Origin of the sequence: Streptomyces sp. NPDC047081 (genome assembly GCF_040643775.1) — a bacterium.
In the GTDB taxonomy this organism is placed as follows: Bacteria; Actinomycetota; Actinomycetes; order Streptomycetales; family Streptomycetaceae; genus Streptomyces.
In genome coordinates this window covers 1-163141 of the sequence record NZ_JBEYUY010000027.1, presented here as the reverse complement: position 1 = coordinate 163141, position 163141 = coordinate 1, and the positions used below count along the sequence as shown (strand labels likewise).

Sequence of the window (163141 nt, the reverse complement as noted above, 5' to 3'; positions counted from 1 at the left end):
GACCCGGTCTACGGCTACCAGGTCACCAACGTCGAGGCGTCGATGGCGTCGCCCTCCTCGCTGCTGCACTGGACCCGCCGCATGATCGAGATCCGTAAGCAGAACGCCGCTTTCGGACTCGGCTCCTACACGGAGCTCCAGTCGTCCAACCCGGCGGTGATCGCGTTCCTGCGCGAGTACGAGGACGATCTCGTGCTGTGCGTGCACAACTTCTCGCGGTTCGCGCAGCCCACCGAGCTGGACCTCAGGACCTTCAACGGGCGGCACCCGGTCGAGCTGTTCGGCGGAGTGCGCTTTCCGGCCATCGGTGAGCTGCCGTACTTGCTGACCCTCGCGGGGCACGGCTTCTACTGGTTCCGGCTCCGCAAGGACCCCGTGTAGAGCCTCCGAGAACCCGGGATGGGGCGGTTTCCCCTGTCCCACCCGGGGCACGCATACGTAACACCCCGCCCCCGGGGAAAGGACGCGACGCCATGTCGGAAGCCGTCACCCGCACCGCCACGACACACCCCGGCCTCCTTGCGTCACTGGACCCCCTGCTGCGCGAGTGGCTGCCGAGGCAGCGCTGGTTCGCGGGCAAGGGACGGCCGGTCACCGGGTTCTCGCTGGTCGCGGCCACCGAGCTGCTGCCGGTCACGGCCAAGCTGGGCCTGTACCACCTCCTCGTGCGCGCGCACCAGCCGTCCTCGATCGGCGCCGAGCCGCACCCCGGCGACTGCTACCAGCTCCTCATAGGCGTGCGCGAGGCGCTGCCGCCGCGGCTGGCGCCCGCGCTGATCGGACACGCGGAGGAGGGCCCGCTCACCGGCCGGACGGTGTACGACGCCCTGTACGACACCCGGCCCGCCGAGGTGCTCCTGGAGGCGCTGCGCACCCGGGCCCGCATCGGCGGGCTGCTCTTCGACCGGGAGCCGGGGCAGGAGATCCGCGCCGGGCTGGTCCCCCGGGTGGTGACCGCCGAGCAGTCGAACTCGTCCGTGATCTACGGAGATACGTTCATCCTGAAGCTGTTGCGCCGGGTCGTGCCCGGCGTCAACCCCGACCTGGAGCTGCCGCTGGCGCTGGCCCGCGAGGGCTGCCCGCGGGTGCCGGCGCCGACGGCGTGGCTGCGGGCGGAGCTGGCCGGGGAGCCGTACGTCCTCGGTGTGCTCCAGCCCTACCTCCAAGGCGCCGCCGACGGCTGGGAGCTGGCGCTGCGCGAGCTGGCCAAGGGCGAGGACTTCGGCGCCGAGGCGCGGGCGCTGGGGCGGGCCACGGCCGAGGTGCACCTGGCGCTGGCCCGCGCGCTGCCGACCGTCACGCTCGGCCACACCCAGCTGCAACGGCTCGCCGACGGCATGATCCAGCGCCTGGAGGCGGCCGCGCAGGCGGTGCCCGCGCTGCATCCGTACGTGCCCGCGCTGCACTCGGCGTTCAGCGCGCTGGCCGACCTGGCGGCGGAGGGCTGTACCTGGACCGCCCAGCGCGTCCACGGCGACCTGCACCTCGGGCAGTGTCTGCGCGCACCGGACGGGGAGTGGTTCCTGATCGACTTCGAGGGCGAGCCCGCCAGGCCGCTGGCCGAGCGGCGGATGCCGCAGCCCGCGGTGCGGGACATCGCGGGCATGCTGCGCTCCTTCGACTACGCGGCCCACTCGGCCGGACCTCCCGCAGAGGGGTGGGCGGACACCTGCCGGGCCGCCTACTGTTCCGGGTACGCGGAGGTCAGCGGTCACGACCCGCGCACCGACCCGGTGCTCCTGCGCGCCTACGAAACGGACAAGGCGATCTACGAGGTCGTCTACGAGGCCCGGCACCGCCCGGACTGGCTCTCGGTGCCGATGACGGCGATCGAGCGCTACGCCGCCACCGACCTGTACTGAACCCCTTCCCGACCCTCGCCGAGGAGGCGCCGCCCGTGACCCCCCGCCCCACATCCAGCGGTTCGGATCCGAAGAAGACGGCCGAGGAGAAGGCCGCCAAAGCCGCGAAGAGTGTGAGGAAGGCGGTGAAGAAGGCCGTCGAGAAGACGGCCGCTCCCGAGAAGGCGGCGGCCAAGAAGACGGCGGCGAAGAAGGCGGCCACCAAGAAGACCGCGGAGAAGCCGGTGGCGAAGAAGGCCACCGCCAAGAAGACCGCGGCGCGGAAGACGGCCGTGAAGGCGACGGCCGTGAAGGCGACAGCCGCCAAGACCACTGCCGCGAAGAAGACCGCGCCGGAGAAGGCCGCCGCCAAGGAGAGCCCCGCCAAGAAGTCGACCGCCACCGTCAAGAAGAGCACCGCGAAGAAGAGCACCGCCAAGAAGGTCACCGCGGCCGGAAAAGGCGCCGCCCCCGTCCCCGCTCAACCGCCGGAGGCCCCCGTGTCGCCCGCCGTCGGCGCCGGTGACCGGGAGCGGCTGCTCGCCGGTGCGCATCACGACCCGCACACCGTGCTGGGCGCCCACCCGGTGCCCGGCGGTGTCGCCGTGCGGGCGTTCCGGCCGTACGCCCTGTCCGTGACCGTCGTCGCCGGGGAGCTGCGGGCCGAGCTGCACGACGACGGGGACGGGTTCTTCTCCGGTCTGCTGCCGCTGTCCGACGTCCCGGCCTACCGGCTCCTCGTGACGTACGAGGGCTCGGTGCAGGACGCCGAGGACGCGTACGGGTTCCTGCCGACGCTCGGCGATCTCGACCTGCATCTGATCGGCGAGGGCCGGCACGAGCACCTGTGGCAGGTGCTGGGCGCGCACCCGATGACGCACCAGGGCGTGGCCGGCACCCGCTTCTCCGTGTGGGCGCCGAACGCGCGCGGTGTGCACGTGGCCGGCACCTTCAACTTCTGGGACGGCACCGGTTATCCGATGCGCTCGCTGGGCTCCTCCGGGGTGTGGGAGCTGTTCGTGCCCGGCATCGGCGAGGGCGAGCTGTACAAGTTCCAGATCACCCGCCCGGACGGCTCCAAGACCCTGCGCGCCGACCCGCTGGCCCGCCGCACCCAGACCCCGCCCGAGACGTCGTCGATCATCACGGCCGCGCACCACGAGTGGCAGGACGAGGAGTGGCTGGCCCGCCGCGCCGACCTGCCCGCGCACGAGGCGCCGTTCTCCGTCTACGAGGTCCATCTCCCGTCCTGGCGCCCGGGACTGACGTACCGTCAACTCGCCGAGCAGCTCCCCGCGTACGTCAAGGACCTGGGCTTCACCCACGTCGAGCTGATGCCGATCGCCGAGCACCCCTTCGGCGGCTCCTGGGGCTACCAGGTCACCGGCTTCTACGCGCCGACGGCCCGCCTGGGCACCCCGGACGACTTCCGCTACCTGGTCGACGCCCTCCACCAGGCCGGCATCGGCGTCCTGATGGACTGGGTGCCGGCGCACTTCCCGCGCGACGACTGGGCGCTGGCGGAGTTCGACGGCCGTCCGCTGTACGAGCACGAGGACCCGCTGCGCTCCGCACACCCCGACTGGGGCACCCTTGAGTTCGACTACGGCCGCCGTGAGGTGCGCAACTTCCTTGTCGCCAACGCCATTTACTGGTGCGAGGAGTTCCACATCGACGGGCTGCGGGTCGATGCCGTCGCGTCGATGCTCTATCTCGACTACTCGCGCGAGCCGGGCCAGTGGGTCCCGAACGTGCACGGCGGCCGGGAGAACCTCGACGCGGTGGACTTCCTGCAGGAGATGAACGCGACCGTGTACCGCCGGGTGCCGGGCGTGGTGACCATCGCCGAGGAGTCGACGGCCTGGGACGGCGTCACCCGCGCGACCCACCACCGGGGCCCGGGCGGCTTCGGGGGCCTGGGCTTCGGCCTGAAGTGGAACATGGGCTGGATGCACGACTCGCTGGACTACATGAGCCACGAGCCGGTGCACCGCAAGTACCACCACAACGAGATGACCTTCTCGATGGTGTACGCCTACAGCGAGAACTACGTGCTGCCCATCTCGCACGACGAAGTCGTCCACGGCAAGCGGTCGTTGGTGTCGAAGATGCCCGGCGACTGGTGGCAGCAGCGCGCCAACCTCCGGGCGTACCTGGCCTTCATGTGGGCCCATCCCGGCAAGCAACTCCTCTTCATGGGCCAGGAGTTCGCCCAGGGCGCCGAGTGGTCGGAGGCGCACGGCCCGGACTGGTGGCTGCTGGACCCGGCGTACGGGGCGGAGGCCGACCACCGGGGCGTCCGCGACCTGGTCCGCGACCTCAACACGGTCTACCGCCACACCCCTTCGCTGTGGCAGCAGGACACGGTCCCGGCCGGCTTCGAGTGGATCGTCGGCGACGCGGCGGAGGACAACGTCTTCGCCTTCCTCCGCTTCGCCACCGACGGCACCCCGCTCCTGGCGGTCTCCAACCTCTCCCCGGTGGTCCGCCACGACTACCGCCTGGGCGCCCCCGACGACGTCCCGGCCTGGCACGAGGCCCTGAACACGGACACGGCCAAGTACGGCGGCGGCGACGTGATCAACCCGGACGTCATCAAACCGGAGCCCCAGGCCTGGCACGGCCGCCCGGCCAGCATCCGGCTGACATTGCCGCCGCTGGCAACGGTGTGGCTGCGGCCTGCCTGAGCGGGACCACCGTTTTATAGTCTGTCGGGTCAACGTCTTTGGTCCACGGGGGGATTGAGGCACTTGCGATCCGACAGACGCGTGGCCGCCGTGCTGTGCGCGCTCGCCGTCCTGCTGCTGAGCGCGTGCGGCACGCAGGTGGCAGGCCCGGGCACGGAGGCGTCCGCGACGGCGACCGGCCCGATCCCCTGGACCCTCGCCGAGCCCTCCCGGATCACCGCCGCCCGCCTCGCCGCCGACCGGCGCACCCTGAGCATCGACGCGGACGTGCCCAGCGGCGAGCACGCTTGCGTGCGCGACTTCAAGGCCCGGGACACCGACGCCGAGTACGGCAGCGTGCCCGGCACCGTGCATGTGCAGGTCACCTTCGAGTCACCCTCGGGCGACCGCCGTTCCGGCTGCACGAAGGAGCGGACGGCCACCGCACGGCTGCGGTTGCCCGAGCCGCTGGGGAAGCGGGAGCTGGTGGTCGACGACCACACGGTCTTCACCGCCGACGGCGCCAAGCTGCCCGCCCTGCGCCTGTGCGGAGAGCTGGGCTGCACCCCGCCGGCCACGGGCTGCACGCCGAACTCCTACGAGCAGGCGCTGAAGGCGGTCGGCGCCCCCGAGCACACGTACCGGGACGCGGAGCACTGCGACGGCAAGTGGCTCGTCCTGGACTTCTCCTGGCGCACCGGCCCGGCCTGCGGCGACGACACGACGGACCCGGCCTGCACGTCCCGCCTCGGCGACCGCTGGTTCTTCAGGGCCGAGAAGTCGGGCTGGAAGCCGATCGCACGCAGCTCGGCGGAGGGCTGCACGGACGTGCACCGCAAAGAACCCGCCTTCCCCACCGCCCTGTGCGGCCCGCTCCCCGCCCTGGCCCCGTCCCTCCACCCGACCTACTCGCCGACGGCCACCGCGACGCCCTGAGCAGCGGCCACGTCCGGCGGCAGAGCTCTCAGGTGTCCTTCCTGCCGCCGGACATGAGCCTGCGCAGGGCGGCCAGCAGGCCCCGTGCGTTGGTGTCCGTGCCGGTCGAGGGTGCCGCCGCGTCCTGTGGGCGTGGGACGGTCGGTGGCGGGCCGCTCAGTTCGTACCGCACCGGCAGCAGCTTCAGGCCCCGCACCACGGGTCCCGCCCGCCACGGCAACTGGTCCGGCGGCAGGGTCAGTTCGGCCCGTCCGAAGTGCTCGAAGACCCGTCCGACGGCCGTGGCCACGATCATGCCGCCCAACTCCCGTGCGGCACTGGGACATTGGTGCGGCCCCGCGCCCCACCCCAGATGCGCCCGGGTGCTGACCGCCGAGCCGACCATCGGCGAGGACCCGATCGCGAGCAGGTCCTGGTGCGCCGCGGCCGCCGACGGCGACACCGCGTCCCCGGCCCGCACCCAGAAGTTGCCGAGCCGCACGTCCCGCGCCGCGAACCGGAAGCACATGTTGGCGACCGGCGGATTCGCCAGCGCCGCCCGGTTGACGGTCTCCCCCAGCTGCCCCGCCGACAGGCTCCTGCGCACGGTCGCGTTGCCGCGCAACACCTCCAGCAGCGTGTTCATGACCATGTTGCCGGTGATGTCGTTCAGGTAGACGGCGTTCATGAACAGCTCCCGCCCGAGCTGCTCGTCGGTCAGCTTCGGATCGGTCAGCAGCATGTACGAGGTGAGGTCGTCCCCCGGCCGGGCCCGCCGGTGGGCGGCCAGCCGGGTCATCGCCGCGAGCGCCCGTCCCGTGGCCGGGCCGGCGTCGGGGCCGCCGTCGAGCATCCGCCACAGGTCCATGACCAGCTCGTCGCCGAGCTCGACCGGGCAGCCGAACAGCTTGGTCGTCACCATCAGCAACAGCGGTCTGGTGTACTGCGCGCCGAGGTCCGCGAACCCCGCCGTCCCCGACTCCGCGGCGAGCACGCCGACCAGCTCGTCGGCGTAGCTCGCGACGGCCGCCCGCAGCTCCCACCCCTGCGGACTGCGCGCCTCCTGGAAGGGCCGCAGGGCCGAGTGCAGCGTGCCGCGCGCCGCCCGGTGCTCCTCCTCGTCCATGAACATCGTCTGCCGCACCTCGTACCCGGCGAGCAGCGGCCAGTCGTGCGGCAGCCGCCCCTCGGCGCGCGCCCGCCAGTAGCGGATGTCGCGCCGCCACTGGCTCTCGTTCCGCAGGACCTCCAGCACCTCGCGGTAGTCGAGAACCAGCCACACGGGCACGCCCATCAGCCCGACGGGGGCGACGGGCCCGTACTGCCGCCGCAGCCGCCCGTACACCGCCCCCGGGTCGGCGTCGAACTCCGAGGTGAGCAGCGGCTGGACGGGCAGCGACTCCAGCCAGGGGCTGTCGGCCGGCGCGGTCGTGTACGCATGGGCTTCCATAACGCACACGCATACCGCACCAACCGTGCACAAGCAGTGACCGAGGCGGGAACTGTTACGGCTTGGTGATACCAGTTGCTCAGGTGGTGACCAGTGCCTTCGGCAGCCGCCCGGTGTGCAGCACCCCCAGCCGCTGGGTGGCCCGGGTGAGCGCCACGTAGAGATCACTGGTCCCGTAGAGCCCCGGTTCGACCACGAGCACGGAGTCGAATTCCAGCCCCTTGGACTGCCGGGGATCGAGGAGTACGACGGTCCGGGTCAGGTCGGGTTCGGCGCCCGCCGTCACCCCGTCCAGCCGTGCGGCGAGCCGGCGGTGCAGATGGCGCGGGGCGATGACCGCGAGCCGGCCCTCGGCGGGGGTGAGCTCCTTCACCGCCTCGGCCACCGCGCCGGGCAGGTCGTCGGTGGCGCGCACCCACGGCCGTACCCCTGTCGAGCGGACCGAACTCGGCGGTTCGAAGCCGGGGTTCTCGGCGCGTACGACGGCCGCCGCGAGGTCCATGATCTCCGCGGGGGTGCGGTAGTTGACGCCGAGGCGGGTGTGCTCCCAGCGGTCCTGGACGTACGGCTCCAGGATGCGCTCCCACGATCCGACGCCGGCCGCCTCCGCGGTCTGGGCCGGGTCGCCGACCAGGGTCATGGAGCGGGTGGGGCTGCGGCGCATCAGCAGCCGCCAGGCCATCGGGGACAGCTCCTGCGCCTCGTCGACGATGATGTGCCCGAACGCCCAGGTGCGGTCGGCCGCCGCGCGCTCGGCGGCGCTGCGGTGGTCGTCCTCCTCGTGCCGCTCGGCGAACCGCTCGGCGTCGATGATGTCGTGCGCGGACAGGACCTCGGAGTCCTCCGCGTCCTTGTCCTCGAACTCGTAGGTGCGGGAGGCGTAGGACACGTCCAACACGCCCTGCGCGTACGCCACCTGCGTCTCCCGTTCCCGCTCGGCCAAGGCCCGCGCCACCCGCTCGTCCACGCCGAGCAGTTCGGCCGCCTCGTCGAGCAGGGGTACGTCCGACACGGTCCAAGTACGCGTGACGGGGCGGCGGATGGCGGCCGCGTCCTCGTCGGGGAGGTAGCCGACGGGGTCGGCGAGGAAGTCGGCGACCAGTCGCTGCGGGGTCAGCCGCGGCCACAACTGGTCGATGGCGGCCCACACTTCGCGGTTCTCGGCGATCTCGTCGCGGATCTGCGTGATGTCGCTCGCGTCGAGGAGGCTGCTGCCGTCGTAGGGGTCGGTGCCGACGCGCTCGGCGTACAGCTCGGTGAGCGTGTTGAGGATGTGCCCCTCGAAGTGCTCGCGGGCCACGTTGTGCGGCAGCCGCGCGGCCCGGGTCTTCTCCCTGGCCACCTTCACCAGACCGTCGTCGAGCATCAGGATCTCCCGGTCGTGCTCGATCGCGATCACCGGGTCGGGCAGCGCCTGCCAGTCGCGTACGACGTCGGCGAGCACGTCCGCCATGCCGGCGCGGCCCTTCACCGCGGCGGCCGCGCGGGTGTCGGTCGCCGTCGCCTTCACGCCGGGGAACAGCTCCCCGACCGTCGCGAGCAGCACGCCGGTCTCGCCGAGGGAGGGCAGCACCTCGCCGATGTACCCGAGGAAGGCGGGGTTGGGGCCGACGATGAGGACGGCGCGCTTGGCGAGCAGCTCCCGGTGTTCGTAGAGGAGATACGCGGCCCGGTGTAGGGCTACGGCGGTCTTGCCGGTGCCGGGGCCGCCCTCGACGACGAGCACGCCGCGGTGCGGGGCCCGGATGATCTCGTCCTGCTCGGCCTGGATGGTCTGCACGATGTCGTGCATCCGGCCGGTGCGGGCGGCGTCCAGGGCGGCCAGCAGCACGGCGTCGCCGGTCGGGTCCTCGTGGCCGGTGCGCTCGCGGTCGCCGAGGTCGAGGATCTCGTCGTGCAGGGCGGTCACCGTACGGCCGCTGGTGGTGATGTGCCGGCGCCGCCGCAGGCCCATCGGAGTGTGGCCGGTGGCCAGGTAGAAGGGGCGGGCGACGGCCGCGCGCCAGTCGATCAGGATCGGCGTGCGCTCGGCGTCGTCCGTGCGCAGTCCGATGCGGCCGATGTGGTGGGTGTCGCCCGAGGTCAGGTCGATGCGCCCGAAGCAGAGCGAGCCGTCGACGGCGTTCAGCGCGGTGAGCAGCCCGGACCGCTCGGCGACCAGGATGTCCCGCTCCAGCCGGGCCTGCATGGGCGTGTTGCCCTGCGCGAGCGCGTCCGTGACGCCTGCCTCGGTGTCCCCGCGCAGGGCGTCCACGCGCACGTACAGAGCGTCGATGAATTGCTGCTCACGCCGCAATTCAAAATCGGAGTTTGACAATTCGACTCCCGCCCGGATATGATGCCTTCAGTGAACTTCTTTGCGACTCAACCTGATTGAAGTCGCGAATCACTCAATATACGCAAGGAAATCCCCCGGGCGCAATTGCCCGGGGGATTTCCTTTGTACTGCGTGCCCTGCGTGCGCTCAGAGGGCGTCGGCGATCTCCTCCAGAAGCCTGCGCTTGGGCCGGGCCCCCACCATCGACCTGACCGGCTCACCGCCCTTGAACAGCATGAACGTCGGCATCGACAGCACTTTGTACGCGTTCGTCGTGTCCGGGTTCGTGTCCACGTCCAGCTGGACCACCTTGAGCCGCTCGCCCTCCTCCGCCGCGAGTGCGGTGAGCACCGGTCCCATCTGCCGGCACGGCGGGCACCAGTCGGCGGTGAATTCCACGAGCACCGGCAGCTCCGCCCCGATCACCTCCGCCTCGAAATCCGCGTCCGTCACCTCGGCTACACCGGCCGCCTTGATCACAGTTCCCGACCTCCCAGTTCGCACAACGGTGGTGGCTCCTCGACCGCCGCCAGCCGGACGCCGATCTCCGCCCGCACGGCCTTCAGCTCGCCGATCAGCTCGTCGAGTTCGGCCAGCTTGCGCCGGTAGACGTCGATCGACGCGGGACAGGTGTCGCCCTCCTCGTGCCCGGCCCGCAGACACTCCACGAAGGGCCGGGTCTCCTCCAGGTCGAACCCGAAGTCCTGGAGCGTCCGGATCTGCCGGAGCAGCTTCAGGTCGCTCTCGTCGTAGGTCCGGTGTCCGTTGCCGCCGCGCCGCGCGGGCAGCAGCCCGCGGGACTCGTAGTACCGCAGCGTCCGGGTCGTGGTCCCGGCCCGTGCGGCCAGCTCGCCGATTCGCATGTCCACGAACGTAAGCCTTGACGCCGACGTCAAGGCAAGAGTGATTCAGTGGGCCCGGGGTGCCCGGCCGGGGCGCGGGCCCAGCAGCCACTCCCCCGAGGGCGGGCCGCCGTGTCCGATGTCGTCGTCCTCGTCCTCCAGCCACTCCTCGTCGCCGTCCCGCACCCCGAGCAGCCTGCGGGTCAGCCGGTCGCGGTCGGACAGGAGCTCGTCGAGGGCCTCGCGGAGATCGGACGCCTCGGTGCGGCCGGACTCGCGCTCGGCCGCGATCAGGACGGCCCGGCGGACCAGTTCCTTGGTGAAGGAGGCCGTCGTGCCCTCGGTGCGGGTCACCACCTCCTGCGCGATGTCCTCGCCGAGGTCGAGGTTCGTGCCGTACAGGGCGAGCAGGGCGGCGCGGCCCTCCGCGTCCGGGAGCGGGATCTCGACGGCGAGGTCGACGCGGCCGGGGCGCTGGATCAGGGCGGGTTCGAGGAGATCGGCGCGGTTGGTGGTGAGGAGGAAGGCCACGTCGGCGTCGTCGCCGAGGCCGTCCATCTCGTTCAGCACCTGGAAGAGCAGGGGCTGTTCGCCGTTGCCGTAGTCGCGGGCCTCGGCGATCAGGTCGCAGTCCTCCAGGACGACCAGGGCGGGCTGGAGCATCCGGGCCAGCGCGCAGGCCGGGCCGATGGCGTCGATGCTCTCGCCGGACAGGATGACGACCGTGAACTGCGGGAGGTGGGAGAGGAGATAGCGGATCGTGTGGGTCTTGCCGGTGCCGGGCGGGCCGTAGAGGAGAAGGCCGCGGCGCAGGTGCTGGCCGGCCGCGCGGAGCTGCTCGCGGCGCCGGGCCACGCCGACGACCTGGCGCTCGACGCGGTCCAGGAGTCCGGCGGGCAGGACGATGTCGTCGCGGGTCAGGCCGGGGCGGCGGTGGAAGCGGAACGGGCCGAGGCCGTGCCCGAACTGGGAGCCCTCGAAGGAGAGCACCTGCCCGCGGAAGACGTTGTGCTCGCGCACGAGGGCGTCGATCTCGGCGAGCAGCCGGTCCCCGAACTCCTTGTCGGCGGCGAGGACTTCGATCTCCACCTTGTTGCGCCCGTACTCGTCGGCGGGGCCGCGCAGCAGTACGGCGAAGCGCTCGTCGCCCTCCGCGCCGAGGTAGAACCCGCAGGAGACGCAGGCCAGTTCCTCGTCCGGGGAGACCGGCATGTGGGCGTAGTCGACGGCGCCGACGACGAAGCGGTCGTAGCGGTCGGCGGCCTCGATGATGTCGCCGAGGGTGAGTTCGCCGCGGTGCTGGGCGCCGCGCATGCCGATCAGCTCGTGGCTGCGGCCGTCCTCGGCGAACCAGCGCTCCAGGGCGAGATGGACGTTGGGCAGGTCGTACGGCGCGTAGGCGGCCTTGACCACCGGGCGGTCCGTGGGCGCCGAACCCAGGTGCTCGCGCAGCCGCTTCGCGAGGTCGCGGCCGCCGTCGGCATCGCCGCGCTTCGGGCGGGCGACCGCCATCAGGAACTCGTGGAACAGCTCGTTGATCCGCTCCAGCGGAAGCCCCGAAGGCTCCCGGTCCGCGCCGTACTTCCGCTCGTACTCGTCCGTGCTGAGGATCTCCACGTCGCCGGGTTCCCCCATGTACGCCTCCGCGTGTTCGGTCGTGCGTCCCCCGAGCCCCTCCAGCCTGGTCCCCGACCACCACACGGGTCAAAGCATTTGGGGCAAGTGCCCCCATACGGCCCGTGCGTGCGCTAGTGGCCGGCGTCGGCCCGCTCGAACCACACTCGGGCCGCCTCCGGGCGGCCGGTGAGCAGGAGGAGCAGGGCTGTGATGGGGCCGCGGATCTCCTCGCCCGTGCCGCGTGACCAGTCGATGTCGGTGGCGATCAGGCGGGACTTGGGGAGCGGCCACGGGCGGGGCGGGACGCGCATGGTCCATACCCGGTCGGCGGCGTCTCGGGCGCCCTCCGGCGGCACCTCGCGCGTGCGGCCGAGGGCGAGGGCGATGTCCTGGCCGTGCACGAGGACGTCGAGCAGCGATTCGCGGGGCGTGGTCATGACCGCCGTACGCCGGGAGCCGACGATGGAGCGGAGGTTGGCGACGATGTCCGCCACCGGCGACCGCGCCTCCCGCAGCGCCGAGTCGTGGATCATCCGGTCGAAGTTCCCACGGGCGCGGGCCGCTTCACGCAGCACGGCCGTCAGCGGATAGCGCGCCCCGATGGTCAGATGCGCGGCGACGTCCCGCACCCGCCAGTCCCCGCACCTGGTCGGCGTCTCCCACTCCTCGGGGCTCAGCCCCTCCAGCAGATCGGCCAGGCTCGCCCGCTCGCGGTCGACGATCCGCCAGAGCTCGTCCGTCTCCAACACCGCACCCATGGGGATCACCGCCACAGTCAAGTGGTAAGCTTCTCTGACCAAAGTAGTCAGAGACTCTGACCAAAGTCAAGCGGAGCGGAGGGGCGCGAGCGATGGTGGCGGAGAGCGAGCTCAACACGGGAGTGCTCCTGTTCCTCCCCTACCGGGCCCTGGAGAACCGGATCTTCGCCGTGCTCGCCGAGTCCGGGCACGCGGACGTCACCCCAGCTCAGGCCCGGGTGCTCCAGCGCGTCGGCCCGGACGGCACGCGGCTGACCGAGCTCGCCGAGCAGGCCCAGATCACCAAGCAGACCGCGGGCTTCCTGGTCGACCAGCTGGAGAAGGCGGGCTACGTACGCCGCGAGCCGGACCCGAGCGACAAGCGGGCCCGGCTCGTCTGCCTGGCGGAGAAGGCGCTGGCGGCGAAGGAGATCGCCGACGGCGTGGTCGCCGAGGTGGAGAAGGAGTGGGAGGAGCACCTCGGCAAGCGCCGGATGAAACAGCTGCGGGAGGCGCTGACGGCGCTGCGGGAGATCACCGACCCGTGGGCCTAGGCGGCCCCGGCCGGCACCCCCGCGCTCTCCTCGACCTCCATCAGGGAGGCGCTCTCCCGTTCCTCGTCGAACGCCTTGCGGCCGCCCCGCAGCCCGAACAGCCGCTTGGCGAGGGCGATGTAGAGCACGGCGAGGATGTTCAGGACCAGGGTGGCGATCTTCAAGTAGCTGACGTGCTCGGTGAGTTCGTAGATCTCCAGCGGCAGGAAGGCCGCGGTGGCCACCACCGTCAGGTACTCCGCCCAGCGCTTGGCGTACCAGAGGCCCACCGCCTCGACCAGCTCGATCAGCGCGTAGACGAGGAGCAGTACGGCCACCAGCGTCAGCGTGGAGTGCTTGTAGCCGAAGGTCTTCTGGATGGTGCCGACGACCGGTGAGTGGTCGAGGTCGTAGTGGAAGTGCTTGAAGACGGGCCGGAAGACGTCGAGGTACTCGTCGAACAGCCGCCGCACCGAGTCCTGGCTGTTGCTGAACTTCCACACCGCGAGCGCCACCAGCACGATGAACACCCCGCGCACGGCCCGCTCGATCGCCAGGAAGCGCAGGATGAACAGGTCCCGCAGCACCTTGCCGCGCGGCACGAGCGGCGCGTGGTCGGCCGGCCCCGAGCCGTGCGGCTCACCCAGCACGAAGTCGCCGCACCGCAGACAGCGCCAGGCACCCCCGAGCGCGGTCTCCGCGTGCAGCCGCGCCCGCAGTCCGTCCTCGTCCGGCGCATAGGTGACATGGCCCTTACGGGCACATGTGCGCCGGTCCCAGTCGATCTTCATCCCCCGTGCCTCCCAACGTGTGCGCGGCCGTGCCGCACCGGTCGATCCGGCACGGCACGGTAGTGCATCGGGATGTGAGACGACGGCCGGGGGCCTTCAGTTCGCCGCCGTGTCCACGAGTTCCCGCGCCGGCTCCGTCCACTCCTCGGACTCTTCCTCCACGACATCCTTCTTGCGCGGCAGCAGCAGCGCCACGGCGAGGGTGCCGACGCCCAGGACCACCGCGCCGACCAGGCTGGTGTGGGCCACCGCGTCGGAGAAGGAGGAGCCGACCGCGTCCGCCATCTGCCGGGCGCCGGTGCCGAGTTGCTGCGCCTGCGCCTTCAGCTGGGCGGCCTGCTGCGGGTCGGTGGCCTGCGCCGCCTGCGCGGCGAGCTGCTGCGCCTTCTCACCGATGCCCTGTGCGACGGCGTAACCGGCGCCCACCGAGTCCTGGGCGGTGGCGAGCGTGCCGGCGGGGAGCTTGCTGCCGCTGGTGGCGTCCGAGAGGTGGTCCGAGTACGAGGTCGCCAGCAGCGAGCCGAGGATCGCGATGCCGAGCGAGCCGCCGAGCTCCAGCGAGGTGTCGTTCACCGCGCCGCCGACGCCCAGCTCGGACTCCGGGAAGGCGCCCATGATCGCGTCCGTGCAGGGCGAGAGCGCGAGGCCGATCGCGAGGCCGAGGACGATCAGGGGGGCGACGAGATCGCCGTACGACGAACTCGCGTCGACCCGGGTGAGCAGGGCGAGGGCGGTGGTGCCGCCGACCATGCCCGCGGTGACCGTCCACTTCATGCCGACCCGCGGGGTGAGGTAGCCGGTCAGGGCCGAGCCGACGAAGACGGCGCCGGCGAGCGGGAGCATGCGCAGGCCGGTCTCCAGGGCGTCGTAACCCAGGACGAACTGGAGGTGCTGGGTCAGGTAGTAGAAGGCGCCGAAGACGGCCAGGAAGAAGAGGGCGACGGCGAGGTTGGAGCCGGCGAACCGGCGGTCGGTGAAGCGGCGGACGTCGAGGACCGGGCGCGGGTGACGCAGCTCCCACAGGACGAAGGCGACGAGACCGGCACCGGCGACGACCGCGGCGGTCACGGCCTTCACGCCCCAGCCGAAGTGCGGGCCCTCGATGAGCATGTAGATCAGCGAGCCGATCCAGACCACCGACAGCAGACCGCCGACGTAGTCGATCCGGTCGTGGTGGCCGGCCTTGGACGGCGGTACGAGGACGAGCGCGGCGACGAACGCGACGGCGGCGATCGGCACGTTGATCAGGAACGTCGAGGCCCAGCCGTGGTCCTTGAGCAGCGCGCCGGCGACGACGGGACCGGCCGCGATCGCGAGGCCCGCGGTGGCGGTCCACAGGGTGATCGCCTTGGCGCGCTCGGCGCGCGGGAAGGTCGCGGCGAGCAGGGAGAGCGTGGCGGGCATGATCAGCGCGGCGCCGGTGCCCATGACCGCGCGGGCCGCGATGACCGTCGTGGAGGAGTCGGCGAAGTAGCCGAAGACGGCGCCGCCGCCGAACACGGTGAGGCCCAACAGCAGGGCGCCGCGGCGGCTGTACTTGTCGCCGATCGCCCCGAGCAGCAGCATCAGCGCCGCGTACGGGACGGTGTAGCCGTCGATGACCCACTGCAGGTCGGCGCTGGACAGACCCAGGTCCTGGGTCATGTCGGGCGCGGCGACCGTGAGGGCGGTGTTCGCCATCACGATGATCAGCAGGCTCAGGCACAGAACGAGCAACGCCCACCAGCGCCGGGCGTAGGGGCGCTCCATCTTTTCGACCGGTTCGGTCAGGACGAGTCGCATGGCAGGGGTGGCCTTCCTCAGGGACACAGTGCTTTCGGGCTGCGGTTTTGCACAGTAGCGTGCAACTGCACAACGCTGTGCAATCTACGCCCTTGCACAGTACTGTGCAAGTCGATGGGAGAGGGGGCACAATGACGTCCATGACCACGGGTAACACCAGCCGCGCCGATGCCAACCGCCGCCGCATCCTCGACGTCGCCCTCGCGGAGCTGCTGCGGGATCCGGACGCGTCCATGGACCAGATCGCGCGCGCCGCGGGCGTCGTACGACGGACCGTGTACGGGCATTTCCCCAACCGGGACGCGCTGATCGGCACCCTGGTCGACGGGGCCGTGGAGGCGGTGGCGGCCGCGCACGCCTCGGGGCGCGAGGGCGCGGCGGGACCGGCCGAGGCGGTGGCCCGGGGGACCCTGGCGGTCTGGGAGGTCGCCGACCGCTACCGGATCCTGGTCGCGCTGGCCCAGCGCAGCGTCACCGTGCAGGGCATCCGGGACCGGCTGACCCCCGTGCGCGAGTCCTGCGCCGAGGTGCTGCGGCGGGGCCTGGCGGAGGGCGTCTTCAGCTCCCCGCTGCCGGCGCCCGCGCTGGCGTACGTGCACGAGCAGCTGCTGTTCGCGCTGATGGAGGCGGTGAACGACGGTCTGCTGCCGGCGGAGGCAGCGGGCCACTCAGCGGCGGTGACGGCGCTGATGGCGGCGGGGATGCCGGCCGGGGAGGCGGCGGAGCTGGTGGCGAAGGTCGGCGCGTGAGAAGCGGTGCGGGGGCGCCGTGACAGCCGGGTGCGTGGGCGCCGTAACGGATCTGCGGATACGACGAAGCCGAGCGGTCGGGTCCACGGGGAGGGACTCGACCGCTCGGCGTTCTCGGCCGGGCGACTGACGACGGGGGAGTGTTCAGCCGCCCGGAGTTGTGGGGCCGTTCAGGGCGTCACGCCTTGGCGAGTTCCTTCTCGCCGCCCTGCTCGGGCACCTCGGCGTGCGGCTGTACGTCGTCGTCGAGGAGGGTCGTCTCGTCGAAGGGCAGGTTGCCGGCGAGGACCTGCTGGACGCGGTCCTTGTCGATCTCCTTGGTCCAGGTGCCGACCAGCACCGTGGCGACGGCGTTGCCCGCGAAGTTGGTGAGGGCGCGGGCCTCGCTCATGAAGCGGTCGATGCCGACGATCAGGCCGACGCCGTCCACCAGCGCGGGCTTGTGCGACTGGAGTCCACCGGCCAGGGTCGCGAGACCGGCGCCGCTGACACCCGCCGCGCCCTTGGAGGCGAGGAGCAGGAAGAGCAGCAGGGGGATCTGCTCACCGATCGACATCGGCGTACCGAGGGCGTCGGCGATGTAGAGGGACGCCATGGTCATGTAGATCATGGTGCCGTCGAGGTTGAAGGAGTAGCCGGTCGGGACGGTGATGCCGACGACGGACTTGCCGACGCCCAGGTGCTCCATCTTCGCGATGAGCCGCGGCAGCGCGGACTCGGAGGAGGAGGTGGACAGGATCAGCAGGAACTCGCGGGCCAGGTACTTGAAGAGGACGAGGATGTTGAGCCCCGCGACGACCCGCAGCAGGATGCCGAGCACGACGAAGACGAAGAGGAAGCAGGTCACGTAGAAGCCGAGCATCAGGACCGCGAGGCTCTTGAGCGCGTCGAGACCGGCGGAACCGACCACCGCGGCGATGGCGCCGAAGGCACCGATCGGGGCGGCCCACATCACCATGCCGAGGATGCGGAAGACGAGCCGCTGGATGTGATCGACACCGCGCAGGATCGGCTGCCCGGCGGAGCCCATGGCCTGCAGCGCGAAGCCGGCGAGCAGCGCGATGAGGAGGGTCTGCAGGATCTGGCCCTCGGTGAAGGCGGAGACGAAGGTGACCGGGATGATCGACAGGACGAAGTCGACCGGCGGCAGCGCGTCGGCGGACACCTGGTCGTGCCCGGAGGCCTTGATCGCGTTGGTGATGTGGAGGCCGTCGCCGGGGTGCAGGATGTTGCCGACGACGAGGCCGATGGTCAGCGCGACCAGCGACATCACCAGGAAGTAGCCGAGCGCGATACCGCCCACGGCACCGACCTTGGCGGCCTTCCGCACCGAACCGATGCCGAGCACGATCGTGCAGAAGATGATCGGGGCGATCATCATCTTGATCAGGTTCACGAAGCCGGTACCGAGCGGCTTGAGCTCCACTCCGGCGTCCGGCCAGATGAGCCCCACGGCGATACCGAGCGCCACCGCGACGATGACGGCGATGTACAGGTAATGGGTGCGGTCCCGCTTGCGGGCGGGTGCGGCAGGTGCCGTATCGGGGGTGCTGGCGGCCACGGCTGCCCTCCTTGACGTCTTCGTCGGCATCACCGGCGTGCGGCTCACGTCCGGATGGAGATGGGGATGGGAGGAGACGGAAGGGGAAGCCTTGGCCGGAACCGGGTGTTCGGCTTCCGCTCATTCCTCGATGCGGTGACTATGTCGTGCCCTGTGAGGGCGGTCACCCTTCCGTTCATTTAGTTCATCAACCGATCTCTCACACACTGACCTGTTACCTTCTGAGCATGACCCACCCCGTGAAGCGTGCGTTCAAGTACCGCTTCTATCCGAATGACGTCCAGGCAGCGGAGCTGACACGTACGTTCGGCTGCGTGCGGGTGGTCTACAACCTGGCCCTGCAGGCCCGCACCACCGCCTGGTACACGGAGCGGCGCAGAATCAACTACGTTCAGACATCGACATTGCTGACGGAGTGGAAGAAGACCGAGGAGTACACCTACCTGGCCGATGTCTCGTCGGTTCCGCTGCAACAAGCCCTGCGACACCTGCAGGGCGCCTTCGTCAACTTCTTCGAGAAACGCTCTGGCTATCCCCGATTCAAGTCCCGCAAGAAGTCCCGCAACAGCGCGGAATACACTCGCTCGGCATTCACCTACCGCGACGGTCGACTGACCCTGGCGAAGATGCGGGAGCCACTGGACATCGTGTGGTCCAGGCCGCTCCCCGAGGGACAGATCCCGTCAACGGTGACGGTGTCACAGGACAGCGCGGGACGCTGGTTCGTATCGATGCTGTGCGAGGACGCTTCGGTGCAGGCTCTCCCTGGCGTTGCATCCACGGTGGGCATCGACGCAGGCATCACCGCTCTGGTGACCCTCTCGACCGGAGAAAAAGTCACCAATCCGAAGTTCGAGAAGAAGGATCGGGCGAAGCTCGCCCGTGCCCAACGAGAGTTGTCCCGCAAGGAGAAGGGATCAAGGAATCACGACAGGGCCCGCGCCCGCGTGGCCCGTATCCATGCCCGGATCGCCGATCGGCGCCGGGACTTCTTGCACAAGCTGTCCACACGTCTCGTTCGTGAGAACCAAACGATCGTGATCGAGGACCTCGTCGTCCGGAGCATGCTGAAGAACCGCACGCTCAGTCGTGCGATCTCCGACGCGTCATGGGCTGAGCTTCGCTCCATGCTGGAGTACAAGGCCGAGTGGCACGGCCGCGAACTGATCGCGATCGACCGCTGGTACCCGTCGAGCAGAACCTGCTCGACTTGCGGCCACCTGGTCGCGAAACTGCCGTTGAGCATCCGGGAATGGATCTGTGCCGCATGCGGCACGATCCACGACCGGGACGAGAACGCGGCGAAGAACGTTCTGGCCGCCGGGCTGGCGGTGTCGGCCTGTGGAGCCGGCGTAAGACCTCAACGGAGACCCTCCGGGCGGGCGGCCGGTACTGAAGCAGGAAAGCCTCGAAGGAGTGCCGGACTGCGGCGCAGAGTCGAAGCATCCCCCTCTTCGGAGCGGGAAGAGGTCAATTAGTTCACGATTGACGTGGGAGGCACACTGACGACATGCGCATCCCCCGCCCGAGACCCCGCAGCCTGGCAGGCCAGCTCTTCGCGATGCAGGCCGTGCTGATAGCGGTGCTCGTGGCCGGATACGCACTGTTCACGTACGTCAGCGACGGCCGCCAGGCCGAGGACGCGGCGGGCCGCCAGGCGACGGCGGTGGCCCGCGCGGTCGCGGACGCGCCCTCGGTCCACGCGGCGATCGGCACGCCGGATCCCACGGCCGAGCTCCAGCCGTACGCGCTCCGCGTGATGGCGGACACGGACGTCGACTTCGTCACGATCATGAACCCGCGGGGCATCCGCTGGACCCACCCGGTCGAGAAGGAGATCGGCAAGCACTTCCTGGGCAACACGGAACGGGCGCTGAAGGGCGAGACGTTCACGGAGACGTACACGGGAACGCTCGGCGCGTCGGTACGGGCGGTGACGCCGATCGAGGACACCAGTGGGCGTGTCATCGGCATGGTCAGCGCGGGCATCAAGGTGGAGGAGATCAGCAAACGGGTGCAGGGCCAGCTGACGGCACTGCTCGGCGCGGCGGGCGGGGCGCTGGCTCTTGGCGCGATCGGCACGTACGTCATCAACGCCCGCCTGCGCCGCCACACCCACGGCATGAACGCGGCCGAGCTGAGCCATATGCACGACTACCACCAGGCCGCGCTGCACGCGGTGCGCGAGGGGCTGCTGATGCTGGACGGGCAGTACCGTGTGGCGCTGATCAACGACGGCGGGCGGGAGCTGCTGAGCCTGACGGGTGAGGTGGTGGGCAGATCGGTGGCGGAGCTCGGGCTGCCCGCTCCCCTGACGGGTGCGCTGCTGGCGTCGGAACCACGGGTGGACGAGGTGCACCTGACGGCGGACCGGGTGCTGGTGGTGAACACGTCGCCGGTGTCGGGCGGGCAGCGGCGGGGCACGGTGGTCACCCTCCGGGACGTCACCGAACTCCAGTCCCTGATGGGCGAGTTGGACTCGGAGCGCGGCTTCACGCAGGCACTGCGCTCGCAGGCGCACGAGGCGGCGAACCGCCTCCACACGGTGGTGTCCTTGATCGAACTGGGCCGGGCCGAGGAGGCGGTGGACTTCGCGACGGCGGAACTGGAGCTGGCGCAGGCGCTGACGGACCAGGTGGTGGCGGCGGTCGGCGAGCCGGTCCTCGCGGCCCTGCTCCTGGGCAAGACGGCACAGGCGAACGAACGGGGTGTGGAGCTGGTGGTCTCGGAGGACAGCCGCCTGGACGACGGCCTGCTGCCACCTTCGCTCCCCGCCCGTGACCTGGTGACCATCCTCGGGAACCTGATCGACAACGCGGTGGATGCGGCGCAGGGGAGTGTGGGGGCGCGGGTGACGGTCACGGCGTATGCGGAGTCCGGCGAAGTGGTGCTGCGGGTGTCGGACACGGGAGCCGGGGTGGCTCCCGCCCACGCCGACCTGGTGTTCCAGCGGGGCTTCTCGACGAAGCCGGCGGGGCCGGGGGGCCGGGGGCTGGGGCTGGCCCTGGTGCGGCAGGCGGTGCAGCGGCACGAGGGGGTGCTGTCGGTGGCGGAGGCGGACGGGGGCGGGGCGGAGTTCGTGGTGCGGTTGCCGTTGCGTACGGCGTCGGAGGCTGTGGCCGGGGCGGCGACCCGGGCGGGGGGTGCGGGGTGACCGGCGAGCAGGGTGAGCGGGGTGCCTCGGGCGAGCGGCCGATTCGGGTGCTGGTGGTGGAGGACGATCCGGTGGCTGCCGACGCGCATGTGATGTATGTGGGGCGGGTGCCGGGGTTCGTTGCGGTGGGGAAGGCGCATACGGGGGCGGAGGCGCGGCGGGTTCTGGACCGTACGGCGGTGGATCTGCTGTTGCTGGACCTGCACCTGCCGGACGTGCACGGGTTGCAGTTCGCGCGGTCGTTGCGGGCGGCGGGGCATCAGGCGGATGTGATCGCGGTGACTTCGGCGCGGGATCTGACGGTGGTGCGGGAGGGGGTGTCGCTGGGGGTCGTGCAGTACGTACTGAAGCCGTTCACTTTCGCGACGCTGCGGGATCGGCTGGTGCGGTATGCGGAATTCCGCGGGGCGGCGGGGGAAGCGAGCGGGCAGGACGAGGTGGACCGGGCGCTGGCGACGTTGCGGGCGCCTTCGCCGGCGGCGCTGCCGAAGGGGTTGAGCGGGCCGACGCTGGAACGGGTGACGGTCGCGCTGCGGGAGGCGGAGGAGGGGCTTACCGCGGCGGGGGTGGCTGAGGGCGTGGGGATCTCCCGGATCACTGCCCGGCGGTATCTGGAGCACCTGGTGGAGGCGGGGCGGGCGGCTCGGAGTCCGCAGTACGGGACTGTGGGGCGGCCGGAGTTGCAGTACCGGTGGGTCAAGGGGGAGTTGGGGCAGGGGCGTTAGGGGGTGGGGTTGTCCAGGGCCGTGGCTTGGGCGCGGGCTTGGGCGGCTCGGTCCGGGTCGTTGGCGCGGGCGTAGGCGTCGGCGGCCTGGAGGTAGCTGGTGCGGGCCTCGGCGGGGCGGTTGAGGGTGTCGTACGTGAGGGCCAGGTTGTAGAGGGCCTGGCCGGTCCCGTACCAGTCCTCGAACTCGCGGCAGATCTCCAGGGCCTTGTCGTACGCCTCGATCGCCTCCTCTGCACGGCCCGCCTCGAATAGGGCGATGGCGAGGTTGCCGCATGCCGTGCCCTCGCCATGGCGCTCGCCAATGGCTTGGTGCAGGTCGCGGGCGCAGATGTGAGCGTCGATCGCCTCCTCCACCCGGCCCGCCTCCCGCAAGGCGACGCCGAGGTTGTCCCACGTCCTGCCCTCGCCGTGACGGTCGCCAATGGCTTGGTGCAGGTCGCGGGCGCAGATGTGAGCGTCGATCGCCTCCTCCACCCGGCCCGCCTCCCACAGGACGACGCCGAGGTTGCCCCATGTCCTTGCCTCGCCCTGACGGTCGCCGGCAGCCTGGCACAGGTCGCGGGTGTGGCTGTAGATACCGAACGCCTCTTTCATCCGACCTGCCGCCCACAGGGCGTTGCCGAGGTTGTTGGCAGCAGCGGCCTCCGCGTCGCGGTCTCCGGCCTGGTAGGCGGCCTGCCACGCGGTACCCGCCACGGTGATCGCGTCATCGAAATACCGCCGCCACCGCAGATACGCATCCAGGCAAGAGGCCAGCCCCATTGCCTGCCGTGCATGCCGCTCCTCCCCCGCCCACTGCACCGCCTCCACCAGCCCCGCCCGCTCCCCATCCAGCCACGCCAACGCCTGCCCCCGGTCCACGAACCGTTCCGGTACCGGCGACCCCGGCAACCACGCCAACCGGTCGGCAGCCGCATGCGCCCATCGCCAGTAGAAGCCCAATAGCCGTTCCCGAGCCGCCTCCCCCTCCTCCCGCAACCCCACGTCCCCCGCCACCACGCCCGCCCCGAACACCCGCACCAAGTCATGCAAGCGCCACCAGCCGCGGCCACTCCCCCGCTCCACAAGATGCGCACGGGCCAGCGCCTTCAGTTCCTGCCCGGGAGGCGTCTCCGCGCCAGCCAGCGCAGCGACCACCTCATCACTCACCTCAGTCCCCGGCGCGAGGGAGAGCAGGCGCAGCAACCGCGCCTGCTCAGGCGGCAGACGACGGTAAGAGAGCTCGAAGGCGGCACGGACGTTGCGCTCACCGTCGTCGAAGTGCTCGAGGCGATCCCGGGACTCGGCGAGCTCCGCGACGAGTTCGGTCACCGGCATCCCCGGATCCTCCGCCAGCAGCGCGGCCGCGATCTGCAAGGCCAACGGCAGATGTCCGCACAGGCCCGCAAGCCGCTCAGCCCCGTCACGATCATCCACGACCCGCCCGTCCCCCGGATCGGCGATCCGAAGAGCCCGATCGAGGAGTTCGAACGCCTCCCCCGCCGCGAGTTGGTCCAACGCGACCAGCCGCGCCCCCAGTTGAGGCAACCGATCCCGGGAGGTGACCAGCACATGATGCCGAGCGTCCCCCGGCAGCAGCGGCCGTACCTGATCCGGCGACGACGCGTTGTCGGCCAGGACAAGCACCGCACCACACTCGCGAGCGCGTCGGGCCAGCGTCGAGCGATAGAGCACCACCCGCTCGTCCGCCGTACCGGGAATGTGTTCAGGCGGGATCCCAAGCGCCCGCAACAACGCCTGAAGCGCCCGGTCGGCGGTGACCGGCTCCCGGTCGTATCCATGCAGATCGATGAAGAGCACGCCTCCCGGGAACCACCCCCGCTCCCACGCCAGATGCGCCGTCTCCACAGCCAGCGCGGTCTTACCGATACCACCGAGCCCCGACACGGCCGCGACAAGAACCGCAGCCGACTCCCCAACCCCCGCCCCACCCGGCTCCAACGCCCGCAGCAAAGCCGCCGTCTCCTCGCCCCGCCCGGTGAACCCACCCGGCCGCGGCGGCAACCCAGCCACCGCCTCCGGCACAGCCGCCGCCCCACCCCCCTGAAAAACGACCTGCACGCCGACCACCTCGCGCAGGAACACCCCACCCCGGAAGTCACTGTGATCCCCGTCGTACCAGGACACCCCGCTACCCGGCGCGTACCGCTCCATGGCCCGGGCGACATCCCCGGCCGCACCCCCGGGATCCCCGCCGAGCAGGCCGGCCACCTCCTCGCCCCACTCCCGTACGGCCTCCCGCCGCCCCGGCTCCCGCACCGCCGCGGCGATGTCCCGGACGCCCGCCCCGGCCCCCAGCCCCACCGCCCGCGCCAGCTTCTCCACCAGCCGACGGCCACCGTCCCCGCCCGCGCCCTCGGCCAGGGCCGCCAGCAACGCTTCCATCCGCCCGTACCACCGTCCCGTACCCGGCGCTCGCCCCCGTCGACAAGCTCAAGCCCGCACACCAAAGGTAGGGCGTTGCACGGCAGTTCACGCCCCCTTCGCGTACCAACCCACCTGCGCGGCGAGCCCGCCCACGGCCAGTGCCTCCAGCCCCGAAAGCGCGACCAGCAGCCCCTCCCCGCCGGCCGCCCAGAACACCACCAGCGCCGCCAACGGCACCCCGCAGAACGCGAGCAGATCCACCACCAACTGCGTGGCCTTCCGCGACCTCCGCCGCGCATCCCCCCGATGGGCCGTCTCCCACCGGAACACCTCGACACCCCCACCCGGCTCGGCCAACTCCGTCAGCCGGGGCCCGAGTTCATCCCGCACGTACGTACCGATAGCCGAGATCTTCTGGTCGTTCACGAGATACGTCCACCCGAGCACGACACACACCGGCGGCAAGGCCAGCAACATCGACGCCTGCTTCGCCTGCGCGGCGGCCGCGATGACCGCGGCGACGACGGCCAGCGTCACGTACAGCAAGTTGTCCCGGAACCCGATCCGCGCCTTCTGCTCGTCCTTGATCGCCTGGTACTCGGCGAGCAGCAACTGCCCGACACTCACATCCCGCTCCGGCATGCCGTCCCCCTCCTGGACCTGAGCTGACCTGCATCATCGTAGATCGAGGAAGCTTTTTGGCTACCACTCGTCATAGGTCTTCCGGTATGAGCACCCATGCCATGCCCTCCACAGCGCGGGAAAGGCCGGGTTCTCGGCAGTCGTGACCGAGGTTCTGGAGCATCGGCTCGCCATGGCCAAGCTCCGCGAGGCCGAAGACAGCGACGAACGCGACTTCGGACCCGTCGGCGACGACGTTCTCCGGCAGGCGGAGTCCGAATGGTTAGCAAACGCGTCACGGTGGACCAAGGTGAACCCCATGGGCGCGTGCGCGGATCAAGGCCGCAGAGGAAAACGGCCGGCGGGTGGCGCTGTCCGCTCTCACTCCGCTTGAGGTCCGCCACACGGGCCAGGCGGGCAAGCGTCTCGCCTTCGTGCTGTCACGGTTCGATGTCAGACCGGTCGACGACGTGGTGCTGCAAGCCGCAGGTCGTCTCCTGGACTCGACCGGCCTGGACGGGCACGAGTGCCTCGTCGACGCCGTCGTCGTCGCTACCGCGGCCTTGTGCGCACCACCCGTACGGCTGGTGACGTCCGACAGCTCCCACACACCGAAGCTCTGCGCCGCCGCTCTGGACCTACCGCAGCAGCCTGCGATCGGCCTCATCACCGTCTGACCGGCCCTTCAGGCCAACGGCCAACATCCCTCCAGAAGCCGCCACTTGGCAGTACCGTCAAAGTGTGCCGAACTCACCGCGGCCCACCGCCGTGATCCTCACCGCCCTCGCGCTCGAGTACACGGCCGTGCGCGACCACCTCACCGACCGCGAGGAACTGGTCCACGAGGACGGAACCCGAGTCGAGTACGGCCGCCTCGACGGCACGGACTGCACGGTGGCCGTCGCGGAGTTGGGCGAAGGCGCGGTGAACTCCGCCGCTCTCACCACGCAGATCATCTCCTGGCTCCGCCCGCAGGCGGTCCTCTTCGTCGGCGTCGCCGGCAGCCTCAAGGACGACGTCGGGATCGGCGACGTCGTCATCGGTACGAAGGTGTACGGCATCCATGGCGGCAAGCAGACCCCCCAGGGTTTCCTGGTCCGTCCCGAGGCATGGCCCGGCTCGAACGCCCTTGTGCAGGCGGCTCGTTCGGCGGTGCGGGACATGCCGGACGTCCGGTCTCACTTCAAGCCGATCGCCGCCGGGGACGTGGTCCTGGCGGACTCCCGCTCCGAGATCGCCCGGCATCTGCGCGAGCACTACAACGACGCGGCGGCGATCGAGATGGAGGGGTCGGGCGCGGCTCACGCAGCCCATCTGAACGGCCAGTTGGACGCGATCGTCATCCGCGGGATCAGCGACCGGGCCAATGCCGGCAAGCGCAGGGCCGACGCCGGGGGATCCCAGAAGCAGGCCGCCGAGCAAGCCGCCTCGGTGGCGGTGGCGGTACTGCGGAAACACCGGCCGCGAAAGGGGGCGTCCTCCGGTCACGCCGACCCCGAGGAGGGTCCCCATCGCCGCGGGGACGACACCGGAACGACGTACGGCGGAGACCACATCGACTTCAGGGGCGGGACCTTCCATGGACCCGTCGTCGGAAAGAGGCAGGGGTAGAAGTAGGAGCGGCACCACCCACGGCCCGGTCCCACGCGCCACGGCCACACTGCCGCCCCGCCCCTGGGCTTCACCGGCCGCTCAGCCGAACTGGACCGCCTGCTCCCCCACCTCGCACCGAGCGAGAACGACACGGCCGCACTCCCGCTGCTCATCTTCGCCGTCACCGGCATGGGCGGCATCGGCAAGACGGCGCTGGCGGTGGAGGCGGCGCATCGGGCGATTGGGAGCGGCTGGTTCCCGGGCGGGACATTGTTCGTGGATCTGCGGGGGTACGACGATGATCCCGCGACAGCTGATCAAGCGGTGCTGGCGTTGCTCGACGCGCTCGGTATACGGGATCGGGATCTACCGACCACGACGGAGCGTCAGTACGACGCCTACCGCGCACTCCTTGCAGAACGGCATGACCGAATGCTGCTCGTCCTGGACAACGCGTCGGACCCGTCGCAGTACTTACCGCTACTGCCCGGCACGGACCGCCACCGGGTACTCATCACCTCCCGGGATCGTCCGGACACCCTGGCCGTACGTCTCATCGACCTTGGGACGCTTGACCCTGACGACTCTGTCGCCCTGGTGGCGCGCGCCCTGCACTACACCGACGAGCGCGACGACCGCCCAGAACGCGAGCCCGAGGCACTCCGCGAACTGGCCGACCTCTGCGGCCACTTGCCTCTGGCACTCCAGATCGCCGCCGCGATGCTGCGTCGGCGTCGGCAGCGAGACATCTCATCCCTGGTGACTGAGATCAGAGACACAGGGGATCCGACGCTCTTCCTCGACGGTGGCAGTGGAAGCACTGACCAGTACGGCCGTTCGCTCGCCCTCCGACCGATCCTCGATGTTTCGTACCACCGCCTGTCCCGTGAGCAAGCCCGGCTACTGCGCCTGCTCGCGCTGGCTCCCGGTACGGACACCGGCACTGAGGCGGTGGCGGCCCTGGCAGACCTGGATCCGCCTACGGCAATCAGCCTCTTGGAGTCCCTTGCTGCCGTAGGCCTCATCTCGGCTGCCGCAGCGGCGGGTGCCATCCGGTGGCGGCTGCACGACCTGGTGCGCGCCTTCGGCGCCGACGTGGTGGCCGCGAACACGGATCTCCAAGAGGAAGGGGAAACGGCGCGGGAACGGTTGTTGGATTTCTACTGCGGCCGCGTGCAGGAGGCTGACGCCCACATCGGCAGGCGTTGGAGGGACAATAGCCGACCCACCGTCTTCAAATCACTCGCGGAGGCGCTGGCCTGGCTGGATCAGGAACGGGTCGGCTTGACAGCTGCAGTTCCGTGGGCAAGCGACACACACGCTGTCAATCTGGCACTGCACTTGATGGAGTACAGCCTGAACTGGCGCCGCTATTTTGATGATTGGATCATCATCAGCTCCGCCGCCCATGAAGCGGCAGGCCGCTTGGGCGACCGCACCGCCGAGGCAAGCATCTTGAACAGTCTCGGCTTTGCCCTGCGGAGGCGTGAGCGTATGGCAGAGGCCATGGACGCACATCTCCGCGCTCGCGAACTCTGGGAAACATCCCAATCTCCCGGCAGCGTGGCAAGTGCCTGGCACAACATCGGACAAGCTCGGCACGAGCTGGGCCAGTTACCAGAGGCTGCGGAAGCCTTGTCCCTTGCGCTCGATCTACACCGGGCATCCGGGCATGTCGCAGGCGAGGCTGCGGCATTGATAAGCCTTGGCAGTGTGCGCGAGCAAGCCGGCCAGCTGACCGAGGCCATCGACGCGTACACCCGATCACGCGATCTACATCACGCCCTCGGTGACCTCGCCGGTGAAGCCCTCGCATGGTCCTTCCTCGGTTGGGCCCTGCACATTGCGTCCCGGACGCACGAGGGGATCAACGCGAGCACAACAGCTCTCGGCAAGTTCCTGGACATCGGCGACTGGGCCGACGCCGCTGATGCCGCATTCGACCTCGCCCGCATGTACCACTCTGTCGGCAACACCCCCGAAGCCAGAACCCACTACCTCCAAGCCGCCGACGCCTACACCCGATCCAACTCCCCCGCTGACGCCGCCCGAGCCCAATCCGCCGCACACACATTGACCTGACTAGACCACTCCACTTACGTTCACCGGGCAGTCATCCCGGCCACAACGAAGTGAAGCCGCTGGAGGTCATGCCCGTGCGCCCCACCGCCGCCCGCCCCCACCTCACCGTTCGCCTCGTCCTCACCCTCACCGTCGCCGCAACCGCCCTCACCGCCTGCGGCACCGGTTCCGGCAGCAGCCCCGACACCGTCAAGGTCTCCTTCAAGCAGTCCACGGACAACTCGATCCACGTGATGGACGACTACCTCGCGGACATCAAGAAGCAGTTCGAGAAGAAGTACCCCGGCAAGAAGGTCGAGCTCGTCCCCATCAAGGCCCCGGACTCGGAGTACTACACCAAGGTCCAGCAGATGCTCCGCTCCCCCAAGACCGCCCCGGACCTGGTCTACGAGGACACCTTCCTCATCAACTCCGACATCACCAGCGGGTACTTGAAGCCCCTCGACCCGTATCTCGCGAAGTGGCCCGACTGGAGTCAGTTCATCGACACGGCCAGGACCGCCGCCAAGGCCGAGGACGGGAAGACGTACGGCGTCCCGGACGGGACGGACACCCGAGGGCTCTGGTTCGACAAGCGGGTGTTCAAGAAGGCCGGCCTGCCGATGAACTGGCAGCCGAAGAACTGGGACGAGGTCCTCGCCGCCGCCCGCACCATCAAGCAGAAGGTGCCCGGCGTCACCCCCCTCAACGTCTACACCGGCAAGCCGGCCGGCGAACGGGCCACCATGCAGGGGTTCGAGATGCTCCTGTACGGCACGGACGAGACCAACGGCGGCACCACGGACCCCCTGTACGACAAGGCGTCGAAGAAGTGGATCGCCGGAAGCCAGGGCTTCAGGGACGCCCTCTCCTTCGTCGAGACCGTCTACAAGCAGAAGCTCGGCCCCGACGTCTCCGACGCCCTCGACCCCAACTACGCCGTCACCGTCAACAGCGACCTCCTCCCCCAGGGCAAGATCGGCATCGACCTCGACGGCTCCTGGCTCCCGCAGGCCTGGTTGAAGGGCAGCGGGCGTGAATGGGCCGACTGGTCCAAGGAGTTGGGCCTCGCGTACATGCCCACCCAGCACGGCCAGGCCCCCGGCAAGGTGAGCATGTCCGGCGGCTGGACCTGGGCGATCCCCAGCAAGGCCGGCAACCCCGACCTCGCCTTCGACTTCATCAAGACGATGCAGACCGAGGCCAACGCGAAGAAGTGGTACATCGCCAACTCCGGTATCTCGGTGCGCAAGGACGTGGCCGCCGACCCCGCCTACGCCAAGGCCCAGCCCGGCATCAAGTTCTTCACCGACCTCGTCGCCAGCACGCACTACCGGCCCGCCTACCCGGCCTACCCGAAGGTCTCCACCGCCATCCAGGAGGCCATGGAGGGCGTGACCACCGGTGACACGTCCGTCGACAAGGCCGCGAGCGGTTACGACGACGCCCTCAAGGACGCCACCGACAACCAGGTCGTCAAGAAGTGAGCGGCGGAGGGCACGTATGACCGCCGCCGCACCGCACGCGACCGGAGGTCCGGAGACCCTCAAGGCGCCTCCGGGCCGTCCGGCCGAACTCCCCTCCAGGCGCGGGAAGTTGCTCCGCGCACTCGCCCGGGTGCTCCCCCTCTCGCCCGCCGTCGTCCTCCTGCTCCTCTTCCTCGCCGGCCCGATCGCCTACTGCGCCTACATCGCCTTCACCGACCTCCAGCTCACCGGCCAGGCCCACTCCTCCTTCGTCGGCCTCGCCAACTTCCGCAAGGCCTTCCGGGACGAGGAGTTCCTCAACGCCGTATGGCTGACGCTGGTGTTCACCGTCGTGTCCTCGCTGCTCGGGCAGAACACCCTCGGGCTCGCGCTGGCCGCGCTGATGCAGCGCGCCTCGAAGCCGGTGCGCACCCTCACCGGCGGCATCGTCATCACGGCGTGGGTGCTGCCGGAGGTCGTCGCCGGCTTCCTGCTGTACGCCTTCTTCCGCAAGGAGGGCACCCTCAACGCCATCCTGGACTGGCTCCATCTCCCGTCCCAGAACTGGCTGTTCACCCTCCCGATCCTCGCGGTGTCCTTCGCGAACGTCTGGCGCGGGACCGCCTTCTCGATGCTGGTCTACTCGGCCGCGCTGAACGAGATCCCGAGCGAGATCAACGAGGCGGCGGAGGTGGACGGCGCGGGCGGCTGGCGCCGGATGTGGCACATCACCCTGCCGATGATCCGCCGTTCCATCGGCACCAACCTGATGCTCAACACCCTGCAGACCCTGTCGGTCTTCGGTCTGATCTGGGTGATGACGAGAGGCGGCCCGGGAAACAAGAGCCAGACCCTCCCCCTGTTCATGTACGAACAGGCCTTCCAGAACAGCATGATCGGCTACGGAACGGCAGTCGCGCTGCTTCTCCTCCTCGTCGGCTCCCTCTTCTCGCTCGTCTATCTGCGTCTGCTGCGAACGGAGGTCTGATCACCGATGGCCACCGCCACGCCCCGCACCACGGTCCCCACCCTCGCGGCCCGCCGCCGTACCCGCCGACTCGCCGCGGACGCGGGCCTGTTGGTCGTCGCCGCCGCCTTCGTACTCCCCCTCGCCTGGGTCCTGCTCTCCTCCGTGGACCCGCACGCCGACCTGCGGGTGAAGGTCCCCGACGGGCTCACCCTCGACAACTTCGACGCGATCCTCACCTCGGACATCACCTTCACTCCGCTGCTCAACAGCCTGATCCTGTGCGGCGGGGCGACGCTGCTCACGGTCGTCTGCGCGGCCCTGGCGGCGTACCCCCTCTCCCGCTTCCGCTCCCGCCTGAACCGCCCCTTCCTCCTGACGATCCTCTTCGCGACGAGCCTGCCGATCACGGCGATCATGGTTCCGGTGTACGCCCTGTTCGTCCGGGTCGATCTGATCGACACCGCGCAAGGGGTGATCTTCTTCTTCACCGCCTCCCAACTCCCCTTCGCCATCTGGCTGATGAAGAACTTCATGGACGGCGTGCCGAAGGAACTGGAGGAGGCGGCCTGGACCGACGGCGCGAACTCCCTCCAGTCCCTGGTCCGCATCGTCCTGCCTCTGATGGGCCCCGGCGTCGCGGTGGTCACCGTCTTCTCGTTCGTCCTGATGTGGGGCAACTTCTTCGTCCCCTTCATGCTCCTGCTCACCCCCGACCAGATGCCGGCGAGCGTGAGCATCAACGAGTTCTTCGGAAACCGCGGCATGGTGGCGTACGGCCAGCTCGCCGCCTTCTCGATCGTCTACTCGACGCCGGTGATCCTGCTGTACCTGCTGATCGCCCGGCGGCTGGGCGGAGGGTTCGCACTGGGCGGGGCGGTCAAGGGGTGAGGTCGGCGGGCGTCGGGATTGAGCCGCGGGTTGTCGATCTCCACGCGGCCGTTCGAGGCCTCGGCCATGGCGAACTCATCTTCGACGTCCGTCCGCAGCGGCGAACCCCGCGGCACGCCGTCCGGGGCCGGCTGCCCGGGATGCCAGCTGCCAGGAGGCCTGCAGACCGTCGCGCATATGCCCATCGACCTTGACATTCACAAATTCACCACCTGCCGGCCGGGCCCGTCCGGACGACCCGGCACCACCCCCGCGAGCACATCCGACCGCCCGGCAGACGATCTTCGGCCACCGCTCACATCCCGCACACGCGGCCGAATCCGTACGTTCCTACAATCCGTGATCCTGGCCGAACAGACCGTAGTCAGCCCACCCCGGTCGCCCTACGTTGTGCCCCGTGCGCCAACCGTCACCCCAACCCCCGCCCCACCAGCCGCCACCCCACCAGCCGTATCGACCCGAGCCGTACCACCACCTGCCGTCCCCCCACCCACACCGCCCGAACCACCCCCACCGTCCCCCACAACCCGCCCCGCCCTTCGACGCCCCCGCCGCCCGCCGGCTGCGCGCCGCCCTCGACATGGGCCCCGAGCACGTGGCCCACGGGCTGCGCACCTCGTACGGACTCCCCTACGTCACCCCGGACCTCGTCCTCGCCTGGGAACGCGGGCTGGTCTCCCCCACCAGCCTCGAACTCACCGCCCTCGCCGGTGCGTTGTGGTGCTCCCCCGCCGAACTCCTCGGCCGGCCGCGGACCTTGCGCGAGCACCGCATCGCCCGCGGCCTCGCCCCCGAGGACGTGGCCCGTGCCGCCGGTCTCGAACCGCTCGCGTACCTGAACATGGAGGAGCACAACTCCTGGCGCGGCAACGACCGTCAGTCCGCCGCCCTCGCCGAGCTCCTCGAACTCTCGCTCCCCGACTTCGTCACCGTCACCGGACGCGAGGGCAGGCTCGCCGAGCTGCTGCGAAGCGCCGTCGGCACGCGATGGCAGGCGTACGTGCGTCCGGTGGGCAAGATCGTGCCCCTGGACCGGCGTCTGGTGGAGGGCACCCTCCAGCAGCTTCACCAGGACTACCAGGGGCAGATGGTCGCCTCGCTGAGCTGGGGCGACGGCCACGCGGCGAGCGATTCGAGCGACGCCGGACGGGACTTCCTGGACCGGATCGTCGACCACTTCTGGGCCGCGGTCCAGGACAACACCGAGTAGTCCCGACGACGCCGCCGAGGCCCTGCCGAGGGCCCTAGAAGACCGACTCCGCCTCGTCCATCCGGTCCTTCGGCACGGTCTTCAGCTCCGTCACCGCCTCCGCCAGCGGCACCATCAGGATGTCCGTGCCCTTGAGCGCCGTCATCTTGCCGAACTCGCCCCGGTGCGCCGCCTCCACCGCGTGCCAGCCGAAGCGGGTCGCGAGGACACGGTCGTACGCCGTCGGTACGCCACCGCGCTGGACGTGGCCGAGGATGACCGGCTTGGCCTCCTTGCCGAGGCGGCGCTCCAGCTCGTACGCCAGTGCCGTGCCGATGCCCTGGAAGCGCTCGTGGCCGAACTGGTCGATCTCGCCGTGGCCGTAGTCCATGGAGCCCTCGGCGGGGTGCGCACCCTCGGCGACGCAGACGACCGCGAACTTCTTGCCGCGCGCGAAGCGCTCCTCGACCATCTTGACCAGGTCGGCCGGGTCGAAGGGACGCTCGGGCAGGCAGATGCCGTGCGCGCCGGCCGCCATGCCGGACTCCAGCGCGATCCAGCCCGCGTGCCGGCCCATGACCTCGACGACCATCACGCGCTGGTGGGACTCGGCGGTCGTCTTGAGGCGGTCCATCGCCTCCGTGGCGACGCCGACCGCGGTGTCGAAGCCGAAGGTGCGGTCCGTGGAGGAGATGTCGTTGTCGATCGTCTTCGGGACGCCGACCACCGGGAGGCCGGCGTCGGACAGCATCCGGGCCGCCGTCAGCGTGCCCTCGCCACCGATCGGGATGAGCGCGTCGATACCGAAGGCCTCGACCATGTCCTCGGCGCGCTCGCAGGCCTCGCGCAGCCGGTCGCGCTCCAGGCGGGAGGAGCCGAGGATGGTGCCGCCGCGGGCCAGGATGCCGCTGACGGATTCCAGGTCGAGGCCGCGGTAGCGCCCGTCGAGCAGGCCGGCGTAACCGTCCTCGAAACCGATCACCTCGTCGCCGTAGTTGTCTACGGCGCGGTGCACGACCGACCGGATCACGGCGTTCAGGCCGGGGCAGTCGCCGCCTGCGGTGAGAACTCCGATGCGCATCTGGCTGTGTCTCCTGCTCGGTGTCGATACCGGTGAGCCAGTGCGATTGTTTCATGCCGCGGAGGACGATGTCGCATCTGCCGCCTATAACCCGATTGCCCCTATCGGAGCAACCGGTCCGCCCCGGTCTGCCCCGATGCTGACGGGCGTCTTAACCACCGCCAGGGGTATTGTCAAGAGGGTTCTGCTCACCTCGGTGGGCGATTTTTATGACGTCGAGGACGCGAAACGGAGAGCACACGTGACGCGCAGCGTATACGTGACCGGAATCGACCGCGGCGACGGCCGCCAGGTCGTCGAGCTGGGAGTCATGGAGCTCCTGACCCGCCAGGTCGACCGGGTGGGGGTGTTCCGGCCGCTCGTCCACCACCAGCCCGACCGGCTGTTCGAGCTGCTGCGCGCCCGCTACCGGCTGTCCCAGGACCCGGCCACCGTCTACGGCATGGACTACCACGAGGCGTCCGCCCTGCAGGCCGAGCGCGGCAGCGACGAGCTGGTGTCCACGCTCGTCGACCGCTTCCATGTCGTCGCGCGGGACTACGACGTCGTCCTCGTCCTCGGCACGGACTTCGCCGACACCCAGCTCCCCGACGAGCTCTCCCTCAACGCCCGCCTCGCCAACGAGTTCGGCGCCTCCGTGATCCCGGTGGTCGGCGGCCGCAAGCAGCCCGCGGAGTCCGTGCTCGCCGAGACCCGCAACGCCTTCCGCGCCTACGACGGCCTCGGCTGCGACGTGCTCGCCATGGTCACCAACCGGGTCGCCCGCGAGGACCGCGACGAGATAGCGGGCAAGCTCGACTCCCGGCTGCCGGTGCCCTGTTACGTCGTACCGGACGAGCCGGCGCTGTCCGCGCCCACCGTCTCGCAGATCGCCCAGGCGCTGGACGCCAAGGTGGTGCTGGGCGACGACTCGGGGCTCGCCCGGGACGCGCTGGACTTCGTCTTCGGCGGCGCGATGCTGCCGAAGTTCCTCACCGCCCTGACCCCGGGCTGTCTGGTCGTCACCCCGGGCGACCGCGCCGACCTGGTGATCGGCTCGCTCGCCGCGCACAGCGCCAGCACCCCGCCGATAGCCGGCGTGCTGCTCACCCTGGGCGAGGCCCCCGGCGACGACGTCCTCACCCTCGCCGCCCGGCTCGCCCCCGGCACCCCGGTGCTCTCGGTGCCCGGCATGAGCTTCCCGACGGCGGAGCAACTCTTCTCGCTGGAAGGGAAGTTGAACGCGGCGACGCCCAGGAAGGCGGAGACCGCGCTGGGCCTCTTCGAGCGGTACGTCGACACCGGGGACCTGCTGGGGCGGGTCTCGGCGCCGAGCAGCGACCGCCTCACCCCGATGATGTTCGAGCACCAGCTGCTCGAACAGGCCCGCTCCGACAAGCGCCGGGTCGTCCTCCCGGAGGGCACCGAGGAGCGCATCCTGCACGCGGCCGAGGTGCTGCTGCGCCGCGGCATCTGCGACCTCACCCTGCTCGGCCCGGTCGACCAGATCCGCAAGAAGGCCGCCGACCTCGGCATCGACCTGGGCGACTCCCAGCTGATCGACCCGGCCACCAGCGAGCTGCGCGACTCCTTCGCCGAGAAGTACGCCGGCTTCCGCGCCCACAAGGGCGTGACGGTGGAGCTGGCGTACGACGTCGTGAGCGACGTGAACTACTTCGGGACCCTGATGGTCCAGGAGGGCCTCGCCGACGGCATGGTGTCGGGTTCCGTGCACTCCACGGCCGCGACCATCCGCCCGGCCTTCGAGATCATCAAGACCAGGCCGGACGCCGACATCGTCTCGTCGGTCTTCTTCATGTGCCTCGCCGACAAGGTCCTCGTCTACGGCGACTGCGCGGTCAACCCCGACCCGGACGCACAGCAGCTCGCCGACATCGCCGTCCAGTCGGCCACCACCGCCGAGCGGTTCGGCGTGGAGCCGCGGATCGCGATGCTGTCGTACTCCACCGGTACGTCGGGCTCGGGCGCCGACGTCGACAAGGTGCGGGAGGCCACCGAGCTGGTGCGCGAGCGGCGGCCCGACCTGAAGATCGAGGGGCCGATCCAGTACGACGCGGCCGTGGAGCCGACGGTCGCCCGGACCAAGCTGCCGGAGTCCGAAGTGGCCGGACAGGCAACGGTTCTGATCTTTCCGGACCTCAATACAGGTAACAACACGTACAAGGCCGTGCAGCGTTCGGCCGGCGCGATCGCCGTCGGCCCGGTGCTGCAGGGCCTGCGCAAGCCGGTCAACGACCTGTCCCGGGGCGCCCTGGTCTCGGACATCGTCAACACCGTCGCCATCACGGCGATCCAGGCCCAGAACCCGACCGAGAAGGCAATCGTCCAGTGAGCGCGACCCGAGTCCTCGTCCTCAACTCCGGCTCCTCGTCGGTGAAGTACCAGCTGCTCGACATGGCGGACGGCAGCCGGCTGGCCCTGGGCATCGTCGAGCGGATCGGCGAGGAGACCTCCCGGCTCAAGCACACCCCGCTGGCGACGGGCGGGGAGGCGCGGGAGTGGACCGGCCCGATCGCCGACCACGACGCCGCGCTGAAGGCGGTGTCGGAGGAGCTGGCCAAGGACGGGCTGGGGCTGGACTCCCCGGAGCTGGCCGCGATAGGCCACCGGGTCGTGCACGGCGGGAAGGCCTTCACCGAGCCGACCGTCGTCGACGGCGCCGTGCTCGCCGAGATCGAGCGGCTGATCCCGGTCGCACCGCTGCACAACCCGGCCAACCTCACCGGCATCCGCACGGCCATGGCGCTGCGCCCGGACCTCCCCCAGGTCGCCGTCTTCGACACCGCGTTCCACACGACGATGCCCGAGTCGGCCGCGCGCTACGCGATCGACGTCGAGACCGCCGACGAGCACAGAGTCCGGCGGTACGGCTTCCACGGCACCTCGCACGCGTACGTCTCCCGGGCCACCGCCGAGCTGCTCGGCAGGGCGCCGGAGGAGGTCAACGTCATCGTGCTGCATCTGGGCAACGGCGCGTCCGCGTCGGCGGTCCGGGGCGGGCGGTGCGTGGACACCTCCATGGGGCTGACGCCCTTGGAGGGGCTCGTGATGGGTACCCGCTCCGGTGACCTGGATCCGGCCGTCATCTTCCATTTGGCGCGAGTTGGCGGAATGTCCATCGATGAAATCGACACTCTTCTCAACAAGAAGAGCGGGCTCGTCGGCCTGTGCGGCGACAACGACATGCGGGAGATACGGCGCCGGATCGACGAGGGCGACGAGGCCGCCCGGCTCGCCTTCGACATCTACATTCACCGCCTGAAGAAGTACATCGGCGCCTATTACGCCGTGCTCGGTACGGTGGACGCGATCGCGTTCACGGCCGGGGTCGGCGAGAACGCGGCGCCGGTGCGGGCGGCGGCCGTCGCGGGCCTGGAGACCCTGGGCCTGGCGGTCGACGGCGCGCTGAACGCCGTACGAAGTGACGAGCCGCGGCTGATCTCGCCCGAGGACGCGAGGGTGAAGGTGGCCGTGGTGCCGACCGACGAAGAACTGGAAATCGCGACGCAGACCTATGCCCTGGTCCGCCCTGCGGAAAAGAAGTGACCGAGCGGTAACCGGCAAACGAGCACCGCTCCGCCCATTTGTATCTTCCGCCAGACGGAATATTCCGCGGCGAAACAAACCGATAGGATCGCCCCATGCGCCGTTCGAAAATCGTCTGTACTCTCGGCCCCGCGGTCGACTCCCACGAAATGCTGGTCTCGATGATCGAGGCCGGAATGAACGTGGCCCGTTTCAACTTCAGCCACGGCACCCACGCCGAGCACCAGGGGCGGTACGACCGCGTCCGGGCCGCGGCCAAGGAGACCGGCCGGGCCATCGGTGTCCTCGCCGACCTGCAGGGCCCGAAGATCCGCCTGGAGACCTTCGCCGAGGGTCCGGTCGAGCTCGAGCGCGGTGACGAGTTCGTCATCACCGTCGAGGACGTCCCGGGTGACAGGACCATCTGCGGTACGACGTACAAGGGCCTGCCCGATGACGTCGCCCGCGGCGACCAGATCCTGATCAACGACGGCAACGTCGAGCTGAAGGTGCTGGAGGTCGAGGGCCCGCGGGTCAAGACGATCGTCATCGAGGGCGGTGTCGTCTCCGACCACAAGGGCATCAACCTGCCCGGCGCGGCGGTCAACGTGCCGGCGCTGTCCGAGAAGGACGTCGAGGACCTCCGCTTCGCGCTGCGCATGGGCGCCGACATGGTCGCGCTGTCCTTCGTCCGCGACGCCAAGGACGTCGAGGACGTCCACCGCGTGATGGACGAGGAGGGGCGCCGCGTCCCGGTCATCGCCAAGGTGGAGAAGCCGCAGGCGGTGGACAACATGGAGGACGTCGTGATGGCGTTCGACGCCGTCATGGTGGCCCGCGGCGACCTGGCCGTCGAGTACCCGCTCGAGAAGGTCCCGATGGTGCAGAAGCGCCTCATCGAGCTGTGCCGGCGCAACGCGAAGCCGGTGATCGTGGCGACCCAGATGATGGAGTCGATGATCACCAACTCCCGCCCCACCCGCGCCGAGGCCTCCGACGTGGCCAACGCGATCCTGGACGGCGCGGACGCGGTCATGCTGTCGGCGGAGTCCTCCGTGGGCGCCTACCCGGTGGAGACCGTGAAGACGATGTCGAAGATCGTCGCCGCGGCCGAGCAGGAGCTGATGAGCAAGGGCCTGCAGCCGCTGGTGCCGGGCAAGAAGCCGCGTACGCAGGGCGGTTCGGTCGCCCGCGCCGCGTGCGAGATCGCCGACTTCCTCGGCGGCCGCGGCCTGGTCGCCTTCACCCAGTCCGGCGACACCGCCCGCCGTCTGTCGCGCTACCGCGCCCAGCAGCCGATCATCGCCTTCACCACCGACGAGGGCACCCGCAACCAGCTGACGCTCAGCTGGGGCGTGGAGTCGCACGTGGTGCCGTTCGTGAACACCACGGACGAGATGGTCGACATGGTCGACCAGGAGATCGCCAAGATCAACCGCTTCAACCCGGGCGACATCGTCATCATCACCGCCGGCTCGCCCCCCGGCGTCCCCGGCACCACCAACATGCTCCGCGTCCACCACATGGGCGGCGCGGGCAACTGACTGTCCCGCAAGGGCTCTTGAAGCCTCCTGTACGGCGCTGAGGGCGCCCCCCGGCAAGGGGGGCGCCCTCAGGCGTGTGCGGCTCCCGAACGGGTCTGTGGCGGCGCTCAGCCGGTTCCGTCGGTCGTGTACACATGCATGCCGGGCACGTGCAGGGTGCCGCCGAACTGCGCGGCCTGGACGACCTTCACGTTGGTGAAGTAGATCAGCGGGATGTTCAGCGGCGGCGGGTTGTCGGGGCTGAACGTGATCGGGATCAGCCCGAACAGGTTCCCGGAGATGGACTCCGTGTACATCGTGGTGTCGCCGTCGCGGATGGTCGACGTCGACCCCGAGGCGGCCTGCACGTGGTAGGTCTTGTTCTGCGAGGTGTCCTTGACCGTCTGGTGCAGGTCGCCGATGTCGGTGCCGCCGGAGATGACGTACTTCAGCACCTTCTTGGTGGTGCCGTTGGCCGTCTTCACCTCGACGATGCCCTGGTAGTCGGCGCTCTTCAGCAGCAGCGAGCTGGCGCTGAGGTACCAGGGATCGTCCGCCACCGCCACCTTGTTGTCGACACCGCTGGTGTCGTCGGTCGCGGCCGGGCAGTCCTCGGCGTCCGTGCTCGAACTCGCCGACGGACTCGCGGAGGAGGTGGCCGCGTCGGCCGCTTCCTCGACCGCCTTGGTGGCGCTGTCCGCCGCCTTGGTGGCCGTGTCGGTGGTGTCCTTGACGGTGTCGGTGACCTTCTTGGTCGTGTCCTTGACCGTGTCGGACACGCTCGAGTCCGACGAGTCCGTGGTGGCGCTCGCCGAGGGCGACGCCGAGGCGGACGGCGTCGCGCTCGACGACGAGGAGCTGCTGCCGCCGGTCAGGATGTCGCCGATCGTGTTGCCGATGTCGTCCAGCAGACCGCCGCTCGTGCTGCTCGCCGACGCCGAGGGGGTCGGCGTGGCGGTGCTCTCGGACGACTTGCTCTCCGACGCGGACGGCGTGGGCGTCGCCTTGTCGTCGGAACCTGAATCCGACGAAGAGGACGAGCCCGAGTCCGACGAGTCCTTCGACGTGTCCGCGGACGCGGACGGCGACGGCGTCGACTCGTCGGCCGACGAACTCGCCGAGGCGGACGGCGACGGCGAGGCCGAGGAGTCGTCCAGCGCGGCGACACAGTCCTTGTACTCGTCGGCGGTCAGGCTCTTCGCGGACGAGGAGCCGCCGCTGTCGGCGAGCGCGAGCGAGGACGTGAAGCCCATTCCCATCAGGACCGCGGTCGGCATCGCCACCGTGGCTATCGCCTTGCCGGCGGGCATGTGGAACCTGGTGAACAGCGGCTTCTTGGGTGCCGCATGGCGCGGCCCGGTTCTCACACGGGACTCGTCCACATCAGTCCCGTGGGTCACCTCGTCAGCCGGCACTGTGCCTCCCGTTCGCCCCGTTCGCCGGGCTCGTTCCTGACAGATCGTTCGGCTCGCCCACCACGGGCTTGAGGATGGTGGTGTCCGGGTCCGGGGCCGCGGCCTCCGGGGCACCGCCCGTGGCGGGCGGCTCCTCCTGCGCGGCCTCGGCCGGCGGCTCGCCCGGCGCCCACGCCACGGCCATCGCGCCGCCGACCAGGGCGAGCAGGAAGCCCATCAGGAAGCCGCCGAGGTTGGACACGGGGATGGACACCAGACCCAGCAGGATCGCCGCGACGCCCGCGAAGGTCCGTACGTGCTTCTGGAACCAGAGACTGAAGCCCAGTACGACGAGCAGCACGCCGATGATCAGGGACCCGGCGCCCGCCGTGGTGGCCATCGCCAGCGTCAGATGGCCCACTTGGAGGTGGGCGTAGGGGAAGTACGCGATGGGGAGACCGGCGAGCATGACGAAGAGGCCGGCCCAGAACGGCCGTGTGCCCCGCCAGGCGCGGAACTGCGTCCTCCGGCTGCTGAACTGGCCGGGGGACACGGCAGGAGTCTCGGCGCTCATGGAAAACAGCTCCCTGGTGCGGCTTTGCTGTGGCGGTGGTGCTGGTGGTGGTGCTGTGGTGGTGAGTTGTACGCGGTGTGAAGAAAGTGCTGGAAGGTGGACGGGCGGGGGCGCCATCGGCTCCCCCGCCCGTCAGCGAGTGCTTAGTAGCACTCCTTGACACCCGTCGAGACGGACATCTTCAGCCCGCTGAGCTTGAAGGTTCCGGCGGTGGTCGCCCACGCCGTCTGCTTCACGCCGGTCAGCGTGGCCGACTCGGCCTGCTGCGCGAATCCGTACGGGTTCGCGGTGTCACCGCTCTTGATGCCGGGGCCCTTGCTGGCGCTTCCGGCGGCCACACCGATGTCGATGTTCTTGAACGTCGCGTCGGCGCTCAGGTCGTCGAGGTCGATGTAGAGGTTGTCGGCCTCGACCGGCGTGTCACCGCCGCCCGCCTTCAGGATCAGGCTGACGCTGCCGATGATCGGGATGTCCGGGGTGACCACGGACTGGCACAGGCCCTTGATGGACGCGGACTTGAACGCCGAGACCGCGACCGGGTGGGCCGTCTTCTTGCCGTCGAGGGTGTACCCCGAGTCAACGGCACCGTACTGAGCGAAGCCGGTACCCGTCAGCTGGTCGGCCGTGACCTTGAACTGCTGGCCGGACACGCTGAACGACGCGGCGAGAGCGCCCTGCGCGAGGGCGACACCTATCGCGGCCGTAGCGGCGACGCTGGGCACCATGACCACAGCGAACCGCTTCCATCTGGTCCCGCCACGCACCTGGGACTCCATATTTCCTCCTTCTCGGACGTACATCTCCTGACCCTGACTGCCCCCAGTTGGCGGCTCAGCCGGGCAGGGATGGGAGAAGTGCTACGTCCTCGGGAAGGAGAGCGCCTGCACTCGGAGGCGCGAACCGCGCACCGATCACCGGCGATCACCCCCGAGCGACAACCACTGGTCGCGCCTGACACGCATCACGCACAACCTTGCTGGACAGGCTTCGCCGAACCGGCGAAGACCCCCCTGCCCAAGAGCCGGCGCCAGTGACGCCGAACTCTGCTCGGTGGGGACCCAGGAACCCCCGCGACCCGACCGGCTGTCGGGGTACGGGAATGGACCGAGCGTCGCCGATCGTGGTGCATTCTCGCCGCCCGCACAAGGGGCTTCGTTACTGGGTAGTAACGGCCGGATAACCGAACAACGACCCACAGGTCTCGGGTGGCGACGCAGGGTGCAGTCGAGGGGGAGGACAAAGACGTTGATGAATGGACAGAATCCGACAGATCAACGGCCGCAACTTACTCGCAGTAACAGCGGCCGCGATTACCAAGATTTGGTAAAGCGCGGCCGCAGTGACATTCCGTCGGCAAATCTTTCACTCGGGCATCACATGCCGTGACGTTTAGCGACTGGTCAGAACCGGGCCGCCGCCCTGCTCAGAACAGCGCACGCGCAAGCGCCCTGCGGGCCGCCGCCACACGCGGATCATCCGCCCCAACCACCTCGAAAAGCTCCAGCAGTCGCAGACGTACCGTGTCCCGGTCGTCACCCACCGTGCGTCGAACGGTGTCGATGAGCCGTCCGAAGGCGTCCTCCACATGACCGCCGACCAGATCGAGGTCCGCGGCGAGGATCTGCGCCTGGGTGTCGGCCGGCTTCTCGGCCGCGTCCTTGCGCACCTGCTGCGGGTCGACCCCCTGCACGCGCTGGAGCAACTCGGCCTGCGCGAGCCCGAGTTTGGCCTCGGGGTTGCCCGGGTCGTCGCTCAGCACGTTCTTGTACGCCTGCACCGCACCGCCCAGATCCCCCGAGTCCAGGGCCTGTACGGCGGCTTCGAGGAGGGCGTCGTACGGGCCGGCCGGCTCCGTCTCGACCGCCTCGCGTACGCCACCGGGCTCGGCCTCGGGGTCGACCGTCAGGCCGGTCAGGCCGAAGCGCTGCTCGGCGACCTGCACCAGCTGGTCGAGGGTCTGCCGGATCTGCGGCTCGCTCGCGGCGCCCTGGAAGAGCGGCAGCGCCTGCCCCGCCACCACGGCGAAGACGGCCGGGATCCCCTGGATCCCGAACTGCTGCATCAGCATCTGGTTGGCGTCGACGTCGATCTTGGCAAGGAGGAAGCGCCCGTTGTACTCGACGGCGAGCCGCTCGAGCACCGGGCTCAGCTGCTTGCAGGGCTCGCACCACTCGGCCCAGAAGTCGATGACGACGGGCACTTCGGTGGACCGCTGCAGGACGTCGCGCTCGAACCCGGCCTCGTCTACGTCGATCACCAGGTCGGCCGGGGAGACGGCGCCCGGGCCGCCGCCCTGCCGGGCCGCTTCGGCGCGCGCCTGCTCCGCCTTCGCCTTGGCCTCCTGGGCCGCCTTCACCGCGGCGAGGTCGACGACTCCGCTCATGGACATGTTCCGTGGCTGCATGCGTCTATCCTCCCCCGATCCCGCGCGCAAGTGAAAAGCGTTGTGAAAGCCGGTCGTGCCGTTCGCCGTTGAACGTCGTGCCGTGCACCTGAACGTGCTGTTCGCTGTCGGCGCCGGGTCCCCACCCCACGCCCGTGGTCGTCGCCCGTGGAGTCACTCACGAGCTTTCGCTACGAGTCGTAGCGTAATGGCACCGGGTGCCTCCCCGGTACCACCCCTTGGTGATCTCCCTCACGGCGTCACAGGAACCGCCGGTTATGGTCATGGGATGCAGAGCCGCACTCCCGCCCCACGCGCCACCGGACGCCCGCGCAGCGCCGAGGCCGACGCCGCGATCCTCGCGGCGACCCGGGAGGCGCTGGTGGAGCTGGGCTGGTCCAAGCTCACGCTGGGCGACGTGGCGACCCGGGCCGGGGTCGCGAAGACCACGCTGTACCGCCGCTGGGCCGGCAAGAACGAGCTGGTCGTGGACGCGGTCGCGGAGCTCTTCGACGAGCTGCGGCTGCCGGACCGGGGCACGCTGGCCGCGGACATCGAGGGCGTGGTCCTGCAGTTCGCGGCGATCCTGGCCCGTCCGGAGGCCAAGAGCGGTCTGATGGCGGTGGTCGCGGAGTCCATCCGCGACGACGCGCTGCGGGAGCGGATCCGGGAGTCGATCGTGGACCGCCAGAAGCGGCTGGTCCTGGAGGGCCGGGCGCGGGCGCAGCGGCGCGGGGAGCTGCCCGCGGAGACGGATCCCGGGGAGGCGGCCCGTACGGTCGACCTGATCTTCGACGTGGTGGCGGGCGCGGTGGTGCACCGCACGCTGGTGAGCGCGGAGCCGGCGGACGAGGAGTGGGTGCGCAGCTTCACGCGGGTCCTGCTGCTGGGCCTGTCGGGGGCCTCGCAGGCTCTCTAGAAGCCCGAGGCCCCTCTAGAACCCGGAGGGCTCTAGAAGCCCGCCGGCTCGGTGTACGTCCCCCACTCGTCCCGCAGCGCCCCGCAGATCTCCCCGAGCGTCGCCTCGGCCCGTACGGCGTCCAGCATCGGGTCGATAATGTTGGCGCCGGACCGCACGGCGGCGAGCATCGCGTCGAGCGCGCCGCGTACCGCGCCGTCGTCCCGCGCAGCCTTCCGCTCACCCAGAACCCGCACCTGCTCCCGCTCCACCTCGTGGCCGACCCGCAGGATCTCCAGGTCGCCGGTGACGGACCCGGTGTGGACGTTCACGCCGACGACCTTCTTGTCGCCCTTCTCCAGCGCCTGCTGGTACTTGAAGGCGGAGTCGGCGATCTCGCCGGTGAACCAGCCGTCCTCGATGCCGCGCAGGATCCCGGAGGTGACGGGCCCGATGGGGTGCCGCCCGTCGGGATGCGCCCGCAGTCCGCGCTCCTTGATCTGCTCGAAGATCCTCTCGGCGTCGGCCTCGATCCGGTCCGTCAGCTGCTCGACGAACCACGAACCGCCCAGCGGATCGGCCACGTTGGCGACGCCGGTCTCCTCCATCAGCACCTGCTGGGTCCTGAGCGCGATCTCGGCGGCCTGCTCGCTCGGCAGGGCGAGGGTCTCGTCCAGGGCGTTGGTGTGCAGCGAGTTGGTGCCGCCGAGCACGGCGGCGAGGGCCTCGACGGCCGTACGCACCACGTTGTTGTACGGCTGCTGGGCGGTCAGCGAGACTCCGGCGGTCTGGGTGTGGAAGCGCAGCCACTGCGCCCTCTCGGACCGCGCCCCGTAGACGTCCCGCATCCACCGCGCCCAGATCCGGCGCGCGGCGCGGAACTTGGCGATCTCCTCGAAGAAGTCGACGTGGGCGTCGAAGAAGAAGGAGAGCCCGGGCGCGAACACATCGACATCCAGCCCCCGGCTCAACCCCAGCTCCACGTACCCGAATCCGTCGGCGAGCGTGTAGGCGAGCTCCTGCGCGGCCGTCGCCCCGGCCTCCCGGATGTGGTAGCCGGACACGGAGAGCGGCTTGTAGTCGGGGATCGCGGCGGCGCAGTACTCCATGAGGTCGCCGATCAGCCGCAGATGGGGCTCGGGCTGGAAGAGCCACTCCTTCTGGGCGATGTACTCCTTGAAGATGTCGGTCTGGAGGGTCCCGTTGAGGACCCGGGGATCGACGCCCTGCCGCTCGGCGGCGACGAGATACATGCAGAAGACGGGCACGGCGGGCCCGCTGATGGTCATGGAGGTGGTCACATCCCCGAGCGGGATGTCCCGGAACAGCACCTCCATGTCGGCGGCGGAGTCGACGGCGACCCCGCAGTGCCCGACCTCCCCGAGCGAGCGCGGATCGTCGCTGTCCCGCCCCATGAGGGTCGGCATGTCGAAAGCGACGGAGAGCCCCCCGCCCCCGCTCCGGAGGATCATCCGGTACCGCTCATTGGTCTGCTCGGCGTTCCCGAACCCGGCGAACTGCCGGATGGTCCAGGTCCGCCCCCGATACCCGGTGGAGTAGAGCCCCCGCGTGAACGGAAACTCCCCAGGCCACCCGATCCGCTCGAACCCCTGATACACGTCCCCGCCCCGAGGCCCGTAAACAGCCTGGACGGAATCCCCGGAAACCGTGCTGAAGTCCGCCTCCCGCTTCCGCGAGGCGTCAAACCGGGCCTGCCAACGAAGGCGACCCTCCTCGATGGCGTCAGCGTCCATACCCTCGAATTTACTAGGACGTCCTAGTAATTGTCGACGGCAGGCCACCCGTTACGCTCGACGCCATGAAGAAGAGCGTCCTGACCCGGTACCGGGTAATGGCCTATGTCACCGCCGTCCTGCTGATCCTGCTGACGATCGGCGTCATCGGTAAGCGGGTTCTGGACCTGAACGGATTCGACGGCTTCGTCACCGTGGTCGGCATCGCCCACGGCTGGCTGTACGTGATCTACCTGGTCTTCGCCTTCGACCTGGGCACCAAGGCGAAGATGCCGCTGGGCCGCCTCGCCTGGGTGCTCCTCGCCGGCACGGTCCCGACTGCCGCGCTCTTCGTCGAACGCAAGGTGACCCGCGAGGTCAGCCCGCTCATCGCCGAGGACACGGCGCCGAAGCCCGCCGCCGTCTGATCTCACTTCGTGATGAAGTGACACTGCGTGGCGCGCAGCTTGCCGTTCACGTAGAACCTCGCACATGCCTTGCCGTACTTGGGCAGCGTCTGCGCCGAGTTACGCCTGAGCGGGTCACCCTTGCACTCCGGGTGCGTCTTGCCTCGCGAGACCTTGTACGTCCTGTTGTTCATGTCCGCGTAGGTGAAATCGATCCTCCAGTTGCAGAACTCGGAGAACGCGGCGGCGAGGCCCACGCAGTCCACGCCCGCCTTCTGCGCGGTGATCCGCTTGCCCGAACCGTCGATCGAGTGCGTCAGGAAACATCCGACCGGGACCTTCACACCGGCCCCGTGCAGGTCATAGCTGAACGTCCCGACCGCCGCGGACCCTGTCGCGTCGGCCTGAGCCTCTCCCCCGGCCCCGAGAGCGACGGCGGTGAAGAGCACGGTCGCACCCCCGGCGGTGAACAGACGACGAGCGGCATTGCGAATTTTCGACACGGCGATTCCCCTGGTCAAAGCGCATCAGGACACTGAACGTCCGGATATTGGTCGACCAGCAAGATCGCAGAGGGATCGGCGCGTTCGATTAGCCGGATCGATAATGCGCTGGAGGGATCACCTTCAGGTGTGACCAGGCCCGCCCTCGTTGACCGGCAGCCTCAGTCCTCGTCGAAGTCGCTCGCCGCCACCCTCAGCGGGCGCAGCATCGCGAAGATCTCGGCGCATTCCTCCGCGTCGTAGACGCCCAGGCCGAAGTCCATCGCCATCAGGTCGCGGGTGGCCGACTCGACGACCTCTCGGCCCTTCTCGGTGATGACCGCGAGGGTGCCGCGGCCGTCGTTCGGGTTGGGGCGCTTGGCGACCAGGCCGGACTTGACCAGGCGGTCGACCGTGTTCGTCACCGACGTGGGGTGCACCATCAGCCGCTCACCGATCTTCGACATGGTCAGCTCGCCCTCCTTGGAGAAGGTGAGCAGCACCAGCGCCTCGTACCGCGCGAACGTGAGCCCGTACGGCTTCACCACCGCGTCGACCTCGGCGAGCAGGATCTGGTGCGCGCGCATGATCGAGGTGATGGCCGCCATGGACGGCACGTTCCCCCAGCGCCGCTTCCAGAGTTCGTCGGCGCGGGCGATGGGATCGAAGGGGAGACTGAGCGGCTTCGGCACGCCATCGACCTTACCGGCCGGTCACATGGTGGTCAGCCCCGTCTCGCCTTTCGGTCCGAGTGGTCCACATGACCTCCATCGAGGTCATGTCGGTTCCGGCCGCCCCCATGCCCCTGTGTCACGATTGGCGACAAATCGTCACTGAACGTCACCATCGCCCAAGGGAGCAGCATGCCCCGGCTGATCCACACCCTCGCGGCTCTCGCGGTCCTCGGGCTCGCGGCGGGCTGCTCGTCCGGGTCCGGCGTCGACGAGGCCTCCGTCGCGGGCGCCGCCTCCACGAGCCCGGACACCTCGACGCCCTTCTGGGTCGACCCGGCGAGCAACGCCGCCGAGCAGATCCAGATGTGGCGGCGCGAGGGCCGGACCAAGGACGCCGAGCTGCTCGCGAAGATCGCCGACGAGCCGGCCGCCCTGTGGCCCGCCGGCGAGATCGACCCCGGCCCCGCCATCCGCGCGGCCACCGCCTCCGCCACCTCCGAGGGCCGTACGGCGCTCTTCGTGGCGTACGACATCCCGCACCGCGACTGCGGCCAGCACTCGGCGGGCGGCGCGGCCGACGCGGACGCCTACCGGGCCTGGATCGGGAAGTTCGCGGAGGCGCTCGGCGACAGCAAGGCGCTCGTGGTCCTGGAGCCGGACGCCGTGTCCCACATCGTGGACGGCTGCACGCCCGGCGAGTACCACGACGAGCGCGAGCAGCTGCTGAGCGAGGCGATCGTCCGGCTGAAGCAGCAACCGCACACGAAGGTCTATCTGGACGCGGGCAATCCGTCCTGGATCCGCGAGCCCTGGAAGCTGGTCGAGCCGCTCAAGCGGGCCGGCATCGAGCAGGCAGACGGCTTCTCGCTCAACGTCTCCAACTTCCAGACCAACGAACGCACCAAGAAGTACGGCCTCCAGCTCTCCGGCGACCTCGGCGGCAAGCACTTCGTCATCGACACCAGCCGCAACGGGAAGGGTCCGCTGCCGGGCGCCTGGTGCAACCCGCCCGGGCGCGCCCTCGGCACCCGGCCGACGACCGACACCGGGGAACCCGCCCTGGACGCCTACCTATGGATCAAGAGGCCCGGCGAGTCGGACGGCACCTGCGAGGGCGGCCCCGACGCGGGCCAGTGGTGGCCGGAGTACGCCCTGGAGCTGGCGCGCAACTCCAAGGCGTGACCCGGGAGTTCACCTGACCTGGATCCACTTCGCCTCCGACGGCGTGCCCTGCGCGTCCGTCACGAACAGCATGTACCAGCCGGGCGGCACCAGCGCCCGGTCCTTCGGTACGTCCACGGTCACCGAGTGGGCGTCCTTGGTCAGGCCGAGTTCGATGGAGCGCTGCTCGACGTCGGTGGTGTGGGTGACCGCGCTGGGCCGCATCAGACGGGCCTTCACCACCCGGTCGGGGTGGTCCGTGCGGTACGTCGCCCGGTGGTGCTTGTCGAGTTCCTGCGGGCCGTCCTCCAGCACCGGCCGGCTCTTGCCGTACTTGTGCAGCAGGGGCGGCGTGAAGACCTCCATGCGCTGCTCGAAGTGGCCCAGCTTGGTGTTCTGCTGGTCGTCGAAGAGCGGGTCGGAGCCGAAGGTGGCGACCCGGCCGTCGGGCAGGAGCAGCGCCTCGGAGTGGTAGTTGCGGCCGACCGTGGGCGCGGCCGCCTCCCGGAAGACGTTGCCCTTGGGGTCGTAGAACTGTGCCTTGAGGATGTTGCTGGCGCTGCGGCCGCGGTAGTCCTCGGAGCCGTTGGTGGTGAAGACGGAGTCGTCCGGCATGATCACGCTGTTCAGGTAGCGCGTGCCCTGCGGGAGGTTGGGGCCGTCCTCGAAGACCGGGTTGTCCTTCTTCAGGTCCACCACGGCCGTGCGCGGGGTCGACTTCTTGGACTCGCCGACGCCTCCGCCGCCCAGGATCATCACCTTCTGGTCCTGCGCGGGCGGCAGCAGCAGCGAGGAGGAGGTCTCGGTCTCCTCCGGGTCGCGCAGGCCCGGCACCTTCTTGAAGGTGTTGGTCTTCAGGTCCCACAGGCCCGGTTCGCGGCCCTTGTCGGCGGGGCCGTAACCGGCGTTGGAGGCCGGGTAGAAGAGCTTGCCGCCCTTGGTGAGGAAGAGCGCGGGGTAGGTGGGGAAGTAGCGCTTGGGGCCCATCGACCACTTCTTGGTCTTCGGGTCGTAGATCTCGTTGTCGCCCGGGTCGATGACCCCTACGTCGTCGAGGCCGGAGACGGCGAGCACGCGTCCGTCGTCGAGGCCGACGAGGGTTGGATACCAACGGGCCTTCTTCATCGGGTCGACGGGGATGTACCGCTCGGCCTTGGGGTCGAACTCGTAGGCGGCTCGGATGCCTTGGAAATCCTGTTTGTCGAGCGTGATCTTCTCGCTCAGGCCGTAGGTGTTGTTGGCGTCCTTGCCGGTCAGGCCCTCGATGTCGTACTGCGACTGCTTCTCGGTGACCGACATGGGGCCGGACTCGACGGCCTCGACGAAGACCCGGACCTCGCTCGCGGTGACCCTGGTCTGCCAGGGCTGCATGACACCGCGGGCGTTGTAGGTGACCTTGAAGGAGCGCTTGGCCTTGGGGACGGTGACGTCGAACTTGCTGACGTACTCGACTCCGGCGGGCGATCTGAAGCGGGTGCCCTTCTTCAGGAACACCGCCTTGTCGGGGTTCTCGTTCTTGACCCGCATTCCGCCGCCGGCCCGCTTGACCTCGCCGCCGAGGCGCTCATAGCGGGCGGTTCCGCCGGCCACGAGCAGTCTGCCGTCGGGGAGTTGGGAGTGTCCGGAGCAGAAGAAGTCGTCCGGGGTGGGGATCTTCTTGAAGGTGTCCGTCTTCGGATCCCACAGGATCGTGTCGAAGGACCCGGCGTCGAACTTCTTCTGCTCGTTGCCCGAACCGGCGACGATCAGCACCTTGCCGGTGTGCAGGAGCGCCGCGTGGATGGCGTTGGTGCGGTACTGGCTCGGGATGTCGATCTGGGTCCAGGAGCCGTACTTCGCCTGGTACCCGGGCTGGGCGATCTCGTACTCGTGGTACTTCTCGGCGGTGAAGTCGAGGGCCGCTGGCGCGTTGAGTCCGGCCAGGATCGCTATGCCTCCGATGCCCAGTACGGTCTTCTTCGTCTTTTGCGACGGCTGGTAGGCCATGGCGTCAGTTGCCTCCTGTCGTGGAGCCGGAGACCGGGGAGCCGGCGCCGCTGGTGGCCAGGGCGGGCTCGGCGCCGTCGACCGTGCGGGGGGTGCGGTGCGGTGCCCGGCGCTCCCGGCGGTGCCTGAGCTGTGTGGAGCACCACACGCCGAGTGGTGCCAGGGCGATCGCCATGGCCAGGACCGCCCAGGTGCGCATGGCCGCGTGGGTGTGGTCGAGGACGACCGAGGCGGCCAGGGAGGTCGCGAGGACGATCGCCCAGAAGACGTGGATACGGAAGGTGAGCAGCCGGTCGGGGCTGGCGTCGGCGCCCTTGGGGGTGACGACGAAGCGGGACGGGCGGCGGATCAGGGCCTCGCCGAAGGACTTGAGGTAGATGGGGGCGGAGAGCGCCGACATCGCCATGCCTGCGAGGCCGCCCGAGCCCTGCGGTTCGTGCGGGGAGACGTTGTGCCGGCGGTTCCAGAGGTAGAGGCCGATCTGGAGCGCCGCCGCGTCGCTGTAGAGCATCAGCCAGACCGAGGCGGCGACCTGGGTGCCGGACGCGCCGAACCAGAGGAACAGGACACAGCTGAGAATGCCGAGGAGCCAGTTGACCGCCGTCATCGGGTAGTAGACGAGCATCAGCGTGTACGAGAACAGCCGGCCGGGAGGCATGGTGAACGGTGCCTTCCAGTACTGCTTGAGGAGTGTTTCGTACGTGCCGCGCGACCAGCGCATCTGCTGGGTGAAGAAGTCCGTCCAGGACGCGGGGCCCTCGCCCACCGCCAGCACGTCCGGGGTGTAGACGGAGCGCCAGTGGTGGCGGGTGAGGGGGTTGCGGTGCCGGTGGAGTTCGAAGCCGGTGGCCATGTCCTCGGTGATGGAGTCGTAGAGGCCGCCGATTTGTCTTAGGGCCGAGATTCGTACGACGTTGTTGGTGCCGACGAACATGGGTGAGCGGTAGCGGTTGCCGGCGCGCTGGATCAGCGCGTGGAAGAGGAACTGCTGGGACTCGGCTGCCTTGGTGACGGGGTTGTGGTAGTTGCCGTACACCTGCGGGCCCACTACGAAGGCGACGTCCGGGTCCCTGAAGTAACCCATCATCCGTTCCAGGAAGTTGGGGAGCGGGACGTGGTCGGTGTCGACCGAGGCGAAGAAGTCGTAGGCGTCGCCGTGCATGGCGATCCAGGCGTTGTAGTTGCCGTGTTTGGTACGGGCCTTGTGGACGCCCTTGGGGCGGTTCCACTCGGGGACGCCGTACCGGGTGAAGTGGCGTACGCCCAGTTCCGCGCAGAGCGCCTTGGCCTGCTCGTCGTCGCCCTCGTCCAGGAGCCAGACGTCCAGCGGGCCGGTGTGGGTGATCCGCACGGCGCCTTCGAGGGTGGCGCGGACCATGGAGAGGGGTTCCTTGCCCGGGACGTACGTCGTCAGGAAGGCGACGCGGGTGCCAGGCTCGGGGACGACGGGGATGGGGTCGCGGGCGACCAGGGTGGCGTGGGCGACCGAGGCGACGTTGACGACCATGAACAGCTCGATGAGGCCGATGGCTATGAGCATCGCGATGTCCAGGCCGACCATCCACTCGTCGCCGCCCTCGCGCTCCACCCAGTGGGTGGGCCAGACGAGGTAGACGAGCAGGGCCGCGGTGAGTATCGGCGCCAGGCTCATCAGGAGGATCGCGCGTATTCGGTGGGGCTCGCTGGAGAGGAGCGAGGTGTACTGCACCCGGTACGGGTCGGCGGACGGCTCGGTGAGCGGTCCGGCCAGCCTGCTGTGGGTGTCGTAGTCGTAGCCCTCCGGCCGCACAGCGCCCTCCAAGAGGTGAGGAATTCTCGGCGATCTAGGCCGATAACCACACACAAGTGGAGATTTGTTGGCGTGTCGAACCGGGCGCGTCCAGGTGGGTGGGTGACCTCGGGTGCGTGGTGGGGATGCCTGCGGCGCCGCTGCGGGTTCGGTGGGGGCTCGTGTAGCGCCTTTGGTTTGGTTGTGGGTCGGGGCCGGGTCGGGGGTGTCCGTCCTCGGAACGGCGCGGAATCGGTCGGCCAGGAAGGTGCTGGGGTTGACGCGCCATTCGCTGCGGGCGGACACCCCCGCCCCGCCCCCTTCTCGCCGTACGCGGCTGCCGCGCCCCTTCAGCGGCGAGCCGTCGTGCGGCGGAGGTGGTGGCGGATCGCTCGCTGGGCCACGGGGCCCAGGCCCTCCAGGGCGGCCATCAGGGTGCCCAGTTGGTCCAGGGCGTCCAGGGCCGCTTGTGCTCCGGTTGGGTCCACTCCCTCGTACAGCTCTATGCCTACGAAGGACGCCGCTACGGCGCGGGCCAGGCCGGTGGGGTCGGTGAACTCTCCGAAGGGGGTGTGGGTGAGGACGCGGGTGAGGACCTTCTCGATCTCCGCGATCCAGGTGTCCAGGCCTGCCGCCGTGGCCGGGGCGAGGGGTGGGTTCGTCTGGGCGCCTGCGAGGAGTTGGCCCAGGACGGCCACGTGGCCGACGGCCTTCTCCTCCTCGTGCATCTCCCGGCCGAATGCCAGGAGTTCGCCCAGGGAGGCGATTCGGTCGAGTCGCTCTCGGTAGCGCTCCACTCGTTGCTCGGTGCCGTAACGGCAGGCCGCGGCCAGGAGTTCGTCGACCGAGCCGAAGTGGTAGAAGACCAGGGCCTGGTTGACTCCGGCCGTGGCTGCGATGGAGCGGGCCGAGGTCTTCGCGATGCCCTGTTCTGTGAGGGTGCGTAGGGCGCCCTCCAGGAGTTTCGTCTTGGTTTCCAGCGACTTTGTTGTTTCGGGGCTCATGCGCGTGGCTCCTCGCGGACGGGGCGCAGGCCTCGGCGTACGCCGCAGGTGCGGATGTCCGTATAGGTCGGCCTGAAGGAGCCCTCGTAGCCGAAGAGGGGGCCGAAGTAGCGGTTGACCACCCGGACTTGGATGCGGAAGCAGGCCGTGTTGTCGTTGTATGACTCGCGTACTTCGGCGGTGGCGCCTATGAGTTCGGGCACTCGCGTGTCCACCATGCCCTCGCGGAAGCGGTGTTCGCCGGAGCGGATGAGGAGTGAGCCGTCCGGCTCCGCCGTGAGGTGGAGCTCGCTGGCGAGGTGCTGGTGCGTGCCGAGGTAGTCCAGGATGCGGTCGCCCTTCGGGCTCAGGACCATCTGGGCGTCGAAGCGGCGGGGGCGGCCGGGCAGGTCGAAGGTGCGCACGAAGGTCACCGTCTCACGGCCGTGGGTGTCCGTGTACGGGACGTTCTCGATGACGAACGGGACAGCGCGGCCCGGTGTGGGGACGAGGATGTTGCGGGTCGCGCCGAGGGCGAGGAACGGCTTCACCCAGGGGGCGCCGTGCCAGATGCGGTCCATCACGCCCCGGCCGGTGCAGGCCTCGCCGCTCGTCAGGCCCACCGAGAAGCGGCGCTGGAGTTGCGGGTGGAGGCGGTCGAAGTCCGTGCCCATCGCGGTGCGGAAGATCGAGGTCATCGCGGGCCCTCCAAGGTGCGCAGCAGACGGGGTGCGCGGACGCGTGTGGGTGGCGTGCGCAGGCAGCGGCGGGCCGCCGGGGTGCCCGGGAGGGGCGCTTTGAACAGCGCGAGGGAGACGGCGATGATCAGGAACAGCGGCCAGGCGTACGCCATTGTCGGCGCGAGTGGTCCGAACAAGTGGAGGAAGCGCTGCTCGCCGATGCCTGTGCAGGCGGCCGTGATCACGAGGGTGCGCAGCAGCAGTTCGGCCAGCCAGTTGCGCAGGGCCCGCTCGGGGGTGATCCCGCGCTCCAGCCAGAGGCGGAGGCGGTCGAAGGACCAGGCCGTCGCCCAGCCCATCAGGGGGCGGAACAGCAGGCGGTCGGCGACGGTGCCGAACCTGCCCCAGCGGGGGCGGTAGTCGTAGCCGGTGAGGAAGCGGACTCCGTCGCCGTCGGGGACGTAGCGCCAGTAGCCGCTGCCCTCGGCGAGCAGGGAGAGCGGGTGCGGGGAGGAGAAGCGGAGCGCTGAGGTGCGGGTGCCGTCGGGACGCTCCCGCTCCCCCGCCGAGACGCCGGTGCCTGCGATCGTGAGGAAGGGCAGCACGCGCGTGGCGTACCGGAAGTGCTGCGGCTCGTCCTTCTCGCGCGGGAGGTAGGTGATCTCGGTGAAGCGGAGGTCCCAGCGCTGGTGTCGGGACGGCTCCTGGGTGCGGTTCCAGAGATCGTCGAGGTCGGCGCGGATTCGCGCCTCTATGTAGAGCCCGGTCTGGCTCATCAGATTCCCCCAGGTCAGCGACTTTTTGAGCGAGTGCTCAAGTGGTCTGGAGAGGAACGTACACCTAATTGAGCGAGTGCTCAAATGGGTGGGACGAGAAAACCCCGGCCCATGGGCCGGGGTTTGTCTTTCCAACCGACTAGTCGGCGAGGTGCCGCTCCACCGTCTCCACCTTGGAGGTGAGGCCGTCGGTGACGCCGGGGCGGATGTCCGCCTTGAGGACCAGGGAGACGCGTGGGGCCCGTGCCTCCACGGCGGCGACGGCGCGCTTCACCACGTCCATGACCTGGTCCCACTCGCCCTCGATGCTGGTGAACATCGCGTCGGTGCGGTTGGGCAGGCCGGACTCGCGGACGACCCGGACCGCGTCGGCGACGTACTCGCCGACGTCCTCGCCGACCCCGAGCGGGGTCACGGAGAAGGCGACGATCATGCGTTCACGACCCCTTCCTTGCGGGCGCGGGAGGCGATGACCTCGTCCTCGGCGGCGCGCTTGAGCTTGCGCTCGGCGAAGAAGCCGCCGGTGGGGAGGATGGAGAGGACGAAGTAGAGGGCGGCGGTCTTCGGGGACCACTTGGTGCGGTTCCAGGCGTCCGCCCAGAAGATCACGTACAGGATGAACAGGACTCCGTGGACCATGCCCATCACCGGCACCGCGTTGAAGTCCGTGGTCCGCTTCAGCACTGAGCAGACCAGGAGGAGGAGGAAGGAGACCGCCTCGGGCGCGGAGACGAGGCGGAGGCGGCGGAGGGCGGTGGCGGTCTTGAGGTCCACGGGTCACCTTCGGTGGGAGACAGGTCGCTCTTTGTGAACGGAAGCACAAGCGTTCGCCCATTGTGACAAACAGTCCACCTAGGGGTGCGCTCAGGGTCCCTCTCCACCCACGGGCCCTGTTCGGCGCACCGGCCCTGCGGCTACCTTCGCAGCGTGGCGATGTTCCGACTTCAAGGCAGCAAAGTGCTCGCCGTCGACATGACCGGGGACGCCGTGAAGGCGAAGAACGGCTCGATGGTCGCGTACGACGGGCAGATGGCGTTCAAGAAGCTGAGCGGTGGGGGTGAGGGGATCCGGGGGATGGTGACCCGGCGGATCACGGGCGAGCAGATGACCGTGATGGAGGTGCGGGGGCAGGGGACGTGCTGGTTCGCCGACCGGGCCTCCGAGATCAACCTCGTGAGTCTCCAGGGGGACAAGCTGTACGTGGAGTCGAGCAATCTGCTCGCGACCGACGCGGGGCTCAGGACGGGCACGACGTTCACGGGCCTGCGCGGCGCCTCGCAGGGCAACGGGCTGTTCACGACGACCGTCGAGGGGCACGGGCAGGCCGCGATCATGTCGGACGGGCCGGCCGTGGTGCTCCGGGTGAGCGCGCAGTATCCGTTGACCGTCGATCCGGGGGCCTATATCGCTCATCAGGGGAATCTGCGGCAGTCGTTCCAGTCCGGTGTGACCTTCCGCACCTTCCTCGGGGAGGGCGGCGGCGAGGCCTTCCAGATCCGCTTCGAGGGGGACGGGCTGGTGTACGTGCAGCCGAGTGAGCGGAACACGATCGCGGGGGATGTGTGACGTGGCATTCCGTGAGATCAACTCCAAGATGATCGAGGCCACCGTGGTGCCGGGGCAGCGGCTGTTCAGCCAGCGCGGCGCGATGCTCGCCTACAAGGGCGAGGTGTCCTTCACGCCCAACATGCAGGGTGGGCAGGGCGGGGTCATGTCGATGATCGGGCGGCGGATCGCCAACGAGGCGACGCCCCTGATGAGCGTCGAGGGCAGTGGGACCGTGCTGTTCGGGCACGGCGGGCATCACGTGCAGGTCATCAACCTCACCGGGGACACGCTGTACGTGGAGGCCGACCGGTTGCTCGCCTTCGAGGGCACGCTCCAGCAGGGGACGATGTTCATGGGCTCGCAGGGCGGGGTCATGGGCATGGTGCGCGGCCAGGTCACCGGCCAGGGGCTGTTCACGACCACCCTGCAGGGCGTCGGCTCGGTCGCGGTGATGGCCCACGGCGGTGTCTTCGAGGTGCCGATCACCCCGGGGCGTGCCGTGCACGTCGACCCGCAGGCCTATGTCGCCCACCACGGCGACGTACGCAACAAGCTGTCCACCGCGCTCGGCTGGCGCGACATGGTGGGCCGCGGCTCCGGCGAGGCCTTCCAGCTGGAGCTCAGCGGCAGCGGCACGGTCTACGTCCAGGCCTCGGAGGAGAAGCTGTGAGCATGTACGGGACTCCGGGCGGCCCGACGGTCTTCGACCCCATGACGCTGCCCGTCGACGACAACGTCAACAAGTACACCTTCTGCGTGGAGCTCAAGGGGAGCCAGTGGTTCCTGCAGAAGGGGAAGATGATCGCCTACTACGGCTCGATGGAGTTCAACGGCATCGGGCACGGCCGGCTTGACCGCCTTGTCCGTACGTCCTTTCATTCGCCACTGCACGCGAGCGACTGGGTCGTGGCGGAGGGTTCGGGCAAGATGCTCCTCGCCGACCGGGCCTTCGACGTCAATTCGTACGACCTCGACGACGGCAACCTGACCATTCGCTCGGGCAACCTCCTCGCTTTTCAGCCAAGTCTCGCGCTCAAGCAGTCGATCGTGCCGGGTTTTCTGACGCTGATCGGAACCGGAAAGTTCGTGGCCGCATCCAACGGTCCGGTGGTGTTCATGGACCCCCCGATCCGGGTGGACCCGCAGGCGCTCGTCGGCTGGGCCGACTGCCCGTCGCCGTGTCATCACTACGACCACGGCTATATGACGGGCCTGATGGGCGGTCTACGTGCGATGACGGGCCTCGGCGGGGCCTCCGGGGAGGAGCACCAGTTCGAGTTCGTCGGAGCGGGCACCGTTCTGCTCCAGTCCTCCGAGACCCTCATGGCCGAGCAGGCCACGGGGGCCGTTCCGCAGCAGGCCGGCGTGCCGGGCGGCGGGGCCCACACAGGCCCCGCACAGCAAACGGGCACACCGCGCCTTCCCGGACAGCTGGGGGACCTCCAGCGTCGCTTCGGGCTGTGAGCGGTAGTCTGCGGAGTGTGACGTCGAACGTGTGCACGCCGTCACACGAAACCCCTCACTAGTTCGCCTTTCAACTTTTTAGGTAGACTTCATTCATGGAGACCGAGACGGCCACGCGCTGGCTGACCGATGCGGAGCAGTGCGCCTGGCGCACCCACCTGGAGGTCAACAGGCTGTTGACGTACCAGCTCGAGAGGGACCTGCAGCCGTTCGGCCTGACAATGAACGACTACGAGATCCTGGTGAACCTCTCCGAGTCGGAGGACGTACGGATGCGGATGAGCGACCTCGCGTCCGCCACCCTCCAGTCCAAGAGCCGCCTCTCCCACCAGATCACCCGCATGGAGAACGCGAACCTGGTCCGCCGTGAGAACTGCGAGTCCGACCGCCGCGGTCTCTACGCGGTGCTGACCGAGCACGGCATGGAGACGATGCAGAAGGTCGCGCCGCACCATGTGGCGTCGGTGCGGCGGCACTTCATCGATCTGCTGTCCCCCGAGGCCCTGTCGGAGCTCGACAAGGCGCTGAAGCCCATCGCGGAGCATCTGCGCGGACAGCGGGGCCGCCCCTAGGGACCTGTCGCCGGGCGCCTTCAGCCGTGGTCGACGGCGATGGCACCGAGTGCACGGTGAGGGGTGTTCCGTTCGCGGGCGCCCCTTGCCGTGGCGAGAGCGGTCAGCAGGGCCGCCGTACCCGCCGCCGCGAAGCACAGGCTGGTCGGCAGAGCGTCCACGAGCTGTCCGGCGGCGGCACCGCCGACCGTCAGACCGGCGTTGACGGCGGTGTTGACCCAGGCGCCGGCCCGGACCCTCGCCTCGGGGGCGGAGGCGTCGTCGGCGACGAGATAGGCGGTCGTCAGCGTCGGCGCCACGAAGAACCCGGCGGCGGCCAGGGCCACGGCGAGTGTGCCCAGGCCGGGGGCGAGACCGGCGCAGAGCAGCGCGAGCCCCAGCCCGGCGGCGGTCAGCGGCAGCCGCGTCCGCGCGGGGACGCTCCAGGCGACGGCCCCGTTGAGCAGCCCGCCCACCGCACTGCCGGCCGACAGCGCGGCCAGCGTCCAGGCGGCGGTGCCGTCGCCGTAGTGCCGCTGCTCGGCGAAGGCGACGACGACGAGATCGGCCAGGCCCAGGGCGAGTCCCACGCCGGCGACGGCGATGACGGGCTGGAGGATACGGCGGAGCACACCGGGCGGCTGGGCGCGCCGCCGGGGGTGAAAGCCGCGGAGTACGCCGGGCGACGGGGTGCGCCGCCGGAGGTGAACTCCGCGCCCGCCCCGGCCCGGGAGCAGCCCGCGGCGGCCAGGGTGAAGGCCGCGCAGCACACCTGGCGACTGGGCGCGCCACCGGGGGTGAAAGCCACGGAGTACGCCCGGCGACGGGGTGCGCCGCCGGAGGTAAGCTCCGCGCCCGCCCCGGCCCGGGAGCAGCCCGCGCAGCACCGCGCGGATGCCGGCCCGCCCGGCGGGCAGCCCGTCACGCGTTGCCCGCGCCGATTCCTCCTGCCCGGAAGGCGTTCCGTTGCGCGCCTCCCGCGCCCGCTCCTCCCGACCGGCAGGCCGTACCCCGGCCACCGCCGGTGAGGTCACGAAGGCCGCCGTTCCCGTCACCATCAGCCCCGTCCCGACCGCGACCCCGGCCGCCGGTGAGGCGACCCCCACCAGTACGCCGACCAGCAGCGGTCCCGAGACGAACAGGAGCTCCTCGGCGACTCCGTCGAGGCTGTACGCGCGTTGCAGCAGTGCGTGGTCCGGGGCGAGTCGGCCCCAGACCGCCCGCATCGTCGGGCCCAGCGGTGGTGTGCAGGCGCCCGCCGCGGCTGTCACGGTGCCGAGGACGAGGGGGGAAGTCGTGCCCGGTCGCCAGATCAGCGCCGTCAGGACGGCCAGGAGGGCGGCGTACACCGTGACCATCGGGACGAGCGCCCGGCGTGGTCCGTGTCGGTCGATCAGGGCTGCCCGCGCAGGCGACAGGAAGACGGCGGCGCCGGAGAAGAGCGCCATGACGGTGCCCGCCACCGCGTACGACCCGGAGGAGCGGGTCACGGCGAGCATCAGGGACAGCGGGACGACGCCGTACGAGAGCCGGCCGAGCAGTGCGGCGGCGAAGGTGCGGCGGGCGTGCGGGACACGGAGCACGGCGGCATACGACGGCCGCCGGGCAACTGACGTGGAAGACACGGCAATTCCTCGACTCGAGGCAGGAAAAGGGGACGCCGAAGGGCCGCGTGCAACGGCTGCGGTCGTTCACCGCTCGCCGGACGCGGCCGGGGCGTGCCCTATGCCAAGAGGAGGTACATGTCGATCAACGTAACAGCGGGGAAGGCGGTTGACCACGGGATTTTCCGGCCGCGTCAGCCCTGCGTCAGGCCCGCCACCAGTTCGTCCGCCGCGCGGTACGGGTCCAGCTCGCCGCCCACGATCCGTTCCGCCAGCGCGCCGAGGCGGCGGTCGCCGTGGAGGTCGCCGATGCGTTCGCGCAGGGCCGTGACCGCGATCGCCTCGACCTCGTGGGAGGCGCGGGCGAGACGGCGCTCGGCGAGGACGCCCCGCTCCTCCATCCAGGCGCGGTGCTTCTCCAGCGCTTCCACGACCTCGTCGATCCCCTCGGCGCGGGCCGCGACCGTCTTGACGATCGGCGGGCGCCAGTCGCCGGGGCGGCGGGACTCGCCCAGGCCCAGCATGTGGTTCAGCTCGCGCGCGGTCGCGTCGGCGCCGTCGCGGTCCGCCTTGTTGACGACGTACACGTCCCCGATCTCCAGGATGCCCGCCTTGGCCGCCTGGATGCCGTCGCCCATGCCGGGGGCCAGGAGGACGACGCTGGTGTCCGCCTGGGAGGCGATCTCCACCTCCGACTGGCCGACGCCCACCGTCTCGACCAGGATCACCTCGCAGCCCGCCGCGTCCAGGACACGGATCGCCTGCGGGGCGGCCCAGGCGAGGCCGCCGAGGTGGCCGCGGGTGGCCATCGAGCGGATGTAGACGCCGGGGTCGGAGGCGTGGTCCGACATGCGGACGCGGTCGCCGAGCAGGGCGCCGCCGGAGAACGGGGAGGACGGGTCGACGGCCAGGACGCCGACCCGCCTGCCCTGCTTGCGGTACGCGGTGACCAGGGCGGACGTGGACGTCGACTTGCCGACGCCGGGCGAACCGGTGAGGCCGACGACATACGCGTTGCCCGTCAGCGGGGCCAGTGCCGCCATGACCTCGCGCAGCTGCGGGGACGCCCCCTCCACCAGGGAGATCAGCCGGGCGACGGCCCGCGGCCGGCCCTCCCTCGCCTGGGCGACGAGTGTGGCGACGTCCTGCATCACAGCTCCGTTCCGAGATCCACGTACAGCGCGCTCAGGCCTTGGGTACCCGGACGATCAGTGCGTCACCCTGGCCGCCGCCGCCGCAGAGGGCCGCCGCGCCGACGCCGCCGCAGCGGCGCTTCAGTTCGAGGGCCAGGTGCAGGACGAGTCGGGCGCCGGACATGCCGATCGGGTGGCCCAGGGCGATGGCGCCGCCGTTGACGTTCACCCTTTCCGTGGACACCCCGAGGTCCTTGATTGACTGGACCGCGACCGCCGCGAAGGCCTCGTTGATCTCGATGAGGTCGAGGTCCTCGACCTCCAGGCCCTCCTTCTTGAGGGCGTGGAGGATCGCGTTGGACGGCTGCGACTGGAGCGAGTTGTCCGGGCCCGCGACATTGCCGTGCGCGCCGATCTCCGCGATCCACTCCAGGCCCAGCTCCTGCGCCTTGGCCTTGCTCATCACGACCACGGCCGCCGCACCGTCCGAGATCTGGGAGCTCGTGCCGGCGGTGATCGTGCCGTCCTTGGTGAACGCCGGGCGCAGCTTGCCGAGGGACTCGGCGGTGGTGTCGCCGCGGATGCCCTCGTCCTTGCTGAAGACGACCGGCTCGCCCTTGCGCTGCGGGATCTCGATCGGGGTGATCTCGGCCTCGAAGACACCGTTCTTCTGGGCGGCCGCGGCGCGCTGGTGGGACAGCGCGGCGATCTCGTCCTGCTCGGGGCGCAGGATGCCCAGGCGGGTGTTGTGCGTCTCGGTCGACTGACCCATCGGGATGTTCTCCCAGGGGTCGGTCAGACCGTCGTACGCCATGGCGTCGAGCATCTCGATCGCGCCGTACTTGAAGCCCTCGCGGGACTTCGGCAGCAGGTGGGGGGCGTTGGTCATGGACTCCTGGCCGCCCGCGACGATCACGTCGAACTCGCCGGCGCGGATCAGCTGGTCGGCCAGCGCGATGGCGTCGAGGCCGGAGAGGCACACCTTGTTGACGGTGAGCGCCGGGACGTTCATCGGGATGCCGGCCTTGACGGCGGCCTGGCGGGCCGGGATCTGGCCCGCGCCGGCCTGCAGCACCTGGCCCATGATGACGTACTGCACCTGGTCGCCACCGATCCCCGCACGGTCGAGGGCGGCCTTGATCGCGAAGCCGCCGAGGTCGGCTCCGGAGAAGGACTTCAGCGAGCCCAGCAACCGTCCCATGGGCGTCCGGGCGCCCGCGACGATCACGGAGGTGTTCGTTCCAGAAGACATGAGCTGCGATCCCCTTACCGGCTGCACTGCCGAGGAGTGAACGAGGGTTTACTTCGAATGTACTGAGTGGCACTCCGTGCCGTCACCGTGCCGTCGGTGTGATCGCTCGCACGTTGCGCAACCCTCCGAGGAGCGCTGCACTGGCTGCATGCTGACGCGAATCGACCACATCGGAATCGCCTGTTTCGACCTCGACAAGACCGTGGAGTTCTACCGGGCCACCTATGGCTTCGAGGTGTTCCACTCCGAGGTCAACGAGGAGCAGGGCGTCCGCGAGGCCATGCTCAAGATCAACGATACGTCCGACGGGGGCGCCTCGTACCTGCAGCTCCTGGAGCCGACCCGGCCGGACTCGACGGTCGCGAAGTGGCTGGACAAGAACGGGGAGGGCGTCCACCACATCGCTTTCGGTACGGCGGATGTCGACCAGGACGCGGCCGACATCAAGGACAAGGGCGTACGCGTTCTGTACGAAGAGCCGCGACGTGGCTCCATGGGGTCACGGATCACGTTCCTGCACCCCAAGGATTGTCATGGCGTACTGACAGAACTGGTCACTTCGGCGCCTGTTGAGTCACCTGAGCACTGACCCTCGTACATATGGGCCGGTAGGGTTGGGCTCGGTCGCCGCTCTTCGGGGGGTGATCGCACGCCGGGGTCCGGGTTTCGGGGGACGAGCGTCGGGGCAGCAGCCCATGCTCCGCCGTTGATCTGACACCATTCCCCGGGGGCCCCGTTCGGCGGAGGACGGAGCTCGTATGGGCAGACCTGCGACCAGGGGACGGATGGGACCGCGCAGTGCGGGGCTACGAACGCCAGGAGCGAGAGCCGGCGGCTGACGTCGACCACCTCTCTCGGTTCGAGGCCGAGATGGATCGGCTGAAGACCGAGCGTGAGAAGGCGATTCAGCACGCCGAGGACCTCGGCTACCAGGTCGAGGTGCTGCGCGCCAAGCTGCACGAGGCGCGCCGCACCCTCATGTCCCGGCCCGACTTCGCCGGCGGTGACATCGGCTACCAGGCCGAGCAGTTGCTGCGGAACGCGCAGATCCAGGCCGACCAGCTGCGCCAGGACGCCGAGCGCGAGCTGAGCCAGGTGCGGGCGCAGACCCAGCGCATCCTCCAGGAGCACGCGGAGAACGCGGCCCGGCTCCAGGCCGAGCTGCACCAGGAGGCGGTCACCCGCCGCCAGCAGCTGGACCAGGAGCTCGCGGAGCGCCGGCAGACCGTCGAGTCGCACGTCAACGAGAACGTGGCCTGGGCCGAGCAGCTGCGCGCCCGCAGCGAGTCCCAGGCCCGGCGGCTCCTCGAGGAGTCCCGGGCCGAGGCCGAGCAGGCCATGGCCGCCGCCCGCGCGGAGGCCGAGCGGGTCGCCGCGGAGGCGCGGCAGCGGCTGGAGAGCGAGGCCGAGCAGGCCCGTGCGGAGGCGGAGCAGCTGCTGCGCCGGGCCCGTACGGACGCCGAGCGGCTGCTGAACGCCGCGTCCACGCAGGCCCAGGAGGCCACCGACCACGCCGAGCAGCTGCGCTCCTCCACCGCGACGGAGTCGGACTCCGCGCGCCGGCAGGCGCAGGAACTGAGCCGTACCGCCGAGCAGCGTATGACGGAGGCCGAGGAGGCGCTGCGCAAGGCGCAGGCCGAGGCCGACAAGCTGCTCACCGAGGCCACCGCGCAGGCCGAGAAGGCCCTCTCCAGCGCCGAGTCGGCCAACGAGCAGCGCACGCGCACGGCGAAGGAGCAGGTCGCCCGGCTGGTCGAGGAGGCCACCAAGGAGGCCGAGGCCACCAGGTCGGAGGCGGAGCAGGTCGTCGCGGACGCCCGCAGCGAGGCCGAGCGGATCGTCGCGGAGGCCTCCGAGAAGGCCCGTACGATCACCGCCGAGGAGAGCGCGACCCAGCTGTCGAAGGCGGCCAAGACCGCCGAGGACGTCCTCAACCGTGCGCAGGAGGACGCGAAGAACACCACCAAGGCCGCCGCCGAGGAGGCCGAGCGGATCCGCCGGGAGGCGGAGGCCGAGGCGGACCGGCTGCGGGCCGAGGCGCACGACATCTCCGAGCAGCTCAAGGGCGCGGCCAAGGACGACACCAAGGAGTACCGCGCCAAGACGGTCGAGCTGCAGGAGGAGGCGCGCCGGCTGCGCGGCGAGGCCGAGCAGCTGCGGGCCGACGCGGTCGCCGAGGGCGAGAAGATCCGTGCGGAGGCCCGCAAGGAGGCCGTCCTCCAGATCGAGGAGGCGGCCAAGACCGCCGAGGAGCTGCTCGCCAAGTCCCGCCAGGACGCCGACGAGCTGCGCCAGAAGGCCCAGACCGACAGCGAGAAGGTCCGCACCGAGGCCATCGAGCGGGCGACCACGCTGCGCCGGCAGGCCGAGGAGACCCTGCAGCGCACCCGCCAGGAGGCGGAGCGGCACCGCGAGGAGGTCGTCGAGCAGGCCGAGGGCATCAAGGCCGCCGCCGAGCAGGCCGCCCGCGAGCTGCACGAGGAGACCGAGCGGGCCATAGAGGCACGCCGGCTGGAGGCCGCCGACGAGCTGACGCGGCTGCACACCGAGGCCGAGGAGCGGCTCGCCGCCGCCGAGCAGGCCCTGACCGAGGCCCGTGAGGAGGCCGCGCGGATCCGCCGCGAGGCCGCCGAGGAGACGGAGCGGCTGCGCGCCGAGGCCGCCGAGCGGATCCGTACGCTCCAGCAGCAGGCCGAGGCGGAGGCCGACCGGCTGCGCAACGAAGCGGCGTCGGACGCGTCGGCGTCCCGGGCCGAGGGCGAGGCGATCGCCGTACGCCTGAGGTCGGAGGCCGCGGCCGAGGCCGAGCGGCTGAAGTCGGAGGCGCAGGACACCGCGGACCGGGTGCGGGCGGAGGCGCAGGCCGCCGCCGAGCGGCTCGCCACCGAGGCGTCCGAGACGCTGGCCGCCGCCCAGGAGGAGGCCACCCGGCGCCGCCGCGAGGCCGAGGAGACCCTCGGCGCCGCGCGCACCGAGGCCGACCAGGAGCGCGAGCGGGCCCGCGAGCAGAGCGAGGAGCTGCTGGCCTCGGCGCGCAACCGCGTCGAGGAGGCGCAGGCCGAGGCGGTCCGGCTGGTCGAGGAGGCCGACCGCCGCGCGAACGAGATGGTGTCGGGCGCCGAGCAGCACGCCCAGCAGGTACGGGACTCGGTGTCGGGGCTGCACGAGCAGGCCCAGGAGGAGATCGCCGGGCTGCGCTCGGCCGCCGAGCACGCGGCGGACCGCACCCGGCGCGAGGCGCAGGAGGAGGCGGACCGGGTCCGCGCCGACGCCTACTCCGAGCGGGAGCGGGCCACCGAGGACGCCAACCGGGTGCGGCGCGAGGCCCGCGAGGAGACGGACGCCGCCAAGTCGCTCGCCGAGCGCACCGTTTCGGAGGCGATCGCGGAGGCCGAGCGGCTGCGCGCGGACGCGGCCGAGCACGCCCAGCGGGTGCGTACGGAGGTGTCGGACCTCGTCGCCGAGGCCGACCAGGCCGCCGCGCGCACCCGGGCGGACGCCCGCGAGGACGCCAACCGCATCCGCTCGGACGCGGCGACGCAGGCCGACACCCTCATCACCGAGGCCCGCAGCGAGGCCGAGCGGCTCACCACGGAGACCGTCCGGGACACCGACAAGCTGCGCACCGACACGGTCGCCGAGGCCGAGCGGGTACGGGCCGAGGCGGTCGCCAAGGCCGAGAAGCTCATCGCCGACGCCACCGGGGACGCGGAGCGGCTGCGCGCCGAGGCCGCGGAGACGGTCGGGGCGGCCCAGCAGCACGCGGAGCGGACCCGCAACGAGTCGCAGCGGGTCAAGGCCGAGGCGGCCGCGGAGGCCGAGCGGCTGGTCAACTCCGCGCGCGAGGAGGCCGAGCGCACCCTCGACGAGGCCCGCAAGGACGCGGCGAAACGGCGCCAGGACGTGGCCGAGCAGGTCGACACGCTCATCACCGAGACCACCGCCGAGGCCGACAAGCTGCTCACCGAGGCGCAGCAGCAGGCCCACAAGACGACCGCCGAGGCGGAGGCGCAGGCCGACACCATGGTGGGCGCGGCCCGCAAGGAGGCCGACCGGCTGGTGTCGGAGGCGACGGTCGAGGGCAACGCCCGGGTGGAGAAGGCCCGTACGGACGCGGACGAGCTGCTGGTCGGCGCGCGCCGGGACGCCACCGCGATAAGGGAGCGCGCGGAGGAGCTGCGCGACCGGATCACGGCCGAGATCGAGGCGCTGCACGAGCGGGCCCGCCGCGAGTCGGCCGAGACGATGAAGTCGGCGGGCGACCGCTGCGACGCGCTCATCAAGGCCGCCGAGGAGCAGCTCGGCAAGGCCCAGGCGAAGGCCAAGGAGCTGGTCTCGGAGGCCAACTCCGAGGCGGGCAAGGTCCGTATCGCCGCCGTGAAGAAGGCCGAGGGGCTCCTGAAGGAGGCCGAGCAGAAGAAGGCGGCCCTCGTGAAGGAGGCCGAGGAGCTGAAGGCCGAGGCGATCCGCGAGGCCAAGGCCACGGTCGAGGAGGGCAAGCGCGAGCTGGAGATCCTGGTGCGCCGGCGCGAGGACATCAACGCCGAGATCTCCCGTGTCCAGGATGTCCTGGAAGCGTTGGAGTCCTTTGAGGCCCCTGCGGCGGGCAAGGACGGTGGCGTCAAGGCGGGCGCCGCGGTCGGCGCCCCTCGTTCGGGTAAGCCGTCGGACAGTTAGTCGACAGGTTAACTCCGGTGCCTTCTGGGGCCTTTGACCAAGTTTTTGGCAAGCCGTCCAAGGGTTAGCCACTCAAAAGGGGTGTCATTCTCCAGATCAAACACGTATCCGCTCGATGACACACCGCTTCGGCCCCTAGGATTCCCCCTATCACCTCACCGGTCTCATTTGACAGGAACCCCATGAGCGACACTTCCCCCTACGGCTTCGAGCTTGTGCGGCGTGGGTACGACCGCGCTCAGGTGGACGAACGCATCTCCAAGCTCGTCTCCGACCGTGACAGCGCTCTCGCCCGCATCACCGCTCTGGAAAAGCGCATCGAGGAGCTCCACCTCGAGACGCAGAACGCCCAGGCACAGGTGACCGACGCCGAGCCCTCGTACGCCGGTCTCGGCGCGCGTGTCGAGAAGATCCTCCGCCTCGCCGAGGAAGAGGCCAAGGATCTGCGCGAGGAGGCCCGGCGCGCCGCCGAGCAGCACCGCGAGCTCGCCGAGTCGGCGGCCCAGCAGGTCCGCAACGACGCAGAATCGTTCGCTGCGGAGCGCAAGGCCAAGGCCGAGGACGAGGGCGTCCGGATCGTCGAGAAGGCCAAGAGCGACGCTTCCCAGCTGCGTTCCGAGGCTCAGAAGGACGCTCAGTCGAAGCGCGAGGAGGCGGACGCCCTCTTCGAGGAGACCCGCGCCAAGGCCGCGCAGGCCGCCGCCGACTTCGAGACGAACCTCGCCAAGCGCCGCGAGCAGTCCGAGCGCGACCTGGCGTCCCGTCAGGCCAAGGCCGAGAAGCGCCTCGCGGAGATCGAGCACCGCGCGGAGCAGCTGCGCCTGGAGGCCGAGAAGCTGCGCACGGACGCCGAGCGCCGCGCCCGCCAGACGGTGGAGACGGCCCAGCGCCAGGCCGAGGACATCGTGGCCGACGCGAACGCCAAGGCCGACCGGATCCGTTCGGAATCCGAGCGCGAGCTGGCCGCCCTCACCAACCGCCGCGACAGCATCAACGCCCAGCTGACGAACGTCCGCGAGATGCTCGCGACGCTCACGGGCGCGGCCGTGGCCGCCGCCGGCTCCCCGGCCGACGACGAGCCCATCTCCCGTGGGGTTCCGGCTCAGCAGTCCCGGTAATCAGTAGCACGATCAAGGGCCCGTACCGTCTCCCCCGAAGGTGCGGGCCTTTGTCATGCCCTGCGAGTCACCAGCGGCAGGAACACCTCGTCGACGATCTCGACCAGCGTCTGTTCCGTCAGCGGCTCGCTGCGCATCACGATCTCGTTGCGGACGAGGTCCGTGGGGAGGGTCATGATCCGGGGCAGGACGTCGGCCGTCGGGATCTCGCCGCGCTCTGCGGCCCGTTCGAGCAGGGTCGTCATCACTCCGTGCATGACCTCGAAGGCCCCCACCCGCTGCTCGCCGATCTCGGCCAGCACCCCGTGCACCACGTCCTGCCCGATGTCCCGCTGCCGGTCCGCCATCAGCCGCAGCACGGCCAGGACGTCCTCGCGCAGCGACCCGGTGTCCGGGACCTGGTCGGCGATCGAGCCGCCCTGCCGGTGGCGCAGGGCCGCGACGACCAGTTCCGCGCGGTTGGGCCAGCGGCGGTAGAGGACCTGCTTTCCGGTACGGGCGCGGGCGGCGACGCCCTCCATGGTGAGCCTCGGGTAGCCGACGGCCTTGAGTTCCGCCCAGGCCGCGTCCAGGAGGTCGGCCTCCAGGGCGGCGCCGCGCCGCCGGGTGGTCTCCGCGGGCACTGACCCACCTCCTTCCTCAAGAGACCTTGCGTCTCCAATCAGGGGCAGCTTATCGTCGAAGTAAGAGACGTATCGTCTCCTAATATCCGTCCGGGGGGACCCGTATGCCCAAAACCAAAGAGCGCCTCGACCCGGCCGTCCTCAAACTGGCCGGAATCCTCGTCCTCGGCGCCCTCGCGCCGCTGCTCGACAGCACGATCGTGTCGATCGCCATCCACACCCTCGGCCACGACCTGGGCGCCTCCACGGCGACCGTGCAATGGGTGAGCACCGCCTATCTGCTGGCCCTCGCGATGGTCGTGCCGGTCAGCGGCTGGGCCGCCGAACGGTTCGGGGCCCGGCGGGTCTGGCTGGGGGCGCTGACGCTGTTCCTGGCCGGCTCGCTGCTGTGCGCGCTCGCCCGGGACATCGAGTCGCTGATCGCCTTCCGGGTGGTGCAGGGCGTGGGCGGCGGGCTGATGCTGCCGGTGCTGCAGACCCTGGTCATCCGCGCGGCGGGCCGGGAGCGGCTCGGCCGGCTCATGGGCGTGGTGTCGATCCCGGCCGTCGTGGGCCCGATCCTCGGACCCGTCCTCGGCGGCCTGATCGTCGCCCACCTCAGCTGGCACTGGATCTTCTACGTCAACCTGCCGCTCTGCCTGCTCGCCATCGTGCTCGCGCTGCGGGGCGTGCCCAGGGACGAGGGCACGCGGGCCGCCCGTCTCGACCTGACCGGCCTCGCGCTGGTCTCCCCCGGGCTGGCCGCGCTGATCTACGGTCTCGCCCAGGTCGGCGACCAGGGCGGCTTCGGGCACGCGCGCGTGCTGGTGCCGATGACGGTCGGGGCCGTACTGGTGGCCGCTTTCGTCGTACGTGCCCTGCGTGTTCCGCAACCTCTCGTGGATCTACGGCTGTTCCGGGTGCGGTCGTTCGGGGTGGCCTCGGCGCTGACCTTCACAGGCGGGCTGACCCTGTTCGGCGGGATGTTCCTGCTGCCCCTCTACTACCAGCAGGTGCGCCACGAGGGCGTGATCGACGCCGGGCTGCTGCTCGTGCCGCAGGGCGTCGGCGCGCTGCTGGCCCGCACGACCGGCTCGCTCTCCGACCGCGTCGGCCCCCGCCCGGTCGCGGTGACCGGCCTGCTGCTGACCGCTCTGGGCACGCTCCCCTTCGCGGCCGGCGCCGACAACGGCTACCTGCTCGCCGCCGCCCTCCTGGTCCGCGGCTTCGGCATGAGCGCGGCCAACCTGGCCCTGCTGGTCGGCGCCTTCCGCGACCTCGCCCCCGCGGACGTCCCGCACGCCAGTTCCGCCACCCGCATCCTCCAGCAGCTCGGCGGCTCCTTCGGCACCGCCGTCCTCGCCGTCCTGCTGCAGAGCGGCGGCGGCACGGACACGGCGTTCGCGCACACCTTCGCCTGGACGACGGCGTTCACCGTTGTTGCCGCCGGCGTCGGACTCTGTTTGCCCGTCCGGGTGGCAGTGGCCCAACCGGCGTCTTAGCGTGGCCGCATGATCCAGCTGGAGGGCCTGACCAAGCGGTACGGCGAGAAGGTGGCGGTCAACAACCTCACCTTCACCGTCAGACCCGGCATCGTGACCGGCTTCCTCGGACCGAACGGCGCCGGCAAGTCGACGACGATGCGGATGATGCTCGGGCTCGACCGGCCGACGGCGGGCGACGTCCGGATCGACGGTCAGCACTACGACCACCTCAAGGATCCCCTCAAGTACATCGGCGCCCTGCTGGACGCCAAGGCCATGCACGGCGGCCGCAGCGCCTACAACCACCTGCTCTGCCTCGCCCAGAGCAACGGCATCCCGAGGAGCCGCGTCGCCGAGGTGCTCGACACCGTGGGGCTCACGGCGGTCGCGAGGAAGAAGGCCAAGGGCTTTTCGCTGGGCATGGGGCAGCGGCTCGGCATCGCCGGCGCGCTGCTGGGCGACCCGCGGATCCTGATGTTCGACGAGCCCGTCAACGGCCTGGACCCCGAGGGCATCCACTGGATCCGCAACCTGATGAAATCCCTGGCGGCCCAGGGCCGTACCGTCTTCGTCTCGTCCCATCTCATGAGCGAGATGGCGCTGACCGCGGACCACCTGGTCGTCATCGGACAGGGCCGGCTGCTCGCGGACACCTCCATGGCCGACTTCATCGAGCAGAACTCGCGGTCGTACGTCCGTGTCCGCACCCCGCAGCGCGAGCGGCTGCTCGACATACTGCACGAGGCCGGGGTCACCGTCGTCGAGTCCGGCAGCGGGGCGCTGGAGGTGGACGGCGGCAAGGCCGAGCAGATCGGCGAGCTGGCCGCGCAGCACCAGATCGTGCTGCACGAGCTGAGCCCGCAGCAGGCCTCCCTGGAAGAGGCGTTCATGCAGCTGACCGCCGAGTCGGTCGAGTACCACGCGCACACCGACACACCCCAGGACGCGCCGCCCGCGCCGCGGCAGGCGTGGGGCGACGGCTGGAACAGGAGCTGAGCATGGCGGCGATCCAGGTCGTACGGTCCGAGTGGACCAAGATCCGGTCGGTGGCCTCGACCGTGTGGACGCTCTCCCTCGCCGTGGTCGTCACCATCGCCCTCGGCATGCTGATCTCCGCGCTGACCAAGCACGAGTTCGACAACATGAGCGCGAAGGACAAGCTCTCCTTCGACCCGACCTTCATCAGCTTCGCCGGGATGAGCCTCGGGCAGCTCGCGATGATCGTGTTCGGGGTGCTGGTCGTCTCCAACGAGTACAGCACCGGCATGATCCGCACCTCGCTGGCCGCCGTGCCGCAGCGCGGGACCTTCCTGTTCAGCAAGATCGCGGTGGCCACCGGGCTCGCACTGGTCGTCGGCCTCGCCACCAGCTTCGTCGCGTTCTTCCTCGGGCAGGCCATGCTCGGCTCGCACAAGGCCGAGATCGGCGACCCGCACGTGCTGCGCGCGGTGATCGGCGGCGGGCTCTACATGACCCTGATCGCGGTGTTCTCGATGGGCGTGGCGGTGATGCTGCGCTCGCCGATGCTGTCGCTGGGCATCCTGATGCCGTTCTTCTTCCTGGTCTCCAACATCCTCGGCAACGTCTCGGCGACCAAGAAGATCGGCCGGTATCTGCCCGACCAGGCCGGCAGCAAGATCATGCAGGTGGTGACGCCGATCGACGACGACACCCCGTACGGGCCCTGGGGCGGGCTCGCGATCATGGTGCTGTGGGTGGTGGCGGCGCTCGCGGGCGGGTACGTGTTGCTGAAGCGACGGGACGCGTGAAGAAAGGCTGAGCGGAGCGTCACCTTTTACTTGCTCTTGAGCGGAACCGTCAGCGCCTCGATATCCTCCTAACCCTTACGGGGGCGTGTGCCCCGCTGTCCTGAACCTTTCGATGGGTGCGGAGCATGATCGAGGCAGTCGGCCTGACCAAGCGCTACGGCGACAAGACCGCTGTGTACAACCTTTCCTTCCAGGTGCGGCCCGGGGCGGTCACCGGCTTCCTGGGGCCGAACGGTTCCGGCAAGTCGACGACGATGCGGATGATCCTCGGCCTCGACAACCCCAGCGCGGGCCAGGTGACGATCGGCGGCTACCCCTACCGGAAGCTGCCGAACGCTCCGCGCCAGGTGGGCGCGCTGCTCGACGCCAAGGCCGTGCACGGTGGCCGCTCCGCCCGCAGCCATCTCCTCTGCCTCGCCCAGCTGTCCGGGATCCCGTCCCGCCGGGTCGACGAGGTGCTCGGCGTGGTCGGGCTGCAGGACGTGGCGAAGAAGCGGTCCAAGGGCTTCTCGCTCGGCATGGGACAGCGGCTCGGCATCGCCGCGGCGCTGCTCGGCGACCCGCAGGTGCTGCTGTTCGACGAGCCGGTCAACGGGCTCGACCCCGAGGGCATCCTCTGGGTGCGCAACCTGATGAAGGCGCTGGCGGCCGAGGGGCGTACGGTCTTCGTCTCCTCGCACCTGATGAGCGAGATGGCGCTGACGGCGGACCACCTCATCGTGATCGGGCGCGGGCAGCTGCTGTCCGACATGAGCGTCAAGGACTTCATCTCGGCGAACTCCGCGGACTTCGCGCGCGTGCGGACGCCGGACACCGAGCCGCAGCTGCGCGAGAAGCTGACGTCCGCGCTGACCGAGGCGGGCGGGCACGTGCTGCCGGAGCAGGACGGGGGGCTGCGGGTGACGGGACTGCCCCTCCCCCGCATCAGCGACATCGCGCACGACGCCGACGTACGGCTGTGGGAGCTGTCGCCGCATCAGGCCTCGCTCGAGGAGGCGTACATGCGGATGACGCAGGGCGCGGTCGACTACCGCTCGACGGTCGACCAGAAGGCGGGCCTGATGCAGCCGCTGCCGCCCGGCGCCCAGCCCCCGATGCCGGTCCCCGGCCAGGGCCAGCCCGGCTGGTACGCCCCACCGCCGCCGCAACAGGGCGGCCAGCCGTTCGCGATGCCGCAACTCCCCCAGGGCCAGCCCGGCCCGTACGGCGCCCCACAGCCCCCTGCGGGCCCGTACGGCGCCCCGGCGGCCCCCGGAGCTGGCCACCCCAACCCGTACGCGCAGACGGCCCCTCAGACGCCCCACGACGCACCCTCAGCACCGGCACCGGGCCACCCGCCCGCGCCGGCGGACCAGGCCCCGCCCGCCGCACCGCAGCCTCCGGCCGCTCAGTCGGCATCGCCGGCTCCTGCCGCGCCTGCCCAGCCGCCCGCCCCAGCGTCGGCGCCGCCGCAGGCCGCCGCGCCCGCCGCCTCCACCCCCTCCGCCGCTCCCGCCGACCTGACCAAGCCCGAGGACGCCCGATGAGTGCTCCGACCCCGCAGCCCCCGATGCCGCAGGCCGCCGTACCCGACTGGCAGGCGGCCGCGCACGGTTCGTCGTATCCCGGTGTTGGTTACACCTCGCCGATCCCCGTCGTGCGCACGCATCTCGGGCATGCCATCGCCTCGGAGTGGACGAAGATCCGGTCGGTGCGCTCCACGATGTGGACGCTCGGGGTGTTCGTCGTGCTCGTCGTCGGCATCGGGCTGCTGGTCGCCGCGCTCGTCGCCGCCAACGCCGGGGACGCGAGTCTGCAGGGTGAGAACCCGCTGTCCTTCGGCGTGTTCGGCCTGCTGCTCGGCAGCATCTGCATCATCACGCTCGGCGTGCTGACCACGGCCTCCGAGTACGGCACCGGAATGATCCGGACCACGATGACCGCCTGCCCGACCCGTGGCCGCGTGCTCGCCGCCAAGGCGATCGTGTTCTTCGCCGTCGCCTTCACAGTCACCTTCGCGTCCGTGCTGCTCGTCGCCCTCGCCGACGCGTCCATGCTGACCGACGCCAGGGACCCGTCCACCTCCGAGTGGCTGAAGGGCACCTTCGGCGTCTCCTTCTACCTCGCGCTGCTCGGCCTGCTCTCGCTGCTGATCGGCTCGGTCATCCGGCACTCCGCGGGCGCCATCACCATCATGATCGGCGTCGTCCTGGCCCCGCTGGTGATCGCGCTGTTCATGTTCTCGGAGGCGCTGGACGGCGTACGCCAGGCCCTGTTCCAGTACTCGATCCCGAACCAGCTGAGCGTCTTCTACTCCAACTCCCTCAGCGAGTCCGGCCCGAGCGGCTGGGACCCGCTGTGGATCGCGCTGGGCGTGACGGCCGCCGCCTTCGCGGGCGCCATCGCCCTGCTGGACCGACGGGACGTATAGAGACCGCCGGTCAGAACTTCGGCGCGTTACGGGACCGCTGCACCCGCGTGGTGCGGCGGTCCTTCGCGTTCCAGCACGCCTTGTGCCAGTGCCGGCGCTCGTCGACGCCCGAATGCTCCGGCCACGCGACCACGTGCGGGACCCCGGAGCCGATCATCTGGTCGCAGCCGGGACAGCGGTACGTCTTGCCCTGCGCGCTCGCGCCCGCGACGTGCCGCACGCTCCACTCCTCGCCCTGCCAGCTCTCGGTGGACTGCCAGCCGCCGTAGCGGCCGGGGCGGTCGTCCTCGGCGCTCCGGCCGGACGAGCCCGAAGGATCGGCACCCTTGGGTCGGTTGCGACGCGGGGACACGGGACACCTCACGGGGCTATACAGGAAGCACGGGTCGTGTCCAGCCTACGGGGCGTGGACGGGGGTATGCGTAGGGCACCGACCGGCGCCGGACCTCCGCCGCAGCGGCCATTCTGCAGACAATCCGCAAATCTCCTCGCCAAGCCGTGACCTCGGCACGTGTCACACGGTTATGCCCGTCGGGGGAGCTCCGCGTCGGAGCCAAGGAAGCAGGAAAAGCAATGCACGTTGGAAGTTTCGTGTTGGCGGCCCAGTTCCCGGGACAGGGCCAGGGGGAGGCACTGCACCGCGCGGTCCGCTCCGCGGAGGTCGCCGAGGAGGCCGGTCTGGACTCGGTCTGGCTGGCCGAGCACCACTTCGTGCCGTACGGGACCTGCCCGTCGGCCATCACCCTGGCGGCGTTGCTGCTGGGCCGCACCCGCCGGCTACGGGTCGGTACGGCGGTCAGCGTGCTGCCCACCGCCCACCCCGTCTCGCTCGGCGAGCAGGCCGCGCTGCTGCACATCACGTCCGGCGGGCGCTTCTCGCTGGGCGTGGGGCGCGGTGGGCCCTGGGTCGACCTGGAGGTGTTCGGCTCGGGTCTCGCGGCGTACGAGAAGGGGTTTCCGGAATCACTCGATCTGCTGGTGCGCTGGCTGCGCGAACCCTCGGTCGCGGCCGCGGGCGAGCGCTTCAGCTTCCGTGAAGTGCCCGTCGTACCAAGGCCGTCGGAGTCGCTGTCGGAGGCGGCGGGTCCGGAGGTCGTCGTCGCGTGCACCTCCCCGGCGAGTGTGCGGCTGGCCGCCGAGCGCGGGCTGCCGATGCTGCTCGGGATGCATGTGGGGGACGAGGAGAAGGCGGAGATGGTCGCGCTGTGGCGGCAGTCGGCGCGGGCCGCCGGCCATCCGCCGGAGCAGGTCCTGGACGCGGCCCATGTCTCGGCGGGCGTCTGCCAGATCGCCGACCGGCGCACGGACGCGGTGGAGGCCCTGACGAAGGCGATGCCGGGCTGGCTGAAGCAGGGGCTGGACGCGCATGTGACGGTGGACGGCCGGGCCCGGCAGATGCGCGACCCGCTGGCCTACACGGAGTTGCTGTGCGGGCTGCACCCGGTGGGCACCCCGCGGCTGTGCGCCGACCGGCTCGCGGCGACCAGCGAGCGGACCGGCATCTCCCGCTTCGCCCTCCTGGTCGAGGGCTCGGGAGACCTGGCGGCCACCGAGGAGAACGTACGGCGGCTGGGGGCCGAGGTGATCCCGCAAGTCGGCTGATTCTGTCGAACTGCCCTGCCCGGCATGGAGCTTGCCGCCCCAGTACTAGTTGCACCTCCCGCGTATGGAGCGGCAAGCAAAGCGGCTACGGCTCAGCAGTCCCGGAACTCCGGAGACTGGTTGAGCAGCTGACTGCGGACCGAGGTGAAGCGGGCCAGCGTCTCATCGACCGAGGCGTCCAGCGGGAACACCGCCACCCGGTGGCAGTTCTGGAAGGCCAGTCGCACACCGAAGTGCCGTTGCAGCGCGCCGCGTATCGCGTCACTCGCGAGCGCACGCAGCAGCTGACCGCGTGCCTGCTCGTCCGGCGGGGGCGTCTGGTTGTCGGCGAACGATCCGCCGTCCACCTTCAGCTGGGCCACCAGGGAGCTGATCATCTCCCATGCATAGGGCAGGGAGGTCCGGACGCAGTCGACGAATTCTGCTTCGTCGACCTCGCCTCGCTCGGCCTTTTCGAGTAGGGCCGGTGAGACGTCGAGCGACATGGGTTCTCCTCTCGCACCCCTGCGATCGACAGGGGTTGCCGGACAGATAAGGGAGTTCGCGATACCGAACACGCTCAGTACACGTCTCGCGACCTCCCGTTTACTACGGTAGGCAACCGACGGTGACGGCACCAGGAGAATGCGTACATGCGGAGCCCTCTTTGGGCACACAATCGGCCACAAATGAACAAGGGTTGACCCGGGACTTCCGGGGCGAATCGCGTCGACCCACGGCCGTCGAGTAGCGTTGCCGACCATGCGTCTCGTCATTGCCCGGTGTTCCGTCGACTACGCGGGCCGGCTCACCGCCCACCTCCCCGCAGCCCCCCGCCTGATCCTGGTGAAGGCGGACGGCAGTGTGTCGATCCACGCGGACGACCGCGCCTACAAGCCCCTGAACTGGATGTCCCCGCCCTGCACGCTGAAGGAGGGCTCGGGCGACGAGGACGGCGTCTGGACCGTCGTCAACAAGGCGGGCGAGAAGCTGATCATCACGATGGAGGAGATCCTCCACGACTCCTCGCACGAACTCGGCGTGGATCCGGGCCTGATCAAGGACGGCGTGGAAGCACACCTCCAGGAGCTCCTCGCGGACCGCATCGAGACCCTCGGGGACGGCTACACGCTCATCCGCCGCGAGTACATGACCGCGATCGGCCCGGTCGACATCCTCTGCCGGGACGCCGACGGGCAGACGGTCGCGGTCGAGATCAAGCGGCGCGGCGAGATCGACGGCGTGGAACAGCTCACCCGCTACCTCGAACTCCTCAACCGCGACCCCCATCTCGCCCCCGTCCGCGGCATCTTCGCGGCCCAGGAGATCAAGCCCCAGGCCCGCGTCCTCGCCACGGACCGCGGCATCGGCTGCACGGTCCTGGACTACGACGCCCTGCGCGGCATCGAGGACGACAAGCTGCGGCTGTTCTGACGGCGGGGTCCGAACAGACGGTTCTGATACGGCGAAGAGGGCCGGGTCGTTGGGAAAGGACCCGGCCCTCACGCTTGCGCGGCCTCAGATCACCGGAGCCGAGCTGCTGCTCGCCGGTGCGCTTGCCGAGCTGCTCGTCTCCGCCGGGGCGCTGGAGGAGATCGGTGCGCTGGCCGAGTCGGTGGTGGCGGGCGTGGACACCGTCGCCGTCGGTGTGGGCGTGCCCGAGTCGCTCGGCGAAGGGTCCGGCGACGACGCGGGCGGCGACGACGGCGGCTTCGTGGTCGTCGTACTCGAAGACGGCTTGGGCGTGGACGACTTCGACGGCGAACTCGACGAACCGCCCGACCCCTTCGTCCCGCTCGGATCGTCCGACGGCGTCTTCGTGTCCGACGGCGGCGTCGGATCGTCCGACGTGCCGTACGTGCCGTCGGGGCCCGGGTCCGTCGGCCTGCTGGTCGCCGTACCCGTGTCGCCCTTGTCGTCGCCGTTCGTCGGCGTGTCCGCGCCGAGGGAGCCGTCGTCGACGCCCTGGCTCGCGGACGGGTTGACGCCCACCTTGTCGGACGGGTTGTTCGCGTCGTTGTTGGACGTCGCGCCCAGCGTCACCACCGTGCCGAGGACGGCCGCGAGGAGCGCGCCCGCGCCCGCCGCGACGAGGTTGCGCCGGGCGAGGCCGCGGAAGCCGGCCCGGTGGGCCTTGGGCGGCCCGCCCGAGGGCCCGGCGGCGGCGCGGTTGACGACGATCGTGGCGGAGTCGCCGGTGGACGGCGGCCGGGGCGGCAGCAGGGCCGCGGGGACACCGCCGGGCGGCGACTGCGACTCCTCGTAGCGCGCGTCCGGCACCTCCTCGCCCGCGGTGGAGCCGAGGCCCGGCTGCGTGCCGGTGCGGTCGGCGACCAGGGCGAGGGCGCGGCGCCCGGCGACGGTGCCGCGCTTGTCGGCGCTCACGCCGCGCAGCCCGACGGAGGTCTCCAGCTCGGAGCGGGCCCGGTCGAAGTCGCCGCCGCAGAGTGCGAGGACGCCCAACTCGTGGTGGAAGTAGGCCTGTTCGGACACCTCGCCGGCCAGCCGGGAGGCCTCGGCGCCGCCCCGCAGGGCTCGCTCCCAGGCGCTCCAGTGCAGCCCGGCGGCGAAGGCGGGCGCGGCCGTGCGGGCCAGCTGGACGGTGACGGACTCCTCGTCCTCGGCGGGCGCTGTCGTGCCCGGCACCAGTGCGCCGAGGGCGGCGAGCAGGGCGTCGGCCTCCGCGCACACCCGCTCCGGGGTGACCGAGGGGTGCCCGGCCCACCAGGCGTAGTGCTGGGCCGCGGTGAGGGCGCGGGCGTCGACGTCGTCGCCGTATCCCGCGGCCTCCAGCTGGGTCAGCACTCCGGCCGCGAGGCGGTAGCGGGCGCCGACCGGGGAGACCAGTCCGCAGGAGGCGAGTTCGCCGAGGGCGGCGTCCGCGTGGGTGTCGCCGACGAGCGCGGGCAGATGGGCCTGGTGCGGCACCTCGCCGCCGAGCGCGACGGCGAAGCGCAGGGTGGCCCGGGCGGAGGCGCTCAGCCGGGAGGCGAGCAGCGGCGCGGGCGCGGCGGCCTCGCCGAGCGAGGGCAGGGGTATCTCGTCGCCCTCCTCGGCACCGAAGGGGGCGTCGAAGGGCGCGTCCACCGGGAGCGCGTCGGCGAAGACGCCGAACTCGTCCACGGCGCCGGCCCCGGCCCGCTGCCGGTCGCGCTCCCGCAGCAGGGCGCCGGCCTGCACGAACCGCAGCGGCAGGCCCTCGGACTCGAACCAGAGGTCGCCGGCCCAGTTGGCCTCCTCCTCGGTGAGCACCCGGCCGACGGCACGCTCGATGATCTCCACGCCGCCCGCGCGCTCCAGGCCACCGAGGAAGACCTCCTCGATCGCGGAGTCGGCGGAGGGCGCGGCCACGTCGGGGGTCGCGCCGATGACGAAGGCGCACTCGGGCGTCGCGTCGAGCAGCTCGTCCAGCGCGGCGCCGCCGAACTCGACGTCGTCCAGGACGACGACCGCGCCGATGTCCCGGACGTACCCGAGCAGTTCGTCCCGTTCCGGGCGGTGCAGGGGCGCGTTGTAGACGGCGTAGAAGAGGTCGTACAGGAGGTCGTCGGCGGTGCGGTGGAAGCCGCTGAGGCGGACGACGCCGTCGGGGGCGAGGTCCCCGCAGTCGTCGGCGACGAGGTCGAGCAGGGCGGTGCGGCCGGAGCCCGCGGGGCCGGTGAGCCGTACGGAGCGGCCGCGGGCGAGGAGCCGTACCAGCCGCTCTCGTTCGTCCTGGCGCTCCAGGAGCGACAGGGCCGGCTGTGTCGGGCCCGGTGGGACGGGCGGCCTGGCCGCGCGGTCCACCTCGGCGCGCTCGGCGGCGGTGAACTTCTCGGGCCGGCCCGGGCGCTCGCCCGGCGGGCAGGCCTCTATCTCGCTGCCGTCGACGGGGTTGACGGTGAGCAGGTAGTCGCCGGTGACGAGCTGCACCGTGCGGGCGAGCGCCGGCGAGTGCTGGCCGAAGTCTGGTGTGAGGGGGTCCCTGGGCGGGCGCTGGCGCGGCGCTGTGCCGTCGCCGTCATGGCCGTACTCCTCGGGTCCCCGGTTGTTCGGGTCCATAGGTTCAAGCCCCCCAAAAGCGTCGTGTGCCGAGCCCCTCCCGGCCTTGCTGCACACCGCGCTGTCGCTTCTGGTCCGGGCCCGCTCGCAGGGATGTCGGGCAGCGGGCGACCGAACCTTAAACCTTTGCACAGTATCTACGACAGTCCGGGGTACCGCGCCGCCCGAGACGTCACAGTCTCGTGAGGATTGCGCGCGACGTCAGACTCGGGGCAGTGACTCCACCCCGATGCCCCCCTCGATCGCCAGGATCCGGTGCAGCCGGGTGGCCACCAGCAGGCGCTGCATCTGCGGCGGTACGTCGCGCAGCACCAGGCGCCGGCCACAGCGGCCGGCCCGCCGGTGGACGCCCATGATCACCCCGAGTCCGGTGGCGTCCCAGGAGTCCAGTTCGGACAGGTCGAGCACCAGGTCGCCGACTCCGTCGTCGACGGCCGTGTGCAGGACCGTACGGGCGTCCGCCGCGCTGCGGACGTCGAGGCGGCCCCCGACGACCAGCTCGGCGTGGTCGCCCCTGATGTGCATATGCGCTCCCCGTGAGTGCGGTTGCGTACTCGTACTCCGTGACGGTGGCTGTGCAACGTCTGACTGCTTCAGCGGCGACCAGGTTGCCGTCTGTAAGCGAACCGATACCGAATTCACCCGAGGGGGTGAGTCCCCTGGGGTCTGTGCGGTTTCAGTGGCTTGACGTACCGGTGGTTCAGTACGTGTAGAAGCCCTGCCCGCTCTTGCGTCCGATGTCACCGGCGTCAACCATCCGGCGCATCAGCTCCGGCGGCGCGAACTTCTCGTCCTGCGACTCGGTGTAGATGTTGCTGGTGGCGTGCAGCAGGATGTCGACGCCGGTCAGGTCCGCCGTGGCCAGCGGGCCCATCGCGTGGCCGAAGCCCAGCTTGCAGGCGAGGTCGATGTCCTCGGCGGTCGCGACGCCCGACTCGTAGAGCTTGGTCGCCTCGACGACGAGGGCGGAGATGAGACGGGTCGTCACGAAGCCGGCGACGTCGCGGTTGACGACGATGCAGGTCTTGCCGACGGACTCGGCGAACTCCCGCGCGGTGGCGAGGGTTTCGTCGCTCGTCTTGTACCCGCGGACCAGCTCGACGAGCTGCATCATCGGCACCGGCGAGAAGAAGTGGACGCCGACGACCCGCTCGGGGTGCTCGGTGGCCGCCGCGATCTTGGTGATCGGGATCGCGGAGGTGTTGGAGGCGAGCACGGTGTCCGGGCGCACGATCTTGTCGAGCGCGCGGAAGATCTCGTGCTTCACCTCCAGCTTCTCGAAGACGGCCTCGACGACGATGTCGGCGTCCGCGGCGGCGTCCAGGTCGGTGGTGGCGGTGATGCGGCCGAGGGCGGCGTCGGCGTCGTGCGCCTCCAGCTTCCCCTTGCTCACGAACTTGTCGTACGAGGCCTTGATCCCGTCGGTGCCACGCCCCAGAGCCTCGTCGGTGACGTCCCGGAGGACCACCTCCCAGCCCGCCTGCGCGGAGACCTGGGCGATGCCGGAACCCATCAGGCCGGCGCCGATGACGGCAAGCTTCCGTGCCACGTTTGCGACTCCCCTTTGAAGCGCCTTACACGCTGTTTACGTCTGCCTCTTCGGCGGACCTTAGCGCTCTGTCGGTGCTGTGTGACCGGTAAGTAATGCGCGTCACGTCTCATCTGACGGACATCACACCGGCAGGGGTCACCGGTCGCCCCGGACGGCGTAGTTGAGCACCTTCTCGCCCAACAGGTCCTCGACGTCGTCGAGGAGGGCGAGTACCTCTCGTGATACTTCGCGTGGATTGCGCCCGGCGGCCATCTCACGGCCGATGGTCGCCACGACCGTCTGGTGGACCCAGCCGATCTGACCGGCGATCAGGCCGGGCAGCGGGTCGCCGGCGGCGGCGTCCGTCTCCTCGCGCAGGGCGGCCTCCAGGTTGTCCTGGATCTCCTGCTGCAGGGTCCACAACCGGGACCTCAGCGGGGGCGCGTCATGGACGACCCGCATGAAACGGTCGTAACCCTCCAGCAGTCCGAGTCTGGGCGAGACCGCCACGATCTCCTCGCGCAGCTCCCGCAGCACGGCCGCGGCGGCGGACTCCCCGACGTCCCGTCCGCGCACCCAGCGCGCGAGCCGGTCGACGACGTCCGCGCCGCGGTCGAGGAAGAGGTCCTCCTTGGTCGGGAAGTAGTTGTAGACGGTGTTGACGGAGACATCGGCGGCCTCCGCCACGTCCGCGACCGCCTCCGGCGGCAGAACCGTTATGGGGTGCCGGGCACCAAGCACCCCGCCCTCCACGAGGAAAGCGAGCACTGACCGACAGCGCCCAACTCGTCACCCTTCGTAGCACACCCGGCTCAAGCCGCCCGGCAGGGCTTCGTGGAGGCCGTGCGAGGCATCGATCTGACCGTCCGCGAGGGCGAGATCCTCGGGTTTCTCGGGCCGAACGGCGCGGGCAAGACCACCACCCTGCGCATGCTCACCACCCTGCTCGCCCCCTCCGGCGGGACGGCCACCGTCGCCGGCCACGACCTCACGACCGACGCCACGGGGGTGCGCCGGTCGTGCGGTTACGTCGCCCAGTCGGGCGGCGTCGATCCGCAGATCTCGGTCCGCGAGGAGCTGGTCACGCAGGGGCGGCTGTACCGGCTGACCAGGGCTCAGGCGGCCGAACGCGCCGAGGAGCTGGCACACGACCTGGGCCTGGCCGAGCTGCTCGACCGCAGGTGCGGCGCCCTGTCCGGCGGTCAGCGCCGACGCCTCGACATCGCGATGGCGCTCACCCACCGCCCGCGGATCCTCTTCCTCGACGAACCGACCACCGGTCTCGACCCCGGCAGCCGCGCCGACCTGTGGGACCTGGTCCGCCGGCTGCGCGACGAGCACGGCACGACCGTCTTCCTGACCACGCATTACCTGGACGAGGCCGACGCGCTCGCCGACCGCCTGGTGATCGTCGACCAGGGCGTGGTCGTGGCCGAGGGCACGCCGACCGCGCTCAAACTCCGGTACGGCGGCTCGATCGACGCCACCCTCCAGGACACGTTCCTCGCCATCACCGGCCGCGGAACCGTTCCGGCCGACGCCGCCCCCGTAGCCGTATAGGACCGCCACGATGCTTCTTCACGACACCGCGCTCGTCTACGGCCGCTATCTCCGCCAGTCGCTCCGCTCCCGCTTCGCGCTGCTCTTCGGTGTGCTGACGCCGCTGCTGTACCTCCTCTTCTTCGGACCGCTGCTGACCGGTCTGCCGCTGGGCGGGCAGGGCAGTTCGTGGCAGCTGCTGGTGCCCGGGCTGCTGCTCCAACTCGGGCTGTTCGGGGCGTCGTTCGCGGGGTTCGCGATCATCATGGAGAAGGGCCAGGGGGTGGTCGAGCGGATGCGGGTGACGCCCGTGAGCCGACTGGCGCTGCTGCTGGGCCGGGTGCTGCGGGACGCCACGGTCTTCGTCTTCCAAGCGGTGCTGCTGGTGCTCGCCGCCGTGGCGATGGGCCTGCGCGCGCCCCTCGGCGGCGTGCTGATCGGCTTCGCGTTCGTGGCCCTGCTGACGGTCTCGCTCGGCTCGCTGTCGTACGCGCTCGCGATGAAGGTCCACACCCCGCAGGAGTTCGCGCCGGTGGTCAACGCGCTGACCATGCCGTCGATGCTGCTGTCCGGCCTGATGCTGCCGATGACCCTGGCACCGGGCTGGCTGGACGTCCTCTCGCACGTCATGCCGTTCCGCTATCTGGTGGACGCGGTGCGGGACGCGTACGTCGGCTCGTACGGCACGGATCACATGCTGTACGGCGTCCTCGTCGCCCTCGGCTTCGCCGTGCTCGCCGTGACGGTCGGCACACGCGTGTTCCGGACGGCCGGAGCGTAATTACGCTGGCCTCATGGTCAATCTGACGCGCATCTACACCAGGACCGGCGACCAGGGCACCACCGCCCTCGGCGACATGAGCAGGGTCGCCAAGACCGACCTGCGGATCTCCGCGTACGCCGACGCCAACGAGGCGAACGCGGTGATCGGCACGGCGATCGCGCTGGGCGGGCTGGACGAGGAGATCGTCAAGGTCCTCACCCGCGTCCAGAACGACCTGTTCGATGTCGGGGCGGATCTGTCGACGCCGGTCGTCGAGAACCCGGAGTTCCCTCCGCTGCGGGTCGAGCAGTTCTACGTCGACAAGCTGGAGGCGGACTGCGACCGCTTCAACGAGCGGCTGGAGAAGCTGCGCTCCTTCATCCTCCCGGGCGGCACCCCGGGCGCGGCCCTGCTCCACCAGGCCTGCACGGTCGTACGGCGGGCCGAGCGCTCCACGTGGGCCGCGCTGGAGGTGCACGGCGAGGTGATGAACCCCCTCACCGCGACCTACCTGAACCGCCTCTCCGACCTCCTGTTCATCCTGGCCCGCACGGCGAACAAGGCCGCGGGCGATGTCCTCTGGGTACCTGGCGGCGAACGCTGACCAGCGCACCGCTCGGGCCGGAGGGGGCCGGGGACGTGCTGGGGGTGCCGGGCGGGGAACGCTGAGTCACGGCGCTCCCCGCCCTCTCCCCTCTTCTCAGTGGTCCTGGGCCGCGTCCTTGTCCGCCTGTGCGAGCGCGGACTCGGCCGCGGCCAGCTTCTTCTGCATCTCCGGGTAGCCGGAGGGCGTCGCGGACGAGGTGGGTGTACCGGCCGTCGAACCGTGCTCCCGGGCGCAGCCCGCGAGGAGCCCCACGGCCAGCAGCGCCGCGGCCGCCGTCGCCCGGGCGCGCATCAGCTCACGCCCCCGTTGTTGTCCTTGCACCAGGTCTGTACATCGGCCAGGTCCCGCTGCCGCTGCTGGAGCGTCGTCACCAGCGACTTGCGGAAGGCCAGCCGGTCCTGGAGATACGTGGCGATCTCGTCGTGGCCGGCCGACTCGGCGTTGTCCACGCGCTGTTGCAGGCGGGCGACCGAACCGCGTTTGTCGGCGCCCGCGTTCAGGCGCTTCAGCGCGCGGTCGATGCGCTGGTCGATCTTCGGCGCCCGCTTGCAGAGGGCCTGTGCCCCGTCGCCGGTCGGCGTCCCGCCCGGGGCGGGGGTGCTCTCGGCCGCCGCCACGCCGGTACCGGTCGCCAGCAGCGCCGCCGTGGCGAGCCCCACGAGGAGCGTGCGCCGTGGTCGTCGTACGTACATCTCAGCCTCCGTTCCGCGGACGGTCCCCTTCGCCCGTCCGCCTGCCGGGAAGGCTAGGAAGCCTCTTTGGGGAAACTCTGTGACCGGTTTGTCCCGGCTGTGTCGATCAACCAGTCGCGGTGGGCGGGCAGTTCACCGCCGCCGCGCGGCAGCCGCACCTCGACGCGGGCGCCGGTGCCGGACGGCCCCTCGGCGACCGTGACCCGCCCCTGATGCAGCGCCGTCTGCTGGGCGACCAGTGTCAGGCCGAGCCCCGAGCCCGAACTGCCGGGCCCGCGCCGGAACCGCTCGAAGATCCGCGCCCGTTCCTCGGGAGGCACGCCCGGTCCGTGGTCGTCGACCGTGATCACGACCTCCGTGTCCGTGCCGCGCACCCCGACCTCCGCGCCCGCCTTGCCCGCTCCGTCCCGGCCGTGGGCCAGCGCGTTGGCCAGCAGGTTGTCGAGGAGGAGACGCAGGCCGGGTTCCCAGCCGTGGACGGTGAGTCCGGGTGCCGCGTCCAGCGTGATCCGGGCGTCCGGCTCGCGGCGCCGGGCCTCGGCCACCGCCGCGTCGGCGACCTCCGCGAGGTCGACGCTCCGCAGCGCCTCCGCCTCGACCAGATCGCCCCGCCCCAGCTCGCGCAGCATCACCAACAGGCCGAGCAGCCGGGCGTGTTCGTGCCGCAGGTCGGTCAGGACCTCGGTGCGGTCGGGCTCGGGGAGGTCGGGGTGGGCGGCGAGGATGTCGAGGTTGGTGCCCATGCTCATCAGCGGGGTGCGCAGTTCGTGGGCGGCGGCGGAGGAGAAGGAGCGGGCGGTGTCCAGGGCCTCGGCGGTGCGGGCGGCCTGTTCGTCGTAGCGGGCCAGGGCCTTCTGGAGGGTGGCGGCCAGGTCGTCGACCTCGGTGACACCGGTCGGTTCGTGGTGCAGCCGGGTGGCGCTGGTACGCGGGTCGAGTCCGGCGGTACGGCGACGCAGGCGGCGCAGGGGACCGGTCGCGCCGGTCGCGATGCCCCAGGCGAGCAGGCCGGACAGGGGTGCGGCGAGCAGGGTCGTGACGGCCACCCGGCGCCGGACGAGCCGGAGTTGGGCCTGGTCTGCGGCGTTGGGCGCGAAGACCCAGAGGGTGCCGGAGCCGCGCGCGGTGGTGACCGTCCGGGACAGGGCGCGCCAGCTGGTGGCGCCGTCCCGGACGGTGACCGGGCTCGTCGCCGCGGCCGGGAGCGGGACCGAGGCGTCCGGCTGGGGGCCGCCGCTGAAGGTGGCGTCGGGGCCGATCACCCGGACGCCGACGTCGAGGGCGGCGCTGTACAGCTGGCGCTCGCGGTTGTCGGCGGCCTTGGGGCGGTTGTTGGCGCTGGCCCGCAGCAGGGCGCGGGCGTCCTGGGCGACGGCGGCGGCGCGGGTGCGGAGGTGATCGTCCTCTGCGCTGTGCAGATCGTGGTCGACCAGCTGGAGCAGCAGCCAGCCGGAGGCCAGGACCAGCAGCGGGACGGTGACTCCGACGGCGAGCCCGATCCGGGTGGACAGTTTCATGGCGCTTCCCGCACTCTCATGGCGCTTCCCGCAGTCTCACGGCTCTTCCCGCAGTACGAAGCCCACCCCGCGCACGGTGTGTACGAGCCGTGTGCCGCCGTCCGCCTCCAGCTTGCGCCGCAGATAGCTGACGAAGGTGTCGACGGCGTCGGTGCGCACGTCGAAGTCGTAACCCCAGACCCGTTCGAGGAGCTGGTCCCGGGTGAGGACCAGGCCGGCGTTACGCGCGAGCACCTCAAGGAGCTCGAACTCCCGCCGGGTCAGCTCCAGTTGCCGCCCGTCCCGCTCGGCGGTGCGGGCCGCCGGGTCGATCACGAGGCCCGCCACCCTCAGCACCTCACGGCCGGAGGGCGGTCGGCGTCGCAGCAACGCGCGCAGTCGCAGCACCAGTTCCTGCAGGGCGAACGGCTTGACCAGGTAGTCGTCGCCGCCCGCCTGGAGCCCGGCGATACGGTCGGCGGTCTCGTCGAGCGCGGAGAGCATGAGGACGGGGAGGTCCCGGCCGTCGCCACGCAGCCGCTCGCACACCTCGATACCGCTCATGCCCGGCATCGAGATGTCCAGGACCAGCACGTCGGGCGGGGTCTCCCGGATCGCGGCCAGCGCCTCACGGCCCCCGTCGGCCGTGCGGACCCGGAAGCCGCTCAGCCGTAGCCCGCGCTCCAGCGAGCGCCGGATGGCCGCGTCGTCGTCCACGACCAGCACGGCCCCGGGGCGTTCCGCCTCGCTCATGCTCCCCTCCCCTCACCGTCCGGTTGGGCAACGGTCGTCCGTGGTCAGAGCCGACGGTAGATCTCCCCGCGATGGCCGACCTCGACAATGAGGATGACAAGCCTGCCGTCGTCGATCATGTAGGCGATCCGGTAGACGCCGACGCGCAGTCTGTAGAGGTCGTCGCGGCCCGACAGCTTCTTCACGTCCGTGTCCTCGCGGTACGGGTCGTCACCCAGGCGGCTGAGCGCATGGAGGATGCGCAGAGCCGCTGTCCGGTCGATCGCCTTGAGCTGTCGGCGGGCGGTGGCGGTGAACTCGAAGGCGTACTTCACTCCACGTCCGGTTCGGAAGTGCCGAAGATGTCCGCGAGCACGTCGGCCAGGGTGGCTCGCGTAGCGTCGCCCTCCTCGGCAAGAGTCCGCAGGGCCTTGCGCGCAAGCAGTTCGTCCGCTGCCTCCTCCAGCGCGTTGTACTCCTCTATGGGCACGATCGCGGCCACTGCGGCACCACCACGGGTGATGACGGTCGGCTCCCCCTCTGCCGCATGGTCGAGGAGGCGCGCCAGGTTGGCCCGCGCTTCGCGGACGGATACGGATGTGGAGTCGTCCATACAGCCAGTGTACTCGGCTACGTGTACACACATGGTCGTCGGCGATGCCGCTTCGACGCGTACCTCGCCGGCTGCGAGCTGCTGCGCCGGGCGGCCCCTCGCGCGGCCCTGCTGACCGGCACGGCCGCGATCTGCGCGGACCTCGTTACCCAGGGCAACCTGGCCACCATCCTGATGTCCACCGACCTCGTCTACGCGGCTGTCCCGTACGGCCCCCTCGCCTCGGCCCGCCGCATCCAGTGGATCACCGGGCTGCTCACGGTCGCCGCGACGCTGGTGCCGGTCGCGGTGTGGCGGGTCCCGGAGGCGCTGCTGATCGGTGTGGTCGTGGGGGTCGTTGCGTACGGTCCCGCCGCCACCGGCTGGATCGTGCGCAACCACCGTGACGCCGTGGCGGCGGCCCGGCTGCGTGCCGAACGGGCCCGGATGGCAAGGGAGTTGCACGACATGGTCGCCAACCGCCTGTCCGCGATCGCGATCCACTCCACGGCCGCGCTGTCCATCGACGAACCGGTGACCTCCCGCGAGGCCCTCTCCGTCATCCGTGAGAACAGCGTCGAGGGGCTCGCCGAGATGCGCCGGCCGATCGGCATCCTGCGCGAGGGCGACAAGGAGCCCACCGCGGTCCCGGCCCCCGTCGAGTTCGCCGCCTACCGCATCGTCCAGGAGTCCCTGACCAACGCCCTCAAGCACGCCTGCCCCGGCCGCGTGACGGTACGTCTCGACGTCCTCGTGACCAGCCCGTACTGCCATCGGGACGGTCCGCGGGGCCGAGGGAGCGCTGTGGGCCGTGCGCGCGACGCTTCCTCTGACCGAAGGAGACCGAACCGAAGGAGACCGACCGTGATCCGTGTACTCGTCGCCGAGGACCAGTCCGCGATCCGCGCCGGACGTCGAGGTGGTCGGCGAGGCGGCGGACAGGGCGGAAGCGGTGGCGAGGTGCTGCCCTGTCTCGGCGAGGGGCTGTCCAACGCGGACATCGCGGCCCGGCCCGGCATGACGGAGGCGACGGTGAAGACGCACGTCAGGGTCCAAGCGGCCCTGTTGGCACAGGAGTTGGGGATCCGGCGCGCTCCCAGCGTTCTTCACGATAGGTGGTCCAGACCTATTGACCGGTGGTCCAGACCTTTCTATTCTCGCGGCACCGTGGGCGTGAAGGCTCAGTCATGCCCCCAACACCCCCAAGGAGGCGCGGCATGCGCTTCAGACACAGGGCCGCGGCAGGTTTCGCCACGCTGCTGCTCCCGCTGGCCGGTCTGGTCGGCCTCGCGAGCCCCGCCCAGGCCGCGACCACAGCGACCGCCACCTACGCCAAGACCCAGGACTGGGGCACCGGCTTCGAGGGCAAGTGGACGGTGAAGAACACCGGCACCACGGCCATCAGCTCCTGGACGATCGAGTGGGACTTCCCCTCCGGTACGTCCGTCACCTCGGCCTGGGACGCGGACGTCACGTCCTCCGGCACCCACTGGACCGCCAAGAACAAGTCCTACAACGGCTCCATCGCGCCGGGCGCCTCGGTCTCCTTCGGCTTCAACGGCGCCGGCTCGGGCTCGCCGAGCAACTGCAAGCTGAACGGCGACAGTTGTGACGGCACGACGGTCCCGGGCGACGCGGCCCCCTCCGCGCCGGGCACCCCGACCGCCTCCTCCATCACCGACACCTCGGTCAAGCTGTCCTGGTCCGCGGCCACGGACGACAAGGGCGTCAAGAACTACGACGTCCTGCGCGACGGCAAGGTCGTCTCGACGGTCACCGCGACCTCGTACACCGACACGGGTCTCACTGCCGGCACCGACTACTCGTACACCGTCCAGGCCCGTGACACCGCCGACCAGACCGGCCCGGTCAGCGGCTCGGTCGCGGTCCACACCACCGGCGGCACCACCGACCCACCGCCCACCACCGGCGACAAGGTCAAGCTCGGCTACTTCACCGAGTGGGGCATCTACGGCCGCAACTACAACGTCAAGAACCTGGTGACGTCCGGCTCGGCGTCGAAGATCACGCACATCAACTACGCCTTCGGCAACGTGACCAACGGCCAGTGCGCGATCGGCGACTCCTACGCCGACTACGACAAGGCCTTCACCGCCGACCAGTCGGTCAGCGGCGTCGCCGACACCTGGGACCAGCCGCTGCGCGGCAACTTCAACCAGCTGCGCGAGCTGAAGGCCAAGTACCCGAACATCAAGGTGATCTGGTCCTTCGGCGGCTGGACCTGGTCCGGCGGCTTCGCCCAGGCCGCGGCCAACCCGACCGCCTTCGCGCAGTCCTGTTACAACCTGGTCGAGGACCCGCGCTGGGCCGATGTGTTCGACGGCATCGACATCGACTGGGAGTACCCGAACGCCTGTGGCCTGTCCTGCGACACCAGCGGGGCCGCGGCCTTCAAGAACGTGATGTCCGCGCTGCGTTCGAAGTTCGGCTCCAGCGCCCTGGTCACGGCCGCGGTCACCGCCGACGGCTCCTCCGGCGGCAAGATCGAGGCCACCGACTACGCGGGCGCCGCGCAGTACGTCAACTGGTACAACGTGATGACGTACGACTTCTTCGGCGCCTGGGACGCGCAGGGCCCGACCGCTCCGCACTCCCCGCTCACCTCGTACTCCGGCATCCCGAAGGCGGGCTTCACCACGGCCGACGCGATCGCCAAGTACAAGACGACCGGCGTCCCCGCGAGCAAGCTCCTGATCGGCATCGGCTTCTACGGCCGCGGCTGGACGGGCGTGACACAGGACGCGCCGGGCGGCACGGCGACGGGCGCGGCCGCGGGAACGTACGAGCAGGGCATCGAGGACTACAAGGTCCTCAAGACATCCTGCCCGGCCACCGGCACGATCGCCGGCACGGCCTACGCGCACTGCGGCAGCAACTGGTGGTCCTACGACACCCCGTCGACCATCGCCGGAAAGATGAGCTGGGCCAAGTCCCAGGGTCTGGGCGGCGCGTTCTTCTGGGAGTTCAGCGGCGACACCAGCAATGGCGAGCTGGTGAGCGCCATCAGCAACAACCTGTAAGCACCTAGGCGACGTTGACGCGCTGACCGGGCGGGGCTGCCTCCAGCCACGCGAGGAAACCGGTCAGCGCGTCTTCGCTCATGGCGAGTTCGAGACGCGTGCCCCGGTGCAGGCAGGTGAGGATGACCGCGTCGGAGAGCAGGGCCAACTCCTCCTCGCCCTCGGGGAGACGGCGGCCGGCCACCTCGATCGCGGCGCGCTCCAGGATGCGGCGGGGGCGGTAGGCGTAGGAGAAGACGCGGTACCACTCGATGCGGTCGCCGTTGTAGCGGGCGACCCCGTAACTCCAGCCTTTTCCGCTGGTGTCGGGTTTCTCGGGGACGTCCCAGCGGAGCGAACAGTCGAAGGTGCCGCCGGAGCGCTGGATGAGTCTGCGGCGCAGCCCGAAGACGAACAGCCCCAGCACCACCAGGGCCACGACGCTTCCGCACACAGTCAGAGCGAGGACCATCGACACCGACCTCCTCGTCTCCTAGGTACCGAATGAACAGGTAACGGAACGGAAAAAACATCCATATCTGCCTCAGCCGCGACCGGCTCCGGATTGCTCCGGTTCCGATCGCGGCTGAGTGACGTCATACAGCTCCGCGCGACCTAGCGCGTGGCCGCCGCACGAAGTCGTACGTCCGCGCGACGCTCGGCGGCGGCATCGCCCTCCGCCTTCGCCCGCTCCAGCTCGCGCTCCGCGCGCTGGACGTCGATCTCGTCCGACAGCTCGGCGATCTCGGCCAGCAGCGACAGCTTGTCGTCCGCGAACGAGATGAAACCGCCGTGCACCGCGGCGACGACCGTTCCACCATCACTCGTACGGATGGTCACCGGGCCCGACTCCAGCACACCGAGCAGCGGCTGGTGACCGGGCATGACGCCGATGTCGCCGGACGTGGTGCGCGCGACGACCAGGGTGGCCTCGCCGGACCAGACCTCTCGGTCGGCCGCGACCAGCGCGACGTGCAGCTCAGCAGCCAAGGTGGCTCCTCGGGTCACCACCCGGCGGTTCGGCCGGGTGTTGGTTACAAGTCTAGTGGGCGTGGAAGAGGGGGCGGGACGTACCCCGCCCCCTCAGGCGTGAACCACAGGGCTCACGGCGAACTCATTGAGTTCAGGAGACGCCCAGCTCCTTGGCGTTGGCCTTCAGGTCCTCGATGCCACCGCACATGAAGAACGCCTGCTCCGGGAAGTGGTCGTACTCGCCGTCGCAGATCGCGTTGAAGGCCGCGATCGACTCGTCCAGCGGGACGTCCGACCCGTCGACGCCGGTGAACTGCTTGGCAACGTGGGTGTTCTGGGACAGGAAGCGCTCCACGCGACGGGCCCGGTGGACGACGAGCTTGTCCTCCTCGCCGAGCTCGTCGATACCGAGGATCGCGATGATGTCCTGGAGGTCCTTGTACTTCTGCAGGATCGTCTTGACGCGCATGGCGGCGTCGTAGTGGTCCTGCGCGATGTAGCGCGGGTCCAGGATGCGGGACGTGGAGTCCAGCGGGTCCACGGCCGGGTAGATGCCCTTCTCGGAGATCGGACGGGAGAGAACCGTCGTCGCGTCGAGGTGGGCGAAGGTGGTGGCCGGGGCCGGGTCGGTCAGGTCGTCCGCGGGGACGTAGATCGCCTGCATCGAGGTGATCGAGTGACCACGGGTCGAGGTGATGCGCTCCTGGAGGAGACCCATCTCGTCGGCCAGGTTCGGCTGGTAGCCCACCGCGGAGGGCATACGGCCGAGCAGGGTCGACACCTCGGAACCGGCCTGCGTGAAGCGGAAGATGTTGTCGATGAAGAACAGCACGTCCTGCTTCTGGACGTCGCGGAAGTACTCCGCCATCGTCAGACCCGCGAGGGCCACGCGCAGACGGGTGCCCGGGGGCTCGTCCATCTGACCGAAGACCAGTGCGGTCTTGTCGATGACGCCGGAGTCCGACATCTCCTCGATGAGGTCGTTGCCCTCACGGGTGCGCTCACCGACACCGGCGAACACGGAGACACCGTCGTGGTTGTTGGCGACGCGGTAGATCATCTCCTGGATGAGCACCGTCTTGCCGACGCCGGCACCACCGAACAGACCGATCTTTCCACCCTTGACGTACGGGGTGAGAAGGTCGATGACCTTGACGCCGGTCTCGAACATCTCGGTCTTCGACTCGAGCTCGTCGAAGTTCGGGGCCTTGCGGTGGATGCCCCAGCGCTCGCCGTCGTACTTCTCGTCGACGTTCAGCACCTCACCGAGGGTGTTGAACACCTTGCCCTTGGTGAAGTCGCCGACCGGCACGGTGATCGAGGAGCCGGTGTCCACGACCGCGGCCTGGCGGACCAGACCGTCGGTGGGCTGCATGGAGATCGTGCGGACCAGGCCGTCACCCAGGTGCTGGGCGACCTCCAGGGTCAGCGTCTTCTTCTCGCCCTCCTTCGCCGGGTCGAGGACCTCGACGTGCAGAGCGTTGTAGATGTCGGGCATCGCGTCGACGGGGAACTCCACGTCGACGACCGGGCCGATGACCCGGGCGACGCGGCCCGTGGCAACGGCCGTCTCAACTGTCGTCGTCATTACCTGTCACTCCCCGCGGTCGCGTCGGCCAGGGCTGCGGAGCCACCGACGATCTCGCTGATTTCCTGGGTGATTTCGGCCTGGCGGGCCGCGTTGGCAAGTCGGGAGAGCGTGGTGATCAGCTCGCCCGCGTTGTCGGTGGCCGACTTCATCGCGCGCCGCGTGGCAGCGTGCTTGGAGGCGGCCGACTGGAGCAGCGCGTTGTAGATACGGCTCTCCACGTAGCGCGGCAGCAGGGCGTCGAGGACGTCCTCCGCCGAGGGTTCGAAGTCGTACAGCGGAAGGATCTCGCCCTTGGGCGCTGCGTCCTTCGCCACCTCTTCGAGGCTGAGCGGCAGCAGACGGTCGTCGAGCGCCGTCTGCGTCATCATCGAGACGAACTCGGTGAAGACGATGTGGAGTTCGTCCACGCCGCCCTCGGCCGTCTCCTTCTCGATGGCCTCGATCAGCGGGCCCGCGACCTTCTTCGCGTCCGCGTACGTGGGCTCGTCGGTGAAGCCCGACCACGACTCCACGACCTTGCGCTCGCGGAAGTTGTAGTGGGCCAGACCCCGGCGGCCGACGATGTACGTGTCGACCTCCTTGCCCTCGGCCTGCAGACGCTCGGTCAGCTGCTCCGCGGCCTTGATGGCGTTGGAGTTGAAGGCACCGGCGAGACCGCGGTCGCTCGTCAGGAGCAGCACCGCGGACCGGGTGACCGTCTCGGCCTGCGTGGTCAGCGGGTGCTTGGTGTTCGAGCCGGTTCCGACCGCCGTGACCGCACGCGTCAGTTCCTGCGCGTACGGCGTGGAGGCCGCCACCTTGCGCTGCGCCTTGACGACGCGCGAGGCGGCGATCATCTCCATCGCCTTGGTGATCTTCTTGGTCGCGGTGACGGATCGGATGCGACGCTTGTAGACCCGGAGCTGGGCTCCCATGAGTCAGGTCCCTTCCTTACGTCACTTGGCGGCGGCCGGGGCGTCCTCGCCGAGAAGCTTGCCGTCCGAGGTCTCGAACTGCTTCTTGAAGTCGGCGATCGCGTCGGCAACAGCGGTGAGGGTGTCGTCCGACAGCTTGCCGCCCTCGCGGATGGAGGTCATGAGGCCCTGCTCCTTGCGGTGCAGGTACTCCAGGAGCTCCTTCTCGAAGCGGCGGATGTCGGCCACAGGCACGTCGTCCATCTTGCCGGTGGTGCCGGCCCAGACGGAGACGACCTGGTCCTCGGTGGACATCGGCTGGTACTGCGCCTGCTTCAGCAGCTCGACCATGCGCTGACCGCGCTCCAGCTGCGCCTTCGACGCGGCGTCCAGGTCGGAACCGAAGGCGGCGAAGGCCTCCAGCTCACGGAACTGGGCGAGGTCGACGCGCAGACGGCCGGAGACCTGCTTCATCGCCTTGTGCTGCGCGGAACCACCGACTCGGGAGACGGAGATACCGACGTTCAGCGCGGGGCGCTGACCGGCGTTGAACAGGTCCGACTCCAGGAAGCACTGGCCGTCGGTGATGGAGATGACGTTGGTCGGGATGAACGCCGAGACGTCGTTGGCCTTGGTCTCGACGATCGGCAGACCCGTCATCGAGCCCTTGCCCATGTCGTCGGAGAGCTTCGCGCAGCGCTCCAACAGACGGGAGTGCAGGTAGAAGACGTCACCCGGGTAGGCCTCACGGCCCGGCGGGCGGCGCAGCAGCAGGGACACGGCACGGTAGGCGTCGGCCTGCTTCGAGAGGTCGTCGAAGATGATGAGGACGTGCTTGCCCTCGTACATCCACTGCTGGCCGATGGCCGAACCGGTGTACGGCGCAAGGTACTTGAAGCCGGCCGGGTCGGACGCGGGGGCGGCGACGATGGTCGTGTACTCCAGCGCGCCGTTCTCCTCCAGGGCGCGGCGGACCGACGCGATGGTCGAGCCCTTCTGGCCGATGGCGACGTAGATGCAGCGGACCTGCTTGTTCACGTCGCCCGAGCGCCAGTTGTCGCGCTGGTTGATGATCGTGTCGACGGCCAGGGCGGTCTTGCCGGTCTGGCGGTCACCGATGATCAGCTGACGCTGGCCGCGGCCGATCGGGGTCATCGCGTCGACGGCCTTGTAGCCGGTCTCCATCGGCTCGTGCACCGACTTGCGCTGCATGACCGTGGGGGCCTGCAGCTCAAGGGCGCGGCGGCCGGACGTCTCGATCTCGCCGAGGCCGTCGATCGGGTTGCCGAGCGGGTCGACGACACGGCCGAGGTAGCCCTCGCCGACCGCGACGGAGAGGACCTCACCGGTGCGCTGCACCGGCTGACCCTCCTCGATGCCGCTGAACTCACCGAGGACGATGGCGCCGATCTCGCGCTCTTCCAGGTTCAGCGCGAGGCCGAGGGTGCCGTCCTCGAACTTCAGCAGTTCGTTGGCCATGGCCGAGGGCAGACCCTCGACCTTCGCGATGCCGTCGCCGGCAAGGGTGACCGTACCGACCTCCTCGCGCGAGGCCGCGTCCGGCTTGTACGACTGGACGAAGTTCTCCAGCGCGTCCCGGATCTCCTCCGGCCGGATCGTGAGCTCCGCCATCTGGGTTCCCTGCTCTCCTTGTTGGGCCCGAAGTTTCACTTTGGGGGTCTGGGGGCGACCCCCAGGATTCTTCATGTACGGCCCAACCAGGGCCGTCGTAAGTACGTACTGCTATGAAGTTGCTGCTCAGCCCGCCATGCGACGGCCGGCGTCCTCGATGCGGTCCGCGATCGAGCCGTTGATGACCTCGTCGCCGACCTGCACCCGGATCCCGCCGAGGACCTCGGGGTCCACGTCGATGTTGAGGTGCATCGTGTGGCCGTAGAGCTTCGCGAGAGCGGCGCCCAGGCGCTGCTTCTGCGGGTCGCTCAGCGGCACCGCCGAGGTGACGACCGCGACCAGGCGGCTGCGGCGCTCGGCGGCGAGCTTGGACAGGGACTCCAGTCCCGACTCCAGGCTACGTCCCCGGGGCGCGGTCACAAGGCGCGTGACCAGACGCTCGGTCGTCGCGTTCGCACGGCCGCCGAGCAGCCGGTGCAGCAGCTCGGTCTTGGCCGCGGTGGTGGCGGCGCGGTCGGTCAGCGCGGCACGCAGCTCGGTGTTCGAGGAGACGATCCGCCCGAAGCGGAACAGCTCGTCCTCGACGTCGTCGAGCGTGCCGGCCTGCTGCGCGGCGGTGAGGTCGGCGGTGCTCGCCAGCTCCTCGAGGGAGTCCACCAGGTCGCGCGACTGCGACCAGCGGGAGCGCACCATGCCGGCCACCAGGTCGGCGGCGGGGCCGCTGACCTGCGAGCCGAGCAGACGCTGGGCGAGCTCCGCCTTGGCCTCGCCGGCCTGCGCCGGGTCGGTCAGGACCCGACGCAGCGACACCTCGCGGTCGAGCAGCGCGGTGACGGCGGCCAGCTCGTCGGCGAGCGCGCCCGCGTCGACGGACGTGGAGTCCGTCAGCGCGTCCAGACGCTCGCGGGCGGCGGCCAGTGCCTCGCGGCTCGCTCCGTGCGGCGTTGTCATCGGGTCGCCTCGGCCTTCTCCTCGAGCTCGTCGAGGAAGCGGTCGATGACGCGGCTCTGCCGGGCGTGGTCCTCCAGGGACTCGCCGACGAGCTTGCCGGCCAGCTCGGTCGCGAGGTGACCGACGTCCTGCCGCAGCGCGGACGCGGCGGCCTTGCGGTCGGCCTCGATCTGCGCGTGGCCGGCGGCGACGATCTCCTCGCGCTGGCGCTGGCCCTCGGCGCGCATCTCGGCGATGAGCGCGGCACCCTGCTCCTGCGCCTCCTGGCGCAGACGCGCGGCTTCGTGCCGGGCCTCGGCGAGCTGGGCCTTGTACTGCTCGAGAACGCTCTGGGCCTCGACCTGAGCGGCCTCGGCCTTCTCGATGCCACCCTCGATCGCCTCGCGGCGCTCCTCCAGAACCTTGTTGATGTTCGGGAGCAGCTTCTTCCAGAAGAAGAAGAACACGATGGCGAAGGCGATGGTGCCGACGAGCAGTTCGGGGCCCGGCGGGACGAGGGGGTTCTGCTTCTCCTCGGCCGCCAGCTGAACCAGGTTGGCGATCACATCAGTGCCTTTCGTCGATACGTGTCGGTAAGCAGGTCTTACTGACCGAACACGAACGGCATAACGATGCCGATGAGGGCGAGCGCCTCACAGAAGGCGAAGCCCAGGATCTGGTTGGCGCGGATCAGACCGGCCGCCTCGGGCTGACGGGCGAGGGCCTGGGTGCCGTTACCGAAGATGATGCCGATACCGATGCCGGGGCCGATGGCCGCGAGGCCGTAGCCGATGGAGCCGAGGGAACCGGAGACGCCGGCGGCGAGGTCGATGGCAGCGGACATGCCGTTTCTTCCTTCTCTTTTACGGACCGGTGGGGGTTGGCCACCGGACGAGTTGGGGGTTTGCGGGCGGGTGCGCTCAGTGGTGCTCGGCGAGAGCGCCCTGGACGTAGGAGCAGGCCAGGAGGACGAACACGTACGCCTGGACGGCCTGCACGAAGAGCTCGAAGAGGACCATGATCACGGTCATGACGAACGAGACGCCCGCCGCCGGGATCATGTAGCTGTTCAGCAGGTACCAGCTGGCGACGGTGAACATCGCGAGCAGCAGGTGGCCGGCGAACATGTTGGCGAAGAGCCGGACCGCGTGGGTGAAGGGCCGCACGAGGACGTTCGAGAAGAACTCGATGACGACGACGAGCGGGAGCACCGCGCCGAGCGACTTGTCGTAACCGGTCAGGTTCTTGAACCCGCCGACGAAGCCGTGCTTCTTGAAGGTCAGCGACAGCCACGTGATGTACACGACCGCGGCGAGCACGGCCGGGAAGGCGATGATCGACGAGACCGGGAACTGGGCGAGCGGGATCACGGACCAGACGTTCATGATCCAGATGAAGAAGAACAGCGAGACCATGAGCGGGACGTACTTCTCGCCCTCGCGCTTGCCCAGCGTCTCGTAGACGATGCCGCGGCGGACGAAGTCGTATCCGGCCTCGCCGACCATCTGGAGCTTGCCCGGCACGACCTTGGCCTTGCCGAACGCCGCCGAGAAGAAGGTGATGACGAGCAGGGTGGTGATGAGCGCGAGCAGCATCACCTTGTTGAACTCGAACCCGCCGACCGTGAAGATCGGCTTGAAGAGGAACGAGTGCAGGCCCGGAGCCGGGAAGCCACAGCCGTTGTCGGACAGGATGCGGCAATCCCACTCAAAGGCGAGCTGGGTCGGGTCAGCACTCACCGCGGGCTCCTTCGGCGTGACGCATGGGTTCGGCAACCTCGTTGTGTCGGCGCGGCGCGCGGCCGCGGGTCGGCACCGGACTGGTGTTACGGATGTGGGGGCGGCCGGGGGGCTTCGAGCCTCGCGATCGAGAAGGCGTCAGCTCGGATGCCCGCGCCCGCGATGCCGCAGTTGGCACCGGACGATAGCAGGAGATCCCGCCGGCCCTTATCCCGGCCCTACCTCTCACGACGAGTGCCCCGTCTTCTCGGGCTTCTCGCTCTTCTCGGTGTCCGGATCGATGTAGAAGATCTTGGACTTCATGTGCGCACGAGCCTGAGTGGCCATCCACACGACGGTCGCGACGACGAGCGAGAGCGCGAACGCCTTGGCGTTGAAGAGAGAGGTGTCCTTGAAGAGGGCCACGAAGATCATGAGCAGCAGGAGTTGGGCGACGTAGAGCATCAGGCCCATCGCCTGGAACAGCTGCGGGAGCGTTTTTGCCGTCCACTGGAGGACGTAGAGGCCGAGGCCCATGAAGAGCATCGACAGCACCACGCCGACGGCCGCCCCGATGGCCCCCTTGCCGCCCGCGACCGCACCACTGACCCCAACGGCGATCACGCCGGCAGCCGCTGTGGGCACAGCGATCGGCAGTAGGTTCCGGGCGTCATTGGACGGCATGGCGGCAACTCCGCTTTCACAGGGGGCAGGGTGTCGTCATGGACGAGCGTAGTCCCGGGCTGAGAGGGGAACTCACGGCCAATGGACCGTCGCACTACGGTCCTTCGGCTCTATCCCGGGTTCTCGTGAACCGTATCACAAACTATTTGATGCGGTCTTTACCAAGTAGGTGTGCTCGCTGTCACACATGAGAGTGACCGTGCGCGTCTGTGCAAAAACAGGGCCAACTTGTCTGGTATTGGGAGGCTTTGCTCCCCCACGACTTGGCAATGCTCTAGTCAGATTCTTACCTTGCCGACGTCAGCGCGACGTTCCGGCCTTTCGCCTGTCCAGGAAGCGCGAACGGGCGCCGATGGCGGTCGCACCGTTGACACCCGCCACCCCGGCCGCGACCGGAGTGCGATGCTCCGGCTCCTCGGAAGCCCCAACAGCCGCCTCCGGTACGGCGATTGCCGCGGCCTCGGCGACAGCGGCAGCCCGGCGCCGCCGGTAGCGCGGCGGCACGAAGGCCTCCGCCCAGCGCGGGGCGCGCGGCGTGAACCGCGGCAGCAGAAGCAGGGCGAGCCCGATCGCGCTGAGGATCACCACGCCCAGCACGATCCACATGGACGCGGAGTTCACCGAGAAGGCGAGCGCGCCGAACGCGATCAGCGCGGACCAGAAGTACATGATCAGCACGGCCCGGCTGTGCGAGTGGCCGATCTCCAGCAGCCGGTGGTGCAGGTGCCCGCGGTCGGCCGCGAACGGCGACTGGCCGCGCCAGGTGCGGCGCACGATGGCCAGCACCAGGTCGGCGGCGGGCACCGCGATGATCGTCAGCGGCAGCAGCAGCGGGATGTAGACCGGCACCATCTGGTGCACGGTGTTGCGCTCGGACCCGGCGAACAGGTTCATCACGTCCGGGTCGACCTGGCCCGTGATGGAGATCGCACCCGCGGCCAGCACCAGGCCGATCAGCATCGACCCGGAGTCGCCCATGAAGATCCGCGCGGGGTGCATGTTGTGCGGCAGGAAGCCCAGGCACATGCCCATCAGGATCGCGGCGAACAGGGTGGCCGGAGCGGCGGCTTCGATGCCGTACGAGAACCAGATCCGGTAGGCGTACATGAAGAACGCCGCGGCGGCGATGCACACCATGCCGGAGGCGAGGCCGTCCAGGCCGTCGACGAAGTTGACCGCGTTGATGGTGATGACGACCAGCGCCACCGTGAGCAGGGTGCCCTGCCACTGGGTCAGCGCGACCGTGCCGACGCTCGGGATGGGCAGCCACAGGATCGTCAGACCCTGCATGACCATCACACCCGCGGCGATCATCTGACCGCCCAGCTTGATCAGGGCGTCGATCTCGAACTTGTCGTCCAGGACGCCGATCAGCCAGATCAGCGCCGCTCCGGAGAGCAGCGCGCGCGGTTCGTTGGACTTGTCGAAGACCTCGCTGAGGTTGGTCAGGTGGTCCGCGACCAGCAGGCCCGCGCACAGGCCGAAGAACATGGCGATACCGCCGAGGCGCGGAGTGGGTTCCCGGTGCACGTCACGGGCCCTGATCTCCGGCATGGCTCCGGCCACGATCGCGAACTTCCGTACCGGCCCTGTCAGCAGATACGTCACCGCGGCCGTGATGCAGAGCGTCAGCAGGTATTCACGCACGGGCTTCCCCACAGGTCTCGCTGGCCATCTCAGCCCCACACCCTAGCGACGGACGCATACCAGTGGGGACTTCCGGGTAGCGACGATGGTTGCACGCCTGCCTGTGTGCCCAGGTTGCACACAGTTGATTCGCAGGTTGTCCGCAGGTGCGCCTACCCCCGCTCAGCCGGGATACGGCGGAAATCTACCGGCCAGCTCACGAGCCTCGTCACGCGCCTTCTGCCCCTCGGTCTCCCCCCGCAGCACACCGGCGAACAGGGCGGCGATGTACGCCATCTCCTCCTCCCCCATGCCCTGCGTGGTCACGGCGGCCGTGCCGAGCCTGAGGCCGCGGGCGTCCCCGTGCGGCAGGGCGCAGCAGTCAAGGACCAGTCCGGCCGCCGCCAGCCGGCCGCGGGCGGTGCGGCCGTCGACGCCGAGCGGGGCCGGGTCGGCGGTGATGAGGTGGGTGTCCGTGCCGCCGGTCGTCACGACCAGTCCCTCGGCGGCGAGGCCGGCCGCGAGAACCCTCGCATTGGCGACCACCTGATGGGCGTACGCGGTGAACGCCGCTGTTGCCGCCTCCCCGAACGCGACCGCCTTCGCGGCGATCGTGTGCATCTGCGCGCCGCCCTGTGTGAAGGGGAAGACGGCCCGGTCGACCCGCTCGGCCAGCTCGCTCCCGCACAGGAGCATCCCGCCGCGCGGGCCGCGCAGCACCTTGTGCGTGGTCGCGCAGACGATGTCGGCGTACGGCACCGGGTTGGGCGCCGCTCCCCCGGCCACCAGTCCGATGGGGTGCGCCGCGTCGGCGATCAGATAGGCGCCCACCTCGTCGGCGACCTCGCGGAAGAGGGCGTAGTCGATGTGCCGGGGGTAGGCGATGGAACCGCACACGATCGCCTTGGGCCGGTGGGTGAGGGCCAGCGTCCTGACCTGGTCGTAGTCGATGAGTCCGGTCTCGGCGTCGACGCCGTAGCCGACGAAGTCGAACCAGCGGCCGGAGAAGTTCGCGGGCGAGCCGTGTGTGAGGTGGCCGCCGTACGGGAGGCCGAGGGCGAGGACGGTGTCGCCGGGGCGCAGCAGCGCGGCATACGCGGCCAGCACGGCACTGGACCCCGAGTGGGACTGCACATTGGCGTGCTCGGCGCCGAACAGGGCCTTCGCCCGGTCCACGGCGAGCCGCTCGGCGACGTCGACCATCTCGCAGCCGCCGTGGTGCCGGGCGCCCGGATACCCCTCGGCGTACTTGTTCGCGAGCGGCGACCCGAGCGCGGCCAGCACCGCGGGCGAGGAGAAGTTCTCGGCGGCGATCAGCTGCAACGTCGTCGACTGCCGGTCGAGCTCCCCGAGCAGGATCTCGGCCAGCTCGGGGTCCTGCCGCCGCAGGACGTCGGCGGTCTCTGGGGCATGGGTGACCGACATGGTGGACTCCGGGGCGTCGTATTTTTGGGCGGCTCACCTCCGGGGCGCCCGAGTCGCTCCCCTTCGGCTCACTCGCCGTGGTGACGTACGACCAATGTAGGCCCGGTACCGGTGGGGTGCTCGGTTGTTACGTCCTGGCGGGGACGCCTGTGAGCGCTGTGACCACCGGATCCAGCGCCTGGTGTATCTCGTCGCCGATCGAGCGGAAGAAGGTCAGGGGGGCGCCGTACGGGTCGTAGACCTCGTCCGCCTCCAGGGTCGGGGCCAGCAGCCACCCGCGTAGAGCGGCCGCGGCGCGGACCAGCGCGCGGGCGCGGGCGACCACGCCCTCCTCCAGCGGGGGCAGGGTCGCCGGGTCGATGGCGCGGACCAGGCGGGTGAACTCCTTCAGGGTGAAGGTGCGCAGGCCCGCCGAGTGGCCCATGGAGATGACCTGCTGCCGGTGGTCGCGGGTGGCCGTCAGCACCAGGTCGGCCATGATCACGTGCTCGTCCAGCAGCTCACGCCCGGTGAAGCCGGAGGCTTCCGCGCCGAAGTCGGCCAGCACGGTCTCCGCGTTGGCCTCCATGGGCGCGCCCTCATGACCCCAGGTGCCCGCGCTCTCCACGATCAGCGCACCGCCGAGCACACCGAGCCGCTGGCTCACGTAATGCCGGGTCAGCCGCTCGGTGATGGGCGAGCGGCACACGTTGCCGGTGCTGACGTGGAGGATGCGGAAGCAGTCGCGCGGAAGCCCCACGAACGTCGTCGTGATCTCCGCCGCGCTTTCCCCGTTGCCTATGCCACGCCCCGCGTCAGGGGCTGTCAATTGGCCACCTCGAGGTCTGGTACGACCTTCCGCAGCTCGTCGGGCGAGAGCGCACCCTCGCGCAGCAGCACGGGTACGGGACCCGTGACGTCGACGATCGACGACGGTACGTTGCCCGGCGTCGGGCCGCCGTCGAGGTAGACGGAGACGGAGTCGCCGAGCATCTCCTGGGCGGCGTCACAGTCCTCGGGGGCGGGGTGGCCGGTGAGGTTCGCCGAGGAGACGGCCATGGGACCGACCTCCGTCAGCAGCTCGATCGCCACCGGGTGCAGCGGCATGCGCACGGCGACCGTGCCCCGGGTGTCCCCCAGGTCCCACTGGAGGGACGGCTGGTGCTTGGCGACGAGCGTGAGGGCGCCCGGCCAGAAGGCGTCGACCAGCTCCCAGGCCAGCTCGGAGAAGTCGGTGACGAGACCGTGGAGCGTGTTCGGGGAGCCGATCAGCACAGGGGTGGGCATGTTGCGGCCCCGGCCCTTGGCGTCCAGCAGGTCCGCCACGGCCTCCGAGGAGAACGCGTCCGCGCCGATGCCGTACACCGTGTCGGTCGGGAGGACCACGAGCTCGCCACGGCGGACGGCGGACGCGGCTTCGCGCAGACCCGTCGTACGGTCCGTCGCGTCGTTGGTGTCGTATCGCCGTGCCATGTCTAGCGGGCCTCCTCGTACACGTACTTCCGGGAAACGGTCTGGGGGATGGTCACGGCATCGCCCTGCGGGCGGTCGCGAACCGGGGGCGGTTGTTGAGGTCCGGGTGGTCGGCCGCGTCGGCCCAGCCCCGTTCCTCGGTGAAGATCCACGGCACCTGGCCGCCCTGGGTGTCGGCGTGCTCGATGACGACGACGCCGCCGGGGCGCAGGAGCCGGTGTGCGGTCCGTTCCAGACCGCGGATGAGATCGAGGCCGTCCTCGCCCGAGAACAGGGCGAGTTCGGGGTCGTAGTCCCGCGCCTCGGGAGCGACGTACTCCCATTCCGTGAGCGGGATGTAGGGCGGGTTGGAGATGACCAGGTCGACATGGCCGTCGAGGTCGGGGAAGGCGTCGAGGGCGTTGCCCTGCCGCAGGTCGACCCGCGACCCCTCGACGTTCTTGCGGGTCCACTGGAGCGCTTCCTCGGACAGCTCCACGGCGTGCACGCGCGAGCGGGGCACCTCCTGGGCGAGCGCGAGCGCGATGGCGCCGGAGCCGGTGCACAGGTCGACGATGCGCGGCTCGACGACGTCCATGGCGCGTACGGCGTCTATGGCCCAGCCGACCACGGACTCGGTCTCGGGCCGCGGCACGAAGACGCCCGGCCCGACCTGGAGCTCCAGATACCGGAAGTACGCCCGCCCGGTGATGTGCTGCAACGGCTCGCGCTGCTCGCGCCGGGCGATGACCTCCCAGTAGCGGGCGTCGAAGTCCGAGTCCTTCACGGAGTGCAGCGCGCCCCGCTTCACGCCGTGCACGAACGCGGCGAGCTCCTCCGCGTCGTTGCGCGGCGAGGGCACGCCGGCGTCGGCCAGCCGCTGGGTGGCCTGTGCCACCTCTGCGAGCAGCAGGTTCACGCAAGTCCTCCGAGTCCTACCTGGTCGTAACCGCTGTTATGCGGCTGCCAGCTTCGCCGCCGAGTCCGCGTCGACGCAGGCCTGGATCACCGCGTCGAGGTCGCCGTCCAGGACCTGGTCCAGGTTGTACGCCTTGAAGCCGACACGGTGGTCCGAGATGCGATTCTCCGGGAAGTTGTACGTGCGGATCTTCTCGGAGCGGTCGACGGTGCGGACCTGGCTGCGGCGGGCGTCGGCGGCCTCCCGCTCCGCCTCCTCCTGCGCCGCCGCGAGCAGCCTGGAGCGCAGGATACGCAAGGCCTGCTCCTTGTTCTGCAGCTGGCTCTTCTCGTTCTGGCAGGAGGCGACGACTCCGGTGGGAATGTGCGTGATGCGCACGGCGGAGTCGGTGGTGTTGACGGACTGCCCGCCGGGCCCGGAGGACCGGTAGACGTCGATGCGGAGGTCGTTGGGGTTGATCTCGACGTCGACCTCCTCGGCTTCCGGGGTCACCAGGACGCCCGCGGCCGAGGTGTGGATACGCCCCTGCGACTCGGTGGCCGGCACGCGCTGCACGCGGTGCACGCCACCCTCGTACTTCAGCCGCGCCCAGACGCCCTGCCCCGGCTCGGTGGCGCCCTGGCCGCCCTTGGTCTTCACGGCGACCTGGACGTCCTTGTAGCCGCCCAGCTCGGACTCGGTGGCGTCGATGATCTCGGTCTTCCAGCCGACGCGCTCGGCGTACCGGAGGTACATGCGCAGCAGGTCACCGGCGAACAGCGCGGACTCGTCACCGCCGGCACCGGCCTTGATCTCGAGAATGACGTCCTTGTCGTCACTCGGATCCCGGGGTACGAGCAGCAGCCGCAGCTTCTCCGTCAGCTCCTCGCGCGTCCGCTCCAGTTCCTTGACCTCGGCGGCGAAGTCGGGGTCGTCGGCGGCGAGTTCCTTCGCCGTGTCGATGTCGTCGCCGGTCTGCTTCCAGGAGCGGTACGTGGCGACGATCGGGGTGAGCTCGGCGTAGCGCTTGTTCAGCTTGCGCGCGTTGGCCTGGTCGGCGAAGACCGACGGGTCGGCGAGCTTCTTCTCCAGGTCGGCGTGCTCACCGACGAGTTCCTCGACGGCCTCGAACATCTTGGGCTCCTGAAATGCGAAAAGAGGGGGAAGGCGGACGACCAAAAACGCCGGTCCAGGCACGCCTGTGGAAGGGCGCGGCCGTGGACCGGCGAATTGGGGCCAGCTACTTCTTGGAGCCGGCGGCAGCCTTGCCGAAGCGGGCCTCGAAGCGGGCCACACGGCCACCGGTGTCGAGGATCTTCTGCTTGCCCGTGTAGAACGGGTGGCACTCGGAGCAGACCTCGGCACGGATGGTGCCGCTGGAGATCGTGCTACGGGTGGTGAACGACGCGCCACAGGTGCAGCTGACCTGCGTCTCGACGTACTCGGGGTGGATGTCGCGCTTCAAGGTGTCTCCTAGTTTCGGGAGGGCGCCGGGTCGCCACCGCGGGATGCGGGCGCGTGAACCGGAGCCGACGTACCAGTCTGCCAGGACTGGCGCCATCCCCCAAAACCGGGGGGTGAGGTGATCTATTCCCAGGGATGGGAGCGGGAGGGGCGGGATGGGTTACGTACTGCGGGCGGTGATCGCCGGCACGGACGTGCTGGAGGGCGTCGCGCGGGAACTGCCGGTCGCCCGGTCGGCACCGCTGGGGCAGGGCCTGGCGCTGGTGCCGATGACGGACGCCCTCTTCGACGGGGTCACCGACGCCGGCCCGGAGCGCCCACTGGGCTTCCGGTGGCTGCCGGGCGGCTTCGACCGCCGGCTCGCCCGCTGGTCGGCCGCCGGACCGGTCGCCTTCGTCGAGGCCGAGTACTTCGGAGGTGTCGGCGAACAGCGCGCCACGGTGTGGGGCGACGGCGGGCGCCGGCGAGGACGAGTTCTCGGCCGTGGGGCTGGGCCGGCATCGGTACAACGAGCGGTGGATCCAGTGATCCGGGCGGCTACGACGCCGTCACGACGCCCTTCGCCTCGCCCGTCGCCGTGCCCTTCGTGGCCGTCTTCGGGATCGTCTCGTCGTTCTTCAGGGCGTCCCAGACCTGCTGGGCCTTCGTCTTCTCGACGATCACGCGGTTCGGGTTCGCCGGGTCGTACTCGACCGGCATCGTGATCATCTGCATCTTCGAGGAGCTGATGGACTTCAGGCCGTTGGCGAAGGACATCAGGGAGTTGACCGAGCCGAGGTCGGAGTCGGTGGTGACGGCGCTGGTGGCGGTGTCGGCGAGGTCGTACAGCTTCTTCGGGTTGGTGAACAGACCCATGTGCTTGACCTGGTCGACGAGCGCCTTGATGAAGGCCTGCTGGAGCTGGATGCGGCCGAGGTCGGAGCCGTCGCCGACGCCGTGCCGGGTGCGGACCAGGCCGAGCGCCTGCTTGCCGTTCAGGGTGTGGGTGCCGGCCTTGAGGCTGAGGTGGCTCTGCTTGTCGGTGATGTCCTTGGTCGTGGTGACCTTGACCCCGCCGAGCTCGTCGACGAGCTTCTCGAAGCCGCTGAAGTCGACTTCCAGGTAGTGGTCCATGCGCAGCCCGGTGACGGACTCGACGGTCTTCACGGCGCAGGTGGCACCGCCCGTCGTGTACGCGGTGTTGAACATCACCCCGGACGCGGCGTCGTGGGTGACGCCCTTGTCGTCGGTGCACTCGGGCCGGTCGACGAGGGTGTCCCGCGGGATGGAGACCACGCTGGCCTTCTTGTGGCCCTTGTAGACGTGCACGATCATCGCGGTGTCGGAGCGGGCGCTGCCGTCGTCCGTGCCGCCGCCGAGCTTCTTGTTCGTGCCGGACCGCGAGTCCGAGCCGAGGACCAGGATGTTCTCGGAGCCGTTGTCGACCTTGGTGGGCCGGTCCGTACCGAGGGCGCCGTTGATGTCGACGCTCTTGATGTTGCCGTTGAGCTTGAAGTACAGGTACCCGGCGCCGGTGCCGCCCAGCACGAGAATGCCCGCAGCGGTCCAGGCCATCAGCATCAGGGCCTTGCGGTGCTCGCTGCGCGGCTTGCGGCGGCCCTTGGCGCGGTGGCGCGGGCCCTTGGCGCCGGTCTCGCCCGGTATGCCGGGCTCCGGCGTGCTCTCGGCGGACATGTGCTCCTCGAATCTCGTCCGGTCGGTTACCCCCTGCTTTCAGGGACAGGCCTGAATCGGCGCGAATGACACCGCACCATCGTCACTCCGTCCGGTCAGACGGCGAAACTCGGGAAAGGGTTGCACAACGCTCTGTGCCCGACCCGTGGAGGATCGGGCACAGAGCGTGATGTCCTAAACGGGACGAACCCCGCTCACCTGCGTTTTCAGCCGAAGATGTCGTACTGCTGGAAACCGGTACCGACCGAGACCCTTGTGGCAAAGATCTCGCTGGTGGCCTTACCGGTGCCCTTGTACAGATAGAGCGTGCCGCCGGGCGTACGGGCCAGGAAGTCGGCCTTGCCGTCGCCGTTGACGTCTCCGATCGCGTCGAAGGCGTTGTACGTCGAGTTGCTCCAGGTGCGGACCTTGACCCGGGCGGAGAACGGGCTGGAGGCGCTGCCGGTGCCCTTGTACAGGTAGATCGCGCCGGTGCTCTTGTTGCGGGCGATCAGGTCGGCCTTGCCGTCACCGTTGAAGTCGCCCTTGCCGCGCAGGGTGTTGTACTGGTTCCAGCCCGTGCCCGTACCGATCTGCTTGCGGGCCGCGAAGGTGCCGTTGCCGTTGCCCGGGTAGAGCCACGCCTTGCCCGCGGAGTCCACGGAGACGAGGTCGGGCTTGTAGTCGCCGGTGAGGTCGCCCGGGGTGACGATCCGGGTCCGGGTCGTCCAGCCGCTGAACACCTTGGTCTTGGACCAGGAGCCGCTGGCCGGCACGTAGTGCAGCCAGTACACGTTCCCCGTCGAACTCTCACGCACCACCAGGTCCTGGTAGCCGTCCCGGTTGAGGTCGGTCTGCAGCACGACGTTCACGCCGGAGTACGACCCCAGGGACTGACGGGCTCCGAACGAGGTGCCCTTGGAGTCCTTCTCGTACGCCTCCTTGTCGGAGGAGCTGCGCACGAACAGGTCGGCCTTGCCGTCCGTGTAGCTGAGGTTGGCGTCGTCGACGTTCGCGTAGGCGGCACCGACGTACGTGCTGACCTTGGAGAAGACGCTGTAGTAGCCCTGGGCGACACAGTCCGCGACGCCCCAGGAGACGACACCCACGATCCGGTTGTTCACGACCAGCGGCCCGCCGGAGTCGCCGTTGCAGGCGGCCTTGGTGCCCGTGTCGCTGCCGCTCTGCGTACCGGCGCAGATCATGTGGCCCTTGACGTACTCGGAGCCGTACACACCGGAGCAGGTGGCGTCGGTGTGGATGGTCAGCGTGGCCGACTTCAGGGTGTCGGAGATGTCGTCGCTGGTGGAGCTGGTCCGGCCCCAGCCGTAGATCTTGGCGCTGGTGCCGCCCGTGTACGAGGCGGTGTCGCCGGACGTCGTCATGCGGATCGGCGTCGCCGTGACCGGCGCGGCGAGGGTGAGGACGGCGATGTCGTTGTTGACGGTCGTCGCGCTGTACGAGGGGTGGTTCCACTGCCGCAGGGGCAGCGAGACCGTGCCGCCGTGCAGGTCGGTGTTGCCCGAACTGTCGGTGGTCGGCAGCTGGTTGGTGCCGGTCAGGACGGCGCCGTACGCCTTCCAGTTGTAGCTCGTGCCGTTCTCGTCCTTGACGCAGTGCGCGGCGGTGAGGATCTTCGTCGGCGCGACGACGGTGCCGCCGCAGAAGAAGCCGATGTCGTCGCTGGTGTCGTCGGCGGTGCCGTTGTCGTCGTAGTACCAGAGCTGCGCCATCCAGGGCGCCGTGGTGATGGCGGTGTCGGTGCCGCCGACGACCTTCGGGCTCACGGTGGAGCCGGTGGTGCCGGCGCTGAGCGTCGACTTCTTGGTCGTCGTGTCCCCGGCGGTGCCGTCGGTGGCGAGGGCCCCGGCGATGCGCTCGGTCAGCTCGGCGGTCGACACGGAGCTGGTGGCGGGCTTGGCCGTCGGCGTCGGCACGGACGTCGCGGCGTTGGCCGAGGTGCCAAGCAGCGCGGCGGCGACGGCCGCGGCGGCGCCGGCGGCGGTCAGGGGCAGCGCGAGGCGTATCCGCCGTCTGTGCCGGCCGCCGGTGGACGAGGTTTCGGACAAGGGAGTCCCCTCAGAGGTGCATGAGTCGGAAGGGGTGCATGGTGCACCCACCTCTCTCAGCGCCAAAAGGGCGGCCCCCGTCACTGGTGTGACGGGGGCCGCCCTGCGGAAGGTCCGCGCTCAGTCGCCGTTGCCCGGCGTGGGCGTGGTCTTCTGGATCTGCATCAGGAACTCGACGTTCGACTTGGTCTGCTTCATCTTGTCGAGAAGCAGCTCGATCGCCTGCTGCTGGTCCAGCGCGTGCAGCACACGGCGGAGCTTCCAGACGACCGCCAGCTCCTCGTTGCCGAGGAGGATCTCCTCCTTGCGGGTGCCGGACGCGTCGACGTCCACCGCCGGGAAGATGCGCTTGTCGGCGAGCTTCCGGTCGAGCTTGAGCTCCATGTTGCCGGTGCCCTTGAACTCCTCGAAGATCACCTCGTCCATGCGGGACCCGGTGTCCACCAGCGCGGTGGCGAGGATGGTCAGCGAGCCGCCGTCCTCGATGTTCCGCGCGGCACCGAAGAAGCGCTTCGGCGGGTACAGCGCGGTCGAGTCGACACCACCGGACAGGATGCGGCCGGAGGCGGGCGCCGCCAGGTTGTACGCACGGCCCAGACGCGTGATCGAGTCGAGCAGTACGACGACGTCGTGGCCCAGCTCCACCAGGCGCTTGGCGCGCTCGATGGCGAGCTCGGCGACCGTGGTGTGGTCCTCGGCCGGGCGGTCGAAGGTCGAGGAGATGACCTCGCCCTTCACCGACCGCTGCATGTCGGTGACCTCTTCCGGACGCTCGTCGACCAGGACGACCATCAGGTGGCACTCGGGGTTGTTGTGCGTGATCGCGTTGGCGATCGCCTGCATGATCATGGTCTTGCCGGTCTTCGGCGGGGCCACGATCAGACCGCGCTGGCCCTTACCGATCGGCGACACCAGGTCGATGATGCGCGTGGTGAGGACGCCCGGGTCCGTCTCCAGGCGGAGGCGGTCCTGCGGGTAGAGCGGGGTGAGCTTGTTGAACTCCGGGCGGCCGCGGCCGTGTTCGGGCGCCATGCCGTTGACGGAGTCCAGGCGGACCAGCGCGTTGAACTTCTCGCGCCGCTCGCCTTCCTTGGGCTGGCGGACCGCACCGGTGACGTGGTCGCCCTTGCGCAGGCCGTTCTTGCGGACCTGGGCGAGGGAGACGTACACGTCGTTGGGGCCCGGGAGGTAGCCCGACGTACGGATGAAGGCGTAGTTGTCGAGGATGTCCAGGATGCCCGCGACCGGGATCAGGACGTCGTCCTCGGACAGCTGCGGCTCGGCGCCGCCGATCTCGTCACGCCCGCGACGGCCACGGCGGTCCCGGTAACGGCCCCGGCGGCCACGGCGGCCGCCCTCGAAGTCGTCGTCGTCCTGCGGGCCGTTGTCGCGCTGCTGACGGTCCTGGCGGCCGCCGCCCTGCTGCTGGTTCTGCTGCTGGCGCTGACCGCCCTGGCCCTGCTGGTCGTCGCCCTTGCGACGGTCACCGCGGTCGCCGCGGTCACGCCCGCGGTCGCGGTCCCGGCGGTCGCGGCGGCCCTGCCGGCCGTCGGCGTCACCGGCGTCGCCCTGCGGCTGGCCCTGGGCGGGCGTCTCGGCCTTCGGCTCGCTCTTCGCCTCGGCGACGATCGTCTCGGTGCTCGACGCGGCCGGAGCGCCGGCCTCGGCCGTGGCACGGCGACGGCGGCGCTCGGTGGGGGCGTCGTCGGAGGCGGGCTGGCCGGGAATCTCGATCTGCTGCTGGGCCACGGCCTTCTCGGCGGCGGCCTCGGCCTTGGCGTCCGCCTTCTTCTCGGCGTCCTCGCCGGTACGGGCCTTGGAGGTGGCCCGGCGCTTCGGCTTGGTCTCGGTGGCAGCGTCGGCCTTGGGGGCCGCGGCACCGCCTCCGGCCTGCGCCTCCTTGATGACCTCGATCAGCTGGCTCTTGCGCATCCGCGCGGTGCCCCTGATGCCGAGGCCCGAGGCGACCTGCTGCAGCTCGGCCAGCACCATGCCCTCGAGGCCGGTACCGCGGCGCCGCCGGGAGCCGGCACCGGTGGCAGGCGCGGAGGCGTCCGTGGCGGGCGCGGCAGCGGTCTCCTCGACACGTGCGCCCATCAGATCGGTGGTGTCGCTCACGAAGGGTCCTTCCCTGGAGCGGACGTCGGCCTGTCTGGCTCGGCGACCGGTTGTGCTGTCCGGCTTCGGTCCTTGCTGTGTGGACCGTGCCGGGGCGGTGGTCCGCCCATGGAGGCGGAGGAAATATCTGGGATGGCGCTTGCCGAGACCTGGGCCGTGGCACCGGGTGTCAGTGTCACGTGGCTCGGTAGCACCGATTCCGGAGCGTGCCCGGCAAGTCGCTCAGCGCCCGCGTACGAGGTACTGCCCGCGTACGTCGTACGGAACACAGTGCGGCTTGGGAGGCTCCCGGAAGAATGTCTGTCCCGGACGGGGACAACAAGCACCTCGCCATGGTGGGGTCGGGTGCAGACTTGAGGTTAACACTACCGGATCCAACAAACATTCCCCCTCTCGAAATCCGGCAAGCGCCGGTTTCAGATGTCTCAGACGTCATTGGCCGCCGCTAGCGGCAGCACGATCGCTCCCTGTGCGTCGAGGTCCAGCCGGTTGGCCGCCCAGCCCTCGCCTGCCAGGTGGGACACCTTGTCGGCGCTGTCGGCGTCGGCCAGCGCCAGCACGGTGGGTCCCGCGCCGGAGATGACTGCCGGGACTCCGTCGGCCCGCAGCCGCTCCACCAGCGCGGCGCTCTCCGGCATGGCCGGCGCGCGGTACTCCTGGTGGAGACGGTCCTCGGTGGCGGGCAGCAGCAGCTCGGGGCGCCTGGTCAGGGCCTCGACGAGCAGCGCGGCACGGCCCGCGTTGGTGGCGGCGTCGACGTGCGGCACGGTGCGCGGCAGCAGGCCGCGCGCGGTCTCGGTGAGGACCGGCTTCCCGGGCACGAAAACCACCGGAACGATGGAATCGGCGGCATCCATCCTGATCGCGCGGGCGGCGCCCGCCTCCATCCAGGAGAGGGTGAAGCCGCCGAGCAGACAGGCCGCCACGTTGTCGGGGTGGCCCTCGATCTCGGTCGCGAGCTCGAGCAGGGCGGTGTCGTCGAGCCTTGACTCGCCGCCTATGGTCACGGCTCGCGCGGCGACGATGCCGGCGCAGATCGCGGCGGAGGAGGAGCCCAGGCCGCGGCCGTGCGGGATGCGGTTGGCGCACACGATCTCGAGGCCGCGCGGCTGCCCGCCGAGCAGGTCGAAGGCGGTGCGCAGGGAGCGTACGAGGAGGTGGTTCTCGTCACGCGGCAGCGTCTCGCTGCCCTCGCCCGCGATGTCGATGTGCAGCCCGGAGTCGGCCACCCGGACGACCACGTCGTCGTAGAGCCCCAGCGACAGGCCGAGGGCGTCGAAGCCCGGGCCGAGGTTGGCGCTGGTGGCGGGGACGCGCACCCTGACGGCGGCGGCGCGGAACGCTGGACCGGCCATCGCTCGATGACTCTCCTTGAGCTGCGTGATTGTCGAAGACATTCGATGACGTACGAAGACCCTGCGGGCCGCGGAGACGGCGCGGCACCCGTCATACGCGGAGGCATATGCAGCGGGCGGGTTCGGTACAGCCTATCGAAGGAAGGTTCTGTGGCGACATAGGGCGCACAGGAGGCGCACGATGCGTGTCGTAAGCCCCCTGTGCACCCCTCCCGAGGGGTATCCCTCAGGCGAGACCGAGTCGCTCGGCCGCGGTGGCCGCGTCGACCGGGACGGTGACCGGCTGCGGGGCGCCGGCGACGGCCCAGTCGGGGTCCTTCAGACCGTTTCCGGTCACGGTGCACACGATCGTCTGCCCCGGATCGACCTTGCCCTGCTCGGCGGCCTTCAGCAGACCGGCGACGGACGCGGCGGACGCGGGCTCCACGAAGACGCCCTCCTGAGCGGCCAACAGCCGGTAGGCGCGCAGGATCTCACGGTCCGTCACCTCGTCGATGAGGCCGCCGGACTCGTCGCGCGCGGCGAGCGCGAACTGCCAGGACGCCGGGTTGCCGATGCGGATGGCGGTGGCGATGGTCGAGGGGTCCTTGACGACCTCGCCGCGCACGATCGGGGCGGAACCGGAGGCCTGGAACCCCCACATCCGGGGGGTCCTGGAGGCGACGCCGTCACCGGCGTACTCCTTGTAGCCCTTCCAATAGGCCGTGATGTTGCCCGCGTTGCCGACCGGGAGGACGTGGATGTCGGGTGCGTCGCCGAGCATGTCGACGATCTCGAAGGCGGCCGTCTTCTGGCCCTCGATACGCACGGGGTTGACCGAATTCACCAGCGCCACGGGGTAGTTCTCGCTGAGCGAGCGGGCGAGCGTGAGGCAGTCGTCGAAGTTGCCGTCGACCTGGAGGATCTTGGCGCCGTGCACGAGCGCCTGGCCCATCTTGCCGAGCGCGATCTTGCCCTGCGGGACGAGAACGGCCGAAACCATGCCGGCGCGCACCGCGTAAGCGGCGGCGCTCGCCGAGGTGTTGCCGGTGGAGGCGCAGATGACGGCCTGCGCGCCCTCCTCCTTGGCCTTCGTGATGGCCATGGTCATCCCGCGGTCCTTGAAGGACCCCGTGGGGTTCGCGCCCTCGACCTTGAGGTGAACCTCACAGCCCGTGCGCTCGGAGAGCACCTGCGCGGGCACGAGGGGCGTACCGCCCTCGCGGAGCGTCACGACCGGCGTAGTGTCGGAGACGGGCAGCCGGTCCCGGTACTCCTCGATGATTCCGCGCCACTGGTGGGTCATTGCTGGTTACTCTCCTTCAACCCGCATGATGCTGGCGACACCCCGCACGGTGTCGAGCTTGCGCAGCGCCTCGACGGTCCCGGAGAGGGAGGCGTCGGAGGCCCGGTGGGTGACGACGACGAGAGAGGCCTCGCCGTCCCCTTCTGGACGACCTTGCTGCCGAACCGTATCGATGGAAACCCCGTGCTCCGCGAACACGGTCGCGACCTGGGCGAGAACACCCGGTTTGTCGGCGACATCGAGGCTGATGTGGTAGCGGGTGACGACGTCCCCCATTCCCGACACGGGCAGCGCGGCATACGCCGACTCGCCGGGCCCCGTTGCCCCGCTGAGCCGGTTGCGGCAGACGGCGACGAGGTCGCCGAGCACGGCCGAGGCGGTGGGCGCACCGCCCGCGCCGGGGCCGTAGAACATGAGCTGTCCGCTCGCGTCGGACTCGACGAACACGGCGTTGTAGGCGCCGCGCACGGAGGCCAGCGGGTGGCTCAGCGGGATCATCGCGGGGTGCACGCGCGCGGTGACGGACCCGCCGTCCCCGGCCCGCTCGCAGATGGCGAGCAGCTTGATGGTGCAGCCCATGTTCTTCGCCGAGGCGAAGTCGGCGGCGGTGACCTCGGTCATGCCCTCGCGGTAGACGTCGTCGAGGCGCACGCGCGAGTGGAAGGCGATGCCGGCGAGGATGGCGGCCTTGGCGGCGGCGTCGAAGCCCTCGACGTCGGCGGTGGGGTCGGCTTCCGCGTACCCCAGGGCGGTGGCCTCGTCGAGGGCCTCCTGGTAGCCGGCCCCCGTGGAGTCCATCTTGTCGAGGATGAAGTTGGTGGTCCCGTTGACGATCCCGAGCACCCGGTTGACCTTGTCACCGGCCAGCGACTCCCGCAGCGGCCGGATCAACGGAATCGCACCCGCGACGGCGGCCTCGTAGTAGAGGTCCCTGCCGTGCTGCTCGGCGACGGCATGCAGGGCGGCACCGTCCTGGGCGAGAAGCGCCTTGTTGGCGGAGACGACGGACGCACCATGCTCGAAGGCGGTGGTGATGAGCGAACGAGCGGGCTCGATGCCCCCGATGACCTCCACCACGACATCAATGTCGCCGCGTTTGACGAGGGCGGTGGCGTCGGTGGTGACCAGGGAGGGGTCGATCCCCTCACGCACCTTGGAGGGCCGCCGCACCGCGACCCCCGCGAGCTCCACGGGGGCCCCGATCCTGGCGGCGAGGTCGTCGGCGTGCGTCGTCATGATGCGCGCCACCTCTGAGCCGACAACCCCACAGCCCAGCAGCGCCACCTTCAGCGGACGCGTACGCATCATCCGACCTCGTTTCCTCATACCGTCTACGGTTGGACCAGTCTCACTCACCGGACGGGACTTTCTGCCCTTCGTCCGGATCGTGAGACATCTATTTCATTTGTACGGGGGTGGAAGACCGGAGATCTTCCAGCGCTGATGTTCTCAGCCGACGTCGAGCCGCAGCAGGTCCTCCTCCGTCTCGCGCCGGACGATGACCCTGGACGCGCCGTCGTTGACGGCGACGACCGGCGGGCGCAGGACGTGGTTGTAGTTGCTCGCCATGGACCGGCAGTAGGCACCCGTGGCCGGTACGGCGATGAGGTCACCCGGTGCCAGGTCGGCCGGCAGGAACGCGTCCTTGACCACGATGTCCCCGCTCTCGCAGTGCTTGCCGACGACGCGGGCGAGCATGGGCTCGGCGTCGCTCGTCCGGGACACGAGAGCGACGCTGTACTCGGCGTCGTACAACGCGGTCCGGATGTTGTCGGACATGCCCCCGTCGACGGAGACGTAGGTCCGCAGCCCGTCGAGGGGCTTGATGGTGCCGACCTCGTAGAGAGTGAAGGCGGTGGGCCCGACGATGGCGCGCCCCGGCTCGACGGAGATCCGAGGGGTCCGCAGCCTGGCGGCGTCACACTCCCGGCTGACGATCTCGGTGAGCGCCTTGGCGATCTCGTGGGGTTCACGGGGATCGTCGTCGGAGGTGTAGGCGATACCCAGCCCACCTCCAAGGTCAATCTCCGGCAGCTCGACGCCGTGCTCGTCGCGGATGTCCTTGAGCAGCCCGACCACGCGGTGGGCGGCGACCTCGAAGCCGGACATGTCGAAGATCTGCGACCCGATGTGGCTGTGGATGCCGATGAGTTCGAGGGAGTCGAGCTGGAGGGCCCGCCGCACGGCCTCGGCGGCCTGTCCGCCGGCGAGCGGAATCCCGAACTTCTGGTCTTCATGGGCGGTGGCGATGAACTCGTGGGTGTGAGCCTCCACACCCACGGTGATACGGATCTGCACGCGCTGCCGCTTGCCCAGCTCCCGCGCGATGTGGGCGACGCGGACGATCTCCTGGAAGGAGTCGAGGACGATACGGCCCACGCCGGCGGTGATCGCGCGGTGGATCTCTTCCTTGGACTTGTTGTTGCCGTGGAAGGCGACGCGGTCGGCGGGCATGCCGGCGGAGAGGGCGGTGGCGAGTTCGCCGCCGGAACATACGTCGAGGTTGAGCCCTTCCTCGTGCAGCCACCGCACGACGGCACGGGAGAGGAAGGCCTTGCCGGCGTAGAAGACGTCGGCGTCGGCCCCGAAGGCGGCCCGCCAGGCGCGGGCGCGGGCGCGGAAGTCGGCCTCGTCGAGGACGTAGGCGGGGGTGCCGTACTCCTCGGCGAGGGTCTTGACGTCGATGCCGCCGACGGTCGCGACGCCGTCCTCGTCCCGGGCGACCGTCTGGGACCAGACCTTGGGGTCGAGGGTGTTGAGGTCGGCGGGCGGAGCGGAGTAGTGCCCCTCGGGAAGGACGTCGGCGTGACGGGGCCCGGCGGGGTGTGCGGAACGGCTCATCTGCTTCGTGACTTTCTGGTGGCTTCTCTGGGGGCTGCTGGGGCCGTTGGCTGGGGTGGGTGGCGCTGGGGGCTTGTCCAGTGGCTGGGGGGTGGGCTTGTCCGGTGGCTGCGTCTGTAGCTGTGACTACGGCTGTAGCTGTAGCTGTAGCTGTAGCTGCGGCTGACGCTGTCGCTATGGCTTCGGCTGTAGCTGCGGGTGCGGGCTGCGGCTGAAGCAGGGGTACGGGTACCGCTGCGGCTGCGTGCAGTTGATGACCGTGGCTGAACCTGGCCCCTGGCCCTGGTCGGGCTTGTCCAGTGACTTCCAGTCGGCGGCGGCTCCAGTGGCTTCTAGAGGTGGTCGGGTGCGTCGATGCCGAGCAGGGACAGGCCGCCGGCCAGCACCGTCCCGGCGGCTTCGGCGAGCGCGAGCCGGGCGCGGTGGGCGGCCGAGGGTTTCTCGTCGCCGCGCGGGAGGACGGTGGGCAGGAGGGCGAGGACGGCATCGGCGACGGTGACGAGCTGCCGGGTGAGGCGGTCGGGGGAACGGCGGGTGGCGGCGGTGGTGAGGATGCGGGGGTGGTCGGCCAGGGCGGTGACCAAGGGGGTGACGAGGGAGGTGATGTCGGGGTGCCGGGACGTGATGAGGGGGGTGACGTCGGGATGGCGAGACGCGACGAGGGGGGTGACGTCGGGATGCCGGGGAGCGGCGGGCTGGGGGCGCCGGGGCCCGCCGGACTTCGGAGGGCTCGCGTCGAGGGGCTCGGGGTGCGGGATTCTGCTCGGTTCGAGGTGCCGGATGTCGGCGGGCTCGGGGGGTCGGGGGCCGCGGGCCTCGGGGCGCGGAGTGCTGTTGGGGGCGCGGTGACTGGCGTCGACGGCCTCAGCGTGCGGGCTTCCGCCGGGTTCGAGGTGCCTGGCGTCAATGGCTTCGGGGTCCCGGGGGTCGCCCGGCTCGCTGGAGAAGCCCAGGTCGGCGGCGTTGCGGCTGAGGGCCCGGGTGCGGGCGTGGGCGTAACGGACGCGGAAGAGCGGGTTGCTCTCGCGCTGGACGAGGTGCTCGGCGGTGATACGGGGCCGGTCGTGAGCGGCGGGGTGCAGCAGCGCCCAGCGGGCGGCGTCGGGGCCCAGAGGGGCGGGGTCCTCCGGGGCCGGGACGGGACGGAGGTTGACCGGTTCACGGTGATCGACCTCGGCGCGACCGCCCTGGGAGGCGATGATGCGGCTGAGGGCGTCGGCGAGAACGTCGGCCCGGACGTCGTCGTACGGGATCCGCAGCTCGACGGTCTCCCCGGCGAGGACGTCGGAGTGACCGTAGGCGGCCCCCGCCCGCAGGATGTCCGTCACGAGCGCGGCCTCGGCGGAGACCACGTCCTCTCCGAGGCTGATGTTGAGGAACCCGGGCCCGGTGAGGGTGACGTCGGCGATGCCGTCGGCTGCGGCGAGATGCTGCCGGAGGATCTCGGCGACGTCGCGCGGCGCGCGGCCGGCCGGGCGGGCGAGCTGGAGGGCGATGTTGGTGGCGTAGTCCCCACAGCCCCCGGGCCCGGGCGGCGCAACCACGGCCCGTACCGGAACGGCAACACTCAGCTCCCCCTCGTCGACAGCACGACGCACCGCGCGCAGCACGGTGTGGGAAAGCTCGACGGGGGTCACGGGACAAGCGTATGGGAGGAGGGGGGTGGGTAGGCGAGCTGGTTTGGGGAGGGTCCGGGATGTGGGACGGGGTGGGTGCCGGGCGAGGGCCAGGCGGTGGTGGGGCGGGGCGGGGGCTTGTCCGAGGCGGCGGGATCGGCCTTGCTGCGACTGGGCGCGACTCGGTCACTGGGGCCGGGGGCTTGGTGTGGTGAAGCCAGCGCCGGGAGGGACTAAGGCTTAGGCGCCCGACGAGAGGCCGGCGGCTCAGACACCCAGCGGGAGGACGCCTCAGGCACCGGCACGTCCGGCGCGCTCGGCCTCCCCAACCCCGAAGACGGACTCAACCCCTGAATCCTCGCCCCTTCCTCTCCCACTCCCACTCGCCCTCCGCTCGATCAACTGCTTTACGAGGCGTACGAGTTCGGCGGGCTCGAAGGGCTTGGCGAGGAAGGCGTCGACACCGACGTCGAGGCCGGTCTCGACCTCGTAGGAGGTACAGGCGCTGATGATGGCGAGAGGAAGGTCACGGGTACGGGGGTCGGAACGCAGCCGCGCGGCAGTCCGCAGCCCGTCGAGCCGCGGCATGACGACATCGAGTGTCACGACATCGGGCCGCACCTGATGAACGACATCCAGACACTCGGCACCATCGGCCGCGGTCACGACCTCGAGCCCCTCGAGCTCGAGATTGACCCTGATCAACTGCCGGATGACCTTGTTGTCGTCCACAACAAGCACCCGACCCGACGCGCCTGGCACAACTCGAGAGTAGGTCGACACCGGCCACCGCGTCCGGCTTTTCCCCACTTCCAACCTGCGCGAGGGACACCTCCCAATCGGCACGGCGACCACGGTGACAGCCTGTACGGCCCCCGCACAAAGAGCCGAAGCCAACCCCCACCCACGGGCTACGCCCCCGCCCACCTACACCCATCACCCTGCACCGACGCCCGGGCCGACGCCAGGAAACCCGTTCATGAACACCCTGTTGGAGCTGGTAGGGTTCTACCCGTCGCCGCACACACAACGCAGCGGCCACGCCCCCGTAGCTCAGGGGATAGAGCAACGGCCTCCGGAGCCGTGTGCGCAGGTTCGAATCCTGCCGGGGGCACCTTGAATGAGGTGCCCAGAGACCCCGACATCAGTGGAAACGCTGAGGCCGGGGTCTTCGCGTACGTGCAGGCGGACGCTGTCGAGAGCAGCTGTTTCCGGTGATCACGCCATGACAGCCCGATGATCTTTACGGCCTTCCGGTACACGCTGGCCATATGTGAGGTGCCGCAGTGCGAGGCCCTTCGTGCCGGGTGCGTGTGTCGACGGTCTTCGACGAACGTCCTTGGTCCCGCCCCGAGCCATCGCCTACATGGGAGGGGTTCGCACCAGTAGAGCCCAGCCTGGGCAGGATGAGATACGACGCCGAACTTGTGGCCTGCCGGAAATCTGAGGCAGTTGAGTGGTTTCTCGGCGATCCTGGCTGCCTCCACGTATCCGGCGGAATTCCCTGGACACCTCATCGCCTTTCGCCGACCAATCCACGAGGTCGGAACAGTTCACGACTCTACGGCTGAGCCAGGTCAATGCGATCCACGGTGCTGTCGAAATACCGGCTGATGGACAGCATGGGCGTCGTAACCGGTCTCCTGGAATACAAGCTGGTCGCGAAAGGCGTGCTGATGAGTGCCTCACGGTTCGGTAGAGCTAGCCGCGACTTCGGCCGGCAGCATGGTCGACTTCAGCTCGTCGAAGGGTCCGAGTTGACGTACCTCATCAGGGAGCGGCTCGGAAAGGACGTCATTCCTGGGTCGGTTCCAGCCAAGCGCCGCCCCTGACGACCACCCCCTCCGATAGGGTGCCGGGCCATGGTGAATGGCAACGCGGTGCCGGAGAAAGTGACTTCCCGGGCGGTCGTCGTGAGCCGGGTGAGTCCGACAACGAGGCCCAGGGCCGATGACCGCCCGCCGTTCCTCGCCGATCTCCCGCACGAGGAGGGTCATCCCGAGCCCTGTCCCTTCCGGATGATCTGTCACACCGCCGATCACCACGGTGAACTGATCCCGTCGCGGGAGATCACCGAGGAGGCATGGTTCCGCTACTCCGATCGAGGGCGGGTCTCGGTCGTCGATGAGATCGTCTTCGCCGTCCTTCACGAGGCCGGTGGCTTCCCTGATCGGGAGGTGATCGCGTGGTCGCTGTGCTGAGCCGGCGCCTCGCGCGAGAACCTCGCGTTTGAGTTTGAGGCCGTTGCGGGTGTAAGCCCTTGGCTGGGAAGGTAGTTGAGCCCGGGTTGCCTCACGCCGTGCGCTTGCGTGACGGCGTCTTCTTCGCCGGTGCTGATTTCTTCGCCGTCGTCTTCTTCGCCGTCTGTGTGGATTTCGACGTCGACTTCTTCGCCGACGTCGTTGTCTTCTTCGCCGTCGTCTTCTTTCCGGCCGCCGTCGACGTCGACTTCTTGCCCGTCGTCTGTTTCGGAGTCGCCCGGGCCGACTTCCGGGCCGGTAGGCGTCTCACCTCGGCTTCTGCCTCGGCCTCCCCGGCCTCCTCTCCCCGCGACTTCTTCGCCGCGCTCACGCTCTTCTCCAGCGCCGCCATCAGGTCCAGGACCTTGCCGCCCTTCGCCGGTTCCGGGGCCTCGGGTGGGGTCTCGCCCGCCGCCTTCGCCGCTACGACCTCCTCCAAGGCCTCGCGGTACTCGTCGTGGAGTTCGTCTAGGTCTATTTCGCCCAGGGTGTTCATGAGGGCGTCCGCCAGGTCGAGTTCCTTGTCGTTGACGGTGACGTTCGTGTCGGGGGCGACGCCCTCGGGAGCGCGGACCTCGTCCGGCCACAGGAGGCCGTGCATGGCGATCGCGTCGTCCACGACGCGGAGCATGCCCAGGCGTTCGCGGCCTCGCAGGGCGTACTTGGCTATCGCCACCTTGTTGCTGCGCTTCAGGGCCTCGCGGAGCAGGGTGTACGGCTTCGCCGCCGGGGCGCCGCCTGCCGCCAGGTAGTACGACGCGTCCATCTGGAGGGGGTCTATGCGGTCCGCCGGCACGAAGGCCACGATCTCGATCGTCTTCGCCGTGGGGAGGGGGAGGTGGGACAGGTCCTCGTCCGTGATCTGGATGATCGAGCCGTCGGCATCCTCGTAACCCTTGCCGATCTCGGCGGACGTGACCTCCCTGTCCTCCAGTTCGCAGAACTTGCGGTAGCGGATGCGGCCGCCGTCCTCCAGGTGGATCTGGCGGAAGGAGATCGAGCGGCTCTCGGTGGCGTTCACCAGCTTGATCGGGATGCTGACCAGGCCGAAGGAGATGGCTCCGTTCCATATGGATCTCACCTGCGGCACCCGCCCTTTCGGTGGCGTGACTCCGGTTTCGTGGCATTTGCGTGAGATTCTTATCTTATGACGCCCATCACGGAGGTGGACGGGAGACGGCTCGCCCTCAGCAACCTGGAGAAGGTGCTCTATCCGGAGACCGGGTTCACCAAGGGCGAGGTGCTGCACTACTACGCCGTCAACGCCGAGGCGATCCTTCCCCACCTGCGGGACCGGCCCGTCTCCTTCCTGCGGTATCCGGACGGGCCTGACGGGCAGGTGTTCTTCACCAAGAACGTGCCTCCGGGTACGCCCGACTGGGTCACCACCGCCGAGGTGCCGCGGTCGGAGGGGCCGGCCCGGATGGTGCTCGTGCAGGATCTGCCGAGTCTGATGTGGGCCGCCAATCTGGTGACGGAATTCCATACGCATCAGTGGGTCGCCCAGGATCCCGGCGCCGCCGACCGGATCGTCTTCGACCTCGATCCCGGTGCTCCCGCGACCGTCGTCGACTGCTGCCGGGTCGCCCTGTGGCTGCGCGAACGGCTCGCGGACGACGGCATCGACGCCTTCGCCAAGACTTCCGGGTCCAAGGGACTGCACCTGCTCGCCGCCGTACGATCCGCCTCGTCCGAGCAGGTCAGCGAGTACGCCAAACAGCTCGCCGTCGAGGCCGAGCGGGCCATGCCGCGGCTGGTGCTGCACCGGATGACCCGGAGCCTGCGGCCCGGGAAGGTCTTCGTCGACTGGAGCCAGAACGCGGCCCGGAAGACCACCGCCACGCCCTACACCCTGCGCGCCCGGCCGGAGCCCACCGTCTCGGCGCCGGTCACCTGGAGCGAGGTCGAGGCCTGCACGGCGCCGGACCGGCTGGCCTTCCAGGCACCTGACATCGCGCCCCGCCTACAGGACTACGGCGACCTGCTCGCACCGCTCCTCGACTCGCGTGCCGCCGGCCGGCTGCCCTGAGCCCTCGGCCCGGCGGGCAGCAATAAAGCGCAGTAAAGCGTCGTAAAGCGCCATTAAGCGTTGTAAACAGCTCCAACGGGTGCACCCCACCCGCCGTTTTGCGGGCACCTCTGACCAAGGGGGACACCGGCACGCCCGCACGCACCAAGGAGCAGCATGGAAGCTCGACCACGCACCCGTCCACGTACCCGCACCCGCACCCTCGCGGTAAGCCTCACCGCCCTCGCCCTCGCCGCCCTCCCCTGGGCACCCGAGGCGGCCACCGCGGCCCCGCGGCCCGTGCCGGGCGCCGGTGTCGTCAGCGACTGGAACAGGACCGCCGTCGACGTCGTCTTCGGCGACGCCAAGCGGCCGACCGCCGAGCCGTTCCTCTGGTACGGCTTCGTCCAGGCCGCCGTCTACAACGCGGTGGTCGGGATCGAGGGCCGGTACGCCGAATACAAGTGGGACGTACGAGGGCCGCGCAACGCCTCCTCCGAGGCCGCCGCCGCTGCCGCCGCGCACCGGATCCTCCTCACCTACTTCCCGGCCTCGCAGAAGCGCATCGAGGCCGCGTACACCGCCTCGCTCGCCAAGATCCCCGACGGGAAGGCCGAGCGAGACGGGGTCGCCTTCGGGGAGAAAGCCGCCGCGCACATCGTGCGGCTGCGCGAGGGTGACGGTCGGGGCGCGCCGGTCACCTTCGACAAGCCGCCCGCACCCGGCGTCTGGCGGCCCACCCTGCCCGCCGACGCGCCGATGGTCGACCCGTGGCTCGCGAAGGTGCGGCCCATGGTGCTGAACTCCTCCGATCAGCTGCGGCCCGGTCCCCCGCCGGCGCTGACCTCGAAGACGTACACGAAGGACTTCGCCGAGGTGAAGGCGATGGGCGCGCGGACCGGGTCCGGGCGGACCGACGCGCAGACCGAGACCGGGCGGTTCTTCGGTGACGTGCTGCCGGTGCAGTTCCAGGCGGCCTACCGCGGGTACGTCGAGCGGCACGGGCTGGACATCGTGGAGGCGGCGCGGCTGTTCGCGGCCACCGGTACGGCGACCGCCGACGCGTCGATCACCGCGTGGAACACCAAGCTGACGTACGGCCAGTGGCGGCCCATCACGGCGGTCCGGCTCGCGGACACCGACGGCAACCCCGCCACCTCGCCCGACCCGGACTGGCTGCCGCTGCTGGACACGCCCGCCTACCCGGACTACATGAGCGGCCACTGCACCAACGACGGCGCCACGATGAAGGTCCTGTCCCGGCTGACCGGCGGCGACATCGACTTCCGTATCTCCTCGGCCGTCACGGGCACCACCCGGACGTACACGAGCGCCGCGGACTACAACCGGGACGTGATCAACGCCCGGGTCTGGGCCGGCATCCACTTCCGGACCAGCGACATCGTGGCCAACGACGTCGGCACCCGCATCGGCGCCTGGACCCTCGACCACTACTTCAAGCCGCTCCACTAGCCGAAGGTCACACCCGCGTCCACGTCCCCCGGTCCCGGGCCATCGCGTGCAGCGCCTCCACGTCCGCCGGCTTCAGTACGCCGCCGGTGCGGGCGAGGCCCTCGACCTCCGTGTCGCGGAGGACGCGGACCTCGCGCAGGGGGGCCGTGACGGCGACGTCCGCCGGGCCGACCAGGGCCAGCACCGGGTGGACCTCGGCCGTGAGGGCGTAGGACGCGCGGTCGGCGTCGGCGCGCACGCGGCGCAGCAGCGGGTGGGGGTCGCGGCGCCCCAGGGTGACCATGGGGTCCGCGACCGTCACCCGCTGTTTGCGGGCGTACAGGGTGTGTACGGCGAACAGGCCGCCGGGGCCGATCGCCAGGTGGTGGACGCGGTCGCCCCCGGGGAGCGGGATGGAGTGCAGGGCGTGCCAGCCCGCGCCGTCCAGCCGGTCCAGGGCCTCGCCCACCGCCTGCTCCGCCGCGAGGGCGCGGCGGCGCGGGTCCGGGCGCAGCCGGTGGTTCGGGCCCGGCTCGCGGTCCAGGGCGACCAGCAGCGCCTCGCCGGGGCGGTTGGGCGCCAGGTCGTCGTCCGGGTGCAGGGAGAGCCGCGCCAGCTCGGCCGGGGTCGGCACCGCCGGCGGGCCCACGGTCACCGGTCCGGTGATGAAGGGGCCGAGGACCTCCAGCACCTCCTCCTGCTCGTCCTCGCTGAGCAGGTTGACCCTGGCCGCCTCACGGTCGTACCAGGCGATGTTCCGTCCGTCCGTCTGGCACACGTAGAGCCGCTCCTGACCGTGTCGCCAGGTCGGTATGACGCGCAGTCCGTTCATGCACCATCACCCCTTGACCATGGGAACAGGCGGGGTGCTCTGCGGGCAAGAACCCGGTTACCTTTGACAGGAGTTGGGAGGGGGACTTGGGGAGGCGTGTTTGCGTACCCGCAGGAAGCAGCCCGACGTACCGGCCCCGGACGACCCGTGGAGCGAGATCGTGCCCGGCCTGTGGATGGGCGGGCACGAGTTCCGGGGGCGTTCCGGACAACTTGAATTCGCCGTCGTACGCGATGAGTTCGATCTCGTACAGACCCTGCTACGGCTGCCCGGTCACGGTCCCGATCCGGGCGTCGAACACCATGTGTGGCCCATTCCGGACGGGCCGCTGGACGGGACCCAGCTCGCGGGGGTGATCCGGCTGGCACAGGCCGCGAGCGAGGCGATGGACGAGGGCCGCGAGGTCCTCGTCCGCTGTTACCACGGCTACAACCGCTCGGGGCTCGTGGTCGCGCACGCCCTGGTGCGGCGGGGCCACTCCGCGGAGGAGGCGATCCGGCTGATCCGGGCCCGCCGCTCGCCGTGGGCGCTGCACAACGACCTGTTCGTCGACTATCTGCGGGCGGGTCTGCCGACGGCCCGGCTGCTGGAGGAACTCGCCGAGTAACGTTTCCCCGCACGCATGAGCACAACATGAGCACAACAGGTCTCCTCGCGCGCATGAACATGCCATGAGTGCACCATGAGTGCGCAAAAAGGACTTCCGTACGAATAGGGTGTACGGGCCGTCGACATCCCGCACCCCAGGAGCACAGTGCAGCCCAGCCGCCCCGTCCGCCTCCTCCGCACCGTGGCCGCCGTCGGCGTGCTCGCGGCGGGCGCGGTGGCCTGCGGTGACGCGGGCGGCCTGGAGGGCGCGGGGTCGACGCCGACCGCGACCAGCCCGGCCAAGCTGTGGCCGGATCTCACCCCCGCCGCCAGCCCCGCCTGGAACTACGACAACGGCGAGTCGGAGGCCATGGAGGGCGTCACCGCGCCCGGCGACGACATCCGCAAGGTGGATCCGGTCGCCGTGGTGAAGGCGGAGATCGCCCAGCACCCGGACGAGTACGCCGGCTCGAAGGCGCAGTACCGCGAGACCGTGCGCCGGATGGCCTACTGCGGGAAGAAGCCGGCGGACGACCGCTGCCCGCTGCTCAAGGCGTACTACCGGGACGTCACCGGCGACGGCCACGCCGACCTCACCCTGGGCTTCCGGCTGCTGCCGGGCAACCAGACCGCCGTACGCGTCTACACCGTCGAGGGCGGCCGGGTGGTCCAGGTGATGTCCAACGACGACGCGGTGAGCAGCGTCGAGCTGGCCGGGCACTCGGTGATCATCCACGCGCCGTCCGACCTCGCGGACTACGAGTACCGCTTCCAGTGGACCTGGGACCCCGAGCAGCAGGTCATGCTGCTCACCCACGACGAGATGCTGCACAACGGCAGGCGCGAGCGTCAGTCGACCCCGACCGTCTCCCCCTCGGCGAGCCCATGACCGGACTCACGCTCCCGCACTGGGCCGGCACACTCGCGGTGAAGGCCGCCGTGTTCATCACGGTGATGTGCTGTGCGCTGGCCGCGATGCTCGGCGTACTGGTGCACGTCTCAGTCACCAACCAGACCGTCGGGCAGGCCCGCGACCTCGCGCTGTCCCGGCTCGCGGACGCGACGAAGGCGTACCAGGCCGGGGACACGCTGCTGCCGGGCGCGGGGGTGGATCCGCCGGGACTGCCGGACGCGCTGCGCTCGCTGGCGGTGGAGGGGGACCGAGGCACGATGGTCTCCGAGCACCGCGGGCATCCGACGATGTGGGCGGCGGGGCCGGCCGACCGCAACCGGGCCCTCGCGGTCGAGGTCGACTACTCGCAGCAGGCCCGCACGATCGCCGCGCTCGACCGGTCGATCCTGTGGTCGTCGGGGCTGGCGATCGGGGTGACGCTGCTGGTCGGGGCGTTCGCGGTGACCCGGGTGACGCGGCGGCTGCACGCGACCGCGCGGGTCGCGCGGCGGATCAGCGCGGGCGACCTGGACGCGCGGGTCGCCGACGCGCGGGCCCAGGATCCGACACGGCCGCAGGACGAGGTGGCGGCGGTCGCCGCCGCGCTGGACTCCATGGCCGCGTCCTTGCAGGGGAAGCTGCTGAGTGAGCAGCGGTTCACTGCGGATGTCGCGCATGAGTTGCGGACGCCGCTCACGGGGTTGCACGCGGCGGCGGAGTTGTTGCCGCCGGGGCGGCCGACGGAGCTGGTGCGGGACCGGGTGGCCGCGCTGCGGACGCTGACCGAGGACCTGCTGGAGATCTCTCGGCTGGACACCGGGCGTGAGCGGCTGGAGCTGGACGCCGAGGAGTTGGGGGCGCTGGCCTCGCGGGTGGTGCGGGCGTCGGGGACCGATACGGAAGTCGTCGTGGTGCGGGACGCTCGGGTGGAGACGGATCGGCGGCGGCTGGAGCGGGTGCTGGGGAATCTCGTGGCCAACGCGCACAAGCATGGGCGGGGGCCGGTGTCCGTGACGGTGGATGGGCCTGTGGTGGTGGTGCGGGATCACGGGGACGGGTTTCCGGAGTATCTCGTTGAGCATGGGCCGCAGCGGTTTCGGACGGAGGGGGGCGCGAAGGGGCATGGGCTGGGGCTGACCATTGCGGTGGGGCAGGCGGAGGTTTTGGGGGCTCGGCTTGAATTCGCCAACGCCGTGGGTGGTGGGGCCGTGGCGCGACTGACGCTGAGTGGGGGCTGATCGCGCCCACGCGGCGGAGCCGCAAATTGATGCAGCCCCGCGCCCCTAAAAAACTCCACGGCTGGCCCAACCCGGAAAGCCGCCCTCGGTCAACACTCCTAATGTGGCGGTAAGTCAGGTTCGTCCCCTTCGTGGAGGTAACACCCCATGTTCCTGCGCTCCGCCTTCAGCCGTCTCGCCATAGCCACCGCCGCCGGTGCCCTCATCACCTCCGTCGTCGCCACTCCCGCGCTCGCCGACGACGAGTGGGACGAGGGGGGTGGCGACCCGGGGTTCAGCCAGCAGGACGACCGTGGGGACTGGGACCACGGTGAGCACCACCACAACCCGCGGCTGTACCGCGGGGTCGTCACCGCGAGCGAGCTGTTTCTGCGCAGTGCGCCGAACCGTGGCAGCCAGGTGATCCGCGTGGCCTTCCGGGGCGAGCACGTCTCGATCTTCTGCAAGACCGTCGGGCAGAACATCCAGGGCAACAACCGCTGGTACCTCCTCACCGACGGCACCTGGGCCTGGGGTTCGGCCCGGTACATCGACACCATCGGGCCCACGCCACGCTGGTGCTGAGGCCCTGAGGTCGCAAGACGCACTATTTGGGTAGGTTCCGGACATGACCAACGCCGGAACCACCGTGGCCACAGCGGATTCCCCCGCTCCCGCGGTACGCCTCCCCCGGCGCCGTGGCATCGAGCTGGCCCTCATCGTCCTCGCCGTCCTGCTCTCGGTGTACGGCTACTGCGACGTCGGCCTCGCCAAGAACGGCACCGTCCCGCCCGGCGCCGCCGGTTACGGCGCCGGGCTCGGCGTGCTCGCGCTCCTCGCGCACATCGCCGTACGGCTGCGGGCGCCGTACGCCGATCCGCTGCTGCTGCCGATCGGCGTCCTGCTCAACGGCCTCGGCCTGGTCCTGATCTACCGGCTCGACCTGGAGACCCCCGGCGACCGGGCCGCGCCCACCCAACTCGTCTGGTCCACGCTGGGCGTGACCCTGTTCATCGTGGTGGTGCTGGTCCTGCGCGACCACCGGGTCCTGCAGCGGTACTCGTACGTCTGTGTCGTCGCCGCGCTCGTACTGCTGCTGCTCCCGATCCTCTTCCCGGCCGTCAACGGCGCCCGGATCTGGATCCGGATCGCCGGATTCTCCATCCAGCCGGGCGAGTTCGCGAAGGTGCTGCTCGCCGTCTTCTTCGCCGCCTACCTGGCCGACAACCGCAACGCGCTCGCGTACGCGGGGCGCCGGGTGTGGTTCATGCAGCTGCCGACGGGGCGGGTGCTGGGCCCGATCGTCGCCATCTGGCTGCTGAGCGTGGGCGTGCTGGTGCTGGAGCGGGACCTGGGTACCTCGCTGCTGTTCTTCGGGCTGTTCGTCGTGCTGCTTTACGTCGCCACCGGGCGGACCGGGTGGATCGCCGTGGGCCTGCTGCTCGCCTCGCTCGGTGCCGTGGCCGTCGGCTGGCTGGAGCCGCACGTCCACAGCCGGGTCGAGGACTGGCTGCACCCCTTCGCGTCCATCGACGCGGGCCAGGGGCCGAACCAGCTCGCCCAGTCGCTCTTCGCCTTCGCGGCGGGCGGCATCCTCGGCACCGGCCTTGGCCTCGGCCACTCGATCCTCATCGGATTCGCCGCCAAGTCGGACTTCATCCTGGCCACGGCGGGCGAGGAGCTGGGGCTCGCGGGGCTGTCGGCGATCTTCCTGCTGTACGGGCTGCTGGTGGAGCGCGGCTACCGGGCGGGGCTGTCGCTGCGGGAACCTTTCGGCCGGCTGCTCGCGGTCGGGCTGGCCTCGATCGTGGCGCTCCAGGTGTTCGTGATCGCCGGCGGGGTGTGCGGCCTGATCCCGCTCACCGGCATGGCGATGCCCTTCCTCGCCCAGGGCGGCTCCTCGGTCGTCACCAACTGGGCGATCGTGGCCCTGCTGATCCGCGTCAGCGACTCAGCCCGCAGCCAGTACGACGGCGAGGTCGCCCCATGACGAGGTACATCCGGCACGCGGCCGTCTTCTGCGCCCTCCTCCTGGCCGCCCTCCTCGTCAACGCCACCCGCATCCAGATCGTCCAGGCCGGCCACTACGACGACAACCCGGCCAACCGCCGCTCCACGATCGCCCGTTACGACCAGAAGCGCGGCAACATCCTCGTCGGCGGCAAGCCGGTCACCGGCTCCCGGGACACCGGAGAGCAGCTCCGCTACGAACGGACGTACACGAACGGCCCGTTGTACGCCCCCGTCACCGGCTTCGCCTCGCAGGTCTATGGCACCACGCTCCTGGAGCACACCGGGGACGCGGTGCTGTCCGGGACCGACCCGCTGCTCACGCCGTTCCCGCTGTGGAACGACCTGACGCGGGCGCAGAACCCGGGCGGGAACGTCATGACCACGCTCAACAGGGCGGCGCAGGAGGCGGCTTACGAGGGGCTGGGGGGCCGGAAGGGGGCGGTGGCCGCCGTCGAGCCCTCGACGGGGCGGGTGCTGGCCCTGGTGTCCAGTCCTTCCTACGATCCCGCCGTGCTGTCGGGGAACTCGGCGGCCACGGAGCGGTCCTGGGCGCGGCTGAACTCGGATCCCGACAAGCCGATGCTGAACCGGGCGGTGCGGCAGACGTATCCGCCGGGCTCCACCTTCAAGGTGGTCACCGCGGCGGCGGCGCTGGACGCGGGGGTCGTCACGGATGTCGACAAGCCGACCGACTCGCCCGATCCGTACACCCTGCCGGGTACGTCGACCTCGCTGACGAACGAGGGGGACGGGTGCGCGGACGCCTCGCTGCGGGCCGCGTTCGAGTGGTCGTGCAACACGGTGTTCGCCAAGCTGGGCGTGGACGTCGGGGTGGCGGACATGGCGGCCACGGCGGAGGACTTCGGGTTCAACGACACGGGGCTGCGGATCCCCTTCTCGGTCGCGCCGAGCACCTTCGACACCTCGGTGGACAAGGCGCAGCTGGCGCTGTCGTCGATCGGGCAGTACAACACGCGGGCCACACCGCTGCAGATGGCGATGGTCGCGGCGGCGGTGGCCAACGGCGGGCAGGTGCGGGCGCCCTATCTGGTCGAGCGGACGACGACGGACGACGGGGACACGGTGTCCACGCCCGGTTCGCGGCCGGTGCGGCAGGCGATGCACCCGGCAACGGCCGTACGGATGAAGGAACTCATGGAGGACGTGGTCACGGAGGGCACCGGCACGAACGCGGCGATCCCCGGCGCGACGGTCGGCGGCAAGACCGGGACCGCCCAGCACGGCCTCGGCAACTCCGGTACGCCGTATGCCTGGTTCGTGTCGTGGGCGCAGGGGGAACGTGATCTGGAGCCGAAGGTCGCCGTCGCCGTGGTGGTGGAGGACGCGTCCGCGGACCGGGGGGACATCACCGGGGGCGGGGTCGCGGCGCCGATCGCGCGGGCCGTGATGGAGGCGGTGCTCGGTTCGTGAGACGGGGGTACCGAAGGCCACAACTCCCGACCTAACGTTCGGTACATGACTTCAGTTGCCGCGTACGAACTCGCCCAGGTCAACATCGGACGGCTCAAAGCCCCGCTGGACTCACCGCAGTTGAAGGACTTCGTCGACAACCTCGACCCCGTGAACGCCGACGCGGACGCCGCGGACGGATTCGTCTGGCGGCTGCAGAGCGAGGGTGGCGACGCGACGGACATCGCCGTCTTCGGCGACGAGTGGCTGATCATCAACATGTCGGTGTGGCGGGACACCAACGCGCTGACGGCCTTCATGTACCAGGGCCGCCACCGGGAGATGCTGGCCCGGCGCAGGGAGTTCTTCGAGCGCGTGCAGGAGGCCATGACGGCCCTGTGGTGGGTGCCGGCGGGGCACCGCCCGACGGTGGCGGAGGCGGAGGACCGCGTCCTCCACCTGCGCACGAACGGCCCCACGCCGTACGCCTTCACGCTCCGGACGTCCTTCCCGCCGGGGACGGAAGAGCCGGTCGCCGGCGAGGTCCCGGAGGACCTGGGCTGCCCGGTCTAGCGGGCGCTTCCGGCGGTGGCCGTCAGCCTTCCGTCGCCCCCGCCTCGATCGCCTCCCGTACCTCCGTCACCCGCGCCTGCTCCTCCGCCGCGAAGCGTTCCGCGTCCAGTTTCTCCGCGATCTCCTCGTCCTGGGCCATCAGCAGGTCCAGGTTCGAGTTGCCCATCTCGAAGACGCCCATGTCGACGTACGCCTGCTGCAGCCGTTTGCCCCACAGCCCGATGTCCTTGACGCACGGGACGATCCGGGAGAACAGCAACTGGCGGAACAGGGCCAGGAATTCGGAGTTCTCGCTGTACTCCTCCGCCTCGGCCGTGGGGATGCCGAAGTTCTCCAGGACCTCGACCCCGCGCAGCCGGTCCCGCATCAAGTAGCAGCCCTCGATGACGAATTCCTCGCGCTCGCGCAGTTCCGCGTCGGTGAGCTGCTTGTAGTAGTCGCGCAGCGCCATGCGGCCGAACGCCACGTGCCGGGCCTCGTCCTGCATGACGTAGGCGAGGATCTGCTTCGGCAGCGGCTTGTCCGTCGTATCCCTGATCATGCCGAAGGCGGCCAGCGCCAGGCCCTCGATCAGCACCTGCATGCCGAGGTAGGGCATGTCCCAGCGGCTGTCGCGCAGGGTGTCGCCGAGCAGCGACTGGAGGTTGTCGTTGATCGGGTACAGCATCCCGATCTTCTCGTGCAGGAAACGGCCGTAGATCTCCGCGTGCCGTGCCTCGTCCATCGTCTGCGTGGCCGAGTAGAACTTCGCGTCCAGGTCGGGGACGGATTCGACGATCCGCGCCGCGCAGATCATCGCGCCCTGCTCGCCGTGCAGGAACTGGCTGAACTGCCAGGCGGCGTAGTGCTTGCGCAGCTCGCCCTTGTCCTTGTCGGTCATCCTGGCCCAGTGCTTGGTGCCGTACAGGGACATGGACTCGTCGGGGGTGCCGAGGGGGTCGTACGGATCGACTTCGAGATCCCAGTCGATACGGGTCTGCCCGTCCCACTGCTTGTCCTTGCCCTTCTGATACAGGGCGAGCAGTCGGTCGCGGCCGTCGTCGTACTCCCAGCTGAAGCGCGCCGCGCCGGTCGCCGGCACCTGCCAGTGGGGCTCGCCCGGGTCCATGGCGTACAGGTCGTAAGTCGGCATGTTCCGCAGGCTCACACGTGGTAGACGCGGGGTCAACAAGTCGCGCACGGGGGATTGACGCGCTTGCTGACAAGCAGTCTCATAAGCGGTGGAGGATGTGACCCCGGGTAACAGAGGTGGGAGAACCATGACGACCCTGACGGAAGCCGACGCGCTGGAAGGACTGCGCGACGCGCTCGGGCTGCTCAAGGACCGCGAACAGGTGGCCGAACGGCTGCTCGCCTCCTCCGCGAAGCACTCCTTCGACCCGGACAAGGAACTCGACTGGGACGCGCCCTTCGAGGACGGGAAGTGGTTCTGGCCGCCGGAGCTGGTCTCGCTGTACGACACGCCGCTGTGGAAGCGGATGGGCGAGGAGCAGCGGATTCTGCTCTCGCAGCACGAGTCCGCGGCGCTGGCCTCGCTCGGGATCTGGTTCGAGCTGATCCTCATGCAGCTGCTGGTGCGGCACATCTACGACAAGGCGGCGACGACCGCGCACGTGCGGTACGCGCTGACCGAGATCGAGGACGAGTGCCGGCACTCGAAGATGTTCGCGCGGCTGATCGAGCGGGGGGACGCGCCCTGGTATCCGGTGTCGCGGGTCCACCAGAACCTCGGCCGGCTGTTCAAGACGATCTCGACGACTCCGGGGTCCTTCACGGCGACGCTGCTGGGTGAGGAGGTCCTGGACTGGATGCAGCGGCTGACGTTCCCGGACGAGCGGGTGCAGCCGCTGATCCGGGGGGTCACGCGGATCCATGTGGTCGAGGAGGCCCGGCATGTGCGGTACGCCCGTGAGGAGCTGCGGCGGCAGATGGTGACCGCACCCCGGTGGTCGCAGGAGTTCACGCGGGTCACGTCCGGGGAGTTCGCCCGGGTGTTCTCGGTCGCCTTCGTGAACCCGGAGGTGTACACGAATGTGGGGCTGGACAAGCGGGAGGCGCTGGCGCAGGTGAAGGCGAGCGGGCATCGGCGGGAGGTCATGCAGACGGGCGCGAAGCGGTTGACCGACTTTCTGGATGACATCGGGGTGCTGCGGGGGGCCGGGCGGCGGTTGTGGAAGAGCTCGGGGCTGCTGGCCTGAGGGCGGGTGCGGGCCGGTGGGGGTTGGTCGCGCCCCTTGAATGGGTCCAGCAACGCCAACCTAAGGGGCGCGGGGAACTGCGCGACCAGCCACGACGTACCCGCAGACGGCCGACTACCCTGCGAGGCATGACCCCGCCCGCCGCCCCCGCCTACCGTCGGCTCAGTGTCGAGGAGCGCCGCAGCCAGCTCCTCGACGCCGCTCTCGGCCTCTTCGCGCACCGCGCGCCGGAAGACGTCTCCCTCGACGATGTGGCTGAAGCGGCAGGAGTCTCGCGACCCCTCGTGTACCGGTACTTCCCGGGCGGCAAGCAGCAGCTCTACGAAGCCGCGCTGCGATCCGCCGCCGATGAGCTCCAGCAGTGCTTCGACGAGGCTCGCGTCGGCCCCCTCCTCCCCCGGCTCGCCCGCGCCCTCGACCGTTACCTCGCCTTCGTCGACCAGCACGACGCCGGGTTCAGCGCGCTGCTGCAGGGCGGCAGCGTCGTCGAGACCTCCCGGACCACCGCCATCGTGGACGGCGTACGACGGGCCGCCGCCGAGCACATCCTCAGCCACCTCGGCGTCACCGACCCCGGCCTGCTGCTCCGCATGACCGTACGGATGTGGATCACGGCCGTGGAAGCCGCCTCGCTGATCTGGCTCGACGAGGACAAGCAGCCGCCGGTCGACGAACTGCGGGACTGGCTGGTCGAGCAGTTCGTCGCCGTGCTGTCCGTGACCGCCGACCGGGACCCGCAGACCGCCGCGCTGGTGCAGGCGCTCGCGGACGATGTCTGAGACTGGTGCCGTGAAGAGCGAACCGATCCCCTTCGAGGGCGGCCCCATGGACGGGCGCGTGCTGTCCGTCCTCGCCGGTGCCACCGGGCATCCGCCGAAGATCTACCGCATCCCGGTGCCCGACCCGGCCGGCGGCCCCGACACCGTCCTCGTCTACCGGCGCGTGCCGCGTGGCCACAGCAAGCGCCTCGGGATCCAGCAGGGCTGGAAGTACGCGTACGACCCGGAGGCCGGGCCGGACGCGGGCCGCCCGAGGTGGCCCTGGTCGAAACCGCACAGCAGGCCAGACGCCACGCCGGGCGGCAAGCCGGACGACACCGACGGGTGACCTTGTTGCGCCGAACCGAGCACACCCGGCGCGCGAAGCGCGAGCGTCCGTCTGAAGCTCGCGGTGCGGAGCAGAGGGGCTGCCCCGCACCGGAGGTGATGACGTGTCAGGAAGGCTTCTGCGTCTGGTGTGTACGGCGGCGGTGGCGGCCGGCACGGTCCTCGCACCGCTGCCCGCCGCGGCCGTACCCGAGCCGTCGCCCGCTCCCGAAGGACGGTCCGTCTCCCAGCTGCTGACGGACCTTCAGCGGCTGTACCGGGAGGCCGAGCAGGCCACCGAGACCTACAACGGGACCGCGGAGAAGCTCAAGAAGCAGCGGGCCGACGTCGACCGGCTGGACCGGGAACTGGCCCGCGTCCGGCTCTCCCTGCACGACAGCCGGGGGGCGGCGGGGCGGCTGGCCCGGCAGCAGTACCAGAACAGCACGGACATCTCGCCGTACGTCCGGCTGCTGCTGGCCCGTGATCCGCAGCAGGCGCTCGACGAGGGCCATGTCATCGGGCAGTTGGCGCGGGAGCGGGCCGAGACGGTCGGGCGGCTCACCGGGACCGAGAAGAAGGCCGGCGAACTGGCCAGGGAGGCCCGCAAGGCGCTCGACGGTCAACTCTCCCTCGCCGCACGGCAGAAGAAGGAACGGGACGAGGTCGAGAAGCGGCTGACGGACGTCGAGGAGCTGCTCGTCTCGCTCTCTCCCGAACAGGTCGCTGCCGTAAGCAAGTTGGAGCAGGACGGGGTCGCGAAGGCGCAGCAACACTTCATGGCTTCCGGGGCGCCGGCCGCGGAGAGCGAGCCCTCGCGCGAGGGCGACCGGGCCGTGCGGTACGCCGTGCAGCAACTCGGGAAGCCGTACGAGTGGGGGGCGGAAGGGCCGGCCTCGTACGACTGCTCGGGGCTGACGTCACAGGCCTGGGAGCACGCGGGGCTGCCGATCCCGCGGACCAGCCAGGAGCAGTGGGCGCGGCTGCCGCGGGTGCCGGTGAAGGAGCTGCGGCCGGGTGACCTGGTGATCTACTTCCCGGAGGCCACGCATGTGGCGATGTATCTGGGGGCGGGGATGGTGGTGCAGGCTCCGAGGACCGGCGAGCGGGTGAAGGTCTCGCCCGTCGCCTCCTACCCGATCCTCGGAGCCGTGCGGCCGGACGGCGCTCAGGCCCCGGTGACCGAGGCGAGGTAGGCCTCGGTCTTCTCGGGCTCGTAGAAGAAGTTCTCGAAGTCGGCCGGGTCGTCGAAGCCGTTGGCGAAGCGGTCGGCGACCGGCGGCAACTGGCCTGCCGCGCCGATGAGGCCCAGGATGTGCTCCGGCGGCGGGGACAGCATCGCGTTGGTCCACTTGGTGACGTGCTGGGCGGTGTCCCAGTAGCGGTCGAAGGTCGCCCGCATCCAGGCCTCGTCGAACTCCTTCTCGCCGTGGTCGAGGATCGAGGCGAGGTAGGAAGCGGCGCACTTGGACGCCGAGTTGGAGCCCTGGCCGGTGATCGGGTCGTTGGCGACCACGACGTCCGCGACACCGAGGACCAGGCCGCCGCCGGGGAGGCGGCCGATCGGGTTGCGGACGGTGGGGGCGTAGCGGCCGGCCAACGTGCCGCCGGCGTCGGTCAGTTCGGCCTTGGTGGCCCGCGCGTGCTCCCAGGGCGTGTACCGCTCCATGAGTTCCAGGGTCAGGGAGAGGTGCTCCGCCGGGTCCTTGACGCCGTTGAAGACGTCGAGCGGGCCGCCGGGTATGCCCTCCCAGAACAGGATGTCCGCCGGGCCGGAGGTGGTGAGTGTCGGCATGACGAAGAGCTCGCCGACGCCGGGGACGAGGTTGCAGCGGACCGCGTGGTGGTCCGGGTGCTCGGGGCGCGGGCCGAGCCCGTGCACGTACGAGACGGCGAGGGCCCGCTGCGGCTCGCTGTACGGCGAACGGGACGCGTCCCGGCCGAACATCGACACCAGCTCTCCCTTGCCCGCGGACACCATCACCAGGTCGTACGTACGGGAGAAGTAGTCGAGGTCGGAGACGGCCGCGCCGTGGATGACCAGCTGGCCGCCGCGCTGGGCGAAGGTCTCCATCCAGCCGGCCATCTTCACCCGCTGGTCGACCGACTGCGCGTACCCGTCGAGCCTGCCCACCCAGTCGATCGCACGGGCGGCCGGACCCTCGCTCCAGGAGCCGGGGGCCGCCACCGAGACGCCGAGTCCTTCGATCTTCGGGGCCTGGGACTCCCAGAAGTTCAGCTGGAGATCGCGCTCGTGCTGCAGCGCCGTGTGGAACATGCACTGCGTCGACATGACGCGGCCGGAGCGGATCTCGTCCGCCGTCCGGTTCGACATCAGGGTGACCTCGTACCCGTGCGACTGGAGGCCGAGGGCGAGCTGGAGACCGGACTGGCCGGCTCCTACGACGAGTATCTTCCGCATACGGGGCTGTACTCCTACTCCGGTGTTTCGTCGAGCGCGTGGGCGACCAGGGACAGGAGGGTCTCGATGACCGAGATCCGCCGCCGCGCATCCATGATCATTACAGGTATGTGCGCCGGGATCGTCAACGCCTCCCGTACGTCCTCCGGTTCGAAGCGCTCGCTGCCGTCGAAGTGGTTGACCGCGACGACGTACGGCAGTCCGCAGCTCTCGAAGTAGTCGAGCGCGGGGAAGCAGTCCTTGAGGCGGCGGGTGTCGGCCATCACGACCGCGCCGATCGCGCCGCGCACCAGGTCGTCCCACATGAACCAGAACCGCTGCTGGCCGGGGGTGCCGAAGAGGTAGAGGACCAGGTCGTCGTCGAGGGTGAGGCGGCCGAAGTCCATGGCCACGGTGGTGGTCAGCTTGCCGGGCGTGGCGGTGAGGTCGTCGGTCTCCTCGCTGGCCTCGGTCATCAGCGCCTCGGTCTGCAGCGGCGTGATCTCCGAGACGGCGGTGACGAGGGTCGTCTTGCCGACACCGAAACCGCCGGCCACGACTATCTTCGTGGCGATGGGGGCCCGGGTGCGGTCCGTCTGCCAGGACTTCAGGTCCTCGTCGGTGTCCGCGAAGGCGGTGTCTCTAAAGGCGACGGAGTCCACTCAGCACCCTTTCCAGCAGAGCGCGGTCCGGACGGCCCGTACCGTGGCCCGTCCCGGTGCCGTACACACGGATCTTTCCCTGGTCCGCGAGGTCGCTGAGCAGCACGCGGACCACGCCGAGCGGCATCTTCAGCAGCGCGGCGATCTCGGCCACCGTGCGCATGCGGCGGCAGAGTTCGACGATGGCCTGCATCTCGGGCATGACCCGGGTGCTGAGGGAACCATTCGTCAGTTCCTTGCGCTCCTCCGGCGCTTCGAGGGCCGCCACGAAGGTCTCGACCAGGAGGACGTGCCCGAAGCGGGTACGGCCGCCGGTGAGCGAGTACGGGCGGACGCGCGCGGGCTTGCGGTCGCCGCCGCGGACGGGGAGCGTCTGCTTCTTCGGCTTCGGTTTCGGCTTCGGCGGGTTGGTCATCGGGCGCTCCCGGCGGACTCCTGCTCCAGTGATTTCCGTAGCTCGCTGCGGAGTTCGGGGGTCAGCACGTGGCCGGCGCGGCCGACGAACAGCGCCATGTGGTACGCCACCACGCTCATGTCGCAGTCCGCGGAGCCGTGCACACCGAGCAGGGAGCCGTCGCTGATCGACATCACGAACAGGCTGCCCTCGTCCATCGCGACCATCGTGTGCTTCACGGCGCCGGAGTCCATCAGCTTGGCGGCGCCGATGGTGAGGCTGCCGATGCCGGAGACGATGGTGGCGAGGTCTGCGGAGGAACCCCGGGGGCCCTTGCTCTGCGGGGCCTTGGCGCGGGCCTGCTCGTTTCGGCCCGGGTCGGAGGAGAGCAGGAGCAGGCCGTCCGACGAGACCACGGCCACTGACTGGATGCCCGGCACCTCCTCGACCAGGTTCGTCAGCAGCCAGTGCAGGTTGCGGGCCTCACTGCTCAGTCCGAAGGTACTGGGCGCGGTCAACTGCTTGCCTCCTCGACAGTGCCCCCCGTGGCTTCCTCGGATACGGCTGGTTCGGTGGCCGGCACCTTGTTCTGGGCGGTCTGTTCGGCGATCTCCGCCTCTGCGTCGCGGTAGCCGGCGGAGGCGCCGCGGCGGAAGCCGCCGAGCCTGCGGCGGAGGGCGTCGGCGTCTACGGTGCCGGTGCGCTGGCGCGGGGGCGGGGTGGGGGTGGTGATCCTGGGGGTGCGCTTGGGGAGGCCCTTGGCGGTCAGGGGTTCCTCGTCGTCGGCGGTGCGGGTGTGTTCTCCGGCAGCGTCGATCCCACCCGCACCACCTGTGACGGTTTCGTGGTCGGGTGTGGGTGGCCCCTGTGGGGCGGAGTCGCCGTCGGCGGCCGCGGGTTGGGCGTGGGTGGGTTCGGGGCGGGCGTGGGTGGACCCGGGGCGGGCGTGGGTGGACGGCTCATCGTGCGGGGTGGGTTCGGCGTACGCGGCAGGTCCGGCGTGCGCGGCAGGTCCGGCGTGCGCGGCGGGTCCGGCGTGCAGGCCCTGGGTCGGGGGCTCTTCCTCTGCCGGGACCGGGGCCAGGAGTTCCATCGTGGTTTCGGCGGGGAGTTCCGGCCTCGGGGCATCGGCGCCCGGTACGGCAGCGGGCGCCGCCGGCGTCGGCTCGGGCGTCGGCGCTGTGGGCTCCGTCGAATGGGCCCCCGCCGACGTCTCTCCGGTCGCTCCCTGCCCCGTCAGCCTCTCCCCAGCCGACTCCCGCTCGGCCGGCCGGTCCCCCGTCAGCCTCTCCCCAGCCGGCCCCTGCTCCGCCGGCCGGTCCCCCGTCGGCCTCTCCCGTACCGCCCTCTCCGCCAACGCCACCAGAGGGTCCGTCTTCGGGCGGGTCGGGAGGACGTTGGAGTTGGCCTCCGCGTCGGCGCCCGGGAGGGTGAAGGTGTGGGGGGTGCCGGGGAGGTGGGTGGGGGACGTCGGGGTCGCCGAGGGCGGGGCCGGGGTCAGGAGGGGCTTCGGCAGGACCGCCACCGCCGCCACTCCGCCCTGCTTCTGCTCGCGCAGCTGGACGCGGACGCCGTGGCGGTGGGCCAGGCGGGCGACGACGTACAGGCCGAGGCCCAGGCCCTCCTCGCCCTCCTGGTCGTAGGGGGACTCGGGGTCGAAGTCGGTCAGGCGGGCGTTGAGGCGGACCATGCGGTCCGGGGTCATGCCGATGCCCTCGTCCTGGACGGAGAGCATGACCTCGCCGTTCTCCAGCAGCCAGCCGGAGACCTCGACCGGAGTGTCCGGCGGGGAGAAGGAGGTCGCGTTCTCCATCAGTTCCGCGAGGAGGTGCGAGAGGTCGTCGGCCGCGAAGCCGGCCACGTGGGCGTGCGGCGGCAGGGCCGCGATGCGGACACGCTCGTAACGCTCGATCTCGCTGACCGCCGCCCGGACCACGTCGACCAGCGGGACGGGGCCCGCGTGCTGCTGGACGTGTTCGGTGCCGGCGAGGACGAGGAGGTTCTCGCTGTGGCGGCGCATGACCGTGGCGAAGTGGTCGAGCTTGAAGAGGGTGGCCAGGCGCTCGGGATCCTGCTCGCGCTCCTCCAGGCCCTCGATGACGGCCAGTTGGCGCTCGACCAGGCCGAGCGTGCGCAGCGACAGGTTCACGAAGGTGCCGCCGATGCTGTCCCGCAGCCGCTCCAACTGCGCGGCGGAGTCCGCGAGTTCGGCGCGCAGCTCCTCGCGGGCGTCGGCCATCTTCTGGCGCTGGCCGACCAGGTGCTTGCGGTCGGACTCCAGCGTGGCGATGCGCTCGTACAGGGCGGCGGCGTGCGCGTGCAGGGCGTTGACGGACCGTACGACCTGGGCGAACTCGTCGTTGCGGCCGGTGAAGGTGACCGGTTCCTCGGCGGCGGGGTTCTCCGCCTCGGCCAGGCGGGCCGAGCCGCGGCGCAGCACCGAGAGGGGGCGGGTGAGGGTGCGGGCCATGGCCGTGGCGATGCCGACGGCGACCAGCATCAGGGCGCCGAGGACCGCGACACGGACCTCCAGCGCGGTGACGTCGTCGTCACGCAGCCGGGCGAGGTCCTTGGTGCGGCGCTCGTAGAGGGCGGACTCGGCGCCGCGCATCATCTCGACGCGCGCGGAGAGGGCGTCGTCGGCCTTGGTCGCGCTGGTGTCGAGCTCGGAGTCGGAGAGGGTCGGCTGGTCGGTGAGGGACGCCAGGTACTTCTCGGCGGAGTTCACCTCGGGGCCGGTGACCGTGTTGTCGTACGAGTTCCGGGCCGCCTCGGGGGCGGTCTCGCGGAAGTCGGCGAGGGCCGCGTCGGAGCGGACGCGGGCCTGCTGGGCGGCGGCCGTCAGCGCGTCGCGGGTCTTGGTGTCGGCGGCCGAGGAGGTGGTCGTCGTGGTCGGCAGGCCGGTGACGGGGCTGATGACCGTCTGGGTGGTCCGCGGCACGCTGAGCGCCGCGAGCAGCAGCCCGCGGGCGGCGGCGGACTGCTGTACGGCGGAGTCGAGTTCGGCGAGCGAGTACGCCCCCGAACCGGCCCGGGTCGGCATCTGCTCGGCGAGTTCCTCCGCGAGCCGGTGCAGGTCGGTGATGGCGGCCGAGTAGGCGTCGTGCGCCTCCAGGACGGTGCTCTTGCCGGTGAGCGCGGCCCGGCGCAGGGCGTCGATGCCGTCGAGGTCGCCGCGCAGGTCGCTCGGGAGGTCCGGGTCGGCGCGCAGTTCCTCGACCTGCCGGTCGACGCGGGCGCTGCGCTGCTCGGAGGGCGCCTTGGACTTGGCGCGGCCGGCCGCGATGTACGAGGTGACCTCGTCGCGTTCGTCGGCGAGCGAGTGGGCCAGCGTGAGGGCGTCCTGGGTCTGCTCGGCCAGGGTCACCAGGTCCTGGGAGTCCTTCAGCTGCCCGGAGGCGGCGAGCACGGACGGGGCTCCGGCGCCGGCGATCGCGGCGGCCACCACGGCCACGGCGACGATCAGCCGGTTGCGTACGTGGGTGGGCCGGCCCTTGCCGGTGACGGTGGCGGAAGCGGGTTCCGTGCCCCCTGCGGAGGCCGTCTGCTTGCCTGTGCGACGAGGCCGCGTCTTCTGCACCGGTGCTCGCATTCCTGACTCGTGATCCCCTGGGCCTTGGTGACGTTCCGTCAACTCCCGTCGACAATACGTGCACCCAATACGGCTCCCGACCCTCCCAACTCCCGTGGGCAGTGGCCGCGCATCACCTGACCCGCCACCCGAAGGAGTGAACATCGGAGGGGAGTTGGCGAGCAAGTTCCTCCGACGAATTCACAGGGCCTTCCGGGCAGGCCGGTTGGACGTCTTCGCCGACCGGTGGGAGCATATGCCGCCGCGCATTCCCGGAAGGCCGAATTCCACCTCAAATCAGGCGCCTGACCTGCGCGGGTGCGCCAATTCGGCGACCGTTGCCAGCCTTTGGTGAAGCGTGTGGAGACGTCGTGCAGACTGGCCGAATGCGTACGGAACTTGTCTCGGAGCCCGGCGACCCGGACCGCCCCAACGAGGACTTCACCGCCGTCGTCCTGCCCGCCTCCGGCCAGGGTGGCGCCCTGGTGATCCTGGACGGAGTGACCCCGCCGCGCGACGGGACCGGGTGTCTGCATTCCGTCCCCTGGTTCACCGCCCGCCTGGGCGGCGCCCTGACCGAACTGACCGTTTCCCGCCCGGATGTTCCGCTGTCCGGGGCCCTCGCCCGGGCGATCGCCCGCACAGCTGAAGCACATGCCGAGACCTGTGACCTTTCTCACCCGCGCACCCCACAGGCCACGGTGGTCACGGCGCGGTGGTCGCCGGAGACGGTCGAGTACCTGGTCCTGTCGGACTCGGCCCTCCTCGTGGAGTCATCGGAGGGCTCGGTGACGCCCGTACTGGACGACCGCCTGTCCCGCCTCCCCCGCTCGGCCCTGGCGACGGACGCGCTCGTGGACGCCAATGTCCGCAACAAGGAGGGCGGCTTCTACACGGCCGCCGCGGACCCGTCGGTGGCGGAGCACGCGGTCACGGGCACCTTGCCCCGAACCGCCGTACGGGCCCTGCTGGGCATGACGGACGGGGCCACGCGGTGGGTGGAGAAGTTCCGCGAGGGCGACTGGGAGGACTGCTTCCGGTTCGTGCGGAAGGAGGGGGCGGGGGCGCTGGTGCAGCGGGTGCGCGCACTGGAGACCGCCGACGTGGAACGGGTGTTCCTGCGGCGCAGCAAGACGCATGACGACGCGTCGGTGGTGTATGTGGAGCTGTGACAATGCTCAGGGGCCCAGCGTCGGCGTGGCGGTGGCCGTGGGCTGCTCCTGCCGATTCTCCGTGGCCGGTGCGGCGGTCGGCGACACCCAGACACCGACCATGGCGGTCGCCAGGGCGGTGGCCGCGGCCACGAGCACCGTGGTCGCCGGCACCGCGGCCGCCGACAGTGAGCGGAAGTTGCGGATCTGCCCCCAGCGCAGACCCGCCGCGCGCACGAGGCGAGCCTCCCAGTAGAGGCCGAGCACCAGGAAGACCGCGAGGCAGTCCCCGGTGGTCAGCAGCAGCAGGATGCCGAAATCGCCGGGCTTCAGGCCTCGGTAGAAAAGCTCCGCGAGCTCGGCGGGCAACACCACGGCGAGCAGGCACATGGCCTTGCCGAGCGGTGAGCCGCCGCGCAGCCAGGAGTAGGCGTATCCGTAGACGAAGCCGTACAGCGGCCAGCGCAGCGCGTACGTCCACACGGCCACGCCGTAGTCCACGGTCGAGACATGGCTGAGCCGCGCCGGCAACGTGTAGACGAGCCACGGCAGGCTGAGGCCGGTGAGCAGTACGGCGGCCGCCACTCCATTGCGCCAGGCGTCCCGGCCACCGGAGGAACCGAGGGCGGCCAGCCGCAGCGCCGCCGAATGCTGGGGTGCCGTGCCCCGGGCGCCGAGCGCGCCGAGCGAGCGCCATCTCGCGCTCCACTCGGGCGCGGTGAGCTCACCTGCCGCAAGCGCCGTACGCGAAGCGGTGAGGAACTCACGTCGGCTCGCCGCCAGGGTCTGGTCCTTCAACAGAGCGTGCATACGGCGGTTGTGGGCGCGCGGCCTGACCGCGTGCAGCCGGGCGGCACGGGTCTCGGCACCCGGCGGAAACAGCAGGGCGAACCCCGCCGCGGCCATCGCCACCGCCAGGTAGCCGCCCGCTCGTTGCGCATCGTCGTCGTAGAACCCGACGAAACCGAGTTGCGTCACCGCCGTGGCCACCGCCGCGATGCCCAGCCCCGAGGCGACGGCACGGACCTGCGCGGGCCACGCGCCGGCGGCGCGGCCCTCGTGCGCCAGGAACAGCAGCGCGCCGCAGATGACGACGGTCTGCATCGCCACGAGGGGCCGGTTCGCAGCGATGAACGGGAAGACTCCGGTCATCGACCACACGTCTTCCGTCTGCAGGGTCCACGCGTAGGTCCATTGGTCCAGCTCGGTCAGGACGGGCAGCCCGACCCACACCGTCAGCACGAGGGCCGCCGTGTTCCGGACGGGCCGGCCGAGCGCCGTCAGCACCGGCCACAGCAGGGCGGGCCAGCCCCAGGAAAGGGCCATCGCCACGACGTCGTCGGCCACGGTCCAGCCGCTCGTGCCGTAGCCGTCGTCGGGCCAGCCGGTCCCCGGGCCCAGGGAAACGGCGACCAGCCACAGCCCGGCCGCCGCCGTGGCCGCCCAGCGACGCCCCGCGGTGCCCAGGACACCGCGGCGCAGGGCATACCCCAGCAGCGCCGCCGCGAGGCCGCCCACCGCGACGGGAAGCAGCGGGGCCGCGGTCCCGCCGACCACCGCGAGTACGGGTACGAGTAGGAGCGGCACGACGCCGGGAACGAGCGCCAGCGGCAACAGCTGGCGCAGCCGGGGCGGCCGGCCCGTCCCGGCCCTGATCACGAACGCCCCCAGCAGGAACGGCAGCAGCACCCACCACCAGGCCACCAGTGGCATGCCCATCCCCGCGTACTGCCACCATGGCTGCGAACGTTCGTCCACGATCGCGGCGAGGGCGTATCCGAGCGTCGCCGCCGTCAGGGCGCCGCACATGACCGCCGCCGCCGTCCAGCGCCCCCGGGTCGCGGCGGGCGCCCAGCCTCGCACCAACGGCACCGCCCAGCACGAGGTCACGGCCAGCACGGCCAGCAGCAGGGCGGCCGCCTCCCGTATCGGCCAGTGACTGCCCTGGGCGGCATCGGCGAGGACGACCAGATCACCGCGCGGTTGCACCCTGGCAGCGGCGGAAACTCCCAGTTTCACGGCGACATAGCCCTTGGCCGGGAGCCGAAGTTCGACATGGTGGGCGGTCTCGCTCAGTACGGTTCCGCCTTCGACACTGAGGACGGGGCGTCGCGGCGAGTCGACGGTGAGAGTCCACCGGTCGTAGATCCCGTGCTTTCCGAGCAGGCCATCCTTGGTCGCGGCGTAGATGTACGTGGACGTGGAGGAGCAGCCGGGTCCGCCGCCCACCCAGTCGTCCCGGGAGACGTCGAACGCGTACACGCTCGACCTGGGCCCCGTCTGCTCGAGACGGTCGTCGTCCTGGCTGGTGTCCCCGGTCATGGAAGGGCAGTTCTTGCCGTCGCCGCTCAGCATGAGTTCGAAGGGAAGCCAGTCGGCCAGCTCCTGGCGATCGCTCCGCAGATCGCCGACCATGGGGTCGCCGGGCGCCAACCGCAATCTGTGCAGCGCGGTGGCACGCCAGGCGGCGCCGGTCCCGGAGTCCGGCACGACACGCACGGCCGTGCTGCCGACCCGTTCCCGGTTCCCCGCGCGGTACTTCTTCGCCGTCCTGGAATCGGTTCGGCCGTCTCCGACGTCCTGTGTCCCGCCGCCGTCCGTCCCGTCGTCGGCAATCGAGTCCCGGTAGATCCTTTCGACGACCCGCACCCACCCCACATGGGTCATCACCGGCCCTGCCAGCACACCCACGAGCAGCAACGCGACACCGACGCCCCGCCGGTACCGACGTACGACAGCCACCCCTTGCCCCCATCCCCCGAGGGAGTCAGGGTAACGGGCGGATCAACGCTCCATCACCCGGTTCAACTGCCCCAGCAACCGCGCCAGTTCGGACACCTCGCGCCGGTCCCAGTGGGCGAGCTGGCTGACGTACCGGCCTCGTCGCGCTTCCCGTACCTTGCTCACGCGTTCGCGGCCCTCCTCCGTGAGGTGGACCAGCCAGGCGCGGCCGTCGGCCGGGTCCGGTTCGCGGGCGACCAGGCCGAGGTCCTCGAGGGCGCGCAGCTGGCGGGACATCGTCGCCTTGCCCACGCCGATGTAGGCCGCGAGTTCCGTCGCCCGCTGGCGGCCGCACTCGTCCAGCCGGATGAGCAGGCCGTACGCCGCCGACTCCAGGTCCGGGTGGACCTCGCGGGCCATCTCGCCCTGGTTGGCGCGGGCGCGCCGGAACAGGATCGTCAGTTCGCGCTCCAGGGACAGGTACTCCTGGTCTGCACCACTCGGCGACGCCTGCGCCTCTCCGCGGCGTTCCCCGCCGTTTCCGCCTTCGTGCACGTCAGCCCCTGCCTCGGTTTTCCCGTACCTGAAAGTTTCCGCCAGACCCCGTCATCGCCGCAGCTCCACAAGTATTTCGCAGGGCTAGACCAACGGCAGCCTCCACCCCCTCTTCACACCAGTTCTTCTACGTGCGTAGCTTCGTCAGCGTTTCCCCCCACCGAGCATCACCGAGCCTTCGGAGGCACGCCATGCCCGTGCACAGACCGAACCCGCTCCGCCCCCGGCGCCTCTTCCTCGCCGGGCTCCTGCTCGCCGCCCTCACCCTCGCCCTCACCGCCCCGGCCGACGCGGCGACGACACCGTCCCGCGGCTCCGCCCACATGGGCATGGGCGTCCTCGCCCATGACGGCAGCGACGGCACCCCGTCCACCGGCGACGCGACCCAGACCGAGGGCGTGGACGTCGCGAGCTACCAGGGCAACGTCGCCTGGTCGACCCTGTGGAGCAGCGGGGTCAAGTGGGCCTACACCAAGGCGACGGAAGGCACGTACTACACGAACCCCTACTTCGCCCAGCAGTACAACGGCTCCTACAACGTCGGCATGATCCGCGGTGCGTACCACTTCGCCACCCCCGACACCACGAGCGGCGCCACCCAGGCCAACTACTTCGTCGACCACGGCGGCGGCTGGTCCAAGGACGGCAGGACGCTCCCCGGCGCCCTGGACATCGAGTGGAACCCGTACGGCGCCTCCTGCTACGGCAAGTCGCAGAGCGCGATGGTCAGCTGGATCGCGGACTTCCTGAACACGTACAAGGCCCGCACCGGCCGGGACGCGGTCATCTACACGGCCACCAGCTGGTGGACCGACTGCACCGGCAACTACTCCGGCTTCGCCTCCGCCAACCCCCTGTGGATAGCCCGCTACGCGTCGGATCCGGGGACGCTGCCGGCCGGGTGGACGTACTACACGATGTGGCAGTACACCTCGTCCGGCCCGACGGTCGGCGACCACGACAAGTTCAACGGGGCGCTGGACCGGGTCGTCGCCCTCGCCAACGGCTGACGCATCGGCTTACGAAGAAGGCCCGGGCCTCCCTCACGGGACCCGGGCCTTCCCTTATCCGATGGCGTCCGTCACGCCGCCACCGGAACCTCCGGCTTCGCGTCGCTCGTCGCGGGCGCGAGGGCCAGTTCCAGGACCTGGCGGACGTCCGTGACGGTGTGGACGTCGAGCTTGTCGAGGACCTCCGTCGGGACGTCGTCCAGGTCGGGTTCGTTGCGCTTCGGGATGACGACCGTGGTGACGCCTGCGCGGTGGGCGGCCAGGAGCTTCTGCTTCACGCCGCCGATCGGGAGGACCCGACCCGTCAGCGAGACCTCGCCCGTCATCGCCACGTCCGTGCGGACCAGGCGGCCGGACAGGAGCGACGCCAGCGCCGTCGTCATCGTGACGCCCGCGCTCGGGCCGTCCTTCGGGACCGCGCCCGCCGGGAAGTGGATGTGCACGCCGCGGTCCTTCAGGTCGGCCACAGGGAGCTCCAGCTCCGCGCCGTGCGACCGGAGGAAGGACAGGGCGATCTGCGCCGACTCCTTCATCACGTCGCCCAGTTGGCCGGTCAGCGTGAGGCCCGCCGCGCCCGTCTCCGGGTCCGCGAGGGACGCCTCGACGAAGAGGACGTCTCCGCCGGCGCCGGTGACCGCGAGGCCGGTGGCGACACCCGGTACCGCCGTGCGCCGCTCCGCCGGGTCCTGGGCGGACTCGGGGACGTGGTGCGGGCGGCCGATCAGGGCGCGCAGGTCGGCGTCCGTGATGGTGAACGGCAGCTCGCGGTCGCCCAGTTCGTGCTGTGCCGCGACCTTGCGGAGCAGCCGCGCGATGGAGCGCTCCAGGGTGCGGACGCCCGCCTCGCGCGTGTACTCGCCGGCGAGCTTGCGCAGGGCGCTCTCGTCCAGGATCACCTCGTCCTTGTCCAGGCCGGCCCGCTCCAGCTGGCGCGGGAGCAGGTGGTCGCGGGCGATGACGACCTTCTCGTCCTCGGTGTAGCCGTCCAGGCGGACCAGTTCCATACGGTCCAGGAGGGCCTCCGGGATGGCTTCGAGCACGTTCGCCGTGGCCAGGAACACCACGTCGGACAGGTCGAGTTCGACCTCCAGGTAGTGGTCGCGGAAGGTGTGGTTCTGCGCCGGGTCGAGCACTTCGAGCAGGGCCGCGGCCGGGTCGCCGCGGAAGTCCGAGCCGACCTTGTCGATCTCGTCGAGCAGGACGACCGGGTTCATGGACCCGGCCTCCTTGATGGCCCGCACGATACGGCCGGGCAGCGCGCCGACGTACGTACGGCGGTGGCCGCGGATCTCCGCCTCGTCGCGGACGCCGCCGAGGGCGACGCGGACGAACTTGCGGCCCATGGCGTGCGCGACGGACTCGCCGAGCGAGGTCTTGCCGACGCCGGGCGGGCCGACGAGAGCCAGGACGGCACCGCCACGGCGGCCGCCGATGACGCCGAGGCCGCGGTCGGTACGGCGCTTGCGCACGGCCAGGTACTCGGTGATGCGCTCCTTCACGTCCTCCAGGCCCGCGTGCTCGGCGTCGAGGATCGCCTTGGCGCCCTGGATGTCGTACGCGTCCTCGGTGCGGGAGTTCCACGGCAGTTCGAGGACGGTGTCCAGCCAGGTGCGGATCCAGGAGCCCTCGGGCGACTGGTCGGAGGACCGCTCCAGCTTGTCGACCTCCTTGAGGGCGGCCTCGCGGACGTTCTCCGGCAGGTCGGCGGCCTCGACGCGGGCGCGGTAGTCGTCGGACTCCTCGCCGTCCTTCTCACCGTTGAGTTCCCGCAGTTCCTTGCGTACGGCCTCCAGCTGGCGGCGGAGCAGGAACTCGCGCTGCTGCTTGTCGACGCCCTCCTGGACGTCCTTGGCGATGGTCTCGGCGACGTCCTGCTCGGCGAGGTGGTCGCGCAGCTGGGCGGTGGCGAGCTTGAGGCGGGCGACCGGGTCGGCGGTCTCCAGCAGTTCGATCTTCTGCTCGGTGGTCAGGAAGGGCGAGTAGCCGGAGTTGTCGGCGAGCTGGGAGACGTCGTCGATGGCCTGGACGCGGTCCACGACCTGCCAGGCGCCGCGCTTGCGCAGCCACGCGGTGGCGAGGGCCTTGTACTCCTTGACGAGTTCGGTGACATGGCCCGGCAGGGGCTCGGGGGTCTTCTCGTCGATGCGGGTGCCCTCGACCCACAGGGCGGCACCCGGGCCGGTCGTGCCGGCGCCGATACGGACGCGGCCACGGCCGCGGATCAGGGCGCCCGGGTCACCGTCGGCGAGGCGGCCGACCTGCTCGACGGTGCCGAGCACACCGGTGCCCGGGTAGGCGCCGTCGATGCGTGGGACCAGCAGCACCCGGGGCTTGCCGGGTTCCGATCGGGCGGCGGCCTGGGCGGCCTCCACCGCGGCGCGTACGTCGGCGTCGTTCAGGTCCAGCGGGACCACCATGCCGGGCAGCACGACCTCGTCGTCGAGCGGCAGCACGGGCAGGGTGAGCGTTGTGGACGTCGAAGCCATGATTTTCCCTCCGGCAGCCAAGTTGAGTTATGCCGACTCAATGCACGGCGGGCCACCAATGTTCCCCGGGTGCTGTTCGCTGTCAGCGATCGGGCGTTGAGCTGGGCGTTCGCCCGGCTCGCGGGGCTCGGTACCGAAAGAACACCGCAAGCTCATCGTCGTAATCCCGCAACGGCATTCACAGGAACGGCCTGCACACTGCAAGCTCGTTCACAGGTTGCGTGTGCGTCGAAGCGCCGCAAAACGGGGATTTACGGGGACTTGGGGACATCGATGAGCCAGGAGCAGCAGCGGGGGCCTGCCCGGCGTGCCGTGATCGCGGGGGCCGCCGTGGTGGCCGCCGGAGCGGCCGTGCCGCTGGTGGCGCGGGCCGCGGGTGGGGGTGGCGGGGACGGCGAGGGCGCCCCCGCCACCGCGAGGGTCCACACCGCCGCGCCCGCCGTGAGCCGGGCCGCCTCCCCCACGCCGTACCGCCGTCCCCGTTCCGACCACCGGCCCAACATCCTCTTCGTGCTCACGGACGACCAGCCGAAGGAGACCGACTGGGCCCTCCCCCAGACCCTCGACTGGCTCGGCGGGCACGGCACCGCATTCACCCGTGCGCACGCCAACACACCCCTCTGCGCGCCCTCCCGCGCCTCGATCATGTCGGGCCGTTACGCGCACAACCACGGCGTCCTCGACACCCGGCACCCGTACCACCTGGACCAGCGCACCACCGTCCAGCGCCGGCTGCACGAGGCCGGCTACCGCACCGGGCTGTTCGGCAAGTACCTCAACTTCTGGCACACCGGCGACAACCCGCCGCACTTCGACGAGTGGCTCCTCCAAGAGCCGGTGGCGTACTACAACGGCCACTACAACGACAACGGGACCGTCCGGAACATCCCCGGCTACAACACGACCGTCATCAAGGACCGCGCGCTCGCCTTCATCGAGCAGTCCCGGGTCGACGACCGGCCCTGGTTCGCGTACGTCGCCACCCGCAGCGCGCACGAGGTGAACATCCCGGAGCGGCGTTACGCGCACGCGCGCGCGCCCGGCTGGGACGGGCGGCCCTCGGTGTTCGAGAGCGACAAGGCCGACAAGCCGCCGTTCCTGCGCAAGGCCGACCACTCCTTCGCCCAGGGGAAGGCGCTGCGCGAGCGGCAGTTGAAGACGCTGCTGTCGGTGGACGACGCGATGCGTGACTTCCGGGAGAAGCTGCGGTCGCTGGGGCAGCTGGAGAACACCCTCGTCGTCTTCACGAGTGATCACGGGCTGTGCTGGGGGGACCACGGCTGGCTGCGCAAGTCGGTGCCGTACCGGCCGAGTCTGGAGGTGCCCTTTCTCGCCTCCTGGCCGGCCGGCGGTCTCGGCGAGGCCCGCACGGACGACCGGCTCACCGCGCACGTCGACATCGCGCCGACCTTCCTGGACGCGGCCGGCCTCGTCCCGGACACCCCGGTCGACGGCCACTCCCTCCTCGACCGGCGCAACGACCGCACCCATCTGCTCGCCGAGTGGTGGTGGAACCGGCAGGACAAGCAGCCGATCCACACCTGGGCGACGTACGTCGGCAAGGGCGAGCAGTACACCGAGTACTACCGGACGCGGCTGGACAAGTCCGGCCGCCCCAAGGGCAGCGGTGAGGTGCTGTTCCGGGAGTACTACGACCTCGCCGCCGACCCCTACCAGCTGAGCAACCTGCTGCACGGGGCGAACCAGGAGCGGGAACTGCGGCTGGGAATCCCCGGGTTGGCCCGGCAGTTGGCGGCCGCCCGGCAGGCCTAGCCGGGTTACCTTGCATCCCGTCCTGATCGACGACGGCGACAGCAGCGAGGGAAGTGGGCAGCCATGCCGGGTCACATCGTCAAGGGGCTGTACGAGGTCCTGGACGAGCGTTTCAGCAGCGGGCGTTGCACGAACGGCGACGGCAGGCTGGAGGTGCTGTACGACGGGTGCCGGTGGGCGGAGGGGCCGGTGTACCTGCCCGCCTGGCGGCAGTTGGTCTGGAGCGACATCCCGAACGACCGGCTGCTGCGCTGGGACGAGAGCAGCGGCGCGGTGAGCGTCTTCCGGTCCGGCGCCGGGCACGTCAACGGCAACACCGTTGACCGGCAGGGGCGGTTGGTGAGCTGCGAGCAGGGCAACCGCCGGGTGGCCCGCACGGAGCCCGACGGCTCGCTCACGGTCCTCGCCGACCGTTACGCGGGCAAGCGGCTCAACAGCCCGAACGACTCCGTCGTCCGCTCCGACGGCACGGTCTGGTTCTCCGACCCGGACTTCGGGATTCTGAGCGATTACGAGGGTCATCGCGCCGAGTCCGAGATCGGCGCGTGCAACGTCTACCGCATCGATCCGGCGACCGGCCAGGTGCATCTGGCGGCGGACGGCTTCGACGGCCCCAACGGCGTCATCCTCTCCCCCGACGAGCGGCACCTGTACGTCTCCGACTCACGGGCAGCCCGCATCCGCGTCTTCGACGTCGCCGATGACGGCACACTCTCGGGCGACAAGGTCTTCGCGGAGGCGGCGAAAGGCGTCCACTACGACAACATCCGCCTCGACGACCAGGGCCGCCTCTGGGCCGCGGCCCTGGAGGACGGCGTCCACTGCTACGACCCCGACGGCACCCTGATCGGCCGCGTCCTCGTCCCGGAGACCGCCTCCAACATCACCTTCGGCGGCCCGAAGAACAACCGCCTGTTCATCACGGCCACGACCTCGCTGTACTCGCTGGTGATGTCGGTGACGGGGGCGGTGCGGGTCTGACGCGGCGGGTCCAAGCAGGTCGGCCGAAGGGGGGAACGACGGCACATCGCGGCACATCCCGCGGAGCGCTCAGGCGGCGGACGCCCGTGCGCAGCGCCGGACCATCGGCCAGGTCGCGACGCCTATCGCCAGGGAGATCAGGTGGCCCCAGTTGGTCATCGGGTCCGTGAACTCGTACAGGTCCTCCAGGAGCATGCCGCCGAACAGGAGCAGCATGGGCCAGCGCAGCCAGGGGCGGACCAGGCCCGCCAGGGCGCCGACGGAGGTCGCGACGCCGAAGCTGATGCCGTAGTCGAGGCGGTGCAGGGAGCTGTGCGGGAGGTGGCCGAACAGGACGGCGAGACCCACCGTGCCCTCGGTGGCGAGGGTGGCCAGGACGTGGCCGAGCAGGAAGACGACGGCCGTGCGGGCGCCGCCTATCCGGCGCTCCAGGGCGGTCAGGACGAGGAGGAAGCAGAGGACGTACGGCGAGACCAGGCCGCCCGCGACCCACAGCGCGCTGGCGAGCAGGACCAGGACGGGCGTGCGGATCAGGTGGGCCACGTCTGTGCTGGAGCCCTGGTGGAGGGCGTACACGAGGGACGGGGACGCGTACGTGGTGATCAGTGACGTGAGCGTCAGGACGGCCGCGAAGGCGAAGGTGAACGGGGTTCCGGTCGGGGTCGGCAGCAGGCGCCACGGGCGCGGGAGGCGGGTCGCGGGGAGCGGGGCCGTGACCGTGGGGGCCGGGACGCGCTGGCGGGGCAGTCCGTCCAGCAGGCCGGAGACCTCGGGGAGCGGCGCGGCCAAGGGCTTGGCGTCGGCCGTCGCGGCGTTTTCCACGGGGCGGGGCTCCTTCCGTTCGCACCCCACCTTTCGGCTCCCCACGGACCTCTGTCTATGACCGACGCCACGCGAGGGCCGATTCACAGCAACCTTTAAGGGTCCTCTGGCGTCCCGCTCATCTACGCGTCGGCGGGCAGCCCCGTTCCGGCCGTGGTGACGGCGGGCAGCAGCGTGGCCGGTTGGGCACGGGCCCAGCCACGCGGGCTCGCCGGCGTTCCCAGCGGGCGAGGTCAAGGGGAACGTGCGGCAGCCCTCCTGGTCGGCTTCGGGGTCTGGGACGCCGACGTGCTGGGCGTGGCGTTCAGGCGGGCCTACGGCCTGAGCAGGCTGACCTCCCTCGCGTGCGCCGCCTGGGTGGCCGGGTTCCAGTCGCCCGTGCAGTAGATGGACGCCTCGCTGATCGCGCCGTCCCTGACCTCGGCGCGCATCAGCTCCCGGCAGTACCAGGCGCCGCCCTGCTCGTCCTCCCAGCGTTCCTCGAACTCCAGGACCAGCCCGGTCGGGGTCGGGTCGGCGCGGTGGCGCGGGACCGTGCCGAGGAAGGGGTGGCTGCGGCGGCGCACGGCGACGAGTTCCTCCCGGCCGACGGACTGGAGCCGCCACTGCGGGACGGTCAGGTCGAGGAAGACGTCGTCGGTGAACAGGCCGTCGGGAGCCGTGTTGGTCTCCAGGAAGCGCACGAAGAGATCGGCGAGCTCTTTGACGTTCATGACGTCGCCTCCGCGAGGTTGCGGCCGACGACCTCCATCGTGCTGTTCAGCTCGGCGGTGGGGCTGAACTCGACGATCTCGGTGCCGGCGAAGATGAGCGGGAGGTGGCCGGGCGCGCCGTAGTAGGCGTCGCCGGCGTGGAAGACCTCGTCGTGGTCGGCGTAACGGAACACGATCTTCCCGCTGATGACCTGGCCCCAGTGCGGGCACTGGCAGCGGTCGTCGGGCAGGCCCCGGAAGAGCGGGGCGGGGTCCATGTCCTCCTTCATGGTCTCGTACCCGACGGTGTACGGACCGACCTGGGCGTAGCGGCCCTCGATGACCGGCTCGTCGACCTGGAGCTCGGCCTCGGCCTTGGATGTACGGGGCATGGTGTCCTCCGTCGTCTCGTGGTTTCACGGAGGAGGCGTGAAGTCCGGCCGCACGGTGTGAGGCGGGGTCTCACAGGCGCCAGGCGGGCGGCTGTTCGGGCCGGTAGACGCAGAGCGTCCCGGTGCGCAGGGCGGTCTCCAGGTGACGGCCGAGTTCGGGGTGGGCCTCACCGATCCGCCGTATGGCCGCCCGGACACGTGCGGTGACGGTCGTCCGGGCGCGCTCGGCGGGGGATCCGGTACGACGGACCCGGCCGCCGATGCCGTACGCGGCCGCGAGCTGCGCGACCAGGGCGTCCCGCTCGACCGCGGCCCGGGCGGAACGGGCAGAGTCCCCGGCAGCGTCGGCGTCCTCGGCCTCCTCCTCCAGCTCCCGCAGCCTGCGCCGGTACGCGGCCCGCGCGGCGGCGTCGATCAGCTCACCGGTGTCGCCCTGGGCGTGCAGGCCGTCGGCGTCTGCCGCCGCGGCGGGCGGGGCGGCCAGCTCGACGGCCGGGACGGGGGTGCCGGGCCGCGCGAGGAGTACGGCGATGTCGCGCAGCCCCTTGCTGTCGGGGAGCCGGACGTCTCGCCCGGCGTAACGGAGGTGCCAGAGGGGGCCTTCGCGCTGGAAGACGGGGGTGTCGTGGCTGTCGTGGGTGTCGTGACTGTCGTGGGTGTCGTGGCTGTCGTGGGTGTCGTGAGTGTCGTGAACCGGAGACGGGGTGGGTGCGTGGGGCGGGGCCTCAGGGTCCGCTGCCCTGCTCGGCGTCTGCCCCGCGCCCGTGCCCGCCCGTGCGGCCGCGCCCGGCGTCTCCCCCGCGATCCGCTCCACCAACGCCACCGCGCCCGCCGCCTCCGCCGCTCGTAGTGCCCGCTCCCGGTGCGCGCGGGCGCGGTCGGCGTCCCCCATCGCCGTTGCCAGCAGGGCGAGATGACGGTCCACCGGGCCCCTGATCGCCGCGCCGATGCCCTCCACCGCGAACAGGTCGGCGTACGGAGCGAGCAGGTCGTACAGGACGGGCGCGGCGGGGTGGGAGCCGACGGCGGCGACCGTTTCCGCGGCCTGGGCCAGCATCGGCAGCCACTCGCTGTCGCGGGGCGCCGCGCCGAGCCGGGGCGCGACGGCCGAGAGGCGGCGCGCGGCCTCCTCCACGCGGCCGAACTGCGCGGCGACCAGGGCGAGGGAGACGCGGGGCCACAGCATCGGGGAGCGTTCCAGCTGGGTCGCCTCCGCCCGTACCCGCGCCAGCCCGTCGGGGTCGCCCGTCTCGGCGTACAGGCACCAGCGCTGGGTGACGGCGAGCATGGCGGCGTTGTCGCTGCCGGCCCGGCGGCCGAGCTCCTCGACCTCGTCGAGGGCGGCGGCGCAGTCGTCGTAACGGCCCTCCATCAGTGCGCGCGTGCCGCGCCAGAGCGGCACGTACCAGGCGTAGAGGGGTCGCCGCAGCGGCCGTACGACCGCTTCGTACGCCGCCGCCTCCGCCTCGGCCTCGGCGAAGGCGCCCGTCTCCATCAGGGCGACCAACCGCAGGCGGCGGCCGAGGAGTTCGAGCACGGGGTCGCGCAGGTCGCGGGCGACGGTGACGATCTGCGCGGTCCAGGTGAGCCGGTCGCGGCAGTGGTCGGGGCCGGGGCGGGCGTCGCAGAGGGCGGCGAGGGCGGGGCCGAGGGTGGCGGGGTCGCCGGTCTCGCGGGCGATGCGGACGGCTTCCTCGGCGAGGGCGATGCGCTGCCGCTCGGTCTCGACAAGCCCGGCGGCAAGGGAGAGCCGTGCGGTCACGGCGGCGCGCAGGGCGGCGTGGGCGGGCCGGCCGGCGAGCGCGTGCCGGGCCTCGGTCAGCAGGTCGAGCTGCTCCCGGTCCGCCAGATCGACCTCGAACCCGACGACACCGGTACCGAGCCCGAGGGCGGCCCGGGCAAGCAGATCCGCGCGGCGGAGTTGCCGGGCAAGAGCGGCGGCATGGAGCAGCGCGCTCCGGGCGGGGCCGCGCTCACCGGCGCCGAGGCGGGCTGAGGCTAGGCCGAGGAGGAGCTCGATGAATTCTGCGGAGGCTGGGGGAGACGGGGCCGTGGGCGAAGACGGAGGGGATGGAGGAGGGGGAGGGAATGGAGGAGGGGGAGGAGGGGGAGGAGATGGAGCAGGTGCAGATGTAGGTGCAGGCGCTGAGAGCGGAGTGCCGGAGCCCGGCCCGGCTGCCGCGCGGGGAGGGCCGACCGAAGCCGCTCCGCCCGCCGTACGCGTCGCACGGGGGCGCCCGTCCGAACCCGCCCCGTGAGGGCGCCCGTCAGGCCCGGAGTCCGGTGCAGCACCGACCTCGCCGTCCTGCGCCGCTACCTCCGCCCACGGGTTGCCCGCACCACCGGCGCCGGTACCACCCGCCGCCGGCCCGTCCTCACCCCCCACCCCCACCAAACCCCACGCTCCCATCGCCCGCTCGTACCACCGCACCGCGTCCTCGAAAGCGAACAGGGATTCCGCTCGGGTTGCCGCCTCGTGGGCGTAGTGGGCGGCCCGGAGGGCGTGTTCGGGGCCGGCGAGGAGGAGGTGGTGGGCGACCTCCGCGGGGCCCGTGTCGCGGCCGCGGCGGGCGTGGCCGGCCAGAACGTCCGCGGCGGCGTGGTGCAGGGCCGCGCGCTCGGCCGGGGCGAGGGAGTCGTACACCGCGTCCCGGAGCAGGTCGTGCCGGAAGGCACCCCGGTCGGCCCCGGCCTCTGCGAGCAGCCCGGCCCCGGCGGCCTCGCCCAGCAGCGCCCGTACCTCCCCCAGCGGCACGTCCGCCGCCTCGGCCAGCACGTCCAGCCGGAAACGCGTGCCCAGCACGGCGGCCACGTCCAGCACCCGTGCCGCCCGGGGCGTCAGATCGGCCAACCGTTCCTGTACGGCGACCCGCACGGCGGCCGAGGAGACCCCGGGCCCGTCCACGGCCGACGGGGCGCCCCAACTGCCCGCCCGCAGCAACTCGGTGACGAAGAAGGCGTCGCCACCGGTACGCCGTACCAGCCGCCGAACCTCGTCCTCGCCGGGCGCCGCCCCCGTCACCGCCGCGACCAGCTCCGCGACATCCCGCACGTCCAACGGCCCGAGCGGCAGGACCCGCCCCCGCCGAAGCAACTGCCCCCGAACCCGCGCCCGTCCATCACCGCCGGGGCCGCCCGTCAGGTTCCGCCCCTCGCCCCCGCGGCCATCACGCCTCTCGCCCCCGCCGTCGCGCCCCTCGGTACCGCCATCGCCCCGACCCCGGACACCAGCCGCTCCCGCGCCCCGCGCCCAGTCCCCCGCCCTTCCTCCACCGCCGCTCCCGGCGCCCGCCCTGCCATCGCCCCCTTTCCCCCGGGCCGCCTCCTCCAAGTCCCCCTCGCCCCCTGCCCGGCCACCGGCCACGCCCGCACCCTCCGGCCCCCTGCCCCACCCTCCCCAAGCCGCGTCCTCATCCCAGGCTTCCTTCAGGCCCCTCTCGCCGCTTGCCCGACCACTGGCCGTCCCCACATCCCCTGGCCCCCAGTCCCGTATCCCCCAAGCCGCGTCCTCATCCCGCGCCGTCGCCAGCAGCAGTACCGGTGCTGTCCGCACCGCGTCCGCCGTCTCCAGGAGCAGGCGCAAGGACGACGTGTCGGCCGCGTGGACGTCGTCCAGGATCAGAAGGAGGGGGTGGCGGCGCCCGGCCGTGATCAGGAGGTCCGTCACGTCGCCGGTGAGGCGGAGCCGGGCCGTCTCTGGATCCGTGCCGTCGCCGGTGAGGCGCGGGCGGGACGGCTCCGGGTCCGTGCCGTCGCCGGTGAGGCCGAAGCGGGCCGGCCCCGCGTCCGTGCTGTGCAGGGCCGTCGAGCCCGAGCCCGAGAGCAGGGCGCGGAGGGGTGGTGAGGCGGCGACCAGGCGGCCGCATGCCGTGTCCGTCGCGGCCAGTTCCCGCAGTACCCGGGACCAGGGGCGGAACGCCCGGCCGGCCGTCTCCGGCGGGCACCATGTCCACAGCGTGCGGAAGGCGTCGGCGTGCGCGGCAGCCTCCTCCGCGGTGCGGGTCTTGCCCGCCCCCGCGGGCCCGGTCAGCGTGACCAGCCCGCCCCGGCCGCCCGCCGCCCGTTCCAGCGCGGCCCGCAGCTCGCCCAGCACGTCCTCGCGTCCCACGAACGGGTAGAACGGGTCACGCGCGGCCATCCAGCCACCACTCATTTCTCGCCGGTCCCTCGCGGCAAGGAGCCCTCGAGGAACCTGCCAGGGGTGCCTGCCAGGCGCCTGCCGAGAGCATGCCGAGAGCCTGCTTAAGAGCGTAGGCACGGGCGGCGCCACATGCGAGGCACACGACCCTCACACAACCCGCACAGCGACCGAACGCAGCGATCGAGCGCCCCGGTCGCCCCCGGTCGCGCCGCTGCGGTGGAGTGTCCCGGCCACCCGTGATACCCCGGCCCTCCCCTTCCCGTTCATGCAGGATGGGGGCCATGAGCGTCTTCTACGACAACCCCGTGGTCCTGGACCGTCGTGAGGGCCCGTACGGCGAGGTCGTGCTGCGGCGGCACGGGGAGCTGTTGCAGATCATCGCCAACGGCTGCTTCCTCATGGACACCTCGGACGGACGTTCCGAGCGGCTGCTCGTCGACGCCGCGCTCGCCGCCCTGGACGCCCGCGAAGAGCCGAACGTGCTGATCGGCGGCCTGGGCGTCGGCTTCTCGCTCGCACACGCGGCCGCGAATCCCCGCTGGGGCGCCGTCACCGTCGTAGAACGTGAACCCGCCGTCATCGACTGGCATCGCCACGGCCCGCTTTCCGAACTGTCGCGGGACGCCCTCGCGGATCCGCGCACCGAGATCGTGGAAGCGGATCTCGTGGAATACGTCCATGAGACATCCGACACGTACGACGCACTGTGCCTGGACATCGACAACGGACCCGACTGGACCGTCACGGAGGGCAATGACGGGCTCTACTCGGCATCCGGACTCGCGGGCTGCGCAAGGGTGTTGCGGCCCGGCGGGGTGCTCGCGGTGTGGTCTGCGCAGCCCTCTCCGGAATTTGAAGGAACACTGTGGAATGCCGGGTTCCAACAGGTGCGTACCGAAGAGATCCCGGTTGCCCGGGGCGTTCCGGACGTCGTACACCTCGCCGTACGACCTGGATAGCCCAGACGCGGTAACTCCCCGTACCCTGCTCACCTGACGCGGATCATTCAAGCGTCAATCGCAAGCATGCGCAGGCATAGCCAGGCAAAGCCAGTCAGAAGGAATGACCCCCACGCATTCCGGAAAGCAACAGGGGCGGGCGATGGAGCAGACCCACACATCCCAGAACGGCACGACGGCGACCCCGGGCGCACAGCGCCGGGTGCTGGTGGTCGAGGACGACCCGACCATCGTCGACGCCATCGCGGCCCGCCTGCGCGCCGAGGGTTTCCTCGTGCAGACCGCGGGTGACGGCCCGGCCGCCGTCGACACCGCCGAGGCCTGGCAGCCCGATCTGCTGATCCTCGACATCATGCTGCCCGGCTTCGACGGTCTGGAGGTCTGCCGCCGTGTGCAGGCCGCCCGTCCGGTGCCGGTGCTGATGCTCACCGCGCGCGACGACGAGACCGACATGCTGGTCGGGCTCGGCGTCGGCGCCGACGACTACATGACCAAGCCGTTCTCCATGCGGGAGCTGGCCGCAAGGGTGCATGTGCTCCTGCGGCGCGTCGAGCGGGCGGCGCTGGCCGCCGCGACGCCGCGCTCCGGCATCCTGCGCCTCGGCGAGCTGGAGATCGACCACGCGCAGCGGCGGGTGCGGGTGCGCTCCGAGGACGTCCATCTGACGCCCACGGAGTTCGACCTGCTCGTGTGCCTGGCCAACACGCCCCGCGCGGTGCTCTCCCGGGAGCAGCTGCTCGCCGAGGTGTGGGACTGGGCGGACGCCTCGGGCACCCGCACCGTCGACAGCCACATCAAGGCGCTGCGCCGGAAGATCGGCGCCGAGCGGATCCGCACCGTGCACGGTGTGGGCTACGCGCTGGAGACCCCGACGCCATGAGCGGCGGTCCGGCCGCACGGAGAGGCCCCGGGGAGCCCGAGCCCTGGGGTGGGCTGCGCCCGTTCTCGATCAAGACGAAGCTGGGCGCGCTGGTCGTCATCGCGGTTCTCATCACCACCGGGCTGATGATGATCGCGATGCGTACGGCGACGGAGCTGCGCTTCATCACGGTCTTCTCGATGATCGCCACGCTGCTGATCACGCAGTTCGTGGCCCATTCGCTCACCGCGCCGCTGGACGACATGAACGCCGTGGCCGGCGCCATCTCGCACGGCGACTACACCCGCCGGGTGCGCGAGAACCGCCGGGACGAGCTGGGCGACCTGGCCCAGACGATCAACCGCATGGCGGACGACCTGGAGGCCCAGGACCGCCAGCGCAAGGAGCTGGTGGCCAATGTGTCGCACGAGCTCCGGACGCCCATCGCGGGGCTGCGCGCCGTGTTGGAGAACATCGTCGACGGTGTCACGACCGCCGACCCCGAGACCATGCGCACGGCTCTGAAGCAGACCGAGCGGCTGGGACGTCTCGTGGAGACGCTGCTCGACCTGTCCCGCCTGGACAACGGCGTCGTACCGCTGCGGCAGCGGCGTTTCGAGGTGTGGCCGTATCTGTCGGGCGTGCTCAAGGAGGCCAACATGGCCGTGCCCGCGCGTGCGGGCATCGCCTCGGGCTCCGGCAGCCACACGCGTACGGACGTCCATCTGCACCTCGACGTCTCCCCGCCGGAGCTGACCGCGCACGCGGACCCGGAGCGCATCCACCAGGTAGTGGCGAATCTCATCGACAACGCCGTCAAGCACAGCCCGCCGCACGGCCGAGTGATCGTGAAGGCCCGGCGCGGGGCCCAGCCCGAGTCGCTGGAGCTGGAGGTGCTCGACGAGGGCCCCGGCATCCCGCGCTCCGAGTGGCACCGCGTCTTCGAGCGCTTCAACCGCGGTGGCGCGGGCGCGTCGAACGGACAGGGCGGCGACGGCGGTACGGGCCTCGGGCTCGCGATCGCCCGCTGGGCGGTCGACCTGCACGGAGGCCGGATCGGAGTGGCCGAATCCGAGCGGGGCTGCCGGATTCTTGTCACCCTTCCGGGAGAGACATCCGTTCCAAGTTGACGTAAAGTCCGGTCCGGAGCCTCAAGATCCACCTGAGTCCGGGCTGACGGACACGTGTGATCAGGCACACGCCCGCACGCACTGTGTGCAGGGCGTGCATCGACGCATCCCGGAACCACCGATTCGTAGCGGAACCACGCTTGTTTCCCGCCAATTCCGGGCCCGAAACACGCTTTGCGGTGTGACTTACGCGACGATGACCTTGCTCGGCCTCACCTTCCCGGCCATGGGGGCGTAGCCTTTATTCCCGCTGTCCATCACCTTGTGAGAAGCGGAAGAGGGCGGTTGCCGCCGTGTCGCCACAGTCCCCCAGTAACTCGAGCATCTCGACCGACGACCAAGCCGGGAAGAACCCCGCAGCTGCGTTCGGTCCCAACGAGTGGCTCGTCGACGAGATCTATCAGCAGTACCTCCAGGACCCGAATTCGGTAGACCGAGCCTGGTGGGACTTCTTCGCCGACTACAAGCCGGGAGCGGCCTCCGCGTCGGCTCCGACGGGTACCACGGCGGCTCCCACGGCTCCTGCGGCGCCCGCCGCCCCGGCTGCTCCGGCCGCCTCCGTCCCGGCGCCGGCCCCGGCCGCCCCCGCCGCGCCGAAGCCCGCTAGGTGCTGTACCGCAGCCGGTCGGTGCCGACGGCCCCTTGTGCCGCTTACCCGCTT

General features: G+C 70.4%; 145 protein-coding genes, 1 tRNA gene and 1 pseudogene. 64 read left to right on the top strand and 83 right to left on the bottom strand.

Annotated features, from left to right (window positions below):
* The 4 genes from ABZ848_RS38065 to ABZ848_RS38050 all read left to right on the top strand — a co-directional run.
* Window positions 1–381 (top strand): alpha-glucosidase C-terminal domain-containing protein (locus tag ABZ848_RS38065; RefSeq protein ID WP_360839392.1); only part of this gene is annotated, 381 nt, incomplete at its 5' end.
* A gap of 92 nt (window positions 382–473) precedes the next feature.
* Window positions 474–1862: a maltokinase gene (locus tag ABZ848_RS38060; protein ID WP_360839390.1), complete on the top strand. Its 1389-nt coding sequence runs from the start codon at window positions 474–476 to the stop codon at window positions 1860–1862.
* Window positions 1863–1897: 35 nt separating this feature from the next.
* Window positions 1898–4528 (top strand): 1,4-alpha-glucan branching enzyme, encoded by a 2631-nt coding sequence (gene glgB, locus ABZ848_RS38055; RefSeq protein ID WP_360839388.1) that lies wholly within the window; start codon window positions 1898–1900, stop codon window positions 4526–4528.
* 63 nt (window positions 4529–4591) lie between these two features.
* Window positions 4592–5443, top strand: a complete 852-nt coding sequence (locus ABZ848_RS38050; RefSeq protein WP_360839386.1) for a hypothetical protein — start codon at window positions 4592–4594, stop codon at window positions 5441–5443.
* Window positions 5444–5471: 28 nt separating this feature from the next.
* Here ABZ848_RS38050 and ABZ848_RS38045 read toward each other — a convergent pair whose 3' ends face one another.
* From ABZ848_RS38045 to ABZ848_RS38020, 6 genes are all read right to left on the bottom strand, one after another.
* Window positions 5472–6872: a cytochrome gene (locus ABZ848_RS38045; RefSeq protein ID WP_360839384.1), complete on the bottom strand. Its 1401-nt coding sequence runs from the start codon at window positions 6870–6872 to the stop codon at window positions 5472–5474.
* Window positions 6873–6951: 79 nt separating this feature from the next.
* Window positions 6952–9168 carry a UvrD-helicase domain-containing protein gene (locus tag ABZ848_RS38040; protein WP_360839382.1) on the bottom strand — a complete coding sequence of 739 codons (2217 nt, stop codon included), beginning with the start codon at window positions 9166–9168 and terminating at the stop codon, window positions 6952–6954.
* 168 nt (window positions 9169–9336) lie between these two features.
* Window positions 9337–9669, bottom strand: a complete 333-nt coding sequence (locus ABZ848_RS38035; protein ID WP_360839379.1) for a thioredoxin domain-containing protein — start codon at window positions 9667–9669, stop codon at window positions 9337–9339.
* Window positions 9666–10052, bottom strand: a complete 387-nt coding sequence (locus ABZ848_RS38030; RefSeq protein ID WP_360839410.1) for a MerR family transcriptional regulator — start codon at window positions 10050–10052, stop codon at window positions 9666–9668. Before ABZ848_RS38030 ends, ABZ848_RS38035 begins: the two co-directional genes overlap by 4 nt.
* A gap of 45 nt (window positions 10053–10097) precedes the next feature.
* A complete protein-coding gene (locus ABZ848_RS38025; protein ID WP_360839377.1) occupies window positions 10098–11666 on the bottom strand; it encodes an ATP-binding protein in 1569 nt (522 codons plus the stop codon).
* Between the two features lie 113 nt (window positions 11667–11779).
* Window positions 11780–12406 carry a maleylpyruvate isomerase family mycothiol-dependent enzyme gene (locus ABZ848_RS38020; protein WP_360839409.1) on the bottom strand — a complete coding sequence of 209 codons (627 nt, stop codon included), beginning with the start codon at window positions 12404–12406 and terminating at the stop codon, window positions 11780–11782.
* 92 nt (window positions 12407–12498) lie between these two features.
* On the opposite strand from ABZ848_RS38020, the gene ABZ848_RS38015 reads away from it, so the two are divergent.
* Complete coding sequence (locus tag ABZ848_RS38015) at window positions 12499–12939, top strand: MarR family transcriptional regulator (protein ID WP_360839375.1); 441 nt, start codon at window positions 12499–12501, stop codon at window positions 12937–12939.
* On the opposite strand, the gene ABZ848_RS38010 is transcribed toward ABZ848_RS38015, so the two are convergent.
* Together ABZ848_RS38010 and ABZ848_RS38005 are read right to left on the bottom strand one after the other, a co-directional pair.
* On the bottom strand, window positions 12936–13709 hold the full coding sequence (locus tag ABZ848_RS38010) for a DUF2127 domain-containing protein (RefSeq protein WP_360839373.1): 774 nt from the start codon (window positions 13707–13709) through the stop codon (window positions 12936–12938). The genes ABZ848_RS38015 and ABZ848_RS38010 overlap by 4 nt on opposite strands.
* A 96-nt stretch (window positions 13710–13805) precedes the next feature.
* Complete coding sequence (locus ABZ848_RS38005; RefSeq protein WP_360839371.1) at window positions 13806–15491, bottom strand: MFS transporter; 1686 nt, start codon at window positions 15489–15491, stop codon at window positions 13806–13808.
* Between the two features lie 131 nt (window positions 15492–15622).
* Between ABZ848_RS38005 and ABZ848_RS38000 the strand changes: the two genes are divergently transcribed.
* On the top strand, window positions 15623–16240 hold the full coding sequence (locus ABZ848_RS38000) for a TetR/AcrR family transcriptional regulator (protein ID WP_360839369.1): 618 nt from the start codon (window positions 15623–15625) through the stop codon (window positions 16238–16240).
* A 178-nt stretch (window positions 16241–16418) separates the two neighbouring features.
* On the opposite strand, the gene ABZ848_RS37995 is transcribed toward ABZ848_RS38000, so the two are convergent.
* Window positions 16419–17801 (bottom strand): cation:dicarboxylase symporter family transporter, encoded by a 1383-nt coding sequence (locus tag ABZ848_RS37995; protein WP_360839368.1) that lies wholly within the window; start codon window positions 17799–17801, stop codon window positions 16419–16421.
* 227 nt (window positions 17802–18028) lie between these two features.
* Between ABZ848_RS37995 and ABZ848_RS37990 the strand changes: the two genes are divergently transcribed.
* Genes ABZ848_RS37990 through ABZ848_RS37980 form a run of 3 tightly spaced genes read left to right on the top strand, consistent with a single transcriptional unit; the run spans window position 18029 to window position 21680 of the window.
* On the top strand, window positions 18029–19279 hold the full coding sequence (locus ABZ848_RS37990; protein ID WP_360839366.1) for an RNA-guided endonuclease TnpB family protein: 1251 nt from the start codon (window positions 18029–18031) through the stop codon (window positions 19277–19279).
* Window positions 19280–19311: 32 nt separating this feature from the next.
* The gene (locus ABZ848_RS37985) at window positions 19312–20955 is read left to right on the top strand and encodes a sensor histidine kinase (protein WP_360839364.1); all 1644 of its coding nucleotides are present in this window, start codon (window positions 19312–19314) and stop codon (window positions 20953–20955) included.
* Window positions 20952–21680: a response regulator gene (locus ABZ848_RS37980; protein ID WP_360839363.1), complete on the top strand. Its 729-nt coding sequence runs from the start codon at window positions 20952–20954 to the stop codon at window positions 21678–21680. Before ABZ848_RS37985 ends, ABZ848_RS37980 begins: the two co-directional genes overlap by 4 nt.
* Here ABZ848_RS37980 and ABZ848_RS37975 read toward each other — a convergent pair.
* Together ABZ848_RS37975 and ABZ848_RS37970 are read right to left on the bottom strand one after the other, a co-directional pair.
* Window positions 21677–24067, bottom strand: coding sequence for a tetratricopeptide repeat protein (locus ABZ848_RS37975; protein WP_360839361.1), 2391 nt, complete (start codon window positions 24065–24067; stop codon window positions 21677–21679). The two genes, ABZ848_RS37980 and ABZ848_RS37975, sit on opposite strands and share 4 nt — an antisense overlap.
* An 87-nt stretch (window positions 24068–24154) precedes the next feature.
* On the bottom strand, window positions 24155–24691 hold the full coding sequence (locus ABZ848_RS37970; RefSeq protein WP_360839359.1) for a hypothetical protein: 537 nt from the start codon (window positions 24689–24691) through the stop codon (window positions 24155–24157).
* A gap of 344 nt (window positions 24692–25035) precedes the next feature.
* On the opposite strand from ABZ848_RS37970, the gene ABZ848_RS37965 reads away from it, so the two are divergent.
* The 7 genes from ABZ848_RS37965 to ABZ848_RS37935 all read left to right on the top strand — a co-directional run bounded on the left by ABZ848_RS37965 (window position 25036) and on the right by ABZ848_RS37935 (window position 32858).
* Window positions 25036–25347 carry a hypothetical protein gene (locus ABZ848_RS37965; protein ID WP_360839358.1) on the top strand — a complete coding sequence of 104 codons (312 nt, stop codon included), beginning with the start codon at window positions 25036–25038 and terminating at the stop codon, window positions 25345–25347.
* Between the two features lie 64 nt (window positions 25348–25411).
* A complete protein-coding gene (locus tag ABZ848_RS37960) occupies window positions 25412–26281 on the top strand; it encodes a 5'-methylthioadenosine/S-adenosylhomocysteine nucleosidase (RefSeq protein WP_360839356.1) in 870 nt (289 codons plus the stop codon).
* A gap of 63 nt (window positions 26282–26344) precedes the next feature.
* A complete protein-coding gene (locus tag ABZ848_RS37955; protein WP_360839407.1) occupies window positions 26345–28345 on the top strand; it encodes a tetratricopeptide repeat protein in 2001 nt (666 codons plus the stop codon).
* Between the two features lie 68 nt (window positions 28346–28413).
* Window positions 28414–29811: an extracellular solute-binding protein gene (locus ABZ848_RS37950; RefSeq protein WP_360839355.1), complete on the top strand. Its 1398-nt coding sequence runs from the start codon at window positions 28414–28416 to the stop codon at window positions 29809–29811.
* A 16-nt stretch (window positions 29812–29827) separates the two neighbouring features.
* Window positions 29828–30778 carry a sugar ABC transporter permease gene (locus tag ABZ848_RS37945; protein WP_360839353.1) on the top strand — a complete coding sequence of 317 codons (951 nt, stop codon included), beginning with the start codon at window positions 29828–29830 and terminating at the stop codon, window positions 30776–30778.
* Between the two features lie 6 nt (window positions 30779–30784).
* Complete coding sequence (locus ABZ848_RS37940; RefSeq protein WP_360839351.1) at window positions 30785–31648, top strand: carbohydrate ABC transporter permease; 864 nt, start codon at window positions 30785–30787, stop codon at window positions 31646–31648.
* A gap of 475 nt (window positions 31649–32123) precedes the next feature.
* A complete protein-coding gene (locus tag ABZ848_RS37935; protein ID WP_360839406.1) occupies window positions 32124–32858 on the top strand; it encodes an XRE family transcriptional regulator in 735 nt (244 codons plus the stop codon).
* Window positions 32859–32892: 34 nt separating this feature from the next.
* On the opposite strand, the gene ABZ848_RS37930 is transcribed toward ABZ848_RS37935, so the two are convergent.
* Window positions 32893–33918, bottom strand: coding sequence for an ATP-dependent 6-phosphofructokinase (locus ABZ848_RS37930; RefSeq protein WP_360839350.1), 1026 nt, complete (start codon window positions 33916–33918; stop codon window positions 32893–32895).
* A 241-nt stretch (window positions 33919–34159) separates the two neighbouring features.
* Here ABZ848_RS37930 and pta point away from each other — a divergent pair, with 241 nt between their 5' ends.
* The 3 genes from pta (at window position 34160) to pyk (ending at window position 38987) form a co-directional block, all read left to right on the top strand.
* Window positions 34160–36250 carry a phosphate acetyltransferase gene (pta, locus tag ABZ848_RS37925; RefSeq protein WP_360839348.1) on the top strand — a complete coding sequence of 697 codons (2091 nt, stop codon included), beginning with the start codon at window positions 34160–34162 and terminating at the stop codon, window positions 36248–36250.
* Window positions 36247–37464, top strand: coding sequence for an acetate kinase (locus ABZ848_RS37920; protein WP_360839346.1), 1218 nt, complete (start codon window positions 36247–36249; stop codon window positions 37462–37464). Before pta ends, ABZ848_RS37920 begins: the two co-directional genes overlap by 4 nt.
* A gap of 95 nt (window positions 37465–37559) precedes the next feature.
* Window positions 37560–38987, top strand: a complete 1428-nt coding sequence (pyk, locus tag ABZ848_RS37915) for a pyruvate kinase (RefSeq protein ID WP_360839344.1) — start codon at window positions 37560–37562, stop codon at window positions 38985–38987.
* 107 nt (window positions 38988–39094) lie between these two features.
* Here the strand turns inward: pyk and ABZ848_RS37910 are convergent, their stop codons facing one another.
* The 4 genes from ABZ848_RS37910 to ABZ848_RS37895 all read right to left on the bottom strand — a co-directional run bounded on the left by ABZ848_RS37910 (window position 39095) and on the right by ABZ848_RS37895 (window position 43338).
* The gene (locus ABZ848_RS37910; RefSeq protein WP_360839343.1) at window positions 39095–40381 is read right to left on the bottom strand and encodes a hypothetical protein; all 1287 of its coding nucleotides are present in this window, start codon (window positions 40379–40381) and stop codon (window positions 39095–39097) included.
* Window positions 40371–40934, bottom strand: coding sequence for a DUF6114 domain-containing protein (locus tag ABZ848_RS37905; protein WP_360839342.1), 564 nt, complete (start codon window positions 40932–40934; stop codon window positions 40371–40373). Before ABZ848_RS37905 ends, ABZ848_RS37910 begins: the two co-directional genes overlap by 11 nt.
* A gap of 143 nt (window positions 40935–41077) precedes the next feature.
* A complete protein-coding gene (locus ABZ848_RS37900; protein WP_242766357.1) occupies window positions 41078–41710 on the bottom strand; it encodes a DUF6230 family protein in 633 nt (210 codons plus the stop codon).
* 647 nt (window positions 41711–42357) lie between these two features.
* Window positions 42358–43338: a tetratricopeptide repeat protein gene (locus ABZ848_RS37895; protein ID WP_360839341.1), complete on the bottom strand. Its 981-nt coding sequence runs from the start codon at window positions 43336–43338 to the stop codon at window positions 42358–42360.
* A gap of 268 nt (window positions 43339–43606) precedes the next feature.
* Here ABZ848_RS37895 and ABZ848_RS37890 point away from each other — a divergent pair, with 268 nt between their 5' ends.
* Window positions 43607–44236, top strand: coding sequence for a TetR/AcrR family transcriptional regulator (locus ABZ848_RS37890; RefSeq protein WP_360839339.1), 630 nt, complete (start codon window positions 43607–43609; stop codon window positions 44234–44236).
* Between the two features lie 32 nt (window positions 44237–44268).
* On the opposite strand, the gene ABZ848_RS37885 is transcribed toward ABZ848_RS37890, so the two are convergent.
* Complete coding sequence (locus ABZ848_RS37885; protein WP_360839337.1) at window positions 44269–45969, bottom strand: methylmalonyl-CoA mutase family protein; 1701 nt, start codon at window positions 45967–45969, stop codon at window positions 44269–44271.
* A gap of 65 nt (window positions 45970–46034) precedes the next feature.
* Here ABZ848_RS37885 and ABZ848_RS37880 point away from each other — a divergent pair, with 65 nt between their 5' ends.
* A complete protein-coding gene (locus ABZ848_RS37880; RefSeq protein ID WP_360839336.1) occupies window positions 46035–46376 on the top strand; it encodes a DUF3817 domain-containing protein in 342 nt (113 codons plus the stop codon).
* A gap of 2 nt (window positions 46377–46378) precedes the next feature.
* On the opposite strand, the gene ABZ848_RS37875 is transcribed toward ABZ848_RS37880, so the two are convergent.
* A complete protein-coding gene (locus tag ABZ848_RS37875) occupies window positions 46379–46849 on the bottom strand; it encodes a hypothetical protein (RefSeq protein WP_360839404.1) in 471 nt (156 codons plus the stop codon).
* A gap of 170 nt (window positions 46850–47019) precedes the next feature.
* Window positions 47020–47529: a MarR family transcriptional regulator gene (locus ABZ848_RS37870; RefSeq protein ID WP_360839334.1), complete on the bottom strand. Its 510-nt coding sequence runs from the start codon at window positions 47527–47529 to the stop codon at window positions 47020–47022.
* Window positions 47530–47700: 171 nt separating this feature from the next.
* Between ABZ848_RS37870 and ABZ848_RS37865 the strand changes: the two genes are divergently transcribed.
* Window positions 47701–48693: a glycoside hydrolase family 6 protein gene (locus tag ABZ848_RS37865; protein ID WP_360839333.1), complete on the top strand. Its 993-nt coding sequence runs from the start codon at window positions 47701–47703 to the stop codon at window positions 48691–48693.
* A gap of 9 nt (window positions 48694–48702) precedes the next feature.
* On the opposite strand, the gene ABZ848_RS37860 is transcribed toward ABZ848_RS37865, so the two are convergent.
* The 7 genes from ABZ848_RS37860 to ABZ848_RS37830 form a co-directional block, all read right to left on the bottom strand.
* Window positions 48703–50658, bottom strand: a complete 1956-nt coding sequence (locus ABZ848_RS37860; RefSeq protein WP_360839331.1) for a kelch motif-containing protein — start codon at window positions 50656–50658, stop codon at window positions 48703–48705.
* A gap of 4 nt (window positions 50659–50662) precedes the next feature.
* The gene (locus ABZ848_RS37855) at window positions 50663–52447 is read right to left on the bottom strand and encodes a cellulose synthase catalytic subunit (RefSeq protein WP_360839330.1); all 1785 of its coding nucleotides are present in this window, start codon (window positions 52445–52447) and stop codon (window positions 50663–50665) included.
* Between the two features lie 329 nt (window positions 52448–52776).
* Window positions 52777–53430, bottom strand: a complete 654-nt coding sequence (locus ABZ848_RS37850) for a TetR/AcrR family transcriptional regulator (RefSeq protein WP_360839329.1) — start codon at window positions 53428–53430, stop codon at window positions 52777–52779.
* Window positions 53427–54107, bottom strand: coding sequence for a DUF4166 domain-containing protein (locus ABZ848_RS37845; RefSeq protein ID WP_360839327.1), 681 nt, complete (start codon window positions 54105–54107; stop codon window positions 53427–53429). Before ABZ848_RS37845 ends, ABZ848_RS37850 begins: the two co-directional genes overlap by 4 nt.
* A complete protein-coding gene (locus tag ABZ848_RS37840) occupies window positions 54104–54865 on the bottom strand; it encodes a hypothetical protein (protein WP_360839326.1) in 762 nt (253 codons plus the stop codon). Before ABZ848_RS37840 ends, ABZ848_RS37845 begins: the two co-directional genes overlap by 4 nt.
* A 139-nt stretch (window positions 54866–55004) precedes the next feature.
* Window positions 55005–55298 (bottom strand): MTH1187 family thiamine-binding protein, encoded by a 294-nt coding sequence (locus ABZ848_RS37835; protein ID WP_360839324.1) that lies wholly within the window; start codon window positions 55296–55298, stop codon window positions 55005–55007.
* Complete coding sequence (locus ABZ848_RS37830) at window positions 55295–55639, bottom strand: DUF3817 domain-containing protein (protein WP_360839322.1); 345 nt, start codon at window positions 55637–55639, stop codon at window positions 55295–55297. Before ABZ848_RS37830 ends, ABZ848_RS37835 begins: the two co-directional genes overlap by 4 nt.
* A 159-nt stretch (window positions 55640–55798) precedes the next feature.
* On the opposite strand from ABZ848_RS37830, the gene ABZ848_RS37825 reads away from it, so the two are divergent.
* From ABZ848_RS37825 to ABZ848_RS37810, 4 genes are all read left to right on the top strand, one after another.
* Window positions 55799–56431, top strand: a complete 633-nt coding sequence (locus tag ABZ848_RS37825; protein WP_360839403.1) for an AIM24 family protein — start codon at window positions 55799–55801, stop codon at window positions 56429–56431.
* Between the two features lies 1 nt (window position 56432).
* Window positions 56433–57083, top strand: a complete 651-nt coding sequence (locus tag ABZ848_RS37820; protein ID WP_360839321.1) for an AIM24 family protein — start codon at window positions 56433–56435, stop codon at window positions 57081–57083.
* 2 nt (window positions 57084–57085) lie between these two features.
* Window positions 57086–57877, top strand: a complete 792-nt coding sequence (locus tag ABZ848_RS37815; protein ID WP_360839320.1) for an AIM24 family protein — start codon at window positions 57086–57088, stop codon at window positions 57875–57877.
* A gap of 95 nt (window positions 57878–57972) precedes the next feature.
* Window positions 57973–58449 (top strand): MarR family transcriptional regulator, encoded by a 477-nt coding sequence (locus ABZ848_RS37810; RefSeq protein ID WP_133044704.1) that lies wholly within the window; start codon window positions 57973–57975, stop codon window positions 58447–58449.
* A 20-nt stretch (window positions 58450–58469) separates the two neighbouring features.
* Here the strand turns inward: ABZ848_RS37810 and ABZ848_RS37805 are convergent, their stop codons facing one another.
* The 3 genes from ABZ848_RS37805 to ABZ848_RS37795 form a co-directional block, all read right to left on the bottom strand.
* Window positions 58470–60053: an MFS transporter gene (locus ABZ848_RS37805; protein WP_360839318.1), complete on the bottom strand. Its 1584-nt coding sequence runs from the start codon at window positions 60051–60053 to the stop codon at window positions 58470–58472.
* A gap of 173 nt (window positions 60054–60226) precedes the next feature.
* A complete protein-coding gene (meaB, locus tag ABZ848_RS37800) occupies window positions 60227–61183 on the bottom strand; it encodes a methylmalonyl Co-A mutase-associated GTPase MeaB (RefSeq protein ID WP_360839316.1) in 957 nt (318 codons plus the stop codon).
* Window positions 61184–61217: 34 nt separating this feature from the next.
* Entirely contained in the window at window positions 61218–62417 is a 1200-nt protein-coding gene (locus ABZ848_RS37795) for an acetyl-CoA C-acetyltransferase (protein WP_360839314.1), read from the bottom strand.
* Between the two features lie 148 nt (window positions 62418–62565).
* Here ABZ848_RS37795 and mce point away from each other — a divergent pair, with 148 nt between their 5' ends.
* From mce to ABZ848_RS37780, 3 genes are all read left to right on the top strand, one after another.
* Complete coding sequence (gene mce / locus ABZ848_RS37790) at window positions 62566–63006, top strand: methylmalonyl-CoA epimerase (RefSeq protein ID WP_242766339.1); 441 nt, start codon at window positions 62566–62568, stop codon at window positions 63004–63006.
* Between the two features lie 209 nt (window positions 63007–63215).
* Window positions 63216–67094: a polarized growth protein Scy gene (scy, locus tag ABZ848_RS37785; RefSeq protein WP_360839312.1), complete on the top strand. Its 3879-nt coding sequence runs from the start codon at window positions 63216–63218 to the stop codon at window positions 67092–67094.
* A 182-nt stretch (window positions 67095–67276) separates the two neighbouring features.
* Entirely contained in the window at window positions 67277–68212 is a 936-nt protein-coding gene (locus ABZ848_RS37780) for a cellulose-binding protein (RefSeq protein ID WP_360839310.1), read from the top strand.
* 53 nt (window positions 68213–68265) lie between these two features.
* On the opposite strand, the gene ABZ848_RS37775 is transcribed toward ABZ848_RS37780, so the two are convergent.
* Window positions 68266–68835, bottom strand: a complete 570-nt coding sequence (locus ABZ848_RS37775) for a TetR/AcrR family transcriptional regulator (protein WP_360839309.1) — start codon at window positions 68833–68835, stop codon at window positions 68266–68268.
* 104 nt (window positions 68836–68939) lie between these two features.
* Between ABZ848_RS37775 and ABZ848_RS37770 the strand changes: the two genes are divergently transcribed.
* The 5 genes from ABZ848_RS37770 to ABZ848_RS37750 all read left to right on the top strand — a co-directional run bounded on the left by ABZ848_RS37770 (window position 68940) and on the right by ABZ848_RS37750 (window position 74477).
* Complete coding sequence (locus ABZ848_RS37770) at window positions 68940–70316, top strand: DHA2 family efflux MFS transporter permease subunit (protein ID WP_360839307.1); 1377 nt, start codon at window positions 68940–68942, stop codon at window positions 70314–70316.
* Window positions 70317–70325: 9 nt separating this feature from the next.
* A complete protein-coding gene (locus ABZ848_RS37765; RefSeq protein ID WP_360839306.1) occupies window positions 70326–71294 on the top strand; it encodes an ABC transporter ATP-binding protein in 969 nt (322 codons plus the stop codon).
* 2 nt (window positions 71295–71296) lie between these two features.
* Window positions 71297–72067, top strand: coding sequence for an ABC transporter permease (locus ABZ848_RS37760; RefSeq protein ID WP_360839304.1), 771 nt, complete (start codon window positions 71297–71299; stop codon window positions 72065–72067).
* Between the two features lie 125 nt (window positions 72068–72192).
* Entirely contained in the window at window positions 72193–73593 is a 1401-nt protein-coding gene (locus tag ABZ848_RS37755) for an ATP-binding cassette domain-containing protein (RefSeq protein ID WP_360839302.1), read from the top strand.
* A 23-nt stretch (window positions 73594–73616) separates the two neighbouring features.
* Entirely contained in the window at window positions 73617–74477 is an 861-nt protein-coding gene (locus tag ABZ848_RS37750) for an ABC transporter permease (RefSeq protein ID WP_360839401.1), read from the top strand.
* Between the two features lie 10 nt (window positions 74478–74487).
* On the opposite strand, the gene ABZ848_RS37745 is transcribed toward ABZ848_RS37750, so the two are convergent.
* The gene (locus ABZ848_RS37745; RefSeq protein ID WP_242766331.1) at window positions 74488–74829 is read right to left on the bottom strand and encodes an ATP/GTP-binding protein; all 342 of its coding nucleotides are present in this window, start codon (window positions 74827–74829) and stop codon (window positions 74488–74490) included.
* A 221-nt stretch (window positions 74830–75050) separates the two neighbouring features.
* Here ABZ848_RS37745 and ABZ848_RS37740 point away from each other — a divergent pair, with 221 nt between their 5' ends.
* On the top strand, window positions 75051–76079 hold the full coding sequence (locus tag ABZ848_RS37740) for an LLM class flavin-dependent oxidoreductase (RefSeq protein WP_360839300.1): 1029 nt from the start codon (window positions 75051–75053) through the stop codon (window positions 76077–76079).
* A gap of 92 nt (window positions 76080–76171) precedes the next feature.
* Here the strand turns inward: ABZ848_RS37740 and ABZ848_RS37735 are convergent, their stop codons facing one another.
* Window positions 76172–76564 carry an SCO5389 family protein gene (locus ABZ848_RS37735; RefSeq protein ID WP_097269047.1) on the bottom strand — a complete coding sequence of 131 codons (393 nt, stop codon included), beginning with the start codon at window positions 76562–76564 and terminating at the stop codon, window positions 76172–76174.
* Between the two features lie 256 nt (window positions 76565–76820).
* Between ABZ848_RS37735 and nucS the strand changes: the two genes are divergently transcribed.
* Window positions 76821–77492 (top strand): endonuclease NucS, encoded by a 672-nt coding sequence (gene nucS / locus ABZ848_RS37730; protein ID WP_360839298.1) that lies wholly within the window; start codon window positions 76821–76823, stop codon window positions 77490–77492.
* A gap of 84 nt (window positions 77493–77576) precedes the next feature.
* On the opposite strand, the gene ABZ848_RS37725 is transcribed toward nucS, so the two are convergent.
* From ABZ848_RS37725 to ABZ848_RS37710, 4 genes are all read right to left on the bottom strand, one after another.
* Complete coding sequence (locus ABZ848_RS37725; protein WP_360839297.1) at window positions 77577–80099, bottom strand: ATP-binding protein; 2523 nt, start codon at window positions 80097–80099, stop codon at window positions 77577–77579.
* A gap of 201 nt (window positions 80100–80300) precedes the next feature.
* On the bottom strand, window positions 80301–80624 hold the full coding sequence (locus ABZ848_RS37720; RefSeq protein ID WP_242766327.1) for an STAS domain-containing protein: 324 nt from the start codon (window positions 80622–80624) through the stop codon (window positions 80301–80303).
* Between the two features lie 175 nt (window positions 80625–80799).
* Window positions 80800–81648 carry a 3-hydroxyacyl-CoA dehydrogenase family protein gene (locus ABZ848_RS37715; RefSeq protein WP_360839295.1) on the bottom strand — a complete coding sequence of 283 codons (849 nt, stop codon included), beginning with the start codon at window positions 81646–81648 and terminating at the stop codon, window positions 80800–80802.
* Between the two features lie 138 nt (window positions 81649–81786).
* Window positions 81787–82371: a TetR/AcrR family transcriptional regulator gene (locus tag ABZ848_RS37710; protein WP_360839294.1), complete on the bottom strand. Its 585-nt coding sequence runs from the start codon at window positions 82369–82371 to the stop codon at window positions 81787–81789.
* Between the two features lie 93 nt (window positions 82372–82464).
* On the opposite strand from ABZ848_RS37710, the gene ABZ848_RS37705 reads away from it, so the two are divergent.
* From ABZ848_RS37705 to ABZ848_RS37695, 3 genes are read left to right on the top strand one after another with little or no spacing between them, the layout of a single operon-like run.
* Window positions 82465–83190, top strand: coding sequence for an ATP-binding cassette domain-containing protein (locus ABZ848_RS37705; RefSeq protein WP_360839292.1), 726 nt, complete (start codon window positions 82465–82467; stop codon window positions 83188–83190).
* A gap of 10 nt (window positions 83191–83200) precedes the next feature.
* The gene (locus ABZ848_RS37700) at window positions 83201–83950 is read left to right on the top strand and encodes an ABC transporter permease (protein WP_360839291.1); all 750 of its coding nucleotides are present in this window, start codon (window positions 83201–83203) and stop codon (window positions 83948–83950) included.
* A gap of 13 nt (window positions 83951–83963) precedes the next feature.
* Entirely contained in the window at window positions 83964–84536 is a 573-nt protein-coding gene (locus ABZ848_RS37695; protein WP_360839289.1) for a cob(I)yrinic acid a,c-diamide adenosyltransferase, read from the top strand.
* 96 nt (window positions 84537–84632) lie between these two features.
* Here the strand turns inward: ABZ848_RS37695 and ABZ848_RS37690 are convergent, their stop codons facing one another.
* From ABZ848_RS37690 to ABZ848_RS37665, 6 genes are read right to left on the bottom strand one after another with little or no spacing between them, the layout of a single operon-like run.
* The gene (locus tag ABZ848_RS37690) at window positions 84633–84830 is read right to left on the bottom strand and encodes a hypothetical protein (RefSeq protein WP_360839288.1); all 198 of its coding nucleotides are present in this window, start codon (window positions 84828–84830) and stop codon (window positions 84633–84635) included.
* On the bottom strand, window positions 84830–85231 hold the full coding sequence (locus ABZ848_RS37685; RefSeq protein WP_360839286.1) for a hypothetical protein: 402 nt from the start codon (window positions 85229–85231) through the stop codon (window positions 84830–84832). Before ABZ848_RS37685 ends, ABZ848_RS37690 begins: the two co-directional genes overlap by 1 nt.
* 53 nt (window positions 85232–85284) lie before the next feature.
* Window positions 85285–86748 (bottom strand): HAMP domain-containing sensor histidine kinase, encoded by a 1464-nt coding sequence (locus tag ABZ848_RS37680; protein WP_360839284.1) that lies wholly within the window; start codon window positions 86746–86748, stop codon window positions 85285–85287.
* Window positions 86749–86784: 36 nt separating this feature from the next.
* A complete protein-coding gene (locus tag ABZ848_RS37675; protein ID WP_360839283.1) occupies window positions 86785–87480 on the bottom strand; it encodes a response regulator transcription factor in 696 nt (231 codons plus the stop codon).
* 44 nt (window positions 87481–87524) lie between these two features.
* Window positions 87525–87794 (bottom strand): type II toxin-antitoxin system RelE/ParE family toxin, encoded by a 270-nt coding sequence (locus ABZ848_RS37670; RefSeq protein ID WP_360839281.1) that lies wholly within the window; start codon window positions 87792–87794, stop codon window positions 87525–87527.
* On the bottom strand, window positions 87791–88072 hold the full coding sequence (locus ABZ848_RS37665; protein ID WP_360839279.1) for a type II toxin-antitoxin system Phd/YefM family antitoxin: 282 nt from the start codon (window positions 88070–88072) through the stop codon (window positions 87791–87793). Before ABZ848_RS37665 ends, ABZ848_RS37670 begins: the two co-directional genes overlap by 4 nt.
* A gap of 63 nt (window positions 88073–88135) precedes the next feature.
* On the opposite strand from ABZ848_RS37665, the pseudogene ABZ848_RS37660 reads away from it, so the two are divergent.
* Both ABZ848_RS37660 and ABZ848_RS37655 read left to right on the top strand, forming a co-directional pair.
* A pseudogene (locus tag ABZ848_RS37660) lies at window positions 88136–88919 on the top strand (histidine kinase); the annotation flags it as partial.
* Between the two features lie 349 nt (window positions 88920–89268).
* A complete protein-coding gene (locus tag ABZ848_RS37655) occupies window positions 89269–91092 on the top strand; it encodes a glycoside hydrolase family 18 chitinase (protein ID WP_360839278.1) in 1824 nt (607 codons plus the stop codon).
* Window positions 91093–91096: 4 nt separating this feature from the next.
* Here the strand turns inward: ABZ848_RS37655 and ABZ848_RS37650 are convergent, their stop codons facing one another.
* From ABZ848_RS37650 to ABZ848_RS37525, 26 genes are all read right to left on the bottom strand, one after another.
* Window positions 91097–91543, bottom strand: coding sequence for a DUF2550 domain-containing protein (locus ABZ848_RS37650; RefSeq protein WP_360839277.1), 447 nt, complete (start codon window positions 91541–91543; stop codon window positions 91097–91099).
* A 143-nt stretch (window positions 91544–91686) separates the two neighbouring features.
* Window positions 91687–92061, bottom strand: a complete 375-nt coding sequence (locus tag ABZ848_RS37645) for a F0F1 ATP synthase subunit epsilon (RefSeq protein WP_242766311.1) — start codon at window positions 92059–92061, stop codon at window positions 91687–91689.
* Window positions 92062–92194: 133 nt separating this feature from the next.
* Window positions 92195–93631 carry a F0F1 ATP synthase subunit beta gene (gene atpD, locus ABZ848_RS37640; protein WP_360839275.1) on the bottom strand — a complete coding sequence of 479 codons (1437 nt, stop codon included), beginning with the start codon at window positions 93629–93631 and terminating at the stop codon, window positions 92195–92197.
* Window positions 93631–94548 carry a F0F1 ATP synthase subunit gamma gene (locus ABZ848_RS37635; protein ID WP_360839273.1) on the bottom strand — a complete coding sequence of 306 codons (918 nt, stop codon included), beginning with the start codon at window positions 94546–94548 and terminating at the stop codon, window positions 93631–93633. Before ABZ848_RS37635 ends, atpD begins: the two co-directional genes overlap by 1 nt.
* Window positions 94549–94569: 21 nt before the next feature.
* Window positions 94570–96159 (bottom strand): F0F1 ATP synthase subunit alpha, encoded by a 1590-nt coding sequence (gene atpA, locus ABZ848_RS37630; protein WP_360839271.1) that lies wholly within the window; start codon window positions 96157–96159, stop codon window positions 94570–94572.
* Window positions 96160–96285: 126 nt separating this feature from the next.
* Window positions 96286–97110: a F0F1 ATP synthase subunit delta gene (locus tag ABZ848_RS37625; protein WP_360839270.1), complete on the bottom strand. Its 825-nt coding sequence runs from the start codon at window positions 97108–97110 to the stop codon at window positions 96286–96288.
* Window positions 97107–97655, bottom strand: coding sequence for a F0F1 ATP synthase subunit B (locus ABZ848_RS37620; RefSeq protein ID WP_058923150.1), 549 nt, complete (start codon window positions 97653–97655; stop codon window positions 97107–97109). Before ABZ848_RS37620 ends, ABZ848_RS37625 begins: the two co-directional genes overlap by 4 nt.
* Window positions 97656–97693: 38 nt before the next feature.
* Window positions 97694–97933 carry an ATP synthase F0 subunit C gene (gene atpE / locus ABZ848_RS37615; protein WP_046591560.1) on the bottom strand — a complete coding sequence of 80 codons (240 nt, stop codon included), beginning with the start codon at window positions 97931–97933 and terminating at the stop codon, window positions 97694–97696.
* A 76-nt stretch (window positions 97934–98009) separates the two neighbouring features.
* Window positions 98010–98780 (bottom strand): F0F1 ATP synthase subunit A, encoded by a 771-nt coding sequence (gene atpB / locus ABZ848_RS37610; RefSeq protein ID WP_360839399.1) that lies wholly within the window; start codon window positions 98778–98780, stop codon window positions 98010–98012.
* A gap of 273 nt (window positions 98781–99053) precedes the next feature.
* The gene (locus tag ABZ848_RS37605) at window positions 99054–99491 is read right to left on the bottom strand and encodes a hypothetical protein (RefSeq protein ID WP_360839268.1); all 438 of its coding nucleotides are present in this window, start codon (window positions 99489–99491) and stop codon (window positions 99054–99056) included.
* A gap of 300 nt (window positions 99492–99791) precedes the next feature.
* The gene (locus tag ABZ848_RS37600) at window positions 99792–101138 is read right to left on the bottom strand and encodes an MraY family glycosyltransferase (protein ID WP_360839266.1); all 1347 of its coding nucleotides are present in this window, start codon (window positions 101136–101138) and stop codon (window positions 99792–99794) included.
* A gap of 162 nt (window positions 101139–101300) precedes the next feature.
* Entirely contained in the window at window positions 101301–102542 is a 1242-nt protein-coding gene (gene glyA / locus ABZ848_RS37595) for a serine hydroxymethyltransferase (RefSeq protein ID WP_360839264.1), read from the bottom strand.
* Between the two features lie 127 nt (window positions 102543–102669).
* On the bottom strand, window positions 102670–103350 hold the full coding sequence (locus ABZ848_RS37590; protein WP_360839262.1) for a protein-tyrosine-phosphatase: 681 nt from the start codon (window positions 103348–103350) through the stop codon (window positions 102670–102672).
* Window positions 103347–103994, bottom strand: coding sequence for an L-threonylcarbamoyladenylate synthase (locus ABZ848_RS37585; RefSeq protein WP_242766302.1), 648 nt, complete (start codon window positions 103992–103994; stop codon window positions 103347–103349). The genes ABZ848_RS37590 and ABZ848_RS37585 overlap by 4 nt, the downstream gene beginning before the upstream one ends.
* A 52-nt stretch (window positions 103995–104046) precedes the next feature.
* Window positions 104047–104892, bottom strand: a complete 846-nt coding sequence (prmC, locus tag ABZ848_RS37580) for a peptide chain release factor N(5)-glutamine methyltransferase (protein ID WP_360839261.1) — start codon at window positions 104890–104892, stop codon at window positions 104047–104049.
* 36 nt (window positions 104893–104928) lie between these two features.
* A complete protein-coding gene (prfA, locus tag ABZ848_RS37575) occupies window positions 104929–106005 on the bottom strand; it encodes a peptide chain release factor 1 (protein ID WP_360839259.1) in 1077 nt (358 codons plus the stop codon).
* A 106-nt stretch (window positions 106006–106111) separates the two neighbouring features.
* Window positions 106112–106336: a 50S ribosomal protein L31 gene (rpmE, locus tag ABZ848_RS37570; RefSeq protein ID WP_019753312.1), complete on the bottom strand. Its 225-nt coding sequence runs from the start codon at window positions 106334–106336 to the stop codon at window positions 106112–106114.
* Between the two features lie 536 nt (window positions 106337–106872).
* On the bottom strand, window positions 106873–108009 hold the full coding sequence (locus ABZ848_RS37565) for an LCP family protein (protein ID WP_360839257.1): 1137 nt from the start codon (window positions 108007–108009) through the stop codon (window positions 106873–106875).
* A 206-nt stretch (window positions 108010–108215) separates the two neighbouring features.
* Window positions 108216–110015, bottom strand: a complete 1800-nt coding sequence (locus ABZ848_RS37560) for a trypsin-like serine protease (RefSeq protein WP_360839398.1) — start codon at window positions 110013–110015, stop codon at window positions 108216–108218.
* A gap of 162 nt (window positions 110016–110177) precedes the next feature.
* Window positions 110178–112175 (bottom strand): transcription termination factor Rho, encoded by a 1998-nt coding sequence (gene rho / locus ABZ848_RS37555; RefSeq protein ID WP_360839255.1) that lies wholly within the window; start codon window positions 112173–112175, stop codon window positions 110178–110180.
* Between the two features lie 425 nt (window positions 112176–112600).
* Complete coding sequence (gene thrB / locus ABZ848_RS37550) at window positions 112601–113530, bottom strand: homoserine kinase (RefSeq protein ID WP_360839253.1); 930 nt, start codon at window positions 113528–113530, stop codon at window positions 112601–112603.
* A 226-nt stretch (window positions 113531–113756) separates the two neighbouring features.
* The gene (thrC, locus tag ABZ848_RS37545; RefSeq protein WP_360839252.1) at window positions 113757–114815 is read right to left on the bottom strand and encodes a threonine synthase; all 1059 of its coding nucleotides are present in this window, start codon (window positions 114813–114815) and stop codon (window positions 113757–113759) included.
* Window positions 114816–114821: 6 nt separating this feature from the next.
* Window positions 114822–116120 (bottom strand): homoserine dehydrogenase, encoded by a 1299-nt coding sequence (locus tag ABZ848_RS37540; RefSeq protein WP_360839396.1) that lies wholly within the window; start codon window positions 116118–116120, stop codon window positions 114822–114824.
* A gap of 144 nt (window positions 116121–116264) precedes the next feature.
* Entirely contained in the window at window positions 116265–117656 is a 1392-nt protein-coding gene (gene lysA, locus ABZ848_RS37535; RefSeq protein WP_360839250.1) for a diaminopimelate decarboxylase, read from the bottom strand.
* Between the two features lie 332 nt (window positions 117657–117988).
* Window positions 117989–119293, bottom strand: coding sequence for an ArgS-related anticodon-binding protein NrtL (gene nrtL / locus ABZ848_RS37530; protein WP_360839248.1), 1305 nt, complete (start codon window positions 119291–119293; stop codon window positions 117989–117991).
* A 270-nt stretch (window positions 119294–119563) separates the two neighbouring features.
* Window positions 119564–120055: a response regulator gene (locus ABZ848_RS37525; RefSeq protein ID WP_360839394.1), complete on the bottom strand. Its 492-nt coding sequence runs from the start codon at window positions 120053–120055 to the stop codon at window positions 119564–119566.
* A 259-nt stretch (window positions 120056–120314) separates the two neighbouring features.
* On the opposite strand from ABZ848_RS37525, the gene ABZ848_RS37520 reads away from it, so the two are divergent.
* Both ABZ848_RS37520 and ABZ848_RS37515 read left to right on the top strand, forming a co-directional pair.
* Window positions 120315–120386, top strand: a tRNA-Arg gene (locus ABZ848_RS37520).
* 748 nt (window positions 120387–121134) lie between these two features.
* Window positions 121135–121473, top strand: coding sequence for a DNA mismatch repair protein MutT (locus ABZ848_RS37515; protein WP_360839247.1), 339 nt, complete (start codon window positions 121135–121137; stop codon window positions 121471–121473).
* A gap of 91 nt (window positions 121474–121564) precedes the next feature.
* On the opposite strand, the gene ABZ848_RS37510 is transcribed toward ABZ848_RS37515, so the two are convergent.
* Entirely contained in the window at window positions 121565–122602 is a 1038-nt protein-coding gene (locus ABZ848_RS37510) for a Ku protein (RefSeq protein ID WP_360839246.1), read from the bottom strand.
* Window positions 122603–122659: 57 nt separating this feature from the next.
* Between ABZ848_RS37510 and ligD the strand changes: the two genes are divergently transcribed.
* Window positions 122660–123541, top strand: a complete 882-nt coding sequence (ligD, locus tag ABZ848_RS37505; protein ID WP_360839244.1) for a non-homologous end-joining DNA ligase — start codon at window positions 122660–122662, stop codon at window positions 123539–123541.
* 156 nt (window positions 123542–123697) lie between these two features.
* Entirely contained in the window at window positions 123698–124993 is a 1296-nt protein-coding gene (locus ABZ848_RS37500) for a vanadium-dependent haloperoxidase (RefSeq protein WP_360839243.1), read from the top strand.
* Window positions 124994–125000: 7 nt separating this feature from the next.
* On the opposite strand, the gene ABZ848_RS37495 is transcribed toward ABZ848_RS37500, so the two are convergent.
* A complete protein-coding gene (locus ABZ848_RS37495; RefSeq protein WP_360839241.1) occupies window positions 125001–125804 on the bottom strand; it encodes a nuclease-related domain-containing protein in 804 nt (267 codons plus the stop codon).
* A gap of 100 nt (window positions 125805–125904) precedes the next feature.
* Between ABZ848_RS37495 and ABZ848_RS37490 the strand changes: the two genes are divergently transcribed.
* The 7 genes from ABZ848_RS37490 (at window position 125905) to ABZ848_RS37460 (ending at window position 132497) form a co-directional block, all read left to right on the top strand.
* On the top strand, window positions 125905–126411 hold the full coding sequence (locus tag ABZ848_RS37490) for a dual specificity protein phosphatase family protein (RefSeq protein ID WP_242766285.1): 507 nt from the start codon (window positions 125905–125907) through the stop codon (window positions 126409–126411).
* Window positions 126412–126558: 147 nt separating this feature from the next.
* On the top strand, window positions 126559–127281 hold the full coding sequence (locus ABZ848_RS37485) for a hypothetical protein (protein WP_360839239.1): 723 nt from the start codon (window positions 126559–126561) through the stop codon (window positions 127279–127281).
* Complete coding sequence (locus ABZ848_RS37480) at window positions 127278–128522, top strand: HAMP domain-containing sensor histidine kinase (protein ID WP_360839237.1); 1245 nt, start codon at window positions 127278–127280, stop codon at window positions 128520–128522. Before ABZ848_RS37485 ends, ABZ848_RS37480 begins: the two co-directional genes overlap by 4 nt.
* Before the next feature lie 147 nt (window positions 128523–128669).
* Entirely contained in the window at window positions 128670–129086 is a 417-nt protein-coding gene (locus tag ABZ848_RS37475) for an SH3 domain-containing protein (RefSeq protein ID WP_360839235.1), read from the top strand.
* A 43-nt stretch (window positions 129087–129129) separates the two neighbouring features.
* Complete coding sequence (locus tag ABZ848_RS37470) at window positions 129130–130491, top strand: FtsW/RodA/SpoVE family cell cycle protein (RefSeq protein WP_360839233.1); 1362 nt, start codon at window positions 129130–129132, stop codon at window positions 130489–130491.
* Window positions 130488–131945 carry a penicillin-binding transpeptidase domain-containing protein gene (locus ABZ848_RS37465; RefSeq protein WP_360839231.1) on the top strand — a complete coding sequence of 486 codons (1458 nt, stop codon included), beginning with the start codon at window positions 130488–130490 and terminating at the stop codon, window positions 131943–131945. The genes ABZ848_RS37470 and ABZ848_RS37465 overlap by 4 nt, the downstream gene beginning before the upstream one ends.
* A 45-nt stretch (window positions 131946–131990) precedes the next feature.
* Window positions 131991–132497 (top strand): DUF3291 domain-containing protein, encoded by a 507-nt coding sequence (locus ABZ848_RS37460; RefSeq protein ID WP_360839229.1) that lies wholly within the window; start codon window positions 131991–131993, stop codon window positions 132495–132497.
* Window positions 132498–132519: 22 nt separating this feature from the next.
* Here the strand turns inward: ABZ848_RS37460 and ABZ848_RS37455 are convergent, their stop codons facing one another.
* A complete protein-coding gene (locus tag ABZ848_RS37455) occupies window positions 132520–133629 on the bottom strand; it encodes a ferritin-like domain-containing protein (RefSeq protein WP_360839228.1) in 1110 nt (369 codons plus the stop codon).
* Window positions 133630–133756: 127 nt separating this feature from the next.
* Here ABZ848_RS37455 and ABZ848_RS37450 point away from each other — a divergent pair, with 127 nt between their 5' ends.
* The 4 genes from ABZ848_RS37450 to ABZ848_RS37435 all read left to right on the top strand — a co-directional run bounded on the left by ABZ848_RS37450 (window position 133757) and on the right by ABZ848_RS37435 (window position 136976).
* The gene (locus ABZ848_RS37450) at window positions 133757–134695 is read left to right on the top strand and encodes a diiron oxygenase (protein WP_360839227.1); all 939 of its coding nucleotides are present in this window, start codon (window positions 133757–133759) and stop codon (window positions 134693–134695) included.
* Window positions 134696–134823: 128 nt separating this feature from the next.
* Entirely contained in the window at window positions 134824–135474 is a 651-nt protein-coding gene (locus ABZ848_RS37445) for a TetR/AcrR family transcriptional regulator (protein WP_360839225.1), read from the top strand.
* 10 nt (window positions 135475–135484) lie between these two features.
* Window positions 135485–135802 carry a hypothetical protein gene (locus tag ABZ848_RS37440; protein WP_360839223.1) on the top strand — a complete coding sequence of 106 codons (318 nt, stop codon included), beginning with the start codon at window positions 135485–135487 and terminating at the stop codon, window positions 135800–135802.
* A 103-nt stretch (window positions 135803–135905) separates the two neighbouring features.
* On the top strand, window positions 135906–136976 hold the full coding sequence (locus tag ABZ848_RS37435; protein ID WP_360839221.1) for an NlpC/P60 family protein: 1071 nt from the start codon (window positions 135906–135908) through the stop codon (window positions 136974–136976).
* Here the strand turns inward: ABZ848_RS37435 and ABZ848_RS37430 are convergent.
* The 5 genes from ABZ848_RS37430 to ABZ848_RS37410 are packed head-to-tail and all read right to left on the bottom strand — an operon-like array spanning window position 136949 to window position 142817.
* Window positions 136949–138202: a styrene monooxygenase/indole monooxygenase family protein gene (locus tag ABZ848_RS37430; protein WP_360839219.1), complete on the bottom strand. Its 1254-nt coding sequence runs from the start codon at window positions 138200–138202 to the stop codon at window positions 136949–136951. The genes ABZ848_RS37435 and ABZ848_RS37430 overlap by 28 nt on opposite strands.
* Window positions 138203–138216: 14 nt before the next feature.
* Entirely contained in the window at window positions 138217–138843 is a 627-nt protein-coding gene (locus ABZ848_RS37425; RefSeq protein WP_360839217.1) for an ATP/GTP-binding protein, read from the bottom strand.
* Window positions 138824–139258 carry a DUF742 domain-containing protein gene (locus ABZ848_RS37420; protein ID WP_360839216.1) on the bottom strand — a complete coding sequence of 145 codons (435 nt, stop codon included), beginning with the start codon at window positions 139256–139258 and terminating at the stop codon, window positions 138824–138826. Before ABZ848_RS37420 ends, ABZ848_RS37425 begins: the two co-directional genes overlap by 20 nt.
* Complete coding sequence (locus ABZ848_RS37415) at window positions 139255–139755, bottom strand: roadblock/LC7 domain-containing protein (RefSeq protein WP_360839214.1); 501 nt, start codon at window positions 139753–139755, stop codon at window positions 139255–139257. The genes ABZ848_RS37420 and ABZ848_RS37415 overlap by 4 nt, the downstream gene beginning before the upstream one ends.
* Window positions 139752–142817, bottom strand: coding sequence for a nitrate- and nitrite sensing domain-containing protein (locus ABZ848_RS37410; RefSeq protein WP_360839213.1), 3066 nt, complete (start codon window positions 142815–142817; stop codon window positions 139752–139754). Before ABZ848_RS37410 ends, ABZ848_RS37415 begins: the two co-directional genes overlap by 4 nt.
* Before the next feature lie 377 nt (window positions 142818–143194).
* On the opposite strand from ABZ848_RS37410, the gene ABZ848_RS37405 reads away from it, so the two are divergent.
* Window positions 143195–143980, top strand: a complete 786-nt coding sequence (locus ABZ848_RS37405; protein WP_360839211.1) for a protein phosphatase 2C domain-containing protein — start codon at window positions 143195–143197, stop codon at window positions 143978–143980.
* Window positions 143981–143986: 6 nt separating this feature from the next.
* On the opposite strand, the gene ABZ848_RS37400 is transcribed toward ABZ848_RS37405, so the two are convergent.
* Entirely contained in the window at window positions 143987–146701 is a 2715-nt protein-coding gene (locus ABZ848_RS37400; RefSeq protein ID WP_360839209.1) for a hypothetical protein, read from the bottom strand.
* A gap of 42 nt (window positions 146702–146743) precedes the next feature.
* Window positions 146744–147235, bottom strand: a complete 492-nt coding sequence (locus ABZ848_RS37395; protein ID WP_360839208.1) for a MarR family transcriptional regulator — start codon at window positions 147233–147235, stop codon at window positions 146744–146746.
* Between the two features lie 191 nt (window positions 147236–147426).
* Here ABZ848_RS37395 and ABZ848_RS37390 point away from each other — a divergent pair, with 191 nt between their 5' ends.
* Window positions 147427–148245 carry a lysozyme gene (locus tag ABZ848_RS37390; protein WP_360839206.1) on the top strand — a complete coding sequence of 273 codons (819 nt, stop codon included), beginning with the start codon at window positions 147427–147429 and terminating at the stop codon, window positions 148243–148245.
* Window positions 148246–148316: 71 nt separating this feature from the next.
* Here the strand turns inward: ABZ848_RS37390 and lon are convergent, their stop codons facing one another.
* Window positions 148317–150731 carry an endopeptidase La gene (gene lon, locus ABZ848_RS37385; RefSeq protein ID WP_360839204.1) on the bottom strand — a complete coding sequence of 805 codons (2415 nt, stop codon included), beginning with the start codon at window positions 150729–150731 and terminating at the stop codon, window positions 148317–148319.
* 273 nt (window positions 150732–151004) lie between these two features.
* Between lon and ABZ848_RS37380 the strand changes: the two genes are divergently transcribed.
* Together ABZ848_RS37380 and ABZ848_RS37375 are read left to right on the top strand one after the other, a co-directional pair.
* Window positions 151005–152504 carry a sulfatase gene (locus ABZ848_RS37380; RefSeq protein WP_360839202.1) on the top strand — a complete coding sequence of 500 codons (1500 nt, stop codon included), beginning with the start codon at window positions 151005–151007 and terminating at the stop codon, window positions 152502–152504.
* Between the two features lie 63 nt (window positions 152505–152567).
* A complete protein-coding gene (locus tag ABZ848_RS37375; protein ID WP_360839200.1) occupies window positions 152568–153485 on the top strand; it encodes an SMP-30/gluconolactonase/LRE family protein in 918 nt (305 codons plus the stop codon).
* 69 nt (window positions 153486–153554) lie between these two features.
* Here ABZ848_RS37375 and ABZ848_RS37370 read toward each other — a convergent pair whose 3' ends face one another.
* The 4 genes from ABZ848_RS37370 to ABZ848_RS37355 form a co-directional block, all read right to left on the bottom strand.
* Window positions 153555–154307, bottom strand: coding sequence for a rhomboid-like protein (locus ABZ848_RS37370; protein ID WP_360839198.1), 753 nt, complete (start codon window positions 154305–154307; stop codon window positions 153555–153557).
* A gap of 314 nt (window positions 154308–154621) precedes the next feature.
* Window positions 154622–155020 carry a hypothetical protein gene (locus ABZ848_RS37365; RefSeq protein WP_360839197.1) on the bottom strand — a complete coding sequence of 133 codons (399 nt, stop codon included), beginning with the start codon at window positions 155018–155020 and terminating at the stop codon, window positions 154622–154624.
* Window positions 155017–155391 carry a hypothetical protein gene (locus ABZ848_RS37360; RefSeq protein WP_360839195.1) on the bottom strand — a complete coding sequence of 125 codons (375 nt, stop codon included), beginning with the start codon at window positions 155389–155391 and terminating at the stop codon, window positions 155017–155019. Before ABZ848_RS37360 ends, ABZ848_RS37365 begins: the two co-directional genes overlap by 4 nt.
* Window positions 155392–155461: 70 nt before the next feature.
* A complete protein-coding gene (locus ABZ848_RS37355; RefSeq protein WP_360839194.1) occupies window positions 155462–159529 on the bottom strand; it encodes an AAA family ATPase in 4068 nt (1355 codons plus the stop codon).
* Between the two features lie 284 nt (window positions 159530–159813).
* Between ABZ848_RS37355 and ABZ848_RS37350 the strand changes: the two genes are divergently transcribed.
* The 4 genes from ABZ848_RS37350 to ABZ848_RS37335 all read left to right on the top strand — a co-directional run.
* Window positions 159814–160491 carry a spermidine synthase gene (locus ABZ848_RS37350; RefSeq protein ID WP_360839192.1) on the top strand — a complete coding sequence of 226 codons (678 nt, stop codon included), beginning with the start codon at window positions 159814–159816 and terminating at the stop codon, window positions 160489–160491.
* Between the two features lie 142 nt (window positions 160492–160633).
* Window positions 160634–161371 carry a response regulator transcription factor gene (locus ABZ848_RS37345; protein ID WP_242766257.1) on the top strand — a complete coding sequence of 246 codons (738 nt, stop codon included), beginning with the start codon at window positions 160634–160636 and terminating at the stop codon, window positions 161369–161371.
* Window positions 161368–162480 carry an ATP-binding protein gene (locus ABZ848_RS37340; RefSeq protein WP_360839190.1) on the top strand — a complete coding sequence of 371 codons (1113 nt, stop codon included), beginning with the start codon at window positions 161368–161370 and terminating at the stop codon, window positions 162478–162480. Before ABZ848_RS37345 ends, ABZ848_RS37340 begins: the two co-directional genes overlap by 4 nt.
* 293 nt (window positions 162481–162773) lie before the next feature.
* The coding region (locus tag ABZ848_RS37335) for a hypothetical protein (RefSeq protein ID WP_360839188.1) at window positions 162774–163141 on the top strand (368 nt) is incomplete at its 3' end.

Excerpts from the sequence above, each read along its gene's own strand:
- ABZ848_RS37850 (WP_360839329.1), bottom strand. The coding sequence starts at position 53,430 with ATGAGCCCCGAAACAACAAAGTCGCTGGAAACCAAGACGAAACTCCTG.
- ABZ848_RS37970 (WP_360839359.1), bottom strand. The coding sequence starts at position 24,691 with ATGCCGGAGCGGGATGTGAGTGTCGGGCAGTTGCTGCTCGCCGAGTAC.
- ABZ848_RS37905 (WP_360839342.1), bottom strand. The coding sequence starts at position 40,934 with ATGAGCGCCGAGACTCCTGCCGTGTCCCCCGGCCAGTTCAGCAGCCGG.
- ABZ848_RS37515 (WP_360839247.1), top strand. The coding sequence starts at position 121,135 with ATGGTGAATGGCAACGCGGTGCCGGAGAAAGTGACTTCCCGGGCGGTC.
- ABZ848_RS37420 (WP_360839216.1), bottom strand. The coding sequence starts at position 139,258 with ATGACCAACCCGCCGAAGCCGAAACCGAAGCCGAAGAAGCAGACGCTC.
- ABZ848_RS37840 (WP_360839326.1), bottom strand. The coding sequence starts at position 54,865 with ATGAGCCAGACCGGGCTCTACATAGAGGCGCGAATCCGCGCCGACCTC.
- ABZ848_RS37565 (WP_360839257.1), bottom strand. The coding sequence starts at position 108,009 with ATGTCCGCCGAGAGCACGCCGGAGCCCGGCATACCGGGCGAGACCGGC.
- ABZ848_RS37380 (WP_360839202.1), top strand. The coding sequence starts at position 151,005 with ATGAGCCAGGAGCAGCAGCGGGGGCCTGCCCGGCGTGCCGTGATCGCG.
- ABZ848_RS37480 (WP_360839237.1), top strand. The coding sequence starts at position 127,278 with ATGACCGGACTCACGCTCCCGCACTGGGCCGGCACACTCGCGGTGAAG.
- ABZ848_RS37725 (WP_360839297.1), bottom strand. The coding sequence starts at position 80,099 with ATGGACCCGAACAACCGGGGACCCGAGGAGTACGGCCATGACGGCGAC.
- ABZ848_RS37885 (WP_360839337.1), bottom strand. The coding sequence starts at position 45,969 with ATGGACGCTGACGCCATCGAGGAGGGTCGCCTTCGTTGGCAGGCCCGG.
- ABZ848_RS37350 (WP_360839192.1), top strand. The coding sequence starts at position 159,814 with ATGAGCGTCTTCTACGACAACCCCGTGGTCCTGGACCGTCGTGAGGGC.
- ABZ848_RS37360 (WP_360839195.1), bottom strand. The coding sequence starts at position 155,391 with ATGCCCCGTACATCCAAGGCCGAGGCCGAGCTCCAGGTCGACGAGCCG.
- ABZ848_RS37845 (WP_360839327.1), bottom strand. The coding sequence starts at position 54,107 with ATGACCTCGATCTTCCGCACCGCGATGGGCACGGACTTCGACCGCCTC.
- ABZ848_RS37930 (WP_360839350.1), bottom strand. The coding sequence starts at position 33,918 with ATGCGCATCGGAGTTCTCACCGCAGGCGGCGACTGCCCCGGCCTGAAC.
- ABZ848_RS37700 (WP_360839291.1), top strand. The coding sequence starts at position 83,201 with ATGCTTCTTCACGACACCGCGCTCGTCTACGGCCGCTATCTCCGCCAG.
- ABZ848_RS37720 (WP_242766327.1), bottom strand. The coding sequence starts at position 80,624 with ATGCACATCAGGGGCGACCACGCCGAGCTGGTCGTCGGGGGCCGCCTC.
- ABZ848_RS38010 (WP_360839373.1), bottom strand. The coding sequence starts at position 13,709 with ATGAAGATCGACTGGGACCGGCGCACATGTGCCCGTAAGGGCCATGTC.
- ABZ848_RS37865 (WP_360839333.1), top strand. The coding sequence starts at position 47,701 with ATGCCCCGGCTGATCCACACCCTCGCGGCTCTCGCGGTCCTCGGGCTC.
- glyA (WP_360839264.1), bottom strand. The coding sequence starts at position 102,542 with ATGTCGGTCACCCATGCCCCAGAGACCGCCGACGTCCTGCGGCGGCAG.
- ABZ848_RS37540 (WP_360839396.1), bottom strand. The coding sequence starts at position 116,120 with ATGCGTACGCGTCCGCTGAAGGTGGCGCTGCTGGGCTGTGGGGTTGTC.
- ABZ848_RS37375 (WP_360839200.1), top strand. The coding sequence starts at position 152,568 with ATGCCGGGTCACATCGTCAAGGGGCTGTACGAGGTCCTGGACGAGCGT.
- ABZ848_RS37735 (WP_097269047.1), bottom strand. The coding sequence starts at position 76,564 with ATGTCGCTCGACGTCTCACCGGCCCTACTCGAAAAGGCCGAGCGAGGC.
- ABZ848_RS37605 (WP_360839268.1), bottom strand. The coding sequence starts at position 99,491 with ATGCCGTCCAATGACGCCCGGAACCTACTGCCGATCGCTGTGCCCACA.
- ABZ848_RS37455 (WP_360839228.1), bottom strand. The coding sequence starts at position 133,629 with ATGCCGACTTACGACCTGTACGCCATGGACCCGGGCGAGCCCCACTGG.
- ABZ848_RS37880 (WP_360839336.1), top strand. The coding sequence starts at position 46,035 with ATGAAGAAGAGCGTCCTGACCCGGTACCGGGTAATGGCCTATGTCACC.
- ABZ848_RS37780 (WP_360839310.1), top strand. The coding sequence starts at position 67,277 with ATGAGCGACACTTCCCCCTACGGCTTCGAGCTTGTGCGGCGTGGGTAC.
- ABZ848_RS37810 (WP_133044704.1), top strand. The coding sequence starts at position 57,973 with ATGGAGACCGAGACGGCCACGCGCTGGCTGACCGATGCGGAGCAGTGC.
- ABZ848_RS37470 (WP_360839233.1), top strand. The coding sequence starts at position 129,130 with ATGACCAACGCCGGAACCACCGTGGCCACAGCGGATTCCCCCGCTCCC.
- ABZ848_RS37760 (WP_360839304.1), top strand. The coding sequence starts at position 71,297 with ATGGCGGCGATCCAGGTCGTACGGTCCGAGTGGACCAAGATCCGGTCG.
- thrC (WP_360839252.1), bottom strand. The coding sequence starts at position 114,815 with ATGACCCACCAGTGGCGCGGAATCATCGAGGAGTACCGGGACCGGCTG.
- ABZ848_RS37460 (WP_360839229.1), top strand. The coding sequence starts at position 131,991 with ATGACTTCAGTTGCCGCGTACGAACTCGCCCAGGTCAACATCGGACGG.
- ABZ848_RS37355 (WP_360839194.1), bottom strand. The coding sequence starts at position 159,529 with ATGGCCGCGCGTGACCCGTTCTACCCGTTCGTGGGACGCGAGGACGTG.
- ABZ848_RS37990 (WP_360839366.1), top strand. The coding sequence starts at position 18,029 with ATGACCCACCCCGTGAAGCGTGCGTTCAAGTACCGCTTCTATCCGAAT.
- ABZ848_RS37625 (WP_360839270.1), bottom strand. The coding sequence starts at position 97,110 with ATGACAACGCCGCACGGAGCGAGCCGCGAGGCACTGGCCGCCGCCCGC.
- atpE (WP_046591560.1), bottom strand. The coding sequence starts at position 97,933 with ATGTCCGCTGCCATCGACCTCGCCGCCGGCGTCTCCGGTTCCCTCGGC.
- ABZ848_RS37650 (WP_360839277.1), bottom strand. The coding sequence starts at position 91,543 with ATGGTCCTCGCTCTGACTGTGTGCGGAAGCGTCGTGGCCCTGGTGGTG.
- ABZ848_RS37500 (WP_360839243.1), top strand. The coding sequence starts at position 123,698 with ATGGAAGCTCGACCACGCACCCGTCCACGTACCCGCACCCGCACCCTC.
- ABZ848_RS37900 (WP_242766357.1), bottom strand. The coding sequence starts at position 41,710 with ATGGAGTCCCAGGTGCGTGGCGGGACCAGATGGAAGCGGTTCGCTGTG.
- ABZ848_RS37635 (WP_360839273.1), bottom strand. The coding sequence starts at position 94,548 with ATGGGAGCCCAGCTCCGGGTCTACAAGCGTCGCATCCGATCCGTCACC.
- ABZ848_RS37940 (WP_360839351.1), top strand. The coding sequence starts at position 30,785 with ATGGCCACCGCCACGCCCCGCACCACGGTCCCCACCCTCGCGGCCCGC.
- lysA (WP_360839250.1), bottom strand. The coding sequence starts at position 117,656 with ATGAGCCGTTCCGCACACCCCGCCGGGCCCCGTCACGCCGACGTCCTT.
- ABZ848_RS37860 (WP_360839331.1), bottom strand. The coding sequence starts at position 50,658 with ATGGCCTACCAGCCGTCGCAAAAGACGAAGAAGACCGTACTGGGCATC.
- ABZ848_RS37755 (WP_360839302.1), top strand. The coding sequence starts at position 72,193 with ATGATCGAGGCAGTCGGCCTGACCAAGCGCTACGGCGACAAGACCGCT.
- ABZ848_RS37445 (WP_360839225.1), top strand. The coding sequence starts at position 134,824 with ATGACCCCGCCCGCCGCCCCCGCCTACCGTCGGCTCAGTGTCGAGGAG.
- ABZ848_RS37950 (WP_360839355.1), top strand. The coding sequence starts at position 28,414 with ATGCCCGTGCGCCCCACCGCCGCCCGCCCCCACCTCACCGTTCGCCTC.
- ABZ848_RS37655 (WP_360839278.1), top strand. The coding sequence starts at position 89,269 with ATGCGCTTCAGACACAGGGCCGCGGCAGGTTTCGCCACGCTGCTGCTC.
- ABZ848_RS37835 (WP_360839324.1), bottom strand. The coding sequence starts at position 55,298 with ATGATCGTCGCCTTCTCCGTGACCCCGCTCGGGGTCGGCGAGGACGTC.
- ABZ848_RS37815 (WP_360839320.1), top strand. The coding sequence starts at position 57,086 with ATGTACGGGACTCCGGGCGGCCCGACGGTCTTCGACCCCATGACGCTG.
- ABZ848_RS37340 (WP_360839190.1), top strand. The coding sequence starts at position 161,368 with ATGAGCGGCGGTCCGGCCGCACGGAGAGGCCCCGGGGAGCCCGAGCCC.
- ABZ848_RS37430 (WP_360839219.1), bottom strand. The coding sequence starts at position 138,202 with ATGCGGAAGATACTCGTCGTAGGAGCCGGCCAGTCCGGTCTCCAGCTC.
- pyk (WP_360839344.1), top strand. The coding sequence starts at position 37,560 with ATGCGCCGTTCGAAAATCGTCTGTACTCTCGGCCCCGCGGTCGACTCC.
- ABZ848_RS37740 (WP_360839300.1), top strand. The coding sequence starts at position 75,051 with ATGCACGTTGGAAGTTTCGTGTTGGCGGCCCAGTTCCCGGGACAGGGC.
- ABZ848_RS37765 (WP_360839306.1), top strand. The coding sequence starts at position 70,326 with ATGATCCAGCTGGAGGGCCTGACCAAGCGGTACGGCGAGAAGGTGGCG.
- ABZ848_RS37585 (WP_242766302.1), bottom strand. The coding sequence starts at position 103,994 with ATGGCACGGCGATACGACACCAACGACGCGACGGACCGTACGACGGGT.
- ABZ848_RS37475 (WP_360839235.1), top strand. The coding sequence starts at position 128,670 with ATGTTCCTGCGCTCCGCCTTCAGCCGTCTCGCCATAGCCACCGCCGCC.
- ABZ848_RS37770 (WP_360839307.1), top strand. The coding sequence starts at position 68,940 with ATGCCCAAAACCAAAGAGCGCCTCGACCCGGCCGTCCTCAAACTGGCC.
- lon (WP_360839204.1), bottom strand. The coding sequence starts at position 150,731 with ATGGCTTCGACGTCCACAACGCTCACCCTGCCCGTGCTGCCGCTCGAC.
- ABZ848_RS37985 (WP_360839364.1), top strand. The coding sequence starts at position 19,312 with ATGCGCATCCCCCGCCCGAGACCCCGCAGCCTGGCAGGCCAGCTCTTC.
- ABZ848_RS37750 (WP_360839401.1), top strand. The coding sequence starts at position 73,617 with ATGCCGCAGGCCGCCGTACCCGACTGGCAGGCGGCCGCGCACGGTTCG.
- ABZ848_RS37495 (WP_360839241.1), bottom strand. The coding sequence starts at position 125,804 with ATGAACGGACTGCGCGTCATACCGACCTGGCGACACGGTCAGGAGCGG.
- ABZ848_RS38015 (WP_360839375.1), top strand. The coding sequence starts at position 12,499 with ATGGTGGCGGAGAGCGAGCTCAACACGGGAGTGCTCCTGTTCCTCCCC.
- ABZ848_RS37895 (WP_360839341.1), bottom strand. The coding sequence starts at position 43,338 with ATGCAGCCACGGAACATGTCCATGAGCGGAGTCGTCGACCTCGCCGCG.
- ABZ848_RS38005 (WP_360839371.1), bottom strand. The coding sequence starts at position 15,491 with ATGCGACTCGTCCTGACCGAACCGGTCGAAAAGATGGAGCGCCCCTAC.
- nucS (WP_360839298.1), top strand. The coding sequence starts at position 76,821 with ATGCGTCTCGTCATTGCCCGGTGTTCCGTCGACTACGCGGGCCGGCTC.
- ABZ848_RS37690 (WP_360839288.1), bottom strand. The coding sequence starts at position 84,830 with ATGCGCGCCCGGGCGACGGCGGCCGCGGCGCTGCTGGCCGTGGGGCTC.
- ABZ848_RS37390 (WP_360839206.1), top strand. The coding sequence starts at position 147,427 with ATGCCCGTGCACAGACCGAACCCGCTCCGCCCCCGGCGCCTCTTCCTC.
- prfA (WP_360839259.1), bottom strand. The coding sequence starts at position 106,005 with ATGTTCGAGGCCGTCGAGGAACTCGTCGGTGAGCACGCCGACCTGGAG.
- ABZ848_RS38060 (WP_360839390.1), top strand. The coding sequence starts at position 474 with ATGTCGGAAGCCGTCACCCGCACCGCCACGACACACCCCGGCCTCCTT.
- ABZ848_RS37345 (WP_242766257.1), top strand. The coding sequence starts at position 160,634 with ATGGAGCAGACCCACACATCCCAGAACGGCACGACGGCGACCCCGGGC.
- ABZ848_RS37465 (WP_360839231.1), top strand. The coding sequence starts at position 130,488 with ATGACGAGGTACATCCGGCACGCGGCCGTCTTCTGCGCCCTCCTCCTG.
- ABZ848_RS38045 (WP_360839384.1), bottom strand. The coding sequence starts at position 6,872 with ATGGAAGCCCATGCGTACACGACCGCGCCGGCCGACAGCCCCTGGCTG.
- ligD (WP_360839244.1), top strand. The coding sequence starts at position 122,660 with ATGACGCCCATCACGGAGGTGGACGGGAGACGGCTCGCCCTCAGCAAC.
- thrB (WP_360839253.1), bottom strand. The coding sequence starts at position 113,530 with ATGGCCGGTCCAGCGTTCCGCGCCGCCGCCGTCAGGGTGCGCGTCCCC.
- ABZ848_RS38000 (WP_360839369.1), top strand. The coding sequence starts at position 15,623 with ATGACGTCCATGACCACGGGTAACACCAGCCGCGCCGATGCCAACCGC.
- atpA (WP_360839271.1), bottom strand. The coding sequence starts at position 96,159 with ATGGCGGAGCTCACGATCCGGCCGGAGGAGATCCGGGACGCGCTGGAG.
- ABZ848_RS37945 (WP_360839353.1), top strand. The coding sequence starts at position 29,828 with ATGACCGCCGCCGCACCGCACGCGACCGGAGGTCCGGAGACCCTCAAG.
- ABZ848_RS38025 (WP_360839377.1), bottom strand. The coding sequence starts at position 11,666 with ATGGGGGAACCCGGCGACGTGGAGATCCTCAGCACGGACGAGTACGAG.
- ABZ848_RS37890 (WP_360839339.1), top strand. The coding sequence starts at position 43,607 with ATGCAGAGCCGCACTCCCGCCCCACGCGCCACCGGACGCCCGCGCAGC.
- ABZ848_RS37825 (WP_360839403.1), top strand. The coding sequence starts at position 55,799 with ATGTTCCGACTTCAAGGCAGCAAAGTGCTCGCCGTCGACATGACCGGG.
- ABZ848_RS38020 (WP_360839409.1), bottom strand. The coding sequence starts at position 12,406 with ATGGGTGCGGTGTTGGAGACGGACGAGCTCTGGCGGATCGTCGACCGC.
- ABZ848_RS37405 (WP_360839211.1), top strand. The coding sequence starts at position 143,195 with ATGCGTACGGAACTTGTCTCGGAGCCCGGCGACCCGGACCGCCCCAAC.
- ABZ848_RS37975 (WP_360839361.1), bottom strand. The coding sequence starts at position 24,067 with ATGGAAGCGTTGCTGGCGGCCCTGGCCGAGGGCGCGGGCGGGGACGGT.
- atpD (WP_360839275.1), bottom strand. The coding sequence starts at position 93,631 with ATGACGACGACAGTTGAGACGGCCGTTGCCACGGGCCGCGTCGCCCGG.
- ABZ848_RS37685 (WP_360839286.1), bottom strand. The coding sequence starts at position 85,231 with ATGTACGTACGACGACCACGGCGCACGCTCCTCGTGGGGCTCGCCACG.
- ABZ848_RS37675 (WP_360839283.1), bottom strand. The coding sequence starts at position 87,480 with ATGAGCGAGGCGGAACGCCCCGGGGCCGTGCTGGTCGTGGACGACGAC.
- ABZ848_RS38030 (WP_360839410.1), bottom strand. The coding sequence starts at position 10,052 with ATGCGAATCGGCGAGCTGGCCGCACGGGCCGGGACCACGACCCGGACG.
- mce (WP_242766339.1), top strand. The coding sequence starts at position 62,566 with ATGCTGACGCGAATCGACCACATCGGAATCGCCTGTTTCGACCTCGAC.
- ABZ848_RS37665 (WP_360839279.1), bottom strand. The coding sequence starts at position 88,072 with ATGGACGACTCCACATCCGTATCCGTCCGCGAAGCGCGGGCCAACCTG.
- ABZ848_RS37365 (WP_360839197.1), bottom strand. The coding sequence starts at position 155,020 with ATGAACGTCAAAGAGCTCGCCGATCTCTTCGTGCGCTTCCTGGAGACC.
- ABZ848_RS37695 (WP_360839289.1), top strand. The coding sequence starts at position 83,964 with ATGGTCAATCTGACGCGCATCTACACCAGGACCGGCGACCAGGGCACC.
- ABZ848_RS37450 (WP_360839227.1), top strand. The coding sequence starts at position 133,757 with ATGACGACCCTGACGGAAGCCGACGCGCTGGAAGGACTGCGCGACGCG.
- ABZ848_RS37680 (WP_360839284.1), bottom strand. The coding sequence starts at position 86,748 with ATGAAACTGTCCACCCGGATCGGGCTCGCCGTCGGAGTCACCGTCCCG.
- meaB (WP_360839316.1), bottom strand. The coding sequence starts at position 61,183 with ATGCAGGACGTCGCCACACTCGTCGCCCAGGCGAGGGAGGGCCGGCCG.
- ABZ848_RS37795 (WP_360839314.1), bottom strand. The coding sequence starts at position 62,417 with ATGTCTTCTGGAACGAACACCTCCGTGATCGTCGCGGGCGCCCGGACG.